The sequence below is a fragment of the Pseudomonas saxonica genome (genome assembly GCF_007858365.1).
Taxonomy (GTDB): Bacteria; Pseudomonadota; Gammaproteobacteria; order Pseudomonadales; family Pseudomonadaceae; genus Aquipseudomonas; species Aquipseudomonas saxonica.
Genome location: NZ_VFIO01000001.1, coordinates 510732 through 741417, shown reverse-complemented (window position 1 = coordinate 741417; position 230686 = coordinate 510732). Strand labels below are relative to the sequence as shown.

The 230686-nt window shown below is 55.6% G+C and carries 198 protein-coding genes, 8 tRNA genes and 2 pseudogenes (2 of these 208 only partly in view); 129 read left to right on the top strand and 79 right to left on the bottom strand.

Features of this window, described 5'->3' with window-relative positions; translation table 11 throughout:
- Positions 1–932, top strand: partial view of a quinone-dependent dihydroorotate dehydrogenase gene (locus FJD38_RS03480; protein ID WP_122784581.1) — the 3' portion only. 94 nt of this gene lie to the left of the window's left edge; 932 of the gene's 1026 nt are visible here — the last part of the coding sequence; its start codon lies off the left edge, out of view; its stop codon occupies positions 930–932.
- A gap of 131 nt (positions 933–1063) precedes the next feature.
- On the opposite strand, the gene rmf is transcribed toward FJD38_RS03480, so the two are convergent.
- On the bottom strand, positions 1064–1279 hold the full coding sequence (rmf, locus tag FJD38_RS03475; protein WP_019827662.1) for a ribosome modulation factor: 216 nt from the start codon (positions 1277–1279) through the stop codon (positions 1064–1066).
- Between the two features lie 539 nt (positions 1280–1818).
- On the opposite strand from rmf, the gene rlmKL reads away from it, so the two are divergent.
- Entirely contained in the window at positions 1819–4089 is a 2271-nt protein-coding gene (gene rlmKL / locus FJD38_RS03465) for a bifunctional 23S rRNA (guanine(2069)-N(7))-methyltransferase RlmK/23S rRNA (guanine(2445)-N(2))-methyltransferase RlmL (protein WP_122784580.1), read from the top strand.
- A gap of 71 nt (positions 4090–4160) precedes the next feature.
- Here the strand turns inward: rlmKL and dacB are convergent, their stop codons facing one another.
- Complete coding sequence (gene dacB / locus FJD38_RS03460; protein WP_122784579.1) at positions 4161–5627, bottom strand: D-alanyl-D-alanine carboxypeptidase/D-alanyl-D-alanine endopeptidase; 1467 nt, start codon at positions 5625–5627, stop codon at positions 4161–4163.
- Positions 5628–5859: 232 nt separating this feature from the next.
- On the opposite strand from dacB, the gene FJD38_RS03455 reads away from it, so the two are divergent.
- Positions 5860–6204, top strand: a complete 345-nt coding sequence (locus FJD38_RS03455) for a YggL family protein (protein WP_146383925.1) — start codon at positions 5860–5862, stop codon at positions 6202–6204.
- A 144-nt stretch (positions 6205–6348) separates the two neighbouring features.
- Here FJD38_RS03455 and FJD38_RS03450 read toward each other — a convergent pair whose 3' ends face one another.
- Entirely contained in the window at positions 6349–7104 is a 756-nt protein-coding gene (locus FJD38_RS03450; protein ID WP_208727490.1) for a hypothetical protein, read from the bottom strand.
- A gap of 390 nt (positions 7105–7494) precedes the next feature.
- Between FJD38_RS03450 and FJD38_RS03445 the strand changes: the two genes are divergently transcribed.
- The 13 genes from FJD38_RS03445 to FJD38_RS03385 all read left to right on the top strand — a co-directional run bounded on the left by FJD38_RS03445 (position 7495) and on the right by FJD38_RS03385 (position 18362).
- Positions 7495–7570, top strand: a tRNA-Glu gene (locus FJD38_RS03445).
- A 2-nt stretch (positions 7571–7572) separates the two neighbouring features.
- Positions 7573–7648 (top strand) — tRNA-Gly (locus FJD38_RS03440).
- A gap of 101 nt (positions 7649–7749) precedes the next feature.
- Positions 7750–7825: transfer RNA gene (locus tag FJD38_RS03435), tRNA-Glu, on the top strand.
- Positions 7826–7830: 5 nt separating this feature from the next.
- Positions 7831–7906: transfer RNA gene (locus FJD38_RS03430), tRNA-Gly, on the top strand.
- A gap of 102 nt (positions 7907–8008) precedes the next feature.
- Positions 8009–8084 (top strand) — tRNA-Glu (locus FJD38_RS03425).
- Positions 8085–8089: 5 nt separating this feature from the next.
- Positions 8090–8165 (top strand) — tRNA-Gly (locus FJD38_RS03420).
- Between the two features lie 191 nt (positions 8166–8356).
- Positions 8357–9298, top strand: coding sequence for a fatty acid desaturase (locus FJD38_RS03415; protein WP_146383922.1), 942 nt, complete (start codon positions 8357–8359; stop codon positions 9296–9298).
- An 18-nt stretch (positions 9299–9316) separates the two neighbouring features.
- Complete coding sequence (locus tag FJD38_RS03410; RefSeq protein WP_146383920.1) at positions 9317–10108, top strand: phosphate/phosphite/phosphonate ABC transporter substrate-binding protein; 792 nt, start codon at positions 9317–9319, stop codon at positions 10106–10108.
- 141 nt (positions 10109–10249) lie between these two features.
- On the top strand, positions 10250–10798 hold the full coding sequence (locus FJD38_RS03405; RefSeq protein WP_146383918.1) for a sigma-70 family RNA polymerase sigma factor: 549 nt from the start codon (positions 10250–10252) through the stop codon (positions 10796–10798).
- Positions 10795–11817, top strand: coding sequence for an ABC transporter substrate-binding protein (locus tag FJD38_RS03400; protein WP_146383916.1), 1023 nt, complete (start codon positions 10795–10797; stop codon positions 11815–11817). Before FJD38_RS03405 ends, FJD38_RS03400 begins: the two co-directional genes overlap by 4 nt.
- Before the next feature lie 21 nt (positions 11818–11838).
- On the top strand, positions 11839–12690 hold the full coding sequence (locus FJD38_RS03395; RefSeq protein WP_146383914.1) for an ABC transporter permease: 852 nt from the start codon (positions 11839–11841) through the stop codon (positions 12688–12690).
- A 5-nt stretch (positions 12691–12695) separates the two neighbouring features.
- Positions 12696–13517, top strand: a complete 822-nt coding sequence (locus FJD38_RS03390; RefSeq protein WP_425281161.1) for a quaternary amine ABC transporter ATP-binding protein — start codon at positions 12696–12698, stop codon at positions 13515–13517.
- A 114-nt stretch (positions 13518–13631) separates the two neighbouring features.
- The gene (locus FJD38_RS03385) at positions 13632–18362 is read left to right on the top strand and encodes a dermonecrotic toxin domain-containing protein (RefSeq protein ID WP_146383913.1); all 4731 of its coding nucleotides are present in this window, start codon (positions 13632–13634) and stop codon (positions 18360–18362) included.
- Positions 18363–18472: 110 nt separating this feature from the next.
- Here the strand turns inward: FJD38_RS03385 and FJD38_RS03380 are convergent, their stop codons facing one another.
- Both FJD38_RS03380 and FJD38_RS03375 read right to left on the bottom strand, forming a co-directional pair.
- Positions 18473–18889 (bottom strand): PA2817 family protein, encoded by a 417-nt coding sequence (locus FJD38_RS03380; protein WP_122783932.1) that lies wholly within the window; start codon positions 18887–18889, stop codon positions 18473–18475.
- 62 nt (positions 18890–18951) lie between these two features.
- On the bottom strand, positions 18952–21399 hold the full coding sequence (locus FJD38_RS03375) for an acyl-CoA dehydrogenase (protein ID WP_146383912.1): 2448 nt from the start codon (positions 21397–21399) through the stop codon (positions 18952–18954).
- 133 nt (positions 21400–21532) lie between these two features.
- Here FJD38_RS03375 and FJD38_RS03370 point away from each other — a divergent pair, with 133 nt between their 5' ends.
- From FJD38_RS03370 to FJD38_RS03360, 3 genes are all read left to right on the top strand, one after another.
- Complete coding sequence (locus tag FJD38_RS03370; RefSeq protein ID WP_146383911.1) at positions 21533–22156, top strand: glutathione S-transferase; 624 nt, start codon at positions 21533–21535, stop codon at positions 22154–22156.
- Positions 22157–22301: 145 nt separating this feature from the next.
- Positions 22302–23234: an ABC transporter ATP-binding protein gene (locus FJD38_RS03365; protein ID WP_122783935.1), complete on the top strand. Its 933-nt coding sequence runs from the start codon at positions 22302–22304 to the stop codon at positions 23232–23234.
- On the top strand, positions 23231–24010 hold the full coding sequence (locus tag FJD38_RS03360) for an ABC transporter permease (RefSeq protein ID WP_146383910.1): 780 nt from the start codon (positions 23231–23233) through the stop codon (positions 24008–24010). The genes FJD38_RS03365 and FJD38_RS03360 overlap by 4 nt, the downstream gene beginning before the upstream one ends.
- Positions 24011–24051: 41 nt before the next feature.
- Here the strand turns inward: FJD38_RS03360 and FJD38_RS03355 are convergent, their stop codons facing one another.
- A complete protein-coding gene (locus tag FJD38_RS03355) occupies positions 24052–24567 on the bottom strand; it encodes a DUF2062 domain-containing protein (RefSeq protein ID WP_146383909.1) in 516 nt (171 codons plus the stop codon).
- Between the two features lie 132 nt (positions 24568–24699).
- On the opposite strand from FJD38_RS03355, the gene FJD38_RS03350 reads away from it, so the two are divergent.
- The 8 genes from FJD38_RS03350 (at position 24700) to FJD38_RS03315 (ending at position 31842) form a co-directional block, all read left to right on the top strand.
- The gene (locus FJD38_RS03350; RefSeq protein WP_208727489.1) at positions 24700–26916 is read left to right on the top strand and encodes a DNA internalization-related competence protein ComEC/Rec2; all 2217 of its coding nucleotides are present in this window, start codon (positions 24700–24702) and stop codon (positions 26914–26916) included.
- 177 nt (positions 26917–27093) lie between these two features.
- Positions 27094–27729, top strand: coding sequence for a MotA/TolQ/ExbB proton channel family protein (locus FJD38_RS03345; protein WP_122784066.1), 636 nt, complete (start codon positions 27094–27096; stop codon positions 27727–27729).
- Complete coding sequence (locus FJD38_RS03340; RefSeq protein WP_122783939.1) at positions 27726–28154, top strand: ExbD/TolR family protein; 429 nt, start codon at positions 27726–27728, stop codon at positions 28152–28154. The genes FJD38_RS03345 and FJD38_RS03340 overlap by 4 nt, the downstream gene beginning before the upstream one ends.
- The gene (lpxK, locus tag FJD38_RS03335) at positions 28154–29158 is read left to right on the top strand and encodes a tetraacyldisaccharide 4'-kinase (protein WP_122783940.1); all 1005 of its coding nucleotides are present in this window, start codon (positions 28154–28156) and stop codon (positions 29156–29158) included. Before FJD38_RS03340 ends, lpxK begins: the two co-directional genes overlap by 1 nt.
- Positions 29159–29187: 29 nt before the next feature.
- Positions 29188–29373, top strand: a complete 186-nt coding sequence (locus tag FJD38_RS03330) for a Trm112 family protein (protein ID WP_122783941.1) — start codon at positions 29188–29190, stop codon at positions 29371–29373.
- Entirely contained in the window at positions 29370–30137 is a 768-nt protein-coding gene (kdsB, locus tag FJD38_RS03325) for a 3-deoxy-manno-octulosonate cytidylyltransferase (RefSeq protein WP_122783942.1), read from the top strand. Before FJD38_RS03330 ends, kdsB begins: the two co-directional genes overlap by 4 nt.
- Before the next feature lie 19 nt (positions 30138–30156).
- A complete protein-coding gene (murB, locus tag FJD38_RS03320) occupies positions 30157–31176 on the top strand; it encodes a UDP-N-acetylmuramate dehydrogenase (protein WP_146383908.1) in 1020 nt (339 codons plus the stop codon).
- A gap of 54 nt (positions 31177–31230) precedes the next feature.
- Positions 31231–31842, top strand: coding sequence for a transglycosylase SLT domain-containing protein (locus tag FJD38_RS03315; RefSeq protein ID WP_208727488.1), 612 nt, complete (start codon positions 31231–31233; stop codon positions 31840–31842).
- Positions 31843–31913: 71 nt separating this feature from the next.
- On the opposite strand, the gene rne is transcribed toward FJD38_RS03315, so the two are convergent.
- The gene (gene rne, locus FJD38_RS03310; protein WP_146383907.1) at positions 31914–35198 is read right to left on the bottom strand and encodes a ribonuclease E; all 3285 of its coding nucleotides are present in this window, start codon (positions 35196–35198) and stop codon (positions 31914–31916) included.
- A 712-nt stretch (positions 35199–35910) separates the two neighbouring features.
- On the opposite strand from rne, the gene rluC reads away from it, so the two are divergent.
- The 3 genes from rluC to FJD38_RS03290 are packed head-to-tail and all read left to right on the top strand — an operon-like array spanning position 35911 to position 38532.
- Entirely contained in the window at positions 35911–36870 is a 960-nt protein-coding gene (rluC, locus tag FJD38_RS03300; protein WP_122783945.1) for a 23S rRNA pseudouridine(955/2504/2580) synthase RluC, read from the top strand.
- Positions 36860–37522, top strand: a complete 663-nt coding sequence (locus FJD38_RS03295) for an HAD-IA family hydrolase (RefSeq protein WP_146383906.1) — start codon at positions 36860–36862, stop codon at positions 37520–37522. The genes rluC and FJD38_RS03295 overlap by 11 nt, the downstream gene beginning before the upstream one ends.
- A 20-nt stretch (positions 37523–37542) precedes the next feature.
- Positions 37543–38532 (top strand): S49 family peptidase, encoded by a 990-nt coding sequence (locus FJD38_RS03290; protein ID WP_122783947.1) that lies wholly within the window; start codon positions 37543–37545, stop codon positions 38530–38532.
- A gap of 254 nt (positions 38533–38786) precedes the next feature.
- Here FJD38_RS03290 and FJD38_RS03285 read toward each other — a convergent pair whose 3' ends face one another.
- Positions 38787–39365, bottom strand: coding sequence for a Maf family protein (locus tag FJD38_RS03285; protein ID WP_146383905.1), 579 nt, complete (start codon positions 39363–39365; stop codon positions 38787–38789).
- Between the two features lie 105 nt (positions 39366–39470).
- On the opposite strand from FJD38_RS03285, the gene FJD38_RS03280 reads away from it, so the two are divergent.
- From FJD38_RS03280 to FJD38_RS03160, 25 genes are all read left to right on the top strand, one after another.
- Positions 39471–39998, top strand: a complete 528-nt coding sequence (locus FJD38_RS03280; protein ID WP_122783949.1) for a YceD family protein — start codon at positions 39471–39473, stop codon at positions 39996–39998.
- 13 nt (positions 39999–40011) lie between these two features.
- Entirely contained in the window at positions 40012–40194 is a 183-nt protein-coding gene (gene rpmF / locus FJD38_RS03275; RefSeq protein ID WP_003442519.1) for a 50S ribosomal protein L32, read from the top strand.
- A gap of 4 nt (positions 40195–40198) precedes the next feature.
- Complete coding sequence (gene plsX / locus FJD38_RS03270; RefSeq protein ID WP_146383904.1) at positions 40199–41209, top strand: phosphate acyltransferase PlsX; 1011 nt, start codon at positions 40199–40201, stop codon at positions 41207–41209.
- A gap of 126 nt (positions 41210–41335) precedes the next feature.
- Entirely contained in the window at positions 41336–42274 is a 939-nt protein-coding gene (fabD, locus tag FJD38_RS03265; RefSeq protein WP_146383903.1) for an ACP S-malonyltransferase, read from the top strand.
- 19 nt (positions 42275–42293) lie between these two features.
- On the top strand, positions 42294–43037 hold the full coding sequence (gene fabG / locus FJD38_RS03260; protein WP_122783952.1) for a 3-oxoacyl-ACP reductase FabG: 744 nt from the start codon (positions 42294–42296) through the stop codon (positions 43035–43037).
- 191 nt (positions 43038–43228) lie between these two features.
- Entirely contained in the window at positions 43229–43465 is a 237-nt protein-coding gene (gene acpP, locus FJD38_RS03255) for an acyl carrier protein (RefSeq protein WP_122783953.1), read from the top strand.
- A gap of 111 nt (positions 43466–43576) precedes the next feature.
- Positions 43577–44821: a beta-ketoacyl-ACP synthase II gene (fabF, locus tag FJD38_RS03250; protein WP_122783954.1), complete on the top strand. Its 1245-nt coding sequence runs from the start codon at positions 43577–43579 to the stop codon at positions 44819–44821.
- On the top strand, positions 44821–45639 hold the full coding sequence (pabC, locus tag FJD38_RS03245) for an aminodeoxychorismate lyase (RefSeq protein ID WP_146383902.1): 819 nt from the start codon (positions 44821–44823) through the stop codon (positions 45637–45639). Before fabF ends, pabC begins: the two co-directional genes overlap by 1 nt.
- Before the next feature lie 3 nt (positions 45640–45642).
- Complete coding sequence (gene mltG / locus FJD38_RS03240; protein ID WP_122783956.1) at positions 45643–46737, top strand: endolytic transglycosylase MltG; 1095 nt, start codon at positions 45643–45645, stop codon at positions 46735–46737.
- Between the two features lie 12 nt (positions 46738–46749).
- Positions 46750–47382, top strand: coding sequence for a dTMP kinase (gene tmk / locus FJD38_RS03235; protein ID WP_146383901.1), 633 nt, complete (start codon positions 46750–46752; stop codon positions 47380–47382).
- Complete coding sequence (locus FJD38_RS03230) at positions 47375–48361, top strand: DNA polymerase III subunit delta' (protein ID WP_122783958.1); 987 nt, start codon at positions 47375–47377, stop codon at positions 48359–48361. Before tmk ends, FJD38_RS03230 begins: the two co-directional genes overlap by 8 nt.
- 31 nt (positions 48362–48392) lie before the next feature.
- Positions 48393–49175, top strand: a complete 783-nt coding sequence (locus FJD38_RS03225; protein ID WP_146383900.1) for a TatD family hydrolase — start codon at positions 48393–48395, stop codon at positions 49173–49175.
- A gap of 371 nt (positions 49176–49546) precedes the next feature.
- Entirely contained in the window at positions 49547–50188 is a 642-nt protein-coding gene (locus FJD38_RS03220) for a TetR/AcrR family transcriptional regulator (RefSeq protein WP_122783960.1), read from the top strand.
- Positions 50189–50277: 89 nt separating this feature from the next.
- Complete coding sequence (locus tag FJD38_RS03215; protein WP_146383899.1) at positions 50278–51246, top strand: GTP 3',8-cyclase MoaA; 969 nt, start codon at positions 50278–50280, stop codon at positions 51244–51246.
- 236 nt (positions 51247–51482) lie between these two features.
- Complete coding sequence (locus tag FJD38_RS03210) at positions 51483–52301, top strand: SDR family oxidoreductase (RefSeq protein ID WP_122783962.1); 819 nt, start codon at positions 51483–51485, stop codon at positions 52299–52301.
- 60 nt (positions 52302–52361) lie between these two features.
- Entirely contained in the window at positions 52362–53366 is a 1005-nt protein-coding gene (locus FJD38_RS03205; protein WP_122783963.1) for a substrate-binding domain-containing protein, read from the top strand.
- Between the two features lie 13 nt (positions 53367–53379).
- Positions 53380–54921, top strand: coding sequence for an L-arabinose ABC transporter ATP-binding protein AraG (araG, locus tag FJD38_RS03200; protein ID WP_146383898.1), 1542 nt, complete (start codon positions 53380–53382; stop codon positions 54919–54921).
- 9 nt (positions 54922–54930) lie between these two features.
- Positions 54931–55902: an L-arabinose ABC transporter permease AraH gene (araH, locus tag FJD38_RS03195; RefSeq protein WP_146383897.1), complete on the top strand. Its 972-nt coding sequence runs from the start codon at positions 54931–54933 to the stop codon at positions 55900–55902.
- Between the two features lie 80 nt (positions 55903–55982).
- Positions 55983–56588 (top strand): DUF4823 domain-containing protein, encoded by a 606-nt coding sequence (locus tag FJD38_RS03190; protein ID WP_146383896.1) that lies wholly within the window; start codon positions 55983–55985, stop codon positions 56586–56588.
- Positions 56589–56603: 15 nt separating this feature from the next.
- Positions 56604–57170, top strand: a complete 567-nt coding sequence (locus FJD38_RS03185; RefSeq protein ID WP_146383895.1) for a DUF1285 domain-containing protein — start codon at positions 56604–56606, stop codon at positions 57168–57170.
- A gap of 206 nt (positions 57171–57376) precedes the next feature.
- Positions 57377–58366 (top strand): 2-dehydro-3-deoxygalactonokinase, encoded by a 990-nt coding sequence (locus FJD38_RS03180; protein WP_146383894.1) that lies wholly within the window; start codon positions 57377–57379, stop codon positions 58364–58366.
- A gap of 1 nt (position 58367) precedes the next feature.
- Entirely contained in the window at positions 58368–58997 is a 630-nt protein-coding gene (locus tag FJD38_RS03175) for a 2-dehydro-3-deoxy-6-phosphogalactonate aldolase (protein WP_122783969.1), read from the top strand.
- A 40-nt stretch (positions 58998–59037) separates the two neighbouring features.
- A complete protein-coding gene (gene dgoD, locus FJD38_RS03170; RefSeq protein ID WP_146383893.1) occupies positions 59038–60186 on the top strand; it encodes a galactonate dehydratase in 1149 nt (382 codons plus the stop codon).
- 189 nt (positions 60187–60375) lie between these two features.
- On the top strand, positions 60376–61680 hold the full coding sequence (locus FJD38_RS03165) for an MFS transporter (protein ID WP_146383892.1): 1305 nt from the start codon (positions 60376–60378) through the stop codon (positions 61678–61680).
- Between the two features lie 240 nt (positions 61681–61920).
- Positions 61921–62706, top strand: a complete 786-nt coding sequence (locus FJD38_RS03160; protein WP_122783972.1) for an IclR family transcriptional regulator — start codon at positions 61921–61923, stop codon at positions 62704–62706.
- 477 nt (positions 62707–63183) lie between these two features.
- On the opposite strand, the gene FJD38_RS03155 is transcribed toward FJD38_RS03160, so the two are convergent.
- Positions 63184–64242, bottom strand: a complete 1059-nt coding sequence (locus tag FJD38_RS03155) for an NAD(P)-dependent alcohol dehydrogenase (protein WP_146383891.1) — start codon at positions 64240–64242, stop codon at positions 63184–63186.
- Between the two features lie 180 nt (positions 64243–64422).
- Between FJD38_RS03155 and FJD38_RS03150 the strand changes: the two genes are divergently transcribed.
- Entirely contained in the window at positions 64423–65316 is an 894-nt protein-coding gene (locus FJD38_RS03150; protein WP_146383890.1) for an AraC family transcriptional regulator, read from the top strand.
- Positions 65317–65506: 190 nt separating this feature from the next.
- On the opposite strand, the gene FJD38_RS03145 is transcribed toward FJD38_RS03150, so the two are convergent.
- Positions 65507–67171 (bottom strand): electron transfer flavoprotein-ubiquinone oxidoreductase, encoded by a 1665-nt coding sequence (locus tag FJD38_RS03145; RefSeq protein WP_122783975.1) that lies wholly within the window; start codon positions 67169–67171, stop codon positions 65507–65509.
- A gap of 559 nt (positions 67172–67730) precedes the next feature.
- Here FJD38_RS03145 and FJD38_RS03140 point away from each other — a divergent pair.
- The 11 genes from FJD38_RS03140 (at position 67731) to FJD38_RS03090 (ending at position 76727) form a co-directional block, all read left to right on the top strand.
- Positions 67731–68480 (top strand): electron transfer flavoprotein subunit beta/FixA family protein, encoded by a 750-nt coding sequence (locus FJD38_RS03140; protein ID WP_146383889.1) that lies wholly within the window; start codon positions 67731–67733, stop codon positions 68478–68480.
- A gap of 2 nt (positions 68481–68482) precedes the next feature.
- A complete protein-coding gene (locus FJD38_RS03135) occupies positions 68483–69412 on the top strand; it encodes an electron transfer flavoprotein subunit alpha/FixB family protein (RefSeq protein WP_122783977.1) in 930 nt (309 codons plus the stop codon).
- 137 nt (positions 69413–69549) lie between these two features.
- Positions 69550–70377, top strand: a complete 828-nt coding sequence (locus FJD38_RS03130) for a substrate-binding periplasmic protein (RefSeq protein ID WP_146383888.1) — start codon at positions 69550–69552, stop codon at positions 70375–70377.
- On the top strand, positions 70377–70733 hold the full coding sequence (locus FJD38_RS03125; protein ID WP_146383887.1) for a DUF4398 domain-containing protein: 357 nt from the start codon (positions 70377–70379) through the stop codon (positions 70731–70733). Before FJD38_RS03130 ends, FJD38_RS03125 begins: the two co-directional genes overlap by 1 nt.
- On the top strand, positions 70730–71545 hold the full coding sequence (locus FJD38_RS03120; protein ID WP_122783980.1) for an OmpA family protein: 816 nt from the start codon (positions 70730–70732) through the stop codon (positions 71543–71545). Before FJD38_RS03125 ends, FJD38_RS03120 begins: the two co-directional genes overlap by 4 nt.
- 167 nt (positions 71546–71712) lie before the next feature.
- On the top strand, positions 71713–73152 hold the full coding sequence (locus FJD38_RS03115) for an aminotransferase-like domain-containing protein (RefSeq protein ID WP_122783981.1): 1440 nt from the start codon (positions 71713–71715) through the stop codon (positions 73150–73152).
- Positions 73153–73255: 103 nt separating this feature from the next.
- Entirely contained in the window at positions 73256–73735 is a 480-nt protein-coding gene (locus FJD38_RS03110; RefSeq protein WP_146383886.1) for a translation initiation factor 2, read from the top strand.
- 152 nt (positions 73736–73887) lie between these two features.
- The gene (locus FJD38_RS03105; RefSeq protein ID WP_122783983.1) at positions 73888–74142 is read left to right on the top strand and encodes a YkgJ family cysteine cluster protein; all 255 of its coding nucleotides are present in this window, start codon (positions 73888–73890) and stop codon (positions 74140–74142) included.
- A 46-nt stretch (positions 74143–74188) separates the two neighbouring features.
- Positions 74189–74794: an START domain-containing protein gene (locus FJD38_RS03100; RefSeq protein ID WP_146383885.1), complete on the top strand. Its 606-nt coding sequence runs from the start codon at positions 74189–74191 to the stop codon at positions 74792–74794.
- A 269-nt stretch (positions 74795–75063) separates the two neighbouring features.
- Entirely contained in the window at positions 75064–75405 is a 342-nt protein-coding gene (locus FJD38_RS03095; RefSeq protein WP_146383884.1) for a ribonuclease E inhibitor RraB, read from the top strand.
- Positions 75406–76007: 602 nt separating this feature from the next.
- Positions 76008–76727 (top strand): amidotransferase, encoded by a 720-nt coding sequence (locus FJD38_RS03090; RefSeq protein ID WP_146383883.1) that lies wholly within the window; start codon positions 76008–76010, stop codon positions 76725–76727.
- A gap of 67 nt (positions 76728–76794) precedes the next feature.
- Here FJD38_RS03090 and FJD38_RS03085 read toward each other — a convergent pair whose 3' ends face one another.
- The 3 genes from FJD38_RS03085 to FJD38_RS03075 all read right to left on the bottom strand — a co-directional run bounded on the left by FJD38_RS03085 (position 76795) and on the right by FJD38_RS03075 (position 79529).
- Entirely contained in the window at positions 76795–77766 is a 972-nt protein-coding gene (locus FJD38_RS03085) for a magnesium and cobalt transport protein CorA (RefSeq protein WP_122783987.1), read from the bottom strand.
- An 80-nt stretch (positions 77767–77846) separates the two neighbouring features.
- Entirely contained in the window at positions 77847–78629 is a 783-nt protein-coding gene (locus FJD38_RS03080; protein ID WP_122783988.1) for a lysophospholipid acyltransferase family protein, read from the bottom strand.
- A gap of 210 nt (positions 78630–78839) precedes the next feature.
- Complete coding sequence (locus tag FJD38_RS03075; RefSeq protein WP_146383882.1) at positions 78840–79529, bottom strand: crotonase/enoyl-CoA hydratase family protein; 690 nt, start codon at positions 79527–79529, stop codon at positions 78840–78842.
- Positions 79530–79836: 307 nt separating this feature from the next.
- Between FJD38_RS03075 and FJD38_RS03070 the strand changes: the two genes are divergently transcribed.
- Positions 79837–79926 (top strand) — tRNA-Ser (locus FJD38_RS03070).
- 75 nt (positions 79927–80001) lie between these two features.
- A pseudogene (locus FJD38_RS24500) lies at positions 80002–80250 on the top strand (DNA adenine methylase); the annotation flags it as partial.
- A 54-nt stretch (positions 80251–80304) separates the two neighbouring features.
- On the opposite strand, the gene FJD38_RS03060 reads toward FJD38_RS24500, so the two are convergent.
- Genes FJD38_RS03060 through FJD38_RS24730 form a run of 3 tightly spaced genes read right to left on the bottom strand, consistent with a single transcriptional unit; the run spans position 80305 to position 81497 of the window.
- Positions 80305–80538: a pyocin S6 family toxin immunity protein gene (locus FJD38_RS03060; protein ID WP_122783991.1), complete on the bottom strand. Its 234-nt coding sequence runs from the start codon at positions 80536–80538 to the stop codon at positions 80305–80307.
- Positions 80535–81257 carry a colicin E3/pyocin S6 family cytotoxin gene (locus FJD38_RS03055; protein WP_244302699.1) on the bottom strand — a complete coding sequence of 241 codons (723 nt, stop codon included), beginning with the start codon at positions 81255–81257 and terminating at the stop codon, positions 80535–80537. The genes FJD38_RS03060 and FJD38_RS03055 overlap by 4 nt, the downstream gene beginning before the upstream one ends.
- Before the next feature lie 51 nt (positions 81258–81308).
- Positions 81309–81497: a hypothetical protein gene (locus tag FJD38_RS24730; protein ID WP_244302698.1), complete on the bottom strand. Its 189-nt coding sequence runs from the start codon at positions 81495–81497 to the stop codon at positions 81309–81311.
- Between the two features lie 702 nt (positions 81498–82199).
- Between FJD38_RS24730 and FJD38_RS03050 the strand changes: the two genes are divergently transcribed.
- Positions 82200–83162, top strand: a complete 963-nt coding sequence (locus FJD38_RS03050) for a hypothetical protein (RefSeq protein ID WP_146383881.1) — start codon at positions 82200–82202, stop codon at positions 83160–83162.
- 200 nt (positions 83163–83362) lie between these two features.
- Here the strand turns inward: FJD38_RS03050 and FJD38_RS24495 are convergent, their stop codons facing one another.
- The gene (locus FJD38_RS24495; RefSeq protein ID WP_167654226.1) at positions 83363–83524 is read right to left on the bottom strand and encodes a hypothetical protein; all 162 of its coding nucleotides are present in this window, start codon (positions 83522–83524) and stop codon (positions 83363–83365) included.
- Positions 83525–83804: 280 nt separating this feature from the next.
- Here FJD38_RS24495 and FJD38_RS03045 point away from each other — a divergent pair, with 280 nt between their 5' ends.
- Positions 83805–84323, top strand: a complete 519-nt coding sequence (locus FJD38_RS03045) for a DUF4142 domain-containing protein (RefSeq protein WP_146383880.1) — start codon at positions 83805–83807, stop codon at positions 84321–84323.
- A 54-nt stretch (positions 84324–84377) separates the two neighbouring features.
- On the opposite strand, the gene FJD38_RS03040 is transcribed toward FJD38_RS03045, so the two are convergent.
- The 5 genes and pseudogenes from FJD38_RS03040 to FJD38_RS03020 all read right to left on the bottom strand — a co-directional run bounded on the left by FJD38_RS03040 (position 84378) and on the right by FJD38_RS03020 (position 87525).
- Positions 84378–84797: a low affinity iron permease family protein gene (locus FJD38_RS03040; RefSeq protein WP_146383879.1), complete on the bottom strand. Its 420-nt coding sequence runs from the start codon at positions 84795–84797 to the stop codon at positions 84378–84380.
- 142 nt (positions 84798–84939) lie between these two features.
- Positions 84940–85272, bottom strand: a complete 333-nt coding sequence (locus FJD38_RS03035) for a hypothetical protein (RefSeq protein WP_146383878.1) — start codon at positions 85270–85272, stop codon at positions 84940–84942.
- Positions 85273–85394: 122 nt separating this feature from the next.
- A complete protein-coding gene (locus FJD38_RS03030) occupies positions 85395–85691 on the bottom strand; it encodes a DUF6388 family protein (RefSeq protein WP_146383877.1) in 297 nt (98 codons plus the stop codon).
- A 166-nt stretch (positions 85692–85857) separates the two neighbouring features.
- Positions 85858–87059, bottom strand: a pseudogene (locus tag FJD38_RS03025) (MFS transporter).
- Between the two features lie 145 nt (positions 87060–87204).
- The gene (locus FJD38_RS03020; RefSeq protein WP_122783998.1) at positions 87205–87525 is read right to left on the bottom strand and encodes an ElaB/YgaM/YqjD family protein; all 321 of its coding nucleotides are present in this window, start codon (positions 87523–87525) and stop codon (positions 87205–87207) included.
- Positions 87526–87714: 189 nt separating this feature from the next.
- On the opposite strand from FJD38_RS03020, the gene FJD38_RS03015 reads away from it, so the two are divergent.
- On the top strand, positions 87715–87966 hold the full coding sequence (locus FJD38_RS03015) for a hypothetical protein (protein ID WP_122783999.1): 252 nt from the start codon (positions 87715–87717) through the stop codon (positions 87964–87966).
- Positions 87967–87975: 9 nt separating this feature from the next.
- On the opposite strand, the gene FJD38_RS03010 is transcribed toward FJD38_RS03015, so the two are convergent.
- Positions 87976–88458, bottom strand: a complete 483-nt coding sequence (locus tag FJD38_RS03010; RefSeq protein ID WP_146383876.1) for a GreA/GreB family elongation factor — start codon at positions 88456–88458, stop codon at positions 87976–87978.
- Positions 88459–88585: 127 nt separating this feature from the next.
- Between FJD38_RS03010 and earP the strand changes: the two genes are divergently transcribed.
- The 3 genes from earP (at position 88586) to FJD38_RS02995 (ending at position 91226) form a co-directional block, all read left to right on the top strand.
- On the top strand, positions 88586–89719 hold the full coding sequence (gene earP, locus FJD38_RS03005) for an elongation factor P maturation arginine rhamnosyltransferase EarP (RefSeq protein ID WP_146383875.1): 1134 nt from the start codon (positions 88586–88588) through the stop codon (positions 89717–89719).
- 49 nt (positions 89720–89768) lie between these two features.
- Positions 89769–90341: an elongation factor P gene (locus FJD38_RS03000; protein ID WP_048382289.1), complete on the top strand. Its 573-nt coding sequence runs from the start codon at positions 89769–89771 to the stop codon at positions 90339–90341.
- 132 nt (positions 90342–90473) lie between these two features.
- Positions 90474–91226, top strand: a complete 753-nt coding sequence (locus FJD38_RS02995) for a sulfite exporter TauE/SafE family protein (protein WP_146383874.1) — start codon at positions 90474–90476, stop codon at positions 91224–91226.
- Here the strand turns inward: FJD38_RS02995 and FJD38_RS02990 are convergent.
- Positions 91216–92073 carry a LysR family transcriptional regulator gene (locus FJD38_RS02990; RefSeq protein WP_122784003.1) on the bottom strand — a complete coding sequence of 286 codons (858 nt, stop codon included), beginning with the start codon at positions 92071–92073 and terminating at the stop codon, positions 91216–91218. The genes FJD38_RS02995 and FJD38_RS02990 overlap by 11 nt on opposite strands.
- Positions 92074–92169: 96 nt before the next feature.
- On the opposite strand from FJD38_RS02990, the gene FJD38_RS02985 reads away from it, so the two are divergent.
- Positions 92170–92349 (top strand): DUF1127 domain-containing protein, encoded by a 180-nt coding sequence (locus tag FJD38_RS02985; protein WP_146384605.1) that lies wholly within the window; start codon positions 92170–92172, stop codon positions 92347–92349.
- Between the two features lie 60 nt (positions 92350–92409).
- On the opposite strand, the gene FJD38_RS02980 is transcribed toward FJD38_RS02985, so the two are convergent.
- Positions 92410–93756 (bottom strand): class II 3-deoxy-7-phosphoheptulonate synthase, encoded by a 1347-nt coding sequence (locus FJD38_RS02980; RefSeq protein ID WP_122784005.1) that lies wholly within the window; start codon positions 93754–93756, stop codon positions 92410–92412.
- Positions 93757–93911: 155 nt separating this feature from the next.
- On the opposite strand from FJD38_RS02980, the gene FJD38_RS02975 reads away from it, so the two are divergent.
- Positions 93912–94667, top strand: a complete 756-nt coding sequence (locus tag FJD38_RS02975) for a spermidine synthase (RefSeq protein ID WP_122784006.1) — start codon at positions 93912–93914, stop codon at positions 94665–94667.
- 371 nt (positions 94668–95038) lie between these two features.
- The gene (locus tag FJD38_RS02965) at positions 95039–96709 is read left to right on the top strand and encodes a DEAD/DEAH box helicase (protein WP_122784007.1); all 1671 of its coding nucleotides are present in this window, start codon (positions 95039–95041) and stop codon (positions 96707–96709) included.
- 106 nt (positions 96710–96815) lie between these two features.
- On the opposite strand, the gene FJD38_RS02960 is transcribed toward FJD38_RS02965, so the two are convergent.
- The gene (locus tag FJD38_RS02960) at positions 96816–97583 is read right to left on the bottom strand and encodes a DODA-type extradiol aromatic ring-opening family dioxygenase (protein WP_146383873.1); all 768 of its coding nucleotides are present in this window, start codon (positions 97581–97583) and stop codon (positions 96816–96818) included.
- Between the two features lie 101 nt (positions 97584–97684).
- Here FJD38_RS02960 and FJD38_RS02955 point away from each other — a divergent pair, with 101 nt between their 5' ends.
- Entirely contained in the window at positions 97685–98350 is a 666-nt protein-coding gene (locus FJD38_RS02955; RefSeq protein ID WP_146383872.1) for a thiopurine S-methyltransferase, read from the top strand.
- A gap of 63 nt (positions 98351–98413) precedes the next feature.
- Here FJD38_RS02955 and htpX read toward each other — a convergent pair whose 3' ends face one another.
- Together htpX and FJD38_RS02945 are read right to left on the bottom strand one after the other, a co-directional pair.
- Entirely contained in the window at positions 98414–99301 is an 888-nt protein-coding gene (gene htpX / locus FJD38_RS02950) for a protease HtpX (protein ID WP_122784010.1), read from the bottom strand.
- 313 nt (positions 99302–99614) lie between these two features.
- On the bottom strand, positions 99615–100826 hold the full coding sequence (locus FJD38_RS02945; RefSeq protein WP_122784011.1) for a pyridoxal phosphate-dependent aminotransferase: 1212 nt from the start codon (positions 100824–100826) through the stop codon (positions 99615–99617).
- A gap of 222 nt (positions 100827–101048) precedes the next feature.
- Between FJD38_RS02945 and msrB the strand changes: the two genes are divergently transcribed.
- Positions 101049–101447: a peptide-methionine (R)-S-oxide reductase MsrB gene (gene msrB / locus FJD38_RS02940; protein ID WP_146383871.1), complete on the top strand. Its 399-nt coding sequence runs from the start codon at positions 101049–101051 to the stop codon at positions 101445–101447.
- 20 nt (positions 101448–101467) lie between these two features.
- Positions 101468–101956: a glutathione peroxidase gene (locus tag FJD38_RS02935; protein ID WP_146383870.1), complete on the top strand. Its 489-nt coding sequence runs from the start codon at positions 101468–101470 to the stop codon at positions 101954–101956.
- Positions 101957–102020: 64 nt separating this feature from the next.
- Here FJD38_RS02935 and FJD38_RS02930 read toward each other — a convergent pair whose 3' ends face one another.
- Positions 102021–104336, bottom strand: a complete 2316-nt coding sequence (locus tag FJD38_RS02930; RefSeq protein WP_146383869.1) for an ATP-binding protein — start codon at positions 104334–104336, stop codon at positions 102021–102023.
- A gap of 168 nt (positions 104337–104504) precedes the next feature.
- Between FJD38_RS02930 and FJD38_RS02925 the strand changes: the two genes are divergently transcribed.
- A complete protein-coding gene (locus FJD38_RS02925; protein WP_122784015.1) occupies positions 104505–105395 on the top strand; it encodes an ATP-binding protein in 891 nt (296 codons plus the stop codon).
- Complete coding sequence (locus tag FJD38_RS02920; protein ID WP_146383868.1) at positions 105392–105874, top strand: GAF domain-containing protein; 483 nt, start codon at positions 105392–105394, stop codon at positions 105872–105874. Before FJD38_RS02925 ends, FJD38_RS02920 begins: the two co-directional genes overlap by 4 nt.
- Before the next feature lie 12 nt (positions 105875–105886).
- On the opposite strand, the gene FJD38_RS02915 is transcribed toward FJD38_RS02920, so the two are convergent.
- From FJD38_RS02915 to FJD38_RS02880, 8 genes are all read right to left on the bottom strand, one after another.
- Positions 105887–108835: an HD domain-containing phosphohydrolase gene (locus FJD38_RS02915; RefSeq protein WP_146383867.1), complete on the bottom strand. Its 2949-nt coding sequence runs from the start codon at positions 108833–108835 to the stop codon at positions 105887–105889.
- 107 nt (positions 108836–108942) lie between these two features.
- Positions 108943–112557, bottom strand: coding sequence for a transporter substrate-binding domain-containing protein (locus FJD38_RS02910; RefSeq protein WP_146383866.1), 3615 nt, complete (start codon positions 112555–112557; stop codon positions 108943–108945).
- An 8-nt stretch (positions 112558–112565) separates the two neighbouring features.
- A complete protein-coding gene (locus FJD38_RS02905; protein ID WP_122784019.1) occupies positions 112566–113192 on the bottom strand; it encodes a response regulator transcription factor in 627 nt (208 codons plus the stop codon).
- 357 nt (positions 113193–113549) lie between these two features.
- Positions 113550–114881, bottom strand: coding sequence for a deoxyguanosinetriphosphate triphosphohydrolase (locus FJD38_RS02900; protein ID WP_146383865.1), 1332 nt, complete (start codon positions 114879–114881; stop codon positions 113550–113552).
- Between the two features lie 103 nt (positions 114882–114984).
- The gene (locus FJD38_RS02895; protein WP_122784021.1) at positions 114985–115323 is read right to left on the bottom strand and encodes a hypothetical protein; all 339 of its coding nucleotides are present in this window, start codon (positions 115321–115323) and stop codon (positions 114985–114987) included.
- Entirely contained in the window at positions 115320–115697 is a 378-nt protein-coding gene (locus tag FJD38_RS02890; RefSeq protein ID WP_122784022.1) for a phage holin family protein, read from the bottom strand. Before FJD38_RS02890 ends, FJD38_RS02895 begins: the two co-directional genes overlap by 4 nt.
- 1 nt (position 115698) lies before the next feature.
- Positions 115699–116013, bottom strand: coding sequence for an ElaB/YgaM/YqjD family protein (locus FJD38_RS02885; RefSeq protein WP_122784023.1), 315 nt, complete (start codon positions 116011–116013; stop codon positions 115699–115701).
- Positions 116014–116165: 152 nt separating this feature from the next.
- Positions 116166–117902: a cation:proton antiporter gene (locus FJD38_RS02880; RefSeq protein WP_122784024.1), complete on the bottom strand. Its 1737-nt coding sequence runs from the start codon at positions 117900–117902 to the stop codon at positions 116166–116168.
- A gap of 202 nt (positions 117903–118104) precedes the next feature.
- On the opposite strand from FJD38_RS02880, the gene FJD38_RS02875 reads away from it, so the two are divergent.
- Positions 118105–118341, top strand: a complete 237-nt coding sequence (locus FJD38_RS02875; RefSeq protein WP_122784025.1) for a glutaredoxin family protein — start codon at positions 118105–118107, stop codon at positions 118339–118341.
- 54 nt (positions 118342–118395) lie between these two features.
- Here FJD38_RS02875 and FJD38_RS02870 read toward each other — a convergent pair whose 3' ends face one another.
- The 4 genes from FJD38_RS02870 to FJD38_RS02855 form a co-directional block, all read right to left on the bottom strand.
- On the bottom strand, positions 118396–123360 hold the full coding sequence (locus FJD38_RS02870; RefSeq protein ID WP_146383864.1) for a DNA repair ATPase: 4965 nt from the start codon (positions 123358–123360) through the stop codon (positions 118396–118398).
- Positions 123361–123453: 93 nt separating this feature from the next.
- Positions 123454–125502, bottom strand: a complete 2049-nt coding sequence (locus tag FJD38_RS02865) for a flotillin family protein (protein ID WP_146383863.1) — start codon at positions 125500–125502, stop codon at positions 123454–123456.
- Positions 125503–125587: 85 nt separating this feature from the next.
- Positions 125588–126232, bottom strand: coding sequence for a hypothetical protein (locus FJD38_RS02860; RefSeq protein ID WP_146383862.1), 645 nt, complete (start codon positions 126230–126232; stop codon positions 125588–125590).
- A 47-nt stretch (positions 126233–126279) separates the two neighbouring features.
- Complete coding sequence (locus tag FJD38_RS02855) at positions 126280–126981, bottom strand: PspA/IM30 family protein (protein ID WP_146383861.1); 702 nt, start codon at positions 126979–126981, stop codon at positions 126280–126282.
- A gap of 290 nt (positions 126982–127271) precedes the next feature.
- Here FJD38_RS02855 and FJD38_RS02850 point away from each other — a divergent pair, with 290 nt between their 5' ends.
- The gene (locus FJD38_RS02850) at positions 127272–128162 is read left to right on the top strand and encodes a pseudouridine synthase (protein WP_122784030.1); all 891 of its coding nucleotides are present in this window, start codon (positions 127272–127274) and stop codon (positions 128160–128162) included.
- A gap of 59 nt (positions 128163–128221) precedes the next feature.
- On the opposite strand, the gene FJD38_RS02845 is transcribed toward FJD38_RS02850, so the two are convergent.
- Positions 128222–128443: a YgdI/YgdR family lipoprotein gene (locus FJD38_RS02845; protein ID WP_122784031.1), complete on the bottom strand. Its 222-nt coding sequence runs from the start codon at positions 128441–128443 to the stop codon at positions 128222–128224.
- Between the two features lie 104 nt (positions 128444–128547).
- On the bottom strand, positions 128548–129117 hold the full coding sequence (mobA, locus tag FJD38_RS02840; RefSeq protein WP_146383860.1) for a molybdenum cofactor guanylyltransferase MobA: 570 nt from the start codon (positions 129115–129117) through the stop codon (positions 128548–128550).
- Positions 129118–129196: 79 nt separating this feature from the next.
- On the opposite strand from mobA, the gene moaB reads away from it, so the two are divergent.
- The 5 genes from moaB (at position 129197) to FJD38_RS02815 (ending at position 133827) form a co-directional block, all read left to right on the top strand.
- Positions 129197–129736: a molybdenum cofactor biosynthesis protein B gene (moaB, locus tag FJD38_RS02835; protein WP_146383859.1), complete on the top strand. Its 540-nt coding sequence runs from the start codon at positions 129197–129199 to the stop codon at positions 129734–129736.
- Between the two features lie 22 nt (positions 129737–129758).
- Positions 129759–130946 carry a molybdopterin molybdotransferase MoeA gene (locus tag FJD38_RS02830; protein WP_146383858.1) on the top strand — a complete coding sequence of 396 codons (1188 nt, stop codon included), beginning with the start codon at positions 129759–129761 and terminating at the stop codon, positions 130944–130946.
- 97 nt (positions 130947–131043) lie between these two features.
- The gene (yegS, locus tag FJD38_RS02825; protein ID WP_122784034.1) at positions 131044–131982 is read left to right on the top strand and encodes a lipid kinase YegS; all 939 of its coding nucleotides are present in this window, start codon (positions 131044–131046) and stop codon (positions 131980–131982) included.
- Positions 131983–132005: 23 nt separating this feature from the next.
- Positions 132006–132941 (top strand): chemotaxis protein CheV, encoded by a 936-nt coding sequence (locus FJD38_RS02820; RefSeq protein ID WP_122784035.1) that lies wholly within the window; start codon positions 132006–132008, stop codon positions 132939–132941.
- Positions 132942–133020: 79 nt separating this feature from the next.
- Positions 133021–133827 (top strand): MOSC domain-containing protein, encoded by an 807-nt coding sequence (locus FJD38_RS02815; protein WP_146383857.1) that lies wholly within the window; start codon positions 133021–133023, stop codon positions 133825–133827.
- A 145-nt stretch (positions 133828–133972) separates the two neighbouring features.
- Here the strand turns inward: FJD38_RS02815 and FJD38_RS02810 are convergent, their stop codons facing one another.
- Positions 133973–135901: a transglycosylase SLT domain-containing protein gene (locus FJD38_RS02810; RefSeq protein WP_122784037.1), complete on the bottom strand. Its 1929-nt coding sequence runs from the start codon at positions 135899–135901 to the stop codon at positions 133973–133975.
- A 215-nt stretch (positions 135902–136116) separates the two neighbouring features.
- On the opposite strand from FJD38_RS02810, the gene FJD38_RS02805 reads away from it, so the two are divergent.
- Positions 136117–138033, top strand: a complete 1917-nt coding sequence (locus FJD38_RS02805) for an ATP-binding cassette domain-containing protein (protein WP_122784038.1) — start codon at positions 136117–136119, stop codon at positions 138031–138033.
- 79 nt (positions 138034–138112) lie between these two features.
- Here the strand turns inward: FJD38_RS02805 and FJD38_RS02800 are convergent, their stop codons facing one another.
- Positions 138113–138571, bottom strand: coding sequence for a universal stress protein (locus tag FJD38_RS02800; RefSeq protein WP_146383856.1), 459 nt, complete (start codon positions 138569–138571; stop codon positions 138113–138115).
- A 102-nt stretch (positions 138572–138673) separates the two neighbouring features.
- Between FJD38_RS02800 and FJD38_RS02795 the strand changes: the two genes are divergently transcribed.
- The 7 genes from FJD38_RS02795 (at position 138674) to FJD38_RS02760 (ending at position 147030) form a co-directional block, all read left to right on the top strand.
- A complete protein-coding gene (locus FJD38_RS02795; protein ID WP_122784040.1) occupies positions 138674–139111 on the top strand; it encodes a hypothetical protein in 438 nt (145 codons plus the stop codon).
- A gap of 424 nt (positions 139112–139535) precedes the next feature.
- Positions 139536–141683, top strand: a complete 2148-nt coding sequence (gene fadB / locus FJD38_RS02785; protein WP_122784041.1) for a fatty acid oxidation complex subunit alpha FadB — start codon at positions 139536–139538, stop codon at positions 141681–141683.
- A 27-nt stretch (positions 141684–141710) separates the two neighbouring features.
- Entirely contained in the window at positions 141711–142886 is a 1176-nt protein-coding gene (gene fadA / locus FJD38_RS02780) for an acetyl-CoA C-acyltransferase FadA (protein WP_122784042.1), read from the top strand.
- Between the two features lie 85 nt (positions 142887–142971).
- Positions 142972–143223 carry a DUF1653 domain-containing protein gene (locus tag FJD38_RS02775; protein WP_122784043.1) on the top strand — a complete coding sequence of 84 codons (252 nt, stop codon included), beginning with the start codon at positions 142972–142974 and terminating at the stop codon, positions 143221–143223.
- Between the two features lie 99 nt (positions 143224–143322).
- Entirely contained in the window at positions 143323–145950 is a 2628-nt protein-coding gene (topA, locus tag FJD38_RS02770) for a type I DNA topoisomerase (RefSeq protein ID WP_122784044.1), read from the top strand.
- A 206-nt stretch (positions 145951–146156) separates the two neighbouring features.
- Positions 146157–146678, top strand: a complete 522-nt coding sequence (locus FJD38_RS02765; protein WP_146383855.1) for a DUF6586 family protein — start codon at positions 146157–146159, stop codon at positions 146676–146678.
- 118 nt (positions 146679–146796) lie between these two features.
- Positions 146797–147030: a hypothetical protein gene (locus tag FJD38_RS02760; RefSeq protein WP_122784046.1), complete on the top strand. Its 234-nt coding sequence runs from the start codon at positions 146797–146799 to the stop codon at positions 147028–147030.
- A 78-nt stretch (positions 147031–147108) separates the two neighbouring features.
- Here the strand turns inward: FJD38_RS02760 and sulA are convergent, their stop codons facing one another.
- Entirely contained in the window at positions 147109–147582 is a 474-nt protein-coding gene (gene sulA / locus FJD38_RS02755) for an SOS-induced cell division inhibitor SulA (protein ID WP_122784047.1), read from the bottom strand.
- Between the two features lie 12 nt (positions 147583–147594).
- Positions 147595–148203: a transcriptional repressor LexA gene (gene lexA, locus FJD38_RS02750; RefSeq protein WP_029611310.1), complete on the bottom strand. Its 609-nt coding sequence runs from the start codon at positions 148201–148203 to the stop codon at positions 147595–147597.
- A gap of 261 nt (positions 148204–148464) precedes the next feature.
- Between lexA and FJD38_RS02745 the strand changes: the two genes are divergently transcribed.
- From FJD38_RS02745 to FJD38_RS02735, 3 genes are all read left to right on the top strand, one after another.
- Positions 148465–149172, top strand: a complete 708-nt coding sequence (locus FJD38_RS02745; RefSeq protein ID WP_146383854.1) for a TetR/AcrR family transcriptional regulator — start codon at positions 148465–148467, stop codon at positions 149170–149172.
- Between the two features lie 169 nt (positions 149173–149341).
- Positions 149342–150352 carry a beta-N-acetylhexosaminidase gene (gene nagZ / locus FJD38_RS02740; RefSeq protein WP_122784049.1) on the top strand — a complete coding sequence of 337 codons (1011 nt, stop codon included), beginning with the start codon at positions 149342–149344 and terminating at the stop codon, positions 150350–150352.
- Between the two features lie 13 nt (positions 150353–150365).
- A complete protein-coding gene (locus FJD38_RS02735; RefSeq protein WP_122784050.1) occupies positions 150366–151103 on the top strand; it encodes an S-methyl-5'-thioinosine phosphorylase in 738 nt (245 codons plus the stop codon).
- Positions 151104–151184: 81 nt separating this feature from the next.
- Here FJD38_RS02735 and FJD38_RS02730 read toward each other — a convergent pair whose 3' ends face one another.
- Together FJD38_RS02730 and mfd are read right to left on the bottom strand one after the other, a co-directional pair.
- Complete coding sequence (locus FJD38_RS02730) at positions 151185–153887, bottom strand: DEAD/DEAH box helicase (RefSeq protein WP_146383853.1); 2703 nt, start codon at positions 153885–153887, stop codon at positions 151185–151187.
- A 21-nt stretch (positions 153888–153908) separates the two neighbouring features.
- The gene (mfd, locus tag FJD38_RS02725) at positions 153909–157358 is read right to left on the bottom strand and encodes a transcription-repair coupling factor (protein ID WP_146383852.1); all 3450 of its coding nucleotides are present in this window, start codon (positions 157356–157358) and stop codon (positions 153909–153911) included.
- A gap of 287 nt (positions 157359–157645) precedes the next feature.
- On the opposite strand from mfd, the gene FJD38_RS02720 reads away from it, so the two are divergent.
- Positions 157646–159109: a glyceraldehyde-3-phosphate dehydrogenase gene (locus FJD38_RS02720; RefSeq protein ID WP_122784053.1), complete on the top strand. Its 1464-nt coding sequence runs from the start codon at positions 157646–157648 to the stop codon at positions 159107–159109.
- Positions 159110–159306: 197 nt separating this feature from the next.
- On the opposite strand, the gene tcuC is transcribed toward FJD38_RS02720, so the two are convergent.
- Entirely contained in the window at positions 159307–160605 is a 1299-nt protein-coding gene (gene tcuC / locus FJD38_RS02715) for an MFS transporter (RefSeq protein ID WP_122784054.1), read from the bottom strand.
- 154 nt (positions 160606–160759) lie between these two features.
- A complete protein-coding gene (locus FJD38_RS02710) occupies positions 160760–161323 on the bottom strand; it encodes a chalcone isomerase family protein (protein ID WP_146383851.1) in 564 nt (187 codons plus the stop codon).
- A gap of 278 nt (positions 161324–161601) precedes the next feature.
- Here FJD38_RS02710 and sthA point away from each other — a divergent pair, with 278 nt between their 5' ends.
- Positions 161602–162996, top strand: coding sequence for a Si-specific NAD(P)(+) transhydrogenase (gene sthA, locus FJD38_RS02705; protein WP_122784056.1), 1395 nt, complete (start codon positions 161602–161604; stop codon positions 162994–162996).
- Positions 162997–163038: 42 nt separating this feature from the next.
- On the opposite strand, the gene FJD38_RS02700 is transcribed toward sthA, so the two are convergent.
- Together FJD38_RS02700 and FJD38_RS02695 are read right to left on the bottom strand one after the other, a co-directional pair.
- Positions 163039–163761, bottom strand: a complete 723-nt coding sequence (locus FJD38_RS02700; protein ID WP_146383850.1) for a glycerophosphodiester phosphodiesterase — start codon at positions 163759–163761, stop codon at positions 163039–163041.
- A 36-nt stretch (positions 163762–163797) separates the two neighbouring features.
- Positions 163798–164382: a PilZ domain-containing protein gene (locus FJD38_RS02695; protein ID WP_146383849.1), complete on the bottom strand. Its 585-nt coding sequence runs from the start codon at positions 164380–164382 to the stop codon at positions 163798–163800.
- Between the two features lie 94 nt (positions 164383–164476).
- Between FJD38_RS02695 and FJD38_RS02690 the strand changes: the two genes are divergently transcribed.
- The 3 genes from FJD38_RS02690 (at position 164477) to FJD38_RS02680 (ending at position 167724) form a co-directional block, all read left to right on the top strand.
- Positions 164477–165727, top strand: coding sequence for a lipoprotein-releasing ABC transporter permease subunit (locus tag FJD38_RS02690; RefSeq protein ID WP_122784059.1), 1251 nt, complete (start codon positions 164477–164479; stop codon positions 165725–165727).
- Between the two features lie 7 nt (positions 165728–165734).
- Complete coding sequence (gene lolD / locus FJD38_RS02685; RefSeq protein ID WP_167654225.1) at positions 165735–166418, top strand: lipoprotein-releasing ABC transporter ATP-binding protein LolD; 684 nt, start codon at positions 165735–165737, stop codon at positions 166416–166418.
- 61 nt (positions 166419–166479) lie between these two features.
- A complete protein-coding gene (locus tag FJD38_RS02680) occupies positions 166480–167724 on the top strand; it encodes a lipoprotein-releasing ABC transporter permease subunit (RefSeq protein ID WP_122784061.1) in 1245 nt (414 codons plus the stop codon).
- 106 nt (positions 167725–167830) lie between these two features.
- On the opposite strand, the gene FJD38_RS02675 is transcribed toward FJD38_RS02680, so the two are convergent.
- Together FJD38_RS02675 and FJD38_RS02670 are read right to left on the bottom strand one after the other, a co-directional pair.
- Complete coding sequence (locus FJD38_RS02675) at positions 167831–169195, bottom strand: heavy metal sensor histidine kinase (protein ID WP_146383848.1); 1365 nt, start codon at positions 169193–169195, stop codon at positions 167831–167833.
- Entirely contained in the window at positions 169195–169875 is a 681-nt protein-coding gene (locus FJD38_RS02670) for a heavy metal response regulator transcription factor (RefSeq protein WP_122784063.1), read from the bottom strand. The genes FJD38_RS02675 and FJD38_RS02670 overlap by 1 nt, the downstream gene beginning before the upstream one ends.
- Before the next feature lie 147 nt (positions 169876–170022).
- On the opposite strand from FJD38_RS02670, the gene copI reads away from it, so the two are divergent.
- Positions 170023–170544 carry a copper-resistant cuproprotein CopI gene (gene copI / locus FJD38_RS02665; protein WP_146383847.1) on the top strand — a complete coding sequence of 174 codons (522 nt, stop codon included), beginning with the start codon at positions 170023–170025 and terminating at the stop codon, positions 170542–170544.
- Between the two features lie 82 nt (positions 170545–170626).
- Positions 170627–171457: an NADPH-dependent 7-cyano-7-deazaguanine reductase QueF gene (queF, locus tag FJD38_RS02660; RefSeq protein ID WP_146383846.1), complete on the top strand. Its 831-nt coding sequence runs from the start codon at positions 170627–170629 to the stop codon at positions 171455–171457.
- 190 nt (positions 171458–171647) lie between these two features.
- Here the strand turns inward: queF and FJD38_RS02655 are convergent, their stop codons facing one another.
- Together FJD38_RS02655 and FJD38_RS02650 are read right to left on the bottom strand one after the other, a co-directional pair.
- The gene (locus tag FJD38_RS02655; protein WP_146383845.1) at positions 171648–172121 is read right to left on the bottom strand and encodes a peroxiredoxin; all 474 of its coding nucleotides are present in this window, start codon (positions 172119–172121) and stop codon (positions 171648–171650) included.
- Between the two features lie 12 nt (positions 172122–172133).
- Positions 172134–172694 (bottom strand): glycine cleavage system transcriptional repressor, encoded by a 561-nt coding sequence (locus tag FJD38_RS02650; protein ID WP_016780071.1) that lies wholly within the window; start codon positions 172692–172694, stop codon positions 172134–172136.
- A 318-nt stretch (positions 172695–173012) separates the two neighbouring features.
- Between FJD38_RS02650 and dapA the strand changes: the two genes are divergently transcribed.
- From dapA to FJD38_RS02610, 8 genes are all read left to right on the top strand, one after another.
- Positions 173013–173891 (top strand): 4-hydroxy-tetrahydrodipicolinate synthase, encoded by an 879-nt coding sequence (dapA, locus tag FJD38_RS02645; RefSeq protein WP_122781965.1) that lies wholly within the window; start codon positions 173013–173015, stop codon positions 173889–173891.
- A gap of 17 nt (positions 173892–173908) precedes the next feature.
- The gene (gene bamC, locus FJD38_RS02640) at positions 173909–175024 is read left to right on the top strand and encodes an outer membrane protein assembly factor BamC (RefSeq protein WP_122781966.1); all 1116 of its coding nucleotides are present in this window, start codon (positions 173909–173911) and stop codon (positions 175022–175024) included.
- Between the two features lie 6 nt (positions 175025–175030).
- Positions 175031–175789 (top strand): MBL fold metallo-hydrolase, encoded by a 759-nt coding sequence (locus FJD38_RS02635; RefSeq protein ID WP_146383844.1) that lies wholly within the window; start codon positions 175031–175033, stop codon positions 175787–175789.
- Between the two features lie 28 nt (positions 175790–175817).
- Positions 175818–176531, top strand: coding sequence for a phosphoribosylaminoimidazolesuccinocarboxamide synthase (gene purC / locus FJD38_RS02630; protein ID WP_122781968.1), 714 nt, complete (start codon positions 175818–175820; stop codon positions 176529–176531).
- 92 nt (positions 176532–176623) lie between these two features.
- Positions 176624–176713 (top strand) — tRNA-Ser (locus tag FJD38_RS02625).
- 411 nt (positions 176714–177124) lie between these two features.
- A complete protein-coding gene (locus FJD38_RS02620; RefSeq protein ID WP_095008729.1) occupies positions 177125–177928 on the top strand; it encodes a DUF7946 domain-containing protein in 804 nt (267 codons plus the stop codon).
- Positions 177918–178643 (top strand): hypothetical protein, encoded by a 726-nt coding sequence (locus tag FJD38_RS02615; RefSeq protein ID WP_146383843.1) that lies wholly within the window; start codon positions 177918–177920, stop codon positions 178641–178643. Before FJD38_RS02620 ends, FJD38_RS02615 begins: the two co-directional genes overlap by 11 nt.
- A gap of 4 nt (positions 178644–178647) precedes the next feature.
- Positions 178648–180411 (top strand): P-loop NTPase fold protein, encoded by a 1764-nt coding sequence (locus FJD38_RS02610; protein ID WP_158637847.1) that lies wholly within the window; start codon positions 178648–178650, stop codon positions 180409–180411.
- Between the two features lie 314 nt (positions 180412–180725).
- Here the strand turns inward: FJD38_RS02610 and FJD38_RS02605 are convergent, their stop codons facing one another.
- From FJD38_RS02605 to FJD38_RS02580, 6 genes are all read right to left on the bottom strand, one after another.
- Positions 180726–181175: a DUF2846 domain-containing protein gene (locus FJD38_RS02605; protein ID WP_146383841.1), complete on the bottom strand. Its 450-nt coding sequence runs from the start codon at positions 181173–181175 to the stop codon at positions 180726–180728.
- A 31-nt stretch (positions 181176–181206) separates the two neighbouring features.
- A complete protein-coding gene (locus tag FJD38_RS02600; protein WP_146383840.1) occupies positions 181207–181497 on the bottom strand; it encodes a hypothetical protein in 291 nt (96 codons plus the stop codon).
- Between the two features lie 308 nt (positions 181498–181805).
- Positions 181806–183101, bottom strand: coding sequence for a cytochrome c (locus FJD38_RS02595; RefSeq protein ID WP_146383839.1), 1296 nt, complete (start codon positions 183099–183101; stop codon positions 181806–181808).
- Between the two features lie 10 nt (positions 183102–183111).
- Complete coding sequence (locus FJD38_RS02590; protein ID WP_231984400.1) at positions 183112–183651, bottom strand: (2Fe-2S)-binding protein; 540 nt, start codon at positions 183649–183651, stop codon at positions 183112–183114.
- 2 nt (positions 183652–183653) lie between these two features.
- A complete protein-coding gene (locus tag FJD38_RS02585) occupies positions 183654–186587 on the bottom strand; it encodes a xanthine dehydrogenase family protein molybdopterin-binding subunit (protein ID WP_146383838.1) in 2934 nt (977 codons plus the stop codon).
- Between the two features lie 152 nt (positions 186588–186739).
- A complete protein-coding gene (locus FJD38_RS02580) occupies positions 186740–187753 on the bottom strand; it encodes an XdhC family protein (RefSeq protein ID WP_146383837.1) in 1014 nt (337 codons plus the stop codon).
- A gap of 525 nt (positions 187754–188278) precedes the next feature.
- Here FJD38_RS02580 and FJD38_RS02575 point away from each other — a divergent pair.
- From FJD38_RS02575 to cyoD, 4 genes are read left to right on the top strand one after another with little or no spacing between them, the layout of a single operon-like run.
- Positions 188279–189220 carry a COX aromatic rich motif-containing protein gene (locus FJD38_RS02575; RefSeq protein ID WP_208727486.1) on the top strand — a complete coding sequence of 314 codons (942 nt, stop codon included), beginning with the start codon at positions 188279–188281 and terminating at the stop codon, positions 189218–189220.
- An 11-nt stretch (positions 189221–189231) separates the two neighbouring features.
- The gene (locus tag FJD38_RS02570) at positions 189232–191343 is read left to right on the top strand and encodes a cbb3-type cytochrome c oxidase subunit I (protein ID WP_425281164.1); all 2112 of its coding nucleotides are present in this window, start codon (positions 189232–189234) and stop codon (positions 191341–191343) included.
- The gene (locus FJD38_RS02565) at positions 191340–191972 is read left to right on the top strand and encodes a cytochrome c oxidase subunit 3 (RefSeq protein ID WP_146383836.1); all 633 of its coding nucleotides are present in this window, start codon (positions 191340–191342) and stop codon (positions 191970–191972) included. Before FJD38_RS02570 ends, FJD38_RS02565 begins: the two co-directional genes overlap by 4 nt.
- A complete protein-coding gene (gene cyoD / locus FJD38_RS02560) occupies positions 191969–192304 on the top strand; it encodes a cytochrome o ubiquinol oxidase subunit IV (RefSeq protein WP_122781975.1) in 336 nt (111 codons plus the stop codon). The genes FJD38_RS02565 and cyoD overlap by 4 nt, the downstream gene beginning before the upstream one ends.
- A 143-nt stretch (positions 192305–192447) precedes the next feature.
- On the opposite strand, the gene FJD38_RS02555 is transcribed toward cyoD, so the two are convergent.
- Positions 192448–193170 carry a pirin family protein gene (locus tag FJD38_RS02555; RefSeq protein ID WP_146383835.1) on the bottom strand — a complete coding sequence of 241 codons (723 nt, stop codon included), beginning with the start codon at positions 193168–193170 and terminating at the stop codon, positions 192448–192450.
- Positions 193171–193321: 151 nt separating this feature from the next.
- Here FJD38_RS02555 and FJD38_RS02550 point away from each other — a divergent pair, with 151 nt between their 5' ends.
- Positions 193322–194272: a GlxA family transcriptional regulator gene (locus FJD38_RS02550; RefSeq protein WP_146383834.1), complete on the top strand. Its 951-nt coding sequence runs from the start codon at positions 193322–193324 to the stop codon at positions 194270–194272.
- A 152-nt stretch (positions 194273–194424) separates the two neighbouring features.
- Entirely contained in the window at positions 194425–195801 is a 1377-nt protein-coding gene (locus FJD38_RS02545) for an ATP-binding protein (protein ID WP_122781978.1), read from the top strand.
- Here the strand turns inward: FJD38_RS02545 and FJD38_RS02540 are convergent.
- Positions 195731–198517: an ATP-binding protein gene (locus tag FJD38_RS02540; protein WP_244302697.1), complete on the bottom strand. Its 2787-nt coding sequence runs from the start codon at positions 198515–198517 to the stop codon at positions 195731–195733. The genes FJD38_RS02545 and FJD38_RS02540 overlap by 71 nt on opposite strands.
- A 121-nt stretch (positions 198518–198638) precedes the next feature.
- On the opposite strand from FJD38_RS02540, the gene FJD38_RS02535 reads away from it, so the two are divergent.
- From FJD38_RS02535 to ycaC, 4 genes are all read left to right on the top strand, one after another.
- Positions 198639–199463, top strand: coding sequence for an alpha/beta fold hydrolase (locus FJD38_RS02535; protein WP_146383832.1), 825 nt, complete (start codon positions 198639–198641; stop codon positions 199461–199463).
- Positions 199464–199661: 198 nt separating this feature from the next.
- Positions 199662–200249 (top strand): putative antibiotic biosynthesis monooxygenase, encoded by a 588-nt coding sequence (locus tag FJD38_RS02530; protein WP_146383831.1) that lies wholly within the window; start codon positions 199662–199664, stop codon positions 200247–200249.
- Positions 200246–202084: an amidohydrolase gene (locus tag FJD38_RS02525; protein WP_146383830.1), complete on the top strand. Its 1839-nt coding sequence runs from the start codon at positions 200246–200248 to the stop codon at positions 202082–202084. Before FJD38_RS02530 ends, FJD38_RS02525 begins: the two co-directional genes overlap by 4 nt.
- A 37-nt stretch (positions 202085–202121) precedes the next feature.
- Entirely contained in the window at positions 202122–202748 is a 627-nt protein-coding gene (gene ycaC, locus FJD38_RS02520) for an isochorismate family cysteine hydrolase YcaC (protein WP_122781983.1), read from the top strand.
- Between the two features lie 54 nt (positions 202749–202802).
- Here ycaC and FJD38_RS02515 read toward each other — a convergent pair whose 3' ends face one another.
- From FJD38_RS02515 to FJD38_RS02490, 6 genes are all read right to left on the bottom strand, one after another.
- Complete coding sequence (locus FJD38_RS02515) at positions 202803–205004, bottom strand: lipase family protein (protein ID WP_244302696.1); 2202 nt, start codon at positions 205002–205004, stop codon at positions 202803–202805.
- A gap of 13 nt (positions 205005–205017) precedes the next feature.
- Positions 205018–205815, bottom strand: a complete 798-nt coding sequence (locus FJD38_RS02510) for a hypothetical protein (protein WP_244302695.1) — start codon at positions 205813–205815, stop codon at positions 205018–205020.
- Positions 205812–206585 (bottom strand): hypothetical protein, encoded by a 774-nt coding sequence (locus FJD38_RS02505; protein ID WP_146383829.1) that lies wholly within the window; start codon positions 206583–206585, stop codon positions 205812–205814. Before FJD38_RS02505 ends, FJD38_RS02510 begins: the two co-directional genes overlap by 4 nt.
- Positions 206582–207436 carry a DUF4123 domain-containing protein gene (locus tag FJD38_RS02500; RefSeq protein WP_146383828.1) on the bottom strand — a complete coding sequence of 285 codons (855 nt, stop codon included), beginning with the start codon at positions 207434–207436 and terminating at the stop codon, positions 206582–206584. The genes FJD38_RS02505 and FJD38_RS02500 overlap by 4 nt, the downstream gene beginning before the upstream one ends.
- A complete protein-coding gene (gene tssI, locus FJD38_RS02495) occupies positions 207433–209502 on the bottom strand; it encodes a type VI secretion system tip protein TssI/VgrG (protein WP_146383827.1) in 2070 nt (689 codons plus the stop codon). The genes FJD38_RS02500 and tssI overlap by 4 nt, the downstream gene beginning before the upstream one ends.
- A 179-nt stretch (positions 209503–209681) precedes the next feature.
- Positions 209682–211109 carry a mechanosensitive ion channel family protein gene (locus tag FJD38_RS02490; RefSeq protein WP_146383826.1) on the bottom strand — a complete coding sequence of 476 codons (1428 nt, stop codon included), beginning with the start codon at positions 211107–211109 and terminating at the stop codon, positions 209682–209684.
- Between the two features lie 120 nt (positions 211110–211229).
- Here FJD38_RS02490 and FJD38_RS02485 point away from each other — a divergent pair, with 120 nt between their 5' ends.
- The 3 genes from FJD38_RS02485 to FJD38_RS02475 all read left to right on the top strand — a co-directional run bounded on the left by FJD38_RS02485 (position 211230) and on the right by FJD38_RS02475 (position 214937).
- A complete protein-coding gene (locus FJD38_RS02485) occupies positions 211230–212126 on the top strand; it encodes a LysR family transcriptional regulator (RefSeq protein WP_146383825.1) in 897 nt (298 codons plus the stop codon).
- A gap of 259 nt (positions 212127–212385) precedes the next feature.
- Positions 212386–213762: a pyridoxal-phosphate dependent enzyme gene (locus tag FJD38_RS02480; protein WP_122784440.1), complete on the top strand. Its 1377-nt coding sequence runs from the start codon at positions 212386–212388 to the stop codon at positions 213760–213762.
- A complete protein-coding gene (locus FJD38_RS02475; RefSeq protein WP_146383824.1) occupies positions 213759–214937 on the top strand; it encodes a trans-sulfuration enzyme family protein in 1179 nt (392 codons plus the stop codon). Before FJD38_RS02480 ends, FJD38_RS02475 begins: the two co-directional genes overlap by 4 nt.
- A gap of 53 nt (positions 214938–214990) precedes the next feature.
- Here FJD38_RS02475 and map read toward each other — a convergent pair whose 3' ends face one another.
- The 8 genes from map to poxB form a co-directional block, all read right to left on the bottom strand.
- Positions 214991–215782 carry a type I methionyl aminopeptidase gene (map, locus tag FJD38_RS02470; RefSeq protein ID WP_146383823.1) on the bottom strand — a complete coding sequence of 264 codons (792 nt, stop codon included), beginning with the start codon at positions 215780–215782 and terminating at the stop codon, positions 214991–214993.
- Positions 215779–216021 carry a ParD-like family protein gene (locus FJD38_RS02465; RefSeq protein ID WP_146383822.1) on the bottom strand — a complete coding sequence of 81 codons (243 nt, stop codon included), beginning with the start codon at positions 216019–216021 and terminating at the stop codon, positions 215779–215781. Before FJD38_RS02465 ends, map begins: the two co-directional genes overlap by 4 nt.
- 71 nt (positions 216022–216092) lie before the next feature.
- A complete protein-coding gene (locus FJD38_RS02460; RefSeq protein ID WP_146383821.1) occupies positions 216093–216638 on the bottom strand; it encodes a 4'-phosphopantetheinyl transferase family protein in 546 nt (181 codons plus the stop codon).
- A 194-nt stretch (positions 216639–216832) separates the two neighbouring features.
- The gene (locus FJD38_RS02455) at positions 216833–217921 is read right to left on the bottom strand and encodes a ferritin-like domain-containing protein (RefSeq protein ID WP_146383820.1); all 1089 of its coding nucleotides are present in this window, start codon (positions 217919–217921) and stop codon (positions 216833–216835) included.
- Entirely contained in the window at positions 217918–221652 is a 3735-nt protein-coding gene (locus FJD38_RS02450) for an SDR family NAD(P)-dependent oxidoreductase (protein ID WP_146383819.1), read from the bottom strand. The genes FJD38_RS02455 and FJD38_RS02450 overlap by 4 nt, the downstream gene beginning before the upstream one ends.
- On the bottom strand, positions 221649–226409 hold the full coding sequence (locus FJD38_RS02445) for a beta-ketoacyl synthase N-terminal-like domain-containing protein (RefSeq protein ID WP_146383818.1): 4761 nt from the start codon (positions 226407–226409) through the stop codon (positions 221649–221651). Before FJD38_RS02445 ends, FJD38_RS02450 begins: the two co-directional genes overlap by 4 nt.
- The gene (locus tag FJD38_RS02440) at positions 226406–228862 is read right to left on the bottom strand and encodes an alpha/beta fold hydrolase (protein ID WP_146383817.1); all 2457 of its coding nucleotides are present in this window, start codon (positions 228860–228862) and stop codon (positions 226406–226408) included. The genes FJD38_RS02445 and FJD38_RS02440 overlap by 4 nt, the downstream gene beginning before the upstream one ends.
- Positions 228863–229290: 428 nt before the next feature.
- Positions 229291–230686, bottom strand: partial view of a ubiquinone-dependent pyruvate dehydrogenase gene (gene poxB, locus FJD38_RS02435; RefSeq protein ID WP_122784444.1) — the 3' portion only. It continues 326 nt past the right edge of the window; 1396 of the gene's 1722 nt are visible here — the last part of the coding sequence; its start codon lies beyond the right edge, outside the window; the stop codon is at positions 229291–229293.

Genomic DNA, 230686 nt, shown 5'->3' with positions numbered 1-230686 from the left:
GGCTTAATGGTTTGTTGTGCAAGGCCCCGGCCAGACTGCCGGTTAATGTAATGGGGCTCGACTTTCCAAACCCGGTCGGCCTGGCTGCGGGTCTGGACAAAAACGGCTCGGCCATCGATGGCTTTGCTCAATTGGGTTTCGGTTTTGTAGAGGTGGGCACCGTGACGCCACGCCCTCAGCCAGGTAACCCCAAGCCACGCATCTTCCGGTTGCCGCAAGCGCAAGCCATCATCAACCGTATGGGGTTCAACAACCTTGGGGTTGATCATCTGCTGGCGCGGGTTCAAGCGGCTAAATACAACGGCATTCTGGGCATTAATATCGGCAAAAATTTTGACACGCCGGTTGAGCGCGCAGTCGATGACTATTTGATCTGCCTGGACAAAGTGTATGCCCACGCCAGCTACGTGACCGTCAACGTCAGCTCGCCGAATACCCCCGGGCTGCGCAGTTTGCAGTTTGGTGATTCGCTCAAGCAGTTACTTGAAGCCTTGCAAATCCGTCAGAAAGAACTGACCGAGCGACACGGCAAGCGTGTACCACTGGCCATTAAAATCGCGCCGGACATGACTGATGAAGAGACCGTTCTCGTGGCTCAGGCATTGCTTGAAACGGGTATGGACGCCGTAATCGCCACCAACACGACGTTAAGCCGCGTGGGTGTTGAAGGCATGGAGCACGGTGATGAAGCCGGTGGTTTATCGGGTGCGCCCGTGCGTGAAAAGAGCACCCACACGGTTAAAGTACTGGCAGCCGAGCTGGCTGGTCGTATGCCTATCATCGCTGCGGGCGGTATTACTGAAGGCAAGCACGCAGCTGAGAAAATCGCTGCAGGTGCCAGTCTTGTGCAAATCTACTCTGGCTTTATTTATAAAGGCCCGGCCCTGATCAGAGAGTCTGTCGACGCTATTACGGCACTTGCCCGCAAGTAATCGACCAGATCCAATAGTCGGGCAATAAAAAGGGCTCCATCAAGGAGCCCTTGGGCCGCAGCCCGCCGCCTGGATAGGACGGCATGGTTAAGTCGGTGCGTCTTAAAGGTGATGTCGGAGTGTGCCCAGAGTTAGCCGACGGCGTGAAGTTCGTTAAGTCTGTGGATGCCCGCAGTGCCTGTCATACCGTCCCAGTTGTCGCCGCGTCCTTCTCGCCAGCCGTTAATCCAGGCTTGACGTACCGACGGTAGAGTAAAAGGGCAAAGCTCACGGGATTTTCCATGAACGCCATATTGATATCCGCGTAAAAATGCTTTTTCCAACGGATCACGCTTAAGTCTTCTCATAGGGTGTTGCCCTCACTTGTTGACTGTTTGTATAGCGTCGACCTACCAGAGGTCGGGGCAGAGTGTTCTGCCGTTGGTGTGCTCGCTGCCGGCGTGGCGAGCATTTTGTTGCCGCCTGTGCGGTGACAACCTGTGTTCATTTCTAACCAATGAGCCAAGGTGTGTGAATGATCGTTTTGTCATAAGGACGTAACGATAATGGTGTTAAGGCCATAAGAAAGGCCTGTTTTGCTGGCCCAAAAGCGACTAAAGCCTGACAGGGCGAGCCCTTGCAAAGAGGATGCGTGTCATTCTCTGCAGTGAATAGCCACCCTCAATGATCGGGTACTATTCGACGAAGGGTCTGAACATGTCACATTGTTTCTGAATGAATGAACTGTCTCTGCGTCTAAACTCCTTGTGCCTTCGGGCCGGGTGGTCGCCGGGGTGGAACGGCACAGTTTCGTGCCACACGAGCGCTCTTCAAGAAAAGCGCTTGATTGAAAACGGAGCAGGCGATGCGTTGCCTTCTCACTGATAGCTTAAAGCTCAGGAATTCCATGTCGGATCGTTACGAACTCTTCCTTACTTGCCCCAAAGGCCTTGAAGGCCTTCTCCTTGAGGAGGCTACCGGCCTTGGTCTTGAGGAAGCCCGCGAGCATACCTCGGCCATTCGAGGTGTCGCGGATATGGAAACCGCCTATCGCCTCTGCCTTTGGTCGCGCCTGGCCAACCGTGTCTTGTTGGTGCTCAAGCGCTTCCCTATGAAAGACGCTGAGGACCTGTATCACGGCGTACTGGATGTTGAATGGCATGACCATATGGTGCCGGACGGTACGCTGGCTGTTGAGTTCAGTGGCCACGGTTCGGGCATCGACAACACGCACTTCGGTGCGTTGAAGGTCAAGGATGCCATCGTCGACAAACTGCGCACGCCGTCCGGTGAGCGCCCATCCATTGATAAATTCAGCCCGGACTTGCGCATTCACCTGCGTCTGGACCGCGGCGAGGCGATTCTGTCCCTGGATCTGTCAGGCAGCAGCCTGCACCAGCGTGGCTACCGTCTGCAGCAAGGTGCGGCACCGCTCAAAGAGAACCTTGCGGCCGCTATCCTGATTCGTGCTGGCTGGCCACGCATGGCAGCTGAAGGCGCTGCGTTGGCTGACCCGATGTGTGGCGTGGGTACATTCCTGGTCGAAGGCGCGATGATTGCTGCCGATATGGCGCCCAACCTCAACCGTATCCATTGGGGTTTTGATGCCTGGTTGGGGCATATTCCGGCGATCTGGAAAAAACTCCACGAAGAGGCCACCGAGCGTGCCGAAATTGGCATGGCCAAACCGCCTCTGTGGATCCGTGGTTATGAAGCCGACCCGCGTCTTATCCAGCCTGCACGTAACAACATTGAACGTGCCGGTTTAAGCCACTGGATCAAAATCTATCAGGGCGAAGTGGCCACTTTTGAGCCGCGTCCGGATCAGAACCAGAAAGGTCTGGTTATCTGTAACCCTCCGTACGGCGAGCGTCTGGGGGACGAGGCAAGCCTGCTTTACCTCTACCAGAATCTGGGTGAGCGCCTGCGTCAGGCCTGTCTGAACTGGGAGGCAGCGGTTTTCACGGGTGCCCCGGATTTGGGCAAGCGCATGGGTATTCGCAGCCATAAACAGTATTCGTTCTGGAACGGTGCGTTACCGTGCAAGCTGTTGTTGATCAAAGTCGTGCCGGATCAGTTCGTCACAGGCGAGCGTCGCACTCCTGAACAGCGTCAAGCCGAGCGAGAGCAGGCCGAGTCCGACCTGCCGTCCAACATCGAAGCGCCGACCAAGTACGAGAAGTTCAACAAGAACGGTAACCCGATCAAGCCTGCTCCGGTGGTGATCGAACAGCCGCGCTTGAGTGAAGGCGGGCAGATGTTTGCCAACCGCTTGCAAAAGAACCTCAAGGCGCTGAGCAAGTGGGTCAAGCGTGAAGGCATCGATTGCTACCGGGTTTACGATGCCGATATGCCTGAATACTCAATGGCCATCGACCTGTATCACGATTGGGTTCACGTGCAGGAATATGCGGCACCCAAATCCATTGATCCGGAAAAAGCCTCGGCCCGTATGTTCGATGCACTGGCGGCTATTCCTCAAGCGCTGAACATCGACAAGAGCCGCGTGATCGTCAAGCGCCGCGAGCGCCAGAGCGGCACCAAGCAGTACGAGCGTCAAAGCGCACAGGGCAAGTTCACCGAGGTCAATGAAGGCGGCGTGAAGCTGCTGGTTAACTTGACTGACTACCTGGACACCGGTTTGTTTCTCGATCACCGGCCTATGCGCATGCGTATCCAGAAAGAAGCCAGTGGCAAGCGCTTCCTCAATCTGTATTGCTACACCGCGACGGCCAGTGTGCATGCGGCTAAAGGCGGAGCGCGCAGCACCACCAGCGTTGACTTGTCCAAGACCTATCTGGACTGGGCGCGTCGCAACTTGTCCCTGAATGGTTTTTCTGACAAGAACCGTCTGGAGCAGGGCGATGTGATGGTGTGGCTGGACGCCTGCCGTGAAGAGTACGACCTGATCTTTATCGATCCACCGACCTTCTCGAACTCCAAACGCATGGAAGGCATCTTTGATGTCCAGCGCGATCACGTGCAACTGCTGGATCTGGCCATGGCGCGTCTGGCGCCGGGCGGCGTGCTGTATTTCTCGAATAACTTCCGCAAGTTCATCCTGGATGAGCATCTGGAATCGCGTTATGCGGTTGAAGAAATTACCGCCAGCACTATTGATCCGGACTTTGCCCGCAACAGCAAAATCCACCGTGCCTGGAAAATCATGGCTCGATGATTCTGTGTTAAGGCGATAAAAAAACGCCCTTGGTCGCAAGATCAAGGGCGTTTTTTATTGTCTGTAAAACCTTACTGGGCGATGGAGACTGCGTTGTTGGTCAGCGCTGGCTGGCGATAAAGATCGAGCAGGACTTGATCGAGAATCGATGAGGCGCCCCAAGGGCGAGGGTCGTTAAGAATCGCGACAACCGCCCAGGTGTTGCCATTGCTGTCACGGCTAAAGCCGGAAATAGCCCGTACGGTGTTCAGGGTGCCGGTTTTGATATGGGCTTGACCGTTCATGGCTGTCGTTTTGAGGCGTTTGCGCATGGTGCCGTCCTTGCCTGCAATCGGCATGGAGCTGATGAACTCAGCGGCGTACGGGCTGTTCCAGGCTGCCTGAAGCATTTGTGCCATCTCACGTGCGCTGACTCGCTCGGCACGTGAAAGGCCTGAGCCGTTTTCCATGATCAGATGCGGTGCCGTGATGCCTTTTTTGGCCAGCCACTGGCGAATGACACGTTGAGCTGCTTTGGCGTCGTCGCCGTCCGCATCATTGCGGAACTGAGCGCCGAGGCTCAGGAACAGCTGCTGAGCCATGGTGTTGTTGCTGTATTTGTTGATGTCGCGAATGATCTCGGCCAAGTCCGGCGAGTAGGCGCGAGCGAGCAATTTGGCATTTTTGGGCACGCTGGCCTGACGGTCCTGGCCTTGAATGGTGCCGCCCAACTCTTTCCAAATGGCCCGTACGGCGCCTGCGGTGTAGGTCGCGTGATCAAGCAGGGACAGGTAGGTCTGAGAGTTGCAGCCATCGGCCAGTTGGCCGCTGACCGTGACCAGAACAGTACCGTCGGCTTGTTGCACGGGGTTATAGCGGACATCGCCGGTGCATTGCTTGCTGTTGAGGGCCTTCACCTGATTGTCGACCCGGATGCTGGCAATCGGCGGCTCGACCGAGATCAACACCTTGCCCGCATCATTACGGGCGATAAAGCGCAACGCCTTGAGGTTGACCATCAGCGCATCGGGTTTGACCAGGAACGGCTTGTTTTTATCGTTGCCGTCGTCGTTGAACGCCGGAAGTTGAGGTTGTTCAAAGAAGCTGCGATCCAGTATCAGATCGCCGGTGACATGCTGGACGCCATTGGCGCGCAGGTCACGCATCAGCAGCCAGAGTTTTTCCATGTTGAGTTTGGGGTCACCGCCACCCTTGAGGTACAGATTGCCCTGCAGCGTGCCGTTGTTCAGGGTGCCGTCGGTGTAGAACTCAGTTTTCCACTGATGAGTCGGGCCGAGCATTTCAAGTGCCGCGTACGTGGTCACCAGTTTCATGGTGGAGGCGGGGTTCATGGACACATCGGCATTGAACACGGTAGGCACACCGGGGCCATTGAGCGGGATCATGACCAGCGACAGCGCATCGTTTTGCAGTTTATTGGTTTTGAGCGCTTGCTGAACTTTAGGCGAAAGCGTGGTGTTGACGGGGGCGGCGTTAGCGCCGAAGGCGAGCGGTAAAAAAAGGCCCGCGAGAAGCAGTGGTCGTAAAGATTTGATCATAAGAAGTAAAACCCTGCACGCGAGGGGGAAAAATAAGAGGGCACGACGAAAAACGCCCTCGATGGTCATAAAAGTATCGGCATTATGCCCCAAGGTTTGTGAGCTTGTGCATCGGCATGCCAAAGACACGTGCTTAATATAAGCAGAAAACGATGAACCGTTCGCACGGAACCGGGCAGACGCGAGCTTAAGCTGGTAAAGTGCCGCCGTTATTACTTAAGAGGATTGTTCAATGGCTACTAATCGTTCCCAGCGTCTGCGCAAAAAATTGTGCGTTGATGAATTTCAGGAGCTGGGTTTTGAGCTGAACCTGGATTTCAAAGAAGACCTGTCGGATGAAGCTGTCGACGCTTTCCTGGAAGCCTTTTTGAAAGAAGCCATGGAAGCTAACGGCCTTGGCTATGTTGGCGGCGACGACTTCGGTCTTGTTTGCCTGCAGAAACGTGGTTCGGTCACTGAAGAGCAGCGTGCTGCTGTTGAAGCCTGGTTGAAAGCTCGCCCAGAGCTGACCAGCGCTGAAGTTAGCCCGCTGTTGGACGTGTGGTACCCGGAAAAGCCAATCAATCCGGTAGCCTGACGTCAAACAAAAAGGCAGTCCTGGACTGCCTTTTTGTGTTTTGCCCTCTGACCCGTTCCGGGTACTCATCACACCTTTGCTTTTATAGCCTGCAATGTCCTGTGCAATTTCGCGCACGGCTCCTGCATTCAGGCTGCGCGGCGTTTAATCGTAAATCGCCTTTTTCTTCCAGTCGCCTTCTACCTCGTCACTTTTGAGCCCTTCAGCCAGCTCATTGGCCTCGTCTTTTGCGGGTTCAAACTTGTTCAGCAGAAGAGTGTTCGCGCGAGCCAATTGCACTTCAAAAGCGTCGAGCTGAGTGCTGTATCGTGTGTCTGGCTGTTGGCGCAAGTACTGCACCCCACGTTCAAAAGCCAGACGTGCTTGACCAGGCTGGTTTTGCTGGAGCGAAAGCTGGCCGAGATTGTTGAAGAACTCGATATGCAGAACCACCAGCAGGTGATGCACCTCTTTTAGCCACTCCTTGGCTTCGCCGTTGCTCAGCACGTGATCTTTGGCCGCGCGCGTGATTTGGCCGTGTAGAGTTTCCAGCGTAAAGCGAACATCTTTGGCCGTGGCCTCCGCAAGGATAGGGCGTGGAGGGTTATTGACCGCAATTGACTCGCCTTGCCCGACCAACGCGGTGAGTTCGGCAACCCGTGCTTTTGTTGCGGCACTGTTTTTTTGCAGTTGCAATAACCGTTGTGTCGCGTTGAGCTCAAGACGAGTCAGTAAAAGCTTGAGCGCCCCAGACATCAATTGGCCCGGGAATGTCTCGTTGACCTCGCTGCACCGACGAATACGGTCATTGAGTTCGACCTTCTGACGGTTTTTTTCCAGCTTGTTGTTCTCCACCATATGGTTCAGGTAGGCAATGACAATCAACAGTACGATCCCGGCTACGACAAGCAGGGCGATCATGGAAGGAGTCAACGTTAAAACCTCTTCAAAGTGGTCTGCTGGTGAATGCAGGGCCAAGGCAGTATTGCCTGTTGGACGTATTCTGGATGCAGATTAAGGAAGCGCAGTGTGTTCTCGATTATGGACTATCTACCTGGAGCTTGAAGAGCAATGACTGCAATGTGCCATCACTCAATCCAAGCAATCATAACCCCTTGGAGTGAGACGGAATACACGCGTCGGAAGTTCAGCGACGTACTGCGCAGGAAAGCTTGCGTAGAAGAGGGAAGTCATTGATTTCAATATATTTTCAGAATGGGGTTGACGCCTTTCAAATCCATCCCTAGAATGCGCGCCAATTGCAGCGTAAAGCGAATAGCTAAACGCCAGCAACCAGTGAAGTTGTAGCGTGTCCCCTTCGTCTAGTGGCCTAGGACACCGCCCTTTCACGGCGGTAACAGGGGTTCGAGTCCCCTAGGGGACGCCATTGCGGGAATAGCTCAGTTGGTAGAGCACGACCTTGCCAAGGTCGGGGTCGCGAGTTCGAGTCTCGTTTCCCGCTCCATTTTTAAGCAGCTTCGTTTTCGGACGGGGTTGAGTGAAAGCCAGATCATTGACTCAGGTTATGTGATTGGCACTGAAATGTACGTGTGCATTTCGGGCAACGTCCCCTTCGTCTAGTGGCCTAGGACACCGCCCTTTCACGGCGGTAACAGGGGTTCGAGTCCCCTAGGGGACGCCATTATTGCGGGAATAGCTCAGTTGGTAGAGCACGACCTTGCCAAGGTCGGGGTCGCGAGTTCGAGTCTCGTTTCCCGCTCCATTTTTAAGCAGCTTCGTTTTCGGACGGGGTTGAGTGAAAGCCAAGTTACTAACTTCGGTTAATGACCTGGCACTGAAATGTACAGTGTATGTTTCGGGCAACGTCCCCTTCGTCTAGTGGCCTAGGACACCGCCCTTTCACGGCGGTAACAGGGGTTCGAGTCCCCTAGGGGACGCCATTATTGCGGGAATAGCTCAGTTGGTAGAGCACGACCTTGCCAAGGTCGGGGTCGCGAGTTCGAGTCTCGTTTCCCGCTCCAAATTTTGTTTTTTGGAGCTACGCAGTTTCAAAAAACACGGAAAAGCAGCCTAAGGGCTGCTTTTTTTGTGCCTGCTTTTTTTAGGTGATGCTTCTCTACAGTCAGTGCTAAGCAAATAACCAATCGATCTGCAAGAAATGCGCAGCTCGCGCCACACAGAGGTGACTTCCACTTCTTTGTTGAACTTCACGATGGCGCATTTTTTTGATCTAGCCCAGCAACGGGACATACAAGCACTGGCCCGCAGTTTTACCGGTCGCACCCAATGGCCAACCTGGCTGTTACTGATTGCGGTTCCCGGCGCATGGTTTGCGTTGCTGTTTTACAGCCCGCTGATAGGTGTCTTCTGGACAACCGTATTACTGATCCCGGTCGTCGTGTTGTGGATGTCCGTGCAACACGAGCTGTTGCATGGTCATCCCACCGCCTTTCAATGGCTGAACAAGTTGCTGGGGTATGCCCCCTTTGCCCTCTGGTACCCGTATACCTTGTACCGCGACAGCCACTTGGAGCATCACCGCGACCACGACTTGACGTTGCCCGGCATGGATCCGGAAAGTCGTTACCTCAAGCGTAACCAATGGCTGCAAGCCCCTGCATTAATGCGGGGAGTACTTTGGCTGAACAAAACCGTAGTCGGGCGATTGCTGGTCGGGCCACCGCTGGCGTTGTTCGGCCTCGCGGCAAAAGAGCTCACGCGCTTAGGTCAAGGAGACCGACAGGCATGGCGTATGTGGCTGACCCACGGCTTTTTCACCCTGTTGATGTTTGCTTACATTGCCCATTACAGCGTGTTATCAATTGCTCAATACGTTTTTCTGGTGACGGTCCCCGCACTTTCTGTGGGCGCACTTCGTTCTTACTATGAGCATCGGCCGGCAGTTCTCCCTGAACACCGGACGGTACTTAATGAAGCTGGCTGGCCATGGCGCTGGTTGTTTCTCAATCTGAATTTGCATTTGGTTCATCATGACCTGCCGGGCTTGCCATGGTTTCATCTGCCCAAGGTCTACAGAGCGCGTCGTGAACAATGGGTACAGCGCAGTGGCGGCTTTCTGGTTGAGGGTTATGGCGTGTTCCTGCGTAACAACAGCGTGCGCGTCATCGACAGCCCGCAGCATCCCTTCAGTTAATAGAGCACGGAGACCACCATGTCTGGACGTTATGCAGAACTCACCATGTACGTTGCTCCGGCGCCCGTGGAAGCGGCTAATCAGCAATGGTTGAAGCGCATCATGGCGCTGTTGGAGCAGACCCGCGAGAGGCCGCAAGACCTTGCCCCATTGGCGCTTTTTCGTGCACCGAACCTATTGTTGGCTCAAACCTGTGGTTACCCATTGGTGACTCAGTTGCGCGGACAGGTGCAACTGATTGGTCGACCTCATTACGACTTGCCTGATAGCACGGCTGGCATGCATTGCAGTTTGATCATCTGCCGCACTACTGATAACCGCGAAGCGCTCGCTGACTTCAAGGGCAGTCGCGGGGTGGTCAATGACGAACATTCGAACAGCGGCATGAATCTGTTTCGTCATCGATTGGCCGCCTTGCAGGAGGGCGGGCGATTTTTTTCTTCGTTGGGCATGAGTGGCGCGCATCGGCATAGCCTGCAATGGGTAAAGGCGGAGCGTGCGGATCTGGCCGCCATCGACAGCGTCACCTTTGCCTATTTGGCGCGTTACGCTCCCGAGGAAATCGCAGGGTTGCGCGTCGTGGCGCGTACTGCGCCAAGTCCTACGTTGCCCTACATCACCGCGCACACTTCAAGCCATGCCGAGGTGGAGCGCATTCGCGCCGCCATGAACACAGCTCTCAAGCAAATGCCTGAAGTTAGCAGCTGTTTGGGACTGAAAGAGGTGTTGCCGGCACGTGCGGTGGACTATCAAATACTGCTCGATTATGAGTCTGAAGCGGCGAAGCAGGGTTTTGCCACGTTGTGCTAGGGAAGGGGGCTGACTGCGTTTATATATTCGAAATAGATGTTTAAATATTTTTTTAATATTTAAAAGAAATATAAGCCTTTGCTAGGATCGCTGCACCGGATCACCGGACTGACCGCTATCAACTCATCTTTTGGAGCCTTTATGTCCGGGGCCGACACCTCTCACCGTGAATACGTGAGGCAGCTCTTCAACGCCCACTATTTATGGCTAAGCGCACGTTTGAGCCGCTACCTCAATTCGAGCAGCTACGCTGAAGACATTGCGGCCGATACGTTCGTCCAGTTATTGAGTACCCCTCAAGCCTTGGATATCCGTGAGCCACGGGCTCTGCTGACCACCATTGCACAGCGTCTGATTTACCAGCTCTGGCGCCGTCGTGATGTTGAGCGAGCTTTTTTGATGACGTTATCCAGCAGCGACCAGGACACCGCGCCTTCGCCCGAAACAATGGTGCAGCTTTATCAGGCGTTGGACTGGGTGGAACACCAACTTGATAATTTGCCCGACAAGGTCAAAGCAACCTTTGTGCTTTCTCGTCTCAATGGCATGACCTACACACAAATAGCAGCACAGTTGGGCATTTCTCTGCGTTCAGTCAGCGATTACATGAACCTTGCGCAGAGTCGTTGTTCAAAACCTGACAGCACACTGCTGAAAAGCCGTCCCCCCAAAACAAGAGAATACGTATGAACAGACTAAAAAAGTGGCTCGGTGGCTCGCTTCTGGCGGTTGGGCTCATCGCGCAACCGGCTCTGGCACAAGAGCAGGCAGCGCCTGTTCATTTCGGTGACATCACCTGGGAAAGCGGCAGTCTGATCACAGAAGTACTGCGGTATATCACCGAGCATGGCTACGATGTCGCGACGGATACCTTGCCTGGCAGCACGGTCAGTCTTGAGGCCGCACTGGCCAAGAATGATATTCAAGTCATTGGCGAGGAATGGGCTGGACGCAGCCCAGTGTGGGTCAAGGCCGAAGCAGAGGGCAAAGTTTCAGGTTTGGGGGACATCGTCAAAAACGCGAGTGAGGGCTGGTGGGTGCCCGAGTACGTGATCAAGGGCGATCCGGCCAAAGGGATCAAACCTCTGGCGCCGGACTTGAAATCAGTGGCGGATCTGGCCAAGTACAAAGACGTGTTCCGCGACCAGGAAGACCCGACTCGGGGACGTTTCCTCAATAGCCCGACGGGCTGGACCTCCGAGATTGTTAACAGTCAAAAGCTCAAGGCCTATGGTCTTGACAAGGACTTCGTCAATTTCCGAACCGGTTCAGGCGCGGCGCTGGATGCCGAAGTCAGTTCTTCGATTCGCCGTGGTAAGCCGGTGCTGTTCTACTACTGGTCTCCGACGCCGCTGATTGGTCGTTACAAACTGATCAAGCTGGAAGAGCCCGCCTTTGATGCCGAAGCGTGGAAGACCCTGGCTGATGCCAATAACCCCAACCCCAAAGGCACCCGCTCACTGCCAGCAAAATTGGCCATTGGCGTATCAGCCCCTTTCAAAGCGCAGTATCCGCAGTTGGTTGAGTTCTATGAAAAGGTCGATTTCCCCATCGATTTGCTGAATACCACGTTGGCCCAAATGAGCGAAAAACGCACTGAGCCGCGTAAAGCGGCACAAACGTTTTTACGTGAACAGCCCAACATCTGGCATGGCTGGGTCACCGCGCAAGCAGCTGAAAAAGTTGATCAAGCACTTAAATCCAACTAACTGATCGAGCGTGGGCATTGAATGTTTCCTGACAACCTGACGTTTTCCATCGCAGGGTGGGTCAATGACGGGGTTGATGCGCTGGTCAGCAATTACGGCGATGTGTTCCGTCACATCTCTGACACGCTGTTATGGGCCATCATCAATCTCGAAAACCTGCTGCGCATAACGCCTTGGTGGCTGATGCTGGCGATAGTCGGCGTGATTGCCTGGCACGCCACACGCAAAGTGGTCAGCACACTGCTGATTGTCGGCTTGCTGTTTTTAGTCGGCGCTGTGGGCCTGTGGGACAAGCTGATGCAAACCTTGGCACTGATGATGGTGGCCACGGTGATTTCAGTGCTGCTGGGTATTCCCCTGGGCATTCTGGCGGCGCGCAATAACCGCCTGCGCGCGGTCATGATGCCGCTGTTGGACATCATGCAGACAATGCCCAGTTTCGTGTACCTGATACCGGTACTGATGTTGTTCGGCTTGGGTAAAGTGCCGGCAATCTTCGCCACGGTCATTTATGCCGTGCCGCCATTGATTCGCCTTACCGACCTGGGTTTGCGCCAGGTTGATCGTGAGGTGATGGAAGCGATCAACGCTTTTGGCGCCACCCCGTGGCAACAATTGTTTGGTGTTCAACTGCCGCTGGCTATGCCCAGCATCATGGCAGGCATCAACCAGACCACCATGATGGCGCTGTCGATGGTGGTTATTGCCTCGATGATTGGTGCGCGGGGCTTGGGCGAAGATGTACTGGTGGGTATTCAAACCCTCAACGTCGGCAAGGGACTGGAGGCGGGATTAGCCATCGTCATCCTGGCCGTGGTGATTGACCGCATTACTCAAGCGTATGGCCGACCTCGGCATGGCGGTCAGGAGTGAGTGAAGTGGCAGTAAATAAAATAGAAGTACGCAATGTCTTCAAGATATTTGGTCAGCGCGAAAGAGAAGTCATGGCGCTTATTCGCGAGGGCAAAAGCAAAGATGAAGTGCTGGCTAAAACCGGCTGCGCTGTAGGGATCAACAATCTATCGTTGACGATTGATGCAGGTGAAGTCTTTGTCATCATGGGCTTGTCGGGTTCAGGAAAATCAACTCTGGTGCGTCATCTTAATCGGCTGATTGATCCTTCCAGTGGCGAGATATTGGTAGACGGGCAAAATATTCTTGAATACGACATGCCTGCCTTGCGCCAGTTCAGGCGGCATAAAATCAGTATGGTGTTTCAAAGTTTTGGCCTTTTGCCCCATCGCAATGTCCTGGACAACGTGGCCTACGGTTTAAAGGTGCGGGGCGAAAGCCAGGCGCAATGCAATGAGCGTGCGCGGCACTGGGTCTCGGTGGTGGGGTTGCAAGGTTATGAGCAGGCATTTATCCAGCAGCTGTCTGGCGGCATGCGCCAGCGCGTTGGACTGGCGCGGGCCTTGGCCACCGACACGGACATCATCCTGATGGACGAAGCGTTCAGCGCGCTCGACCCACTGATTCGCGCCGAAATGCAAGACCAACTGCTTGAGCTGCAACGCACGCTGCGAAAGACCATTGTCTTTATCACTCACGATCTGGATGAAGCTCTGCGTATTGGCAACCGTATTGCAATACTCAAGGATGGGCAGTTGATTCAAGTCGGTAGCCCCCAAGAGATCCTGCAGTCTCCGGCAGATGATTACGTGGGCCGTTTTGTTCAACGCCACCATGCTCGTCATTAACATATCCCGTTACCGCCTTGGGTAAGGCGTTCATGCGTTAAATCACAGAAGCGGGCTTAGCCGTCCAAGTGCCTCGGCTAAGCCCTTTTTGTTAACTGACGCGATGAGCAGCCCATGAAAGAACTTACAAAAACCCCCGATCTGATAGCGGCATATTCAGTTTTTAGCAGTTTTAACGCCCAGAATTTTGGCCCGCGTCCCAGCTTTCAGGAGGTGGCCAAAGCAGTTTTCAAAAAAGCTCTGATAGATAAGTTTCCGACACTGCCTGTCTCCGTTGCTGATTTGGCGTTGGCAGAGCCATTAACGGCGGTTGATCCGCAGAATCCGCAACCCCGGCATTTTCGTTTTATGGCCCCGGAAGAGGTCATGATTCAGCGGTTTATAGACGACTCGTCCTTCACATTGATAGAGGGCGAGCATCGTCTTACTGCCAGTCGCGATCCTGTGAACCCCGCTGCTCAACGTGTTGGCATGGACAGCCTGCAAGCCATTATCAATGATCAATCCGCAACGTTGATCGAGGCCTACCAACAGGCTGTGGCGCAGTTTTGGAGTGAGCGGTCTGAAGGCAAAAACAGTCCTTTTCAATGGTTGTCCCGGTCACTTAAAGCGGGGGTGAGCTCGACGACTTCAAATCGGCACCGTGAGCCTGCGTTATCGAATGAAAAAGCAGTTTCATTGGCCGTGATTAGCGCTTTCCCAGAAAAAACCGAACGTTTGGGCGTTTCTTCTGAAACCCCGTTACACGCTTACCTGGTCAACATACAAAGCACTGAGAGAACTGGGCCGCAGCGTTTTCAATTACCGGGCACGCTGGTGGTCACAAGGGACATGGCCGACCTGTCTTTTATTCTCAGTTATGCCCCTGAGCGAGGCGTTGAGCAGTTTCGGTCAATGCAATGGATGGGTAACAGCTTTATTGAGCGTGTCAGAGAGCGAGTGGCGGCGTCTCTGTTTACATGGACCTTGTACGAACCGCAGGGCGATATTTTTGAATCATTGGCCCTGACCTTGCTCGATGCGCAGCTTTATTCAATAAAAAAGCTGGGGCAAACCGCGCAGACCGAACGCTGGAGTGTGCCGCGGCTGGTGCGGGCGTTAGATGAAGCGGGCGCCCGGTTACCACTCTTTGATTCGCAAGACCGTACTTACCTTGAGCATGTACTCACCAACTTGCCACCGTGGTTGCAGCAGGCAGACCCTGACGATCAGTTGTCATACAGCGAACTGTTATCGGCTCAAATCTTTTGGCAGCAAAAAACCAAAGGTCGCACTTTTCTTGAGGGGATAGATGCTTTACCCGCGTACGCCCAGCAGATGCTGACGCAGCGACTTCATCTCGATCATCCTGAGGAGCGGGTCGATGTGACGAACCTGCAAGTCATCGAACTGACTGTTGAAAACGTGCAAATGCCGCAGTTCAACCTGGAACCTACCTCCCTTGTGGAGTTTGCCTTGAGTTACAGAGGTGGATGGCCTGTCGGGTTGATTGAGGTTGGCGACAGTCAGGGCAGGCCGGTGCCAGAGTGGCTAACCGGCGGCTACGTTAAAAATCTGATTGATGAACTGGATATAAGTACCCATTACATCGAACTCATCAAGGGTTTGTTAATTGATGATGAAGCCGGGCTTGTCGAGCGACAGGCTTTGTTCAAATCGCAGATCAGCGTGCAGTTATCGATGTTGGCGCTCGAGAAAAAAATCAAGGGCGAAGATGGATTTACTGCGCAAGGCTGGCAAATTGTGGCGCGCCTCATGCGTCCTGATGACGAGATGGTCGTGGGTAATTGCAATGTCTGTGTTCGACCTTTGGGGTTCCATGCTTATGAAGGATCTGCCTTTGATCCGGTAGCCAATATGTATGTATTGGGCCCATACGATATCGAGACCGGGCCTTTTATCCTGTATCGGCCTTTGACACCTGATCCATTGGTTGAGTTTGCGACCTGGGACGCACTGCTGGAGGGGATCAATCAGCCTGGCGAACTTCAGGAGAGTGTATTGGCCTGGCTTGATGAGCGCGCGCATGACTTTTATGCCGACGGCGGTTTTGAACGTCCGCACCTTGAGAGTGTATTGAACGAAGGCTTTTTAGCGTGGTTGCCAAGAAGCCCGGCGAGGTTGAGTACTCAACGCATAGTCGGCGATTACTTTGAGGCGATGTATCAGTCTCATGCCCAAGCGTTGATGACCTTGGCAGATAAGCAAACGGTGTCGGCCTCCGAGCGGCGCTGGGCATCGATCAAGCGTTATGGATGGAGCCTGTTCAATGGATTGACCTTTTTCATCAGTGGGCCGCTGCAAAAAGCCGCATGGATTTTTCAAACGTTGCTAAGCCTTGATGCCGGTCTTCAGGCCCGTCTTCAGGGTGATAAAGACGCTGCCATGCAAACCGTCATCGATTTACTGTTCAACATCAGTTTGGCTTTGTTGCACGAAGGCCTGAATTTTCGGCACACGGCTAACGAAAAGTGGCGACTCGAAGCCCCGGTGGATGAGCCGATGCTCTCGGTTTACCCAGATAAGAAACCTGAGCCTGACATGATTTCGCAGGCGCCTGCGCTGGTTCAGAAAAAGCTGCCTGATCTTCATACCCCGCAGACCATTGCTGAGTACTCCTCCTTGGATTATTCCTGGTTCAGTTCGTCAGTACGTTTAACCCCTGTTCTTCGGGCTGCACTGGACACCTTTGCGGTGGAGGTCGATCTGACGCAAGGCACGCGTGTAGAAGAGGGACCGTTAAAGGGCTTGATCAAGCTTCAAGATCAGTACTGTGTGCAGTTGGAGGATAAAACGTATTTCGTAAGTGTTGACTCCGACAGTGTGGTGATTCACAAGGCGGATGGCACAGGAGTAGCTGGCCCCCGCCTTAAAGGTAGCCCTTCGGGTGAGTGGCGTCTTGATCTGCGGTTGGGCTTACGTGGAGGGGGGCCTAAAAAAACCATTCAGGCGCTACGTGCTAAAAATACTGAAACCGTGAACAGGTTGATTGAGCAAGCCGAAAATATTCAGAGTGTTGTCAATCGTCGCGAGATGGCCATGGTTATCCTGGAAGGTGTATTGGATACAGACATTGAGCGCAGAGACGTACATTTGGATCGCTTCGAGGGCGAGTTGGCCGAATGGCGAAAAAATGTGTTGGAAATTCTCAGGTTGATGGATGAGGCTAATAAAGTAGTTCCCATTGATAATCATGAAGAGACGACCCAAAGTACGTGGGAGCGCCTGGTTCTCAAGACGTTCAGGTATCAGAATATATTGGAGGAATATTTACGAGCCTTGACAGTTCGTAATTCTCACGCTGATTACGAATCGTCGATGAAGTCCGTGCTTGATCATTTGGCAGCAGGAGTCAAGGCGCCTTATGAAGAGTGGGTGGCAAGTTTGGCAGTTGCGGAGCGGATGGAGCGTCGCCTGTTCATGAATTCCATCCTCGAAGTAGAAGCGCTGGAACATGTTAAAAAAAGACCGGTGCCTAAAAATAATCCGTTGGCAGAAATCATTAATAAGCCACATCAAGAAAATTTTGATCGGCATTGGGGGGCTTCCTATTTAGAAACGTTGTGTGAACTATTGATTCGACGGGGAGGCGAGAACTTGATGCCCGAAGAACAGCACGCGTTTGATTTGTTCGGGCAGGGGACACTGGTAGATACCGCCTGGTCACAATTTAACCTGCACCGTGAATCTCACGGTTTTGCGGCTGATCATCTCGATTTTTTTGACAATGTACTGCAGCGCTATGACGCTGCAGAGGCTGTCTGCATGAATCTGTTGGAATTGAATTCTGACCACTTCAGAAATGAATACCTTCCCTCAATGCTGCATTTGATCAAGCATTTGCGGACTTTTGCTGAGCAGCAAATGGCTTCCGTCATTATTGATTCTGAAAGTTCATCCTCTGAAATTGATGAGCCGAGGCCTGGTCCTAGTCGAAAAGCGAGCCACCCACAAACAGAGCCCCGCGGGAAAAAAACTCAGCGAATTATCAAAACCAAAGAAAAACAGATGCTGGTCGGGACGTTGCGTGATTCGAGTTCAGAGTCGGGAGAAGAGATTGTCGATGTCGTGGAGGGTATGGATGCGTTGAAGATTCATTCCTATCGAAAAATGACCAGTGGTGAGTGGGAACCCATAGGCCCACAGCGGCCGTCCACATTACAGGCAACCCACGTCAAGACGTTATCCAGGCTTGAGTTGGAGGCTAGAACATTACTGGGGCAGTTTCGCAACGCGATTGCCAGTGCGCGCGCAAGTGCCGAGTTTTCCAGAATACCGGTTGAAATCCAGGAAATTTTAGACTTTAAAGCCATATCCCTTGAGGAGGTGGCCTCCCAGATGGACGCAGTTATTCAGTCCGCCAGCACTGAGGTTGAGGCGCTCAGTGATGAGCGCAGAGTTGCAGCCAATGCGATGAGTCACAATCTTAAAGAAGGTGCCACCCGATTGAGGGAAGAAGGGCGTAATCTTCGAGTGAGTATTATTAAACGCCTGCCGCCGACGGGGCAAAATGTTGATTACTTAAACAACCAGGGCGTTATTGAAATCGCCCGTCTTGGCCCAAGAAAACATTTAACCAAAGGACAAAGAAAAGATTACCTTCAGGAATATGTCATTAAAGATCTGGAGGGAAAAGAACTATGGTTTGCTCATTTTCATTACAAAACCATGGACGCTCCGGCAAGAGAGTTCGATGTAGCGCATTTGAAAACTGCTGAGCAGCGTACATTGAGTGAAAAAACCCTCTATGCCAAAGCTCAAAGTTCCAAGGATTATGTGGAGGTCTATCGAGCTAAACTAGATCCAGTGTTGGCCGATCGTCTTTTTTTAGCGCCCTCACCCTAAAACGCGCGCAGACTTGAGCGGGTATTGTGATTTTTACGCTGTAGTGCAAGTAAGGCAAAGGCCCGTCCGAAAAACGGACGGGCCTTTAAAGTTGGGTATAACAAAGGCGCTTAGTGTTGTGTGCTTTCTTCAGCTACCGGCATGGCCATAAACTGCTTTTCCTGATTCCAGTCGAACGGTTCGCCATTAACTTCGGCTTCATGGCGACGCTCTTCCAGGGCCTGGTACATGTCCAGTTCTTCATCTGAGAGGAAGTTAAAGCACGCGCCGCCGAAAAACCACAGCAGGTCGCGAGGCACCAGGTGAGCAATTTGCGGGTAGCGCTCAATGACTTGGCACATGATGTCCTGGCCCAAGTACTGACTCTCGATGGGGTCGACGGGCAACGCTGCGCGCATATCATCGAAACGTTCCAGAAAAAGCGCGTGGCTTTCTTCGGGAATTTGCTCGGCATCACCCACAGCAACCAAAATGCTACGCAAAATGTCGAGCAGAACAAGATTGTGGTTGAGATCGTTGGTGGCCATTGCGGTGTCCTCTAAAGCAAAACGGGCGCGAGAGTATAAAGCTCTGCGCGCCCGCTGTCGTGCTAGCGAATTTTTCCTTCGCTGTGAGTCAGTTCTTCTTTGGAGAAGTCGTCGACATCGATCACCTTGCGCCGCGCGGTTTGCGCAGCGCGTAACGTCTGGGCTTCATCGGCTTGCAGAACGCCTGCCTGAAGGGCCGAATCGATGGCCGGTTCGCCTGCTGCCGGTTTGAGCTGGCCGCTTTTGAGGGCTTGATGCAGTTTTTTGTGCACCGGCTGGGCGTTGCGCAGCATATCGCTGGCATGTTGCAAGGCGCCTACGGCATCGTCGGGTGATTGCGGACGATAGCAGCCCGCCAGTATGGCTTCGAGTGCCGGATCGCCCTTGGCACGGCCCAGTACCGCAGCGACCTCAGCATCGAGAGCGTCAGAAGGACCGGTATGGCGGCGCCCAAACGGGAACACGATGCCACGCAACAAGAAGCCTAATGGGCGACTCGGGAAGTTTCTCAACAGTTCATCCAGTGCGCGTTCGGCATGCCCCAGGCTTTCTTCCATTGCCCACTTGAACAGCGGGTTAAGGTGCTCCGGCGAGCCAAGGTCGTGATAGCGCTTGAGTGCCGCCGACGCCAGGTACATGTGGCTGAGCACGTCACCCAGTCGCGCCGACAGGCGCTCACGACGCTTCAACTCGCCGCCCAGCAGCATCATGCTCAGATCGGCAAGCAGGGCAAAGGCGGCTGCCTGGCGGTTCAGTGCGCGGAAGTAACCTTGGCTCAGGGCATCGCCGGGCACGTGATCAAAGCGCCCAAGGCCCAGATTCAGTACCAGCGTACTGGCTGCATTGCTTAGCGCAAAACCGATGTGCTTGAGCAGCAAACCGTCAAACTCCAACAAGGCCTGATCTTTGTCTTCGCGGCTGGCAAGTGCCATTTCCTTGAGTACAAAGGGGTGGCAGCGAATTGCACCCTGACCAAAGATCATCAGATTTCGCGACAGGATGTTGGCACCTTCCACAGTGATGAAAATCGGCGCGCCTTGCCAGTTACGGCCCAAATAGTTGTTAGGCCCCATGATGATGCCCTTGCCGCCGTGGACATCCATCGCGTGGCCAATGCATTCACGGCCACGCTCGGTCAGGTGGTATTTGAGAATGGCCGACAGTACAGAGGGTTTTTCACCCAGATCCACTGCATTGGCCGTCAGGATACGGGCGCTGTCCATCAGCCAGGCATTGCCGCCAATCCGGGCCAGTGCTTCTTGAATACCTTCGAAAGCGGCCAGAGGAACATTGAACTGTTCGCGAATTTGAGCGTATTGGCCGGTCACCAAGCTGGTGAATTTGGCCGCACCTGTGCCGACTGCAGGCAGCGAGATGGAACGCCCGACGGACAGGCAGTTCATCAGCATCATCCAGCCTTTGCCGAGCATGTCCTGACCACCGATCAGGTAATCCAGCGGGATAAAAACGTCCTTCCCCGAGTTCGGCCCATTCATGAAGGCGGCGCCCAAGGGCAGGTGACGGCGGCCGATTTCCACACCGGGGGTGTCTGTCGGTATCAGCGCGAGGCTGATGCCCAAGTCCTCTTTGTCGCCCAGCAGATGCTCGGGGTCATACGCCTTGAATGCCAGGCCGAGTAATGTAGCCACCGGGCCAAGGGTTATGTAGCGTTTTTCCCAATTCAGGCGTAGCCCGATGACTTCTTCTCCCTGCCATTGGCCTTTGCAAATAATGCCGGTGTCGGGCATCGCGCCAGCATCCGAACCGGCCAGCGGGCCGGTCAAGGCAAAGCACGGGATATCGTCGCCGCGGGCCAGGCGCGGCAGGTAATGGTTGCGCTGTTCATCGGTGCCGTAATGCAGCAGCAGTTCAGCCGGGCCCAGCGAGTTAGGCACCATGACGGTCGAGGCAAGGTCGCCGCTGCGGGTGGCGAGTTTCATCGCTACCTGCGAGTGGGCATAGGCTGAGAAGCCTTTACCGCCGAATTCCTTGGGAATGATCAAGGCAAAAAAGCCGTGAGTCTTGATGTGCGCCCACGCTTCGGGGGGCAAATCCATCGCCTGGCCTATTTCCCAGTCGCTGACCATTGCACACAGCTCTTCGGTAGGGCCGTCGATAAACGCCTGCTCTTCGTCGGTCAGCTGAGCTTTGGGATAAGCCAGTAGTTGTTCCCAATCCGGGCGGCCACTGAACAACTCGCCATCCCACCAGACCGTGCCAGCGTCGATCGCATCGCGCTCGGTTTGCGACATGGGCGGCAAGGTTTTCTGGAACCAGCTGAACAACGGGGCAGTGAACATTTTGCGCCGCAGATCAGGCAGTAACATCAGGGCGGCAGGAACGGCCAGCAGGATCCACAGGATGGCCAACAACCAGCCCGACACATGGCCAATGACCCCCATGGCCAGCAGGTACACCGCGACCACACTGATAATCGTCAAAGGGGCGACGCGTCGATGGGCCAGCCAGGCGACGCCCACGATCAACACCAATATCCACAACAACAGCATATTCAATCCTCCATGAAGCCAAGGTCGGGATCCCTGAGTCTAGAACACCGTATTAAGTGTGACTGCGTGCAAGAGGCGCAGTTCACCATCACGGCGTAGACTCCCCTGGCGTCTATCAATCAGGAGTCTGGTCATGCTGAAAGTGTGGGGTCGCAAGAATTCGTCGAATGTCAGAAAAGTATTGTGGTGCATTGAGGAACTGGCACTGACTTACAGCAGGGAAGAGGCGGGCGGTGTCTTTGGTGTGGTCGACAGCCCGGAGTATCGTGTGTTGAACCCCAATGGCCGTGTGCCCATGATTCAGGACGATGACTTTGTCCTGTGGGAATCTAACGCCATCGTCAGGTATCTGGCGGCAGAGTACGGCAATGATACGTCGTGGTATCCGCTCGTTAATCGGGTCAGGGCTCAAGCGGACAAGTGGATGGACTGGACAACGGCCTCCTTTGCCGTAGCGTTTCGCGATGTGTTTTGGGGCGTCTTGCGCACCCCGGCCGAAGAGCAGGATTGGGTCAAGATCAACGCTGCCATTAAAGAGAGCGCTGAGTTGTTGGTGATCGCCGATCAGGCCCTGAGTGAAAAGCCTTACCTCTCGGGTGAGGAAATTGGCATGGGTGACATTCCGCTGGGTTCTTTCATCTACGCCTGGTTTGAAATGCCTATAGAGCGTCCGCCGCTGCCCCATCTGGAAGCGTGGTATGAGCGGCTGAAACTGCGTCCGGCCTACCGTAGCGCCGTGATGACCGCGTTGACTTAATAGACACTATTAACACGGGTGACTGTACTTGTGCGGCAAGGCCAAGCACCATGGGTGGTGTTAAATGGCCTTGTCGGACTTGTCTTACAGACAGTCCGCCCTCATTGAGTCATCCCCATTCCCCCACCTTGGTGCGTAATCCGATATGAGTTCCGCTCTGTCCATACGGCAGCTAACCAAAACCTACGGCAACGGTTTCCAGGCCCTGAGTGGTATCGATCTGGATGTGGCCGAAGGTGATTTTTTCGCCTTGCTCGGCCCCAACGGTGCCGGCAAATCAACCACCATTGGCATTCTGTCCACACTGGTCAACAAGACGGGCGGCACGGTCAATGTGTTTGGTAATGATCTTGACCGCCAACCTGCTGCGCTCAAACGCTGCATTGGTGTGGTGCCGCAGGAGTTCAACTTCAACCAGTTTGAAAAGACCTTCGACATTGTTGTGACCCAAGCGGGTTACTACGGCATTCCCCCCAAAGTTGCCAAGGAACGAGCGGAAAAGTACCTGACGCAGTTGGGACTTTGGGACAAGCGCGATACGCCTTCGCGTTCATTGTCGGGTGGTATGAAGCGCCGCTTGATGATTGCCCGGGCTTTGGTGCATGAGCCGCGTCTGTTGATCCTTGATGAGCCGACGGCGGGGGTGGACATTGAGCTGCGTCGCTCGATGTGGAGTTTTCTCACCGGTTTGAATGAGCAAGGCACCACCATCATTCTGACCACGCATTATCTGGAGGAGGCTGAGCAGCTGTGCCGCAATATCGGCATCATCGACCATGGCACCATTGTCGAAAACACCAGCATGCGCAATCTGCTGGGACAGCTGCATGTCGAGACCTTTTTGCTCGACTTGAAATATCCATTGTCAGCGAGCCCGCAGTTGATCGGCTACCCCAGTCAGTTGCTTGACGCCCACACCCTGGAAGTCCAGGTGGATAAGGTGGTCGGCATTACCGGGTTGTTCACTCAATTGGCCGCGCAAAACATCGAAGTGGTGAGTCTGCGCAATAAAACCAATCGCCTTGAGGAGTTGTTTGTGTCGCTGGTCGAGAAAAACCTGGCAAAGGTGGCGGTATGAGTTCAGAGCTGCGTCCCAACCTGATTGCACTGAACACCATTATCTACCGCGAAGTTCGCCGTTTTATGCGGATCTGGCCGCAGACATTGCTACCGCCTGCGATCACCATGGTGCTGTACTTCGTCATCTTCGGGAATCTGATCGGTCGGCAAATTGGCGATATGGGCGGATTCACGTACATGGAGTACATCGTGCCCGGCTTGATCATGATGTCGGTGATCACCAACTCCTACGGCAACGTGGTGTCGAGCTTCTTCGGCAGCAAGTTCCAGCGCTCCATTGAAGAACTGATGGTGTCGCCCGTATCCCCTCACACGATCCTGATCGGCTTTACCGTGGGCGGTATCCTGCGCGGATTGATCGTGGGATTGATCGTCACATTGCTGTCGTTGTTTTTTACCCATCTGCAGGTGCATCACCTGGGGCTGACCATAGTAGTGGTAGTGCTGACGGCCACGATCTTTTCGTTGCTGGGGTTTATTAACGCCGTATTTGCGCGCAACTTCGACGATATTTCGATTATCCCGACTTTCGTGCTGACGCCGTTGACCTATCTGGGCGGGGTGTTTTACTCGATCACCTTGTTGCCGCCGTTCTGGCAGAGTGTGTCGCTGGCCAACCCGGTGCTGCACATGGTCAACGCCTTTCGCTACGGCATCCTCGGTGTCTCCGATATTAAGATCAGCGTTGCGCTGACCTTTATGGTGATTGCGACCATCGTGTTGTATATCGGTTGCGCCCGACTGCTGGTCAGTGGGCGGGGCATGCGCCAGTAAAGGTGTAGTTTTATATCGATGGCCCCTTTTGGGGCCATTTTTCATGGGCGAGTGTTTTTACGTTTGCCCCACTTACGGCTAACCCACCAACGCCAGTACAGCATGGTCAGGCAATAAGCCAGCGCCCCGAAAACTACGCCACATACAACCGAGCCCAATAAAAACGGCTGCCACACCGTGGAAAGCTGAGCGCTGATCCATTCCCAGGTCAGTTCATCGGGCAGGGTGCGCGCGGGCACATTCATCAACCAGGCACCCAGCTTGTAGGTGCAATAAAACACCGGCGGCATGGTGATGGGGTTGGTCAGCCAGACCAGCCCTACAGAGATAGGCATGTTGCTGCGTACGTTAATTGCCAGAAAGGCGGCCAGCAGCATCTGAAAGGGCATGGGGATAAAGGCTGCGAAAATCCCTACAGCCATTGCCCTTGCCACAGAGTGTCGATTGAGATGCCAGAGATTCGGGTCATGCAGCAGTGTGCCCAAAAATCGTAAGGATTTATGTTCCCTAATCAGGGCCGGATCTGGCATGAAACGTTTGATCAAACGCCGTGGCATGGGCCTCTCCCTCAGTCAAGGGGCCAGTATGACCAAATTCGGCCGGATGCCTATTCAGACTTTGTGACAATTATTTAAGTGCCAGAAGTGGGTTTGAGCTAATCCGGGTGATGGGAAACTTTTGGACGGACGATGCACACAGGGATGTTGGCGCTGGCGTCGGGCTTGATTGCCTTGCGCTTTTTACCGGTACTGCCACCGGTGTGGTGTGTTTATCTGTTGCTGGCCGCAGGGCTGGTGTTGCTGATTGGGCGCAGGTATCCGGCCGGTTTGTTTTTGCTTGGAGTGGGTTGGGCCTGCATACAAGGGCAATCGGCCCTTGATGATCGATTGCCGCCTGCATTCGACGGGCGAACGCTTTGGGTCGAGGGGCGTGTGGTCGGACTGCCACAACCCACGGCCAGGGGCGTGCGTTTCGAGCTGCAAGGCGCCCATTCGCGGCACGTCGAATTGCCGGAGTCCCTGCTACTGAGCTGGTGGGGCGGGCCGTCGGTCAACAGTGGCGAGCGGTGGCGATTGGCGGTCACGCTCAAGCGCCCTAAAGGGTTGCTCAATCCGCAGGGGTTCGACTATCAGGCGTGGTTACTGGCCAAGGGCGTCGGCGCGACCGGGTCGGTCAAAGATGGGCAGCTCATCTCCCCAGCCACCCATGCATGGCGTGATGGGTTGCGCCAGCGCCTGCTCGGCACGGATGCCAACGGTCGTGCGCCGTGGCTGGCTGCGCTGGTCATGGGCGATGGTTCGGGTCTGAGTCGCGATGATTGGCAACTGCTGCAAGCGACCGGTACCGTCCATTTGTTGGTGATTTCCGGGCAACACATCGGCCTGTTTGCCGGTTTGCTCTATGGCCTTGTCGCACTGCTGGCACGCTACGGGGTATGGCCCCGTCGACTGCCGTGGTTGCCTTGGGCGTGCGGGCTGGCGTTTGTCGGGGCGACGGGCTACGGCCTGTTGGCGGGGTTTGAGGTGCCGGTGCAGCGTGCCTGCGTGATGCTCGGGCTGGTATTGCTGTGGCGGTTACGCTTTCGTCATTTGGGCGTGTGGATGCCATATTTACTCGCGTTCAATACCGTTTTGATAGTCGATCCGCTGGCGAGCCTGAAGCCTGGTTTGTGGTTGTCCTTTGGTGCGGTGGCCGTGTTGATATTTACTTTTGGCTCACGCTTGGGGCCGTGGGGCTGGCGAGCTGCATGGCTTCGGCCGCAAGGGCTCATCGCTCTGGGGTTATTCCCGCTGTTATGGATACTGGGCTTGCCCATCAGTTTGAGCGGGCCATTGGCCAATCTGGTCGCTGTGCCCTGGATCAGTCTGCTGGTGCTGCCCACGGCGTTATTGGGTACGTTCCTGCTGCCGGTGCCGTGGCTGGGTGAGAGCCTGCTCTGGTTGTCGGGCGGATTGCTGGATGTGTTGATCCGCGGGTTGAACCTGTTATCCGGTGTAATCACACCCTGGTTGCCCATAGAAGTGCCTGTGTACGTCTGGTTATTGACCGTCATCGGCGTCTTGATTCTGCTATTGCCCGCCGGTGTCGTGCTTCGGCCGCTGGGTTGGCCGCTGGCGCTGCTGGCCGTTTTTGCGCCGCGCGAGCAGATACCCCACGGCCAAGCCCAGGTGTTGCAACTGGATGTCGGGCAGGGATTGGCGATGGTCTTGCGCACCCGTAATCACACACTTTTGTACGATGCGGGGCCGAAAGTCAGGGATTTGGATCAAGGCGAGCGGGTAGTGGTACCCGTGTTGCGTTCGTTGGGGATTAAGGCGCTGGATGTGATGTTGATCAGTCACGCCGACTCGGATCACGCGGGAGGAGCCCTCGCGGTATATCGCGGCATGAAGGTTGCGCGAGTCATCAGCGGTGATGTGCCGGGGTTGCCTGCGCCATTGCAGGCGCAGCCTTGCCGCACTGATGAGCGCTGGGAGTGGGATGGGGTACGGTTTTCCCTATGGCAGTGGCAAGAGGCAAAGGACAGTAATCAGAAATCTTGCGTATTACAGGTAGAAGCCCGCGGTGAACGGCTGTTGCTTACGGGTGACATTGACACTCATGCTGAACGAGCCTTGCTGAGATCTTCGCTGGCGGTTCCTACGCAGTGGCTACAAGCTCCGCACCACGGCAGCCGAACCTCCTCTTCGATGGTGTTTCTCAAAGCACTGGCGCCCGGTGCGGTATTGATTTCCCGAGGCCATGGCAATACGTTTGGCCATCCGCATCCTCTCGTGTTGGCGCGTTATCAGGCGCTGGGGATGCAAGTGCTCGACAGTGCCCAGCAAGGAGCTATCACCTTTAGATTGGGCGCCTTTGGTTCGGCAAAGAGTTTTCAAGAGCGGCGCCGGTTTTGGCGTGATTAAATCTGCCAAGCCGGATGTAACCAGTGCCTGGAACGCCAGTCGTGCAGTCGCTGACGAGGTACCAAGCTGCTATAGGCCCCAAGGGTCTTCAAAATGCTGATCCCGTAGCGCAGCAGTTGTTAAGTCAGCACTGAACGCTATGGTAGAGTGGCGCACTTTTTCGAGGGGATTGTCACTGTGTGGGAACTGGTCAAATCCGGCGGCTGGATGATGCTGCCGATCATTCTGAGCTCTGTTGCCGCGCTGGGCATTATTGTCGAGCGCCTGTGGACCCTGCGTGCCAGCCGTGTCACGCCGCCTCATCTGTTGGGTCAGGTGTGGGTCTGGATCAAAGACAAGCAGCTCGACAAGGAAAAACTCAAACAACTACGAGCCGACTCCCCGCTGGGTGAAATCCTGGCCGCCGGTCTGGCCAACTCCCGGCATGGCCGCGAAATCATGAAAGAGTGCATTGAAGAGGCCGCCGCAAGGGTCATTCATGAGCTGGAGCGCTACCTCAACGCCTTGGGCACCATTGCTGCGATGGCCCCTCTGTTAGGATTGCTGGGCACTGTGCTGGGCATGATCGATATTTTCAGCTCGTTTATGGGTTCTGGCATGACGGCTAACGCGGCCGTGCTCGCAGGGGGTATTTCCAAAGCGCTGATTACCACCGCCGCCGGTTTGATGGTGGGTATTCCTGCGGTGTTCTTCCACCGTTTCCTGCAGCGCCGGGTTGATGAACTGGTGGTAGGCATGGAGCAGGAAGCGATCAAACTGGTCGAAGTGGTGCAGGGCGACCGTGAAGTCGACATGGCCGGGAGCAGCGCGTGAAGTTTCGCCGCAAACCACGAGAAACAGTGGATATCAACCTCGCGTCGTTGATCGACGTGGTGTTTATCTTGCTGCTGTTCTTTGTCGTGACCACCACCTTTACCCGTGAAACCCAGTTGCGCGTGGATTTGCCGGAGGCTGTCAGCGGTACTCCTGAACAGGAACCGAACAGCAAGCAACTTGATGTCGCCATCAGCGCTGACGGTGTGTTCTCGGTGAACAACCAATTATTGCCGAAAAACGACCTGGCGAGCCTGATCGAAGCGCTGCAAAAGGAGTCTGGAGGCGATACCAGCCTGCCCCTGTCGATCAGTGCTGATGGTAAAACCCAGCATCAAGCGGTCATTACGGCCATGGACGCCGCAGGTAAGTTGGGCTTCAGCCACCTGCGCATGACCACTGTCGAGGCGCAGACGACCCCCTGATGGCCATGTCCGATCGTTTGCTGCGCGCCTGGTATGCCGGGCACCCTTTGCTCAAGTTGTTGAGCCCTCTTGAATGCTTGTACCGCCGTGTGGTCGAGCGTAAACGTGCACGTTTCGTGGCGGGCGAGGGCGATATCTATCGTGCGCCGGTGCCGTTGATCGTAGTGGGCAATATCACTGTGGGCGGTACGGGCAAAACGCCTCTGATCCTCTGGCTGATCGAACATTGCCAGCGTCACGGTTTGAAAGTAGGTGTGGTGAGTCGCGGCTATGGTGCCAAACCGCCGCACCTGCCTTGGCGTGTGCAGGCTGAGCACAGTGCCGCCGTTGCGGGCGATGAACCCCTGTTGATTGTGCAGCGTACTGGCGTGCCGTTGATGATCGACCCGGATCGCAGTCGCGCCGTCAAAGCCTTGCTGGACAGCGAGCCGCTGGACTTGATTCTGTCTGACGACGGTTTGCAGCATTACCGGCTGGCTCGGGATCTGGAGCTGGTATTGATCGATAACGCCAGAGGCCTGGGCAATGGCCGTTGCCTGCCAGCCGGCCCGTTGCGCGAGCCAGCAGAACGCTTGAGCAGCGTCGATGGGGTGTTGTACAACGGCGCAGCCAATGATCCGCCGGGCGGGTTTGCCTTCCAGTTGAAGCCCACGGCACTGATTAATCTGGTCAGCGGCGAGCGTCAGGCGTTGGATTATTTTGCGCCGGAACAGGCGTTGCACGCCGTGGCCGGGATCGGTAATCCGCAGCGTTTCTTCACTACCCTTGAAGCGCTACACTGGCGGCCAATAGCCCATGCTTTCGCAGACCATGCGCCTTACAGTGCCGAGGTCTTGAATTTCAAACCGTCATTACCCGTGGTGATGACGGAAAAGGATGCGGTGAAGTGCCGCGACTTTGCGTCCCCCGACTGGTGGTACCTCGCGGTGGACGCTGTGCCGTCCCAGGCCTTTGTCCTGTGGTTTGACCAACAGTTGTCGCGGCTTTTACCTAATCATCTTTAACCCTAACTCATTCTTTTCAGGGGAACCCTATGGACACCAAACTGCTCGATATTCTCGCTTGCCCAGTTTGCAAAGGCCCGCTCAAGCTCAGCGCCGATAAAACCGAACTGATCAGCAAAGGGGCTGGCCTGGCTTTCCCGATTCGCGATGGCATTCCGGTGATGCTGGAAAGCGAAGCCCGTACCCTCGACACCGACGAGCGTCTGGATAAATGATCCCGGTTTTTACCGTCGTTATTCCGTCGCGCTTTGCGTCGACCCGTTTACCTGGCAAGCCGCTGCAAATGATTGCGGGCAAACCGATGGTTCAGCATGTCTGGGAACAAGCCTGTAAAAGCAGTGCTCAACAGGTGGTGGTTGCCACTGACGATCAGCGCATTGTCGACGCCTGCAAGGCGTTCGGGGCGCACGTGGTTCTGACCCGTGCAGACCATGAGTCTGGTACTGACCGTCTGGCAGAGGTCGCTACTCAACTTGGGCTGGCCAGCGACGCTATCGTGGTCAATGTCCAGGGCGACGAGCCGATGATTCCGCCGCAGGTGATCGATCAAGTCGCAGCCAACCTGGCCGCTCATCCTGAAGCCCGCATGGCGACACTGGCTGAGCCGATTGAAGACGCTCAAACCCTGTTCAATCCGAATGTGGTCAAGGTGGTCAGTGACATCAATGGGTTGGCACTGACGTTCAGTCGGGCAACCTTGCCGTGGGCGCGTGATGATTTTGCACTGCACCCCGATACGTTGCCGCAGGGTGTGCCTTATCGTCGTCATATCGGCATTTATGCCTACCGCGCCGGGTTCCTGCATGACTTCGTAAGCTGGGGCCCTTGCTGGCTCGAAAACACCGAGCGGCTGGAGCAATTGCGCGCGCTCTGGCATGGCGTGCGCATTCACGTGGCCGATGTGGTTGAAGCACCGCCCGCCGGTGTCGATACCCCGGAAGACCTTGAGCGCGTTCGACGTTTGCTGGAGGCTCGATGATTGGGTTGAAGGGGCGTCTATGAGTTTGCAGTTGCAGGTCAATGCATCGCTCAAACCGTTCAACAGTTTCGGTGTGGACGTGCGCGCCAGCCTGTTTGCCGAAGCCCACAGTGATGACGATGTGCGCGAGGCCTTGCAGTGCTCGGCGCAGCGCAATTTGCCGCTATTGGTTATTGGCGGCGGCAGTAACTTGCTGTTGACGGCCGATGTGCCCGCTCTGGTGGTGCGCATGGCGACCCGTGGGATTCGTCAGGTCGAAGCCGATGGTGAGCGTGTCGTGATTGAGGCCGAAGCAGGCGAGGTGTGGCACTCTTTTGTACTTTGGACGCTCGAACAGGGGCTGAGCGGGCTGGAAAACCTTAGTTTGATTCCCGGTACCGTAGGCGCTGCACCGATGCAAAATATCGGCGCGTATGGCGTTGAGATCAAAGATGTCTTTGCAGGGCTGACCGCGCTCGACCGTCAAACCGGCGAGTTGCGTGATTTCACTCTGGAGGACTGCAACTTTGGCTACCGTGACAGCGTGTTTAAACAGCAGGCAGGGCGCTGGCTGATTCTGCGGGTGAGGTTTGCCTTGAGCCGAGCCCCACGCTTGCGTCTGGAATACGGCCCTGTTCGCCAGCGTCTGAGCGAGCAAGGCATAGATCAGCCGACGGCCACCGATGTGAGCCGTGCCATCAGTAGCATTCGCAGTGAAAAACTGCCTGACCCGGCGGTGCTGGGCAATGCCGGCAGCTTCTTTAAGAACCCGGTGGTGTCTGCTGCCTTGGCCGCTGAATTGAAGTTGGCGCACCCTGGCGTAATTGGTTATCCGCAAGCCGATGGCCGAGTGAAGCTGGCGGCGGGCTGGTTAATCGAAGCGGCAGGCTGGAAGGGCTTCCGGGAGAACGATGCCGGGGTGCACCGTTTGCAATCCCTGGTGCTGGTCAACTATGGCTCGGCCACCGGCTTGCAGTTGCTGGCGCTGGCGCAGCGTATTCAGGCCGACATCGAACAGCGCTTCGCGGTGCAGCTCGAGATGGAGCCTAACCTGTATTAATGGAGCCAGCCTGACGCATGTACGCATGCGCAGGCTTTTCGGTCTGGATCATCAATGAAGTCACTTCCTGCTGTGTCGCTGGTTCTCTGTCTGGCGACGTTAACCGGGTGCATGACTGCCCCGCCTAAAGACCAAGGCAATCTCTGTTCGATCTATCGCCAGTATCCGGCCTGGTACAAGGATTCGGTGGCGATGGAGAGCAAGTGGGGAACCCCGCCCCATATCGCTATGGCAATCATGAAGCAGGAAAGCAGCTTTGTGGCCGATGCACTTCCGCCCCGTGCTTACCTTTTGTGGGTGATTCCGTGGGGCAGGGTCAGCCCTTCCTACGGTTACGCGCAGGCTCAGCCGCCCGCCTGGAGCGATTTTGAACGAAGCATGGGCAGTAGTGGCTCGCGCGATGACTTTGGTGACGCCATCATGTTTATCGGGTGGTACGTGGCGGGCACCCAGCAACAATTGGGCATTTCCAAGTGGGATGCCTATAACCAGTATCTGGCGTACCACGAAGGGCGGGGCGGTTTTAGCCGTAATACCTATCGGGCAAAACCCTGGTTGATGCAGGTGGCGCGTAAAGTCGATCAGCAGGCTAAAACCTACGGCGCGCAGCTCAATCAATGCCGTGGTGAGCTGGAACGTGAACGTCGCTCCTTTTGGTTCTTTTAGAGCCTGAAACACGGCGCATAAAAAAGCCCCGCCAGTTCAGAACTGGCGGGGCTTTTTAGTGGCCTTCAGAATCAGGCGAGGGGTTTAGGCTCGTGCTCTGCTTCCGGGGCTACGGTTTCGCTGGCAGCTTGAGCGGCGGCAGCAGCAGCTGCGGCCTCACGCTTGCGGCGACGCACTTCGCGTGGATCGTTAGGAGCACGACCGTTGCTTGGCTGAGTGCTGACAACCGGTGCGGCCACTACCACTTCAATCACTTCGGTCGTTACTACCGTTTCAGCCGGAGCTGTTACAGCGGTCTCGATCACAGTGGCTTCAGTGACAACAACTTCAGCGGCAACGGGTGCAACTGGAGTCGGAGCCGGTGCGGTTTCTACGGCGGCAGGCTCGGCAATTGGCTCGCGAACGACGCGTGCTTCCTTGACGTGCTCAGGCGCTTTTTCGAAGACTGGCTTTTCGGCGGCCGGCGTTTCTGCGCGTGGCGCTTCTACTGCCGGCGCTTCGATGGCGGCTTCGATCACTGGTTCTGGCGCAGCAACCGGGGTCTCGATGGCTGGGGCAGGCTCAGCAGTGGCCTTGATTTCAGGTTCTGCTGATACCTGTGCGGCCACTTCAACTTCAGGTGCCTTGACAGCTTCGATTGCTGTTACTGCTTCAACCACAGGCGCTTCGACAGTCGGAGCTTCAGCGGCTGGCGCTTGAACCGAAGGTGTCTCAACCACTGGCGCTTCTACCGCAGGGGACTCAACGATCGGCGCTGGAACAATGGCAACGGCAGTCGTTTGAGCTTCTGCTGCCACAACGGTCTGGGCCAGGGCCGAGTCGTGAGAGGCTTGGTTGGCGCGTTCAGCTTGCTGGTGAGCCTGGGCTTCAGCGGGTGCGCTGATGACCGAGCTGGCAACGGCCTCAGTGACAGCCAGACCGGCAGCCAGTTCAGTGGTGGTTGCTGCAGCGTTTTCGCCGTTGGATTCTTCGCTGTGCTCTTCCGAACCTTCAATCACGTTGCCATTGGCATCGCGTTGACGCTCGCGACGGTTGCTGCGACGACGCTGACCGCGTGAGCGACGACGTGGGCGATCGCCTTCGGCGTTCTCCTGCGAATCGTCCTGGGTGTTTGCTTCGCTGGACAGTACCTCTTCGTCTTCAGCAGCGGCAGCCGGCTTGACTTCGCGTGGTGCACGTTCTTCGCGCGGAGCACGTGGTTGACGTTCTTCACGCGGGGCACGGGCTGGGCGTTCTTCTTCGGTGGCCGCTACTGCTGGCGCAACGACAGGAGCAGCGTCCAGAGGCTCGCGCAGTTCGCGAACACGCTCTTCACGGGCTTCGCCACGTGGTTTGCGGTCTTCACGAGGAGCGCGCGGTGCACGTTCTTCACGCGGTGCGCGCGGTGCGCGTTCTTCGCGAGGAGCGCTTACAACCGGCGTTTCTTCCCGCGGCTCGCGCACTTCACGAGGAGCGCGTTCTTCACGTGGGGCACGTTCTTCGCGCGGTGCACGTTCTTCACGAGGCTTGCGCTCTTCGTCGCGGCGACCATTACGATTACGGCTTTGCTGACGGCCATTGCGACGCTCTTCGTTGCGTGCAGGGCGCTCAGGGGTGGCTGGTTTTTCAGCAACAGCAGGTGCGGCCGGCTCTTCTTTAGAGGCGAACAGGCTGACCAGCGACTTCACAAGGCCTTTGAACAGGCTTGGTTCGGCGATGCTGGCAGTTGGAGCCGATGCCGGGGTTGCAGTGGCCGGGCTTGCTTCAGTCGGAACCGGAGCCGTGGCGCGCGGCGGAGCTGTCTTGACGGCGGCTTCCTGGCGAACGAGGGTGCGGGTCGCAGCGGCAGGTTGAACTTCTTCAACTTCGGCAGCAGCGGCAGCAATTTCGTAGCTGGACTGGTTGGTGTTGGCTTCCGGGCTGTCATCACGCAGACGCTGAACTTCGAAGTGCGGCGTTTCGAGGTGATCGTTCGGCAGGATGATGATGCGGGCACGGGTGCGCAGTTCGATCTTGGTGATCGAGTTGCGTTTTTCGTTCAGCAGGAATGCCGCCACCGGGATCGGCACCTGAGCGCGTACTTCAGCAGTGCGGTCTTTCAGGGCTTCTTCTTCGATCAGGCGCAGGATAGCCAGCGACAGCGACTCAACGTCACGGATGATGCCGGTGCCATTGCAGCGTGGGCAAACGATGCCGCTGCTTTCACCCAGCGATGGGCGCAGGCGCTGACGGGACATTTCCAGCAGGCCAAAGCGCGAGATACGGCCCACTTGTACGCGGGCACGGTCTGCTTCCAGGCATTCGCGGACTTTTTCTTCCACTGCGCGCTGGTTTTTGGCGGGTGTCATGTCGATGAAGTCGATGACGATCAGGCCGCCGATGTCGCGCAGGCGCAACTGACGGGCGATTTCTTCGGCGGCTTCAAGGTTGGTTTGCAGTGCGGTTTCTTCGATATCGCTGCCTTTAGTGGCGCGCGCCGAGTTGATGTCGATGGACACCAGGGCCTCGGTCGGGTCGATAACGATGGAGCCGCCGGAAGGCAGTTCAACAACGCGCTGGAAGGCGGTCTCGATCTGGCTTTCGATCTGGAAACGATTGAACAGCGGAACGCTGTCTTCGTAGAGTTTGATTTTGCTGGCGTACTGCGGCATTACCTGGCGGATGAAGGTCAGGGCTTCGTCCTGAGCTTCAACGCTGTCGATCAGCACTTCGCCGATGTCCTGGCGCAGGTAATCGCGAATGGCGCGGATGATCACGTTGCTTTCTTGATAAATCAGGAATGGCGCGGAACGATCCAGCGAAGCTTCTTTAATGGCGGTCCAGAGTTGCAGCAGGTAGTCGAGGTCCCACTGCATTTCTTCGCTGCTGCGGCCAAGGCCGGCAGTGCGCACGATCAGGCCCATGTCGGCAGGGGCGATCAGGCCATTGAGGGCTTCACGCAGTTCATTGCGCTCTTCGCCTTCAATACGGCGGGAGATGCCACCGGCACGCGGGTTGTTAGGCATCAGAACCAGGTAACGGCCAGCGAGGCTGATGAAGGTGGTCAGGGCTGCGCCCTTGTTGCCACGTTCTTCTTTCTCGACTTGCACGATGACTTCCTGGCCTTCGCTCAGGACGTCCTTGATGTTGACGCGACCTTCAGGTGCTTTCTTGAAGTACTCGCGGGAGATTTCTTTGAGGGGCAGGAAGCCGTGGCGCTCAGAGCCGAAATCGACAAAGGCAGCCTCAAGGCTTGGTTCAATGCGAGTAATACGGCCTTTGTAAATATTGGCTTTCTTCTGCTCGCGTGCACCCGACTCGATGTCCAGGTCGTAGAGGCGTTGGCCATCTACCAGTGCAACGCGCAACTCTTCAGGTTGAGTTGCGTTAATCAGCATTCTTTTCATGTTGTACCGTCGGTTTCCGGGCTACCGGAAACGGCGTTCGGCACACACGACTTCTCACGGTCGGTGTCAGGTGCGTCAGGAGTAGTTGGCCACTCCAGTGTCCAGCGAGGTTCGACCAATGGGGGCGAAGTCGCGACTTACGCTTCCTGCTTGCTGTGGTGACTTAAGTTAAGCACTCAGTCAGGAGGAGGAATCAACCAGCGGCTGTGGACGAGATGAAGCGTCTTGAAAAAGCCTAGTGCTACACAGTCCGACGGTTGTGCATCTCCACCCTACACGTATCCCTGATAATTCGGGTGCTGCCGCGCGCAGAATCCGCAGCGGGTTGGCATTTACCGTGTTCTCCAAAAGGGGAGTTCACGCATCATGGCTAATAAAGGCGAAGTTTCCGAAGCATTCGCTCGCATTACCCGCAGCTGACTGCACTTTGTGAACTGGCCGTGAATATCGGCGTAAAAGGCGAGTTTGCACTCTGCTTTCCAGGCTCGCTTCAGGCCTCATGTCACCTGCGCTTGTTACAACTCCAAGTGGTGCGTATGCAGCAAAAGCCCCGTAGGACGGCCTCGCGTCCTGATCAAGAGCGTTGGTCAGGGTCGGTGATTCACCGTTAATCCGCTGTCCAGGCCGCTTTTGGCGGCGTTCGCGACTATAGCAGCAATGATTAAGTGCTTCAATTCCATAAAAAATTGTTATCATTCGCGCCATGACGACCACGACCCCCCCGACCCCCAGCGTTCAGCTGCTTGAGGTCTCGCCGGAATATGCCGGCCAACGCATCGACAACTTTTTACTTGCACGGCTCAAGGGTGTTCCCAAGACCTTGATTTACCGCATTTTGCGTAAAGGCGAAGTGCGTGTGAACAAGGGGCGGATCAAGCCCGAGTACAAGCTGCAGGCGGGCGATATCGTGCGCGTTCCGCCGGTCCGCGTGCCTGAGCGCGATGAGCCTGTGCCCCTTGCTCAAGGGTTGTTGCAGCGCCTCGAAGCCGCCATTGTCTATGAAGACAAAGCGCTGATTGTGCTCAACAAGCCTGCCGGCATTGCGGTGCATGGCGGCAGCGGCCTGACCTTTGGTGTCATTGAAGCCTTTCGTCAGTTGCGCCCCGACGCTAAAGAACTTGAGTTGGTGCATCGCCTGGATCGCGACACGTCCGGCCTGTTGATGATTGCCAAAAAGCGCAGCATGTTGCGTCACTTGCATGCCGCGTTGCGCGGTGATGGTGTCGACAAGCGCTACATGGCTTTGGTGCGTGGTAACTGGGCGACGTCCATCAAGCAAGTGCGCGCACCCTTGATGAAAAGCAATCTGCGTTCAGGCGAGCGTATGGTTGAAGTCAATGAAGAGGGCAAGGAGTCGGTCACCGTATTTAAGGTGCTGCGCCGCTTTGGTGATTTCGCCACCATGATCGAGGCCAAGCCGATTACCGGTCGTACTCACCAAATTCGCGTGCACACCTTGCACGCCGGGCATTGCATTGCCGGTGATACCAAGTACGGCGACGAAGATTTCTCCAAAGAAATTCGCGATTTGGGTGGCAAGCGTCTGTTCTTGCACGCCTATATGCTGACCGTGCCGCTGCCCGAAGGTGGTGAGTTGAAATTGCAGGCTCCCGTAGATGAAATGTGGGCTAAAACCGTGGAGCGTTTGCTGAGTGCAGAATGACTACGCGCTGCTGATCTTCGACTGGGACGGGACGCTGGCTGACTCTATCGGGCGAATTGTCACTGCCATGCAGATGGCGGCGCAGCGTGCGGGTCAACCAGAGCGTGATGATGAGGCGGTGAAGGGGATTATTGGCCTGGGGTTGCCCGAGGCTATCTTGACCCTTTATCCCGATATGACGCCTGAGCAGGTTGTTTCATTTCGCCAGCATTACGCAGATGTCTATATCGCTATGGATGCCCAGCCTTCACCACTCTTTGCGGGTGTGAAGGAGTCGCTGGAGGCCTTCCGGGCTGCGGGCTATCGTCTGGCTGTCGCTACGGGCAAGGCCAGGCGTGGTCTTGATCGGGTGCTCAAGGCCAATGGCTGGGAAGATTTCTTTGATATCACCCGTGCAGCCGACGAGTCGGCCAGCAAGCCTGATCCTTTGATGCTGAACCAGATTCTTGCCCATTGCGATGTTCGCCCCGGGCAAGCCTTGATGGTGGGGGATGCGTCCTTTGATTTGCTGATGGCACGTAATGCAGGCATTGATTCTGTTGCGGTGGGCTATGGTGCTCAGTCGATGCAAAGTCTGATGGCTTATGAGCCGCGATTGGCCATTGAGCGTTTTACCGAGTTGCGTACCTGGCTGGATCGCCAGGTTAATTAAAGTCTTTGCAGGGGTAGAGCATGGTTGATCAATGGAAAGCGCCTTCCGAGGCAGAGCCGACTGTCGGTGATGACAAGAGCTGGAAGCTTCTGGAAAAAACCTTGTTGGCGGGTATTCAGGAGCAGCGCCGTTCGCGTCGCTGGGGTATTTTTTTCAAGCTGCTGACCTTTTTCTACCTGATTGCCATGTTGTTTTTGTTCACGCCTTTGTTGGATATGGAACGCAGCGTAACCAGCAGTTCGGGTTATACCGCGCTGATTGATGTGCGTGGCGTCATAGCTGATAAAGAGCTGGCCAGTGCCGACAATCTGGTGACCAGCCTGCGCGCTGCGTTCGAAGATCCAAAGGTCAAGGGTGTGATTCTGCGCATCAACAGCCCGGGCGGCAGTCCTGTTCAGTCGGGTTATGTCTACGATGAAATTCGTCGTCTGCGTGGCTTGAACCCGAATATCAAGGTGTATGCGGTCATTTCCGATCTGGGGGCTTCAGGGGCTTATTACATTGCCAGCGCGGCTGATGAGATCTATGCGGACAAGGCCAGTCTGGTCGGTTCGATAGGTGTGACCGCGGCGGGCTTTGGTTTCGTGGGCGCGATGGAGAAGCTGGGTATTCAGCGCCGTGCTTATACCTCGGGCGACCATAAGGCCTTTCTTGATCCGTTCGAGCCTGAAAAGCCGGATGAGACCAAGTTCTGGCAGGGTGTGCTGAACATCACTCACGAGCAGTTCATTGCCAGCGTGAAGCAGGGTCGAGGCGATCGACTAAAGGATAAGGATCATCCTGAGCTGTTTTCTGGTTTGGTCTGGACAGGTCAGCAGGCCCTGCCACTGGGGTTGATTGATGGGTTGGGCAATGCCAGCTCGGTTGCGCGTGATGTGATTGGCGAAAAAGAGCTGGTGGACTTTACCGTGCAGGAGTCGGCGTTTGATCGCTTCTCCAAAAAACTCGGTACCAGTGTGGCTGAGCAATTGGCAATGTGGATGGGTTTTCAAGGACCTACGTTGCGCTGATTGGCAGTGATGCTCACAAAAAACGGCCTTCGGGCCGTTTTTTTGTGGGGGCGGTTTGCATCTCAAGCGCGGAAATGACGTAGCAGTTGACGAGTAACGCGAGGCTACGTTCGACGATGCAATCGTCGCAACCTCTGTCAGTGCGGTGTGTCTGGTTTGCCGGGTCGAAAGGTTTAGCGACGGCTTTGCCGTCGAACGCAGCCTCGCGTTACTCGACAGCTGCTACGCAATTCGCGTTTCCCTATGGGGTTGCGTTAGGGGATAGCTACGCCTTCTGCTATCAACATGTCAACAAGGCGGATCAGCGGCAGGCCGACCAGGCTGGTGGCGTCCTCGCCTTCTGTGCGCTGAAACAGGCTGACGCCCAGACCTTCTGCCTTGAAGCTGCCTGCACAGTCGTACGGCTCCTCGGCGAGCAGATAACGCTCTATCTGCTCTGGGGTGAGCTTGCGCATGTGAACCGTAAAGGGGATGCAGTCGGTCTGATAATGGCCTGTCTGGCTATTTAGCAGGGTGAGGCCGGTCAGGAAGCTGACACTGGCCCCGCTGGCGTTCAGCAGTTGCTGGCGTGCCTTGTCGAAGGTATGCGGCTTGCCGATGATTTGCCCGTCCAGCACGGCGACCTGATCAGAACCGATGATCAGGTGTTTGGGGTGGCTGCTGGTCAGTGCTTGCGCCTTTTCCAAAGACAGGCGTTTGACCAGGTCGATGGCTGATTCGCCGGTTTGATGGCTCTCGTTGATGTCTGGTGAGCTGCAAGTAAAGGGTAAGCGCAGGCGAGACAATAAATCGCGGCGATAAACCGAGCTTGAAGCGAGTAATAAAGGTAGCATGCGCGACTCCTGTGGGTTGCTGACGATTCTAATGGTCGTACGCGATGTCGCACAGGCACAATTTCCTTTGACACGTGAAGGGGTCCTCCCTAGAATGCTGCGCCTATGTTGAATGACCCGATTCCACCTCACGTTGACCCGCGCAAATTGGCTGATCGTGGCACTACCCTTCAAGGTGAAGTGTTGCTGGCTGATTTGGAGAGACTCTGCGACCCGCTTTCCGACGATGTCGGTGCGGTCCAGGCTAAATTTGTTTTTGAGCGCGACGAGCGAAGATCTGTGGTCATACACAGCTCCATCGACGTCGAGGTCAAGATGGTTTGCCAGCGTTGTCTTGAGCTGGTCACCCTGCCGATCCACAGCGAGTGCAGTTATGCTGTGGTGAAAGAGGGTGCGAATACCCAGTCGTTACCGAAAGGTTATGACGTGCTGGAACTGGGCGAAGATCCATTGGATCTGCATGCACTGATCGAGGAGGAGCTTTTGCTCGCCTTGCCCATTGTGCCTGCTCATCATCCGGAAGAATGCCAGCAGCCGGCGGGTCTCGATGAGCCCGAGCCAGGCGAGGACGAGGTAACGCGGTCCAACCCGTTCAGTGTATTGGCGCAGTTAAAGCGTGACCCAAACGTTTAGGAGTTAATCAATTATGGCTGTTCAGCAGAACAAAAAATCCCGCTCTGCCCGTGACATGCGTCGTTCGCACGATGCTCTTTCGGCTAGCACTCTGTCTGTAGAAAAAACCACCGGTGAAATTCACCTGCGTCACCACGTATCGCCAGAAGGCGTATACCGTGGTCGTAAAGTGATCGACAAGGGCGCTGACGAGTAATCACTTGTCTGTCCAGGTCATCGCGATCGACGCAATGGGCGGGGACTTCGGTCCCCGCAGCATTGTTCAGGCATGTATTGCTTGCCTGTCTGCTACTCCCTCGTTACACCTGACCCTCGTCGGTCAACCTTCCGAACTTGAATCCTTGATTTCCAGCTATTCGGCTGTTGATCGCTCGCGCCTGACAATTACCCCTGCTTCAGAAATCATTGCCATGAATGAGCGGCCTTCGCATGCATTGCGCAGCAAGCCGGACTCTTCTATGCGTGTAGCGCTGCAATTGCTGCGTGACGGTAAAGTTCAAGCCTGTGTAAGCTCCGGCAACACCGGCGCGCTGATGGCGTTGTCGCGGCATGTGCTGAAAACCTTGCCGGGCATTGATCGTCCGGCCATGGTGGCGGCGATCCCTACGCAAACTGGCTACTGTCAATTGCTGGACTTGGGCGCCAATGTTGATTGCAGTGCGCAGCAGCTGTTTCAATTTGCGGTGATGGGTTCGGTGGCTGCTCAGGCGTTGGGTGTTCTTCGTCCGCGGGTTGTCTTGCTTAATATAGGCACCGAGGACGTCAAGGGTAATCAACAGGTCAAGGAGGCGGCGGCTTTGTTGCAGGCGGCTGCAGGGTTGCATTACATCGGCTTTGTTGAAGGCGATGGGGTGTACCGGGGTGAAGCGGACGTGGTGGTGTGCGATGGGTTTGTCGGCAATATTTTGCTCAAATCCAGCGAAGGCCTGGCGACCATGATTTCGAGCCGGATTGAGGCTGAGTTCAAGCGCACGTTGTTCGGACGCTTTGTAGGTGTATTGGCGATGCCGCTGATGCGTCGTTTGCAGGCTGAACTGGCGCCTGCCCGGCACAATGGGGCGAGCTTTCTCGGGTTGCAGGGCATTGTGATCAAGAGTCACGGTTCGGCAGGTGCTCAGGGCTTTCAAAGTGCGATAGAGCGCGCACTGATTGAAATCCATGAAGACCTGCCAAAGCGTTTGTATGGGCGCCTTGAAGGGTTGTTGCCATAGGCGTTTTACCTGCCGGGCGCTTAAATGTGACTGCCCGGTCAAATCAGCCATCCAACTGTCAGTTTCTTGCGTCCGCCAAGGCGAGACGTCAATTCTCCGACGACAAGATCATTAGGGGCTTGTTACATGTCTACATCCCTCGCATTCGTCTTTCCAGGGCAGGGTTCGCAGTCCCTCGGCATGTTGGCCGAGTTGGGCGCGGAGCACTCGCTGGTTCTGGACACCTTTAAAGAAGCGTCTGATGCTCTGGGTTACGACCTGTGGGCGTTGACTCAAAACGGTCCAGCTGAAGAACTGAACCGAACGGATATTACCCAGCCTGCCATTCTGACCGCCTCGATTGCCTTGTGGCGTCTGTGGCTGGCAGAGGGTGGCAAACGTCCTGATTTCGTTGCGGGCCATAGCCTGGGCGAATATAGCGCGTTGGTGGCTGCCGACTGCTTGAGCCTGGCCCAGGCCGTCAAACTGGTGGAGCGTCGCGGTCAGCTGATGCAAGAAGCTGTTCCGGCCGGTCAAGGCGCCATGGCTGCCATTCTGGGCCTGGATGATGATGTCGTCCTGCAAGCCTGTGCGGATGCCGCTCAAGGTGAAGTAGTGAGCGCGGTTAACTTCAACTCCCCGGGCCAGGTCGTCATTGCGGGGGCCAAGGCTGCTGTTGAGCGGGCCATGGCGCTGTGCAAGGAGGCGGGTGCCAAGCGTGCCTTGCCACTGCCGGTGAGCGTGCCTTCGCACTGCGAGCTGATGCGTCCCGCTGCCGAGCGTTTTGCCGAGTCCATCGAAGCGATCGACTGGAAAATGCCGAGCATTTCGCTGGTGCAGAATGTCAGTGCAGCCGTTGCCGCTGATCTGCCAACGCTCAAGCGCGATTTGCTTGAGCAGCTGTATAAGCCTGTGCGCTGGGTTGAATCGGTTAAGGCGCTGGCAGTCAATGGCCCTGTTGATCTGGTTGAATGCGGCCCGGGCAAAGTCCTGGTGGGCATCAGCAAGCGTTGCGCTGAAGGCGTGACGACACACAACTTGAATACACCCGAAGCATTCGCCGCTGCGCGTCTGGCACTGGTCTGAAGAATTAGGAGAAGCCTGCATGAGCTTGCAAGGTAAAGTTGCATTGGTAACGGGCGCTAGCCGTGGCATTGGCCAGGCAATCGCATTGGAGTTGGGTCGTCAGGGCGCCATTGTCATTGGCACTGCGACTTCGGCTTCAGGTGCTGAGCGTATCGCTGCCACACTGAAAGAAAATGGTGTTCAAGGCACCGGTATGGAACTCAATGTCACCAGCGATGAATCCGTTGCCGCGGTGTTGGCGAGCATTCAAGCACAGTTCGGTGCGCCGGCGATTCTGGTCAATAATGCCGGTATCACCCGCGATAACCTTATGATGCGCATGAAAGATGACGAATGGCATGACGTTATCGATACCAACCTGAACAGTCTGTTCCGCCTGTCCAAGGGCGTTTTGCGCGGTATGACCAAAGCCCGTTGGGGACGAATTATCAGTATTGGCTCTGTAGTGGGTGCCATGGGCAACGCAGGCCAAGTAAACTACGCCGCCGCCAAGGCAGGTCTGGAAGGTTTCAGCCGCGCGCTGGCACGTGAAGTGGGCTCGCGCTCGATCACTGTCAACTCGGTTGCTCCCGGTTTTATCGACACCGATATGACCCGTGAGCTGCCAGAAGCTCAGCGTGAAGCCTTGCAAACACAGATTCCGCTGGGGCGTTTGGGGCAGGCTCAAGAGATCGCCAGTGTGGTCGCTTTCCTTGCTTCAGACGGTGCAGCGTACGTGACAGGAGCTACAATTCCAGTCAACGGCGGGATGTACATGAGTTAAATGTGACGGCCTGTTTGAAAAAAATGTCATACGTGCTGTCCAAAATCCGTTATAAAGCTGCAATCTTTTTATAGGCGGCGGGTCATTGCGGTGTGAGTGCAAAGCTTTCAGTTGAAAAACTGAAAAGTCTTTCGATACACTTGCCCACTGGCCAGCTGCCTGAATTTGTCCATTAGGAGTGAAAACAAGGTATGAGCACCATCGAAGAACGCGTCAAGAAAATCGTAGCCGAGCAACTGGGCGTTAAAGAAGAAGAAGTTGTTAACTCGGCTTCCTTCGTTGAAGACCTGGGTGCCGACTCCCTTGACACCGTTGAGCTTGTGATGGCTCTGGAAGAGGAATTCGAGACTGAAATTCCTGACGAAGAAGCTGAAAAGATCACTACTGTACAAGCAGCTATCGATTACGTTACTAGCCACCAGGCGTAATAGTTTGTAATCGCTGTTTGCTGTCATGGAAAAACCGCACTGCCGCTCTGGCGTGCGGTTTTTTCTTTAGGTGTGATGCAAAGTGTCGTCAATAGAATAAAGGAGAGTGCTGTGTCGCGTAGACGCGTCGTAGTCACCGGTATGGGGATGTTGTCGCCACTGGGTGCGGATGTACCAAGCACCTGGCAAGGCATTCTGGCAGGCCGAAGTGGCATTGGTCTGATCGAACACACAGATCTTTCTGCCTATTCCACCCGTTTTGGCGGCTCGGTTCAGGGCTTTAACGTTGAGGATTACCTCTCCGTCAAAGAGTCCAGAAAACTTGACCTGTTTATTCAATACGGTCTGGCAGCCGGGTTTCAGGCTGTGCGCAATTCCGGCCTTGAAGTCACGGATGCCAATCGTGAGCGCATCGGTGTGGCCATGGGGTCGGGTATTGGTGGTTTGACCAATATCGAAGAAACCAGCCGCATTCTGCATGAGCAAGGCCCGCGACGGATTTCGCCGTTTTTTGTGCCTGGCTCGATTATCAATATGATTTCCGGTTTTCTGTCTATCCATTTGGGTACACAAGGGCCTAACTACGCCATTGCCACAGCTTGTACTACAGGTACTCACTGTATCGGCATGGCCGCGCGCAATATTGCTTACGGCGAAGCCGACGTGATGATTGCCGGCGGATCTGAAATGGCGGCCTGCGGTTTGGGTATGGGGGGCTTCGGTGCCTCGCGTGCGCTGTCCACACGCAACGATGATCCAACTCGTGCCAGCCGTCCGTGGGACAAAGGCCGTGATGGCTTTGTACTGGCTGACGGTGCCGGTGCGCTAGTGCTTGAAGAACTTGAGCACGCCAAGGCACGCGGCGCGACGATCTACGCTGAGCTGATTGGTTTCGGGATGAGCGGTGACGCTTATCACATGACCTCGCCGCCAGAAGATGGCGCGGGTGCTGCACGCTGCATCACCAATGCGTTGCGCGATGCCAGTATCAATCCTGATCAGGTTCAGTACATCAACGCCCACGGTACCTCGACACCTGCTGGCGATTTGGCAGAGGTTGCTGCGATCAAGTCGGTGTTTGGTGATCACGCCTACAACCTTGCCGTCAGCTCTACCAAGTCGATGACCGGTCACTTGTTGGGTGCCGCGGGCGCGGTTGAGGCGATTTTCAGCGTGTTGGCGATCAACAGCCAGATTGCCCCGCCAACCATCAACCTTGATGAGCCGAGCGAAGGCTGCGACCTTGACTTCGTGCCGCACACCGCTCGCGAAATGTCGATCGACGTGGTGCTGAGCAACTCGTTTGGTTTTGGCGGCACCAACGGCTCGCTGGTGTTCCGCCGGTACGCCGAGTAATGCAAAGTTGGGTCGACGGTCAGCCAGCGCACGCGTTAGCGTCGCTTAAAGACCGTGGGCTGGCTTACGGTGATGGTCTGTTTGAGACCCTTGTCGTCAAGGCTGGCCAACCGCTGCTGCTGGACCTGCACATGCAGCGTCTGGCGCAGGGGTGTTCCCGCCTGGCGATAGTTGCGGATCACTCATTGATCCGCAGCGAATTGCTGGCCTATGCGCAAGCGATGGGCGAGGGCGTCCTCAAGCTGATTGTGACCCGTGGCGACAGCCAGCGCGGTTACAGCGCATCACCCGAGGCTCTACCTCGACGAATTCTTCAAGCCAGTCCGCCTGCCGCCTACCCTGAGGCCAACGCCTTGGAGGGTATCCAGCTGTTTGATTGCGCCACACGTTTGGCCGAACAGCCGCTGCTGGCTGGGCTTAAACACCTCAATCGCCTCGAACAGGTGCTGGCGCGTGCCGAGTGGCAAGATCCGGCCTACGCCGAGGGATTGATGCGCGACACGTCCGGGCGAGTGATCGAAGGCGTGTTCAGCAACCTGTTTTTGGTACGCGATGGCAGCGTGTATACCGCCGACCTGCAACGCTGTGGTGTGGCGGGGGTGATGCGGGCCGCGCTACTGGTTGAAGCAGAGCGCCAGGGTATCGCGTGCCACGTCACAGACCTGAGCTTCACCCAGCTGCGCCAGGCTGATGAACTCTTTGTCTGTAACAGCGTGTATGGCATTTGGCCCGTGCGGGCATTTGCAGACCTGAGCTGGCCGGTGGGGCCGCTCACCCGTAAACTGCAAGGCATTGCTCGCACCCTATTGGATGTCTGATTCGTGAAACGTAATTTTTTGCTGCTGCTGGAGACCGGTCTGGTGCTGGCAGGCTTGCTGCTGGGCGCCAGTGCGTGGAAGCTCAATTCGGCGCTGGAGCAACCGCTCAACTTGACCGAGGAGCAACTGCTCGACGTTCCGGCCGGTGCAACCCCGACGGGTACGTTCAATCGTCTTGAGGCGGATAACACCTTGCACGATGCCTTCTGGCTGCGTCTTTACTGGCGCTTTAACCTTGAAGGTCAGCCGTTGCACAGCGGTGAGTACCGCATGACGCCCGGCATGACCGCCCAAGACCTGATTGGTCTGTGGCAGCGCGGTGAAGTGGTCCAATACAGCCTGACCCTGGTTGAGGGCTGGAATTTCCGTCAGGTGCGCAGCGCGCTGGCCAAACATGAAAAAATCGAACAGACCCTCGACGGCCTGAGTGACAGTGAGGTGATGGTCAAGCTAGGTCATGGGGGTGAATTTCCGGAAGGCCGGTTTTTCCCTGATACCTATCGCTTTGTCCGTGGCATGACCGATGCTCAGCTTTTGGAAAAAGCCTACGACCGCCTTGAAAAAGTACTGGCAGAGGAGTGGGAGCAACGAGCGCCTGATCTGCCCTATGCCACGCCCTATCAAGCGCTGATTATGGCTTCGCTGGTCGAGAAAGAAACGGGTGTGCCCCAAGAGCGTGGGCAGATTGCCGGGGTTTTTGTGCGCCGAATGAAAATCGGCATGCCGCTGCAAACCGACCCAACAGTCATCTACGGTTTGGGTGAGCGTTACAACGGTAAATTGACCCGTGCTCATCTGCGTGAGCCAACGCCCTACAACACCTACACCATTCCCGGCCTGCCGCCGACACCGATTGCCATGGTTGGACGTGAGGCCATTCACGCCGCCTTGCACCCGGTCAGTGGCAGCAGCCTTTACTTTGTGGCCAAGGGTGACGGCAGCCATACGTTCTCGGATGATCTGGATGCGCATAACAATGCCGTGCGCGAATTCCAGATCAAGCGTCGCGCCGACTACCGCTCAAGCCCTGCGCCGACCCCAGCTGCTGAGCCGGCGAGCCCTGCGGCCGAGCCGCATAGCCCGAATGAAACTGATTAAGGATTGCTGCCTGTGACTGGCTTGTTTATTACCCTGGAAGGCCCCGAAGGCGCGGGCAAAAGCACCAACCGCGACTACCTGGCCGAGCGTCTGCGTGCGCAAGGTATCGATGTGGTATTGACCCGCGAACCTGGGGGCACGCCTTTGGCCGAGCGCATCCGTGAGCTGTTGCTCACCCCCAGTGATGACGCCATGTGTGCCGATACCGAACTCTTACTGGTGTTTGCCGCCCGTGCTCAGCATTTGGCCGAGGTGATTCGCCCGGCGCTGATTCGGGGAGCCGTGGTGCTGTGTGACCGTTTTACCGACGCCACCTACGCCTACCAGGGGGGAGGGCGCGGTTTGTCACATGAGCGCATCGCCACGCTGGAAACCTTTGTGCAAGGCGCGCTGCGCCCTGACATCACGCTGGTGTTTGATCTGCCGATTGAAGTCGGTATGGCCCGCGCCAGCGCTCGGGGCCGACTGGACCGCTTTGAGCAGGAAGGCCGTACCTTTTTCGATGCGGTGCGCAGTACTTACCTCAAGCGGGCCGAAGCCGAACCTGCGCGTTATCGCCTGGTCGATGCCGCCCAGTCGCTGACTGACGTTCAGCATCAGTTGGATGCACTGCTGCCGCAACTGCTGGAGCTGTACCGTGGCTGAAGCCTACCCGTGGCAAGACAGCCTGTGGCAGCAAATGGCCGGGCGTGCGCAACACGCCCACGCCTACCTGCTGCATGGCCCTGCGGGTATCGGCAAGCGCGCCCTGGCTGAGCGACTGATGGCCAGCCTGCTGTGCAAGCAGCCGGTCGGGCTTGAAGCCTGCGGGTCGTGCAAGTCCTGTTCATTGCTGGCTGCAGGCAGTCACCCTGATAACTACATCCTTGAGCCGGAAGAAGCCGACAAAGCGATCAAGGTTGATCAAGTCCGCGAACTGGTCAATTTTGTGGTGCAAACCGCTCAGTTGGGCGGGCGCAAGGTGGTATTGGTCGAGCCCGTCGAGTCGATGAACGTCAACGCGGCGAACGCCTTGCTCAAAAGCCTTGAAGAACCCTCGGGCAACACCATTTTGCTGTTGGTCAGCCACCAGTCGAGTCGACTGTTACCGACCATCCGCAGCCGCTGCGTGCAACAAGCGTGTCCACTGCCCAGCGAGGCTTTGAGCCTGGAGTGGTTGGCCAAGGCGCTGCCCGAGTGCAGCGACGCCCAGCGCATTGAGTTATTGACGCTGGCCGCCGGATCACCCTTGGCGGCCGTCAAGTTGCAGGCCCAAGGTGTGCGCGAACAGCGTGCGGCGGTGGTCGAAGGGGTCAAAAAGCTGCTCAAGCGCGAGATCTCTGCCACTCAACTGGCGGAAAGCTGGAATGCCATCCCGTTGTTGCTGCTGTTTGACTGGTTCTGCGACTGGTCGAGTCTGATTTTGCGTTATCAATTGACCCAGGATGAAGCCGGACTGGGGCTTGAAGACATGCGTAAAGTGCTGCAATACCTGGCGCAGAAAACCCCGCAAGACAAAGTGCTGGCGATTCAGGACTGGATTCTCGCGCAGCGGCAAAAAGTCCTGGGCAAGGCCAACCTCAATAGAGTTTTGTTGCTGGAGGCCTTACTGGTGCAGTGGGCAAGTCTGCCCGGCCAGCGTTGATTTGATTGATTTGATAAACAGGTAATTTTGTATGTTGGTTGACTCCCATTGCCATCTTGACCGTCTGGACCTCAGCGCCCATGACGGTTCACTGGACGCAGCGCTGCAAGCGGCGCGTTTGCGCGGTGTCGGTCATTTTCTGTGTATAGGTGTCAGCGCCGAGAATGCCGCCGATGTCAAAGCATTGGCTGATCGCTTCGACGATGTCGATTGTTCAGTAGGCGTCCACCCGCTGGACGTGCAGCCGGGCGCGGCACCTGCACTGGACTGGTTGCTGGGCGAGCTGAACCACCCCCGGGTCGTAGCCATTGGCGAGACCGGCCTGGACTACCACTACGAGCCTGAAGCTGCCGAATTGCAGCAATTGTCGTTTCAGGTTCACCTGGAGGCGGCTAAGCAAACTGGCAAGCCCGTGGTAATTCACACGCGCGGTGCCCGTCAGGACACCCTGAACATGCTGCGCGACGCAAACTTGCCCAACGCCGGCGTGCTGCACTGTTTCACTGAAGACTGGGACATGGCCAAAGCGGCGCTGGACATGGGCTATTACATCTCGCTGTCGGGTATCGTCACGTTCCGCAATGCCGATGCGCTGCGCGATGTCGCCCGGCAGGTGCCTGCTGACCGTTTGCTGGTGGAAACGGATTCCCCGTACCTGGCCCCGATTCCTCATCGCGGCAAGCCCAATCTTCCGCAATACGTGCGTGAAGTGGCTGAGTTTTTGGCAATGTTGCGTGGTGAGCCTTACGAGCGGTTCGCAGAGCAGACCACAGAGAACTTCAAACGGTTGTTCCCGTTGGCTCGGGTTAAATGACCCTGTAGCCGCTGCCGAGGAACGAGGTCAGCGCACAATATCGACTTTTTGGGCAAAAAAAACCCGGACTCTGGGGAACCCGGGTTAAGACCATTAGGAGTAAAACAAAGGGCACATTCCGTTGTGACCTTGATCGGCAGCCACTTGGGGGGATGTGCCGCCGACTCCTTTAGTATTGGTCAGCTTTATCGAACGTCCAGTCGTGGCTGATCGTTTTTTAAACAGATTTGGAATACCTGTGATTCGTTTGTCTGCTCATAAGGGTTATATGAATGAGTCTGAAAACGCGAGTACACAGGATGGTCCGTGCAATTTAGCGTGACTAATGCATAATACTCCGCTTCGATTTTGACCCGAACAGACCTTTTCTTATGCACAAAGAACCCCGTAAGGTCCGTGAGTTTCGTCGCCGCGAGCAAGAAATTCTCGATACCGCGCTCAAGCTGTTCCTCGATCAAGGTGAAGACAGTGTCACCGTCGAGATGATTGCTGATGCCGTCGGTATCGGCAAAGGCACGATTTACAAGCACTTCAAATCCAAGGCCGAGATTTACCTGCGCCTGATGCTCGATTACGAGCGTGATTTGAACGAGTTGCTGCATTCCGCTGACGTCGATAAAGACAAAGAGGCGCTGTCGCGAGCCTACTTCGAATTTCGCATGCGTGACCCTCAGCGTTACCGGCTGTTTGACCGCCTTGAAGAAAAGGTCGTTAAAGGTAATCAGGTACCCGAGCTGGTTGAAGAGCTGCACAAGATTCGCGCTTCCAACTTTGAGCGTTTGACCCTGCTCATCAAGGGGCGTATCAGTGAAGGCAAGCTTGAAGATGTTCCGCCGTATTTCCACTATTGTGCAGCCTGGGCATTGGTGCACGGCGCGGTAGCGCTGTATCACTCGCCGTTCTGGAGCAATGTGCTGGAAGATCAGGAAGGTTTTTTCCAGTTCCTGATGGACATCGGTGTGCGCATGGGCAATAAGCGCAAGCGTGACACGGACACCCCGGCAGTCGAGTAGCGGGCAAGGGTTTTATCGTTCAGGGCCGCGTGCCCTGAACCCTTTTACCAGGTGTTGGCGCGGCTCTATCCTGCGCGTCGGAGTCATTCATGATTGTTGACCGCCAAGGCAGACGTTTTCGCAATTTACGTATCAGTCTTACGTCTGCGTGCAATTACGCCTGTACCTATTGCGTGCCCAACGGCAAGCGTCTGGTGGCGGCTCAGGATGAATTGTCGGCCGAAGCCATGATCCGTGGCGTGGCCTACCTGATTGAGGCCGCCGGCATAGAGCGCTTGCGCATTACCGGTGGTGAACCACTGGTCAGCCCCAAGCTTGAAGCTTTTATGCAGGGTGTGGGTTCGTTGGGCTTGAGTGATATCAGCCTGACCACCAATGGTCAGTTGCTGGGGCGAAAATTGCCCTTGCTGCTGGAGGCGGGCATACGTCGCCTCAATGTCTCCCTCGATACCCTGAACCCGGAAGCCTTTCGCGCCATTGCCCGTGGTGGTGATCTGCCAACTGTGCTCGACGGCATGCGCCAGGCCAGTGAAGCGGGGATCAAAATCAAGGTCAATATGGTGCCGTTGCGTGGGCAAAACTTCGATCAGGTCATCCCTTTGCTGGATTATTGCCTTGAGCGGGGCTACGAGCTGCGGTTTATCGAGCTGATGCGCATGGGCCACCTGGCGAGTGATGGCAATTCATTCTTGCAACAATTTGTCAGCCTGCAACAGTTGTTGTCGCTAATCGGCGAGCGCTATGAGTACCAGCAAGCCGACGCGCCCGTCGATGCAACAGCGGTGCGCTATCAAATTGCAGGTCAGGGTTATTTCGGCGTAATTGCCAACGAGAGTGTGCCGTTTTGCCGGACCTGTTCGCGCTTGCGCCTGTCTTCAACGGGCTGGCTACATGGTTGCCTGTCGTCGAGCAATCGCCACTATGTCGGTGACTTGCTGAACAAGCCCCGTCATCAGGCCTTGCCTGCACTGCAAAGCTTGCTGATGAAAGCCTTGGGCGACAAACAAGACGTTGCCTTTTCGGGCGGTGCCACCGTGATGAAGATCATCGGCGGGTAACCTTTAAATCCCTAAATATGGGATGCAAAATTATATATTGAGACTTTGCAGTTTCCGGGTTTATAGTCGGCTTTAGCTCCACGCACTCACACTAAAAAAATAATATGGTGAAGTGATGCCGAGATATTCCAGGACGCCCCTGCGCGCACGCGGGACTCCCCAATGCCCCCTTTTTATTGGCCGGTCATCGAAAGATGCCCGGTTTTTTTCGTGCCTTTTTTGTGGAGTCCTGATTCATGGCTGAGCCTCTTTCTTTACCTGCGGTGGCCGAACCGCCACGTGGCGAACGTCTGAAAAATAAAGTGGTGGTACTGACCGGTGCTGCTCAAGGCATTGGCGAAGCCATTGTCGCCAGCTTTGTGGCTCAGCAGGCGAAAATGGTCATTAGCGATATTCAGGCCGAGAAGGTCGAAAAGGTGGCGGCCCATTGGCGTGAGCAGGGTGCTGATGTGCAGGCGATCAAGGCTGATGTGTCGTGCCAGTCAGACCTGCATGCGCTGGTTGCGCAGGCCATGGAGCTGCATGGCCGCGTGGATGTGCTGGTCAATTGCGCCGGCGTTAACGTGTTTCGAGATCCGCTGGAAATGACCGAAGAGGACTGGCGACGCTGTTTCGCCATTGACCTGGACGGTGCCTGGTATGGCTGCAAGGCCGTGTTGCCACACATGATTGAGCAGGGTGTGGGCAGCATTATCAACATCGCCTCGACTCATTCCTCCCACATTATTCCGGGTTGTTTCCCGTACCCGGTGGCCAAGCATGGCCTGCTAGGGCTGACCCGTGCGCTGGGCATCGAATACGCATCCAAAGGCATACGGGTCAACGCCATTGCGCCGGGGTATATCGAAACCCAGCTTAATGTCGATTACTGGAATGGTTTTGCAGACCCGCATGCAGAGCGCCAGCGTGCACTGGATCTGCACCCTCCGCGGCGAATCGGCCAGCCACTTGAGGTGGCCATGACTGCTGTTTTTCTGGCGAGCGATGAAGCGCCGTTTATCAATGCGTCCTGCATCACCATCGATGGCGGGCGTTCGGTGCTGTATCACGACTGATTGACCGGTCGGCACCATCAGGCTTCAAACACTTTAAAAATAACAACAAGAGGGTTTGCCATGAAACGTCGTCCCATCCTTCGCGCCCTGTGCTGCGCGGCACTGACAGCGACTGCGCTGAGTTTCGGCCATAGCGTGCTGGCTGCGGAGCCGGTGAAAATCGGTTTTCTGGTCAAGCAGGCGGAAGAACCATGGTTCCAGACCGAGTGGGCATTCGCTGAAAAGGCCGCCAAAGATAAAGGCTTTGAGCTGATCAAAATTGCTGTGCCCGATGGGGAAAAAACCCTGTCGGCCATCGACAGTCTGGCCGCTAACGGTGCGCAGGGGTTCGTGATTTGCCCGCCAGACGTCGGCCTCGGCCCGGCGATCATGGCCAAGGCCAAGATCAACAACCTGAAAGTTATCGCCGTGGATGATCGTTTCGTCGATGCCAAGGGTGCGTTTATGGAAGAAGTGCCTTATTTGGGCATGGCAGCATTTGAAGTCGGCCAGCAGCAAGGCAATGCCATGGTCGCCGAAGCCAAAAAACGCAATTGGGACTGGAAAGATACCTACGCCGTCATTAACACCTTCAACGAATTGGATACCGGCAAAAAACGCACCGATGGTTCGGTTAAATCCTTGAAAGACGCAGGCTTGCCTGATGATCACATTCTTTACTCGGCGCTCAAGACGCTCGATGTACCCGGCAGCATGGACGCTACCAACTCGGCATTGGTCAAGCTGCCCGGCGCTGCAAAAAACCTGATTATCGGGGGGATGAATGACAGCACGGTACTGGGCGGTGTGCGCGCCACGGAAAGTGCCGGTTTTGCCGCCGCTAACGTGATCGGCATTGGTATCAACGGCACCGATGCCATCGGCGAATTGAAAAAGGCCGACAGCGGCTTTTATGGCTCCATGCTGCCGAGCCCGCATATCGAAGGCTACAAGACCGCAACCTTGATGTTCGAGTGGATCACTGAAGGCAAAGAGCCGCCGCTGTACACGGCCATGGACGAAGTGACGCTCATCACTCGGGATAACTTCCAGCAAGAGCTGACCAAAATCGGGTTGTGGAACTGAGTCGGAGGTTCTTATGCAGCCGCTTACAGAGACTCAAGCTTCATGCAATGACAGCCTGCGCTTCAATGCCATCGGCAAGCATTTTCCGGGCGTACAGGCGCTGGCCAATATCAGTTTTGTGGCGTATCCCGGTCAGGTCCATGCGCTGATGGGCGAGAACGGTGCGGGTAAATCGACCCTGTTGAAAATCCTCGGTGGGGCTTACACGCCCAGCAGTGGCACGGTGCAGATCGGCGAGCAATCAATGGTGTTCAAATCCACCGCAGACAGCATCGCTCACCGGGTTGCTGTGATTCATCAGGAGTTGCATCTGGTGCCGGAAATGAGCGTGGCCGAGAACCTGTTTCTGGGTCATTTGCCTGCGCGCTTTGGCGTGATCCGGCGCGGCGAGTTACGGCGCAACGCATTGACCTTGCTCAAGGGGCTGGCCGATGAAATTGATCCGCAGGAGAAGGTCGCACGCTTGTCGCTGGGCCAGCGTCAATTGGTGGAAATTGCCAAGGCACTGTCCCGTGGCGCCCATGTCATTGCCTTCGACGAGCCGACCAGCAGCCTGTCCGCTCGGGAAATAGACCGGCTGATGGCGATCATTGAGCGCCTGCGCGACGAAGGCAAAGTGGTGCTTTATGTCTCTCATCGCATGGAAGAAGTGTTCCGCATCTGCAATGCGGTCACTGTGTTCAAGGACGGCCGCTACGTCCGCACCTTTGAGCAGATGAGCGAGTTGACCCACGACCAACTGGTGACCTGCATGGTCGGTCGCGATATTCAGGATATTTACGACTACCGGCCTCGAGAGCACGGTGCGGTGGCGCTTAAGGTTGATCGCTTGATCGGCCCAGGGCTGCGCCAGCCGGTGAGTTTTGAAGTGCGCAAGGGCGAGGTCGTTGGGCTGTTCGGGCTGGTCGGGGCAGGGCGCACGGAGTTGCTGCGTTTGTTGAGCGGGCTGGCACGCCATAGCGCAGGACAGATTGAGCTCCAGGGCCAGGCGCTTACATTGCGCTCGCCCCGTGATGCGATTGAGGCCGGCGTTCTGCTGTGCCCTGAGGACCGTAAGAAAGAAGGCATCATTCCTCTGGCGAGTGTTGCTGAAAACATCAACATCAGTGCGCGCGTCGCACATTCCACCTTGGGCTGTGTGCTGCGCGGCAAATGGGAACGGGACAATGCCGATAAACAGATACGGGCACTGAACGTGAAGACCCCCACGCCAGGGCAGAAAATCATGTTTCTGTCTGGTGGTAATCAGCAAAAGGCCATTCTGGGGCGTTGGCTGTCCATGCCCATGAAAGTGCTGTTGCTCGATGAGCCGACCCGAGGCATCGACATCGGTGCCAAGGCCGAGATCTACCAGATCATCCATGCCTTGGCGGCCAGCGGCATTGCGGTGATCGTGGTGTCCAGCGACCTGATGGAAGTGATGGGCATCAGCGACCGTATTTTGGTGCTGTGTGAAGGGGCGCTAAGCGGTGAGTTGCCGCGTGCGCTGGCCAATGAATCCAGCCTGTTGCAATTGGCCTTGCCCGGTCAGCGTGCTGACGGCGTGACCCACTGAGAGGTTTTTATGACAACCCAAGATTCGACGTTGCCCACGACACCCCGAAAAAATCTCGATATGCGCCGCTTTCTCGATGATTGGGTCATGTTGCTCGCAGCATTGGCGATTTTCCTGCTGTGCACCTTACTGATCGACAACTTTCTGTCACCGTTGAACATGCGGGGTTTGGGGTTGGCCATTTCCACCACCGGAATTGCCGCTTGCACCATGCTGTATTGCTTGGCCTCGGGGCATTTCGACCTGTCGGTGGGGTCGGTGATTGCCTGTGCCGGGGTGGTTGCTGCGGTGGTCATGCGTGACACCGACAGCGTATTTTTGGGCGTCAGCGCGGCCTTGGGCATGGGCCTGTTGGTGGGCCTGATCAACGGTATCGTCATCGCCAAACTGCGGGTCAATGCGTTAATCACCACCTTGGCCACCATGCAAATTGTGCGCGGCCTGGCGTATATCTTTGCCAATGGCAAAGCTGTAGGTGTTTCCCAGGAGTCGTTCTTCGTGTTTGGCAATGGTCAGTTGTTTGGCGTACCGGTGCCGATCCTGATCACCCTCGTGTGCTTTGTGTTTTTTGGCTGGCTGCTCAACCACACCACCTACGGTCGCAACACCATGGCCATTGGCGGTAATCAGGAAGCGGCGCTGTTGGCCGGAGTGAATGTCGACCGCACCAAAATCATCATCTTCGCCGTGCATGGACTGATTGGTGCGCTGGCCGGCGTGATTCTGGCGTCGCGCATGACCTCGGGGCAGCCGATGATTGGCCAGGGGTTTGAGCTGACCGTGATTTCGGCCTGTGTATTGGGCGGGGTGTCGCTGAGCGGTGGCGTCGGGATGATTCGGCATGTGATCGCCGGGGTGCTGATTTTGGCAATCATTGAAAACGCCATGAACCTGAAAAACATCGACACCTTCTACCAATACGTCATACGTGGCTCGATTCTGTTGCTCGCGGTGGTGATTGACCGGCTAAAGCAGCGATAACTAGCCTGGCAAAACTGGCGCGCAAACTGCATCACGCGACTATTCGCCGGTTTTCTGTCACCGGCCATCGGGAGAATGGGATGCGTGGTCTGTGTGTGTTGCTGGCTTTTTTGGCGCTGGGTGGCTGCATGAAGGTCAGCGATCTGGGGAAGGGCGCCCGCTATCAAATGAGCGATGCGGGCCTCCTTGATCACAGTAATACGCGGCGCAGCAACTCGCTGCGCATCCAGCCGGATTCCTTTATCTACATCGCCCAAGGGCCATTTGCGCCCATCGGCGACCCTTATGTGCGGCCTAACGTGGTGGCCGAAGAGGCGTTTAACGGTTTCGTTGAATATTTCCCTATGGTGCGCCGCGCCAAGGAGCCGGCGGGGCTTGATCAGGCCATGACCGACGCCCGTGGTTTTGGCGCACATTATTTGCTTTACACCCGTTTTGCGCGCGCTGACGACCGTATCAGCAACAGTGACGAATGGCTGGATCAGGAAGAAATCAGCCGCTTGGGCGTCGACAGCGGAGTGATTCAGGTGATGCTGATCGAAACCAGCACCCAATACTTGATCGATACGGCGACCATTCGCAGCCGGGGTGGCCTGCTGACCTTTCATGACACCAAGCCTGCAGACTTGATTGGCCCGCCGCTGGCGAAGTACGCACGCAGCTTGATAGGCTTGAGCGATGAATAAGTCGAGGAGAGCATCATGAGTGACCCGGTAGACGTCAGTGACCTGTTGGCGCAAATCCCTAAAGCCGACAAAGGACTACCGCCGGTTCATTTATGGAACACGGCCTTCTGCGGCAATATCGACATGCGCATCGCCCGCGATGGCACCTGGTATTACATGGGCACGCCCATTGGCCGTAAACCGATGGTCAAGCTGTTCTCGACCATCATTCGCCGTGATGGTGACGACTACTTTCTGATTACTCCCGCTGAAAAAGTCGGCATTGTCGTCGATGATGCACCCTTTGTTGCGCAAATCCTTGAGGTCGAAGGTGAAGGCGAGCAACAAGTGCTGCGCTTCACCACCAACGTTGACGAGCAGATCACTGCGAACAGCGAACACCCACTGCGTGTTGTCATCGATCCGCAGACCCAAGCGCCGGCCCCTTATCTATTAGTGCGCCGCAATCTTGAAGCGCTGATCCATCGCAACGTGTTCTACCAACTGATCGAACTGGCCGTTTCTCGCTCCATCGACGGGCAAAACTGGCTGGGTGTGTGGAGCAGCGGGCAGTTCTTCCCCATAGGCCCTGAGCCCATTTAAGACCCAACACCGGTAGCCGCTGCGAGGGCAGCGCTCGGCGGCAAAGCCGTCGTAAGTCCACCCGTGGGCAAGTGTCACAAAATACGCGTTATTAATTCCCTATATATGGGACTGCAATTTATATATTGAGATTTTGCCTGCTCAAGGTTTATAGTCGCCCGCACTGAGACACAGCATTCACTGCTAAAAACAAAACAGGTGAAGCGATGCAGGCGCAATTGATTGCACTCGATTGGGGGACAACCTCCCTTCGTGCTTACTTACTCGGTCCCGCAGGGCAGGTGCTGAACACGCGCTCGCTGGACTACGGGATCATGCAACTGCCCGTCACACCGCGTCAGGTGGCTGGCCAGCAGTGCGCAGATGGTTTTGAACTGGCTTTCGACGAAGCCTGCGGCGACTGGCTGGACGCCCATCCCGGTATTCCCGTTATCGCGTGTGGCATGGTTGGCAGCGCCCAAGGCTGGCGCGAGGCCCCTTACCGCGAAACCCCTGCCAGCCTTCAAGCACTGAGCACCGCCCTACAGATCGTGCGCAGTGTGCGTGGGGTTGATGTGCATATCGTGCCCGGTGTCATCCAGCGTTCTTCCTTGCCCAATGTTATGCGCGGCGAAGAAACTCAAGTGCTGGGTGTGCTGCAAAGCCATCCGCTGATCAACGATTGTTTGATCGGCTTGCCTGGCAGCCACTCCAAATGGGTGCAAGTGCAAGACGGCTGCCTTGTGCACTTCGATACCTTCATGACCGGCGAACTCTATGCCGCCGCCTGTGACCACACTATTTTGGGCCGTACCCAGCAACGCGACGGTTCGTTTGATCAGTGCGCTTTCGAGCGCGGGGTAGGGGTAGCATCGTCTACCGATGGTTTGCTCGGACCGCTGTCAACCTTGTTTAGCGCCCGCACATTGGGCCTGACAGGGCAATTGAGCGCCACGGCGCAACCTGACTATGTGTCGGGTTTGTTGATTGGCCATGAGCTGTGCGCTTTGGGCAATGCGTTGCATCACCGACGTGGCGAGCAGGCAATGCCCGCGGTCATTCTTATTGGCAATTCCCAACTCTGTGAACGCTACCAACTGGCGCTGGCCGCCTGTGGGTTTGGCGACGTGCGTCTGGCTGAACAGGCTACCGAACAGGGTTTATGGCACCTGGCTCACGCCGCCGGGTTAGTGCGACACAACACTCTGGAGGGCTGACATGCTCAAGCAAGCATTGGCAAAAAACGGGTTGATCGCGATTCTTCGCGGGCTGCATCCGCAAGAGGCGCAGGCCATCGGCAAAGTGCTGTACGACGAGGGCTTTCGTACCCTTGAAGTGCCACTCAACTCCCCGCAGCCTTACGACAGTATTCGCATTTTGCGCGACAGCCTGCCTGCTGACTGTCTGGTGGGTGCGGGTACGGTGCTGACGCCCGAGCAGGTCGAACAGGTCAAGGCGGCGGGCGGTCAAGTGATTGTGATGCCCCACAGCGACCCCAAGGTATTGCGCGCGGCCAAGACGGCTGGCCTGTACCTGGCGCCCGGTGTTGCCACCCCTACCGAAGCGTTTGCCGCCCTGGCCGAAGGGGCTGATGTACTGAAAATGTTCCCGGCCGAGCAAATGGGGCCCGCGGTGGTCAAGGCCTGGCTGGCCGTATTGCCCGCCGGAACCCTGTTGATCCCGGTCGGCGGAATCACCCCTGACAACATGCAGGTGTTTCTTGACGCCGGCGTTGCTGGTTTTGGACTGGGTTCGGGTCTATTCAAACCTGGCCTGACGCCACAAGAAGTGGCCGTACGGGCCAAGGCGTATATGAACGCCTGGAATACGCAGCGTTACGCTGATTGACCGGCGCTGCGGCGTCCCATCGAATAAGAGAGACAACACGATGAAAATTACCAAACTCACAACGTATCTGGTTCCGCCGCGCTGGTTGTTCCTCAAGGTTGAAACCGACGAAGGCGTTACCGGGTGGGGCGAGCCTGTGGTTGAAGGGCGTGCCCACACCGTGGCGGCCGCGGTAGAGGAACTGTCCGACTACTTGATCGGCAAAGACCCGCGCAATATCGAAGACATCTGGACAGTGCTCTACCGCGGCGGTTTTTACCGGGGTGGCGCGGTGCACATGAGCGCGCTGGCTGGTATCGACCAGGCCTTGTGGGACATCAAAGGCAAGGCGCTGGGCGTGTCGGTCAGCGACCTGTTGGGCGGGCAAGTGCGCGACAAGATTCGTGTGTATTCGTGGATCGGTGGTGACCGCCCGGCGGACACCGCCAAAGCCGCTAAAGAAGCCGTTAGTCGTGGTTTTACCGCGATCAAAATGAACGGCACCGAAGAGCTGCAATTTGTCGACAGCTTCGAAAAAGTCGATCTGGCGCTGGCCAACGTCGCTGCTGTTCGTGATGCGGTCGGGCCGAATGTGGGCATTGGTGTGGACTTCCATGGTCGGGTGCACAAGCCGATGGCCAAGGTGCTGATGAAAGAGCTGGACCCGTACAAGCTGATGTTTATCGAAGAACCGGTGCTCAGCGAAAACTACGAAGCGCTCAAAGAGCTGGCGCCGTTGACCAGTACCCCGATTGCTCTGGGCGAACGCTTGTTCTCGCGCTGGGACTTCAAGCGCGTGCTCAGCGAAGGCTATGTCGACATTATTCAGCCGGATGCTTCCCATGCGGGTGGCATCACCGAAACTCGCAAGATCGCCAACATGGCCGAAGCCTATGACGTAGCGCTGGCATTGCATTGCCCATTGGGTCCGATTGCATTGGCCGCTTGCTTGCAGCTGGACGCGGTGTGCTACAACGCGTTTATTCAGGAACAGAGCCTGGGCATCCACTACAACGAAAGTAACGACCTGCTGGATTACATCAAGGATCCGTCGGTATTCGACTACGACAAAGGCTTCGTCAAAATCCCTAACGGCCCGGGTTTGGGAATTGAAATCAATGAAGAATACGTACGCGAGCGTGCACTCATAGGGCACCGCTGGCGCAACCCGATCTGGCGCCATGCTGACGGCAGCTTCGCCGAGTGGTGAGTCCACTCCGACCACTGTAGCCGCTGCCCAGGGCTGCGTCCGGCGACGAAGTCATCGTAAATTCAGGTCATGAGATCGTCCAGATGAATCAGGATCTCAGGGTTTACGACCGCTTCGCAGTCGGACGTCGCCTTCGGCAACTGCTACGGATTTAGCGACCTCAATAACCATAAAAACGAGGCACACCCCATGACTATCACTGTCGCGCAAGCGTCTATGGTGACGCCTAGCCGTAAGCGTTTTTTCATCATGGTCCTGTTGTTTATCACCGTGGTGATCAACTATCTGGACCGCAGTAACTTATCGATTGCCGCCCCTGCGCTGACCAGCGATCTGGGCATCGACCCTATCCATGTCGGTCTGATCTTCTCCGCGTTCGGCTGGACGTACGCCGCCATGCAAATCCCCGGTGGCTGGCTGGTAGACCGCGTGCCGCCACGCATTCTGTACAGCGTAGCGTTGCTGCTGTGGTCGATCGCGACCGTCATGCTCGGCTTTGCTGCCAGCTTTATTGCCCTGTTTGTCCTGCGCATGGCGGTCGGTGCCCTCGAAGCTCCGGCGTACCCGATCAATAGTCGTGTGGTGACCACCTGGTTTCCTGAACGCGAACGCGCCACCGCAATTGGCTTTTACACTTCCGGACAATTTGTCGGTCTGGCATTTCTGACCCCGGTACTGGCATGGCTGCAACATCAGTGGGGCTGGCACATGGTGTTCGTCTGCACCGGTGCGGTGGGCATTATCTGGGCGGGCATCTGGTATGCGGTCTACCGCGAGCCGCGAGACTTCAAGGGCGCCAATGATGCCGAAATCGACTTGATCATCGAAGGTGGCGGACTGGTGGATATCCAGTCGCAAACAGCCAAGCGCAAGGCACCCTTCAGTTGGGCGGACTTGGGCATCGTGCTTACCAAGCGCAAGCTGTGGGGTATCTACCTCGGGCAGTTTTGCCTGAACTCTACCTTATGGTTCTTCCTGACCTGGTTCCCTACCTACCTGGTCAAATACCGCGGCATGGACTTCATCAAGTCCGGTTTGCTCGCTTCGTTGCCGTTTCTGGCTGCGTTTGTCGGGGTGCTGTGCTCGGGGTTCTTCTCCGACTGGTTGATCCGTCGCGGCTACACGGTGGGCTTTGCGCGAAAATTGCCCATTATTGGCGGGCTGCTGATCTCGACTTCAATCATCGGTGCCAACTTTGTTGAGTCGACGCCGCTGGTGATCGCGTTTCTGGCACTGGCGTTTTTCGGCAATGGTCTGGCGTCGATCACCTGGTCGCTGGTATCAACCCTGGCCCCGGCCCGGTTGCTGGGCCTGACCGGCGGTGTGTTCAACTTCATCGGCAACCTGTCGGCGATTGCCACGCCAATCGTGATCGGCTTTTTGGCCAGCGGAGACTCGTTCGCCCCGGCCATCACCTACATTTCGGTATTGGCGCTGCTGGGTGCGTTGTCTTATATCTTGCTGGTGGGCAAGGTCGAGCGGATCGAACTCTAGGGTCTGTTCCCGTTTCATTGCAAGCCGCGTCGCTGGGTCAAATTTAGACAGGCAAGGCGCAGAGCGAAGGGAATGGTTGTTCCCTTCCCAGGCTCTGCAACACAGCCTGGCTAAATTTGACACGCGACCCGAAGGGACGAAAGCTCACGTGGCTGCTATGAGACGGGAACAGACCCTAGCCGCGCGTCAACCGGGCGACCATAATGCCGCCCGGTATTCCCTCCAATCCAAAGGCTGGCTATGCAGGACGACACCCCGAAAATTGCACCGACCGGCACCCAAACCTTACTGCGCGGCCTGGCGGTCGTTCAGGCCGTGGCCAATGGTGCGCGTGACCTCAAGGACATCGCCCGAGCGATTGGTACCACCCGCAGCACCACGCACCGTCTGGCCAGTTGCCTGGTAGACGAACGCTACCTGCGGGTATTGCCGCAGGTGGGTTACTTGCTGGGTCCGAAGTTGATCGAGCTGGGTTTTCAGGCGCGCGAAGAAGTGCCGCTGGTGACATTGGCCGGGCCGTTTCTGGATGAGTTGTCGGTTTTGACCGGCGATACCGTTCACCTGGCCGTGCGCGAAGGTGATGAAGTGTTGTACCTGCACAAAATTCCGGGGCGCAATGGCCCGGAAATGCGATCGCGTGTGGGGCATCGCATGCCGCTGGCGCGCACAGGAATTGGCAAAGCAATGTTGCTGGATGCGCCGTTGGGCGAGTGGCGACGTTTGTATGACGCTTGCCATCCGGCGGCAGAGAAAAACCCGTTATGGCCCAACCATGAGGAAGTGACGTGGGAGCAGTTTGAACAACGCATGCGCAGCTATGTTGCCGGCGGCTATGCGTTCGATCTGGAAGACAACGAACCATCGATTCGTTGTGTTGCGGCGCCGATAAGGGATGCCAGTCGCAAGATCGTTGCGGCCATCAGCATCGCCAGTACCGTGCCTTACATGTCTCTGGAAAAAATGACCGGCTTGATTCCTGTCATCACACATGCGGCGCAGCAGATATCGGCGGAGCTGGGCGGGTAAAGCCCTCACCCCAGCCCTCTCCCAGAGGGAGAGGGGGCCGATTTGTATGGGGTTTGGTACCGGATTCAGCGAGAAAAGCTGAGCAGACGCCGCTCAACAGTCCCCCCAATCAGTCCGCTCTCTCTTTGGCAGGGAGAGGGGGCCGATTTGTATGGGGTTTGGTACCGGATTCAGCGAGAAAAGCTGAGTAGACGCCGCTCAATAGATCCCCCCAATCAGTCCGCTCTCCCTTTGGCAGGGAGAGGGGGCCGATTTGTATGGGTTTTGGTACCGGATTCAGCGAGAAATGCTGTGTAGACGCCGCTCAACAGGCCCCCCCAATCAGTCCGCTCTCCCTTTGGCAGGGAGAGGGGGCCGATTTGTATGGGGTTTGGTACCGGATTCAGCGAGAAAAGCTGAGTAGACGCCGCTCAATAGATCCCCCCAATCAGTCCCCTCTCCCTCTGGGAGAGGGCTAGGGTGAGGGGCTTTTGACGTTTAAGCCTTCAACGTTTTCATGTCGATCACAAAACGGTATTTCACGTCGCCTTTAACCACGCGCTCAAAGGCTTCGTTGATGTTTTTGATATCGAGCATTTCGATGTCGCAGGTAATCCCGTGTTCAGCGCTGAAATCGAGCATTTCCTGAGTTTCAGCGATACCGCCAATCAGCGAGCCAGCCAATACGCGGCGTTTGAACACCAGATTAAAGGCATTCAGTGCCGGCTCAACAGGTTCGATCAGGCCGACCAGAATGTGGACGCCGTCAAACGCCAAGGTTTCGAGGTAGGGGTTCAGGTCGTGCGGCACCGGAATGGTGTCCAACAGGAAGTTGAAGGTGCCCGCTGCGGCTTTCATCTGCTCGGCATCGGTAGACACGATCACGTGATCGGCACCTTGGCGACGAGCTTCTTCGGCCTTGGCTGCAGAGCGGGTGAACAGGGTGACTTCAGCGCCCAGAGCCTTGGCAAACTTGATGCCCATGTGGCCCAGGCCGCCCATGCCCAGAATCCCGACTTTGTCGCCCGGCTCTACACCATAGTGACGCAGCGGCGAATACGTAGTGATACCTGCACACAGCAAAGGTGCAGCGCTGGCTGGGTCGAGGTTGTCCGGGATGCTCAGCACAAAATGTTCGCTAACGACCATTTTGTCGGAGTAGCCACCCATGGTCAGGGTGCCGTCAATACGATCAGGGCTGGCGTAGGTTTGGGTCATGCCTTCCAGGCAGTATTGCTCCAGGTCTTCCTGGCAAGCAGAGCAGGTACGGCATGAATCGACCATGCAGCCTACGCCAACCAGATCGCCGACCTTGTGCTTGGTGACCTTGTCGCCGATTGCAGTCACTTTGCCGATGATTTCATGGCCGGGCATCAGCGGGTAAGTGGCGAAGCCCCAGTCATTACGAGCCTGGTGAATGTCGGAGTGGCAAACGCCGCAGTACAGAACGTCAAGGGCAACGTCGTCCGGGCGCAGGGCGCGGCGGTTGAATTGCATAGGTGCCAACGGAGCCTTGGCGCTCTGAGCGGCATAACCGATTGCGTTGTAGGTGGACATGAAGAACCTCTCGAAACGTTGACTGTGAACAGGGGGGGATTTTGCGCTTCTGTGCCTGACAGGACTATGACGATTCCTACGCGTGTTATGCCTAATACTCCGGAGTCTCGGCTCAGATATGGCGTTGGCCGGTAATTCTGCGAAGATGCGTCTGTCTATTCCTCCTGCGAAGTTGTTTCCATGTTTCTGACGCGTCACCGAGATGAGAACGCCGCGCTAGTTTCGCTGATCCGGCCTTTGGCGTTAAAAACCGGCTTTGTTTCGACTTTATTGCCTGAAGTACGGGTGGTATCGGCGTGCAACGCCGTGGCGCGCATGCCGCAGATCTATGAGCCTAGCCTAATGGTCATCGCACAAGGCAGTAAGTTGGCTTATTTAGGCCAGCGGACGCTGGAGTACGGCGCTGGACATTATTTGGTGCAGGCACTTTCTGTCCCTTTTGAGTGTGAGACCTTCGCTTCTGCCGAGGTGCCGCTGCTGGGTGTGGCGATCAGCATTGACCGGGCCGTGCTCGGTGAGCTGGTGCTGGCGATGGGGCTGGATCCGGATCGCAGTGCCGTGGCGCAAACGCCGGAGTCGATGACTTCGGCGGAGCTGGATGACGAGATGCGTGACGCGGTAGAGAGGTTGTTGCGCTGTCTGCATGATCCCGTGGAGTGCCGGATCATGGGTAAGGCACGTTTGCGTGAAGTCTTGTTCGCGGCATTGCGTGGGCCGCAGGCCGGAGTATTGCGGGCATTGGTTGAGCAACAAGGGCAATTTGCCAGAGTCGCGGCGTCATTGAGCCATTTGCATGAGCATTTTGCCGAGCCCTTGAATGTCGAAACACTGGCGCGTTGCGCCAATATGAGCGCCTCCACGTTTCATGAGCATTTCAAGCGCAGTACCTTATTGTCGCCGGTGCAGTACCTGAAACGACTGCGCCTGTTGCGGGCACAGCAGCTGCTGTTGAATGAGCGTTTGGGCGTGGCGCAAGTGGCCGAACGAGTGGGTTATCAAAGTGCCTCGCAATTCAGTCGCGAGTACAAACGCTACTTTGAACGTAGCCCTGGCCATGAAGGGGTGGGGTGCTGAAGAGCATTGTGTAGCCGCTGCCAAAGGCTGCGTTCGGCGGCGTAGCCGTCGTAATTCAGAGATGCAGTGCATCTGTTAGAGCGCGAGCTCAGGTTTACGAACGCTTAGCCATCGGACGCAGCCTGCGGCAGCGGCTACAGGATGAATACCAGGCGCCATAAAAAAGGCTCCTTCGCAGGAGCCTTTTAGCTTACATATTTGGATACGTCGGGCCGCCGGCACCTTCCGGGGTCACCCAGGTGATGTTCTGTGACGGGTCTTTAATGTCGCAGGTTTTGCAGTGCACGCAGTTTTGCGCATTGATCTGGAAGCGCTTCTCACCGCTTTCCTGAGTGATGACCTCATACACACCTGCCGGGCAGTAACGCTGTGCTGGCTCATCATAAAGCGGCAAGTTGACGCTGATCGGAATGCTTGGGTCGCGCAGCTTGAGATGGCACGGCTGCTCTTCTTCATGGTTGGTGCTAGACAGGAAAACCGAGCTGAGTTTGTCGAAACTGATTTTGCCGTCCGGTTTCGGGTAGTCGATCTTCTGGCAGTCTTTGGCCAGCTTCAGGCAGGCGTAATCAGGTTTGGTGTCATGCAGAGTGAAAGGCAGTTTGCCGCCGAACAGGTTCTGATCCATCCAGTTGAAGCCTGCACCCATGATCGGGCCGAACTTGTGCATGGCCGGGCCGAAATTACGGCTGGCAAACAGTTCTTCATACAGCCAGCTGGCTTTAAACCCTTCAACGTAAGAGGTGAGTGTGTCGCCGCCTTCACTGTCTGCGAGCAACGCGTCAGCCACGGCTTCAGCGGCGAGCATGCCGGACTTCATGGCAGTGTGGCTGCCTTTGATTTTGGCCACGTTCATGGTGCCCAGATCGCAACCGATCAACGCGCCGCCGTTGAAGACCATTTTTGGCAGCGAGTTCAAGCCGCCTTTGGCCAGTGCGCGAGCCCCGTAGCTGATGCGTTTGCCACCTTCAAGGTATTGCTTGAGCACCGGGTGATGCTTAAGGCGCTGGAACTCATCGAAGGGCGACAGGAAGGTGTTGCTGTAGGACAGATCGACGATCAGACCAACAACGACCTGATTGTTCTCCAGGTGATACAAGAAGGAGCCGCCCGTGTTCTCTTTGCTGACAATGTCCAGCGGCCAGCCTGCGGTGTGAACCACCAGACCCGGCTGATGCTTGGCCGGGTCGATCTCCCAGATTTCTTTCAGGCCGATGCCGTAGTGCTGGACATCGGCATCGCTGTCGAGGTTGAAGCGCTCGATCAGTTGCTTGCCCAAGTGGCCGCGGCAGCCTTCAGCGAACAAGGTGTACTTGCCGCGCAGTTCCATGCCGGGTGTATACAGGCCTTCTTTAGGGTTGCCCTCACGGTCAATGCCCAGATCGCCGGTGATGATCCCGCGAACCACATTGTTTTCGTCAAACAGCACTTCTTGTGCGGCGAAGCCTGGGTAAACCTCTACGCCCAGGTTTTCAGCTTGCTGTGCCAGCCAGCGGCACAGGTTACCCAGCGAAATGATGTAGTTGCCTTCGTTGTGCATGGTTTTCGGCACAAACAGGTCAGGCACCTTGGTGGCAGTGCTGTCGCTGCGCAGTACATAAATATCGTCGCGGGTGACCGGTGTGTGGAGCGGAGCGCCCAGTTCTTTCCAGTCCGGGAACAATTCGTTCAGGGCGCGGGGTTCAAACACCGCGCCCGACAAAATATGAGCACCGACTTCAGAGCCTTTTTCTACCACGCAGACGCTGATTTCTTTACCGGCTTCGGCGGCCTTCTGCTTCAAACGGCAGGCGGCGGACAAACCGGCAGGGCCGGCGCCGACGATGACCACGTCGAATTCCATGTATTCGCGTTCCACAGGTTCTCTCCTACTCAAGGCTCAACGGTATTTTTCTAATTGGAGGTTTGGCGTTTCATCCATTATTCCTTCGGCCCGAAGCTAAAGACGCAATGGATGAGGCGCCGCTCTCTCTATGGGGCGGGCATTATATCTACACCACTAACAGCGTCCAATACAAACGTTTGTTTGAATTGGCTGTAAGCCAGACAAATCAAAGATGCGCGGCTTAAAACTGGCCGATTTGCTGTATTGACCGCAAATGGTGTTCCGGTCAAGATACGGGCGGTTTTGCGCTCGCCGTAGGCTGATTGTCGGTTTCAAGAGCACCTCTAAAGACAGGGCATGGGCTCAACTCAGTAGGAGCCTGCCATTCTTCGAGCGGAGTTTACACGTCCTTTTGGTGTATGACTTGTAGTCGCACCTGACAGACGGTCGCATGTGAAGCCTTTGGCGCTCGTCATTCTTTCTATTAAGAACGGCACGGCAACGATCTTTGGAGGTGCCCTTGTGCCACTGTGCATCAACCGCCAGGTTCGCCTAGGCGACTTTCTTTTCACCGGAGAGTAACGAGGAATCCATGAAGGTTCTTGTAGCTGTCAAACGAGTGGTCGATTACAACGTTAAAGTGCGCGTCAAAGCGGACAACTCCGGCGTTGACCTCGCCAACGTCAAGATGTCGATGAACCCCTTCTGCGAAATCGCCGTGGAAGAAGCCGTACGCCTGAAAGAGAAGGGTGTTGCGACTGAAATCGTCGTCGTCTCCATCGGCCCGACCACCGCTCAAGAGCAGCTGCGTACCGCGCTGGCTCTGGGTGCCGATCGCGCCATTCTTGTTGAGTCCGCCGAAGACCTGACGTCGCTGGCCGTGGCCAAGCTGCTCAAGGCGGTAGTGGACAAGGAACAGCCTCAACTGGTGATCCTGGGCAAACAGGCCATCGACAGCGACAACAACCAGACTGGCCAAATGCTGGCTGCGCTGACCGGCTATGGTCAGGGCACCTTTGCTTCGAAAGTTGAAGTGGCAGGCGACAAGGTTGCTGTTACCCGTGAAATCGACGGCGGCGCACAAACCGTTTCGTTGAGCTTGCCGGCCATCATCACCACCGACCTGCGTTTGAACGAGCCGCGTTATGCGTCCCTGCCAAACATCATGAAAGCCAAGAAAAAGCCGCTTGAAGTGCTGACGCCTGAAGCGTTGGGTGTTTCGACGGCGTCGACCAACAAAACCTTGAAAGTCGAAGCGCCAGCAGCACGCAGCGCAGGCATCAAGGTCAAGTCGGTGGCTGAACTGGTCGAGAAACTGAAAAACGAAGCGAAGGTAATCTAATCATGACTATCTTGGTAATCGCAGAACACGACGGTAAAACGCTGGCTCCGGCTACGCTGAACACCGTAGCCGCCGCTGCCAAAATCGGTGGCGACATCAACGTTCTGGTCGCAGGCCAGGGCATTGGCGCTGTGGCTGAAGCGGCCGCGAAAATCGCTGGCGTGGCTAAAGTGCTGGTGGCTGATAACGCCGCTTACGCACATCAACTGCCAGAAAACATTGCCCCACTGGTCGCTGAGCTGGGTAAGGGCTACAGCCACATTCTGGCTGCCGCTACCTCGAACGGCAAAAACATCCTGCCGCGCGTTGCTGCCCAGCTGGACGTTGATCAGATCTCCGAAATCATTTCGGTCGTCAGCGCTGACACCTTCACCCGCCCAATCTATGCCGGTAACGCCATTGCTACCGTGCAGTCGACTGCGCCGGTCAAAGTGATCACCGTGCGTGCCACCGGTTTCGACCCGGTTGCCGCTGAAGGTGGCTCGGCTGCCGTTGAAGCGGTTGCAGCGGTTCACGATGCAGGCACTTCGTCGTTCGTTGGTGAAGAGCTGGCCAAGTCGGACCGTCCTGAGCTGACTGCTGCCAAAATCGTCGTGTCTGGCGGTCGTGGCATGCAGAACGGTGACAACTTCAAGCACCTGTATGCGCTGGCTGACAAGCTGGGCGCTGCCGTGGGCGCTTCTCGTGCCGCCGTGGACGCAGGCTTTGTACCCAACGATATGCAGGTCGGTCAGACCGGCAAAATAGTTGCGCCACAGCTGTACATCGCGGTCGGTATCTCCGGCGCGATTCAACACTTGGCGGGTATGAAAGACTCCAAAGTGATCGTCGCGATCAACAAGGACGAAGAAGCCCCGATCTTCCAGGTGGCCGATTATGGTCTGGTAGCGGACTTGTTCGAAGCCGTACCTGAGCTGGAGAAACTGGTCTAATCCAGTTGCTTCACTTATAAAGAGCCCGGTCGTTTGGGCTGTGGGAAAAACGCAACACTCTGTGTTTGCGTATTTCTTGCGGCTTGAGCGGCCGGGCTTTTTTATGCCTATGAATTGAGTATGCGGAGTGCAGGGTTATGGATGTGCGTCAGATAAGCAGGCTGCTGTTGGGGTTGGTGCTTTTGCCACTCCTGTCCCAAGCTGCGGGCAAGTGCGAACGCCTTGTTGTTACGGGCAGCCCGGATGCACCGCCTTATTTGTGGCGAGATCCTGCTGATCCTGCGCACTTGATCGGAGCCAGCGCGGATCTTTTTCAACAGGTGGCTCAGGAGCTGGGAATTAAAGTTGACGTCCTCTACGCAGGCAAGCGTTCACAGGCACTGGCCGAAGTTCAATCCGGGCGAATGGACGTGTTGCTGGATGCTCCATTGACAGTGGCAGGGCTTTCGTCGCTGGACTACATCCATCCGCCGCTGGTGCGCAATGATTATCTGGTCTGGACCCGTAAAGACTCGTCGTTAACCTATGAAACCCCAGCCGATTTGCACGGGCATTTGGGTGCGCTGTCTGAAAAAGCGCGGATGACTGAAGCCTTCGACGCTTTTGCCCAGCACCAACTAACCCTGGAGCGACAGCCAGGGTTGCCGCAGGCGATTCAGAAATTGCTACTGGGCCAGGTCGAATATGTACTGGCGGGTCGTTATGCGGGCATCGCTACCCTGCAAACCCTTGGTTTAGCGCAAGATCTTGTGGGGCACCCACAACCGATTGACCAGCCAGGCCTGTTTTTGGCGATCTCCCATGACTCGGCTTGCAACGAGCCGTGGCTGCGCGGACAGCTCGCCAAAAAGATGACAGAATTGCCCGCCTCCGGCATGGCCGAGGCGGCTTTGCAACGCAATCTGGAACGTTGGAAATCGCAGTTGCAGCAACCTTCAGCGTCCCAAAACAGTAGGAATCCTTAGTGACAATTCGACCTCTTTTCGCTGCCTTGGCTGTTATGGCTCTGGCGGGTTGCGCAAATGATCCAGCGCCGAATGAACAATTGCGTTTGACTGAACAGGCCCTTGAACAAGCCAGAGCGGTAGGCGCCAGTGCTGACACGGTGGCTGAGCTCAAGCAAGCCGAAGATAAGTTGGCTCAGGCTCAGGCCGATATGGCTGAAGCTTCCTACAAAGACGCTCGTATGCAGGCTGAACAGGCCGAGCTGGATGCACGCTTGGCAGAAGCCCGCGTACTGACCCAAAAAAGCCAGGAACAATTGAACGTGCTCAATACCCGAATTACTCGCTTGCGCAAGCAGCTGGCGGAGGCGCAATGAACCTTGCGTCTGGTGTTTTCAGTGGTGTCTTGATCGTGGCTTGCGCTGGCCTGGCGGGTTGCGCCACGCACCCTGACAGTGAGCAGGCTTTGCAGCAGGCCAGCAGCGAATTTCAGGCCGTCAAGGAAGACAGTAATGTGCTGCGCATCGCGCCTAAAGACGTCATCCGGGCTGGGGAATCACTTGCTCGCGCGGATCGCCTGTCCTCGTTCTGGGGCAGTGGTAACGATGTGGTGCATTACGCGTATCTGAGTCAGCGATACAGTGACATTGCTCGCGAACACACTCAGCAAGTGCTTAATCAGGAGCGGGCAGCCAAGCTCGAGCTGGAGCGCCAACGCCTGCAACTGGCTCTGCGTGAGGCCAAGCTACTGAGTGTCCAGCAGCAGGGTCTCTGGCTCGAAGAGCAAATTATCAATCTGGCAACAACTCAGACAGATCGCGGCTTGGTGATGACGTTGGGCGATGTGCTGTTTGATACCGGTGCCGCCGAATTGAAAAATTCAGCGAACCGTACAGTGCTCAAACTGGTGCAGTTCCTGCAATTGAACCCCAAGCGTGTTGTACGCATTGAAGGCTACACCGACAGCACGGGGGGGCAGGAGGATAACGTCAAACTTTCTCTGGCTCGCGCGCAAGCAGTGGCGGATATGCTGGTAGACCTTGGGATTGATGAAAAACGCATTCAAGTTGAGGGTTACGGTGATCAATATCCTGTGGACGTGAATGCGACCGAGCGAGGCCGTGCACAGAATCGTCGGGTCGAAATCGTATTTTCTGACGAAAAAGGCCAGTTGGGCGCTGTCCGTTAAGCATTTAGCCGATCATAAGGGCGGTGGTTACTGATGTTTGTACCCATACAGTTGCCCCCGCGTATGCCCTGTACGGCTTAGATGAGTGACAACTGTGCCCGTACACTTCTAAACTGTTCCGGTATTGTTCGACACAAAAATAAAGCCTGAACAGTGAGTGCTACGCCATGACCAATCTGTTGCTGTATCAACGTATTGCTCAGCAATTGGCTGAGGATATCCGGCGTGGCGTTTATCAGCCGGGCGAGCGCGTGCCTTCGGTTCGCAAGATGAGCTCCCAGCTCAATGTCAGCCATGCCACGGTGTTGCAGGCTTACGCCAACCTTGAAGATCAAGGCCTGATTCGGGCGCGGCCCCAGTCTGGCTACTATGTGCACCAAACCCCGGCCTTGACCGCGCCCACCCCCGATATTGCCCGCGTGGAGCGCCCGGGACTGGTCACCCGCAGCAGCATCATCCAGCAAGTTTTGGTTGAATCACGTCGTGAAGGTGTATTCCCGCTGGGCGCCGCCGTTCCGAGTGTCGACTATTTGCCCGTACGGGCATTGCATCAACAGTTGGCCAAGGTCACGCGCTTTCACAGCCCGCGAGCGTTCAGTTACATGTTCAGCCCAGGCTTTGAGCCGCTGCGCCGGCAAGTTGCGATCCGCATGCGTGACGCAGGGGTTGTGGTCGATCCGTCGGAAGTCATCATCACTCACGGTTGTGTCGACGCCTTGCAAATGTCATTGCGGGTGCTGACGCGTCCGGGTGACTTGATTGCAGCCGAATCACCAACCTATTACGGGTTACTGCAACTCGCCGATCTGCTGGGTTTGAAGGTCATCGAAATCCCCAGTGACCCTGCAACGGGCATGAGTCTTGAGGCACTGCAACTGGCCGCTAATCAGTGGTCGATAAAAGCCTTGGTGTTGACCACGCGCCTTAGTAATCCGCTGGGCGGCACCATGCCGGAAGAGCGACAAAAGCAGCTGCTACGCTTGGCCTCTGATTTCGATATCCAGATTGTTGAAGATGATATTTACGGCGAACTGATGTTTGAGGTGGGGCGCACCAAGGCCTTGAAAGCGTATGACCGCCTGGATCGAGTGATTTATTGCTCAAGCTTCTCGAAAACACTGTCGCCGGGGGTACGAATTGGCTGGATGATTGCCGGTAAGTTTCAGCAAGAAATCCAGCGTCTGCAAACCTTCACCACCCATTCGGCCTGTAGCGTGACGCAGATGGGAGTGGCGGCATACCTTGAAAATGGCGGTTATGACCGCCATTTGCGGTATATCCGACAGGAGTACCGCAAAAATCTGAGTGCATTCCAGTTGGCCGTTCAGCAGCACTTTCCTCAGGGCACGCAAATGTCGCGTCCCAGTGGAGGCTTTATTTTGTGGGTAAGCTTGCCTGGGCGGGTAAATACTCAAGAATTGCATGTGCGGGCTTTGCAGCAGGGGATCAGCATCGCGCCGGGGCTGATTTTCAGCAACACCGAGCAGTTTAATCACTGCATTCGACTAAACTGCGGCATTCCCTGGAATCGCGAAGCCGAGCGGGCGTTAATGACCCTGGGGTTGCTGGCCAATCAGCTTTGCCAGGAGACGGCAAGCCTGTACTGATTGAGCTGTGTGTTTCCTGTAAATATCTGGTGCTCAAATTCGGCTTGTCAGCCTATGACTTAAAGCCCAGCATTTGCACCTTAACCGTTGAAGCTGTGGAGCTATGAAAGCGAGATATTGTCTGGGATTCATACTGGCGGGCATATTAACGGCGTTGAATGCTGGGGCGGCTACCGCTGCTCAGCCGCAGCCTGAAGCCACCAGCGTCAGGCCGCATGCCACCAAACCTGCGGCTAAACCAGCGGTCAGCGCGAAACAGGCCGCCGCCCAAAAAAAATCGTCTGCAGCGTCCAAGTCCAAGTCCAAGTCGGCTCGTCGGAGCGCGAAAAAGCCTTTGCCCGCTGCCAAACTGGATTTAAGCTTGCCGCCCGATATGGTTCGCCAGCTCAAGCCTTTGGGCACTGTGCCTATGCCTGCACATAAGCCCCTGTTACCCAATATGTTTGGTGACAAGACGGCTCAAGACAGTCCTTTTCAATTGAACGGGCGCCTCATCAGCAACGAGATGGGCCTGCAATTGCGTAACGAAGCACGACAAAATGAAATCGAGGGTGCTGCATTGGAGTTTGAATTCAAGCAGTAAGCCGGTGAGATGCGGCTTTTTATTCCCGTACGCCTGACTGAAAACTGACTGTTCAGTCATCTCGTTTTCTGCTGAACGGTCAATTTCAAACGCCTGTTCCAGCGAGTACTATCCCTTGTCATCCACCCACTTTGCCCCTCAATGAGACGCTTATGAATTGCCGTGAAGGCTGTGGCGCTTGCTGCATCGCCCCCTCCATCAGTACACCCTTGCCGGGCATGCCCAACGGTAAGCCGGCCGGTGAGCGTTGCTTGCACCTTTCAGTCGACGCTCTGTGTGGATTGTTTGGCCAGCCTGAGCGCCCTGCGGTATGCAGTGATTTCAAGGCCAATATCGACGTGTGTGGCAGTGATCGGGAAGAAGCGATAAACCTGATCGGCTGGTGGGAGCGGATGACAGCGGCTTAGTGTGTTTAGCCTCAAAGAACAAACCTCAACAATAAGGAATAAGACAATGGGTTCGTTGCATCAAGTAGCACTGGCGTGTGGTTTGAGTGTTCTGTTGGCGGGTGTGGCCCACGCAGAAGACTGGAAAGTGGCAAAGGATGAAGACGGCATCAAAGTCTCCTTGAGCGAGGTCCCGGGCTCGCAGTACAAGGCTTATCAAGGTGTCACCACCATCAACGCGCCGGTCGCTAAAATCAGTGCCCTGCAAGAAGATGTTGCAGGTGCTTGTGCCTGGATTCACGAGTGCAAAACGCAAAAGCTGCTCAAGCACGAAGGCGACAAAAGCTGGACGTATACCCAATTCAATACGCCTTGGCCTGTGACACCCCGCGACTCGGTTCTGCTGGTCACCAGCAACACAGCACCTGACGGCACCCTGACTCGAACACTCGAGGGGCAGCCTACGTATCTTCCTGAAGAAAAGGGCTTTGTTCGGGTTGCCCAGGTCAAAGGCTTTTGGAAGCTAGTGCCTAAAAGTGCGAATCAGACCGAGGTCACTTATCAGGTGCACACCGAGCCAGGTGGCAGCGTGCCTTCGTGGCTGGCCAACAAATTTGTAGTGGATGCACCCTTCAATACCTTGAAGGCACTGAAAGAGCGTGCGCAGAAGTAATACTGCTCTGCAGGAGTGATCGCCCGGTTCTGAGCAGCGCATCTGTGCAGATATCGGGCGACGCCGTTAAGTCCTGTATTTAATCGTAAATATTTTTTGTTCAGCGCCTACTTGGCAGTTCGCGCCGCAGAGGACTACTCTGCTTCCAGGCCGGAAACGTATTCGACCGGTTCTGATCTTGTTCGCTACATGCTTATTACTCCCGGCTCGGCCAAACCTTTGCCGTCTCGGGAGCGCTAAATGTCTATCCATTGCGAGGAGGACGTTTCATGAGCACAGCCCATCAAGAAGACCTCAGCAGCTATGTGCTGCGCCGCATGAAAGAAGGCGGTTTTGATTTTGCACGCATTCACCCCATTGAGTTTTACGCCATCTTCCCGGATGAGGAGCGGGCGCGCAGGGCTGCAGGGAAATTTTGTGGTGAATCTCTTAATGCCCAGGTCAATGTACGTGATGACGGTGCCTGGCATCTTGAGTTGAGTAAGGTGATGTACGCAACCTACGGCGGCATTGGTGACTTTGAGCAGGACTTCGAAGCGGTCGTTGTTCCGCTGGGAGGAGTTATTGAAGGTTGGGGAGTCAAGCAGGAGGTGCGCAGCCTGCTTAACTAAATCTGAGAGGGGTGATCAACGGCTGGCCTTGGGGTCGGCCGTTGTCGTTTATGAAGCTTAGTGCGTGAGTCTGTTTTGAGCTGACGAGAATTTGTCATCCGATAACCTTGGTCAGATTCGGCAAAATCAGCAGCAGAGTGGTGGCGAAGAGAATAAGTCCGGCTTGACGTACTTTTGTGTGTTTAAACATGGCGACCTGCCTTTTGTTGTTATTCCTGAACGGCGACGCTCCATGACAGGGGCGCGCCCCCTGAAAAGCGCCGAACCCGTCACAAAGATAACCTTAGAGCCCCATAACACATGACTTAGAACCCTTTCACATCATCTAAGTGCAGTAGGTTTCTAAAACGCTATTACCATCGCTACGCTCGGCCTGTCAGGCCATTGCTAGACGTGGCGGGCAATTTGCCATCACTCCTGCCAAGACACCTACCATTCGTCAGGGAATGTTTTTCAGGCGCCATTTGATTGTCGATTGAGCGTCAAAGCGGGAAGTGATTGCCGTTGAGGGTGGCGTTCATTGCTTGCCTTGGAATGTCGTTCAAGGCAGGCTTTACGGAGTTGTCCTCTTCACAATCGCCGTTATCGTGCCAGGAATTTATATGTCGCTACGCATCTGCATTCTGGAAACCGACATCCTGCGTCCAGAGTTTATTGATCAATACCAAGGTTACGGGCAGATGTTCAAACGTCTGTTCTCCCAGCAGCCCATTGCAGCCACCTTCGAAGTGTTTAACGTGATGGAGGGTGACTACCCTGCGGAAGACGAAGTGTTTGACGCTTATCTGGTGACAGGCAGCAAAGCGGACTCTTTCGGTACGGACCCGTGGATTCAGGTTCTCAAAGACTATTTGCTAACCCGGTATGAGCGGGGCGATAAACTGCTGGGTGTGTGCTTTGGCCATCAACTGCTGGCGCTGTTGCTGGGTGGCAAGAGCGAGCGTTCGACCCAAGGGTGGGGCGTAGGAACTCATCAGTACTCGCTGGCTGCCAAAGCACCGTGGATGAGCCCCGTCGTTGAGGACTTGACGCTGTTGATCAGCCATCAGGATCAAGTCACGGCATTGCCAGAGAACGCTACGGTCATTGCATCCAGCGACTTCTGCCCATTTGCTGCCTATCACATCAACGACCAAGTGTTGTGTTTTCAAGGGCACCCCGAGTTTATTCATGACTACTCACGTGCCTTGCTGGATCTGCGTCAGGAGCATTTGGGCGCTCAGATCTATACGAGCGGCATTTCCAGTCTGGAGCGAGAGCATCACGGTCGCACCGTTGCTGAATGGATGATGCGTTTTGTCTCCCAGCCACACACGGTTTAACGCTGATCACTGACGAGCAGAAACGGGGCCCTACGGTCCCGTTTTGTTGTCGTGCAGTGGGTGCGTTTTATAGCCAGCCAGAACGCTTGAAGCTGGCCCATAACCCCGTTACCCCCAACGCAATAAACCCCAGCACGCCGAAATAACCGTAGTGCCACGTCAGCTCCGGCATGTTCTGGAAGTTCATCCCGTAAATACCGGCAACCGCCGTCGGGAAGGCCAGAATAGCGGCCCATGCGGCGAATTTACGCTGCACGATGCTTTGCCGTGACGATTCCAGTAGCACCACGATTTCGATGGTTTGCGTGGCGATATCGCGCAGGGTGGTGAGGTCCTCCATCTGGCGCGTGACGTGAATTTGCACATCACGAAAATACGGTCGCATGTTTTTGTCGATAAAGGGAAAGGTCAGGCGCTGTAATTCCTCGCTGATCTCCACCATGGGCGCGACATAGCGGCGTAACCGCAGAACATCACGACGCAGGCTATGCAAGTGCACGATGTTCGCTTCATTGAGGGTGTTGCCGAGAATGCTGCGTTCCAGTTGCTCGATCTCTGCGTGGATGGCCTCGCTCACGGGTTGATAGCTCTCGGTCACAAAGTCGAGCAGGGCATACAGTACAAAATCCTCGCCATGCTCCAGAAGCAACGGGCGTGCCTCACAGCGCTGACGTACAGCTCGGTAGGAGGCAGAGTGGCCATTGCGACAGGTAATGATGTAGCCATTGCCAGCGAAAATATGAGTTTCGATGAACTCTAGATTGCCGTCTGTGCGAATCGGCGAATAAATGACGATGAATAGCGCATCACCGAAGGTTTCGAGCTTGGGGCGACTGTGTTGTTCCAGTGCATCTTCGATAGCCAGTTCATGCAAATGGAATTGGCGTTGCAAGTCGGCTAATTGTTGCGCGTCAGGCTGTTCGAGGCCCATCCAGACAAAGTGGCCGGGTTTTTGAGCCCAGGCGCTACTTTCGTCCGGAGTAATGTCTGTGATTTTCTTGCCCGCGTTGTAAACCGCGGCCGCAATAACTTTCCCCATAGTTCTAATCGCTTCTTCTTCAAAGGGTTAAGGCACGCAGCAGCTTAGCGCGCAATGCCACCTTTTGAGTCAACAAACATTCAGAGGTTCGGGTTAGACGCTGTGGATTCAGATTTGGGCAGTGCAGTCAGACGACGGTTGTGTCGGATGAGAAGCTCTCGATCCATCGCCTCAATGCAGTTATGCATTTGTTCGCGACATTGCTCCATCAGAGCGGGCATATCATCCAGGGTCAGGCCTGCGGTTGGAATGGCAGGTAATGAGCGAATCTGGATATCGGCACTGTGCCAGCGGTTAAGTTTCAAATGCTGTGAATAGGTACTCACACAGACCGGCACAATGGGTACGCCTGCAGTGATCGCCATCTGAAACGCGCCTTTTTTGAAGGGCAGCAAAGTTTTGCCCAAGTTGCGCGTGCCCTCTGGGAAGACCCAAATCGAAGTGTCCTTTTCCTGGAGCGTGCGGGTGGTCATTAGCATGGATTTGCGCGCTTTGTGTGCATTGCCCCGATCAATCAGCACATTGCCGGCCAGCCAGAACAACTGCCCAAAGAGGGGCACCCATTTGAGGCTCTTTTTGCCGATGCACACGGTGCGGTGGGGCACCACGTTGCCAAACACAAACAGGTCATAGTTGGATTGATGGTTGGCAATGATTACGCAGCTCTGCGGTTTGTCCATCAACGGGCCGACTTCAGTCTTGAGCTTGTAGCCCAAAATCCATTTTGCGGGCCAGGCATAAATTCGCGCACAGAGCCTGCTGTTGTCCGGGTTGAAAGGTCGGCACATACCGAGCAACACGCCCAAAATACCCGCGGCCACAAAATGCAGGCTCATTAAAATCATACGTAACGAAAGTAGCATTTACAGAGTCGCCGAATTCAAAGGTGGCGCAGTGTACGGATGTGCTCCGTATTCGGCAATTACCCCGATACACGTAGGAGATTACTGATGTTTAAGCATTTGTTTCAACGCCAGTCCTGAGGCGTGAGTTAGAGGTGTTTACAGTGGGTAAACAGGTAGGGTGGTCATCCCGGTTGCCGGGAGCAATCGGGATGAGCTTTTCGCGGAAGGTTAGAGTGCGTGGTGTTTATCCAGCTCGATGGCCTTATCCAGTGCCTCCAGGAGTTCTTTGCGCACTTTAAGCTTGGTGTTCTTGTGCGCCCTCATATTGATTTTCTTCAATTGCTGCGCAACTTCCCGTGCTGTATCCAGCAACGCTTCAGGCTTGACGACCTGATCGAGAAAGCCTGCATCTACGGCGCTGACCGGGTTAAACATTTCACCGTTGATAACAGAGCGGTGCAGCGCCGATTTACGCAGGCGATCGCGGGCCAGCTCAATCCCTGCGTAATGCATGGTCATACCGATTTGCACTTCGTTCAGACCAATGCTGAACGGGCCTTCAACGCCGATTCGGTAGTCGACTGAAAGCAATAGAAATGCCCCCTTCGCTACAGCATGGCCCGGGCAGGCAACCACCACCGGGAAGGGGTGCGACAGCAGGCGTCGCGCCAGAGAGGAGCCTTGGCTCACCAGCTCAATCGCTTGTTCGGGACTTGCCGTCATCACCTTCAGATCATAGCCGCCCGACAGAATGCCCGGCTGCCCGGTAATAATGACCACGGCGCGATCTTTCTCGGCTTGATCCAGTGCCGCGTTAAAAGCAGAGATCACCTCAGGGGAAATGGCGTTCACCTTGCCATTACTCAAGGTCAGGGTGGCGACACCGTCGTCCAGCTGATAGGAAATCAAGTCACTCATGGCGCAATTCCTTGTAGTTAAGTGGGTCAGACGTTACCCAGCGCCGGGATGCAGGTAAAGCGCTGTGACTGACTGGTGAGTCAGGCCATTTGCACGCGCCTTCTATATAGAAGGCGGTGCGCCTGCGTTTTGGCTTTGGATGGGCATTGAGCCCAGGCTGGAGTTTGGCTGAATAGCCCCTTCGATAGGCCCCCAAAAACAGCTATTTCTGTAACCGCATGAAAAATCTGAAAAAAACATTTGTCATATCGAAAGCTTTCGACTACATTAGCGCGCCTCGACAGACAGAACTTGTTTGACGAGATACGGTGAAGTGTCCGAGTGGCTTAAGGAGCACGCCTGGAAAGTGTGTATACAAGAAATTGTATCGAGAGTTCGAATCTCTCCTTCACCGCCACATTAAGTAAACACAGACCCCTGATTTTCCTAGAGAAAGTCGGGGGTTTGTGGTTTCTGGCGTCTGGAAAAAGGGGGGCATGGGGTGGGCTTTGCGTTTGAAAACTCCGAACGGATGGTCGACTTCATGCGGCGGTGCAAAGGGAAGGTGATGGTCAGAGAAAATGATCACCCGGATATCAGGCGGGTTTTTGAGGGGTTTCAGTTTGAGGCGATGGATATTCGGTATAGCACCGCGAGTCAGCGGCAAGGGAAGGGGGAGGTCAGTGGGGAGTTGGTGATTATGAATTGGGTGTCGGAGGATGGGGATGTTGTTTTGATTTGAGGGTGTCGCGGGTATGAGTCCGTACCCGCTACGTGACTTATCAGAGGTCGTATTTCAGCTCACGTTACAGGTAAGTTGGAATATGTGTTTATCGTCATTGAAATGCTTACCTGTCAATGCTTCGATGCTAGACAGTTGGGTGCTGCTAAGGTTGTAACCCTCATCACCTCGCTGTTGAGATGACCAGTTCATTATTTTGGCGAGTTGTGCTTCGCAGTCATCCGGTAAAACAATTTCAAAATCTAGAAACTCGTTCTCTTTATCAAATGCTTCGACAACAAATTTCATGGCTCGACCTCTCTGTTTTTATCAGCCTCTTTAGTTTGTTCACCTGTTTCGTGATCAAACTCCCCAAGATGTTTCCCACGACTATTGTATTTTTCTACAGCTCCGTGTCGGCTGTCCCACTCAAATATAGTGCCATCTCTAGTTTTCCACCTCTTGCGTAATCCCCCTCCGCCTTGAATAGGTGTTTTACGAGGTGCGATCCTTGCGTCTGGAAAGGCAGATAGTCCTTTAGGCGGAGCGTGGTATTTGTGGTCGCCATTAAACGGCTTTGCAAACACTACATAAAGTGACTTCAGGCCAGTGTCAGCAGGAAAGACAAGAATACAGTCGTCGATTGTGATGTCTTCGCCGGGAAGGTCTTCAAGTTGGCTGTCGGTGTTCTCCGGGATCGGGTGTACGAGGATGGTGCCCAGTTGCTTGCCGCTTTCGTCGGGGTAAGCCAGCGCAGGCATTCGTGAAGAGCTATTGGGTGGCGTCCAGAGAATGGTGATTCCGTTAAGCTCGGCCTCCAACGCAGTCTTGGTTGTGTTCCACTTCACCTGCACGGTGCGTACTGAGTCATCACCAGACGCGCCGGTATGAATACCGTAAATTTGCGTTACCCCTTCGGCATCACGTCGGAACTGAAAGCGCACCCGTGTGGTGGCTTTGCTCATGCTGCGCAGTTGTTCGTCAGTATGGAGTGTGCAGTCGCCCATTTTGGCGGGAAGCATGCCCATTATAAAAATGCTGGCCGGTCCCCCTGTGCCACGTATTGCCCAAGTCATACGCTATTGCATGATGCCGCCACCCGCTATGCGGGCTAACCCGGCATCTGCACCGATGGCCAATGCAATGGCCTCTGGTGCGGAAGGCAAAAGGGGTCGGCTTTTGCCATGCAGCCCATGATGCACCCCATTTGGGCGTCTGGGTTTCCAGAGTGGCTCGAAAAAAGCTTCGCCTTTATCGTCCTTCTTCATGCGAAGTGCCTGTCAATGCATTTGAAGCATGAAGGTTGCAGGTGGGTCTGAGGCTTGGTCATTTTGACTTCGTAACCGTGTGTTTCGTTGGGTGGAGTGCCACAGGGAAACCTACCGATTGCCGCAGGCAGCTATCAGCCAGAACCGGTCATTGTGTTGCCAAAAACATGGGACTATTCAATCTTTAATGAACGTATATATGCATCAAACATTTTAGTTGTCACAGCCTCTCACCGGAAATTCATGAGTGGGACTTTTGTGGCGCCTACGCCCCCCTTGACCCTCTATTTCAATGGGCTGACATCCCATCTAAGAGGATTCACTATTACCTCGGTAAGTTGATCTGAGTATTATGGCTGCGCTAGCAAGACTTCCGTTTTTAGCCGTTTAATGTGAGTCAATCGATTCTCGTGGTGAATATGCATCGTGGTCGTTCATTCCGGATAGCAGCGCATGAACATGTTGGTGAAGTGTTTGTCACGGTTAATTGATGCATCTGTTTGGTGTTCGGTGATGTGTAAATGAGTATATTAAAGTTTTAGTGTTTTAAAGAGGCTCCAATAGCCAGCTCGCGCTCGTGGATGATTTTGTTTTGCACCGATTTGAGGCTTGTACAGTAAACTTTGCTCCATTATGGGATCCATGGTTAGCATGTTGACATCGTTATGGCTCTCTTCTAGTGTGTCCTCTAGGTGAGTCGTGTTGAGTGTGTTAGTCAATACCGGTGCTGATGCGCTCAGCTTTAATGATTTTTATCTGTCGGCAAGGAGCTGTATGTTCAACTTGAGAAAAGCGCTAGAAATCCATGATGATGATCCGGTGCTGGCGAGCAATTTACTGCGTGCCGTTGTGTTCAGGGAGTTGAATGATAAAGAAAAAGGTCAGTTTTTTTGGTTGGTTAATCATGTGTTTGGTGAGTTGCTTTCGGATTGGGTAAGCGCTTATGACTTGCTGGCGGCGAATAGAGTAAACACTTCTGAGGGATATTTTAAATCACTGTCTGTCGCCGCTTACTGCTCAGGAAAACCTCTGCAGGCATTTTCTGCTGAGCTTGAGTGTGCACACCTGGCGGGTATCAGCCTGTTAGAAGTTAAAATGCTTGTCGGTTTGCTATGCTTGCAAAGTCTACAAAATACTACAGATATAAATATATCGATTGCGATGTTGCGAAAATATATGCTTAGTCTGGATGAAGTTGTGAGTCCACTCGTTGGTAAAAACGCAGCGGCTACGTTAAATAATATTGTTTCTAGCATGATTGAGGATGCTCGCCTTCTCGTTAATGATCCTGCTCATAGGGAAACTATAATTGCAGCCTCTGCTATATGTGCACGGCTTTGGGCGCAGTTTGGTACATGGGTAAATCATGAGCGAAGCTTGTATTTATGTGCGTTGGTTTTGAACAAGTTTGATCAGTGTGTGGGCGCCCTGGATGCTGCTGGTGAGGCACTGGATATTATCCAATCAAATGGTCAAGAGGATGTAGATAAGGCGTTTTTGCTGCTTGAGATTTCCAGGGCCCAGCAAGGGCTTGGAGAGGTAGGAATGGCCAAGGAGGCACTCTCCAGAGCTGATCAAATAGCTGAAGGATTTGATCCGTCGCTGAGTAAATGGTTTTTGGAGGTGCGATCTAAATTAGAGGGTAAAGATATATTCATCTTTTAAAATGAGTTCTCCAAAGAGGTTAAAGACAGCGCAGGTTTAAAACGTGTGATGCCATTTTACAGGTGTGTGTCACCAATCACCCGGCGGCTCATTACGTTGAGGCAAGATCCTAAGCATCTATACGTCGCCATGTATCAATCTGTATAGCGCAAGAAAAGGAAATATATCTAATGCCAGTCCCCGCGCATCGGGCGTCTGTATCACTGCACGCTTTGTAAGTCAGAGCGATGTTTGGCAGGGTTAACCCACTTGGCTTCGATGGATTTTAGATCGGTGAGGTGGCCCAAATAGGCAAGGGCGTGTTTGAGGTGATATTGACGATGGCGATCCCTATCTTCGGACAGTTGTTCAACTTGTTCCATCAACGGCTTTTACTGTGTACGCAAATTTTTGAGCCGAGCAGTCCTTTGTTGGGGCGGATTCTCTCTGGTGCGTCGACTGCGTAGATAGGGCTTGGCTCTTTGGTAGCGGTCATTTTACTTTCCTAGGCATGATTTCCATGGGCAGCGCTTTCAGATTGGCGCTTTCTGTTGTCCGTCACCGTTCCGCTCGTCAGAAAAATGCAACCTTATCTAAACCTTTGCCAATCCAGGCCTTCAGATTACGTGCAAGGAATAAACCTGCCTTTTTCTGGAGGACGTTATGAATACCCTGAAGGGGCTTAATCGCTTTGTCGCCGGCTGTGCTTTGGCGTGTTGCGCTTTGGTAGCGGGTCCGGCGATGGCAAACAGCCCGGCCGAGTTCGTTGAGAAGGCCGCTGTAACAGGTGTTGCGGAAATTGAAACCAGCCGAATGGCAATTGGTAAAACGTCGTCCACCGATATCGAAAGTTATGCAGTCGAAATCATTAAGGATCAAACGGACGCCAACCGAGATTTGAAGAAAATTGCCGCTGAACAAGATCTGCCCGTGCCGACGAATGAACAGATTCTTGGCGAAGCCAAGCACATGATGCTGAAGGTGCAGGAGGGCGATTCATTCGATGCTGCCTATGCCGCCAGCCAGGTCAAGGCGCGCGAAGAGGCAATCGAGTTACTCAAGCAGCAAGTTGATGCCCCCGCGTCACCCGCACTGAAAGCCTTTGCAGAGAAGTATCTGCCTAAATTTGAAATGCACTTGGTAATGGCCAAAAAGCTCGTAGATGCTCATCAGAAGACTTGATACCTCTGCACTCGCCACTCCGTGTCTATAGCAGGCAGTGGCGGTGCCAGGGTGTTAATCCGTGACGTTGTCTTTGTGAGTCACGGTAGCGTTAAGGGATGTTTCAGTGACGCTGAAATGCATCTCTTGATGCTCGCCCATGCGCTGGTACTGTTTGCGAATTGCCGTGAGCTCTTTTGCTGTGAGTCGATCAAGGCCCAGTACGGCGTTCTGTGCTTGCTGCGTCGCTCGTAGCAATTCGTCAATCTTGATGTGCAGCACATCGTTGTCCCGGTTTTGGGTGTTCTGGATCAAGAACACCATTAAAAACGTGATGATGGTGGTGGAGGTATTGATGATCAGTTGCCAGGTATCGTTGTAGTGAAACCACGGGCCGGAGGCAGCCCATAGCACGATCATGAAAAGGGCGAACTGGAAGGTTCGGGGGCTCCCGGCCATTTTGGACAGGTTCTGGGAAATTTTTTCGAAACGCATGACAGCAGTCCGCAGAGAAGTGGTTCAGGTATGACCTCAGCCGTCCTCTGGAATTCTTTTTTTCGCCGCGTCTTATGGCACGTTTTTAGTCGGGAGACCTGGCCGCACAGGCTGCATCGTTTCGGATGCAGCCTGGCTGGGTTTAAGGTTTCATCGTGCCTGACGGTGCGGGTATTGCGCTGTCAGGGCTGTCATCGTCGTTACCCATAGGGCCGTTGCCGTCGGTATTCATACCGCCTTGACGGCCAGGATCATTGCCCTGCATGTGCGGATCCACAGAGGGATGTGTGGGTACATCCGAATCGTTATGGATCTTGGCATCGGGGGTAATGGTCGGTTTTATATCTTGACCCGCAGGTGGCTCCTGAGGGTTGGTGGGTACAGTCGGGCTTGGCGGCGTGGCAGCGAAACCGTTTGTAGAGAGCACACAAAGCAAAGCAGCCAGCGAGAGCGTTTTAAGCGATGAAGTGATCATGGTTGCGTCTCCAGACAATGGGGAGTCGTACCTGATATTGGTCTGCTGGCGTAGAGGTTTAGTGCAGTGCAGGCGACGAACGGCGATGTGCCGGCCCGGTGTCGCCTGCAAGCGGGATGGCATCAAACGGTGATGTCATTGAACCCGCAATATTCTTCCCAACTCATATCAAGCGCTTCAGCGACTTCCTGATGAACTTCGAGGCGCATGGCCTTGAGCTCTTCGGGGCTGCGTGCGATCAGTTCCAGCGCCAGTTCCCAGGGGTCAAGTCCGCGGTTTTGAGCCTCGTCTTCGAATGCCCAGAGAATTTGTTGCTGGCGGTCTTCAGCGCTCAGGTCTTTCATTTCTTCAAGCAGCTCGGGGTGCGACTTGATGAAGGTGTCCAGGGCCAGCTCGTTACGGGATTCTTTAGGGATCATGCGGCGTCTCGAAACAATAAGGCGACCCGTGTGGGTGGGCCGTCTTCAGGTGGGTTACGCATCCTAGGGTCTGTTCCCGTTGCATTGCAAGCCGCGTTGAGGCTGCAATTAAACGGAAACAGACCCTGGCGACTTATCCCAGGGATGAAAAGTGTTCCAGTCGTGTTTATCCGACAGGTTGTAATTTGCTTTCGCGTTGTAGGCTCAAGCCCCACACCGCCAGTGCCAGTGTTGCCACTACCACTCCCACAATGACGATGCCGTCCCAGCCAAATGCGGGATAGGTCTGCGCGCCCACCAGTGAGCCCAAAGCGCCACCTATGAAATAGCAGGTGATATAACCGGCGTTCAGGCGATTTCGTGCGGCTGGACGAACCTTGAAACGGCGTTCTGGTTGCTGACGTGCACCAGTTGTACGGCAAAGTCGAGGGCCAATACGCCGATCAGCAAAGCGGCCAATGAATGGCCGGCATACGCCATGGGTAACCAGCACGCGAGTAGAACCAGCAGGCCGATAGTGGTGGCCAGTTGGCCTTTGCCGCGATCAGCCATGCGCCCGGCCCAGTTTGCAGCCACTGCGCCGACGGCCCCCGCGAGGCCAAACAGGCCGATAACCGCGTCGGAGAAGTTGTAGGGCGGTACCGCCAGTAGGAAAGCCAGCGGTGTCCAGAACAAGGCGAACAATGAAAAGGTCAGCAAGCCCAGCAGGGCGCGCAGGCGTAGCACAGGCTCTTCGACAAATAACGAGAACACCGAGCCGATGAGTTTGGGGTAGCTCAGCCCGGCGCTGTGGTGATGGTTGGGAAGTGCGCAGAACAGGGCAATGGCACTGATCAGCATCAGAGCCGCCGCGAGCAGGTAGATAGCTCGCCAGTCACCGGCTGATGACAAGGCGCCGGCGACCGTGCGCGCCAGCAAAATGCCCAGCAGCAGGCCGCTCATCAATGTGCCCACCACGCGGCCTCGACTCTGCGGGTCTGTCAGGCTGGCCGCCATGGGCACCAGCACTTGAGCCGAGACCGAAAACAGTCCTGTCATCGCCGTTCCCACCAATAGCCAGGTCAGCGACGGTGCGAACGCGCTCATCAACAGGCCCAAGGCGCTGAGTACGGTCATGGTGACGATCAGTCTGCGTTGCTCAAACAAATCCCCCAGCGGAACCAGTAGCAGTAAACCTACGCCGTAACTGAGCTGCGCGGTAATCACCACGGTGCCGGCGCTGCTCATGCTCAGGCCCAGCTCTTGGGCGATGGTATGCAGCAAAGGTTGGGCGTAATAGTTGCTGGCGACCGCCAGGCCAGTGGCGGTGGCCATCAGCAGGATGAGGGCCGTGCTTAGCGGTTTGGTTGCAGGGGGAGAGGCGGACATTGACTGTCTCGTTGGCAGGGTGAGGTTATGAATTATCCGGATAGACGACCACAAATGTAATTAAATATGTATATGCGTCTGATTACTGAATTGAAAAAGCCCCTCACCATGACAGTGAGGGGCTTTCAGTGAATCGCTACGCTGACTAGTTGCGACGGCCCAGCAACAGGCCCACCACCAGGCCGAAACCGGCGGAGATGGCCACGGTTTGCCATGGATGGCCACCGATATAGTTTTCGGTCGCATCCACCACCGGTTTGGTGCGTTCACGCACATTGCTCACTGAGTCCAGCGCCTGTTTCAGCTTAAGGCCGACCTGCGCACGCAGGGTTTCGCCTTCTTCGCCCACCAACGATGCGCTATCACTGAGCAGCTTTTCAGATTCGGCAATCAAATCTTGCAGTTCGCTGAACGCTTGATCCTTGATTTGATCTTCAGCAGCTTGTACGGCGTTTTTACGAGCCATTGCGGTACTCCTAGCAGGTCAAAGGGTGATGAGTTATGGAGTCAACCCGAGTCTAAAAAGTTGCATCAGTTTATGGGTTGATTTTGGGGGGCGGATTGAGCCTGAGGTAACAGCGTAGTTAAAAACCAGACTGAGACACTTCTTTCGACGGTGTAAGATGTCGCCTTATTTACACCGCAGGAAATTCTCATGAGCTTCAACCTCGCCAACAAGCCCCTCGCTGAGCGTGCGGCGCTTGAAGATGAAAAATCCCGTTTGTATGACCTTTGGCAGAGCAATCTGGGCAAGGCCAAAGGCGATGCGGCACGCCTGTTTGGTGAGCGCGCCAAGCGCAAGGGCAACTGGTCGCAATGGGTACGCGCCGAGCTGGATGCGATGTCGCCCCCTGAGTACGCGAATATGGTGCGCAGTGAAGTCAATCGTTTGATGGCTGCCAAGTAGCACGCCGTGTCAGTAGGCGTCGCAAACCGTAAAGGTTTGTACCGTACCGCCGACGTTTATCTGCACGTCGTCGTCAGGCTGCTTGCGCAACAATGCAGCGCCCAAGGGGGCGCGTGGAGTGATGACGGTGATTGTCTGGTCATCTTGAATCAGCTTGAGTCCGGCCGCGTCAGGGGCCAGAAAGACCCATTGTTCATTGCCGTTAACGGCCTCCAGTCTGATTAAATCCCCGACCTGAATGCCTTGCGCCGTGTCATATGGCGCCTGTGTCATGGCCTGGCAGTTTTTAAGCGCTTGGCGTATCTCTTCGACCCGGCGCGCCTGGCCTGTCGCCAGATACGAGGCTTCAAGGCCCAGCGTGTCGTACTTGTTCTCGGCGATATTTTCTTTGTCGGTTGAGGCTTCATAAGCCGTTTGCGCTGCGCGTTGGAGCACATCAAGGTCGACTTCGAGTTTTTTCAGCAGCAACAGGTACACAGCGTTTTTATTCATGGTTTTCAATAGGGCAGGACGACAAGTAGGGATTGTCGCACGACTACCTGGCCGATTAATCCGTCGTAAGTCTTCTATCGGCGTCGAAATATGCGGACAATCGGTCCTTTGAATGTGGGAGCCCGGAATGAAAGCCTCCTGGGATATTTTTTGCAGTGTGGTCGATAACTACGGCGACATTGGAGTCACCTGGCGTCTGGCCCGGCAGCTGGTTGCTGAGCATCAGCAATCCGTGCGGCTCTGGGTCGATGACTTAAAGGCCTTTGCTCCCCTTTGCCCGGAAGCTGACCCGAGCGTTGCCCAGCAATGGCAGCAGGGTGTTCACGTGTGTCAGTGGCCTGAGCAATGGCCCGTGGTAGAGGTCGCGGATGTGGTAGTTGAGGCCTTCGGCTGCAAGCTCCCGCAGGCTTATTTACAGGCCATGAAAGCCCGCCCGACGCCTGCCTTATGGATCAACCTGGAATATTTGAGCGCTGAAGACTGGGTCAGCGGTTGTCATGGATTGCCATCGCTGCGGCCTGATGGCTTGAAGCGAATGTTCTTTTTTCCAGGGTTCGGTGCTGGGACGGGAGGGCTGCTGCGTGAAGCCGATTTGCTTGAGCGACGACGTGCATTTGATCAAGCTCCCCAAGCGAAACAGGCTTTTTTGCAGGGGTTGGGCGTGTATGCGGCTGATAATGCCCGCCTTATCTCCCTGTTTGCTTACGAGAATAGCGGCTTGGCCAGCTGGCTGGATGCAATGGCCGCAGGCTCCGCGCCCACTCATCTGTTGGTGCCGCAAAGCCGCATTATGGGTGATTTGTTGCGCTGGCTCGGGGTCGACGAACTGGCGCTGGGTTCAGTCGAGCAGCGTGGAGCGTTGGTCGTTCAGGCGTTACCGTTTGTCCGCCAGCAGGACTACGACACGTTGTTATGGTGCTGTGATTTCAATGCAGTGCGCGGCGAGGACTCGTTTGTGCGGGCGCAATGGGCGGGACGGCCATTTCTTTGGCATATCTACGAGCAGGAAGAAAATGCGCACTGGGACAAGCTCGATGCGTTTCTCGCTTTGTATGTTAAAGGCCTTTCACCCGGGGCCGCTGATGCGTTCACACGCCTGTGGCATGCCTGGAATGCCGGTTCAGATATGGCTGTGGGCTGGAATCAGCTGCTTGAGCACTGGCCAGAGCTGACTGCGCATGCCGAGCGCTGGTGTCTGGAACAGTCATTGCAAGCGGATCTTGCTCAAGCGCTAGTACTGTTTTATAGAAATTGGATATGATACGCGGCCTAGATTTTTGTAAATCTCAATCCAAATTCGGATACTCGCAATGAAAACTGGTAAAGAGCTTAAACCCGGTACAGTCATCAAGCTCGAAAACGACCCTTGGTTGGTTCAGAAAGCTGAATTCACCAAGTCCGGTCGTAACAGCGCAATCATGAAGACCAAGCTGAAGAACCTGCTGACTGGCTACAAGACTGAAATCGTATACAGCGCTGACGACAAGCTGGATGACGTGATCCTGGATCGCAAAGAAGCGACCCTGTCCTTCATCAGCGGCGACACCTACACGTTCATGGACACCACTGACTACACCATGTACGAGTTGAACGCTGAAGACATCGAAGCTGTTCTGCCTTTCATCGAAGAAGGCATGACCGACGTTTGCGAAGCGATCTTCTTTGAAGAGCGTCTGGTTTCCGTAGAGCTGCCGACCACTATCGTGCGTCAGGTTGACTACACCGAAGGTTCCGCTCGCGGCGACACTTCGGGCAAGGTGATGAAGCCTGCCAAACTGAAAAACGGTACTGAGCTGAGCGTTGCAGATTTCGTTGAAATCGGCGACTGGATCGAGATCGATACCCGTGACGGTGGCTCCTACAAGGGCCGCGCCAAGGTTTAAACCTGGCGTTAACCGCACTCTGAAAAGCCCGGCCTTAAGGTCGGGCTTTTTTTCGCCGTTAAAAAGTATGCTCTGACGCTTTGCCGGGCGCGGGCGAGTGGATAGCATGCGGGTTCACGAAGAGGGGCCGTAATGCTGATCGATTTTGTAATGTATGGCGCCTTAGGTGTCGCGATGGGAGCGTTGGGCGGGTTGTTCGGGATCGGTGGCGGGCTAATCGCGATCCCGGTCCTCGGGTTGTGGTTCGGGCTGGATCAGCAGTTGGCGCAAGGTACAGCCTTGGCAATGTCAGTGCCCAATGTGTTTTTGGCGCTGTACCGCTATCAGCAGCGCAACCGGATCAATCTGCGTCAGGCATTGCCGCTGGTGCTGATGAGTTTCAGCTTCGCATGGTTAGGCGCAATGCTTGCTGTCGGGGTTGATGGGCGCATTATTCGCTGGGGATTTGTCGCCTTCCTGCTCGTGATCACCCTGTATAACCTGATCAAAATGCTCACCTCGTCGGCCCCGCCAGTGACCGGCTCCCGGTTTGGCTGGCCATGGTTTGGTGTGTTAGGCGCGGTGGCGGGCACCACGGGCGGCCTGTTTGGCGTGGGCGGAGCAGTGGTGGCGGCTCCCGTGCTGACCAGTGTGTTTGGCACGACTCAAGTGGTTGCCCAAGGCTTGTCGCTGGCCCTTGCTGCACCCAGCACAGCGGTTACGCTGCTGACCTATGCGGCCCACGGAGAGGTCAACTGGGGCATGGGAATCCCAATGGCTGTCGGCGGTCTGTTGAGCATCAGTTGGGGCGTGAAGATGGCTCACGCCATGCCGGAGCGCCTGTTGCGAGGCTTGTACTGTGCCTTCTTGCTGCTGTGCGCCGCGTTGCTGGCGCTCAAAGCTTAAAGCCTTCCACGATGTACTCGGCGAAGCACTCAATAATGGGTGAAGGGGTACTGTTGGGCTTACGCAGTAGCACAATGCTGGCCGAGGGGAGCGTAGGCAGGTTTTCTTCCTTGCCGATGATTCGCAGATTATCCGTCAGCAGACTTTGCAACTGAGCAGTCACAGCCAGGCCGGTGCTGACCACGGCATTGATCGCCGCGAGGCTGGCACTGGTGTAGGCCACACGGTATTCGCGTTGCTGAATATCCAGTGCATTGCAGGCCCAGGTTCGGCAAAAGCAATCGGTATTGAACATCGCCAGTGGCAAGGGTGTTTGTTCGTGGGGCGAGAAGCCTTGGGCCACCATCCACACAAAGCGCTCCTGACGCAGGATCTGGCCCATTTCAGTGCCGGGTTTTCGGGTCACGATGGTCAGGTCGAGGTCACTGCGCTGCAGCAACAATGCTGACGGCTCACAATGCACTTCGACATTGATCAGCGGGTAGTCCTGAGCAAAGCGAGACAGCACGCCGGGTAAAAATCTCATCACATAGTCATCGGGCGAACCGATTTTCACGGTGCCGACCATGTGTGGCTGGCGTAGGGTATTAATCACTTCACTGTGCAGTTTAAGAATGCGCCGGGCATAACTGAGCAGCACGACCCCTTCAGGGGTGAGGCTGACAGTGCGTCCATCACGCTGGAACAGTGCGCACTGCAGTACGTCTTCCTCCAGCCGTTTCATTTGCATGCTCACGGCTGATTGTGTGCGATTGATGACTTCAGCGGCACGGGTAAACCCGCCGTGATCGGCAATCGCGGCGAAGGTACGCAACAAATCCGTGTCGATACTGGGGAAGTCGGCCATTCATCAATCTCTGAGATGTATTGCATAAGAAACATTCGTTGGATTGATATTACGCCCGAGCAGAGACTTGAGCCATCTCAACGGAGGTGCCAAGTGATGAAAGGTCAAAGAGGCAGGATGTGGATGACTCAGGTTGCTCGCTGGTATCAGCTTTCGCGGGAAAGAGCGTACCTGAGGCGTATCAGCGATGCAGCGCTGAAGGATCTGGGGTTGAGCAGGGCGGACATTGAGACTGAAAGTCAGAGGGCTTTTTGGGATGACCCGTTTAACAAGTGAGTACGCGGTGTGCAAGGCCCTTAGCCCAACCCTCTCCCGTGGGGAGAGGGTTGGAAGCGTTTAGCGTTTTACCTGTTTCAGCGTCTCGGCAATCAAAAATGCCAGTTCCAGCGATTGGTCGGCGTTCATGCGCGGGTCGCAGTGGGTATGGTAACGATCTGATAACCCGTCTTCGGTGATCGGGTTAGCCCCGCCAATGCACTCGGTGACGTTCTGCCCGGTCATCTCGATATGAATGCCGCCGGCATAACTGCCCTCGGCTTCGTGCACCTGGAAGAATTGCTTCACTTCACCGAGGATCTGCGCAAAATCACGGGTCTTGTAGCCGCTGCTGGCCTTGATAGTGTTGGCGTGCATCGGATCGCAGCTCCACAGCACTTGTTTGCCTTCGCCTTCCACGGCGCGAATCAGCTGAGGCAAGTGATCACCCACTTTGTCAGCGCCCATGCGCACGATCAGATTGAGACGGCCCGGATCGTTTTGCGGGTTGAGAATATCGATCAGGCGAATCAAGTCCTCGTTGTTCATGCTTGGCCCGACCTTGACCCCGATCGGGTTGTTGACCCCGCGCAGGAACTCGACGTGGGCACCATCGAGCTGACGTGTCCGGTCGCCGATCCACAGCATATGGGCCGAGCAGTCGTAGTAATCGTTGGTCAGACTGTCGCGGCGCACAAAGGCTTCTTCATAGTTGAGCAGCAACGCTTCGTGGGCGGTAAAGAAGCTGGTTTCGCGCAGCTGCGGCGAGCTGTCCATGCCGCAGGCGCGCATGAATGCCAGGGTTTCGTCGATACGATCGGCCAACTGGCTGTATTTTTCGGCCAGCGCTGAGTTGGCGATAAAGTCCAGGTTCCACTTGTGCACCTGGTGCAGGTCGGCAAAGCCGCCTTGGGCAAATGCGCGCAGCAGGTTCAAGGTGGCCGTGGACTGGTGGTACGACTGCAACAAGCGCTCTGGATCAGGCACACGGCTTTTTTCATCAAAGCCGATGCCGTTGACGATATCGCCGCGATAAGCGGGCAGCGTGACCCCATTGATCGTTTCATCATTGGCTGAGCGCGGTTTGGCGAATTGCCCGGCCATGCGCCCGACTTTCACCACTGGGCAGCCCGCGGCGAAGGTCATGACAATGGCCATTTGCAGCAACACTTTGAAGGTGTCGCGGATCTTGGCGGCTGAAAATTCCGCAAAACTCTCGGCGCAATCACCGCCCTGAAGCAGAAACGCTCGTCCTTGAGTCACCTCGGCAAACTGTCGGCGCAGCTCTCGGGCCTCTCCGGCGAACACCAATGGCGGATAACTGGCCAGGCTTTGCTCGACTCGCAGCAGGTGCGCTGCGTCCGGGTAGTGGGGTTGTTGCTGGATCGGCAGGGCGCGCCAGCTGTCAGGGCTCCAGGATTGGCTCATCGCAGACTCTAGTTTTCGGAAGTGGGTGACGCATGTTAGCAGCAATTAGTGCGTGACCTATTAAGCCGCAATCGCTGACAATCGCGCCTTTGCGCTCATGATGAGTGGTTGATTTACAGTGCGGCGGGTGTGCCGGAGCGCGGTAAGGAGAGGAAATGTCTGAGGAGCGCGTGGAGCGTCTGCTCGCCGAAGTCCATGATGATTTCGGCATGATTCGAGTGCTGGAAGTGGCTGATTACCGCTTCCTCGAATTTGGTGATGCGATCGAGCAAAGCTGTGTGTTTACGGCGGACCCCAGCTGGCTGGAATACGACTACACCCGGGCCATGCTGATCGGGGCGCTGTGCCATGAAGCGCCGGAGAGTGCGTTGTTTCTGGGTTTGGGTGCCGGCACTCTGACGCAGGCTTGTCTTAAGTTCTTGCCCCTTGAAGACGTTGAAGCGATTGAGCTGCGTCCAGACGTACCGCGTCTGGCCATCGAATACTTGGGGCTGGACGATGACCCGCGGTTGTACATCCGCATCGGTGATGCGCTTGAACTGCTGGACAGCGCCGAGCCCGCCGACCTTATTTTCGTCGATCTCTATAACGATCTGGGGCCGGCAGCCGGGCATTTGGCGTGGACATTTTTGGAGAATTGCCAGAAGAAACTCGCGCCCAATGGCTGGCTCATCATTAACCAGTGGGCAACAGACGATGGCAAACCGCTGGGAGCTGCTTTGCTGCGCGGGCTTTATCACCGTCATTACTGGGAACTGCCGGTCAAAGAGGGCAATGTCATCCTTATGGTGCCTGCCGAGCTTGACCAGACACTTGATCTAGACGCGCTGACGGCAAGGGCTCAAGCCTTGGCGCCGCGGTTGGGCTATTCACTTGAGTCACTGATCAAGGCGATTCGCCCTGCTACGTGAGGTGTAAAGATGAATCGTTTTAGCCTTTGCTCCCGTGCAGGCAGGCGTTTGATGATTTTTTAAACCGAAAAATATCGTTGAAGCCCGGCCTATAGAGGCATACAGGCTATTTTGTCTTAAAAAAGCGCTTCTTTTTTTTGATAAATCCGGTATAGTGCGCGCCGGCCTTTAGCCGGGCCACGTTTAGGTGTCGCATTTCCCGAAGCACGCTTCGGCTGCTCGTCCGTTTCGCGGACAACCCTGAACGCTCCATTCATTTAAACGTTTTCGCAAATCCCCGCCGACAAAGCAGCCAGGGCGACTCTTGAGTCTTACACGGCATGCGCAGCTTTGGAGCATGGGTCTTTGCGGATGCACTTAGAGGCAGACCCATGACCCAGGAAACCGGCGGCTTCGCCGCTTTTAATCTTAATCCGAACATTCTTGCAGCAGTCGCAGCGACTGGCTACGAAGAACCTTCGGCTATTCAGCATCAATCGATCCCGATCATTATGGCCGGTCACGACATGATTGGTCAGGCGCAAACCGGTACGGGTAAAACCGCCGCGTTCGCACTGCCGATTCTGCATCGCATCGATCCTGCTAAGCGCGAGCCGCAAGCCCTGATCCTGGCGCCAACCCGTGAGTTGGCGCTGCAAGTAGCAACCGCTTTCGAAACCTACGCCAAGCAAATGCCGGGCGTTACTGTTGTAGCCGTTTACGGCGGCGCCCCTATGGGCCCACAACTGAAAGCAATCCGTAATGGCGCTCAGATCGTTGTCGCCACTCCGGGCCGTCTGTGCGACCACCTGCGTCGCGACGAAAAAGTATTGGCGACTGTGAACCACCTGGTTCTCGACGAAGCCGACGAAATGCTCAAACTGGGTTTCATGGACGACCTTGAAGTGATCTTCAAGTCCTTGCCAGCAACCCGTCAGACCGTACTGTTCTCGGCAACTTTGCCGCAGTCGATCCGTGCCATTGCTGAACGCCATCTGCGCGATCCGCAACACGTGAAGATCCAGACCAAGACTCAGACCGTTACCGCGATCGAACAGGCTCACCTGTTGGTTCACGCTGACCAGAAGACCTCGGCTGTATTGAGCCTGCTGGAAGTTGAAGACTTCGACGCGCTGATCATGTTTGTGCGTACCAAACAAGCGACCCTGGATCTTGCCAGTGCCCTTGAAGCCAAAGGCTATAAAGCTGCTGCGCTGAACGGTGACATTGCTCAGAACCAACGTGAGCGCGTTATCGACTCCCTCAAGGATGGCCGTCTGGACATCGTTGTTGCGACCGACGTTGCTGCCCGTGGTCTCGATGTTCCACGTATCACTCACGTGTTCAACGTTGACATGCCTTACGATCCAGAGTCCTACGTTCACCGTATCGGCCGTACTGGCCGTGCCGGTCGCGAAGGTCGCGCATTGTTGCTGGTGACTCCACGTGAGCGCCGCATGCTGCAAGTGATCGAGCGTGTAACGGGTCAGAAAGTTGCTGAAGTCCGCCTGCCGGATGCTCAAGCTGTTCTTGATGCCCGCATCAAGAAGTTGACCAACAGCCTGACGCCGCTGGTTGCTGACGCTGAATCGACTCATGGTGATCTGCTGGATCGTCTGATTGCCGATATCGGTTGCAGCCCACGTGCTTTGGCCGCGGCCCTGCTGCGTAAAGCAACCAATGGTCAGGCCCTGACACTGGCTGCTATCGAGCGTGAGCGTCCACTGGTGCCGAACAGCGCACCGCGTGAGCGTTCCGAGCGTTCGGGTGACCGTCCGGACCGTGGTGATCGTGAGCGTCGTGCTCCGGTTCCATTGGCCGAAGGCCGTGCTCGCTGCCGTACTGCGCTGGGCGCACGTGATGGCATCGCTGCCAAGAACCTGCTGGGCGCTATCCTCAACGAGGGTGGCCTGGCACGTGAAGCGATCGGTCGCATCCAGGTGCGTGACAGCTTCAGCCTGGTAGAGTTGCCGGAAGTGGGTCTGGAAAGTTTGCTGGCCAAACTGAAAGACACCCGCGTTGCTGGCAAGCAGCTCAAGCTGCGTCGCTACCGCGAAGATTAATCACTGTTGCAGTGATTGATCGCTAAAAAAATCCCCGACTGGTTCGGGGATTTTTTTTGCCTGTGGTTTGTGCTGAGCCTTCGTTCCTCGTCAGCGACTGTGCGAATTATCCAAACCGATAAATATCCATTCCCAGCGCGCCCAGCGTCCACCCTTTGTGCGCAACACTGAAATCGCCGCCGGCACCGCGAGCAAAATATAGCGGCAGCAAGTGCTCTTCGCTTGGGTGGTTTCGTGCCGCAAAGGGCGCTAGCTGCCGGTAATCATGCAGAGCCGCTTCGTCGTTGGCAGCCAGCTTTTCGATGATCCATTCACGAAAGGCCAATGCCCAGGGCAAGGCATTTTCAGTGCCTGCGTGCCAATCAAGTTCGCGCAGGTTGTGGGTAATGCTGCCTGAACCGATCAGCAGCACCCCCTCATTGCGCAAAGCGCTCAACGCCTGTCCTACCTGGGTTTGGCCTGCTGGACCAAGGAGGCTGGGTAGGGAAACTTGCACCACAGGAATATCCGCCGCCGGGTACATCAGCGATAGCGGTACCCAAGCGCCGTGGTCAAAAGGTCGGTTGGGGTCAAGACTGGCCGACAGGCCATGCTCGCCAAGCAGCTCTACAACATGGGCCGCAAGCGTCGGCTCACCGGGGGCCGGGTATTGCACGGCAAACAAGGCGGGCGGGAAACCGCCGAAGTCATGCCAGGTTGTCGGGGCAGGGTGGCTGGCGACTCGCAAGTCAGCACTTTCCCAGTGCGCCGAAACCAGCACAATGGCTTTGGGCCGTGGTAACTCGGCGGCCAAGCGCTCAAGCGCCGGGCCACTGGCGCCCGGTTCCAGCGCTAGCATCGGCGAGCCGTGAGAGATATACAGGCTGGGAAGCATGAACGATGTCCTCAAGGTTAAGATGGGTCATCTTCATCCCGATCATTGATCTAAATCCAATATAAGTTTTAGCGCTTATTTATCGAATTTAAAGGTGAATCATGCAGCCCGAATTTTGGCACCACCGATGGGAGCGCAATCAGATCGGCTTTCATCTTCAAGAGGTCAACCCTTACTTGAGACGTTTGTGGCCCACACTGGATGTGGCGCAGGGCAGTCGCGTTCTGGTGCCTCTTTGTGGCAAAAGTCTCGATTTAAGCTGGTTGGCGGCCCAAGGGTATGACGTGTTGGGCATAGAGCTCTCGCAGACGGCCGTAGAGCAGTTTTTCGCTGAGCAGAAGGTCATGCCCAACATCCGGCAGCAGGGTGCCTTCAAGGTCTATGAGGCCGGCCCTGTGAGGATTATGTGCGGGGATATTTTTGCGCTGTCGGCGGCAGACGTGGCTGACTGTTCGGCGTTCTATGACCGCGCGGCAATGATTGCCTTACCTGTGGAGATGCGTGCCGCGTATGCGGGGCGCCTGACACAGATTCTCCCGAACGGGTGCAAAGGCTTATTGATAACGCTCGATTACGACCAGTCACAGATGAAAGGCCCGCCCTTTTCAGTGCCGCACGCAGAAGTTGAAAGCCTTCTGTGTCCTGCCTGGTCACTGGAGGTAGTCGAGCAGCCGGACGTTCTTGATCAGGAGTGGAAATTTCTCAAGGGTGGCGTTACGCGTCTGGTTGAGCGTGTCTATCGGCTGAATAAAGCAGCCAATAGCTAAATGCAGGCACAAAAAAGGGTGACCAGCGTCACCCTTTTTCTTTTTCGGCGTTTGCCGCAGGTTTTAGCCGCGGCGACGCAGTGCGTCGATGCGTTCTTCAAGGGGTGGATGGCTCATGAACATCCGTGCCAAACCTTGCTTGAGCCCGCCATTGATACCAAATGCAGCCATTGTGTCCGGCATATGCACCGGCAAGCCCTGTTCGGAGCGCAGGCGCTGCAGAGCACTGATCATGGCGGTGGTACCCGCCAAATGAGCACCGGCTTCGTCAGCGCGGAATTCACGTTTGCGCGAGAACCACATCACGATGGCGCTGGCGAGGAAGCCCAGAACCAGTTCGGCGAAGATGGTCGCTACGTAGTAAGCAATCCCGCGGCCTTCGTCGTTCTTGAACACGACTTTGTCGACAAAGTTGCCGATGATACGGGCGAAAAACATCACGAAGGTGTTCACCACGCCCTGAATCAGCGCCAGTGTCACCATATCGCCGTTGGCGACGTGACCAATTTCGTGGGCCAGAACGGCTTTTACTTCGTCAGGCGAAAAACGCTCCAGCAAACCCTGACTCACCGCGACCAACGCGTCATTTTTGTTCCAGCCGGTGGCAAAGGCGTTCGCCTCATAGGCCGGGAAAATACCCACTTCGGGCATCTTGATCCCAGCTTCTCGCGAGAGCTGCTCAACAGTCTGTATCAGCCATTGTTCATGGCGGGTACGTGGTTGAGTAATCACTTGGGTGCTGGTGCTCATCTTCGCCATCCATTTGGATATGAAGAGTGAGAACAAAGACCCAGCAAAACCAAAGACGGCACAGAATATCAATAGCTGACTGAGGTTCAGATCAACCCCGTTGGCCGCCATGAACCCGTCAAAGCCGAACAGGCTCAAGGTAATGCTGGCAATCAGCACGACCGCCAGGTTAGTGGCCAAAAACAGCAGAATGCGCATCATGGTTGTAAGAATCTCCTCGTCTTAAAGGTGTTGCCGCATGCGGGTATATAAGGTGCTGCCACAGGCTATTCAACCGAGCGACTATTTCAAACTGTGTCCTACAAATGAATTCTAGTCACGTGCAAGAAATTTCCTAATAAAGTAATTGGCTTTTTTTTGGGGGATTGCTGAGTCATAGCCAGCAAAACCGGGATATTAGGGGTTTCAAAAAAAACGTTGGCCGTGGATTTTGCGGGGCGAGGGAGGAAATGAAGAATATTTAATTCGACACATGCTGTGCGACTTTTCTGTCATCGCACAGCACAGGATGAAATTACTGACGGTAGTTTTTAAGAAAACTTCCGATTCGACCGATGGCCATGTCCAATTCATCGACGCGCGGCAAGGTTACAACGCGGAAGTGATCTGGCCATGGCCAGTTGAACGCGGTGCCTTGAACCACCAATAGTTTTTCCGAAAGCAGCAGGTCCAGAACGAATTTTTCATCGTTGAGGATCGGGCAGACTTTTGGATCGATGCGTGGGAAGGCATAAAGTGCGCCCATCGGTTTGACACAGCTGACCCCCGGGATGTCGTTCAGCAGTTCCCAGGTGCGGTTACGCTGTTCCAGAAGGCGCCCGTTTGGCAGCACCAGATCATTAATGCTCTGATAGCCACCGAGTGCGGTTTGAATGGCATGTTGGCTGGGTACGTTTGCGCACAGGCGCATATTGGCCAGCATGTCGATGCCTTCAATGTAACTTTGAGCATTGTGCTTGGGGCCGGAGATGGCGATCCAGCCGGAGCGGAAACCTGCCACCCGGTACGACTTGGACAGGCCGTTGAAGGTCAGGCACAACACATCGGGTGCCAATGATGCGGTGCAGATGTGCACTGCATCATCGTAAAGAATCTTGTCGTAGATCTCGTCCGAAAACACCACCAGGTTGTGCTGGCGCGCCAGTTCGAGCATGCCCAGCAGCACTTCTTTGGAGTACACAGCCCCCGTCGGGTTATTGGGGTTGATGATGACCATAGCCTTGGTATTGGGGGTGATCTTGGCCTTGATGTCAGCCAGGTCGGGCCACCAATTGGCCTGTTCGTCGCACAGGTAGTGCACGGGATGGCCGCCAGCCAGTGTTACGGCGGCGGTCCACAGAGGGTAGTCCGGTGCCGGCACCAGCACTTCGTCGCCATTGTTGAGCAAGGCTTGCAGTGACATCACGATCAGTTCGGACACACCATTACCCAGGTAAACGTCTTCGATACCGACGCCTTCGACCTGTTTTTGCTGGTAGTACTGCATGACGGCCTTGCGCGCGCTGAAGAGGCCTTTTGAGTCACTGTAGCCTTGCGCCGTTGGCAGATTGCGGATCACGTCCTGAAGGATTTCATCCGGCGCTTCAAAACCAAAGGGCGCCGGGTTGCCGATATTCAGCTTGAGGATGCGATGGCCTTCCTCTTCCAGTCGTTTGGCGTGCTTTAGCACTGGGCCGCGAATGTCATAACAGACGTTGGCGAGCTTGTTTGATTTGCTGACCTGCATGGCGATGTGATCCCGAAAATGAACGATCCAGACCGTGTGAGTACCACAGCTCTGGGAAATTCTGCGTTTTCACGCAGTGGCAAACACCGCCCTGCTTCAAGAATCCGTTTGTATGCAGATTGAGCGGGTGCCAGACTGGCGCATAACGAGGCGCAATCATACGTGCCACCCGATCCCTGGAAAAGCCACTGGTCGGGCTTTTTCAGTTGCAGAGGTAGAACCATGGAAAAGTTAAGTAAAACCCAAGAAGAATGGAAGGCGATGCTTGATCCTGAGCAATACAATGTCTGCCGCCTCAAGGGCACCGAGCGGCCTTTCTCGGGGAAATACAACGCGACTAAAACCGATGGGGTTTATCACTGTATTTGCTGCGATGAGCCGCTGTTCGATTCCAGCACCAAGTTTGATTCCGGTTGTGGCTGGCCGAGCTTTTACGCACCCATTGGTGACAGTGCGATGGTCGAGATTCGTGATGTCAGCCATGGCATGGTCCGAACCGAGGTGGTCTGTGCAAAGTGCGATGCACATCTGGGTCATGTCTTTCCAGACGGTCCTCCACCCACCGGGCTGCGTTACTGCATCAACTCGGTGTGCCTGAACCTGGTTCCCCGCCACGGCTAGTCCGCCTCTGAGGCTGCACAATGACTGACAAACTGTTCACTATTCCTTGCACCACGCTGGGCGGCGAGCAAAAGACGCTGGCGGACTTTGCGGGTAAAGCCGTGTTGGTGGTCAACACCGCCAGCAAATGTGGCTTCACGCCGCAGTACAAAGGCCTTGAGAAACTGTGGCAAGCGTATAAAGACCAAGGGCTGGTGATTCTTGGTTTTCCGTGTAATCAGTTCGGCAAGCAAGAACCTGAAGATGAAGCGGCCATTTCCGAGTTTTGTGAATTGAATTTTGGCGTGACCTTTCCATTGTTCAAGAAGGTGGAGGTCAACGGTCAGAATGCCCATCCGCTGTTCATTGAGCTCAAAAAACGGGCTCCGGGAGTCTTGGGCTCCAAAGGGATCAAGTGGAACTTTACCAAGTTTCTGATTGAGCCTGACGGACGCGTAAAGCGCTTTGCCCCGGCGACCAAGCCTGAAGCGCTCAAAGCGGACATTGAAGCACTGCTGGATAAAAGCTGAAGGACACGTAGCGAGCGAGCCCCCCGCAGGAGATAACCTTCCAAAGGGCTGGCAGTCACAGTGTTTACGCCTTGAGTGGCACCCATGTATCCAGCAGGGCTGCCAGTTCTTCACGCCGGAACGGTTTGGCCAGGTAGTCATTCATGCCCGCGGAGCGGCAGCGCTCCCGCTCCTCGGGCATGGCATTGGCCGTCAAGGCAACAATCGGCAGCTCTGACCAACGACTGCTCTGGCGGATTTGACGGCTGGTCTCATAGCCATCCATTACCGGCATGTTGCAGTCCATCAGCACCAGATCAAACAAATCGTCTTCCAGAAGGGTCAAGGCTTCGCCGCCATGAGCTGCAATCACCACTTCGCAGCCTAGCTTGCTGAGCATCCCTTTAGCGACTAACTGGTTCACAGGGTTATCTTCTACCAGCAATATTCGAGCGCGATGTTTGCTGGGCAAATTGCTGACTTGCACACTGAGGTTGTCGTCGCCGCCTTTATGCAACAAATGCTGCAGCGCATGATAAAGCGCGTGGCGTGACAGTGGTCTGGCTTTCTGCAGCAGCGGTGCCAGAGCATTGACTTGATCGCCCGGCATAAAATTGCCATAGGCGGTGACCAGCAGAATAGGCGCAGTGATGGCTGGACGGACGCCAAGCAAGCATTCAGGGCAGTCGGTTATCAACAGATTCAGGTCAATGCCGACCAATGAAGTGCCGAGGTTGTAACGGCTATATTGCAGGCCCCAGAGGGGCAAATAGCTTTTTAACAGTTCATTCAGGCCGCTGCCTTCAGCGCTGACTGCAATCACTTGCCCTGACAGCGGAGCAAGACTGATCGCCGGGGTATGGCAAGGCAAGGGAAGCTCAGCACAAAACTGACTGCCAAAACCAATTTCGGAACTGATAGTCAGGCGACCCTTCATGACTTCGCACAGGCTGCGGGTAAGCGCCAATCCCAGCCCGGTACCGCCATATTGGCGATTGATACCGGCCCCGGCCTGAGTGAATGGGCTGAAGATACGTATCTGAGCTTCTTGTGCAATACCGATACCGGTGTCGCACACCTGGATACTGACCTTGTCGTCGTGTGCGCTTAAACGCACATCGACACGGCCGAAGCGAGTGAACTTCAGGGCGTTGGATAAGAGATTGCTGACGATTTGGCGTACGCGTGTGGGGTCACCCAGTACCAGTGCCGGAAATTGCGGGTCAATCAAGCAGGTCAGCTCAACGCTGGGGGCTGCATTTTGCGAGAGCAGATTGGCAGTGTCTTCAACCAGGGTTCCCAGGTCGAATGCTATATGTTCAAGCTCCAACTGCCCGGCGTCGAATTTCGACAGGTCGAGAATATCATTGAGCAGTTCGACCAGTACTTTGCCTGAGTCATGGGCAATCGACAGTTGCTGGTGTTGCTCAGCGTTCAGTGGGCTGTCCAAACACAATGCCAGCATGCCCAGAAGCCCGTTCAGAGGTGTGCGTATTTCGTGGCTCATTGCGGCCAGGAACGCAGAGCGCGCCTGAGCCATTTTCAACGCGGTGCTGCGCGCGGCTTCCAGCTCTTCATTTGACTGGCTGAGGCGTCTATTGATCGCTTCGAGTTCCTGGGTGCGCGCCTTGACCATGTCTTCGAGTTGGGACAAATATTCATTCAGGCGATTTTCTGCGTTGCGTCGCTGCTCGATTTCTCGCGCGACTGCGTCAAATTGCTGATTGGCGGCGTTGACCAAAACACCAATTTCGTCATCTTCGTGTCGAGGTGGGCACTGAATGCGTGGTTGTTGCGGGTCTCCGGGTTTACTGCTGCTGAGGGCACGAATGACCCGCACCAATGGCTGCGTGAGCATCAAATAGAACAGGCCCAGAAGAATGAACGTCAGCAAAAAACTGCGGGCAAAACCGCTGAGCAACGTAATTTCGGCGCGATGCAGGAACCGGCTTCCAAAAGGGAATGTATCCACCTCAAGGTGCAACTCACCGACGCTTAGTTCGGGTAGGTGATTGAAATAAAGCCTGTCATCAAAGCTGCGCGTGGAGCCGTACAAAAAATCACTGAGCGCCCGGAAGCGGCCGCTTTCGGGTTGTTCCTGGACGGCGGCGAGGACATTTTTATCGTTGTCGCTGATTTTGGCGCCGGTGATGGCCGGTGAACGCAGCAGACCCATTACCAGTTCTTGTGCAAGTTCTGAGTCCAGGTTGTAAGCAATTCGCGACGCCGGATTATGACTGATATCTAAAAGGGATTGGATTTCACGATTGATGGCGGCGTTTTCACTGGCATAATCGATCCCAATTTGCACCACGCTCAGTATGGTGCCCAGAATGAAGCCGACCAGCACTGTCAACCTTGCCTGTTTATAAGACAGGCGATGGGTGAGTCTTATGTCCATGGGTGCTGCACCTGATTCCATTCCCTTTGGCGGGCAAGAGTAATCGAAATGCCGCTTGAGCCGCATCAATTTCAGGGCTGGCGGATTTGTCGTTTGTACCGCCTTGTGGGCGGGGACCGAGCGCTTGATTTCAACGCGCCATCATGTGTATCAGTCTGAGGAAATAATGTGGAGTCTAAACTTGAGGCCTTTTTAGAGCGGGCTGAATCAGTTCTAGCGCGTCTTGAACCTTTACTGCCAGCGCATCGCGAGCCGATAGATTGGGGCGATTGCCTGGCGGCCCGTTGGCAACGTGAAGGCCGCTCGGGTTACTTGATGCCACTCCAAGTGAGCCTTGAGATGCGCCTTACTGACCTGATCGGCGTCGATAGCCAGCGTGATCAGTTGGGGCGCAATACTAAACAATTTCTGGAGGGGCTGCCGGCCAACCATGCTTTGCTGTGGGGCTCGCGCGGTACCGGAAAATCGTCAATCATTCGCGCGCTGCTTGCCGAGTATGCCCCGGCCGGCTTGCGTTTGATTGAAATTGAACGTGACCATCTGGCGGATCTCCCGCGAGTTGTCGAACAGTTGCAAGGTTTGTCACAACGCTTTGTTTTATTTTGTGATGACTTGTCATTTGAGTCCGGTGAAGGTGATTACCGGGTTCTGAAAAGTGTGTTGGATGGATCGCTTGAGCAAGCGCCAGACAATGTTCTGCTCTATGCCACCTCAAACCGGCGGCATTTGGTTCCCGAAAAAGAAAGTGATAACGAGAACTGGAAGAACGTTGATGGCGAGCTTCACCCTAATGAAGCGGTGGAAGACAAGATTGCATTGTCTGATCGATTTGGCCTTTGGCTATCGTTTTACCCTTTTACCCAAGATCACTTTCTGAGCGTGGTTGAGCACTGGATCGACGTGCTGGCCAGCAAGGCTGGCTTGCAATGGCAGCGCGATGCTGCGTTGGATATTTTAGCTGTGCGCTGGGCGACAGGGCGCGGCAACCGTAACGGGCGCTGTGCTTATCAGTTCGCGCGTTACTGGGTTGGATTGAAATTGTTGGAGCAAGCGAAATGATTGATTTGAACGCCTCAGGCTCAGGCCTGGACGGTTACGCCTTATTGGCGGCGCAGTTGGAGTCTTTGTTGGCGGATGAGCGGGATTTTATTGCCAATGCCGCCCAATTCTCAGCTTTTCTGTACCACCAGATTGATGACCTGAATTGGGCCGGTTTTTACCTCAATCGCAATCAAGAACTGGTATTGGGGCCTTTTCAGGGGCAGATTGCCTGTGTGCGCATTCCGTTCGGACGGGGTGTGTGTGGTGCTGCTGCAGCGACTGAGCAAACCCAGCGGGTCGAAGATGTACACGCCTTCGCCGGGCATATTGCCTGCGACAGCGCCTCCAACAGTGAACTGGTGGTGCCGTTGATTAAAGACGGGCGTCTTATCGGCGTACTTGACCTGGACAGTCCGAGCGTTGGCCGGTTCAGCGAAAATGACCAGCAGGGTATTGAAGCGCTTGCCGCAATTTTCTTGCGTGCAAGCGATTGCTGATCCTGAATTAGTTTAACGCCCGGTTTTGAGTAGTAGCTCTTCGATATCAACGGTGTCGATTTGATGTGGCTCAAGAAACTGCCGGGCGTACTGCATGTAAATCTGTTCGCGTAAAAACAGCTCGAACAGTTGCGCATCAATATGGGCATCACGGCACATGCCGGTCATGATTTTCAGCGCCTCACTCAGTGTTTTTCCGCGTTTGTAAGGGCGATCCGAAGCGGTCAAGGCTTCGAAAATATCGGCAATGGCCATCATTCGCGCCGCCAGGCTCATTTCCTCTCGTTTCAACCGTTTTGGATAACCGCTGCCATCCATTTTTTCATGGTGGCCGCCCGCAATTTCGGCAATATTTCCAAGGTGGCTTGGGAAGGGCAGGTGGCTAAGCATCAAAATGGTTTGCACGATGTGATTGTTGATGATGTAACGCTCTTCGGGGGTCAACGTACCGCGGGTGATGCTCAGGTTATACAACTCACCCCGATTGAACTTGAATTCCGGTACATCGAGCTTGAAGCCTGAGGGATTATCAGGGCTGATAATTTCAGTCTCGGGTCTTAAGAAAAGGTGTTCGGGTTTATCGTCCAGTAACCACTCGGTTACGGGAAGGCTTTGCTCCTCGCGGCCCTCTTGGCGTTTGTTCTCTTCCCAGGAAACCCCGAGTCGGTCATCCAGCGTCCGCGTCCAGGTGTATTTGGCAATAGTGCTCAAGCGCTGAAGGTCTGCTGCAGCCATAGCTTCGCCGCCCAAATTACTACGGGCTACAAACGCAAAATCATCATCGAGTTGCGACAGCGTAGCGTCACGTTGCGAGGTCAACTGCTGATCGTCACCGCCCAGCGCCCGTGCTTGCCAATAGTTGATCCAGGCGTCGCGTTTAAGCACTTCGAAGCGTGTGCGGACTTCGTGAATGCGGTCATACAGGGTCTCAAGTTTGGTGGCCTTGTCGACCACATACTCAGGCGTGGTGACCTTGCCGCAGTCATGCATCCAGGCAGCAATGTGCAACGCTTCCCACTCGTCATCTGTAGGGTTGTACTGAGCAAATTCAGGTAGCTGACTCGCAGCGGCAGCTTCGGCCAGCATAAATGTGAGTACCGGCACTCTTTGGCAATGCCCCGCTGTGTAGGGGCTTTTGGCGTCGATGGCCCCTGCCAGCAGTTTGATAAAGGCGTTGAGCAACTGTTTTTGTCGATCCTGCAGGCGCTGACTTTCAATCGATACCGCAGCGGCCCCGGAAACGGCCTTGATAAAGGCAATTCGGTCAGATCGCAGGTGTTCCTGATCGGCAGGGGTACCCGTGTTGTTTAGTAGCAGCGCCAGCACCCCGACGGTTTCGCCGTGACGGTTGTGCAGACGAATGCCAATGACATGTACGCTCTGGCTGTCGAGAGCCTGCATCACCGGTTTCAACTCTGCGGCCTGCGCCATCGTGAAGGTTCGCACAACGCTGTCATTGCCATCGCACAGCGCGCGAAGCCACTCGGGAGGAGAGTCTTGCTGGAGGTTGATGACCTTCGATGTCAAGAGGTCAACGGTCTGGGGCTGGTCGTTGACGATCACCCCCTTCAACACCAACTGCGTGCCCTCATTTTCCATGAGATAGATCAAGCCTGCCTGGGCTTGAGCGATTTTGATGGTTTCAACCAGGACCGACTGCAAAAGGGGTTCAAACCGAGTGTGTGCTGACAAGCTTGCGGTGATTTCAAAAAAACTCGAAAGGGTCTCTTTCATGCGGCGCATGGACATTTCAAGTTGATCAATTTCCAACACCGGTGAGTGTTGTTTGATCGGGTAATTGAAGTCGAAACGGCGTATGGCCTCTGCTTCCCCCACCAGGGTTTTCAAGGGTTTGACCATCAAGCGCGAGGTCAGCCAACCCAAAGGTAGGCACAGCAGCAAAATCGCCAACGTCACGAGCATCCCTTCCCATCGAAGCTGGTAGGCGTCGGCCAGAAGTTCTTCTTCCGGAACCATTAGAGCCAGTTTCAGGGTGTTTGAGCCCTTGTCATTGATACTGGCTTGAGAAGTTATCCACTGGCGATTGCCGTCACTGAGCTGCTGTTGCTCGTCTGTGCTGTGTTGAGTCAACAGTTTCAACGCAGGGTTCAAGGTGCCAATTTCAGGGAGTTGCGTAGCATTTTTATCAGTTAAAAACTGATCTGAATCCGGGTAAGCCACGACTCGGCCTTCGGCATCGAACAAGACGATCTGCGTATTGGGCGTTACCCGATGTCGAGCGAGGGTCTCTGACAGTTGTGAAAGACTCAGGTCAGCACCGATCACTGCTTTTGCCGTGCTGCGTTTAGACAGTGTGGTGCCAGCTTCCTGAGTAGTAAAAAACAGGTAAGGATCGGTCGTCGTATGGTCAATGCTGGCACGTGCCGGAATAAACCAGCTTCGCTGCCGCGGGTCGTAAGTCTGATTCGGCTCGTTGCGCTCTTCCAAAAGTGTCAGCGAATCATCAAAAAAAAGTTTTTTTGATTCCACCTCGGAGGAGTCGGCAAACCGTTTGAGGGTCCACACGCTGTAAGCCGACTGCTGGGGGGCGTTAATTCGGGTTTTGATCGCCTGATTGCGCAACGGTCTGACCAGGAAGAAATTCCCTTGGTTATCACCGATAAAAAGCGCCGAGAGTCTTGGATTGTCTTCAAGAGCCTGCGCAAACGGGTGCAGCAGTCCCATCCTGGTTTCGAATGAGTCGGTCATGGCATTCGGGTTGAGTGCCAGCAAGTTTAACGCATGCCGGATGGGTTGATAGGTGTTAAGCAGATCCTGCTGTACATCCTGAGCAATCTGATTGAACTGTTTTTGGCTGCTATCAAGAATGATGCGGGTGGTTTGCAAATAGTTGAACACCGCCAAGGCAATGCCTATCAACAACAGTAAAAGTGTGAATACCGCGCTGATGTGCACGTGCAGCGGGAATTGACGCTTTTTTAGATAGGCAGTAAGGGACATGGCGGTGTCTGCGTAGTTGGGGTGGCAACAGTGAGCCTAAGCATAGTGAATGAGGGCTAACCTGCCGGAATATTAGCCTTGCACTCAAGACGGCCGCCTCGCTGGTTTCAATCCCCCTTGGCCAGTTCGTTGACCATGGCCTCTTCCAGTGATTCCATCGCGCGCTGCACGGCAGCTCGGCACGCTTGTAGTGTTGAGGGGCTGGCTTGCTCAAGCGCTTCACACTGTTCAATGAGGTCTTGGGCGCCGACAATTCGGGCTGCGCCCTTGATTCGGTGGGCCAGATTATTAAATGGTTCCGGGTCTTCAGTGAGTGGCAGTTTCAGGAGCGATTCAAGATCATCCCGGTTACTGCGCAGCAACTCTTCCAGCAAACGTTTAGTCTTCAATTCGTCACGCCCGGACAGTGAATAAAGGCTTTCGATATTGATAATCTCGGGCTTCTGAGCGGGAGGGTCTATTGCGTTTAAGCGCTGGCTCAACAGCGTCAGGCTGATGGGTTTGAACAAGCAGTCATCCATACCGGATTGCTTGCAGCGCAGGCGCTCTTCAGGCTGAGCATTGGCGGTGAACCCTAATATGGTGCAGGGCGGGCGTTGTAAAGCCTGTTCGTGCTGGCGTATCGCTCGCGTTAGATCGTAACCATTCATGACGGGCATGTTGCAGTCTGCAATGACCAGATCGAAAGTGTTTTCCTTCCAGGTTTCCAGCCCGGCAGCACCGTTTTGCTCCGTGGTAAATCGATGGCCTAAAAAGCCCAGTTGCTGGCACATCAACAATCGGTTGGCCGGATGATCATCGACCACCAGAACATTCAACTGGCGCGTGCCGGGTGAGATGTCTGGCTCTTGTATGACGGTATTCAGGCAAGGAGCCAACGTGGGGGCTTTAAGCGTGATGTGAATGTGGGTGCCGATTGAGGGCTCGCTGGTTAAAGCCAGCGTGCCGCCCATCATTTCACACAGACTGCGGCAAATGACCAGGCCCAGGCCTGCGCCGTTGAGTGCCAGTTGGCCGCTGTTTTCGACTTGTGCAAAGGGCTCAAACAAGCGCTTCTGATCTTGCTGGCTGATACCAATACCGGTGTCTTTAACGCTCAATCGAATCTCGACCTGATCCGGAGTCTCGGTCGCCAGCATGTTGAGCTCCAATGTTACTTGGCCGCGCTCGGTAAACTTGATGGCGTTACTGATCAAATTGGTCAGGATCTGCTTGAAACGAAGCGGGTCGATCAACACATCCGGGGCTATGCCTTCGGGTTTGAAAATCAGTATCAGCCCCAGAGACTTCTGACGTGCAAGACCATCAAACACCCGAATGACCGAATTGGCCAACTCTCGCAGGTTAACGCGTTCGGGGGTCAGATTCATGCGACCTGACTCGATGCGGGCGATATCGAGAATGTCGCCAATCAATTCCAGCAGGTCTTTGGCTGAATTGTAGGCAACCTCAATTGAGGGGCGATCGAGGTGCCCCTGATCTGCGCGTTTCAGGGTCAGTTCAAGCATGCCTATGACGGCATTCATCGGCGTGCGTATTTCATGGCTCATGGTCGCGAGGAATGTACTTTTTGCACGATTGGCGTCATCAGCCAGTTCTTTGGCGGCGCGCAGTTCATCGAGGAGCTGGCGCCGATCGCTGATGTCAATCCAGCCGCCGATGATGCCCTGAACTTCACCCAGCGAATTACGATACGGAAGTATCCAGTGATAAATGGTCAGGGTGGTGTCGCCAATATGCAGGGGGCGGTCAATGATCAGAGGCAAGCCTTCGCGCATTACCCTCAGGTAGTCAGCTTGGTAGTCATTGGCTTCGTGAATGTTGTTCAGCATGCTGTGGGTTTGCATCACTGTTTTACCAATGACGTCTTCACGCCTGGCTGAAAAGGCTTTCAAGTAGCTGTCGTTGCAGGTTTGCAGAATTCCCTCGCGATCACGGACATAGATTGGATGCGGTGTGCCATCGACAAGAGCACGCATGAACTCGAACTGATCGCTGAGTGCTCGTTCGGCCGTTCTGCGTTGTTGAATCTGGCGCCGCATATAGGCATTCCAGATCAATGACAGCACCAATAAAAGGCTGGTACCGATAATGATCTGGTAGATCAGGCGATGGTAATTACGCCAGTAACTGTCTGACGCTGGCACGTATCCGCGCCAGCGACTGTTGATAATGCCCAGTTCGTCCGGGGCAATACTTAGCAGTGCCTTATTGAGGATAGAACTCAGCTCGGTGGCATCACGGGCGGTGGCCAGTGAAAACGTGGCAGGTTGGGTTCCAAGGGAAGCGCTAATCTGTAAGCGGTCCTGGAACACTTGGGAGGACAATAGGTAATTAGCCAGTACGAGTGTATTGACGGCCCCTTGTACCTTGCCTTCAGCCAGCAATTCCGTGGCTTGATAGATGTCGTCAGTTTCAACCAGCGTAATCGTCGGATGCTCGGTGCGCAGATACTCCGTCAGAGGGTTTCCGTGTGTCAGTGCAAGCCGCTTGCCAGATAACTGTTCAAGGCTTGTGGGCTGTTCGTAGCCCTTGGTTGTGAGCAGTACAAACGAATTTTCGAGGTAGGGCCGACTGAAGCTCAGAGCGCCTTCACGGGACATGGACGGACTGATGGCTGAGATGATGTCTGTTTCGTGTTGATTGATCATCTGAATCATCGTGGCAAGGCTGCGCGCACGCTGGATTTCAAAGCGCAGACCGGTGCGCAGGCGAATGAGCTCGAGCAAGTCGGCGGTGATGCCTCTGAAATTGCCGTCTGCATCAAAAAAAGTCAGCGGAGCCATTGTCTCATTGACCACCACTTTCACTACGGGGTGCTGGGTGAGCCAACGCTCTTCGCGATCTGTCAGCTGGAGTTTCTGGTCGGTCAACAGGATGTCGCTACCGGCACTCCAGCGCTTGGCAATACTCACTCGCTCGCTGTTAGGTACGGCCCTGAGTGTGGCATTGATAATGTCGAGCAACTGGGTGTTGTTACGGCTTACGGCAAAGCTGAAGCCATAGGTTTCCTGCTTGCCGAAATTAGCCATTTTGATGTTTTTCAAATAGCCCTTGTTGATCATGTAGTGAGTGGACACCGTGTCCCCCATAAACACATCAGCCTGGTCAAAAGCCACTGCATTAATGGCGTTTTGAGCAGACGGGTAAGACTGGATGATCGCTTTAGGATAGAGCGCCTTAACCTCTTCCAGAGGCAGGTAGTGGTAAACCATGCTCAGGCGCATGCCCTCCAGCCCCTCGGAGAGCGAGCGTGTCTCGCCTTCACGAGTAACCAGAACGGGTTGATCAATGGCATAGGGCGTGGAGAGCAGCAGTTGCGGGTGAGCCGCTTCGAAACCGTTTGACGTGCCCAGTACATCGATCTTGCCTTCTTCGAGCGCTTTGATTGCAGCGTCTCTTGTCGCAAAACGCTGCACTTTGATGGATACATTGAGGGCGGTGGCCAAGAGGCCAGCGTAGTCGGCGGTCAAACCCTCGTAGTCCTGCCCGCTGGCGGTCATGTCAAACGGCGGGTAGTCCGAGGATGATGTGCCCACAACGATCTGGCGCTTTTCCTGCAGCCAGTTGCGTTGTTGTTTATCCAGTGCAACGCCTATGTGGTAGGTGCCCGAGCGGCTGAGCAGCGAATAGCTTTCTATTCGGGACTGTTCGGCGAACACGGAAGTACACAGGATTAACCCTGTGAGCAGCGACAGATACTTCTTTAACCGCGTGGGCATCCTGGTTCTCACACTAAATCGTTGCGTTTAGCCAGTTCGATAAGATCTACCAGTGAATTGGCTCTTAGTTTTTGCATGAGCCGTTTTTTATAAGTGCTCACGGTTTTATTGCTGAGGAACATGCCGGTGGCTATTTCCTTGTTTGTTTTTCCTTGGGCAAATAGCTTCAGCACCATCAGTTCACGGTCGTTGACTTGTTTAAATAACTCAATCTCTGAAGATATGTCACCTTCATTTTTTTCAGGGCACAGTGCCTGGCTGGGGAAGTAATTGTACCCAGAAAATACAGCCTTGATGGCACTGACAAGTTCACTTAAGTCTTCTTGTTTACACACATAGCCCGCAGCGCCGGATTGCATGCAGCGCATGGCAAATAACGCGGGGGATTGCGCGGTCAGGACCAGCGTTTTCAGGGTCGAATTCATCGCACTGAAGCGTGCCAGCACTTCCAGGCCATCCAGTTTAGGGATGCTGATATCAAGAATGATCAGGTCAGGAACACATTCGCGGATCATTTGCATTGCATCTACGCCGTTGTCGGTTTCGCCGACTATTTCATAACCTTCATGCTCTAACAACATACGTATGGCTAATCGGATTACTGGGTGGTCGTCAACAATAAATACGGTGCTCATATTAATTTCCCATAAAGTACTGCATAGAAAGCGCGCACCTTAGCTCAGTTACACGAACGGGGGCACGAAACGAGTAGCCTACAAATGTAGTATGGGAATATTCCTACATTAAATAAGGCGCTAGCTCACACTTTGTATGAGGATGTAAGATTGTTTAATAATGTCCAGCGCGATTGTTAAACAAGATGAGTGCGGTGTTTGATTCTCTGGAGAATATTCCGTCGTATTGTTTATTTTTGGCTGGCAATGTTTAAGCGGGCTGTATGAATCCCTGTGGCTCAATGTAAGCCACAGGTTGTCAGGTTCGGTTACATGAGGGGTGCAGTTGCCCGCCCGGCTGTTAGAGGGCGGGTCTTGTCAGGTTGGGCTGGAGCGCCCGGTCATTTCTCTGGCCATTTGTGTGGCATAGCCGTCTGTCATGCCGGCAATAAAGTCGATAATTCGCATGAATGATCGATGCAGCGGCCATTGCGCGTCAGGGGCGTTGCTTCCCAGCAAGTCGAGGATGCGGCGATTTTTGAATGACGGTGTACGCCCCCCATGTTGCTCTAGAGCCGCCCCACAAAATGCATTCAATAAAATTTCCAGGGTGGTGTAGGCGCCGATTTCGTGAAGGGTTTTACGTTTGTCCTGGAATATCTTTACCCGTGCCATATTTTTGGCATCCAGCACGCAGCGCTGTGCTGCGCCATGCATATGCTCGACCAAATCTCCGGGTAAGGTTCCCGCCAGCAAAGCGTCCTGCTGCTCCACGAAAGCCAGGGCGGCCGCATTGGTGAGGTGTTCAATGGCTTTCCCGCGCAGAATCGCCAGCTTGCGGCGTTGCGAGTCTGAGGGCCCGAGCAGTCGATAGGTTTCAGGTAGATCATCGCCCACCAGCCCCAGCAACAAAGACTCCACTTCACGGTACTCAAGCAGGTCCATTTCCAGACCATCTTCAAGATCAATGAGGGCATAACAGATGTCGTCGGCAGCTTCCATGAGGTACACCAATGGATGCCGCGCCCAGCGCTCTTCTTCAATCTGTGGCAAGCCCAGTTTATGGGCAATGCTTTCGAGCAAGTGCAGTTCGCTTTGGTAACACCCGAACTTGTGCTTCTTGTACCCCAGCGAGTCCGCATGACGTGCGGTCCAGGGGTATTTGAGAAAAGTACCCAGGGTTGCATGGGTGAGGCGGGTGCCTCCGTCAAATTGGTGATATTCAAGCTGCGTAAGCACTCTAAAGCCTTGTGCATTCCCTTCAAAGCTCAAGAAATCATTGCGTTCGGCATCGCTCATGTCATCCAGCCAACCGCGATCTGCAGCCTGTTGGAACCAGTTGCGGATGGCATCTTCGCCGGAGTGACCAAAGGGCGGGTTACCGATGTCATGGGCCAGGCAAGCCGATTGCACCACCATGCCCAGATCTGCCGGGTCGCACCATTCGGGCAGGGCGTCACGGATCGTTTCACCCACGCGCATACCCAGGGAGCGTCCGACGCAACTGACTTCGAGAGAGTGAGTCAGGCGGGTATGGATATGGTCATTACTGTTGACAGGGTGGACTTGTGTTTTGCGCCCTAAACGACGGAAAGCACCCGAAAAAATGATTCGGTCATGGTCTTTATGAAAAGGACTGCGCCCGAGTTCTTCGGGGCTGTGATGGGGTTTTGCAAGGCGTTCGCGGTTAAGCAGGGTTTGCCAATCCAAGGCGCTGTGCTCCGTCAATGACTGATGACGCAGCTTATCCCTTCGCGGCTAAGTTATGTAGCCGCTGATGCGCACGGCCTCAGCGGCTACACAAAGGGCAGCATCAGGGTTTGCGTGTTGCCTGGATCACCATCTTGATCAATGGCAATAACCCTGTGGTCAAACCGATCAATCGGGATGTCCCGCTGCCGTTTTTACTTTTCGCGCCTCTACCGGTCAGAAAGCCGAGCAGGGTGACAATCCCTACGCCCCAAAGAGGCCCGTGTTTCAAGCCCAGATTGGCTTTGAAGTTGCTGGTCATGCCGCGCATTTTTTGCAGCGGCTCCAGTAACTGTTGCGATTCATGATGAATCTCCTGGCGGTGCATTTCCATACGCAGGCGGATCAACAACTTACGCATTTCCTGGCGCGATGCATTTTGTGGCATTTCGGGAAGGCTCATGGCATCAATCGCTCGCGGTCTTTGGCCAGCTCTTCGAGCGTGGCGTTGAAAGGAGAGGACTCATCGAACACCGCAGCCTTGAGACGCACCCCACAAAACACAGTGGCCAGTGCATAGAAAATGCACAGCGCAATAATCGCGGCCAATCGATGGTCATCCCAGAATACGATCAATACCAGCGTTGATAGCCCAACCAACAGAAGCAGAGCAAATACTAACGCCAATCCTGCAAACAACAGCAAGCTGACCGTTCGCGCTTTCTGTTCCTGCAGCTCAATGCCCAGCAACTCTACATGGCTGTGTAAAAGACCCAGAAACGCGGCACCCAGGCGCCGCGGTGAGGAACGGGGGGAGCCGGATTCTTCGTTTGTCATATCAGCGCCGGGTTGCCAGTAGACCAATCAAAAAGCCCACACCTGCAGCGATACCCACGGACTGCCATGGATTTGCCTGCACATAGTCTTCAGTGGCCACAACTGCTGCCTGGCCACGCTCTTGCAGGTTGTCTTTGGTTTCAGCCAGTGTTTCGCGGGCCTTGATCAGTCGGTCATTGAGCTGAGCGCGCAATTCTTCAGCTTGATCACCGGCCAGTGTCTTGGTGTGCTCCAGCAACCTTTCCGTGTCGATGACCAGCGCCTGAAAATCAGCAGCCAGTATTTGTTGAGCATTCTTTGCTGTTATGCGGGCCATGATGAACTCCGTGAGTGGCTTGATGATGGTTCGAGTGTAGGCATTAGCTGAAGGTTCATTGCAATTCTCCAAGCCATAGCGGTAGGAAAGCTCCGAAAATAGCGCTGAAGCAGACTTTTCTGGTTTGGCTTAGGGCAAAACCTTACCTTAGATTATTCATTTTCGGGGGTGAAAGCAGTTGTTTCACGCGACTCTGGTGTATCGAAGCAACCTTCCAGCAAGTGATAGCGGTCATGGCGGACTTGATTGACCCTGCGTTGCACCGATTTCTCTGGCAGCCCCAGCATGATCAATGCATGGGATGCGAGCATCAGGCTGGATTCCAGCAGTTCAGGCACGACTTCAGTTGCCCCGGCCCTTTTAAGCTCGGGGAGCAGGCTGTCATCGCGTGTTCTGACCAGAACGGGTACTTCCAGGGTGATTAAACGGGCTGTCTCCAAAACGCTCATGGCCACTTCGGTATTGTCTACCGCGATCACTAGCAAGCGTGCCCGATCAAGGCCGACAGCGCGCAGCAAATCAGCCCTGCGCGCATCGCCGTAATGAACGTTGTTATCACCTTTAGCTGCTTCCTGGATCTGGTCTGGATCATAATCCAAAGCAACAAATTCAAAATGTTCACTGCGTAAGAAACGCCCAATGGATTGACCGACCCGTCCGTAGCCGCACAGCACCACGTGCCCATGCAGTTCAGCGCTTTGAGCGGCAATCTCTTCCAGTTCTATTTCTTCATTGGGTTTGCGGTGCAGGCTGGCCGCAATTTTCGGCGCTGCACGCAACAGGAGCGGCGTCAGCAGCATCGAACAGAACGTGGCAGCCAACAGGTGCGCGGCAATGTCGGGAGGGATAAGGTTGCTCAACTGCATTTGTGCCATGAGCGCGAAACAGAACTCACCGCCCTGGGCCAGGGCCAAACCACTGCGCCATGCGGTTTCACCGTCGCGGCCATGCAGTTTAAGGATGATGGCGACCACGCTACCTTTGATCAGCATTAAGGCCAGGGTCAGGCCCAGAATCGTAAAGCCGTCGTGCAGGAACAATTGCAAGTCAATCAGCATGCCGATGCTGACGAAAAAAAGTCCCAGCAAGATATCGCGGAATGGTCGGATGTCCGCTTCAATCTGGTGCCGGTAGTGGCTTTCGCCCAGCAACATACCCGCCAGAAACGCCCCCAGTGCAGGCGATAAACCCAGCAGATGGGTGAGCCAGGCGGTCAACAGGACGATGACCAAGGCCAGCAGCACAAACAATTCGGCTGAACGGGACGCAGCCACTTCGTGGAAGAGGCGGGGCAGAATATAGCGGCTGGTCAACAGCAGACCGACAAATAGAATGACGGTTTTACCCAGGGTGATCGGCAAGGCCCAATACCAGGCCTGATCGCTGCTGCCTGCAAATACCGGCACCAGCGTGAGCAGCAGCACGGCGACTACGTCTTGAAACAGCAGCACGCCAATGGCGTTCTGGCCGTGCGTACTGAAGATTTCACCCAGGCTGGTAAGCTCTTTGCTGACGATGGCGGTAGACGATAGAGAGAGCCCCGCACCGAGCATGAAAGCGGTACTGGCGCTCATTCCGAATGCATACAACAAACTTCCCAAAACCGCGGTAGTGGCCAAGACTTGCAGAGTGCCTAGGCCAAACACCACGCGGCGTAACTTGAGCATCTTGGGCAGTGAAAACTCCAGCCCCAGAGTGAACAGCAAAAAGACCACCCCTAGCTCGGCCAGGTCAGGGAGATCAGCACTTTCATGGACCCAGTCCAGTGCGGTCGGGCCAATCATTAAACCGACACACAAGTACCCCAGCACGGGTGGCAATTTCAGGCGCCGAAACAACGCAATCACAACCAGTGAAGACGCCAGGATGATGAGTAAATTGGCAAACACGAAATCTTCCTTGTCAGTTCGAAAAAACAGCCGCGAGCATCCAGCACCCCAGACAGACCGACGCTGATGTGGATCAAGCGTAGTCGTCCCAAACACAGTCCGGTGAATGTATTAGTCCCGTCAGTGAAAATGACACCGGCGCATGCGGGTCGACGGGTTGGAGCAAGGCTCCTAAAATGAGCTTTTGCGGGAGTCAGTCATCATGTCATCCGAATGTCAGTTGCTCGGCACCGTGGGCTGCCATCTGTGCGAACTGGCCGAATTGCTATTGATGCCTTTGGTCGAACATGGACTTATGGTCGAGCTGGTGGATATTGCCGACAGCGAAGCCTTGTTTGAAACTTACGGATTGCGAATTCCAGTCCTGCGTCGAGCCGATACGGGAGAGGAGCTGGAGTGGCCGTTTGAGAGTGAGCAGGTAGTGAGTTTTCTTCTATAAAAGGTGCTGGAGCCGAAAGCGCATGGTCTTTCGGCCTGTACGTGTTGCGAATTCTTATGGCTCACGCTGTAGATGGTTGCCCAGAATTCTGACCCCTTCGACTAGATCATTGAGCTGGGCGACCACCCGTGTACCGGTGTCACTATCCTTTCCACCCATGGTTTTGTTGCGCATGAAGTCGCGTTTGATTTGTGCCCAGCGTACTTGCTCTTCATCACTCTGAATATTGCGCAGCTCAGACAGTTTGAGCAGATTCTCCTCTGCGTGGGTCGTCAATAACTGTGCTTCACCCTGGTAGTGGTCACTTATCAGTTGCAAGATTTCAGCGTCGTTCATCGCCGCGCTGATTTTCTCAGCCATTTTGTTCATGTTGCGATAGCTGCCTTGCAACTTGAATGCTGGCTCTGTGCGGTATGCGTCATCTTGGGCAGCACTGTCTATGTAGTGCTGGTTGACCTGTCCGACTACATCGCGCACCTGCATCAATCGTTGCAGGGTAGAAACTATTTCGTTGATTTCGGCGTTGCTGTAGGTGTGCTGCAACTCGTTCGCGGAAAAGGGGTTGCCTTGGGCTTTGGCAATAAAGCGATAGATATCCTGCATGTCACGGGTGGCCAGAGGCGCAAGTATAGGGTTGGAAGTAAGGCTGTTCTCTATGTAGCTGAGGTCGAAGATTTCTTTCAGATTGCTGAGGGTATCGCCCAGGTTATAAATATCAGCACGGTTGGCCAGCATATCGGGAACCTTGAACACTTCGCCCGACTCGGTGTAAGGGTTACCAGACATCACAACGCACATGCGCTTGCCGCGCAGGTCATAGGTTTTTGTTTTGCCCTTCCAGACGCCCTCTATACGGCGGGTGCCGTCGCACAGTGAGATGAATTTTTGCAAAAACTCAGGGTGTGTATGTTGAATATCATCGACGTACAGCATCACGTTGTTACCCATCTCAAGCGCCAGGTTGAGTTTTTCCAGCTCTTGGCGTGAGGTGGCATCCGGAGCCTGCGCCGGGTCTATGGAGCGCACCTGGTGACTGAGGGAAGGGCCGTTTATTCTCATGAAAATCAGCCCGAGACGATGCGCGACGTACTCCATCAGAGTGGTTTTTCCGTAACCGGGCGGGGATATCAGCATCAGCAAGCCCATCAGATCTGAGCGTTTATGCTCGCCTGCGGCGCCTATCTGTTTAGCCAGGTTGTCACCGATAAAGCTGAGGTAGACGTCACTGATCAATTTGTTGCGCACGAAAGAAGACAGGGGCCGAGGTTTGAACTCATTGAGGCGCATGGCGTCGCGTTCTTGAGTGATGACGACCTGACGCAACGTTTGGTAGCGGCGTACCCCCGCAACACAGTGTTCGTGGTGATGACGCAGACGTGAAAAAAAATCATCCAGCGCCAAAACCATGCGTCGCTCCTTAATGCGTGGGTGTTCACCCAGCAAGTTGTCGAGGGTACAACGCAGGTCTACTTCGCTTATTCGCTTGTTCAAACCCTTGGGTGCCAGCGCCAGGGAAACGGCTTCGGGCACATAAGCAGCCAGTTCTGCCCAGGCTTCCTCGCTGCAAACGCCCTGTAGCCAGTTCTCTACCAGCGCCCATTTTTCGCCAGGAAACAATTTCAGATCCACAAGTGTTTGCTGGAAATCTTCCAATCCTTGCACCGCAATTAGTCGAGCCTCGAGAGCACTGAGCAAATCGCGGGCGTACCGACTGAACGCAAACTCCACGGAGTCTGCTCCAAGCGTGTGCACTAAATACTCGGACGCCTCGCCAGCGTCTCCTGCGGATAGGGTGAGCCCTTTATGCTCACAGAAGTCTTTCATGTGCAGGGCGATATCGATTTGTAACCGTTGTAGCCCCGTTTGCAGACCAAACAATTTCTGTATGCGAAGGCTGTTTTGCGCTCGTGATGACCATGTGCCTAGGATGGAGGGAGTGTCTGTTGCATTTTGTAGCAGGCCCCAATAAAAACTGGCGAGCCCCCGTGCCCTGGGCGAGAAGCGCAAGAGTCCGGCGCTCTCACGCAGCGGCAGCAGCTTGATGAGGATTAGTGCTGCGTCATGGTCATGAATACCTTTTTCGTATCCATCCCGATAACGAGGGGCTGCGAAGTTACGTACGCATCTGGCCATTTTGTTCGGATCGGCCAGCCATTGCTTGAGAGTGTCGATGTTGTGGCCTTCAAGATTGGCGTCGGCTGCTGCCAGTACCTCAGCAGCCAGATATTCCGCGCGGTAGAGCTGATCGGATTCTGACTCGATGGAGGCCTGCCAGAAGGGCTGCAGGGTTTGTAATTCAGCGTGCACCAAGGGCTCGAGAAAATCAGTACCGGTCAGGTGCAGGTATAATTGATCGCCGCGTGGCATCAGGGTCAAGTCCAGTTCTTGAGCATTGACGCTGAAACGATGGCGAGGCCCCAGCCTGATGACTTTGCCACCTTGTTCAAACAGCTCACTCTTGTCGCGTAGAGACCGTACTGCCTGGTCTCGAGCCTCCTTGAGGCGAGCTTCGATGTCGTCTGCCTTTACGCTGTCATGCATCTCACGAAAGCGCTCGATCATGTCGTGCAGTTTTAGGATCAGTGGGTCGGCGGCAAAGAAAGCGTGTAGTTCATCCATATGTTGCAAGCGATCAGTTCGCCGACTCAGGCTTTCGAGTATCCGCAGTGCAGCGTCAAGCATGCGCTGTGCACGACGCTGTCGCTCATCCAGCAGGCTTTGCTTATGGGCTTCGAAGGTTTCGAGCAACGCTTCACGCTTGTTCAGAATGTCATCGAGAAACCGTTCATGATCGCCGAACTGGCTCTCCAGTTCTTCCAGTTGTATCAGCAGGCGCGACAGCTGTTCATCGCAGTGTTTCGGGTCCTTGGCTTGCGCGAGCGCTTGGGTAATGCCTTGATTGAATAGCTTGAACTGTGCACCGAACTGGGCGATCGCCTCCGTGAGGCCAAAGGTTTTACGGCGTTGTTCAGCGCTGGCCTTGGCCTGGTTGAGCAGGGCATAGACTTCGGTGATGGCTTCAACAATAAGCGTTTGCCGGGTCACATCGTCAATCTTTAACGAGGTCATGAGCCCGGAGAGCATGTCCAGATTACCCGCCATCTCTTGCAACAGCGCCAATGGTTCATTCAACTGGTGAACGGTTTCGCATTTCTGAATCCGGCCATTCAGGACCTCGAGATCCTGCACATAGGGTTGTAGCGCTGTTTCGCTGGCGAGAAAGGCTGAGGTGGCGGATGCCACGCTATCGCTGGAGGTCAGCAGTTCGGCTTCCATGGCATCAATACGGGCTACGTCGATGTACCGGTGGCTGCGAATGGTCAGCAAGCGGCCACGTTGTGCAGTGATGGCATTCAACGTGTCAACGAAATGCTGCACATTGCTCCGGCTCTCGGTGGCCAGCCTGCTGTGCAGTGATTGCTGTTGTGCTTCTGCGCTAGCCATAACCTGGCGGGATTGATGGTGGATACTTTGGACCTTCTCGAATTCATCAAGGATCCGTTCGCCAGTATCAGTTACTGCTCGCAGTAGAGGTGCCAGCTCTGCGCATTGGGGGTCCCCCAGCCAGTGGTACTTATCGAACAGGCTGCGCGTGCTTTGGCAGAGCTGTGTGTAGCGTGCATTTGAAACTTCGCGACTCTCCATTTCGCGGCAAAGGTTCATCAGATCAGAGACGCCTCGCACTAGCTCGGCATTGCCAATGCGGCCAAAGAAGCCGTGACGGGCTGGCTGGCTGGCGGCGAATTCATCGCTGCTGAAGGGGGTTTGCCAGATTTGCATCGCATGAATGCGTGTGGGTTCGTCACCCTCGGCCGAGAAAATCACCATGCGCCCGTCTTCAAGGCTCGCGTATCCATGGCCGAAAATCGGGTTTTGCAATTGGCGGTTGATCACGTTGTAAGTGAAAAGCGCCGAACGCCCTAGTTGCGGGTCATAGAAGATGTATTGCACATCTTCCCCATTGGGTGAGCGCACCGAGCGCTTAAAACGCATGCCGTCCATGGGCTGTTCGAATGCCTTGTGTACACCGCTTTGCAGGTAACAACCGCCGGGGAAGATTATGCCGTGGTCTTCGGGGAGCTGAACGCAGGCAAGGCCTATAGCATCAATGCGCATCACTTGCTGAGTCAGGCTGTTAAATACCAGATACCGCCATTTTTGCTCCCTGTAAGGGAGAATTTTGAGCAGGATCAAGCTGCCTAGGCGAGCGAACTCAATGTGGGCATCGTCCAGGGATTGAGTCGTGTCTTGCACCGGTTCGCTAAAAATACCGAAACCGTTTTCGGTATTGTTTTCAACCTTTAGGGTCAGGTCGCCATTGATGGTTTCGACAAACAAAGTGTCGAGAATATTAATGTGCGGATGACGTCCCTGCACAATCATCTCGCGCGTGGTTTTTATCCATTCGAAGTCAAATGGCGCGGGCAGGGCAATATCTCGTTCGCCCCGGTTATCGATATAGCGAATGTCACGGCCGTCAGCGGAGATTGACCAACGGAAAACCCGAATATCGGTGACACGCTCGCCGATCTGGAAGCTGGCTAAAAGTTTGCCGTCACGAATGGCCAACTGTAGGAGTCGGGCCTCCTTGTAGTAGGTGTAGAGCTCATTGAAGTCGTTGACGAAGCCAGACTCCATGAGAAAGCTATCTGCCAGGGAGGCGGGCTGGGCGTCGTAACTGTCAGTTTCTGACCGCAGATGGTGAAGCGAAAACACATCGCTGACGGTGGTTTCTCGCTTCAGGCCGATGAATACGTTGTAGCCGAACAGCAGGTAGCCGCCCACCTCCACAATGTCTCGTGCTATGCAGTTGTGCTCAGTACGGACTCTGACTCGACCTACCACCGCCATCTGACTGCTGCCAAACTCGCTCAGGCGTTGTTGGTTAAGTGAGTCGCTCAATTGGCGTAGACGAAGACATTGTTCATGCAGCCGCTTTTGCAGAACTTCATAAGCCCCGCCCTCTGCGACGGCATTATCAATGAGGTCTTGTCGGGGGATGACGGGAGCGTGCGACATGGCTGTAGTCCTGAGTATTCGATGTAGGAGGTAGCCTCCTTCGGCATGCAGCAAAAGCGCCGGTTTTCAGAGAGAAAACCGGTGAGTTAAACCTCAGTTATCGTTGTTGGCCGTAACCGCGGCGGGCTTTTTTTCGACGGCGTTCTGAGGAGTCAGCACTCGCGCTAGAAGATCCTGAATGACTGGGCTCTTGCCGACGACACCTTCGATGGCCTTGCCCACAGACAGGGACTTGGCAAAGGTATTGAAAAAGTCGCCATCGCCGCCAACGATATCGATTTTTGCCTTGGACATGGCAGCAGCCAAAACCTGTGCCTGGTCTTTGGCGATGTCTTTGTTGGCTGCAATAGTCGCCATGCTTTCCTCAAAGCTTTTTTCCAGCTGCATGCGAAACTCTTCGTGCTGCCGGGCATTCTCACCGAGTGCTTCGAGAGCGCTGAATTTTTTGCTCAGGCCTTCAGCTTCTGCGCTCAGGCGTTGCAGAAGGATATGTGCTTCAGCGATTCCCAGGTCTTGTGTTGCCTTGGCTTTGGCACTGCCAAGTTGTTCTTCACCGCGTGCCTGGGCACTGAGCATTTCTTCGAGAATCCGGGCTTCTATCAAACCACTTTTCTCTTTGGCGCTGGCTTGGGCTTGCTGAACACGTGCTTGGGCCAAGCCTTTCTCTTCTTCGCCTTTCGCTTCAGCCAGTAATCGCTCTGCATGCACACGCGCCTCGGCCAGGCCTTCCTTTTCCTTGGCCGCAACAGTCACCTCGAGCACTCTGGCATCTGCAAAGCCTGGGGCTGCTCGCTCTGCGGATAGACCTTCGGCGATTTTTTTCTTGGCTTCGGCCTGTTTACCAGCGGCCTCCAGTTCAGCCTGGGCCAAGTTGTTAATTTCGATGGCTTTGTGTCTTGAGCAGGTTTCATCGGTTTCAGCTTGCTTGACCCTGCGAACCAGCGACTCTTGCGCTTCAGCCTGGGCATGCAGTACCACCACTTGTTTGCCACGCTCCGCTTCAGACACTTCGCGCACCTCCTTAATGCGCTCTTCTTCCTGGGCCACGGTTTTCTCAACGGCGACCCTTTCGCGAATCACAGAGGCAATGTTTTTTCGTTCAACCTCAAGCGCTTTCTCCATATCGATACGCTGAAGCTCAACTTCACGCTCCCGTGCGACGATCTCCAGATCTTTGGCGCGGGTCACTTTTTCGACTTCTATGACCACAGCACGCTGACGGTTTTGCTGAGCCACTTCAACTTCGCGAAGATGGTTTTCAGCACGAATATCCAGCTCCTGCTGAGTCTGGATTCGAGCGCTTTCAGATTTTAGACGTTCCTCTTCCTGAACCTTGTCGGTCTCCGCTTCTTCGCGAGCGCGCAGGGTATCGATTTCGCGTGATTGTCTTGCTTCGGCGTCGGCTTGCTGGCGCTCCAGGGCCAGTGTGGCTTCGCGTGTTTCGACGTTCTTCTTTTTGATGGCGAGTTCTTCGTTACGCTCAAATTCGTTGGTGATGATGTTTTGCTGGGCCGTCAGCTCGGTAATTTTGCGTATGCCCTGTGCGTCCAGAATATTGCTAGGGTCGAGTGAGTTTTTAGGCGTTTGCTCCAGGTAATCAATGGCAACGTCCTCCAGCACGTAGCCGTTCAAGTCGTTGCCTATGACTTCAAGGATACGATCGCGGAAATTCTGTCTTTCTTCAAAAAGCTGTACGAAGTCGAACTGTTTACCGGCTGTTTTGAGCGCTTCGGAGAACTTTGCATTAAATAACTCGTTGACTGCCGTGCGGTCTGAGGCGCGTTCGGCCCCTATAGCTTTGGCGACTTTTAGGACATCGGCAGTGGTCTCGTTGACGCGCAGATAAAACGCGACAGTGATGTCGGCGCGCAGGTTGTCCCGGCAGATCAGACCGTCTTTACTGCGGCGGTCAATTTCAAGCGTTATTAACGAGATCTTCATGAACTCTTTTTTATAGATCACCGGATAAACCAGTGCGCCCGTAAAGTGCACTTTGGGTGTGGGCGACATGTCATTAACGATCAGTGCCGTGCCTTGCGCAACTTTGATATAGAAAGCTTTGAACAAAGCGAAGAAGCCGATAATCATCAGAACAAATAGCCCAATGCCTATCAGGAAAGGCATTAACATCGCAACGTTCATGTATTGTTATTCCTTGTTAAAGTACGGATTGGGTTTGCTGGATTACTGCTTTCAGTTGTTGTTTTGTGGCGTTGGCGGGCGGCGTTTACAGCCCCTTGAATGCCTGTTCGGATACCACCCGATAAGCATTTTGATTTTCCAAATATTCGATCAAGACAAGTAAGTCCCCACGTTTGAAGCCAAGGGCCTCATCAGCTCTTATATGCAGGATCAAGCCTGCACCGCCATCTTCCAGCGTGGCTTCACCGAAAGCGGCCGTTACCTTGGCAGTGCGCACTTTCACGCATTGGCCCAACAGTGACCTGTGGGTGGTAGGCCCCACCTTGCGAAAGAGTGGACGCAACGTGCGAATCAGCAATGCGATTACGGGAACCGAAATCAGCACGCTGGCACTCGCAACGAGAAGCCCAACCGGATAGCGCAGCAGACCTAATGGTAGAGCGCTCAACAGAACGAGTTCGGCGTAGTAGCTAACAAGCCAGGCGAAGAAAAACAGCAGGGTCAAGATCAGGGTTAAAGGAATGCCATTAAGCCCCCACTTATTAAACAACCCAGCCAAGCCTTCGGGTGGCCCGACTTCGGCTTCAAAGGCTGAGTTCACATCAATATCCAGTAGATCAACTTCAAGTACTCCCATTGCCACACTGAGCCAGTAAACGATTGCCAGGCACAGCAAAAAGCTGAACAGCACAACGGGAAATGACAGAGCTGTTTGCAGAAAAAGTGACATGTATGCATCCAGGTCAAGCACTGAAAAATGGGAGGGTTGACCGCTGATTACGCCTCGGGATGGGGTCGTGCTCGTAGTCGGGTTAACACACTAGCGGCGCTGGGTTTGCTAGGCACGATACCGGCCGCCATAAGTTTGTTTTCAAGGGCTGCGTCGGGATTGCTCAATTCAGCCAGTTGGTCTGTAGCTTCGATTTTGGCACCCAGCTCAGCTTGTTTAAGCTTTATCCGGTCCAATGACTGCGCCGCGACTTGCAGGCTGGCTTCAGGGGCTCCACAGCTTTGAGTAACGGCCAATTGAGCCGTCTGCACGCTTTCAGTGGTTTTTACGCTATCCATTTGCTGTTTGAGGGTCTGTAAGCGGTCTTGAGCCATGGTGATGGCCTTGCGAAGCTGGGCAGCGCTGCTGCCAAGGCTGACTGTTTGTGCCTGGGTTTCAGGCATCCGTATTTCAAGGGACGCAATCTTCTCAGCCAGCTCTGTTGCCAGCGTTTCATCACCGGATGCCAAGGCTTTGAGCGTGTAGTGTTCAAGCTCCTCAATTTTGGCGGTGCTGTTTTTTTCCCGCTCAGTGGCGAGCATGTGTTTGGCCATGATTTGAGCCAATGCTTCTTTTGACTTGTGCAGTTGAGTGTCGGCATCTCGAATTTCTTGTTCTAGAATGCGCAGCGCCTGACCATCCACGAGTGCCTCGCCTACTTCGTTAGCGCCGCCACGCAGCGCCGTCAGTAATTTGCTCCAGACGTTCATCATGAGTTTCCTTTCAATGGGAGGCACCCGAATGTCATTGCATGATTAACGGGTGATCAGGGGGTGACGGCTTGTTTCGACACAAGCGCCTGCAAACGGGTCGCAATACGAGCTTTCAGTTAATGAATTCTTGGCGGTGGATATAATCGTTCCTACACATAACTTGTATGTAGGCTCGTTCTTTAAAGCTTGTCGTCTAGGTACTTATCGGTTCTATTTATTAATCGCTAGGCGCGGCTCAGCACGCTGCGCGATAATCCCTCGCTCGCCTTAACCGCCTTGAGTTGTCTATGTTGAACCCGCCTTTCAACCCCGCCGAGCATCAAGCCAGCACCTTGTACCTGCCACCCGGAACATGGCCGACGGTGCTCGACTGTTTGTGCGCGCACTTTCGTGCCATCAGCCGTGAACAGTGGCTTGACCGTATTGCCCGTGGTCGGGTGCTTGATGCCAGCGGTGCACCGATAAGCCCGTTCCTGGCATATAAGGAAGGCCTGCGCATTCACTACTTTCGTGAAGTGCCTAACGAAACGCCCATTCCGGTTCAGGAAGCAATTTTGTATGCCGATGAACATCTGGTGGTGGCTGACAAACCGCACTTCTTGCCCGTGACCCCAGCCGGTGAATACGTTGAGCAGACGTTGTTGCGCCGTTTGATCCGCACGCTGGATAACCCGCATCTGGTGCCGCTGCACCGCATCGATCGGCATACCGCCGGGCTGGTGTTGTTTTCCGCTAACCCGGACAGTCGTTCGGCGTATCAGTCGTTATTTCCTACGCGAAAGATTGAGAAGCGCTACGAGGCAATTGCCAGGGCATTACCGGATCTTGAACTGCCGCGGGTGCATAAAAGTCGACTGGTTGAGGGTGAGCCTTTTTTCCGCATGCGTGAAGGCGAGGGCGTCAGTAATACTGAGACGCTAGTGGATGTGTGTGAGAAAAACGGCGATTTGTGGCGTTATGCGCTCTACCCGGTGACCGGCAAAAAGCATCAGTTGCGTGTACATATGGCGGCGTTGGGCGCAGGGATATGCAACGATCCGTTCTACCCCGAGGTACTCAATGACGCTCTGGATGACTATGCCAACCCGCTAAAGCTGCTGGCGCAGAGTCTACGCTTTGCCGATCCGCTGACAGGGCAAGAGCGCTGCTTTGAAAGCCGTATTCATCTGGATTGGTAGATGGCAGGCCTTAAGCAATACAACCCGCGCAAGGCGGGTTGTATTGAGGGGTCTGAAACTTACAGCTCTTTAACGGTACGAATCTGGTCTTTGTTGATGCGGGTTTCTTTACCGTCCAATTGTTTGAACTGGTAGAAGCCGGAATCCTCATCGAACTTAGGTGTATCCACCGCCTGGATTTCACGACCGTCGTTGAGCGTGATCACGGTTGGCGAAGCGCAGCCAGCAAGGGCGGCCAGACCAGCAGCGAGCATAAGGGCGGCGAGCGAACGATGAGTCATGGTGTATCTCCAACGAATGAAAGTGCTTTAAAGATTATCTGTCCTTGAGACGTATACATCGCCTGCAAGTTCCTTGGCTAGTGTGACAAGTTCTGGGTGCGCTGTTAACCGAGCAAGTCCGGTGTATTGAAATTGGTCAGTCGAGGGTCATTGTCTGCGCATTGCAAGGCTCGGGCATTGAGCTGGAGCATGATTTTACGCGGGCTGCGCTCTCCTGCCCGCCAGGCCTGTTCAAAATCTGCTGCCAGCGCCTTGGGAATGACGCAGAACAACGGCTCCCAGTGTTCACCATGACGCACCATTGCCGGTTGTTCTGGGTGCTCAAGAGCCACTTGCAGCAAGGCACGCAACAGCGAGGCGTCTACATGAGGGACATCGCAGGGCAATACCAGCAAGTGCGAATGCCGAGCTGCAGCCAAGCCGGCCCGGATGCCTGCCAGCGGCCCGTCAAAGTCCTGATTGCCATCAATGACCAACTGGTCGGCATAGCCTGCGTATTGTTCATGATTGCGATTGCACGAAATGATCAAGTCATCGGTCAATGGTCGGGCCGCACGTTGGGCATAAGCAATCAGTGGCTGCCCTCGCCATAGCACCAACCCTTTGTCCTGCCCGCCCATGCGCTGGCCGCGACCACCTGCCAGCAGCAATATGGAACATTCAAACTGACTCATGGGAGGCCTCCGCGCATCCAGGCAAAATTAGCGCTGTGATATAACACTGGGCTGTTTCTCCTACAACTGGACCTCGTCTATGAAAGCCAAGGTTGATACACCTTTCGTACCTTTAAATATTGCAGTTCTTACCGTCAGTGACACTCGTACTCTTGAAACCGACACCTCGGGTCAGGTGTTTGTTGATCGGCTGAGTGAGGCGGGGCATCGCTTGTCTGCGCGAGTATTGCTCAAGGATGATCTCTACAAAATCCGTGCTCAAGTCGCGACCTGGATTGCCGACGATGAAGTCCAAGTGGTGTTGATTACCGGTGGTACCGGCTTTACGGCCCGTGACAGCACACCGGAGGCCGTGAGCTGCCTGTTGGACAAACTAGTCGACGGCTTTGGTGAACTGTTCCGCCAGATCTCGGTGGCCGATATTGGCACCTCGACCGTACAGTCGCGGGCATTGGCCGGCTTGGCTAACGGGACGCTGGTGTGTTGCCTGCCGGGCTCCACCAATGCTGTACGCACAGGCTGGGACGGCATTTTGGCTGAACAACTGGATTCGCGTCACCGGCCCTGCAATTTTGTCGCGCATTTGAAGCAGGCACCGGCTTGCGAAAGCCGTGGGTAAGCCGGGCCATACTGGCCCCCTGATGCCCGTTGAAGAAGCTCTTGCGCGTTTGTTGGCGTTGGCCGACGCGACCCCTGTCCGCGAACGCGAGTCGGTGACGATAGCCGCGAGCGAAGGCCGGGTATTGGCCAACGATCTGGTGTCGACATTGGATTTGCCGCCGTGGCCTAACAGTGCAATGGACGGTTATGCGCTTGATTTTGCGGAGTGGACGGGGGAGCCGCTGCCGGTCAGCCAGCGTATTTTCGCAGGTCAGGCTCCGACGCCATTGGTGCCAGGTACCTGTGCACGTATCTTCACCGGGGCTCCCGTACCTGCGGGAGCTAATTGTGTCGAAATGCAAGAAAACGCTCATGTGCAGGCCGATGGCCGGATTGTGTTCGCCGAGCCTTTACAGGTGGGTCAGAACATTCGTCCTCAAGGGCAGGAAACCACGGTGGGAGAAATCGTACTGCCAGCCGGCACGCGTATAGGGCCGATCGAACAGGGGCTGGCGGCCTCGTTGGGTTGCGCCACACTGGAGGTCATTCGCCGGGTAAAAGTGGCGGTGTTGTCGACTGGCGATGAGCTGATCGAGCCGGGCCAACCCTTGGGGCCGGGGCAAATCTACAACAGCAATCGCGTGTTGCTGTGTAGTTGGCTCACGCGTTTAGGCTGTGAAGTGGTGGATGCGGGAATCTTGCCTGATGACTTGCCGGCCACCCGTCAACGTTTGACGGAGTTGGGCGCAGTGGACCTGATTTTGTCTACGGGCGGGGTATCAGTGGGCGAGGCAGACTTTCTCGGTATTGCCCTGCGCGAAGAAGGTGAGCTTGCCCTCTGGAAACTGGCCATCAAACCCGGAAAGCCGCTGACATGCGGGTATTTTCGCGGCGTGCCTGTCATAGGTTTGCCTGGCAATCCGGCGTCAACCCTCGTGACTTTTGCCCTGTTGGCACGGCCCTATCTGCTGCGTCGACAGGGCGTACAAACGGTCGAGCCTTTGAAGTTTCAGGTTCCCGCCGGTTTCGTCTGGGCTAAACCGGGTAACCGGCGCGAATACCTGCGCGGTCGTTTGGAGCAAGGACGCGCCGTGATCTACAAAAATCAGAGCTCCGGCGTGTTGCGCAGCGCTGCGTGGGCTGAAGGGCTGGTGGAAGTGCTGGAAGACCGCACGCTGTCTGAAGGCGATTGGGTCGGGTTTATTCCTTTGAGTGAAGTTCTGGGATGAATCCATCCCTGTCCAATCGATAAATAACTCGGATTGGTTGGGTCTTTTCGATTTGGCTGTTGTCCAAAAGCCTGACCGATTTTGTTGAGGGATAAGCATGAGTGCGGCAAAGGCTTTTTTGATTTTGCACGGTAAACAGGCGCTCAACGAAGACGTACGGGCTGCGGTTGAGCAGCGCCGTGCGCAAGGCTGGGAGCTGGCAGTACGGCTGACATGGGAAGGCGGGGATGCCCAGCGTCTGGTGCATGAAGCATTAGATGCCGGCTATACCCGCGTGATTGCCGGTGGCGGTGATGGCACATTGCGTGATGTCTGCGAAGCCATGGCGCAGGCCGGCACTGAGGCTAGCCTGGTGTTATTGCCGTTGGGGACTGCCAATGATTTTGCGCGGGCCGCCGGGGTTCCGCTGGCGCCTGACGAGGCCTTGGCGCTGCTTGACGCCCCTGCCCATGCCATTGATCTGGGCGAGGTGGATGGCCAGGTCTTTTTAAATATGGCAACGGGCGGCTTTGGCAGCCAGGTTACTGCCAACACCTCGGAAGACCTGAAGAAAGTCTTGGGCGGTGCGGCGTATTTATTTACCGGATTGTCTCGTTTCAGTGAGTTGCATGCCGCTTACGCTGAATTGGTAGGGCCGGACTTTCACTGGAAAGGCGACTTGCTGGCCCTGGGGATCGGCAATGGCCGACAGGCCGGCGGAGGCCAAGCGTTATGCCCTGATGCTCTGGCGGACGATGGCTTGCTCGATATCAGCATCTTGCCCGCGCCCCAGGAAGTGGTCGGCACACTGAAGAACTTGATGGCGGGTGGCTGGGGCCTGGATAACCTGTTTGTCCGCAAGCGATTGCCCTGGGTTGAGATCAAGACCAGCGAAGGCTTGTCCATTAACCTTGATGGTGAGCCCATGGAAGGCGACTCCCTGCGTTTTTCTGTGCGCAAGGGCGCGCTGAACATCCATTTGCCTCACGATTCGCCCGTGTTGAGTCAGTCAAGCCATAAAGCTATCTGCGCGCCAGCCGATAACCCTGAGCATTAAGTCCCCACGTTCAGGAGTTATCTATGGCCGGCATTCTCGACACGGTAGACCAGCGAACACAGCTGGTCGGTGAAAACCGACTGGAACTTCTTATGTTTCGTCTGGCCGGTCGCCAGTTGTTTGCGATCAACGTGTTCAAGGTGCAAGAGGTCTTGCAGCTGCCCCAATTGACCCTGATGCCTCATCGTCATCCGCATGTCTGCGGGGTGGTCAATTTGCGGGGCAAAACCCTGCCCGTGATTGATCTTTCTCAGGCAATTGGTATGCGGCCATTGGTGCCGGGGCCTGACAGCACAATTATCGTGACGGAGTACAACCGCTCTGTTCAGGCATTTCTGGTGGGGGGCGTCGACCGGATTATCAATATGAATTGGGAAGCCATTCTGCCCCCGCCCGGCAGTGCCGGACGCCGTCATTACCTGACCGCGATTACCAAAGTTGATGAGCATTTGGTCGAAATTATCGACGTGGAGAAAGTGCTGGCTGAAATCGTGCCGTACAACGCCAAAGTCTCACGGGATAAACTCGAAGATCCGGTTCTGGAACAGGCGCGTGGCCGTGAAGTGCTGTTGGTCGATGACTCCAGCGTTGCGCTGGCGCAATTGCGTGAAACCCTCTCACAACTGGGCGTCAAAATGCATGTTGCCAGTGACGGACTCAAGGCGTTGAACATGCTTAAGGCTTGGGCGGATGGCGGTCACGTAATGACCGACAAGTTGTTGATGATCTTCACTGATGCCGAAATGCCTGAGATGGATGGTTATCGCTTGACCACCGAGATACGCAATGACCCGCGCCTGCGTGAACTGTATGTGGTGCTGCACACCTCGCTGTCCGGGAGTTTCAACGAGTCGATGGTGAAGAAAGTCGGCTGTGACAATTTCCTATCCAAATTTCAGCCGGATAAATTGGTTGATGTCGTGCGCCAGCGCTTGGTGCGCGATCAAGTGCCGGCGTGATGTGCGGCATTTGCCTGATCTTTGCATCGCAGTAAGGCTCCTATAATCTGGCGGTTTTAACTCCGCAGGAAGCCGACTCATGCTGCGTCTAAGCGCGCTTTACCGTTATCCGCTGAAATCTGCGAAAGGGGAGCACCTGCCGCAAGCCGCTCTCGACAAATTAGGTGTGGTCGGGGATCGACGCTGGATGTTGGTGGATGAGGCTAGCGGGCGTTTTCTGACGCAGCGGACCGACCCGCAGATGAGCCAACTGTCGGCTTTATGGAATGCTGCTGGCGGCTTGACCTTGAGCGCGCAAGGGTTTGAAGCCCTTAATGTCCAAGTGCCGGAACCTGAAAACGACCTGCGCGGCGTTACGATATGGCGCGATACCTTGCGCGTGCCCGACGCGGGAGATGCGGCTGCCGACTGGCTGAGTCGTTTTATCAATAAGCCGGTGCGGTTGGTGCATGTACCTCTTCAGCGTGCCCGCATGACTGAAGCAGGTTATGGGCGAGACGATGACAAGGTGGCGTTTGCCGATGGCTACCCGCTTTTGCTGATTGGTCAGGCGTCGCTGGATGATATTACGAGCAGAGTGGGCCGGCCGCTGGAGATGTTGCGGTTCAGGCCAAATCTGGTCATTGAGGGCAGTGAGGCGTTCGCGGAGGATGGCTGGAAGCGGATCCGCATTGGTGATGTCGAGTTTCGAGTCGTCAAACCCTGCTCGCGCTGCATTCTTACCACCATTGATCCTCAAACCGGCGTACGTGATGAACATCGTGAACCGCTGGCGACCCTGATGTCCTATCGTAGGCAAGAAGGCGGCACGATGTTTGGCCAGAACCTGGTCAATGACAGCAATGGTGTACTGGAAGTTGGAATGCCAGTGACAGTACTGGAGTAGCGGGTGAGACCTGCAGTCGCTGACAAGGAACGAAGGCTGCGATGGGCGGCAAAGCCTTCGTAGAGCCTCAAATCCCGAGGTGTCGCCTTTTTCGACCGCTTCGTGCTCGAAAGCGGCCGTTGTCAGCAACTACGGTCAATAGCGGTTATTGATCGTCGAAAAAGCGTTCATGCCAATCAACCAGTGGCTGCGGGATATTGAGCTTCTGTCCGTAGATCACCGAATATGACAGCACGTTCTGCACATATTGGCGGGTCTCATCGAACGGGATGCTTTCAATCCACACATCGAAACCCAAATGGTTCGCACCTTTGAGCCACTGGCGAACACGGCCGGGGCCTGCGTTATAGGCGGCGGAAGCCAGCACCCTGTTGCCGTTGAACTGGCCATGTACCTGGCTCAGATAGGCAGCGCCCAGCTGAATGTTTTTATCCGGGTTAAGCACCTGCTGCGGGGAGGCCAGCGGAATATTGAATTTTCTCGCGGTCTCTTTGGCGGTGGCTGGCATCAATTGCATCAAGCCGCTTGCACCCACGCCAGAACGTGCGTCATCCATAAACGCACTTTCCTGTCGGGTAATGGCAAACACCCAGCTGGAGTGAAGGCCCCTAACTTTGGACTCTCGCACCAAGGTGTCGCGGTGAGCCATCGGGAAGCGTATATCCAGGTCGTCCCAATACTGCGCCTGGCTGATGGTGCGAATCGCCGGGAAGTACCATTTCAGGTCATAGGCCAGTTTGGCCTGCGCGACCATTTCATCGCGGTTGAAGTGGCGACTGACGTAATACCATTCTCGCCGCCCGTCGACGATCTGGCCGCGATCATGAAACTCCAGTGCCCGCTGAACGCCCGGGGTGTTGCGCACTTTATTGATGAGCTGCGGGCTGAGTACCAGCGGTTTGTTGTTTAGCTGATAAGGCGTCTGGGCGCGATCTGCGGCCAGGAATCCGTAAAAATCACGCTCCTTGGCGACATTTTTGAACAGTGCGAGTGACTGCGGGTTTTTTGGCTCGGCCAGCTCAAGGCTGCGAGCCTGCCAATAGCGCCAGCGGTTGGTGCTGGCCAGATCCTGCGGCAGTTTTTGCGTTAACTGGTAAGCATCTTGCCAGCGCGCAAGGCGCAGCAACAGGCGCAGACGCCATTCGGTGACGGTGTTGTCGCGCAGCTCAGGGTCGTACTTGGTCATGATATCCAGGCCGCGGCTGTCATAGCGGCGGGCGAACGTCAGACCTATTTCACGGGCAATCGCGACTTTTTCGTCACGTGAAAAATGCATGTTGGTGGCGTAAGTGTCGAGCAGTGAGGCGGCCTTTTCCGGGTCTTGGCGTGCCAGGCGGCGCAAGCCCAGACCCACGGCATCAGACATGGCCTCGCTGGCCGGGGCGAAGCGTGAGGGCTGGCTGAGCATGTCGGGCTTTTGTGCCACGTCAATCATCAGCTTGGCCTGTGGGCCGAGGCTGGTAAGGCCGTTGGCCAGCGAAGTGGCCAAGCCGTAATTACGCGCCTCCGCTGCCAGCTTGACGCGCTGCCAGCGCTTCTGTTCAGTCAATTGACCTTCCGCGGCCCACTGGCTAAACAGAGCATCACACGCGGCAGGTTGCGCCTTGCCCACCAGCCAGAGTTTTTCGGCACTGGCGTAGCCCTCAGCCTTGCGGTTGTGCTGCAACTCATATTGACCGTTCAGGCAGTCCAGCTCTGTGAAATTAAGCTTGGGATCGTAGTACTTGGCGAAAGTCGCCCAGTCGCCACGGTCTGCCAGCCAGCGCAACCAGCGCAGTTTCATCCAGTTGGCTTGTGGCAAGTCGCCATGCTCGGCCAGAAACTGCTCTATTTCAGCATTGTCGGCCGATTTTAGGCGCGCGGTCAGTTCGTCGTAGGCCAGGTAAGGCGTCAGTGGATACGAACGAAGGGCGGCGGCATTCTGAAAGTAGGGGCCAGAGTCACCTTTGGCTAATGCTCGTTTGGCTTCGTCGTACAGTTGACGTTGTTGGGTAAGGTCTGCGGCATGGGCGGATTGCACGGCGCAGGTAGTGAGAAGCAGGCAGGATAAAAAGTTGAAAAGGCGACTGCGCATGGGGCTTCCGTACAAATAGAAAACGCGACAAGTGCAGACCCGGCCTGCACTGATTGTGCCGTAGCTTAGCCTTTTGCCAGCGCGCCGTGAAAGCATTGGCGGCCATGCGGTGCAAGTTGGCACTAAATGGAGGGAGAAGAGCACCGTCGACGAAATACCCGGCCGCCAAAGGGCTCAAATCAGGTAGAATGCGCGCCCAGTTTTCGGAGAAGATCATGACCCTGCTCAAATTCAGCGATGTGTCCCTTGCTTTCGGCTCTACGCCGTTGTTGGACAAGGTGTCCTGGCAGATCGCCCGTGGAGAGCGGGTGTGCATCATCGGCCGCAACGGCACCGGCAAATCCAGCATGATGAAGCTGGTAAAAGGTGATCAAAAACCCGATGACGGCTCTGTCTGGCGCGCACCCGGGCTCAAAATAGGCGAGTTGCCGCAAGAGTTGCCGGTAGCCGACGAGCGGACAGTATTCGATGTGGTTGCCGAAGGTCTGGACGGTGTGGGTGAGCTCTTGGCTCAGTACCACCACCTGAGCCAGAACATCGTGACCGATGCCGACCTGGACAAACTGATGCACGTCCAGCAAGACCTCGAAGCCCGTGATGGCTGGCGCTTGCAGCAATTGGTCGACAGCACCCTAAGCCGTCTGCAGTTGCCTGCTGATAAAACCCTGGCTGAATTGTCCGGCGGCTGGCGTCGACGCGTCCTGCTGGCGCAAGCACTGGTTTCCGAGCCAGATCTGCTGCTGCTCGACGAACCGACCAACCACTTGGACATCGGTGCTATTGCCTGGCTTGAAGAAGCGCTTAAAGATTTCCAGGGCGCTGTTCTGTTTATCACCCACGACCGTTCCTTCTTGCAGAACCTGGCGACCCGGATTCTGGAGCTGGACCGCGGCGGCCTGATCGACTGGAACGGCGACTACGCCAGTTTCCTGGTGCACAAAGAAGCCACGTTGGCGGCCGAAGAGACCGCCAACGCCTTGTTCGACAAGCGTCTGGCTCAGGAAGAAGTGTGGATCCGTCAGGGCATCAAGGCCCGTCGTACCCGTAACGAAGGCCGCGTGCGTGCCTTGAAAGCGCTGCGTGTTGAGCGCAGCGAGCGTCGCGAGCGTACCGGCAAAGCCAATATCCTGCTGGACACGGCTGACAAGTCGGGCAAGCAAGTGATGGTGCTTGAAAACGTAAGCTTCGCGCATCCGGGCGGTCCGTTCCTGATCAAGGACTTCTCGATGGTGTTGCAGCGTGGCGACCGTATTGGTCTGCTGGGTGCCAACGGTACCGGCAAGACCACGCTGTTGAAGTTGATGCTCGGTGGCCTGCAACCGACTGAAGGCAAAGTGGAGGAGGGCACACGCATTGACGTGGCGTACTTCGACCAATTGCGTCATCAGTTGGATCTGGAAAAAACGGTTATCGATAACGTGGCCGAAGGCCGTGATTTTATTGATATCGACGGCCAGAGCCGCCATGTCCTCAGCTACCTGGGCGACTTCCTGTTCAGCCCTCAGCGTGCTCGCACGCCAGTCAAGGCACTGTCGGGTGGTGAGCGCGCCCGTTTGTTGCTGGCCAAACTGTTCAGCAAACCGGCCAACTTGTTGGTACTCGATGAGCCAACCAACGACCTTGACGTTGAAACGCTGGAGCTGCTTGAAGAAGTCCTGCTGACTTTCCAGGGCACAGTGCTGATGGTCAGTCACGACCGGGCATTCCTCGACAACGTGGTCACCAGCACCCTGGTCTTCGAAGGTGAAGGCAAGGTGCGTGAATACGTGGGCGGTTATCAGGACTGGTTGCGTCAGGGTGGTTCGCCGCGTCTGTTGGGTGTGACCGAGAGCAAGTCCGGCAAAGCTGACTTGAACTCTGCGGTCGTGGCAGCAGCACCGGCTCCAGCCGCTGCTCAGCCGGCCCCGGCCGCTAAAAAGAAATTAAGCTACAAGTTGCAGCGTGAGCTGGAATCGTTGCCAGGCGAGATTGATGCTAAAGAGCAGGCGATTGCTGCTGTCGAAGCCGAAATGGCTGACGCAGGCTTCTACCAGCGTCCTGCAGCACAAACAGCTGAAGTGATTGCCAAGCTTGAGAAACTGCAAGCTGAGCTTGAGCAATTGGTGGAGCGTTGGGCTGAGCTGGATGCCTGATTGACCGTCTGCTGAACTGAAAAAGCCCGGCCTTTTACGCAAAAAGGCCGGGCTTTTTTTTTGTTACATCCAGACTAAGTCAGTCATCCGATTTTTTTAGGCTCACCGCCAGGACATCACACGGTGCACCATGCAATACGTCGTTTGCCGTAGAGCCCAGCAGCAGAGCGAGACCGTGTCGGCCATGACTGCCAACGACGATCAGGTCGCATTTTTCTTTAATGGCGAAAGCGTGAATTTCCTGCCGAGGCTGGCCAAATTTAAGATGGCAGTTGGCGGTGGTAAGTTGTGAGTACTTATCGATCAGCCGTTCAAGGCGCTCGTTGGCCTGGTCAAACTGTTGTTGCTGCAATTGCGACAGATCCATCGGCACGTCGCCCCCAAATGCCATCGCCATCGGCTCGACGATGTGTATCAGAGACAACTTGGCGCCGTTAGCCTCGGCACTTGCGCTGGCGCGATAGATCACCGGATCACATTCTTCAGTCAGGTCGACGGCGACTAAAATATGCTTGTAGGACGTTAGCGTGGAAGGCATGTGAAACGCTCCTTTAGATGACAATGGTTTTGAGTATGGCCCTTTTTGAAGGGGCACGGTTCATGTCGGCAAATTCGTTTAACAGGTAATAAGAGTACAGATATGACGGTATGGATAGTGGTGTCAATCCTGGCGCTGGTTTTGAGTCCTCTGGCCTGGTTGCGGCCTTCGCGCCGTCAGAGCGGCCGTATGGCGCTGCGCATGGAGGCTCGACGCATGGGGTTGTCCATGCAGCTGGCCAAACAGCAATGGCCTCATTGGCTCGAGCCTGAGCCGCCGGGTTCCTGTGCTCAGTTTCTTCGACCGCGGCGCAGTACTAAGCCAGATGAGTGGTGCTATTGGCAATCATCTCCGGGAATATGGGTTAATCAGTGGCGTGAAGAGTGCGTGGATGAACGTTTGTTAACGCAGTTCAAAAAGTTGCCGGCTAGCGTGTACAAAATCGAAGCCACCTCGCAGATGATCGCGTTGTATTGGGGGGAGAAAGGCGAATCTGAAGTGCTGCTGGCCATTGACGAGGTGCTCAAGGCATTAGCTTGAGTACGCAGCACTGGTAGTCGCTGTCGAGGCACGAAAGCTGCGATGAGCCAGGCGCTCAGACCTTGATATTCAAGTTGTGCGACGTGTCAGATACTGAGGCGTCCTTGCATTTACGAAGGCTTTGCCGCCGATCGCAGCCTTCGTGCCTCGTCAGCGACTACAAATTGCGACCGACCAGTCGTTTTATCATCGTTGAGTTGGACAATTGACAATCGTTGGCTTTTCCGTGAAGGTGTCGACACCCAAATCAAACGGGCGTATGAATCGAGTGTTTGTCCTGTAAGACGATGCTCGCATCACCCCGATTATCGCGTTGGCGGGTGTGCCTGGCGGATTGGAATCTGTATTGGCCCAAAGGTCAGTGACGGCCAGACGCAGGCGTGCGACGTGTACTGTTCAGCTTCCATATCCTGGAGATCAGTTGATGATTTACGAAGGTAAAGCCATCACGGTTACGGCTCTTGAAAGTGGCATCGTCGAACTCAAGTTCGACCTCAAGGGTGAGTCCGTCAACAAGTTCAACCGTCTAACCCTGAACGAATTGCGTCAGGCGGTAGATGCGATCAAGGCAGACGCCTCGGTCAAGGGCGTCATCGTTTCCAGTGGTAAAGACGTATTTATCGTCGGTGCCGATATCACCGAATTCGTCGAAAACTTCAAGTTGCCGGATGCCGAGCTGATTGCTGGCAACCTCGAAGCCAACAAGATCTTCAATGATTTCGAAGACCTCAATGTTCCGACTGTCGCTGCCATCAATGGCATTGCGTTGGGCGGTGGTCTGGAAATGTGCCTGGCTGCGGACTTCCGGGTCATGGCCGACAGCGCCAAAATCGGCCTGCCTGAAGTCAAACTGGGCATTTACCCGGGCTTTGGCGGCACCGTCCGTCTGCCACGCTTGATCGGTGTTGATAATGCCGTTGAGTGGATTGCCTCCGGAAAAGAAAACCGTGCCGAAGACGCGCTGAAAGTCAGCGCTGTTGATGCTGTGGTGACGGCTGACAAACTGGGCGCTGCCGCACTTGATCTGATCAAGCGCGCTATCAGTGGCGAGCTGGACTACAAAGCCAAGCGCCAGCCGAAACTTGAAAAACTCAAGCTGAACGCCATTGAGCAAATGATGGCGTTCGAAACCGCCAAAGGTTTCGTGGCAGGCCAAGCGGGCCCGAACTATCCGGCGCCGGTTGAAGCGATCAAGACCATCCAGAAAGCCGCGAACTTCGGTCGTGACAAGGCGCTGGAAGTAGAAGCCGCCGGTTTCGCCAAACTGGCCAAAACCTCGGCTTCGCAGTGCTTGATCGGGCTGTTCCTGAACGATCAGGAACTGAAGAAAAAAGCCAAGATCTACGACAAGATCGCCAAAGACGTGAAGCAGGCTGCCGTTCTCGGTGCCGGCATCATGGGCGGCGGTATTGCCTATCAGTCGGCCTCCAAAGGTACGCCGATCCTGATGAAAGACATCAACGAACACGGTATCGAGCAAGGGCTGGCAGAAGCCGCCAAGTTGCTGGTGGGCCGCGTTGATAAAGGGCGCATGACCCCGGCGAAAATGGCTGAAGTACTTAACGGCATTCGCCCTACGCTGTCTTACGGCGATTTCGGCAACGTCGACCTGGTGGTCGAAGCGGTTGTCGAGAATCCGAAGGTCAAGCAGGCGGTGCTGGCTGAAGTCGAAAACCACGTACGCGAAGACGCGATTCTGGCGTCCAACACCTCGACCATTTCCATCAGCCTGTTGGCCAAAGCCCTCAAGCGTCCGGAAAACTTCGTTGGCATGCACTTCTTCAATCCGGTGCACATGATGCCGCTGGTTGAAGTGATTCGTGGCGAGAAGTCGAGCGATCTGGCGGTTGCAACCACCGTTGCTTACGCCAAGAAAATGGGCAAAAACCCGATCGTGGTCAATGACTGCCCGGGCTTTTTGGTCAACCGTGTTCTGTTCCCGTACTTCGGTGGTTTTGCCAAGCTGGTCAGCGCCGGTGTCGACTTTGTGCGCATCGATAAAGTCATGGAGAAATTCGGCTGGCCGATGGGCCCTGCCTACCTGATGGACGTGGTCGGCATCGACACCGGCCACCACGGCCGTGACGTGATGGCTGAAGGTTTCCCTGATCGCATGAAAGACGATCGCCGTTCGGCGATTGATGCGCTGTACGACGCCAAGCGTCTGGGTCAGAAAAACGGCAAGGGTTTCTACGCCTACGAAGAAGACAAGCGCGGCAAGCAGAAGAAAGTCGTTGATTCCAGCGTGCTTGAAGTGCTCAAGCCCATTGTTTACGAGCAGCGTGAAGTGACCGACGAAGACATCATCAATTGGATGATGATCCCGCTGTGTCTGGAAACCGTGCGCTGCCTGGAAGACGGCATCGTTGAAACCGCAGCCGAGGCCGATATGGGTCTGGTTTACGGCATTGGCTTCCCGCTGTTCCGTGGCGGCGCGCTGCGCTACATCGACTCGATCGGTGTTGCAGAGTTCGTGGCCCTGGCCGATCAGTACGCTGAACTGGGCGCGCTGTACCACCCGACTGCGAAGCTGCGTGAAATGGCCAAAAACGGCCAGAGCTTCTTCGGTTAAGCGCCCCATTAGAGTGAGAGTGAAATTATGAGCTTGAATCCTAGAGACGTGGTGATTGTCGACTTCGGTCGCACCCCGATGGGCCGCTCCAAGGGTGGCATGCACCGCAACACCCGTGCTGAAGACATGTCTGCGCACCTGATCAGCAAAGTGCTGGAGCGCAATAACAAGGTCGACCCTAAAGAAGTCGAAGATGTGATCTGGGGCTGTGTGAACCAGACCCTGGAGCAGGGCTGGAACATCGCGCGCATGGCGTCATTGATGACCCAGATCCCGCACACCTCGGCTGCGCAAACCGTAAGCCGCCTGTGTGGCTCGTCGATGAGCGCTTTGCACACAGCTGCGCAAGCGATCATGACCGGCAACGGTGACGTTTTCGTCGTAGGCGGCGTCGAGCATATGGGTCACGTGAGCATGATGCACGGCGTTGATCCTAACCCGCACATGTCGCTGTATGCGGCCAAAGCCTCGGGCATGATGGGCCTGACCGCTGAAATGCTGGGCAAGATGCATGGCATTACCCGCGAACAACAGGATGCCTTCGGCGTGCGTTCTCATCAGTTGGCCCATAAGGCAACGATTGAAGGCAAGTTCAAAGACGAAATCATCCCGATGCAAGGGTATGACGAAAACGGTTTCCTGAAAGTCTTCGACTATGATGAAACCATTCGTCCGGAAACTACCCTTGAAAGCCTGGCTGCGTTGAAGCCGGCGTTCAACCCCAAGGGCGGCACCGTGACAGCGGGCACCTCGTCGCAGATTACCGATGGTGCTTCGTGCATGATCGTGATGTCTGCTCAGCGTGCTAAAGACCTGGGTCTTGAGCCGCTGGCCGTGATTCGTTCGATGGCGGTGGCCGGTGTGGATCCAGCTATCATGGGCTATGGTCCTGTACCGGCTACGCAAAAAGCATTGAAGCGTGCGGGCTTGAATATGGCCGATATCGACTTCATTGAGCTTAACGAAGCCTTCGCTGCACAGGCACTGCCAGTGCTGAAAGATTTGAAAGTGCTCGACAAGATGGATGAGAAGGTTAACCTGCACGGCGGTGCCATCGCTCTGGGTCATCCATTTGGATGCTCAGGTGCACGTATCTCCGGCACCTTGCTCAATGTAATGAAGCAAAATGGCGGCACTTTCGGGTTGTCCACCATGTGCATTGGTCTTGGCCAGGGCATTGCCACCGTCTTCGAACGCGTATAACGCGTTGCGTTGATGGAAGCCGGGGCCATGTGCCCCGGTTTTGTTTTTTAAGCGTTTTAAATTTTTTTCTTTGAGGGGGCGCAATATGTCGGTACAACTTGGGCTCTATCAGCACTACAAAGGTCCGCATTACCGGGTGTTCAATGTGGCACGTCACTCTGAAACCGAAGAGCAGGTCGTTTTTTATCAAGCCCTGCATGGTGAGTTCGGGTATTGGGTACGCCCGTTGAGCATGTTTCTTGAAACAGTGGAGTTTGAGGGCAAAACAGTCCCGCGCTTCGCCCTTGTTCAGGAAGAACCGAGTATTTTCCCCAAGGCTAAAGACGCAGTCGCGTAGCACCCTGCGCTTGACCTCACCTTGTAGCCACTATATATAGCGGTGCCGCGTCAGGCGCGAACCGCCTTTCACTTCTAGAATTCAGGAATTTTCTGATCCATGGGCAAATCGCTGGTCATTGTGGAATCCCCGGCTAAGGCCAAGACCATCAACAAGTACTTGGGCAACGAGTACGTGGTGAAGTCGAGTATCGGCCATATCCGAGACCTGCCCACCAGCGGTTCGGCTAGCGCCAGTAAAGAACCTGCTGCCAAGCGTGGTAAGGCCGCGGCCGGCGAAGCGCCAGCCCTGTCGCCTAAAGAGAAGGCTCAAAAGCAGCTGATCTCGCGCATGGGTGTCGATCCCGAACACGGCTGGAAAGCCAAGTACGAGATCCTTCCCGGCAAGGAAAAGGTGATTGAAGAGCTGCGCCGGCTCGCCAAGGATGCAGACACCATCTATCTCGCAACCGACTTGGATCGCGAAGGGGAAGCCATTGCCTGGCACCTGCGCGAAGCCATTGGTGGTGATGACAGCCGTTACAAGCGGGTGGTGTTTAACGAAATCACCAAGAAGGCGATTCAAGAAGCTTTCTCCAAGCCGGGTGAGCTGGACATCAACCGTGTCAACGCCCAGCAAGCGCGTCGTTTTCTCGATCGCGTAGTGGGCTACATGGTGTCGCCACTGCTGTGGGCGAAAATCGCCCGTGGCCTGTCGGCAGGCCGTGTGCAATCGGTGGCGGTCAAGCTGGTGGTTGAGCGTGAGCGTGAAATCCGCGCCTTCAACCCTGAAGAATACTGGGAAATCCATGCAGACCTCGGCACCGCCAAGGGTGCAAAAGTGCGCTTCGACGTCGCCCGTGAAAAAGGCGAGGCGTTCAAGCCTCTGAACGAAACCCAAGCCATGGCGGCGCTGGAGAAGCTAAAGGCTTCCAGCTACAGCATCGTCAAGCGTGAAGATAAGCCCACCAGCAGCAAGCCTTCGGCACCGTTTATTACGTCCACCCTGCAACAGGCTGCGAGTAATCGCCTGGGCTTCGGGGTGAAGAAAACCATGATGATGGCTCAGCGTCTGTATGAAGCGGGCTACATCACGTATATGCGTACTGACTCCACCAACCTCTCGGCTGATGCGCTGGAAATGGCGCGTTCGTACATTGAAGGTGAATTCGGCGCGGACTACCTGCCGCCAGCACCTAACGTGTACAGCAGCAAGGAAGGCGCACAAGAGGCTCACGAAGCGATTCGGCCTTCGGATGTGAATATGCATCCAAGCAAGCTGTCGGGCATGGAGCGCGACGCTGAGCGCCTTTATGAGCTGATCTGGCGCCAGTTCGTAGCGTGCCAGATGCTGCCGGCCAAATATCTGTCGACCACGGTCACCGTGGCAGCCGGAGACTTTGAGCTGCGCGCCAAGGGTCGCATCCTCAAATTTGACGGTTACACCCGTGTCATGCCGCAAATTGCCAAGCCGGGCGACGATGATGTTCTGCCTGACATGGCTCAGGGCGACAAGCTGAAACTGATCGAGCTGGATCCGAGCCAGCATTTCACCAAGCCACCTGCACGGTACTCCGAAGCCAGCCTGGTGAAAGAGATGGAAAAACGCGGGATTGGTCGTCCGTCGACCTATGCCGCGATTATCGGCACCATTCAGGATCGTGGCTACGTGGCGTTGCATAACCGCCGCTTCTACTCCGAAAAAATGGGCGACATCGTCACTGAACGTTTGTCTGAAAGCTTCTCTAATCTGATGGACTACGGCTTTACGGCCGGTATGGAAGAGAACCTTGACGACGTGGCTCACGGCGAGCGCGACTGGAAAAACGTACTGGACGAGTTCTACGGCGACTTCAAAAAGAAACTCGAAGTCGCAGCGGCGCCTGAAGGCGGCATGCGTGCCAACCAGCCGGTCATGACCGATATTCCGTGCAAGGAATGCGGTCGTCCCATGCAGATTCGTACGGCCTCGACGGGTGTTTTCCTGGGGTGCTCGGGCTACAGCTTGCCGCCTAAAGAGCGCTGCAAGGCCACCGTCAATCTGGTGCCGGGCGATGAGATTGCCGCCGATGATGAAGGCGAGTCCGAATCGCTGGTGTTGTTGGGTAAGCACCGTTGCCCGATTTGCAGCACGGCCATGGATGCTTACTTGCTGGATGAGAAGCACAAGCTTCATATCTGCGGTAACAACCCGGACTGCGTAGGCTACGAAATCGAAGAAGGTAACTACCGCATCAAGGGGTACGAAGGGCCGAGCCTGGAGTGCGACAAATGCGGAAGCGAGATGCAGCTTAAAACCGGGCGTTTCGGCAAGTTCTTTGGTTGCACCAATCCTGAGTGTAAAAACACCCGCAAACTGCTGAAGAGTGGTGAGGCGGCGCCGCCGAAAATGGACCCGGTGAAAATGCCGGAGCTCAAGTGCGAGAAGGTCAACGACACGTATATCTTGCGTGACGGTGCCTCTGGCTTGTTCCTGGCGGCCAGTCAGTTCCCGAAAAACCGTGAGACGCGTGCGCCGTTGGTGATCGAGATTGTTCCGCATAAGGACGAGATTGATCCCAAGTACCACTTCCTGTGTGAAGCGCCGAAGAAAGACCCTGATGGTCGTCCCGCAGTGATTCGCTACAGCCGCAAAACCAAAGAGCAGTACGTACAGACAGAAGTAGACGGCAAGCCTACGGGCTGGCGCGCGTTCTACGATGGCAATAGCTGGAAGGTCGAAGACAAGCGTAAAGACAAAGACGCTTGATCTGAGCTGACCGCTGAATAAAAAACCGCGCAAGGGCTGCATGCCTTGCGCGGTTTTTTTGTGATCTGCGGGTTTATGATCGCTGCGCGACCGGACGCAGCCTGCGGCAGCTGCTACGCAGGGCTATCAGCAAATGCTTGCTCCCATGGCCTGTATTCCCTGAGACTGCATGACTGCCTTTACCCCTTTCGTTGTGGAGCGCCCGTATGGCTCATGAACTCTATACCCGTACCAATCAGAAAATCTATTTCGCAGGTCTGGCGCTTGAAGCCATGAAGAGGGCGGGTGAAGGCCGGGCCATGAATGCACAGGCATTGCTGCAAGCTGAGCGTGAGTCGGCTGTCTTTCATTTATACGGCGCTTTGTTGGGGCTGTGCCATGAAATTGCCGGGTTTTACCGGCTGTCTCAAGCCAATGCGCCACGGGTTGAGCTGTTGCTCACTCAGAATATGCTGGATGAAAAGGCGATTCCTGAGTTGGCTGAGCTAGTAGAGCTGGCGCGAGCGCCTCAGACCTGGCTGGCACAATTGGTGGCCACTCATGCTGCGTTGTATTTACCGTTACAGGCTCCGAAAAAAATCAAGGTTGATGTGTTTCAGCCCTTGATCGCGGCGGTCAATCTTGAAGAGGAGACGTCGCCGCAATTGACTCATGAAACCCTGGAAGAGTGGCGACAAAACCTGAAGGGGCTGGCCATTCGCTTTCGTGATGGCCTGAATGAGTGCTAAGGGGCGCGCATAAAACTGTACAGTCAGTCATCACTTTCTAATGATTCCTGTGTATATCCTGGAAAATTGTCAAAGGATGACTGATATAATCTCGCGCTTTCGTGGAGAACAACTTTTTATGCCAACGTCCTTTCTAGAAATTGTCGAATTGCCAGATGGCCGTATCGAACTGCGCCGGGCTGATGACGAAGGGTCTCTGGTGACGCTGGACTTCTCTGAAGATGCCAAGGCATTTCTTCAGGGGCAGCATGTAGAAGTGGCGAAAGCCATGCTGAGTGTAGGTGTGCAAATGGCCGGCCGTTTGGCTGAAGGCGAACTTGTGCAAGATGAAGGGCCACGCATTCTTCATTAAGCGCTCCGCACAGCTCTGAACCACGGCAAGGCTAATGCGTTCTGCATTGGCCCTATACCCCATGGTTGTATTGGCTATTTACCCCAAGCGAATATTCAGACTTTGCCCGTTGCCTGTGCGTGCTGCGCCGATCAACTGTTGGCGCGCGGCGCTGTTCAGTGGGTTGATCCAGCTCACTACGGTGTGACTGCGGCCCAGTCGAAGGGCTTCGCAGGTCAGTTGTAGCGCGCTTTTATTGCCGTTGGGTTGTAACAGCAAAATACGCTCTCGGTTGAGGCCCGCATCGCGCAGCCAGCTTTGGGTCAGGCTCGGCGGCGGCGCAATCAGGGTCAGCCAGCGTGCATGTTGCTGTTCGCTTAGTTCGCGCAGCATAGGCGCAAGCAGGTTCAGGCAGTTCTCGGCGGCACCGCGTAAAGACAGTTCGCTGAATACTTCAGGTTCTGCGCTCCAGGGTGTTTCAAGCACTTCTTTGATCGTGGTGGGCATGGGTTGCGCCATGAACACTTCGAACAGGGGTAGTTGTGCAGGCAGCGGTGTGTGCGGGAACTGCATGGCGCCTCCTAATTAGCGACGTATAACGCCTACGCTCAGGCCTTCGATTACCAGTTCCTGCTCTTTGAGATTCACTTCAATGGGCGCGAAATCGGGGTTTTCAGCGATAAGCCAGACTTTGCTGCCTTCTCGTTTGAAGCGTTTTACGGTCACTTCGTCGTCGATACGCGCCACGACAATCTGACCATTACGTGCCTCGCGGCAGGTATGCACGGCTAAAAGGTCGCCATCAAATATGCCGACGTCTTTCATGCTCATGCCCTGAACCCGCAGCAGGTAGTCCGCCCGAGGGTGGAAGAAAGTCGGGTTGATGTTGCAGGATTCTTCGACGTGTTCCTGGGCCAGGATCGGGGCGCCAGCAGCGACGCGACCAATGATGGGCAGTGTTGACTCGTCGGCCTTGGCCTCAAAGCCCGGGATGCGAATGCCGCGTGACGCGCCTGGGGTCATCTCGATGGCGCCCTTGCGGGCCAATGCCTTGAGGTGCTCTTCGGCGGCGTTCGGGGACTTGAAGCCCAGTTCCTGTGCGATCTCGGCACGGGTGGGCGGGTATCCGTTGTCATCCAGGCATCGCTTGATGAAAGCCAGGATCTCTGCTTGGCGTGGCGTCAGTTTTAACATGGTGATCGCTCTGTTTTTTTATACAGTGACTGGGATTATATACAGTGAAGGCCTATTGGCAATCATCCATTTCCTGTAGTCCGCTGGACGGTCGCCTATAGGCTGTGTGTGTAGGCATTTATGGTGTGAGGCTGGATGAGTGATGGCTGTGTTTAAATGCCAGACCGACCAGTCGTAAAACGAACACGTTACCTTGACTTTTTACAAACTGAAACGTATGTTTCAAACACCTGTTTTAAGTGTTTTTCAGCCGGAGTAAACATGGCCCAGTCGGAAACCGTTGAACGTATCCTTGATGCTGCTGAGCAGTTGTTCGCGGAAAAAGGTTTTGCCGAAACTTCATTGCGGCTGATTACCAGCAAGGCCGGGGTTAACCTCGCAGCCGTCAATTATCATTTTGGTTCCAAGAAGGCGCTGATTCAGGCGGTATTTTCGCGTTTTCTGGGGCCGTTTTGCGCCAATCTGGATCGTGAGCTCGAGCGCCGTCAGGGCAAGCCTGAGCAGCGTCCCTCGCTCGAAGAACTGCTTGAAATGCTGGTCGAGCAGGCGCTGGTGATTCAACCGCGCAGCGGAAATGACCTGTCGATTTTCATGCGCTTGTTGGGGCTTGCGTTCAGTCAGAGCCAGGGTCACTTGCGGCGTTACCTGGAAGACATGTACGGCAAAGTGTTCCGTCGCTATATGTTGTTGGTTAATGAAGCTGCACCGCAGATCCCGCCCATAGAATTGTTTTGGCGCGTGCATTTTATGCTCGGTGCGGCGGCATTCAGCATGTCCGGGATCAAGGCTTTGCGAGCGATTGCGGAAACCGATTTTGGCATCAATACCTCCATCGAGCAGGTGATGCGCCTTATGGTGCCCTTCCTGGCCGCAGGCATGCGCGCCGAAAGCGGTGTAGTTGACCCGGCAATGGCCAGCGCTCAAATGCGCCCGCGGACCAAAACCCCACAGGTTGCCCTTAAGGTTTGACCTGTGCGGGTGGGCGCGGCAGCTCAGTTCCGCTAAGCTAGCCGCCATGCCCAACCCTGACTTATTCCCGTTTGCCGATGTACCGCTGCAATCCTCGATTGCGGCGCGCATGGCTGTGTCCGCACGTTCGCGGCAGGTAATGAGCGCTCTCTTTATTTAAGGAATTTCCATGAGTTCAGCCCTGAAAGGCTCCTTGATGGTGGACGTGGCCGGTACTTGGCTGACGGCCGAAGACCGGCAACTGCTGCGCCAGCCTGAAGTGGGCGGGCTGATTATTTTTGCGCGCAACATCGAGCATCCCCGTCAGGTACGTGAGTTGAGTGCGTCGATTCGCGCCGTGCGCCCGGATCTGTTACTGGCGGTGGATCAGGAAGGTGGCCGGGTACAGCGTTTGCGTCAGGGTTTTGTAAGGCTGCCGGCGATGCGCGCCATTGCGGACAACCCGAATGCAGAGTACCTGGCCGAACAGTGTGGCTGGATAATGGCCACCGAAGTGTTGGCGGTGGGGCTGGACTTGAGCTTTGCGCCGGTACTGGACCTGGACTATCAGCGCAGTGCAGTGGTGGGCAGCCGCTCGTTCGAGGGGGATCCCGAGCGCGCTGCAACGTTGGCCGGGGCCTTTATTCGCGGCATGAATGACGCTGGCATGGCGGCTACAGGCAAGCATTTTCCGGGTCATGGCTGGGCAGAAGCCGACTCGCATGTGGCTATCCCGACGGACGAACGCAGCCTTGAAGACATTCGCGCCCATGATCTCGTGCCGTTTGCACGTCTGAGCAAGCAACTGGCGGCGGTCATGCCGGCCCATGTTATTTACCCGCAAGTTGACAGCCAGCCCGCCGGTTTCTCGCGCCGTTGGTTGCAGGATATTTTGCGCGGCGAACTGCAATTTGACGGTGTGATTTTCAGTGACGATCTGTCGATGGCCGGCGCTCACGTCGTGGGCGATGCGGCCAGTCGTATCGAAGCGGCCTTGTCGGCAGGCTGCGACATGGGCTTGGTGTGCAACGATCGCGCTGCCGCCGAACTGGCACTCAGTGCTGCACAACGCTTGAAGGTGACGCCATCGCCACGCATTGCGCGCATGCGGGCCCAGGCCTGGGCCAGCACCGATTATCGCCAGAACCCGCGCTGGCAGGTGGCAATGGGCGCACTTAAAGATGCTCAACTAATTGATTAAGGGATCTGCCTCAATGACGGTTTACGCAATTATTGGCGGTACAGGGCTGACTCAGCTTGAAGGCCTGACCATCAGCCGCTCGCTGGCACTCGAAACGCCGTATGGCCCGACCTCTGCGGATATTCATATCGGTGAATTCGGCGGGCGCGAGGTGCTGTTCCTGGCGCGTCATGGGCATCCGCATCGCGTGCCGCCGCATGAGGTCAATTACCGCGCCAATCTGTGGGCGTTGAAGCAGGCGGGGGCCGATGCGATTCTGGCGGTAAATGCCGTGGGCGGTATTCATATGGCGATGGGCACAGGGCATTTTTGCGTGCCTCATCAGCTGATTGACTACACCAGTGGTCGTGAGCACACCTATTTTGCCGGTGATCTGGAGCAGGTCACCCACATCGATTTCAGCTACCCCTATACCGAATCTTTGCGAGAGCAATTGATTGCTGCACTGGCGGCCGAGGGATGCTCCTACAGCAGTCACGGCGTCTACGCGGCCACACAGGGGCCACGTCTTGAGACAGTGGCGGAAATTGCCCGCCTTGAGCGTGATGGCTGCGACATTGTTGGCATGACCGGTATGCCAGAAGCGGCGCTGGCCCGTGAGCTGGGGCTGGACTACGCGTGTCTGGCGCTGGTGGTCAACCCGGCCGCAGGCAAGTCGACAGCAATCATCACGATGGCCGAGATAGAGCAGGCGTTGCATGACGGCATGGGCAAGGTCAAGGCAACGCTGGCGCGGGTGTTGGCGGGTTGATTTGACCTTTTGAATTGGCGATGGCTGCGCCGCTGGACGTAGCCTCGCTCCGCTCTGCAACGGTTACGAAGTCAGCTGGGTTCAGCGTTTCTCGACCTTCGGCGGCAGCGGAGCAAACAGGGCTTCGATGTCGTCGTCGTGAAGCTTCCAGTCCCCGGCGGCTCGTCCGTCCAGCACGCCTGCCGCCAAATCCGACTTTTCCTGCTGCAAGTGCTGGATTTTCTCTTCCACAGTGCCGCGGGCGATCATCTTGTACACAAACACCGGTTTTTCCTGGCCGATTCGGTAGGCGCGGTCGGTCGCCTGATTTTCCGCCGCTGGGTTCCACCACGGGTCGTAATGGATCACGGTGTCGGCTTCGGTCAGGTTCAAGCCTACGCCACCCGCCTTCAGGCTGATCAGAAAGATCTGCAAGGTGCCGCTCTGGAACTCCTTCACCGGCGTGCGCCGGTCTCGGGTCTGGCCAGTGAGCAGGGCGTAGCGGATATTGCGTTTTTTCAGCTCAGCTTCGATCAGGCGAAGCATTGAGGTGAATTGTGAAAACAACAGGATGCGTCGACCTTCGGCAAAGAGTTCGTCGAGCATCTCCATCAAGCTGTCGAGCTTGCCCGAGGTGCTGCCTTTTTTCGGCGGTGTATCGCTGACCAGTCGCAGATCGCAGCACACCTGACGCAGTTTGAGCAGGGCTTCTAGAATGATGATCTGACTGCGCCCCAGCCCTTTGCGGGTGATTTCATCACGGACTTTTTTGTCCATCGCCAAACGCATGGTTTCGTATACGTCGCGCTGGGCTTCGTTGAGCTCGACCCAATGAATAATCTCGGTTTTGGGCGGCAGTTCGGTGGCGACCTGCTCTTTGGTGCGTCGCAACAGGAAGGGTTTGATTCGCGCATTGAGGTGCTGCAAGCGCTCGTCATTGCCGTGGCGTTCGATGGGCACCCGGTAGTTGCGGTTGAAGGCTTGCGCGTCACCCAGCCAGCCGGGCAGCAAGAAATGGAACAGCGACCACAGCTCGCCCAAGTGGTTTTCCAGCGGAGTACCACTCAGGCACAGACGTTGGCGCGCGGTCAGTTCACAGGCGGCTTGTGAGGCTTTGCTGCCGGGATTTTTGATGTACTGCGCTTCGTCGAGGATAAGGATGTGCAGAGGCAGTTTTGCCAGGTGCTCGATGTCCTTGGGCAGCAAAGCGTAGGTGGTCAGAATGAGGTCATAATCGTTCAGGTTCGCAAAGTGCTTTTTGCGGGTGGGGCCATACAGCGCCAGCACGTTGAGCTGCGGTGTGAAATGCGCCGCTTCGTCGAGCCAGTTGGGGATCAGGCTGGTGGGCATAATCACCATCGCGGGCCGATCAAGTCGCCCGGCGTTCTTTTCAGTAAGAATATGCGCCAGTGTTTGCAGGGTTTTACCCAGCCCCATGTCATCCGCAAGAATCCCGCCGACTTCCAGTTGGCGCAAAGACTGCATCCAGCTCAGGCCTTCCAGTTGGTAGGGTCGCAGGGTGGCGTTGAGGCCTTCAGGGGCTGCGACGGTGAAGTCCTTGATGTCCCGCAGGCGCTGAGCAAAACCGCGAATATGTTCGCCACCTTCCCAGCGCAGAGGCAAGGCGTCCAGTGCATTGAGGCGCGGTGCATCGGCACTTTTGATGCGCAGTGCGGTTGCCCCCGGTTCGCCCAGGTAAAACTCATCGAGGGTGGCCAGCACGGGTTTAAGGCGCCCGTATGGCAGGGCTACTTGCAAGGGGCCGTGGTTACTGTTGGGCGTGGCCGGGATGTTGACCAGAATCAGTTCGTCATCTCGACGCTTGGCAAGTCTTTCGGGGCTGAGAATGTCAGTGTGCGAACGCATCAGGTTGAGCAGGATCGGCAGCAGGCTCAGGCGCTGGCCGTTGACGATGATGCCCAGTTCCAGATCAAACCAGTCGTGTTCCGGCGCTTCATCGACGTTGGCGTACCACTCTTCGACGGGGCTGAGATCAAATCCGAAGTCTTCATCAACCAACAACTCCCAGCCCTGTTCGCGCAAGCCGGCCATATGGTTGAGGGTGAAGTTGAGCCACGCGCTGTCATTGACCATTTCGAACAATTCGCCCGCACTTTCAGGCAGTGCTTTGCTCTGGCGTGTCGCAATTTTGAACCCCAGCTCACGCAGTTGCTCTCGGTAGGCGTTTTCTACGTTGGGATGACGCTTGATGCGCAGCGTTTGATGCTCCTGACGAACCAGGACGTCTGTATTTTTTTGCCCGCTGACGTAATGCTCAAGGTAATTGAAAGACAAGGCGGCACGATGCTGGGTATAGCGCTGCATTTTGCCGTTACGCGGTTCAAAGGCACTGAATTCGGCACTGGCGAGCCATAGGCGTGGCACGGGTTGCACGTCATCGATCAAGACTTCAGGCAGGTTGGCAGGTCGGCGTGAATCGAGTACGGCCTGGAGTTTTTCCAGAAGCTCGGCGTCCTGGGCAGCGGCAGGGTAGTTCAAGGTGTCTTCAATCTTCAGTAATACAGCAGCGGTATGCTTGCAGTTAACGCGAACAGGGCACGTACAGTGCGCGCTGACCAAGAGCAGAGTACCTTTGGCCGACTCGCGCAGTTGAATGGTCTGGCGATAAGTGTTGTCACTTGAGCCTTGGCAACTGGCTGTGATCAGGCTGTTGCCGACCTGGGCAATTCTGACACGGTTTTCCAGAGCGTAGCGACGGCCACGCTCCAGGCTTTGTTCTTTGAAGCGGCTGACCCACGTCGGTGCGAGCGGTTTGGTCAGCCGGGGTGTCGTGCTCAAGGTCATGGCTGTGTCATTCAATAGCCATCAAGAAGCCTTCGGCGTCAGGCGCTCAAAGAGCGCTTCCAGAGTGTTGAAGCGTTCATCTGCACGCTCCATGGGCACCATGAACTTGAACAGGGTTGCGCCTTCGAACTTGTATCGGTTGGGTTGGCCCTGAATCAGTTTGATCAGCACCAGCGGATCAACCGGGGTGTCGGAGGCAAACTCGATCCGGCCGCCTTGGGGCCCAGCGTCGACCTTTTTGATGCCCAATTGCTCGGCCTTCAATTTCAACGCGGTGATGCGCACCAGATTTTTGGTCGGTTCAGGCAGAAGGCCGAAGCGGTCGATCATTTCAACCTGCAAGTCCTTAAGGCCTTCTTCGTCACTGGCGTTGGCAATGCGTTTGTAAAGGATCAGCCGTGCGTGAACATCGGGCAGGTAGGCCTCGGGAATCAAGGCCGGGACGCGCAGGTTGATTTCCGGCCCGCCACCCAGTGGCTGGTCAAGGTTGGGTTGTTCGCCCTTGCGGATCGACTTGACTGCACGTTCGAGCATTTCCATGTACAGCGTGAAGCCCACAGCTTGTATCTGACCGCTTTGACCGTCGCCCAATAGCTCACCCGCGCCACGGATTTCGAGGTCGTTGGTGGCCAGAACAAAACCGGCGCCAAGGTCTTGGGTGTTGGCAATGGCTTCGAGGCGCTTTTGCGCATCGCCGGTGATTTGTTTGCGTGGCGGTGTCAGCAAATAGGCATACGCCTGGTGGTGACTGCGCCCCACACGGCCACGCAATTGGTGCAACTGCGCCAGGCCGAATTTGTCGGCACGCTCGATGATAATGGTGTTGGCGCTCGGCACGTCGATACCGGTCTCGATGATGGTCGAGGCGATCAGTACGTTAAAACGCTTGTGATAAAAGTCGCTCATTACCTGTTCGAGTTCGCGCTCACGCATCTGCCCATGGCCAATACCGATGCGGGCTTCGGGCACCAGCTCAGCAAGGTCGGCGGCGCATTTCTCGATGGTTTTAACATCGTTGTGCAGGTAATAAACCTGACCGCCACGCAGCAATTCACGCAGCAAGGCTTCTTTGATCGTGCTGTTGTTTTGCTCCATGACGAAGGTGCGCACCGACAGGCGACGAGCCGGCGGCGTGGCAATGATCGACAGGTCGCGCATGCCCGACACGGCCATGTTCAGCGTACGCGGGATTGGCGTGGCAGTGAGGGTCAGAATATCGACTTCACTGCGCAGGGCTTTGAGCTGTTCTTTCTGACGAACCCCGAAGCGGTGCTCTTCGTCGATGATCACCAGACCCAGATTTTTGATCTTGACGTCGTCTTGCAGCAGTTTGTGGGTGCCGATGACGATATCGATTTTGCCTTCGGCCAGATCGGCCACAGCGGCGTTGATTTCTTTGGCCGATTTGAAGCGGCTCATGACCTCAACCCGTACCGGCCAGTCGGCGAAACGGTCGCGGAAACTGTTGTAGTGTTGCTGGGCGAGCAGGGTGGTGGGCACCAAAATGGCCACCTGACGACCGCCATGTACCGCAATAAAGGCGGCGCGCATGGCCACTTCGGTTTTGCCGAAGCCCACGTCGCCACACACCAGGCGGTCCATCGGTTTGGGCGACAGCATGTCGGCGCGCACGGCTTCGATGGTGGTTTGCTGGTCGGGGGTTTCTTCAAACGGGAAACCCGCGCTGAAGGTTGCGTAGTCGGCCTTGGGGTCTTCAAAGGCATAGCCTTCGCGGGCGGCGCGACGGGCGTAAATATCAAGCAGTTCAGCGGCCACGTCACGCACTTGCTCGGCGGCTTTGCGCTTGGCTTTCTGCCAGGTTTCCGAACCCAGGCGATGCAGTGGCGCCAGTTCGTCGTCGCTGCCGGTGTAGCGAGCGATCAAGTGCAGGTTGGCCACCGGCACGTAAAGCTTGGCGCCTTCGGCGTATTCGAGGGTCAGGAACTCGGCGATCTGATTGTCGACTTCAAGGGTGGCCAGCCCTTGGTAGCGGCCCACGCCGTGGTCGATGTGTACCACGGGGGCGCCTTCGCGCAGTTCGGTGAGGTTTTTGATGACCGCATCATTATTGGCGTCGGCGCGTTTGTCGCGGCGCCGACGTTGCATGACGCGTTGACCGAACAAGGGGCTTTCGGCAATCAGGGCCAGCGCCGGATCGTCCAGTAACAGGCCTTCATCCAGCGGGGCGATGGTGATTGCCAGGCGATGTTTGCTGGAGACGAAATCGCACCAGCCATCGACCGTTTTAGGCTTCAGTTTCAGGCGATCAAGCAGCTCCAGCAGCACTTCACGGCGACCGGCCGATTCAGCCGTAAACAGTACCCGGCCCTCGAACTGGTCTAAAAAGCCTGCCAGTGCGTGCAGCGGTTGGTTGGCCTTGGCTTCAATCGCCAGATTGGGCAGCTTTTGAGCCGCAAAGCGCTCGCCGCTGCTGCCAGGCTCCACGTCGTCCTGACTGACCACCACGCGGGGCCAGTTTTTCAGGCGGGCGAAGCAGTCCTCAACCGGCAAAAACAATTCGGCAGGAGGCAGCAACGGGCGCGATGGATCTACGCGGCGTTCTTCATAGCGGTTGCGTACGTCCGACCAGAAGTTTTCGCAGGCTTTTTCAACGCCAGGCAGCGAGAACACCTGGGTGTCTGCGGGCAGGTAGTCGAACAGCGTTGAGGTTTCGTCGAAAAACAACGGCAGGTAGTACTCGATACCGGCGGGTGTAATCCCGCTGCTTAAGTCTTGAAAGATCGGGCAGCGACGGAAGTCGACATCGAAGCGTTCGCGAAAGCGTGCCTTGAAGCGTGTGACGGCATCTTTTTGTAGCGGGAATTCACGGGCGGGCAACAGGCGAACCGATTCTACTTTGTCGATGGAACGCTGGGTTTCCGGGTCGAAGGTGCGCAGGGTTTCGATTTCGTCGTCGAACAGGTCGATGCGGTAGGGCAGTTTGCTGCCCATCGGGAACAAGTCGATAAGCGCGCCGCGTACCGCAAATTCCCCGTGTTCATACACGGTGTCGACGCAGCGATAACCGCTGGCTTCGAGGCGGGTGCGCATTTGCTCGACGTCCAGCTTCTGGCCGATGTCCAGCACCAGGCTGCTACCGAGCAGGAACTTGGTTGGCGCCAGCCGATGTAGGGCCGTGGTAATCGGCACTACCAAAACGCCATGACTCAGCTCGGGTAGCCGGTACAAACTGGCAATACGCTGGGAAATGATGTCTTGGTGGGGCGAGAACAGGTCGTAGGGCAGGGTTTCCCAGTCGGGGAAATGCAGCACCGGCAAATCGGGCGCAAAAAACCTTAATTCCTGCTCAAGACGCTCGGCGCTTTGGCTGTCCGCTGTCAGCAGCAGTGTAAAGCGCTGGGCAGCGCTGGCGGCTTCGGCAATGGCCAGGCTCAGGGCGGCACCGGGCAGGTTGCTCCAGTGCTGTTTACCTGCCGTAGCAGGGAGTTTCGGTAGACGCAGGACGGGCACGGAAGGTTGAGCTCCAAGCGTTGCGGCAAAGTCGGCAAGTGTAACGGGCCAAGGGGCTGGCTGTCAGTTACCGTCTTTTAAGCGCCATTGAAATCAGCGGGTGTGAACGAACATGGGGGCGAAAGAGGCGCAGCGCAAGGGTATTTCACCTGATAAAAACGGCCGTGTAGATTTTTTTTCGCCTATATTCGTTGGGGCTTAATCGTTTCAGTGATGGAGTGTGACAGGCGTGCATTGCCCCTGCTTGGGCACGGCGGCATAATGTAGCCCCTTTTTTCAGCCCCTACATGTGGAAGGTTCCCGTGACTCAGAAGCCCGACCAGTGTCTTGGTGAATGGATCGACCGTGAAGCACTCGCAGAAGCGATGATTCCGCTAATCGGCCAGCTTTACCGCAATAACAACGTGGTGAGCTCGATCTATGGCCGCAGCCTGATCAACCGTTCAGTCATTGCGATTCTTAAAGCGCACCGCTTTGCTCGCCACCGTCAGTCCGATGACATTGAATTGTCCGTGCACGATACTTTCCCGCTGCTCAAAGCAATGAGCGAGCTCAAGCTCGGCGCTGCTTCGGTAGACCTGGGCAAGCTGGCCGTTAAATTCAAGGCTGAGGGCAATGGGCGTACTGCCGAGCAGTTCGTTCGTGATGAGTTGGCCGATGTCGTGGGTCAGCAGAATGCTGCAGCTCGTAAAGGCACCGACGTTGTACTGTACGGCTTCGGTCGTATCGGTCGTCTGCTGGCGCGCATCCTGATCGAAAAAACCGGTGGCGGCGACGGCCTGCGTCTGCGTGCCATCGTCGTGCGCAAAGGTGCCGAAAACGACCTGGTCAAGCGCGCAAGCCTGTTGCGTCGTGACTCGGTTCACGGCCCGTTCGACGGCACCATTGTGGTGGATGAAGAAAACAACACCATCACCGCCAACGGTAACCTGATTCAGGTGATCTACGCGAAGAACCCGACCGAGGTGGATTACACCCAGTACGGCATTGAAAACGCACTGCTGGTGGACAACACCGGTGTATGGCGTGATGCCGAAGGTCTGGGCCAGCACTTGCAGTGCCCTGGGATTGACCGTGTGGTGCTGACCGCGCCGGGCAAGGGCAAGCTGAAAAACATCGTTCATGGTATCAACCACGGCGAAATCACTGCTGACGACAAGATCGTCTCGGCGGCCTCCTGCACCACCAACGCCATCGTGCCGGTGCTCAAGGCAGTCAATGACAAGTTCGGTATCGTCAACGGTCACGTTGAAACGGTTCACTCGTACACCAACGACCAGAACCTGATCGACAACTTCCACAAAGGCGATCGCCGTGGTCGTAGCGCCGCGCTGAACATGGTGATCACCGAGACCGGTGCAGCGACTGCAGCTGCCAAGGCTCTGCCTGAGCTGGCCGGCAAGCTGACCGGTAATGCGATTCGCGTGCCTACGCCGAACGTATCGATGGCGATCCTCAACCTCAACCTTGAGAAGCCGGCGACTCGTGAAGAAATGAACGAGTACCTGCGTCACATGGCGCTGCACTCCGACCTGCATAAGCAGATCGATTTCGTGAGCTCGCAAGAAGTTGTGTCCACTGACTTCGTAGGTTCGCGTCACGCCGGTGTGGTGGATGCTGAAGCAACTATCTGCAATGACAACCGCGTTGTGCTGTACGTGTGGTACGACAACGAATTCGGTTACAGCTGCCAGGTAGTGCGTGTGATGGAAGACATGGCCGGGGTTAACCCGCCAGCGTTCCCGCGCTAAGCAACCGCAGCAACTGAAAACGCCCCGACATGTCGGGGCGTTTTTGTGTGTGCTGCCATTTACTTTTGTAGCAGCTGCCGCAGGCTGCGTCCGGCGGTGAAACCGTCGCAAAACCTTCTCTCAAACACGCCGCGAACGCAGGCTTAACGATCGCTGCGCAATCGGACGCAGCCTGCGGCAGTGCTACGGAGCATGAGTTAGGCGTTACCCGGTACTGCCGATTGCGCCGTACGCAGTTGGTGCTGATTGCCACGAAACAGCACCACGGTTGCGATCAAGCCCAACACAGCAGCGCCAGTCAACCACAGGCCGGGAGCCGCTTTGTTATCCAGCACATGGATCAGGTAGGTACAGGCGGCTGGGGTAAAGCCACCGAACGTTGCGGTCGCCAGGCTGTAAGCCAGCGAAAAACCGGTGGTGCGTACTTCAATCGGCATGATTTCAGTCAGCGCCACAACCATTGCGCCGTTGTACGAGCCATAGAGGAATGACAGCCACAACTCGACCATCAGCAAATGGCTGAAGCTTGGGTTGGCCACGAGCCATGACAAGGCCGGGTAGGCGGTCAAAATGGCCAGAATAGTCGAGCCCAGCAGCAGTGGCTTGCGCCCGATCTTGTCAGACAGCGAACCCATGACCGGCAGCCAGAAGAAGTTCGACAGGCCGATGCACACGGTCACCAGCAAGGCTTGCAGATCCGTCAGGTTCAGTTCTGCCTTGCCGAAGGTCGGGGTGTAGGCGGTGATCAGGTAGAACGACACGGTGGTCATGATCACCAGGGCCATGCCGCCGAGGACCAGGCCAAAGTTTTGCCCTACGGAACGCACGATTTCGCGCAGCGTGGGGTGATGCTTGCGGGCTTCAAACTCCGGGGTTTCTTGCATGGATTTACGGATGACAAAGATCACCGGCACGATCATGCAGCCAATCAGGAAGGGGATGCGCCAGCCCCATTCGCCCATTTCTGCGGGACTTAGCCAGTGGTTCAGGCCCACGCCCAGCAAGCCGGCAAACACCACCGCGGCTTGTTGACTGGCCGACTGCCAGCTTACGAAGAAGCCTTTGCGACCCGGGGTGGCAATCTCTGCCAGATAGACCGAAACCCCGCCCAGCTCCACGCCAGCAGAGAAGCCTTGCAGTAGACGGCCCAACAGTACCAACAGGGGGGCGGCGACGCCCAGCGTGGAATAGCCCGGCACACAAGCAATCAGCACTGTGCCCATGGCCATCAGGGCCAGTGTAATGATCAGGCCTTTACGGCGGCCGTGGCGGTCGATGTAAGCACCCAGAAAAATGGCACCCAGAGGGCGCATCAGGAAACCGGCGCCGAAAGTCGCCAGGGCAAGCATCAGTGAGGCAAAAGCGCTTTCGCTCGGGAAGAAGGTTTTGGCGATGGCCGTGGCATAAAAGCCGAAGACCATAAAGTCGAACATCTCAAGAAAGTTACCGCTGACAACGCGAAAAATCGCCTTGCCCGTGCCCGTACTGGAGGCCATCAGAAATCACCCGCTGTTATCTGTTTTATGCGTAATCCATGTTTTTTTGCTTGTCCGCACTGCAAGGGCATGGCGTTCGCTTTCCCCACAACAGTTTTGTAACCATATGTGTATCAAAATATGTAGGCAACTGTTGTGGCTACTACAGGGCAGGTCAGGGGGCAAGTTTCATCAACGTCTTACGCAGGTTTTCGGGCAAGCCGTCGGGCGCAAGCCAGATGCCGAGATAGGTTTTGGCCAATGCCGGGTTCTGGCTGGTGAAAATGACGCTGCCATTTCGCTCAAGGTTCAGGCCACGTTGTGGTGAGAAGTTCAAGGCGAAGCGATCACCCCGTTTGATGTCGCCGAAACTGTCTTGCAATTTTTTCAGCTCGGGTTTGAGGGGGGTCAATACGGTTGGCGGATGTTGGCGCTCAAGGATGGTGGCGGAAGCTTTGGTGATATCGCTGTGTTTCAGGTCGCGTAGATAGAACAGTTCCAGGCGCAGGTCGCGCTGCTGATCGAACGCTTGTTGAGGTGTCACGCCCGGCGCGGTGTACAGCGCGGCAGCGTAAATATCGGCCCATAGGTAAGTCAGCACGACTTGGCCTTGGCGCGGCAGGACTACAGAGCCATCGCGCCATTGCGCCGGGAACGCGGCGTCTTTTATCTGCGCGGCATCGTCGGCCGCTGCGGTGGCGCTGCAGGCTAATAAAAGAACGATCAACAACTGACGCATGCTGGCGATCCTGATCGATAGGTTGTTTGAGGTTATGTCAGTTTTAACAGGTGTGTCGGGTGCATTGAGTCCCTTCACCCTTCTGGAAGTCAGGGTGAATGGTTGCTGATTGTGTAGTGAATGCAAAAATAGCCAACGACCAGACCAAGGGTTAATGTTCGCAGCGTTCAGGCTTCTATAGACTGTGCCCCACGTTTTGATCTTTCATGGCGCTGACCGCGACATGATTTAGCCGTAGGTGCCCAAAGCGGTGCCACGGCCTGTTCTGAGGAGTACGCATGGCTGTCTACAACTACGACGTAGTGGTACTGGGCTCTGGCCCGGCAGGAGAAGGTGCGGCAATGAACGCCGCAAAAGCTGGGCGCAAGGTGGCGATGGTGGATAGCCGGCGTCAGGTTGGCGGCAACTGCACGCACTTGGGCACGATCCCGTCCAAAGCCTTGCGTCACTCGGTTCGCCAGATCATGCAATTCAACACCAATCCGATGTTTCGGGCCATTGGTGAGCCGCGTTGGTTCTCGTTCCCGGACGTACTGAAAAGCGCCGAGAAGGTTATTTCCAAGCAAGTGGCTTCGCGCACCGGATACTACGCACGTAACCGTGTCGACCTGTTCTTCGGTACCGGCAGCTTTACCGATGAGCAAACCATTGAAGTGGTCTGCACCAACGGCGTTGTCGAAACCCTGATGGCCAAGCAAATCATTATTGCCACCGGCTCGCGTCCGTATCGCCCGGCAGATATCGATTTCACTCACTCGCGTATCTACGATAGCGACACCATCCTCAGTCTGGGCCACACACCGCGTAAGCTGATTGTTTACGGAGCAGGTGTGATCGGTTGCGAATACGCGTCGATCTTCAGTGGTCTGGGGGTGTTGATTGAGCTGGTGGATAACCGCGAGCAACTGCTGAGCTTCCTCGATTCCGAGATCTCGCAAGCGCTGAGCTACCACTTCAGCAACAACAACATCACCGTTCGCCATAACGAAGAATATGAGCGTGTAGAAGGCGTCGAAAACGGCGTGATCCTGCACCTCAAGTCCGGCAAGAAGATCAAGGCGGACGCCTTGCTCTGGTGCAACGGCCGTACCGGTAACACTGACCTGCTGGGGCTGGAGAACATCGGCATCAAGCCCAACGGTCGTGGTCAGATCACCGTTGATGAAAACTACCGCACCACCGTGCCAAACATTTTCGCCGCAGGCGATGTGATTGGTTGGCCGAGTCTAGCCAGTGCTGCTCACGACCAGGGTCGTTCGGCCGCTGGCAGCATCGTCGACAACGGCAGCTGGCGCTTCGTCAATGACGTGCCAACCGGGATTTATACCATTCCCGAGATCAGCTCCATCGGCAAGAACGAGCAAGAGCTGACCCAGGCCAAAGTGCCTTATGAAGTGGGCAAGGCGTTCTTCAAGAGCATGGCGCGGGCGCAGATTGCCGGTGAGCCTCAGGGCATGCTGAAAATCCTGTTCCACCGTGAAACCCTTGAAGTGCTGGGCGTTCACTGCTTCGGTTATCAGGCTTCAGAAATCGTGCACATCGGCCAGGCGATCATGAATCAGCCGGGCGAGCTCAATACCCTTAAGTATTTTGTGAACACCACGTTCAACTACCCGACCATGGCTGAAGCCTATCGGGTAGCGGCTTACGATGGCCTTAACCGGCTTTTTTAAGCGGCTCCGGCCGGTGGCCTGAGCCGGCCGGGGAGACCGATTTCAGCCATTCCCAAGGGTGGCAGTGGCCAAACCGGGAAAGTCTGTAATCAGGCTGTCGACGCCGAAATCAGCGAGCCTGCGCATCAGCGCAGGTTCGTTGACTGTCCATACCGACACATGCAAACCCTGACGCTGGGCTTTGGCCAGACGTTCCGGGGTGCAGAGTGTCCAGTTCAATGCCAGCAGGTCACAGCCATAGCTTTGTGCGACCTTGATCGGGTCAAGCCAGGCGTATTCGGCGACCAGTCCACGCGACAAGTCCGGTGTCAGTTCCAATGCGGCTTTAAGTACTTCGCGGGAGCTGGAGGTGACGGTGACTTTGTCCATCAAGCCATGACGTTCAGCCATCTCGCGAATCGCCAGCACGGTACTGGCTGCCCGCGTACGTGATGCACTTTTGACTTCAAGCTGCCAATGCTCGAAGTTACATTTTTCGAACAGTTCTTCCAGTCTCGGGATCGGGCAAGGCTGCAACCAGCCCGGGCCGCCTTTGCGTGCGTCATAGGTCATCAGGTCGGCTGCGGTGTGCTCGATCACTTTGCCGCGTCGGTCAGTGGTGCGCTTGAGGGTGGGGTCGTGAATCACCATCAGCTCGCCATCTTTGGACAAGTGCAGGTCGAGTTCGCAGCGACGAACGCCATGCTTGAGGCATTGCTCAAAGCTTGCGAGGGTGTTTTCCGGTGCTTCGCCTTTGGCGCCGCGATGGCCATAAATCAGGGTCACAGGTACTCCTTATAAGGGTGCGCGCAGCTTGAGTGATTACTCGGCTGCGGATTCGTGTTGTTCGCGGGCGAGGCGGCGTGCCTGTGCCTGTTTTTGCAAAATGTACCGTGCCAGCAACTGGCGCTGGGTGTCATTGAGGGCTTCGAATTCGGTGTCGATCACGTAACCTTCATCTTCGGCACGGCATGTGACAACGCGGGCACGCAGCAGCAAACCCAATGCTTGAGGCATCAGCACCAGCTTCAGAGACAGATGGGTATCCACGGGCAATGGCTGTTTCTGGTGAAATTCAATGCCACCTTCTGAAAGCTTCACCGGTTGCAGTTCACCGATTTTGCCCAACACTGTTTGCGCCACAATCTGGCTGAGCAGATCTACGCGTTTATTGAGGGTTTTAAGGTAGCTGGAAAGGGTGCGGTCGCGTTCGCTGATCTGGCGCAGCAGGTGCTGGGATTCGAATTCGCTGAGGTGCAGTTCGCTGAGCAAATTGAACAATGGTGACGCATCCTGCAACACTTCGCCGCTCGCGGCGTCGGAGTCCGACAGCGGGGTTATTTCCAGTGCGATCAGATCCTCGATACGGTAGTATTCGCGGCGATCTTCTTCATTTAATGTCGACATGGCGAACCCATGATGGCGGCTGTGGTCTGAGTGTAAAGCTGCTTATCAGGCCTCGCCACAAGGACGTCTTCTTTTCCCTCGAACAAGCCCCGACATGTTCAGACCTCTCTTCGTATTTATCGGCACGCGTTATACCCGTGCAAAGCGTCGCAATCATTTTGTGTCGTTCATTTCTCTGACTTCAATGATCGGACTCGCCCTCGGCGTGGTCGTCATGATTGTGGTGTTATCAGTGATGAACGGCTTCGATCATGAAATGCGCACCCGCGTGTTGGGCATGGTGCCCCACGCGACCATCGTCGGCGATCAACCGATCAGCGACTGGCAAAGCCTGGCCGCCAAGGTTCAGCAAAACCCCAAGGTGGAGGCCGTAGCGCCGTTCACCCAGATGCAAGGGCTGCTGACCCATGACGGCAATGTGCAGAAAGTGCTGCTCAATGCCATCGACCCGGCGCAGGAGCGCAAGGTTTCGATCATTGATCACTTTATGCTTGAAGGGCAGCTCGATTCGTTGACCCCCGGCAGTTTCGGCATCGTGATAGGCGACAAGGCCGCTAAACAGCTGGGCGTTGGCATCGGCGACAAGCTGACCTTCGTTGCGCCGGAAGTTACCGTAACGCCTGCCGGGATGTTCCCGCGCATGAAGCGTTTCACGGTGCAGGGCATTTTCCATGTGGGTGCCGGTGAAATTGACGGCTACCTGGGTGTCACCAACCTGCAGGATCTGGCGCGCTTGCAGCGTTGGAAGCCTGACCAGGTGCAAGGCCTGCGGTTGAAGTTTAACGACCTGTTCGAGGCGCCGCGTGCAGCCTGGGACATTGCCCAGCAGTTGGGTGAAAGCCATTACTACGCCCGTGACTGGACTCGCACCCACGGCAACCTCTATCAAGCCATTCGCATGGAAAAAGCCATGATTGGCTTACTGTTGTTGCTGATTGTGGCTGTGGCCGCGTTCAACATCATTTCCACGCTGGTGATGGTGGTCAATGACAAGAAAGGCGACATCGCCATTCTGCGCACCTTGGGTGCGACGCCGGGCACGATCATGGCGATCTTCATGGTGCAAGGCACTGTGATCGGAGTGGTCGGTACGGCTATTGGCGCGGTGCTGGGCATGCTCGCAGCACTCAATGTCAGTGCTGCGATCTCGGCCCTTGAAGGGCTGATCGGTCACAAGTTTCTCAATGCTGATGTGTATTTCATCGACTACCTGCCTTCGCAGTTGCAAGCGCAGGATGTGTTGATGGTCTGCGGTGCAGCATTGGTTCTGAGTTTCCTCGCGACCTTGTACCCGGCTTGGCGTGCTGCACGCACCCAGCCTGCGCAGGCGCTTCGTTATGAGTGAGTTGGGCATGAAAGAACAAGCAGTGTTGAGTTGCCGCGACCTGGGCAAGTCCTACGAGGAAGGCCCGGAGTCTGTGGTGGTGTTGTCGGGTTTGCAGCTCGAACTGCATCCCGGTGAGCGCGTGGCGATTGTCGGTACGTCGGGCTCGGGTAAAAGTACCTTGCTCAACCTGCTCGGTGGCCTCGATACGCCCACCAGCGGCAGCGTGTGGCTGGCGGGTGAAGAACTCTCAGCGCTGGGTGAAAAGGCCCGCGGCCTGTTGCGCAATCGCTCGTTGGGTTTCGTGTATCAGTTTCACCACCTGCTGCCCGAGTTCACGGCGCTCGAAAACGTCTGCATGCCGCTGTTAATCGGCAAAACACCGATCCCGGAGGCGCGCGAGCGTGCCACCGCGTTGCTGACCCGTGTGGGGTTGGGCCATCGTCTGGAGCACAAGCCGGCCGAGCTGTCGGGTGGCGAACGCCAACGTGTGGCCATTGCCCGTGCGCTGGTCAACAAGCCGGGGCTGGTGATGCTCGACGAGCCCACGGGTAACCTCGATTCGCATACCGCTCAAGGCATTCAGGACTTGATGCTTGAACTCAGCACCTCGATGCGCACAGCGTTTCTGGTGGTGACTCACGACATGAGCCTGGCCCGGCAGATGGACCGCGTGTTGCACCTGCAAGAAGGTCGCCTGAGCGCGATGTGATCGGCCAAACCCGACGCCGTTTTTTGGGGTCGGGTCTTTTATTTTCATACGGTGCCCGCGAATGTTCAGACCGTTATCGATTTTTATCGGCACGCGCTATACCCGCGCCAAGCGCCGCAATCGTTTTGTTTCGTTTATTTCCATGACGTCGATGATCGGCCTCGCCCTTGGCGTGCTGGCGATGATCGTGGTGTTGTCGGTGATGAACGGTTTTCAGCGTGAAATGAGTAACCGCATTCTCGGCATGGTGCCACATGCCACCGTGGTGGGCGTCAAGCCTATTGATGACTGGCGGCCAGTGGCTCAGGCGGCGATGAAGAATCCGCAAGTCACCGCTGCGGTGCCGTTTACCGAAATGGACGGCATGCTTTCCTATAAGGGTTCGATGCAGCCGATTCAGATCAGCGGCATCGATCCGGCGCAGGAAGGCAAGGTGTCGATCGTCACCCAGCATATTGTGCAGGGCAAGCTCGACGACCTTAAGCCCGGCGAGTTTGGTGTGGTGCTGGGCGACATTACCGCGCGGCGCTTCCGTCTGGCGGTGGGTGACAAAATCACCTTGATCGTGCCCGAAGCCAGCACCGCGCCGGGCGGGATTACCCCGCGTCTACAGCGGTTGAACGTGGTGGGCATCTTCAAGGTCGGGGCAGAGCTGGACGGCACCATGGGGCTTGTCCATATGGCCGATGCGGCAGCCATTCAGCACTGGGAGCCCAATCAGGTGCAAAGCGTGCGTCTGGCGGTCAAGGACTTGTACGCGGCGCCCCAGGTTTCGCAGCAGATCGTGGCTGGCCTGGGTGCCGATTACAAAGCAGATGACTGGACTCACACCCAAGGCAGTCTGTTCAGTGCCATGAAGATGGAAAAGACCATGATTGGTCTGTTGTTGCTCATGATCGTTGCCGTGGCGGCGTTCAATATCATTGCCACCTTGATCATGGTGGTGAATGACAAAGGGGCGGACATTGCCATCTTGCGCACCATTGGTGCCACACCGCGCCAGATCATGGCGATTTTTATGGTGCAGGGCACGGTGATTGGCATTGTCGGTACGTTGATTGGCGGCGTGCTGGGTGTGATTGCAGCGCTCAATGTCAGCGAACTGGTGGGCTGGATGGAGCGGGTATCAGGGCAACACATTTTCAGTTCGGACGTGTATTTCGTCAGCAACCTGCCTTCTGAATTGCAAGGCGCGGATGTGGCGTTGATTTGCGGTGCGGGCTTTGTGCTGAGCTTTTTGGCGACACTGTATCCGGCGTACCGGGCGGCGAAAATTCAACCGGCGCATGCGTTGCGTTATTCGTGATCGCAGAAAGCCCCTCACCACGCCTCTCCCGGAGGGAGAGGGGACTGATGGGTGGCATTGCGCAGATCGGATTTTGCTTTTAGTTCCCTCTCCCGCTGGGAGAGGGCTAGGGTGAGGGTTGCTTTTCTGGCAGCTCAATCACAAACCGCGTCACCCCATCCTGTGACTCAGCTCGAATCTGCCCGCCATGGGCGCGAATGATCGACTGCGTGATCGCCAGACCCAACCCCGCATGCTCACTGCTGCCTTCACGCCTTGCCGGATCGGCCCGATAAAACCGGTCAAACAGGCGCGGCAGCAACTCGGCGGGAATGCCGGTGCCGCTGTTTTCAATAACAATGCGCACGCCAGTCGCCGACGCCCCTATCAGCACTTTGATGACTCCCCCGGTCGGCGTGTAGCGCAGTGCGTTATCCAGCAGGTTGGAAAGGGCGCGACGCAACATGCTGCGGTCACCCACTATTTGCCCATCACCCTCGCGGCTGAGTTCAATCTGCGAGTCCTCTGCCAGCAATGCATAAAATTCCAGCAGGGCATCCACTTCCGTGGCCAACTCCAGCGGCTCGCGACGCGGTGCCAGCAAGCCATGATCAGCTTTGGCCAGGTACAGCATGTCGTTGACCAGTTGCGCCATCCATTGCAGCTCTTCAAGGTTGCTGTGCAGGGTCTCGCGGTACTCGTCAATGCTTCTGGGGCGGGTCAGGGTCACTTGGGTGTGGGTCAGCAGATTCGACAGGGGGGTACGCAATTCATGCGCAATATCGGCGGAGAACGCCGACAGTCGCTGAAAAGAATCATCCAGACGTTCCAGCATGGCATTGAACGCCCCGGCCAGTTCGGCCAGTTCGGCAGGCATGTCCTGCTGCGGCAGGCGGGCGTTTAGGGAGTCAGCCGAAACGCTGGCTGCAATCGCGCTCATGCGGCGCAAGGGTCGCAAGCCACTACGGGCCGCCCACGCACCGAGAAGCGCTGTGGCCAGTGCTGAGAGGCCGACGGTGAGCCATATCAGGTGCTGCATGCGTTGCAGGAAGTGTTGGTGGTGGGTGATGTCCAGCAGCAATGTCAGACGTGGTTCACCAGCTGTGTCAGGAAGTGGGTTGAGTACCCGGTAATCCGTGCCATTTATTTGCAGGCTTCCCAATCCGGGGTGAGCGGGCAGTACATCCGGCAAACTCTGAGAGCTGTCAAACCAGACGTCACCGTCAGGGCTGCGCACTCGCATCGTCAGGTCAGGCTGTTGGCGAAGGTTCTCCAGCAGGTCAGGCAAGCGCTGCTTGAATCGTTCAAGGGTGTCGGCGTTTTGCAATGTGCTGCGCAGGACGGCGAGACGGCTCTCCATCAATTGTTGGTCGAGCTCGGCGAAGTGCGCCTCGCTGGCCCGGCCGAACAGCACTCCGGCCAACAGCGATACCACTGCGGTGCAGGCGGCAAACAGCAATGCCAACCGACTGCTCAGTGACAGGCGGGGCATCAATGGGCGCGCTCTTCTAGCACGTAACCCATGCCGCGTACGGTATGGATCAGTTTGTGTTCGTGGTTGTCGTCGATTTTCAGACGCAGGCGACGAATCGCCACTTCGATGACGTTGGTGTCGCTGTCGAAGTTCATGTCCCAGACCTGTGACGCAATCAGAGATTTGGGCAAGACTTCGCCCTGACGGCGTAGCAGTAGTTCGAGCAAGGCAAACTCTTTGGCGGTCAGGTCGATGCGCTGGCCGTTGCGCTCGACACGGCGCCGTATCAAATCGAGGCGCAGGTCGGCCAGTTGCAGGCTGGTTTCTTGCGTTGTGCTGCTGCCACGGCGCAGCAGGCTGCGCACCCGAGCCAGTAGCTCCGAGAATGCAAAAGGTTTGACCAAGTAGTCGTCAGCGCCCAGTTCCAGGCCGTGCACGCGATCTTCGACGGCATCGCGGGCGGTCAGAAACAGCACGGGCATGTCCAGCCCGGCACTGCGCACAGCGTGTAAAATTTGCCAGCCATCACGCCCGGGCAACATGACGTCGAGAATAAGCAGGTCGTAATCACCGGTCAGGGCCAGGTGCTGGCCCATGATGCCGTCTGCCGCCAGCTCGGTGGTAAACCCGGCTTCGCTCAATCCCTGACGCAGGTATTGGCCGGTTTTGGCCTGGTCTTCGACAATCAGCAGCTTCATGGGTGGCTCATCCAAAAATATCCTCAGCCTTATACATGGGGCCGGAGAATGTAGGTCCAATCTGACAAACTTGTAATCTTGCGGTCAGTTGAATGCCAGTTGCGGTCGATAAAGTGGTGCTAAGTATTTTGCGTTCTGGGAGTGAGTATGCGTATTCGTAGCGGTTTGTCTCTGGCTGGGTGCTGGTTGGCGTTAAGTTTGCCGGTGATGGCGTCGCCTGCAAGCCAATTGGATTTTGGTCATCCAGCACCTGCCGCCAGCGCTACGCGCACGGTGGAGGTGGACATGAGCGACATCGCGTTCAGTCCCAAATCTTTGGACGTTAAGGCTGGGGAAACGGTGCGCTTTGTGCTGGTCAACAAAGGCCAGCTGCTGCATGAATTCAATCTGGGCCATGCTGCCATGCACGCGGCGCATCAAAAAGAGATGCTCGAGATGCAGCAGAACGGCATGCTTACGCCGACCGGAATGAGTCACGAGAGCATGGACCATTCGGCCATGGGGCATGGTGCAATGAAGCACGATGACCCCAACAGCGTGTTGGTGGCGCCCGGTAAAACGGCTGAGCTGACCTGGACTTTTACCAAGACCGATAACCTGGAGTTTGCCTGCAATGTGCCGGGTCACTATCAGGCGGGCATGGTTGGCGCGGTAAAAGTTGCACCTTAAAAGTGGCTGATCGTCTGCGGGCGCTGAAAGCCTGGTCTAAACCCGATAGAATCGTCGGGTTTTTCTAGCCAGGTTTTTTACCATGCATCCCGCAGCCGAACACTCGCCGCTGGGCAAGTCCAGTGAATACATCAGCACCTACACCCCGTCCTTGCTGTTTCCTATCCCGCGTGCGGCTAAATGGGCAGAGCTGGGCCTGAGCGCCGACACGTTGCCGTATGTCGGGGTGGATTATTGGAATTGCTTTGAGCTTTCGTGGTTATTGCCATCGGGCAAGCCGGTGGTGGCCATTGGCGAGTTCTGCTTTGCCGCAGACTCACCGAATATCGTCGAGTCCAAATCCTTCAAGTTGTACCTGAACTCGCTCAATCAGACCGTTTTTGCCGATAAACACACCCTCGAGGCGACCTTGATCGCCGATTTGTCAGCCGCGTCAGGTAAACCTGTAGGCGTACGCGTACGCAGCCTGGATGACGTTCAGGCTGATGGTGTGGGTATTTTGCCGGGCGTTTGCATTGATGATCTGGATATTACGGTCAGTGATTACGAACAGCCGCGTCCAGAATTGTTGAAGTGCGATGAGTCGCGGGTCATTGAAGAGAGCGTGTACAGTCATTTGCTCAAATCAAACTGCCCGGTCACAAGCCAGCCAGACTGGGGCACGGTGGTGGTTGAGTACCGCGGTGCAGCGCTCGACCATGCCAGTTTGCTGGCGTATCTGGTGAGCTTCCGTCAGCACTCGGACTTTCATGAGCAGTGTGTGGAGCGAATCTTTTTGGACGTGCAGCGCTTGCTCAAGCCCGAGAAGCTAACCGTATATGCGCGCTATGTGCGACGCGGCGGGCTGGACATCAACCCGTACCGCAGCACTGAGACGGCTGAGTTCCAGAATGTGCGGTTGGTGCGTCAGTAAGTCAAGAGCCCCTCACCCTAGCCCTCTCCCAGAGGGAGAGGGGACTAAAAGCAAAAGCAGATTTGCGTAACGCCACCAATCAAGCTTTCTCCCTCCGGGAGAGGGGGCTACAGGCAAATGCAGATTTGCGTAACACCGCCAATCAAGCTCCCTCTCCCTCTGGGAGAGGGTTGGGGTGAGGGTCGGTCGGTCAGCCGTTATTCAGCGCCTTGGCCTGTTCCAGCACCGCCTCGACATGGCCCGGCACTTTCACGCCGCGCCATTCCTGACGCAGCACTCCGTCCTTGTCGATCAGGAAGGTGCTGCGATCCACGCCCATGTATTCCTTGCCATACAGCTTCTTCAGCTTGATCACGTCAAACAGCTGGCACAGGGCTTCGTCCTTGTCGCTCAGCAACTCAAACGGAAAACTTTGCTTGGCCTTAAAGTTCTCATGGGACTTGAGGCTGTCGCGCGACACACCGAAGACTTCGGTGTTAGCCGCCTGAAACTCGGCATAGTGATCGCGAAAGCCTTGTCCTTCTGTGGTGCAACCCGGCGTGCTGTCCTTGGGGTAAAAGTAAATCACCACCTGTTTGCCCTTCAAAGCCGACAACCTGACGGTCTGCTCGCCAGTAGCCGCAATCTCGAAATCGCTGACGGGTTGGTCAATTGCAACGGTCATGGTCATGTTTCCTTACATCGGGTTTTGTGGGCGCCACGGTTCAATCAGCGCATCCAGATTCAATGCGTCGGCGAAATCCAGGAACTGATCACGCAACCAACTGATTTGTACGCCAGCCGGCAGGGTCACGGTAAACGTGGCGTTGAGCATGGTGCCGCCGGTTTGAGGTGCCTGATAGGTGTCGCAGGTCAGGTTTTCGAGCTCGACATTGTGGTCCATGAAGAACTGGCACAACTCGTTGATGATGTCAGAGCGGTAGGCCGAGCTGACATACGCCACATAAGGCAACGCTTGAGGGCGGGTTTCGAGTGCAGCACTGCGCACCACGTTGACGCTGAAAGCATGCTTTTTGGCCAGTGCAGGCAAGCCGGCTTCGAGACGTGCCAGCGCATCCCAGCTGCCGGTGACTTCCAGCACCAGCGCGCTGCATTCACCATGGCGAGTGAGGCGGGAGGTCACGACGGCACAGCGATTTTCATGGCTGGCGCGGCACAGGACGTTAGTCAGCTCCATTGGGTTGGCGCCAAGGGCACTGATGACAAGGAATTGTTCGCGAACTGTGGGGGTGGACATTCAGCCTTCCTAAAACGATGAGCGGTCGGTACGGTGGATGGGCTGCGCAGTTGATTCAGGCCGTGCCAAGCGCTCCAAAGGCCCGCCTGCTGGCCGTTTGCACGGTATGCAAACACGTCCCGGAGGGGCGGGGGCAGGGCGTTGGGCGCTTACAGAAAGACCTGTAAAACACACGCACACACACATCAGTACCAATCAAAGGATGAAGGGTAGCGAAAAGCAGCGCGAAGGGGAATGCTCATCGGGCGCGCTGTTGCTTGTGCAAGGGTCAAGGCGCCAGTACCATTACGGCTCTCTTTTTCCGGCAGGAGCGGTTGCATGATTGCGGGCAGTATGGTGGCACTGGTCACACCTATGGATGCACAAGGTCGTCTTGACTGGGACGCTCTGAGCAAACTGGTTGACTTTCACCTGCAAGAGGGCACCAACGCCATTGTTGCCGTTGGCACTACAGGTGAATCGGCAACTCTGGATGTGAACGAACACATCGAAGTGATTCGTTTCGTCGTCAAACAGGTGGCAGGGCGTATCCCGGTTATCGCGGGTACGGGCGCCAACTCGACGCGTGAAGCGATCGAACTGACCAAAAATGCAAAAGATGCTGGCGCCGACGCGTGCCTATTGGTCACTCCGTACTACAACAAGCCAACCCAGGAAGGCTTGTATCAGCATTTCAAGGCCATCGCTGAAGCAGTCGATATCCCGCAAATTCTTTACAACGTGCCGGGTCGTACGGCCTGCGACATGCTGCCAGCCACCGTTATTCGCCTGTCCACCGTGCCAAACATCATTGGCATCAAGGAAGCCACGGGTGATTTGACGCGTGTACCAGCCATTCTGGCCGGTGTGAGCGATGAGTTTCTGGTGTACTCCGGTGATGACGCCACCGCAGTCGAGTTGATCCTGCTCGGCGGCAAAGGCAATATTTCGGTGACCGCCAACGTCGCCCCGCGCGACATGAGTGACCTGTGTGCCGCCGCGATGAAGGGCGATGCCGTCAAGGCTCGCGCGATTCACGAAAAGCTGATGCCGCTCAATAAAACTCTGTTTATCGAATCCAACCCTATCCCCGTGAAATGGGCGCTGCACGAGATGGGCCTGATGCCGGACGGTATCCGTCTGCCGCTCACCTGGCTCAGCGAACCCTGCCACGAACCGCTGCGTCAGGCTCTGCGCCAGTCCGGTGTTTTGGTTTAATTGAGGAAGCACTACGCATGAAGCGATTGGCCGGACTTTCCGCACTAGCCGTGATTATTTCGAGCACCAGCGGCTGCGGTTGGCTGTGGGGTCCAGAAGGTTACTTCCGTGACCGTGGCAGCGATTACCTGGAGGCGCAACAGACCGCGCCGATGAAATTGCCGCCGGGTGTTGTGACAGACAAACGCCTGGTGCCGTTGTTGCCGATCCCGAGCAACGTGCCCGATGACAACATCAAGGGCGAGTTCCAGGTGCCGCGTCCGCAGCCATTGGGCGCGATTGCCAGTGCCAGTGACTACACCCTGCAAAAAAGCGGTGACAACCGTTGGGTGATGGCGCAACACGTGCCGTCAGAAGTCTGGCCGGTGGCCATGCAGTTCTTCCAGGACAACGGTTTCCGTATCGACGAGCAGCGTCCGCAAACCGGCGAGTTCACCACGAGCTGGCAGCGTGCAGACGAGCTGTCGCAGCCAATGGCTCGGCACATCGCCAGCAGCGGCCTGTCGGCAGACAGCGAAACCCGCCTGCGTGTTCGTATCGAGCCGGGCGTTCAGCGCAATACCAGCGAAATCTACATCGTCAGCGCCAATCGCCCAGCGGGTAGCACGGCCAATGTTGATTTCGGTCAGCGGTCGGTGAATACCGGTCTGGATGCGGCATTGGTCGACGAAATGCTGATCAGCATGAGCCGTAACGCCGAGAAGGGCAGTTCGGTTTCGCTGGTGGCTGCACGTGATTTCGACACCCCGGCTCGCGTCAGCCTGAGCGAAGACGGTAACGGCAACCTGGTCTTGAGCCTGAACGAAGACCTCGACCGCGCCTGGTCGAGCGTGGGTCGTGCGCTGGAGCAGGGCGAGTGGCGCGTCGAAGACATCAACCGCACATTGGGTCTGTACTACATCAACCTGGCCGAAAAAGCCGAGAAGAAGGATGACAAGCCTGGCTTTATCTCCGGTCTCTTCGGCAGCAAACCGGACAAGGAAGAAGTGGACGCGCGCGCGCAGCGTTATCAGGTCCGTCTGAGCAAGGTTGGCGACACCGTGCAGGTCACTGTCGAAGAAAACATCAACAAAGTTGCACCGCCAGAAGTGGCTCGCAAAGTGTTGGGCGTTATCCAAGACAACCTGGGCTGATCATTTATGCGTTTTGCCGTTCTCGGCAGTGGTAGCCAAGGGAATGGCACGCTGATAGCCAGCGAAAGCACGTATGTACTGGTTGATTGCGGTTTCTCGTTGCGAGAGACCGAACGCCGCCTGGTTCGGTTGGGCGTCAGCCCGCACCAACTGAGCGCGATTCTGGTGACCCACGAACATGCCGATCATGTGCATGGCGTGGGTTTGCTGTCTCGGCGTTACAATTTGCCGGTATACATGAGCCGTGGCACACAGCGCGGGATGCGCAAACCGATTGAGCCTGCCGGTTACGTGGCGGGTGGCGAGACCTTGCAGATCGGCGCGCTGGAAATCAGCGTGACTCTGGTTGCCCATGATGCCCAGGAGCCTACGCAATACGTTTTCAGTGATGGTCAGCGGCGTTTTGGCTTGCTGACCGATCTGGGTTCGTACTGTGCTGGCGTACTGGCCAGTTACAGCAACCTCGACGCGCTGATGATCGAGTCCAACCACTGCCGCGACCTGCTTGCCCGTGGCCATTACCCTGCCTTTCTCAAGCAGCGTGTTGGCGGGCAGGAAGGACATTTGAATAACCACCAGGCTGCAAGCCTGGTGGCCGAGTTGGGCTGGCAAGACCTGCAACATTTGGTGTTGGCCCACCTGAGCAGCAAGAACAACCTGCCGCAGCTGGCCCGGCAATGTTTCGTCGACACCCTTGGGTGCGACCCGGACTGGCTGCAACTGGCCGATCAAGATTCAGGGCTCGACTGGCGCACAATCGCCTAGCCCACCTACTTAGCATGCGGAGCCCATCATGGAAAAACGTGAAGAACTCTATCGCGGTAAAGCGAAATCGGTTTACACCACCGACGACGCAAACCGCTTGATCCTGTTGTTTCGTAACGACACTTCGGCGTTCGACGGCAAGCGCATCGAACAGCTCGACCGCAAAGGTATGGTGAACAACAAGTTCAACGCCTTCATCATGCAGAAACTCGAAGAAGCCGGCGTGCCGACTCAATTCGACAAGCTGCTGGGCGACAACGAATGCCTGGTGAAAAAACTCGACATGATTCCGGTCGAGTGCGTTGTGCGTAACTACGCTGCCGGTAGCCTGGTCAAGCGCCTGGGTGTGGAAGAGGGCATGAAGCTCAATCCTTACACTTTTGAGCTGTTTCTGAAAGACGACGCCAAAGGCGACCCGTTCATCAACGAATCCCACGTTGTGGCATTTGGTTGGGGCACGGCCGAGCAACTGGTTCGCATGAAAGAACTGTCCCTTAAGGTCAACGACGTATTGAACAAGCTGTTCGACGACGCTGGCTTGCTGCTGGTGGACTTCAAGCTTGAGTTCGGTGTATTCCACGATGGCAGCATCGTATTGGGCGACGAATTCAGCCCGGACGGCTGCCGCCTGTGGGACAAAGCCACTGGCAAGAAAATGGACAAAGACCGTTTCCGTCAGGGCTTGGGTGACGTGATCGAAGCGTACGAAGAGGTTGCCCAGCGCCTCGGCGTTCCGCTTTAAGCCTTAAAGGCGCGCAAGCAACTGATAGCACGCGGTTTTTTTGAAATAAGGCTTTGCCAGATTCGAAAACCGCTGTTATTATTCGCGCCGTTGGAGAGATGCCAGAGTGGCCGAATGGGACGGATTCGAAATCCGTTGTACTGGCGACAGTACCTAGGGTTCGAATCCCTATCTCTCCGCCATATTGAAAAAAGCCTTATAAATCAATGATTTACGAGGTAGCAAAAACGGTGATTTGTAGCAGTGCTATCTACCAAAATTTGTAGCGAATTTTGTCTAGATGCCTGATTTACAAATCACCGTTTTTTTTCGTCTTAAATTCGGGTGTCAGCTTTCCGGCTAGGGAAGCTTTTGAGTCCCGACTGAGTTCCGTTCTGTCGTGTCTCAAAAATACTCCAGAAGCCTCAAAAGAGCCTCTCTAGGCTTATCGTAGCGACATGATGTGGGGCTACAGATTAATAGGTAGCACCTAAGGAGGGCTTCACATGGGTGATGCTGATATGATATCACTCATGTGTATGCCATCCAGTTTGCGATGGTGAAAGTCCGAAGGACCAAGAAGCCTAACGGCATGCTAGCTATGGATGGAACGAATGAATTTTACATTCAATATAAAATTTGATACTGGCGTATCAGATTTTGACGGTTTGAATATGTATTACGGTGCTGATGCCTTGAGTGGCTTTGCTGAGGCACTGGCAATCACAACACATGCTATTGTCAATAATAACGTGGTTACTCAGACTCCAGCGGTTAAGGGGTTTAAGTTAGATTTTAAAGAAGCACACGACGGGTCGTATATTCAGAAGGTTAGTCTGGAGTTTACAGATGCCGAAGCCGTTCGGGTGGTTAATCATATAGGGGCTAGAGGTTTCATTGAGCTACTGACTTTTCACTTGGCATCTCCTCTAGGTTTAAATCCCCGAATTGAATCAGCTGCCGCGAAAAGATGGCACCGTTCTTCAATGGATGATTCAGAAAAGCTCTTAGATAGACTTGAAGGCCCGCTCAAGAGGATTCACCATCCTGTGTACGGGCAGGGTTATAAAGTAACCTTGTATAAAAGTCGAACCACAATGCTAAATTTTAATGAGGCTACATTCGATTACTTAACAGGGTCAACTGTAAGTGAGCAAGTAGAAACTATTGAGGCCGCAGTTAGTCGATTTAATGCTAGAACTTTTACGGGACGAATTATCGAAGAGGAAGATTCAGATTCAATTAGTTTTTCACCTCTGAAAGCAGGTCTTGTCAGGCCTTCGAGAGTTATTTTGGTCAATAGCCTAAAGGACTTGACTGAAGGTAGATTTACCAAGGTCGGTTTGGAGGTTCGTCGCGTTTTGTCGCGTGATGGAAGAACTAAGCATTTGATTGTTCAGTCAGTTCATGAACTATAAACCTTTATTTGTTTCTATTGTCTTCCTTGCAGCAGTCTGGGGGGTATACTTTTGGCAGTTTAATAATGGGTTTTCTACTAGTCAGGGGGATTGGGGAACTTTTGGCGATTTTACAGGTGGAGTAGTTAACCCTCTTCTTAATTTCATTACAATATATGTACTGATTACTCAGTTTAAAACACTCAAGAGCGACCTTGATAAACAACGTTTTGATGAGGCAGTTAAAGCATTTGAAAGCTCCTTTTTTACGTTTACTACTATCGCTTTGAACGAATATAAGACCTTTGAGCTTAAGGTCGGAGACATAGTGTATAAAGGTGCAGGATCGATAGGTTATATTGAAGGCTATTTTGAACACCATTCCAAGCTGGGTGCTGATATGAATGTGAAATTCAATGAGATAGATCAATTGTCTCATGATGGAGTTTATTCGTTGGTGTCCAGTTTTTGTGTTGTGTTCAAATTAATTGATGAGACCTGTCCGGCAGAAGTGAAAGATAAATATATCAGCCTTTTCAGTATGTTGTTGCCGACAAAAATGACATATTTACTTTCTATGGCGGAGGTTTCTACTAAATGGAAGCTTTTGAAGTATCCGCGTGATCTTGGGTATTTTGATAAAGACTCTGTGTCAAAGGTTTGCACTCATTACAGAAAAATAGCTGGCATAAGCAGTTTGCAAGCTCCAGCCGATGCATCGGATGCTAGGGAATAGAATTATGTCAGTGATTCAGGTTCAGAATGCGTTGCAGCATTTCGCTAAGAACAAAGCGAGTCGGGCAGTTGTTCTGAAAGGGGAGTGGGGTACAGGCAAAACCTTTGTGTGGAATGAGGTGATAAAAAATCATCGTAAAGACTTTGCTCGTTCTAGTTATTCGTATGTTTCTTTGTTTGGTCTGTCCTCCTTAGCCGATTTGAAGCGAGCTATATTTACAAATATTGTGAAGAAAGACATTGCCGGTCATGTGGCGACGACTGAAAGCATCAAAGAAAACCTGATGCGGCTGGATTTTACAGATGCTAGAGCTTGGCTGAGAAAGGCTACAGGCCAGACTAAAGACGTGAAGCTTCCGTTGTTGGGGGGAATTGGAAGTATTGTTGATTCCATGCAGTTTGCTTCTATCTCAGATACGCTTGTCTGCATTGATGATTTTGAGCGTAAAAGCAATTCGCTGACCGCTCGGGACGTTCTGGGCTTAATATCGAATCTGGTAGAAGGGCGTCAATGCTCAGTGATCCTGATTCTGAATGATAATTCGCTGGATGAAGATGATGAGTTTTTCACCTTCAATGAAAAAGTGTTTGACTATGAGGTGGTGTACAAACCTGCGGTTGAGGAATGCGTCAATATAGTCTTCCCTGCTTGTAACTCCCAGTACGCTTTACTTTCCAAAAATATAAAAAAGCTCAAAATCAGCAATATTCGTCTGTTGAAGAAAATTGACCTCTTCTATGGACTGCTTCAGCCGCACCTGAAACACGCTCCTGATGAGATTATCGAAAAGGCTATGGTTATCCTGCCTTTGGCTATTTTTGCGTTGTATGGATCGAGTGTGTGCCCGGTGGATGTTGATTTCATCAGCCAACCTTCCGCCAGAATCGGGCTTATGCCTTTGTCCAAGGATGCGACACAAGAAGAGAGAAACGCTCAGAACGCTTTGATGGCGAAAGTTAAGTGGTTGAACGAGTATGGCTTCTATTATGCTGATGAGCTGGATTTGGCTGTCATTGCTTTGGTAAAGCGTGGCTATGCTGATGAGGAAGAGCTTGAATTGCTGCTGATAGCTCTTGAAGCTTCGATACAGCACAATAAGGATATGAAGCTACTCAGTGATGCTTGGGATGTCCTAAATGGCTCATTCAGTGACAATCAGGATGAAGTTATAGCGACGTTTGAGAAGGCGTTGGCCGTCTGCATGAGTAAGATGAATATTCGTGATGTGGATAGTGTTTGTTGGTTGTACGGGCACCTAGGACTGAATGAGCGGGTAAACGAGATCATCGAGGCCCACTTTGAGGCGGCTAAGGCCAATGGTTGGTATAAGCACAAGAGGGAGGTCAGAGGATGGCCGGAAACGCCATTGCTGGCATCACGGCTTGATGCGTATTTTGATACTCAGGTTGCTGATATACCGATCAGTGAGCTGATGGACAAAGCCTACATGCATGAGGGTTTCGTACCTTCGGTGTTGCGTGAGTTCAAGAAAAAAACGCCTAATGAGTTCTACGAGTATTTCAAGACAGCCACCCACCAATACACAACGGAGTACGTCGGTAACTGCTTGGAAACTTCGAACACAACGTATAGCGATGACAACTCAAATGAGGCGAATCGTCATGTCTTTCTCTGCACCTACAGGGCTATCCAGCGGCTCGGTGCCGAAAGCACAATCAACAAAATTCGGTTCGGCCGATTCAAGAAGTATGACTCTGCATATCTCATGATACTGGAGGAGGTCAGAGACCCTGAAAAATGGTCGTGATACCAAAAGCCTGTGACGGTGGGTTTTTCACGTTTTTTTGTAGCAGAGTTTTGTAGCAAAATACTTAAAACTGCCTGTGTTTGTTGGTTTTGGCGGGCTGCAGCGTTCGATTCTGAACGTCCCTATCTCTCCGCCATTATTGAACAAGACGAAGCCCCCGTAATCATTGATTACGGGGGCTTTTTCGTTTCCGGCATTTGACCACTCCCAATACCCCATCCGAGCCAGCTGGCAATTTTTGTTCAGCTATGTGATTCGATGGGGGGGAGCTCCTATGAGCTCAGTCAATGTGCCCACAGGATGATCCAGCGACGTTATTGCGAAGCGGCTAGCTCGCATTTTTGCAGGTGGGCTTGACCTACAGCCTCAGGCACCACAGTAAGACTGGCACCACCTACAAATACGCCGATCTTTATTGACTGTCGGATGTAGTAATTCTTGCCACCTACCGCGACCAGGTTAATGACGTTATCGCTGAATTCCGATTCTGTACCAATCTTATGGCTACCAGCGTTTACAAGTCGGTAGAAGTAAACGCGATTAGCTGTTTCACCAATTGTCTCGCCATCAAGAGTGACTGTCTTCTTCAAGCCCTGCCCAGCGAAGCTGTCTCGGTAAATGTACAGCCCGGCTTGATCTTGTGGGGGCGCTGAGAAGGTCTTGAGTTTGGCGTCTGCATCAGGGTCGCCCATTGGCACGGATGCGCAGCCGGTGAGGATGATTAGGCCAATGGCGGCGACGAGCAACTTAAAGTGAGTGCGCATTCAAATTCCTTGTAGTGCAGCGGTTGAGCGTTCATGTGAGGCGACTCCAGATCACCGATAGTGGCATTTTGACATATTTGAATGAGAGGGCACACGGTTTTACTGCCTGATCACGCTGGGTGAATAGCATCAGCGTGAAATGAACCTGAAGATATCCGGTCGTGCAGGACGCCGTTTGTAGCCCTTGGCGACAGGTTTCGATCAAGGTTTCAACGGCAGAAAAGTAGGTGCTTGAGGCTGGAATATTGTCGTTGTGCCGCAGGCTTCCGAGCTTTGATTTCGCATTGATGCGCGAAATAAAGACGTTTTCAGCAGCGAGCATGTATGAGTGTGGAAGTACCGACTTCTTTCAACACCACAAGCCAGTAGCAGGTACGTGCTGATGGTCCACTCTAATCAGGGTTGCGCAATACATGGCCGCGAGGGTGAAGGCGGGTGACGGTTGGGGTAATACAAATAGCAGTCTGAGAACGGTGGGCAGCAATCTTCCAGCAACCACTCTCAAGCTTTGCGATAGCAGAACACTCACGTATATACCCCACCGCCCTGGCGAAAAAATGCACAGCCAAACTGGCGTTTGATCTCCCGAAAGGGGAGGTTGCCTTAGCCAGTAGCTGTGCTTTGATGTGCCTACTTGGCAGGGGCGATTGATTCAACTTGCTCCGCTGTAATGGCCTTGCCCTGGCGTCCCCATTGAGCACGCATCCAGGAGGCCAGCCCCGCAACTTCTTCAGCGCTCATTCGATCCGCAAACCCTGGCATGGCATACATGCGCTGATTACCCGCGAACGTTTGTGTGGGAATGCCCTGCAAGATAACGGTAAGCAAATTGACCGGGCTGTCCATGAGTACAGCAATATTGCCATTCATGGGAGGCGCCACATTAGGGATTCCTTCGCCCTGGGTACCATGACAACCCGCACAAGCGGACATGTAGCTCAGTCGGCCGATCTGCAATGTAGGATCACTGGCCTCAGGCAGTGGCTCAGGCCCTTTTGCTGGGGTCAGTAATTGGCCGTCGTTGTCTGTCATCAAGTAGGTCGCGATAGCCTCTACATCTGCCGGTTGCATTGCACTGGTAGAGAAGTGGGTGACCGTGTACATGCTGCCAAAAGCCGTGCCTTGGTCAGACACACCTGTACCTAAATACTGACTCAAGGAGGAGGGGGTGAAGCCGCGTGTTGCCAGGGTGTGTGCGGTGATGCTCGGTACAACCAGGCCATCGACTACGTCTCCACCCTCTAAAGAGCGTGAGAACGAAACACCCATCGTCACATTTCGCGGCGTATGGCAGGCACCGCAATGCCCTAAGCCTTCCACTAGATAGGCACCGCGCAACCATTGTTCCGATGCTCCCTCCCGTGCAGGCGGTTGACGGTCTGGAAAGTTGATCAATGCCCAAAAGTTCATGAAGGGTCGAACCGGGAGCCTGAACACACCGGTGTTAGCCACGTTGGGCTCTGCAATCGGCGGCACATTCATGATGTAGGCATACAAGGCATCAATGTCTTCAGGGCGCGTGATGTGTGTGAAAACAAAAGGCATGCCCGGATACAGATTTCTGTTGCCGGGTGCGATGCCATCACGCAGCACACGATGAAAGTCTTCACGTGTGTACTTGCCTATCCCAAAAGTTTTGTCGGGCGTGATGTTGGTCGAATAGAGCGTGCCAAAGGGGGTGCCAATGGGTACGCCGCCGGCACCTCTTGGCCCATCAGGCAAAGAGTGACAGCCCATGCAGTTGCCGGCTAATGCCAGCTCACGACCACGTGGGAGCAACTCCTGGATTTGCGCTTCAGTCAATGGCTGTTCTACACCCGGTGCAACGGTGGAGGGGCGGAACAGACCCAGCAGTATGGCGATAGCAATCAAAGCGACTACCACTGCCAAAACCAGCAAGCCATTGCGTAAACGATTACGTCTCATCGCCTGCTCCTTAGTCGATTACACAGCCAGGCGTCTTAAGCGCGACGTCCTGAACGGCTTGGTAGTAACGGACATAGCCAGTACAACGACAGATGTGGTCATTGAGGGCTGTTTCTATTCGACTTTGTAAGTCGGCCCGTTTTACAGGTTGGCGCTTTAAGGACTCCACAAAAACGGTGGCTGCGGTAACGAAACCCGGCGTGCAATAGCCGCACTGAAATGAAAAGTGCTCGATAAATGCCTGCTGAATCGGGGTCAGGTCGCTCACCTCGCCATGCTCATCCCGCTTGGCTTGCCCTTCAATGGTAATCAGCGTTTTGCCATTGAAAAAATGGGCGTCAAAGATGCACGTACGCGTCTCTATGGGGATCCCGTCGGGTTGTATTTCCATGACGGTGCATGCATGGCAAATACCTTGCCCGCAACCAAAACGAGTGCCTGTCAGATCAAGGTGATCATGCAAGAAATCAATCATGGGCATGCCCACGGGTGCGTCTACCGGGCCCACTTTCTGACCATTTATTGTGAGAGTCAGTGAGCGTTTCTCAATACTCATATCATCAACGCCTTTTTAATTTTGCTGGCTGTCACAGGAAGACGATAGAAACGCGTTCCAATGGCATGGGTGATGGCGTTACCTGTCGCCGCTACCACCGGAATCATCACCACCTCGGCCATGCCTTTGGGGGGCGATGTTTCAGTGAGAGGATCGAGATAGGTGGCTGTTTGCGTCCATACGGCAACATCTTTGGCTCGTGGCAACCTGTAGCGGTTGAAGTTCCAGGTGCCGTTCCCGGGCCCATCACCGTACAACGGAAGTTCTTCCATCAGCGCGTGGCCAATGCCCATGGCCAGGCCCCCTTGCTGCTGACCCGACACCAGGGCGGGCACAACGATATTGCCGGGATCGAGCAAGCTGTGATGACTCATGATCTCAACATGCCCTGTGAAGGTGTTGACATTGAGTTCTACCAGGCAAGCTGCGGGTGTGTAGGTGGTCACACCTGCGTTATTGCGCTGTGCAGCGGGAAATTGAACGCGACTGCGCTTGATAAAGTCATAGCCGCCGGTCGTCATTCTCCCTTTGAGCGACTCGGGAGCATTCTCTCCATAGCGCACTGCGATGGCATCTACGGGCAGGCTTTTAACCCCTAGTCCCGGAATGTCGAAATCCGCGCGAGCCCATTCCCAGCGGCTAAAGCAGTGCAGCGCGACACCCGTGACAAGCCCCATTTCATGCGCTTTACGGGCTATTTCTTCGAAAGGGATTGGCGTCATGCCACCACCGCCGATCCCGCCAGGCACCGCCCTGAGGTCCTTGGCGGTCATATAGCCACTCGCCAGTTGCCCCCCTGCTGGGCCACTGCTCCAGATTGCCTTGGCGGCAGGCCAAATAGTATTTTCACTCAGAAACTCAGCGGCTTGACGTGTACCAAATCCGAGGAAGTAGACACTGTTCGAAGCACTCATCGCGGGCAAAATGGCCGGCACCCAGAAGGGGTCGCGTGCGAGCTCATCCTGCTGTTCTTGGGTGATAGAGAAAGGCTCGAAATTACTTTTGAGCGGTAATTGCGCGAAGTCGGTTTCACCGAAAATGGCCACATCCGGCGCTTTGCCCAATATGCGCTGCACCATGACCTGCTGCGCCGTTGTAGCACCGGTACCAATTTCTTGTACGCAATGGCGCATGGTTATCTTGCCGGTTTTATCGAACTCCAAGAGCAGTGCCGTGGTGTCAGCTCCCGTTCCATAGTCTTTCTGAACTTGTGCGAAGCCCACGCCATAGCGACGACCGGGATTGGCGGCGTCATATCTGGCTTTTTCCTGTTCGCGTTTTTGCCACAGTGGGTGCTTTGAAGCGAGGTCGAGCATTTCCAGATTACGTGGGTCACCCAGTTGCACTGCACCTTGAGTGTTTGGGTCTCCTGCCCGTAATGCATTTCGCTTTCGCAACTCAATGGCATCCATTTTCAACTCTGCAGCCACTTCGTCCACCAGCAGTTCGGTGATCGACATTGCCTGGAGAGTGCCGTAGCCGCGCATTGAGCCCGCTTCGACTGCAGCGCTTGCAATGGCTGCGGTGGCCAGGTCGGATTTAGGGAAGTAATAAATCGACTGGGCTGCGGTAGCAGCAACTTGCGCCACTGAGAAAGAGAAGTTGGCGCGACCACCGCCATTGCAGTTGTAGAACGTTTTGAGCACCTCAAACTTCCCGGTCTCGCGATCGGCTACCAGCGTGAGGTCCATCTCAATACTGTGACGCTTCATGCCCATCTGAAACTGGTCGTAACGGTCATTCGCCAAGCGCACAGGCAGGCCATCGCCATAAAAGCAGGCAGCAATGGTGTAGAAGGGAAAAATGGAGTGATCTTTAGAGCCATATCCAACGGTTGTGCCAGACACAAGCTCGATGTTCTCAACGGGAAAGCGCTTGTTGTCTTTGACCATGAACGCGGCCACCCGCGCAACTTCATACGGAGATTGCGCCGCAATCAGTATATGAAGGGTACGCGTCGATGCGTCATACCAGGCGTTGCCGTTATCAGGCTCCATGGCACTGGGGTCAATAGACTGTGAAAACCCTTGGCGTTCTATTACCAGCTTTGCAGGGTTGTTGCGGGCCGCTTCGATCTCGGCCTCAATAACAGCTGCCGCGGCCATGCCCCGGCGCATCGGCTCATAGGTCTGCTGGGCCACTTTTAAGGGGTCGCGAACACCTCCGCCACCGCGATGAGGCAACAAGACTGAGCGCGGAACAAATAGGCCGTCTGGATCTGCTTTGGGCCAAGTCGGCGTATCGCCGTCAAAATTGCCCCATATGACAGCATCTTGCATAGGTGCAAACGCTGGAGGGTCAGATGGCTTCTCGCCTCCAATTCGTACATAACGCGCCGCGCCATAGTTGGGAGGGGGTTTCAATCCTGTCTGCTTGCCATATTTGATTGCAGTGGCTTCGAATCGCAAACGCCGCCTGGCCGCTTCGAAGCGGTCAAAATCATGGTAGATCAACAAAGCCACGGGATGTCCGTAAAGTGGCGCGGTATCACCAGCAGGTAGCAGAAAGTTTTCGCCATAAAAGCCAATGCCTAAATCGGCTAATTCGGGGACGCGCACACCGTCTTTTGCCATGTCCTCATGCTTCAACACGCGATCTGGCTGCAAGTCTGGCCCGAGCATGGAAAGGTCAATGTCCTCGAAAGCGTGTTCGACATCGATGGCCTTGAGGAAAAAACCATGCGCCTGTTTGTCAGGCCAGCCAGGCAGATTTTTTGCACGGAAGTCACGTGCAAACACTTTTTGACCTGTGACTTTTCTAATCGCATCCCATCGGTATTTAACACTGCCATTGGGCGCCATCCATTCGGATGTTTGCGGTCCTGAATGTATTTCACGCGCTTGAAGAGCAGGTAAGCGGCCAAACATGACAGTGATGCCGGCAAACGTTCCTAGCTTGATAAAATCGCGTCGATTGATACCTGAAGCCATTTTTGCTTCCTCTAAACACTGCCTTACCGGTTTGAGTCGTTATTGAACATAGGTACAAGCGTATGCAGAAAATGAGTAGATGTATGATTGAAACCTTTGGCCAAAACGATTAAGCACCCTGTTCAAGTTATGGACTGTGGTTGTCGGGCGGTTCAACTCACCCACGTGCGCTCAAGTCGCTCTTTTCTTGATTTGCCTGCACTAACTTGCATCACAGGTTCAAGGGCGACGCCATTTTTAATGGCAATAATCTCCGCCATAATGCTCACCGCAATTTCAGCCGGCGTTTTGCTGTCGATGAATAAACCTATCGGCCCGTGCAACCGTTGCATCGTTTCTTTTTCAATCTCGAAGTGCTCCATCAATCGTGTGCGCCGGGCCTCATTGTTCTGACGCGAACCAATGGCTCCTACATAAAATGCGGGACTCTGCAACGACGCGATCACGGCCAAATCATCAAGTTTGGGGTCATGGCTCAGCGTCACCACACATGAACTTGGATCTGGCCTGAAATGGATAACTGCATCATCGGGCATGCACCGTAACAAGGGGACTTCGCACTCATTCCAACTGTAAGTATGTTCCGGGCGGGGGTCGCACACGGTGACTGTAAATCCTGTGCTCTGTGCTATCGATGCCAGGTATTTGGCCAACACACCTGCGCCGATCAGCAACATGCGCCATTGTGGCCCGATATACATGACCAACTGCTGATTATCCAAGAATAAAGGTGCGTGTTTATTGACGACGGTCAATTGCACATTGCCCGACTTGCACTCCACAGTGCGCCGAACTAAAGCGCCGGCATTTAGATAATTCAGAAGTTCTTCAAGCTGTTCTGCGCAAGGATTGCGCTCCACCAGCAACTCAACGGTGCCCCCGCAAGGCAGGCCAAACCGATGGGCTTCCTCTGCGCTCACGCCATAACGAACCAGCGTGGTGGGTGGTGTCGCCTCAATATCTGTAAAACGATCAAAAAGGTCGTCTTCAATACAGCCGCCAGAGACAGACCCCACCATTTCTGCGCCTGCTCGCAGAGCTAGCATCGCTCCAACAGGGCGAGGTGAAGACCCCCAAGTCTTTACAACGGTGATGAGTAATGCGGCATGTCCTGCTTTTCGCCATGCGTGTAGTGCACGCAGAACCGTTATATCAACAGCATCCATGGCTTCTCCGCCAACAACGATTTGAAAAATAACAGTGGTGATGATGCAACGCCAGCCCGCGGGTTTGCGAGAATGTTCGTTGGTGTTGATCTCATGCTCGATGCTTATTCTTCAACCAACTAACGGTGCCGGGTGCCTGCACTGTAAGTGTGCATTCTCTATCGCCGCGTTCCTGTTTGACGTGTGCAAGCGCTTAGAATCTTTTATCCGTCAGCGCTTGATTGACTGAGGGACTATAGTTGTTTTTTTGTTTTGGTCAACTCTTGGGCGGTTTTAGCAATCTGCAACTTTTGATATGAGCCGCCCGGCTAGCGCCTATGTTTCGATGATCGTAGTCGTTGCTTATGCCGTCAATGGCAGAGGCTTATTCAATGGATAGATCGTGTATTGATAGTTATTCTCAGTACGCGCCCTTATCCTTTGGCCGAGACTCTTTGTATTTGACATTAGTTAAAACGTAGACTTTTCTATAGTCGCTTTTTATAAACGTGCTGACAAAGTTTTAAGGCTCAAGGAGATTGTTGCGTGAAAGGAGTCACCACTTGTGGTTTGGTTGTCTCGACCTTATTACTGTCCCTATTGGCACATGCCGCTTCACCTGCAGACACTGCGATAACTAACGCTGGTTTTATCGACGCAGCAGGCCCTGTTGCTGCCGCGCAGTTTGAGCACTTCAAAACCATTATTTTGTTGATGCTCATTGTGGTGGTGCCTATTTTCATCCTCGTCCCGTGGGTCCTCTGGCGCTATCGTCGAGGAGGCCGCGGCGCCTATCGTCCTGACTGGGACTTCAGCTGGGGCAACGAAGCGGTATTGTGGGGCGTTCCCATCGTCCTGATCATCGTTCTCAGCTCCGCGCTGTGGGCACACGCTCACAAATACGACCCTTTCCGCCCGTTGGGCGCCGATCCCCTGGAGATTGAGGTCGTGTCGCTGGACTGGAAGTTCCTGTTCATTTATCCGCAACAGGGCATCGCTACCGTGGACTATCTGGCCTTGGAGCAAGACCGCCCGGTCAGATTGAAGCTCACCAGCGGTACCGTCATGCAGTCCTTCATGATCCCGCAATTGGCGGGGCAGATTTACACCATGGCAGGCATGACCACTCAACTGAATTTACTCGCCGACCGCGCGGGTGAGTATCTGGGCCGAAATACCCAATACAACGGCAATGGTTTTGCCACCCAGTCTTTCCGCACGGCAGTGATGCCAAAGTCACAGTTCGACAACTGGGTACACAACACGCAAAAAAAAGAACAGACCCTGGACTTAACGGCCTACGAGGAAATGTTAAAGCCCAGTATCGAGCATGCACCTCGTTATTTCGGCACTGTCGAAGCCGGTTTGTTTGACCATGTTTTAGCCAGTTTTACCTCCGGGCATTCCCATTCCAATGGCAGAGCCGCCGAGGTCATATCAGAGCGCGAGCACCACCCATACACCAGTCATAAAGGGGCAGAGCAGTGAGTTGGGAGACTATATTCGGGCAACTTAACTGGGACTCATTGGTCTTTACCGGCGCCATAAAACACCCTTCTACGAGCGAGTTCGTTGCTTCGGCTGCAGGCAGTATTGTGATCCTGGGTGGCCTCGCTGTTGTGGTTTTGCTAACGGCAATGCGCTGGTGGGGACCGCTGTGGCGAGACTGGTTAACCAGTGTCGATCACAAGAAAATTGGCATCATGTACATCGTCATCGCGCTGGTCATGTTCTTGAGAGCACTCATCGAAGCCGGTGTGATGCGCTCCCAGCAACTGGCAGCCTACGATGGGGCGGGCTACCTCTCAGCCGATCACTTCGGCCAGTTATTCACGACCCACGGCACCATCATGATTTTCTTCGTGGCGATGCCGTTCATCACGGGGCTCATGAATTACGTCATGCCCCTGCAGATAGGCGCGCGCGATGTCAGCTTCCCGCTGCTGAATGCGATTTCCTTGATGCTTACCGCCGCAGGTGCCGGGTTGATTATGGTGTCGCTGGTCGTTGGCAAATTCTCTACGGGCGGCTGGAGCGCCTACCCTCCGTATACCGGTATCGAATTCAGCCCCGGTGAAGGTGTGGACTATTGGATATGGTCGGTCACCCTGGCCTCGATCGGCTCGACGCTGACCGGGCTCAACTTCGCCGTGACGCTCTATAAAAAACGTTGCCCTGGCATGGGTTTCTTTCGCATGCCGCTGTTTTGCTGGACGACGCTTTGCACCGCTATTTTGATGATTTTCGCTATGGCGCCGTTAACCGTCGCTACCTTGATGCTGGCCCTGGATCGCTACGCCGGTTTCCACTTCTTCACGAGTGGTGACGGTGGCAACATGATGAACTTTGCCAACCTGTTTTGGCTGTTCGGGCACCCAGAGGTCTACATTCTGTTGCTACCGGCACTGGGGGTGTGGTCTGAAGTGGTATCGACCTTCGTCAGCAAACGAATCTACGGCTACACCTCGCTTGTATACGCCACCATGTGCATCGCGGTGCTCTCGTTCGGCGTGTGGTTGCATCACTTTTTCACGATGGGGCAAAGCGCCAACGTCAACGCCATATTCGGTATTGCCACGATGATCATTGGCATACCGACCGGGGTTAAGGTCTACGACTGGATTCTCACCATGTATCGGGGGCGTATTCGTATCACCACGCCCATGCTGTTCCATATCAACTTCCTGTTGACGTTTGTACTGGGCGGTATGACCGGCATATTGCTGGCTAATCCTACCGTCGACTTTCAAGTTCACAACTCACTGTTTCTGATCGCACACTTTCATAACATGATCATTCCGGGGGTTCTGTTTGGCATGTTTGCCGCCGTTCAATACTGGTTTCCAAAAGCCTTTGGGTTCCGCTTGCACGAAGGCTGGGGCAGGGCGGCATTCTGGGCAATGGCGCCCGGCTTTTTGCTGGCATTCTTCCCGCTCTACTGGCTTGGCATGATGGGCGCGCCGCGCAGAACCGTGATGTGGTCAGACCCTGCATTTTTGCCTTGGCTTGCGTTGGCGATGTTGGGAGCCGCGTTGCTGCTTGCCGGTACCGCTTTCTTACTGATTCAAATTGCAGTTTCGATTCGCCAACGCCGCCAGCTTGCAGTTCCGCTGGGCGATCCGTGGGACGGCCGTTCTCTGGAGTGGTCGATCCCTTCGCCTCCACCCGCCTGGAATTTCGCGGTCGTGCCCCAGGTCAACAGCCGCGACGCTTTTACCGAAGCCAAAAAGAACGGCGTCGCCTACCAATCGCCCGCGAGCTACAGCGACATCGAAGTGCCGGGCAACTCTGTGGCCGCGCCGCTGATTGGGATCTTTAGCTTTACCTTGTCGTTTGCTCTGGTGTGGCATATCTGGTGGCTCGCAGTGCTCTCGTTCATCCTGGTCTGGGGTGTGGTCATCGCCCGTTCGTTTGTTTCGCACACCAGCGAAATCATTCCGGCAAGTCAGCTCGAAGCTGCAAACGAAGCCTTCCTTGCAGCCGTTCGAGCGGCGCCTGGCGTTACCCGGGATCTGGAAATGAGCCCACAAAATCATGGCAAGGCCGCACCGGATCGGGTGGAGCAGCCCAATCAAAAAGTTCCTCGTCAGATCATGGAGTCAGCGATATGAAGGCGCCTCAATCCCTGCACCCAGGCTTGAATTTGGGCGTGACTGACTGCAAGAGCCACAAAAAGGCCGAAGAAGTCATTTTCGGGTTCTGGATTTTCCTGATGAGCGATCTGGTGCTGTTCGCAGCACTGTTTGCAACGTATGCGGCCATGAGCACCCAGGGCATCGCTCATGGCCCTGGCCCGTCAGACGTCTTTGACCTTGGCCCGGCGTTGATTGAAACCCTGTTACTGCTGCTTTCCAGCTTCACGTTCGGCTTCGCGATGCTGGCGATGAAGTACAGCGCCAGCCGCAGAGCGCTCCTCACGTGGCTGGGTTTTACTGCATTGCTGGGCATTACCTTTGTCGCTTTTGAACTCCACGACTATTACGTGATGATTGTCACTAAAAATGCGTGGCCGCAAACCAGTGGCTTTCTGTCCGCTTACTACTTACTGACAGGAACCCACGCCGTACACGTGTCGGCCGGCATCTTGTGGATGCTCGTGCTGGCCATACAAGTGATGACTGTCGGGCTCAATACGCCCGTCAAATTGCGCTTGCTGCGTCTGGCGTTGTTCTGGCACATGCTGGACATCGTGTGGGTTGCAATTTTCACCTTCGTCTACCTGTTCGGAGTCGCAGTATGAACCCGCAAACCTCTCCAACCCGCGACCTTCAGGCCGAGTCTCGCCGCGAAAAACGCAGTTATTACATCGGTATCTGCGCGGCACTGATCCTGACCCTGATCGCCTTTGGCCTGGTGTGGCTTAAGGTCGTTGCAGGTACTCAAGCCTTGGTCGTATTGGGCGTGCTGGCACTGCTGCAAGTGGTGGTGCACTTGCACTATTTTATGCACATTGATTTGGGCCAATCCCATCGCGACGACCTGATGCTCATTCTGTTCACATCGCTGATACTGCTGTTAATTATCGCCGGCACTGTGTGGATCTTATGGGACTTGCATGCGCGCATGATGTGAATCAGGGGCAATTGAGCGTCTGCTGATCATTGCCGTCTTTGCGAATTACCAAGCCTTGATCAACATAAAAACCCCTGAGAGGACGAACCTCTCAGGGGTTTTTTATGTAAATCGCCGCTGTATGCCACTCCACAGACAAGCCATCACGGCATTTGCGGCAGTTCTTGTGCGCGTAAATCGAACACCAGCACTTCGGCGTTATTCCCGTGGCTTAACGTCAGCAGATGTTCCTCGCGGACTCGCACACCGTCACCTGCCTGAAGTTGCAGGCCATTAAGCTGAACGCTGCCGCTGGCCACATGCACATAGGCGTAACGATTGGCGGCGAGTTCCAGCGTGGCAGTTTCATCGCCATCGATCAGTGCTGCGTAGACGCGCGCATCCTGACGCACGAGCAGCGAGCCCTGCTCACCCGTCGGCGAGATGATCAGTTGCAGGCGTCCGCGTTTCTTTTCTGCGCTGAAGTGCTCTTGTTGATAGCGCGGTTCGGCGCCGCTGACGTCAGGCACGATCCAGATTTGCAGAAAGTGCACGGGCTCAGTAGGTGAGTGGTTGTATTCACTGTGCGCTACGCCGCTGCCTGCGCTCATCAATTGCACGTCACCCGGACGTATCACCGAGCCTGTACCCAGCGTGTCTTTATGTTCCAGCGCGCCTTCGAGCACGTAGGAAAATATTTCCATGTCGCGGTGCGGGTGTTGGCCAAAGCCTTTGCCTGGTGCGACGCGATCGTCGTTGATGACCAGCAGATCAGAGAAGCCTTGTTGATTCAGATCGCGATAGTTGGCGAATGAAAACGTGTGGAAGGATTTCAACCAGCCGTGGTCGGCTGCGCCGCGATCCGAAGCTTTACGAAGAGTCAGCATGATGAAATCTCCTGAGGGGACGTTGATTCGTCCGGGTGAGGAGAAGGTTAATAGTTATTCATGCGTGCAATAAGTAGGTGAAAATTGTAAGACTGTCATTATCAAGTTGACAATCCGCAGCGACGAACTTTGGATAAAGGCGATCTACCCGATGAAAACCGTGGCAATGGTGTTGTTCCCCAATTTTCTTCTGCTCGACATGGCGGGGCCCATGGAGGTGTTTTCCATTGCCAATCGTTATTTACAACCCGATAAGCACTATGAACTGACCACCATCGGCACCGAACCTGGGCTGCTGCGTGCTTCCTGCGGCCTCAACGTACAGGCCGATCTGCACATGGATCAGGCAGGCGAGTTCTATGACCTGTTACTCATACCGGGCGGGCCGGGTGCCTATAACGATAAACCGCCTTTGTTACTTGACTGGCTCAGAGGCGCTGTCACCCGGGCCGGTCAATACGGTTCGATTTGTACCGGGGCTTTTGTGCTGGGCTTTGCCGGTTTACTCGACGGCTTTCGTGTCACCACTCACTGGCATTACACCGAGCGGCTGATCAAGGCCTTTCCGGCAGCGAGTGTGGAGACCGATCAGATTTTCGTGCAGGACCGTCAATTGATTACATCAGGCGGCGTCACGGCCGGTATTGACCTTGCGTTGTCAGTGGTCAGTAACGATCACGGTAAAAAAGTCGCTCAGGATGTCGCCAAGGTGTTGCTGGTAGTGATGAAACGCCAGGGTGGACAGGCGCAGTTCAGTCCATTGATGGCGGCAATTGGGCCACATGAAACGACGATCACCCGGGTTCAGCAGCAGGTGCTGGAGCAACTCGATCAGACGTTCACTGTCGAATCGCTGGCGCGGATGGCCAGTATGAGCTCGCGTCATTTCGCCAGAGTGTTCGCACACGAAGTAGGCATGACCCCTATGGCGTTTCTTCAGAACGCGCGTATCGATCACGCCAGACAGTTGCTGGAGACCAGTGATTTGCCTTTAAAAACCGTGGCTTTTAAAAGCGGTTTCGGCAGCGTACGGCATATGCGGTTTCTGTTTAATGAACGGCTTGGCCTGACTCCGGCCCAATACCGGGAGCAGTTCAGCTAGCGCGTTATGTCCGTAAGGCGCACCGAAATGGCAGTTTCGCTCCCATCGTGGCCGTTGTGCTGTAACAGATGCCTGCCAAGATAGGTGAGAACTATTTGCAATGGAGGTGCGGGTCGCTGTGGCTGTTATTCAGTGACTCGCCAGCGACAAGTATGGGCAGTCTTTCGAACATTAACAGCGATGGGGTGCTGCTCTTTGGCTCGTACACCTTCCACGTCCGGCAGCGACTGATCCTTGACGGTGATCGGCCACTCAATTTAGGCGGGCGCGCACTGGACATCTTGCAGTTGCTGGTCGAGCGGGCAGGCGAGGTGGTCAGCAAGGATGAGTTGATCGCTCGTGTGTGGCCCGACACGGTGGTCGAGGCGATCAACCTTCGTGTGCATATTGCGGCCTTGCGTCGGGCTTTGGGCGAAGGACGCGCCGAACGGCGTTACATCACCCACGTTCCTCGACAGGGATACCGTTTTATCGCGCACGTACAGGGCCCGGGAACCTTGGGCGAGCCGGTGCTCAAGCCGTTACACAATTTGCCTGGACGGCTCACAACCCTTGTTGGTCGGGATTCTTACGTCGCCAGTCTGGTCAGGCATATGCTCGGTAAACGCCTTATCACACTGGTCGGCCCGGGCGGCGTCGGCAAGTCCACAGTGGCCTTACGCACTGCCGAGCTGCTGATGCAGCACTACCAAGACGGCGTTTGGCAAATTGATGCAGGCGCTATCGAGGATCCTGTCGAGGCGTTCGAGCAGATGGCCCTCAGGGTGGAACAAGCGCAGTGCCATGCCTTGCTGGTGCTGGATAATGCGGAAAACCGGCTGCAACGTTGCTACGAACTGGTCGAACATGTGCTGAGGGTCGCTCCCCGCGTGTCAATTCTGATCACCAGCCGTGAACCTTTACAGGTCGCAGGGGAAACTGTCTTGGCTGTGCCGGCGCTGAGCGTACCCCCGAGCGAAGGTTCGCTTTCGGTTGAGCAAGTTTTTGGCTATTCAGCCGTGCAACTGTTTGTCATGCGTGCGCGAGCCCGTCAGCAAGACTGGATCCTGCGCGAGCAAGACCTCGACGCCGTGGGGGAACTCTGTCGACGGCTGGACGGCCTGCCGTTGGCCATTGAACTGGCCGCATGCCACATCGATACGCTGGGGTTGGTCGGCTTGCTCGCACTACCGGACCACGGTTTACAGGGGCTGGCTCAGGGAAGACGAACGGCCGTTGAGCGGCATCAAAGCCTCAGGGCCACGCTGGACTGGAGCTATCAGCACCTTAGCCCGCTGGAGAAAACGGTGTTGCAGCGGTTGTCGGTATTCAGACAGGCTTTCACATTGGCCGCACTGACCCGAGTGGCTGCTTGCCCAAGCGTAGTGCCGGCGCTGTTGGCCGCAGCCGTGGAACGCTTGGTGCTCAAGTCGTTTTTGACGATGGAGCAGGGCAGCCGCGCGCCCCGTTACTGTTTGTTCAATACGAGCCGGGCTTATGCCCGTGCGATACGTGAAGAACCTGACGAGCCCAAGCCAGGTCCGGCGTAGCCAACCCTTCTGTGAAACGGTTATAAATCGGCGCCAATAGCGTATGGGCTTGCGCGTTACGGCCTTGCTCGTGCCAGAGCAGAGCCAGAGATGTAGCCGTGCGTAGCTCCCAGGCCAGCGCGCTCTGAGCTCGCGCCACCGTCAAGGCATTGAGCAAGAGTGCTTGGGCCGCATTGGCGTTGCGCGCTGGGTCGTCGACCAGAAGCGCTTGGGCTTTAGCCCGCAGAATTTCCGCAGTACACCAGCCAGCCGCCCCCGTTTTGGCGTTGAACAACAGTTGATCGTCGACCGTGCTGGCGTCCAGCGTGAGCACAATGTCCTTGATCAGTCCTGTCGCCGGTTGTGCGGGTGCTGGGGCTGCTGAGCTGTCGATCACTTGCGCGTAATGCCGCGCCCACGTGTAAAACAGCAGCACCGAATGTTTCTGCGCCTGCTCCAGCAATAAACGCAACAGCTTTCGCGCTGTCAGAGTGTCGCCATTGTATTGGGCGATCAGGCAACTGCCGAGCGCCAGGGTGTAGCAGATCGAGTTGCCATGGTTGATCTGCAGCGCAATATCCAGCGCCTGACGAGCTGTGCGCCAAGCGTGTTCGGGTTGGCCTTGCAACCACAGGATGCGCGCCAGAATCGTCAACGCCGCCACACTCTGGTCGTACTGCACCCCAAAGCCGTGGGTAAAACGGTTGCGGTGCCCGCTATGGGCCATCCGCTGGATCACTTGTTCAGCATTCACCCGCGCCTGCCCCTGATCCCCGCTAAAGTGCAGTGCCAAGCCGCGCAAGCGATCCGTGCTGAGGGCCAGCACGGCGTCGTTGTTTAACCTCAGAAGGTCGAACTCCCGGCTTTGCTCCAACGCTCTTTGATAATTGCCACAACTGAGATTGACCGCCATATGCCCCGACACGGCACGCAGTTGCCCGGACACATCGTTGCATTGTTGGCCCAGGATTCGGGCGCTGACAAAGGCGTCAATGGTCTCTGTCGTGCCGCCTTGGGTGTGATAACACGCGCTGCCCAAGGCCAGTTTGAGGGTCATTTCCAGTTCAGGTTGTGGCTGCGGCGGGACAGTCAGCAGCAAGAGGGCTTTGCGCACATAGTGGCCGTGCTCCTTGAGCAGCGACAGTTCCTGCCACAACGGTGCGGAGTGTGCGGCCAAACGGATTGCCAGCGCCTGTGGGCCATCACCGTTCAAACCCCAGTCCAGCACCCCGCGCACATCTTCCAGGCCGCGAGCGTAACGCTCGATCCAACGGCTTGTCGTCACTAACTCCCAGTCATGCCCGGCATATTGCATCAGCTCAAGACAACGCTCGGCATGGCGCGTACGGGTGGCAGTCAACTCATCGCACTCGTCGAGTTTTTCCAGGGCATAGCTGCGGGTTGTGTCCAGCAGACGGTAGAACACGTCTTCGTCACCGATTTCGACATTGACCAGCGATTTGGCCACCAATTGCGTGATGGCCCCCAGCACTTCGCCACCGATCACCGCCGCGGCTGATTTGACAGTGAAGCCACTGCGAAACACGCTCAGTCGACGCAGGCAGGTTTGCTCTAAGTCGGTGAGCAGGTCGAAGCTCCAGTCGAGAGTCGCACGCAGGGTTTGATGCCGGTGCAGGGGACTGTGCGAACGTTGGGCCTGCAGGCTGAAGCTGCTTTGCAACTGACTGAGCAAACCCGCCAGCCCCAATTGAGCGACGTGCCCGGCTGCCAATTCAATGGCCAGCGGAATGCCGTCCAGTCGCTGGCAAATGTCGATGGCCAGCGGCAACTGAGCGTCGTTGAGTTCAAAGTTGTCCTGACAGGTCATGGCCCGCTCGATAAACAGCTGCAGCGCCGAAAAACTCAGGGCATGCGCACGGTTGAAGGCCGCGCTGGGCGGCGGGCAATCCAGTGAATCCAGACGCTGCACGAATTCACCCTCGGCCCGCAGGCTTTCGCGGCTGGTGGCCAGAATATGCACCTGCGGCGCACCGCGCAGAATGTCTTCGCAGAGCACAGCGATGGCATCCACCAAGTGTTCGCAGTTATCGATCACCAGCAGCATCTGCCGGTCACTCAAAAATGCTACCAGTTCCTTTATGGGCTCGCCGTCGTGCAGCGACAGTTCGAGCAGCGTCGCCAGATGCGCAGTGATCAACTGTGGGTCAGTGAGCGCCGCCAAGTCCAGAAAACCAATACCGTCGCGATAGCGTCCGATCAGGTGCTCCGCCACGCGCAAGGCCACGGTGGTTTTACCGATACCGCCGGGCCCGACCAGCGTGATAAAGCGCTGGCGCGGCAATGCTTGCACCAGGCGCTCGACCAGCGGTTGACGCCCGAGCATACGGGTTTGACGCACGGGTAAGTTATGGCCTTCAGCCACAGCGTGAGCGTCAACGCGCTCGATGGTTTCGACCGAGTACGGGGCGACAAAGCTGTAGCCGCGCTGGGCCACGGTAATGATGAAGCGCTGACCGTTCTGACCGTCGCCCAGCGCTTTGCGCAATGCAGCCATGTGCACGCGCAGGTTGATGTCCTCGACTACACTTTTGGGCCACACCCCGGCAATCAGGGTCTGCTTGCTGACCACTTGACCGGCGTGCGCCAACAGGATCAACAAAATGTCCAACGCCGGGCGGCCAAGGCGCACGGGTTGTTCGGTGTCCATCACCCGACGTTGTTCGGGGTAGACCCGGTAGGGGCCGAAGTGAATGGCCTCAGCTGCGGGAAAAGTCAAAGGAGCGCTCCGGCAAAAATTAACAACGTTTAACTCGTTCGATATCCGTTTACGCCTGACACTCTGAAACCTCAAGCGAAGCAGAAGGCATCGGCCTTCCCGGCACAAGGATGAACAGCTCATGAGCACTTTCACCACCCGCGACGGCACCGAAATTTACTACAAGGATTGGGGGTCTGGGCAGCCTGTCGTGTTCAGCCACGGTTGGCCGCTGAATGCGGATAGCTGGGAATCGCAGATGTTGTTTCTGGCGTCCAAAGGTTATCGAGTGATTGCACACGACCGCCGTGGGCATGGCCGTTCCAGTCAGCCGTGGACAGGCAACGACATGGACACTTACGCCGAAGATCTGGGGGAGTTGATTGCACGGCTTGATCTGCAGCGCGTGGTGCTGATCGGCTTTTCTACGGGGGGCGGTGAAGTGGCGCGCTACATTGGTCGTCATGGCACGGCCCGGGTGGCCAAAGCGGCGCTGATTTCGTCTGTACCGCCCTTGATGCTGAAGACTGAAGCCAACCCCAAAGGCTTGCCGATTGAAGTGTTTGACGGTATTCGTCAGGCCTCTCTGGCCGACCGTTCGCAGTTGTACCTGGACTTGGCCAGCGGCCCGTTTTTTGGCTTCAACAAGCCAGGCGCCAAAGCTTCGCAGGGCATGATCGACTGGTTCTGGATGCAGGGCATGACCAGCGGCCACAAAAACGCCTACGACTGCATCAAGGCGTTTTCCGAAACCGACTTCACCGAAGACCTGAAAAAATTCGACGTGCCGACGCTGGTTGTACACGGCGATGCCGACCAAGTGGTGCCCATCGAGGCGGCCGGGATTGCGTCGGCCGCGTTGATCAAAGGGTCGACCCTCAAGATTTACCCCGGCGCACCACACGGTTTGACCGACACCCACAAGGACCAGTTAAACGCCGATCTGCTGGCGTTTCTCAAGGTTTGAGGCTCAGTTTTCGCTAAAACGGTGTATCCGCTGACGAGGCACGAGGCTGCGATCGAGTGCGAAGCGCTCGCAAGACCTGTGAAGGCGGTCAATTTTTAGCGCCGCGTTATCGGGTTTTACGACGACTTCGTCGCCGATCGTAGCCTCGTGCCTCGACAGCGGCTACAGAGCGTGTTCAGAGTGATGGAACCTTGCGCAATGGCTGACACCAACGAGATGGAGGTCGTGACCCTGGTGATCAAACATCGGGTCAAGGCCGGTTTTGAAGTGCCTTACACAACCTGGTTGCGCAATATCGTGCGCATCGCCGGGCAATGGGAAGGCCACTTGGGCGTAGACGTGATACCCGGTAAAAATGCCGGCCTCGATACCTACACTTGCATCCTGCGTTTCTGCTCCACCGACGCCATGCAGCGTTGGCTCGACTCCCCCCAGCGTCGTGAGTTGGTCAATGAAGCCCTGCCAATGCTGGCGGACGGCGACCAGACCGAAGTGAATCCGGCCAACGAGTTCTGGTTTACGCCGCCGGACGAAACCCGATCTCCACCCCCTCGCTACAAGCAAGCAGCGCTGACGCTGTTGGTGATCTTCCCGCACACCTTGCTGGTGCCGATGATCTGGAAGCCCTTACTGGCCTTTAGCCCGGTGCTGTCCAACTACGTAGTCGCCACCTTTGTTATTACGCTGACCATCGTGTTGTCGGTGGTTTATCTGTTTATGCCGATGGCGACGCGTGTGTTCGCGCCTTGGCTGACGTCATCCACTGAGCCCAAGGAAACGCGATGAGTGCCGATCTGATTTTGTTCAATGGTCAATTTCACACCGTTGACCGCGAAAACCCGCGTGCCAGCGCCGTGGCCATCAGCGATGGCCGTTTTGTTGCGGTGGGCACCGATGCGCAGGCCATGGCCCTTCGCGGCGCAGGCACACAGCTGATCGACCTCAAGGGCCGCTGTGTTATTCCCGGCCTCAATGACTCGCACCTGCACCTGATCCGGGGCGGCTTGAATTACAACCTTGAACTGCGCTGGGAGGGCGTGCCGTCGCTGGCCGATGCCCTTCGCCTGCTAAAAGAGCAGGCGGATCGCACCCCGACTCCGCAATGGGTTCGCGTGGTCGGCGGCTGGAATGAATTCCAGTTCGCCGAAAAACGCCTGCCGACGCTTGAAGAGCTCAACCAGGCGGCACCGGATACCCCCGTGTTTGTTCTGCACCTGTATGACCGTGCCTTGCTCAACCGGGCCGCGCTGCGGGTGGCGGGGTACACCCGTGATACGCCTAACCCGCCGGGTGGCGAGATCGTACGTGATGCCAATGGCAACCCGACTGGCATGCTGGTGGCGCGGCCCAACGCGATGATTCTGTATGCGACGCTGGCCAAGGGACCGAAGCTGCCGCTGGAGTATCAGGTCAACTCGACCCGCCAATTTATGCGCGAACTCAACCGTCTCGGTCTCACCAGTGCGATTGATGCCGGGGGCGGCTTTCAGAATTACCCCGATGATTACCAGGTCATCGAGCAGTTGGCCAAGGATCAACAGCTGACAATACGTATCGCCTACAACTTGTTCACGCAAAAGCCTAAAGAAGAGTTGAGCGACTTCAAGAACTGGACGAGCAGCGTGACTCTGCATCAAGGCGATGATTACCTGCGGCATAACGGGGCCGGAGAAATGCTGGTGTTCTCAGCCGCAGACTTTGAAGACTTCCTTGAACCGCGCCCGGATTTGCCGCAGAGCATGGAAGACGAGCTGGAGCCGGTGGTGCGCCATTTGGTCGAGCAGCGCTGGCCATTCCGCTTGCACGCCACCTACAACGAATCCATCAGCCGCATGCTCGACGTGTTCGAGAAGGTCAACCGCGATATTCCGTTCAATGGCCTGCCGTGGTTCTTCGATCACGCCGAAACCATCACCCCGCATAACATTGAGCGGGTGAGGGCGCTGGGCGGGGGCATTGCGATCCAGGACCGCATGGCCTTTCAGGGTGAATATTTCGTCGAGCGGTACGGTGCCAAAGCAGCTGAAGCTACGCCGCCGATCAAGCGGATGCTGGCCGAAGGCGTGCCAGTGGGTGCGGGCACTGATGCGACGCGGGTGTCCAGCTATAACCCGTGGACATCCCTGTACTGGATGGTCAGCGGCCGCACCGTGGGCGGTCTTGAGCTGCACGACGAAGGCTTGCCCCGGCTCACCGCACTGGAACTGTTTACCCACGGCAGCGCCTGGTTCTCGTCTGAGCAGGGCAAAAAAGGCCAGATCAAAGTCGGCCAATTGGCGGATCTCGCCGCCTTGAGCGCGGACTTTTTCAGTGTCGAGGAAGAAGCCATCAAGTGGATCGAATCCGTACTCACCATAGTCGGCGGTAAAGTGGTGTATGCCGCTGACGATTTTGAAACACTCGGCCCGGCCAGCGTGCCGGTGCTGCCGGACTGGTCGCCGGTGGTCAAGGTGCCCGGTCACTGGCGGCCCCATTCGCCATTGCACACGCAGGCCCACCAGTGCAGCGGGCCGTGCGGCGTGCATGCCCATCGTCACGAAACCGCTCGTTTATCCAACGCTCCGGTTAGCGACTTCGCCGGCTTCTGGGGCGCCTTTGGTTGCTCGTGCTTCGCATTTTGATGCAGTGCTTTAACACCCATCCCTCAAGGAGTTTTATATGAGCAATGTTCCGTACAAACGCCTCAATAAAGATGACGCCGTGGTGTTGCTGGTGGATCACCAGACGGGTTTGATTTCGCTGGTGCAGGATTTTTCGCCCAATGAATTCAAAAACAACGTGCTGGCGCTGGGTGACGTGGCCAAGTTTTTCAAACTGCCGACCATCCTCACCACCAGTTTTGAAAGCGGTCCCAACGGCCCGATGGTGCCCGAGCTCAAAGAGCAGTTCCCTGACGCGCCCTACATTCCACGGCCCGGTCAGATCAATGCTTGGGACAACGAAGATTTCGTTAATGCGATCAAGGCCACGGGCCGCAAACAACTGATCATTGCAGGCGTTGTGACCGACGTGTGCGTGACATTCCCGACCTTGTCGGCACTGGCCGAAGGGTATGACGTGTTTGTGGTGACCGATGCCTCGGGCACCTTTAACACGGCCGTTCAGCAAGCGGCATGGGCACGCATGACGGCGGCGGGCGCGCAATTGATGAACTGGTTCTCGGTGGCATGCGAGCTGCAAGGGGACTGGCGCAACGACATGGAAGGCTTGGCCAACTTGCTGTCCCAGCGTATTCCCAACTACCGCAACCTGATCAACAGTTACACCGTACTCACGTCCAAGTAAGCCGGCTGGGGGGTTAACGCCCCCTGATCCCGGGTATTGATAGCCCCGCGCGCACTAACCTAAATCCAGAATGTCGCCGGTAAAACAGCCCGTTATAGTTTCAGCGTTAAGCAGCGGGTCTTTCAGCGAGGAGAACCTGAACATCTCTTTGCGGGGTTCAGGCAGCATCGCCAGTTGTTCGGTGCGGTGGTTTTCAGTGTGAGCCAGCCAGCGTTCCACGCACTCATTGAGGTGCTCGGGCTGCTCGGCAAAGTGCCCGTATACATCAGCGCCGGTCACCGGTTTAAGGCTCAAGGGGTACAAGCGTTTGACGGTGTGGGTGATGTTTTCGACTTCTTTTATCAGCCGCAAATTCATGTCTTTGTGCGCCTCCCGGTATTTGTCCGGGCGATTTTGTGAGTCTTTAAAAGCGGCGCGCAAATCGCGCTGGATCTGCTCAAGCCCACGGGATACGAAGGTGTATTCAACTCTGGTTACCAGCGGGTTTTGGGTTTCCAGAGCCTCCATGTAGCGCTTCAATGCGGCCCAGCAGCGCGGGATGTAACTGTCGACCATAAAGTGCTGAGCCATGTCGAATAGCTGGCGCAAAAAAGTGCCGCGCTCGGGCAACCCGTCTTTGTAGCCTACGGCCACACTGCACACCGCGTGCTGGACGGCGGTATCGCACAGCGGTTGCCACATGATGTGCGAGACCGTGCCCTGACCAAAATCCACCGGCATAAAGTGACGCAACGTGCCGTGATGCTGATAGGGCTCGCCGGTCAGATTGGCCAACCCTGCGGCGAACAATGAAAGGCCGGCAGGCGCATTGGCAAAGGCCAAGACTGCGCCGGAGCCGTAAACCGCACTTTTGGTGTTCATCCACGTGGCCGGAACGCTGGGGATCGGGTCGTTATGGTTGACCATGCGGTGATGAACAAGAGATGCAGCGGCGTTGATAAAAGTGGCATCGGCCGCACGGGGGGCGCCGTAGGTGTAGAGCAGGACGTCGTACTGTTCAGGCCGGTTTCGCAGCATTTGCGCGAGCAACAGGGCAATGGCACCGCCAAGGCTGTGGCCGCAGATCATGATTTTTTGGCCGGTGTGAAATTTGTCGAGGTACTTCAAAATGAAAGTCGACGCTACTTTCGCTGCTTCATAAAACCCGCGATGCACCTTGCCTTCTCCTTCTTCGAAGGGCACTTGAAGTGCATCGGCATCGCGCAAGAAGTCCGCCCCGGCACTGGTGCCGCGTACAGCAATCAGGATGATGCTGTGGTTATGGGTTACGAAGGCTTGGGTGTCCGTGCCTGTGTTCCCGCGTAAGGTATCGTCCAAGAAATGGATGTTGGCGGGATTCTCTTGATTCGGTCCCAATAAGAGATTGTTGGACGCGTATAAAGCCGGGTCGAAAGGCACGATCTCCAGTCGCTCGGAGTAAGGCACCTCTTCATAGAATGGATAGTAGGGCTGGGTTTGCTCCGGGTTGACTTGCCAGTTCTCCATGAAGGCAGCCAGCTTGTCCCCAAACCAGTTACCCACGCTCGGTTCATGCTTAAAGCTGACGCGGGGTGTGGTCACGGGTTGCTCGTCAGGTTCCTGGCCGAAGGGGCAGTAACTCAAGGTGGCCATCAGGGCCAGTTGATACAGATTAAGCGCGCAAAATTCAGGCGTTGTGGAAAGCAGGGGGCGCAAGGCCCGTAAGGGCCGCACTTCAAGCACCGTCAGGCGCTGCGGCGCGATACAGACACCTTGGGTGCCAAATCTGCCCATGAGCCGACGATCCGCCACGTTCAACGGGAAGTGGCACTGCACCTTGGGGGGCAGGTGGGACACGTGCTTAACCAGCTGACGAACCTCGACCTGGCAGTATTCATCTGTACCGCTGATGGATAAAGGTTTTACATGGGTGCGTGATCCGTCTTTTTTAAAGTAACGAGTCTGCTCAGCTCTGACTTGTAGCTCGGTAATCGGAAGGGGATAGTGCTCTCGCCCCATCAGCTTTGTATAAGTTTCAATGGTTCCGTGATAGGCCGTGTTGAATGTAAGTGCGATGGCCCCTGCGCAATGATTTTTCACTTCGCCTGTGCCGTTTGCATTTAAAAAACCTTTGTACTTTAGGTCTTCTGAATCTGTAACTTCGAAAGCCAGTCCGGCATAGGGCTCGCCTGAACCGAACTCATCGACTAATTGAAAACGGGTTGTCTTTCCCATTTTCGGGCAGGCTAAAACGCGATCTTTAAAATTGATGTTTTTCAGGCTGTCTTGAATGCTCATTTGTTAGCCCTTTTTATTCTGTGCAGCCAGGATAAATGGTGCACTGTTTGCCGTCAGGCATTATATAGCTGCTGAAATCTTTATGGTTTCCGTAGCAGAACGCAGATTGATCTTCAAAAGATTTACCCATGCAACGTTTCCAGCCGTTGGGGACCTTTACCCATGTGTCTTTCATATAGGGTTTTTCCTCCTTGTCCAAGGTGATTTTTATTTTTACTGTTTTGCCGGGTAGTTGATTTAGTGCATAGGGAGCCCAAGGCTTATATGGTGTTAATTTGCCATTGGCATCGGCATCTTTGCACATGAGGATTTTTCTAAGTACACGCGTTTTGCCCATGGTGCGGAAATACCATTTGCACCGTCCATAAAAAGCACTGACGCCTTCGGGGGTAAATTCTTTCTTGAATTCGGTGGGTACAACTTCACGGGTCACAACTATTGCATCGTCGCCACTATAATCATTCCGGTCTGTGCCGTAGATGCCGTAAATTTTCAGTCTGATACGACTAATCACCAGCGGACAGCCACTGACCGTTCGGTATAACGCAATAGTCGACTCATTTTTGTAATCCTTGCGCCAGTGCCGGTTGTATCCCACTCGCGTGTTCTTACCTCCCGGTACTGTGCAGGTTTCCCCTTTGGCAGGTACATAGACAGCAGAAGCCCGATAATAAAAGTTGGGCGGTAAATCAGCCGTAAAGGTGAATGTCTCGGACTTGCCTGTAGAACACCCCGTCAGTATTCCCATGCAGGCCATGATACTGAGTAGTTTTAATAGGCAGTGATTCAATGCGTGACTCATGCTGTTCATTCAGTACACCCGGGATAAATAGTGCACTGTGTGCCGTCAGGCATTATAAAGCCGCTAAAGTCTTTATAGTTCCCGTAACAGAACGCGTATTGATCTTCAAAAGATTTGCCCATGCAACGTTTCCAGCCACTGGGCACCTTTACCCAAGTATCTTTGAAATAGGGTTTTTCTTGTGTATCTAATAAGATTTTAAGCTTTACTGTTTTTCCTGATAGTTGATCCAGGGTGTATCCGGCTACAACACGTCCCAAGGTTGAGACGCCATTTGAGTTGCTGTCTTTACAGTCGAGAATCTTTCGAAGCACTCGGGTTTTGCCGGAGGTACGGAAAAGCCACTGGCATTTACCGTAGAAAGTGTTTACGCCTGTCGTGTCAAAGTGCCCCTTGTATTGTTCAGGCAATGACTCGCGAATGACTACGTCTGCAGTATCGCCGTGCAAATCACTCCAGCCTGATCCATAAACTCCATTGATATCCAACTTGATTTTACTAATCACCAGTGGGCATCCGCTGACAGTCCGATATAGCGCAATAATCGATTCTGCTTTGTAATTCTTGCGCCAGTGCCGGTTATATTCAACCCAAGTATTCTTGCCTCCGGGAACGGTGCAAGTTTCACCTATGGCGGGGACATAAACAGCATCCGCCCGATAATAAAAATTCGGCGGTAAATCAGCCGTAAAAGTGAAGGTCTCAGACTTGCCTGACGTGCAACTTGCCAATAATGCGGCGCTGGTCAATACAGCCAGCACGTTGAGTGTCCGGTTCATGACCGCCCCTTGATAGTCAAAACATTCGCCAAGTGGCTGACGCGTGCAAAGTGCGTTGCAGGGTCTTCGTCGTCACGCGGGTACCACGTGCGAGGCAGTTCGAACTCGGGGCTGTCGAGGCTGCGCGTAAACAAAAACTCCAGCTTTTGCTGATCCCGCCAACCCCATCTGAAGGCCTGATTGCGTTTGCTTTTCAGCCACGCAAAGGGCATTTGACGGGCTGCCAGCTGTCGATACTGGTCGTAGTGTTTATCCAGCACATGGCGGTGGGCATTGAGCGCGTGTATGGAGTCAAGCTTGTCGAGATTGGGCGGTATGTTGAGCCAATCAAGGGTCTCGCTCAGCGGGTGTTCGCCTGGGGTGGGGTTGTCGGTGATTGCCCAGTGCTCGTCCTGCCAGCGGCACACGCTGATGGCAGGGCCAAGGTAGGCGCCCTGCTGCTCGGGCGAAAGGTGCGCCAGTGCCCGGTTGAGTACGCGGTTGTCTTCAAAGCGGTACAGCACTTGATGGGGCGCAGCCCCTGCCAGGCAGCGTGCTCGCCAATGCTGCGCCAGCGCGGGGAGGTCGCCCGAGGCAATACTGGCCAACCAGCCCCAGTTGCCTTCGGGGGTATTGAACAATTGGGTCAACTGCTCACGGTCGCTGCTGTTGAGCACGATGATAAAGGGCCCGGCACTGGCCAGTCGGGACACAAGGGTCTGGCTGTAGACGCTGCAATAAGTGTCCGGCGGGCGGCCGTTGAGTAAGGTGTGGGAGGTGAGGCTTTCGCTGTTTTGATTGAGGATCAAACAGACGTCACGCACGTGGCGACGCTGCATCTCCAGCCATTGGTCTGGCGGCAGGGTAGTCATCGTGGATCTCCTTGGGGTAAGCACATGCCGTCTGCACAGGCCTCGCAGACCGGGCAAAAGTCACTGTCAAAAAGCTGTGCGATTTGCATCAATGCCTGCTGGTAAGGCGCTGGCTGTACCGGCAGATCGTGGTGCGCAGGCAGCCTTTCGGTTTGCCCGGGGAGCAAGGGCAGGGCAGGCATGCCCGGCACCGAGGCGCCACCCACCTGAATCGCGCTGCTGCAGTGAATGCCGGCTGCGCTGATGACCAGGTGTTGCCCGCCTGCCATCAAGGTGATGTCTGCCCCGGCGTCCAGCACCACGCGGGCGCCCGCTTTGAGGTGAACCTGTTGCCCGGCCTCGACCGTCAATGTTTGGCCCAGCGCGATGTGGCTGCTGGCGTCCACGTGCAGGTAATCGTTGGCTTTGAGGAGGGTTTTGCGGTCATGGCTGACGGTGTGTTGCTCGTCGCCCTTGAGTACCGTCACGCTGCTGCCTTTGACAGTGGCCTGGTAAACACCATCAACTTGCAGGCTGCTGTCATTTTTGACGTGCTGCTCCATGTTGCGCTGGGCGCGCACGTGGATCAGTTCCTGGCCTTTGCGGTCTTCGATGCGCAGTTCGTTGTAGCCGCTGCCATCGGGCGTGCTGCGGCTGCGCAAGAGGCTTTGGGTTTTGTTGGCGGGCAAATCCAGCGGGACAGGGTTGATGCTATTTGGGAGGCAGCCCGCAAGAAGCGGAAAATCAGGGTCACCATTTATAAAATTGATCAGCACTTCCATGCCCACTCGGGGGATGGTGATGGCGCCATAGGTATCACCTGCCCAACTGGAGGCGACGCGCACCCAGCAACTGCTTTGGTCGGACTCTATGTCGCTGCGGTCCCAATGCAGTTTTATGCGCACCCGGCCAAACGCATCGCAATGGATTTCTTCGCCCTCAGGCCCGGTGACGCGGGCGGTTTGGCTGCTGGATATGCGCGGCTTGTCGTAGATTTCTTGCGAGCGATAGGTGACGTCTGCCGGGATGGCCTCAAAGGTGTTGCGGTAGCCCTGGATAAATTCGCCAGGCCCGGACGGTTGCTGGCTGTGGCCGTGCTCTTCGAGCACTTGCGGTTGTTTGCCTTCATGGTGAACCTGGGTCAACAACCAGCGGCAATTCCACGCTGCACAGTGATGCTGGCTCAAAGGCATGAAATAACCGCTGCGCAATTGTGACTGGTCACTCTCGCCACTGACTTGGCAATAGCCGCTTTGATGACGTTCAAGCGCTCGGTCGCTTAAGCGCTCGCCTTGCCCCTGCTCGGTGAAGCCTCCCGGGTAGCTGTAGTGTTCGAGGGTGCGTTCGTCGGTCCGCGTACGGCTGTTGGCCTGTAATGTACGGCTGGCTTTTTTGAAGTCGTAGTCACGGCGGACGGTCCGGTTGGGCTGTGATTGCACGCCCCATTCAAAATGGTTGACTGAAGGCTCATCGGCCACCATGCCCTTACCCGGCACGTAAGGTGTGGGGTGCCTCAGGGGCGTGAACGCCTGCTGCTTGTCGCCGAAAATTAACAGGTGACGGTCGGGCGAATGCTGGAAGTAGTAATGAAAGCCTTCTTCGAAACACAGACGCTGAATAAAGCGCAGATCGGACTCCCCATACTGCACGCAATATTCGCGCTCGCTGTAGGGGGAAAACGCCTTGAAGGCGTAGACGTCGCTCAGGATGCCGTGCTCTTGCAGCACGGTTTCGATAATGCGCTGCACGGTCAGGTGCTGGAATATCCGGTGGTTGGTGCGAAGGGCCAGCTCGGCCAGGCGCGGTTCCAGGCTGAGGCGATAGTGCGACAAGCGTTGATCGGAGCGGGTGATGCGCACACTGGACACTTGGCCGTGGATACCGTTGCCGTTCTGGTCAAAGGCCAGGAAGCCGGGCCGGTGCAGTAGCAATTCAAGGTTCAGTTCAAGGCGCTCACTCACCAACTCAAGGGTGAAGGAGAAGGGCGTGCTGATGCCCTCGTCGCCCGTGAATGACAATACCCTGAAAGGGTGTGAACACCCATGAATGGACAGGCTGAAACGGTGTTGGCCATGTGAGGAGGGCATGCAGGCTCATCCCTGGAATGTAGGGATAAACGCTAACTCAAAGGCCATAACCTTCGTTGTAAGAAGATTCTGAAGTTTTTAAAAAAACTCGAGCGGATTCAGTTCGCGCTCTAAATGCTGCAAAACCGAGGCTGTACCAGCCCCCGTCTCATGCCAACTGATGCGGGCTTTCGCACGCTTCAGCGTGTCTGTAACCAGCTTAGGAAACCGCCTTTTTTTATCGGGGGCGGGGCAGCCATTAAAGCCGAGCGGCTACTTTGCTCGCGCACGGCCTTTAAGGTGTTCAAGGCGCGCCCCACGTCTGCCCGTTGTGCGATGCATTCACGGGTCAGGGACTTGTCAATCCGGTAAATGAGGGTGGAGGTCAATGAGGTGAAGGTTGCCTGTGACGGTGCGTCGGCGAGCACACTCTCTTCACCCATGATTTCTCCCGGCCCCATGCGCCCGGCTTCAACGGGCCCGGTTGCTCCGGCCACGTTGACGCTGATAACGCCCGTGGCGATGATCATCAGGCTGTCCGGCACTTCGTCCACGGTCAGCACCACCTGCCCGGCGGCGTAGGTTTGGGCAACCATGGAGCGTGCAATCTGGTTGCGTTCGTCTTCACTGAGCGAACGAAAAATTTTCACTTCGTCAAGCAATGCACGGGCACGACTCGCAGGTTCGATCACGCCGTCGAGCTGACGCGAAATACCGGCGGCCTCCAGATGGCGGTGGGCGAGGTCGAAGAGTTGATTGCGCACCTCACTTTTGTGCGCCAAATCAGCGATAAACCCACTGATGACGTATTCGGACAGGTTCTCGCCCGCGTCTTTGAGCACTGCTTTTGGCGCCGGGTTCAGCAACAAACGGCTGCTGCCCTGCAGCGTACGCTCCAGCGCATCCAGTACCCGGCGCGGACGAATGTGGTTGGGCACCTGCAAGCTGATCGATACCCCGTGCAGGTTGACTGGCCGGCTCAGGTTGACAATTTTGGCCTTGGCCGCCACCGAATTCGGCACCACGGCCGTGCTGCCGGCGCTGGTCAGCAGGTGAGTGGCGCGCCAGTCGATGTCCAGTACCTTGCCTTCAACCCCGTCGATCACAACCCAGTCGTCGACTTGATACGGTTTGGTGGTGTTGAGCACGATCCCGGAAAACACGTCGCTCAAGGTGCTCTGCAAGGCCAGACCTATAACAATGGCCATCACGCCTGAAGTGGCCAGCAAGCCCTTTACCGGGAGTTCCAGCAGGTAAGCGGCGGCGGCCACGATGGCCGCCAGAAACACCAGCGCGCCGATGACATCCTGCAACAAGCGCCCGCTGTGGCCGATGCGGCGCATCAGCACCAGACCGATCACTTCAGTGAGCACCCGCGCTGCATACAGCCACCACAGAATGCCTAATGCCGTGGCGCCCAATTGCATCACGGGGTCATCTGTAAACAATGGTGCCTGCAACGGGCTGACCCCAGCGTTGATAATGACTGCGCTGAACAGCATAAACAGTGCCAGTCGCACGCCGACCCGCAGAACCCGCTGCTTGAACGGCTGAGCGTGCCAAAGCAGGGTGTCGATCAACAGCAACAGGGCGCCCAGGGACAGCGGGTGAGCGAGGAGAAAGGACATGGGCAAACTCCATGGACGAGCGAGACAGGCGTGATTGGGAGACCATGAACACAGACTAGTCGGGTGTTGCCTACGTAAAAAGCCGCTATAAAGGGTTTAACTGTCTACCAGGTTGAGACAATGAACCCCTTTGAAGATATGCGTATATTTTGTCAGGTCGTTGACTCGGGCAGTTTTACGGCTGCCGCTGACCAATTGGACCTGTCCAAACAATTTGTCAGCCGCCGGGTGATGCAACTGGAGGAGCGACTGGGGGTGCGGTTGCTCAATCGCTCGACCCGACGGCTGGATGTCACGCCTTTAGGGCAGACGTATTACGACTCGGCCATGCGCCTGCTCAATGACGTGGAGCAGATGGAGCAGGGGATTGCCGGGCAAACCAGTGACCCGCGCGGCACCCTGCGCCTGAGTGCACCGTTATCCTTTGCGATGGCCCATTTGGGCTGTCTGCTGCCGTTGTTTTTACAGCGTTACAGCCAAGTTGCCGTTGAAGTGGACCTGAGCGATCGACCGGTTGACTTGCTCAGCGAGGGCTACGACTTGGCACTGCGCATTGGCGTACTTGAAGACTCCACACTGATTGCCCGGCGCATCGCCCTCATTGACCGTGTGTACTGTGCCAGCCCGGCTTATCTGGCCGAGCGCGGAACACCGCGTGTACCTGCAGACGTGCACAGCCATGATTGCCTGCCTTATGGTCATGGCCGCCAAGTACCGTGGCGGTTTGAAGAGGCCGGCAAGCCATTGACCATTCACGTCAGCGGGCGCATGCGGGTCAATAATGGTGAATTGCTGAGGGACGCGGCCATTGCGGGCTTGGGTTTGACCTATCTGCCGACGTTTATTGTGGGCGCGGCCCTTGAGGATGGGCGACTGGTGCGGGTGCTGGACGATTTTCGCAGTGCGCCACTGGCCCTGTCGGCGGTGTATCCGCAGCACCGCCAGCGCTCCCTGGCGGTTCAGGCCTTGATTGAGTTTCTGCGTGAAAGCCTTGATCAGACGCAAGAATCTTTATAGGCATAGGTGCGCAACTATGTTGTGTGGCCGCTGACGAGGTACGAGGCGGCGATTGGGCGCGTAGCGTCCATATAACCTGAGCGCTCAATGTACCTGACACCCCAGCGTGTCAGGCCCACGACAGCTTCGCTGCCGATCGCAGCCTCGTACCTCGTCAGCGGCTACACGGCATGGGCGGTTGCAGTCCCATGTTGCAGGCAAAGAAAGGCGACTATGGTTACTGCATGGATGTTCGCCGTAAACCACACGAGGTGACGACATGCCCCACAACGCCCGTCCCGCCGTTCTCGAATTGATCGGCAATACGCCCATGGTGCGCGTCAGCCGATTCGATACCGGCCTGTGCACGCTTTTTCTCAAACTCGAATCACAGAACCCTGGAGGTTCAATCAAGGACCGTATCGGTTTGGCCATGATCGACGCCGCCGAGCGCGACGGGCGCTTGCTGCCGGGCGGCACCATCGTTGAGGCGACTGCCGGCAACACCGGCCTTGGGCTGGCGTTGGTGGGGCGGGCCAAGGGCTATCGGGTGGTGCTGGTGGTGCCAGACAAGATGTCCACTGAAAAGGTCTTGCACCTCAAGGCCATGGGGGCCGAAGTGCACATCACTCGTTCCGATGTGGGCAAAGGCCATCCCGAGTATTACCAGGACGTGGCCGCAAGGTTGGCAGGTGAAATCCCCGATGCCTTTTTCGCTGACCAGTTCAATAACCCGGCCAACCCCCTGGCTCATGAGTGCAGCACTGCACCGGAGATCTGGGCGCAGACTCAACATGACCTTGATGCGATTGTCGTCGGTGTCGGATCGGCCGGCACCTTGACCGGCCTGACCCGTTTCTTCAAACGCGTGCAGCCCGATCTTGAAATGGTACTGGCCGATCCAGTGGGCTCGGTGATGGCTGAATACAGCCGCAGCGGGACGATTGGAAAGGCAGGATCATGGGCCGTTGAAGGCATCGGCGAAGACTTTATTCCTTCGATTGCCGATTTGAGCAGCGTGCGACATGCCTACTCGATCAGCGACGAAGAAAGCTTCGATCACGCCCGTCAGTTGCTGCGCGCCGAAGGTATCCCGGGCGGCTCCTCAACGGGCACCTTGCTGGCCGCTGCACTGCGATATTGCCGTGAGCAAACCGTGCCCAAACGGGTCGTCAGTTTTGTCTGTGATACGGGCACCCGCTACTTGTCCAAGGTCTATAACGACCAATGGATGAAAGATCAGGGGCTGCTCCAATACAAACATTACGATGACCTGCGCGACCTGATTGCCCGGCGTTTTGAAGATGGGCGGGTGATCAGTGTCGGCCCGGATGACACCTTGCTGACCGCGTTTCAGCGCATGCGTCTGGCGGATGTATCGCAATTGCCGGTGCTGGAAGAGGGCAAGCGTCTGATCGGCGTGATCGACGAATCCGACATTCTGCTGGGCATGCAAGAAGACCCTTCACACTTCAGCGCGTCGGTCGCCAGCGCCATGTCCCGCACCTTACAAACCTTGCCGCCGAGCGCCAGTCTGGCTGAACTTCAAGCTGAGCTCGACCGCGGCCTGGTGGCCATCATCGCCGACGCCTCGGGTTTTCACGGCCTGATAACCCGCGTTGACCTCCTTAATCACTTGCGCAGATCCCTTGTATGAGCCTTGACGATAAAACCGCCGCGCCCCGCGCGTTTGCCACCCGTGTAATTCACGCAGGGCAGGTGCCAGACCCTTCAACCGGCGCGCTGATGCCGCCGATCTACGCCAACTCCACCTACTTGCAGCAAAGTCCTGGCGTCCACAAAGGGCTGGATTACGGGCGCTCGCATAATCCGACGCGCTTCGCGCTGGAGCGGTGTGTTGCCGACCTTGAAGCGGGTACTCAGGCGTTCGCCTTTGCCTCCGGTCTGGCGGCCATTTCAACGGTGCTTGAGTTGCTGGACGCCGGTTCACATGTCGTCTGCGGCAATGACCTGTATGGGGGCACATTTCGCCTGTTCGACAAGGTTCGCCAGCGCAGCGCCGGGCATCGCTTCAGTTTTGTCGACATGACTGACCTTGCGACCTTCGAAGCCTCATTGTGCGATGACACGCGGATGGTCTGGGTCGAGACACCGAGCAATCCCCTGTTGACCCTCACGGATCTGGCCGCTGTCGCAGGCATTTGCCGAGCGCGCGGCATTTTGTGCGTGGCCGACAACACCTTTGCAAGTCCCTGGGTACAGCGCCCGCTGGAGCTGGGTGTGGATATTGTGGTGCACTCCACCACCAAGTATTTGAATGGTCATTCCGATGTCATCGGCGGCATTGCAATTGTCGGATCAAACCCGGAGCTGGCCGAGCGCTTGGGCTTCCTGCAAAACTCCGTTGGGGCCATCGCCGGGCCATTTGATGCCTTTCTGACCTTGCGTGGGGTGAAAACCCTGGCCTTGCGCATGGAGCGTCATTGCAGCAACGCGCTGGCGCTGGCGCAATGGCTGCAAAATCAGCCGCAGGTTGCACGCGTGCATTACCCGGGCCTGAGTTCCCACCCGCAACACGCATTGGCATGCCAGCAGATGCGCGGCTTTGGCGGAATGATCAGCGTTGAGCTGAACACTGATCTGGCAGGTGCCAAGCGCTTTCTTGAAAGCGTGAGTATCTTTGCTTTGGCGGAAAGTCTGGGGGGCGTTGAAAGCCTGATCGAGCATCCGGCGATCATGACCCATGCCAGCATTCCGGCTCAAACACGTGCACAACTGGGGATCGGTGACGGGCTGGTGCGCTTGTCGGTGGGTGTTGAGGCGGTGGAGGATTTACGCGCGGACTTGGCCCAAGCGTTGTCCAGAATCTAGCGTCGGCCCAAGACCTGCGCCTGCCCAATGAGCAGGCGCAGGTCTTGATTCGGTCAGACGATGGCGGGGAAGTCGGCCATCGAGTCCGGCCACGGGCTCAACACTTCAAAGCCATCATCGGTCACGGCGACCATATGTTCCCACTGGGCCGACAAGGATAAATCCTTGGTGACCACCGTCCATTGATCGGCCAGGGTTTTGACATGGCGTTTGCCTGCATTGAGCATCGGCTCAATGGTGAAAATCATCCCGGTCTTGAGCTTCATGCCCTGGCCCGGGTAGCCGTAATGCAATACTTGAGGCTCGTCGTGGTAGACCTTGCCGATGCCGTGTCCGCAGTACTCGCGCACCACACTGAAGCCTTCTTTCTCAGCCAGGGTCTGGATGGCATGGCCAATGTCGCCCAGTGTGGCGCCGGGGCGCACAACCCGAATACCGGCACACATGGCCTCGTAGGTGGTCTTCACCAGATGCCGCGCCTCGGGGGAGGGTTCGCCGACGAAGTACATGCGGCTGGTGTCGCCGTACCAGCCGTCCTTGACCACTGCGATATCGATATTGACGATGTCGCCGTCCTTGAGCGGTATGTCTGAAGGAATGCCGTGACACACCACCTCATTGACTGAGGTGCAGACCGTTTTCGGGAAGCCGTGATAGCCCACGTTACCGGGAATGGCCTTTTGTACATTGACGATGTAGTCGTGGCAGATTTTGTCCAGCTGGTTAGTGGTCACGCCCGCCTTGACGTGTTCGCCGATCATGGCCAACACCTCGGCGGCCAGTTTTCCCGCCACTTTGGACTGGGCAATCTGTGCCGGGCTATTGATAACGACGTTGGCCTTCATGAGTGCGCTCCAGTGGTCACAGGTGTGTCTTGCAAGGCTGCATTCAGATCAAGGCCGCCCGACTGCTCGGCACGCACCAGCAAGCGGCAGATTTGGTGGTGATCCAGATTGGGGTGCAGCTCGGTGAGCATGCCGATGCGCATCCAGTGTTCGGCTTGCGCATTGATGGAGCGGCTCAGCGCGTTGCTGGCGACCCGCAGGTTTTCATGCATTTGTTCGGAGATTTTGACGATGCCCATCAGGCTGCCCATATGAAATGTATATGGAACGTATATTAGTCGGGCGTTGGGCCGTAGTGCAACCCGTGGCTTTAATTCTCCGGCCAGGCTCGGTTCGCAGGGGCAGCTGCCAACCGGTCGTGTAACGCCTGTCCTGTCAGTGCCGGGTTTTGCAGGGTGTATTGATGAATCACAAGACCTGTCAGCAAATGGGCACACGGCCAAAGGTAGGCCGTGGCATCGGGATACCGTTTGAAGCGGGCCAGCCATCCCCATGGCATGCGTTCAAGGCTTGCGACTTCAAAGGTGTCTGCACGTGCATTCAGACCGGTGCCGAGGGATTTGGCCAGAGCTTCGGTACACACCCATAACGCACATTTGAGGATGGCCACAGGCTGATTTTGACTGACCGCCATCTGAAGTAGCCAAGGTTCTCTGTACCCCCATGAGCACAATGGAATCGTATCGAACGGCTGCCAGGCTTCAATATCGATCCCTGAAACGATATGGGCTGAGACGCTCGCCAGGCCCAGACCTTGATGGTGTGCGATGGACATAAATGCAGTGTGGTTATGTACATACGGTGCGCCCAGGGCATTATTGAAAATCGCTCTGAGACCGGGTTGAGAAGCGGGCATGCCTTGCTCCAGCGCCTGATGGGCGGCAAGGCGACCGGCAATATGGTCTCGCAAGGCGGTAGGGACTCTGCGCGAATGCACAGCGCCCCAACGTATTAGTTGTTCGCGGGTGGCGATGTCGCAAGTGGCCGCACCAATAGACAGAGACCGGGGTGCGGTTCTGCCTATTGCCACAACACTAATGGCCCACGGGGTCAGACAAGCGCCTGTTTTTTCGAGGCGTTGGTATGGGGTGCTAGATGCCGGTTAGGGTTGCCGGCATTGTGCAATGTGAGCTCTGCGATGATTTCTGCGGCCAGTTGCTCATCTTTTTTATCCTCCACGCTGTCTTGAGCTGAAACCTTGAGCCAAGGCGCGTACAGCGCACGCGTTTGCACAGTGATGAGCCCGCAGTCATCGAGGGTTTTGGCATTGCGTCGGAAGATGGCTTCGAAAAAAGGGTTTCTGGAATGCTCAGCCAGTATGAGTCCCTCCGGTTGCTCAAGGTTATAGGTGGCGCAGAGTGTCTGATAAGGGCCCGCATGCAAATACAACCCTTCCATGAGCTTGAAGCAGGCCAGCGCCTCTTCAGCCATGGCTTCAGAGTCCTGTGGGCTCATGAGAGGCAATTCTCTTTTAATCAGCATGCGCCCTGCTTTGTGGTGCTGGGCTTCGTCCGCCATGATCAAACGGGTGAGTCGGCGTAATAGGGGGTCATTCGCCGATCGTGCCGCGTAGCCCAGAGTTGCCAGCCCCAACCCCTCAAATACCACTTGCACACCGACGAACTTATTCTGCGGCACATCACCGTTCAGCAGGCGCATGATCGTTGCGCGGTAAGGCGGTGACAGTGGCAGCGGGGAAACGAAGCGCGACTGGATATACCGTTGAAAGCCGTGTTGATGGCGGCTTTCTTCGCGCGCCTGATTGATGGCGTACTCCACGGCGCCTGGATCATTCAGTTCATCGGCTTCTTTCAAACAAGTTAAAAACGCAGCCTGCTCGCCGTAATAGAACCCGGAGAGCATGCGATGAACTTGAAGGTTGGCGTACTTGATAAGTTCTTCGTCGGGCACGTGCCCCGCCAAGGCGTTGAGCTCAGGGAAGTGCTCCAGAGGCAGCAGGGGTTGTGTCATGTCAAAAGGTGTAGAGAAATCGATGTACTGCTTGTCGGAGGGGTCCCAGAACCTTCCTTGAGTACTGGCCACAAAGTGATCGAATAAAGAGGTTCTGCCCGTTAGATAGGCGATGTCCAGACGGTCCTCAAGAGACGGCGAGGGGGCAAACAGGGACTCTGGATTCATGCCAGTTGCTCCTGCTGTGAGGGCGTCAAGTCGTGCATGCCCTGGCGAGTTAACTGCGTGGTGGGCACGGCCACCGCGAGCATGCCGGTCAGTGTCAGTAGTAGCTCACCTGTCAGACGCGAGTAGCTGAAGTCGTAGCGGGCGCCTTTGTCACTTCGGCTAAGCAGAGTCGCCTGGCAAATGACACTTTCTCCCGGTGCAGGCAGCGCGTAAAGACGCAGGCTGCTCAGGTGCGTGGGCAACATGGGGGTCGTGGCATTTTGAGCGTTGTTCAACAGAATGGAAGTTTGCAAGCCTGAGTCGATCAAGGCAGGCGGCAACAGCTTTTCGCAGTTCAGGGGGGTCATGAGGACACTGATGTCCTGTTTGTCACCCACGCATGCCATGGCGATCCCTCTGTAAAGGGGGCCATAGCTGTAGCCGCATTGTTCAAAGTGTCGGTAGATGCTGGCGCTGTCCATGATCTGAGCATGGGCCAGGGACACGACAACAGGCGCTTGGGCGACCGGGGGCGAGAGGTCATATTCACCTGAACACAGCACATGACCACTGCGTTGGTCGACGATGCTGAACTTGCCGTCGGCATAGTTGAGATGCGCATCTTTAAGGCGAACCATCGGGCGATGCCAGCACACATTGTTCAACTGTCGTGCGCCGCTGGCTTCAGTCATCCAGGAAAGCGCGTAGGCCCCGGGGGCTATTCGCTGGCCGCCGACCTGGTGATGGCTGACGCTATCGGGCAGCGTCTCGGGTTCAGGGGTGGCTGGCCCTGTCTGCGCAGCCGATTGCGCGGGTGCCTGACTCAAGGCGAAGTGATGAGCGAGGGCAACAATGCTTGGGTATTGCTCGATCAGATCGGGTGGTTGAGGGCCGAATACCGCCGAGAATTGTTCGATGATGTTCAACGCTAATATTGAGTCCACACCGTAGTCTGCCAGTGAGGACTGCTGATCAATGTCTTGCGGCTCCAGCAGAATCACGTCGCCGATTATGGCTTTGAGGGTGTGGATAATGGCGTCATGATTCGGGTTGTCACTGTTATCGTGCGAGGCCGCCGGGGCAGGCTTCGCGCAGTCACTGAGGTGCGCCGCCAGTGCTTCAATGCTGGTATGTCGCTCCAGAATGTCGGCGGGTTGTGGCCCGAACTCAGCGGATACGGTGTCGAGTATCTGCATGGCCAAAATGGAGTCGACACCATATTCAGCCAAAGGCGCCTGTCTATCCAGGTCGGCGGCGTCGAGCAAAATCACCTCGCTGATAATTGCACTCAGGCGATCGGCGATGACGGCGCTGCTCGCGAGCGTGTTCTCAGCCTTTGGCGTGGTATGCGTCTCTGTCGGGCGCAGTTTGGAGCTGATGATGAGTTGAGCACTTTCGTTGCCATGGGCAATGACGTGATTGAAGCCATTGGTCAGCAGCGCATGGCGCCAATTGTCTTCATTCAACAATGGGCTGTCGGTGATTCTGCTGACGGTCGAATCGTCGTTCGGCCACCATCCGTCAATGATGCCAAAGGCGATGGTCAGTACGTCGTGCCTGTAAATGGTTTCATTGAGCATCAACAGGCCGTCATCTTTAAGGACTGCGGCCAGACGTTGTAATACGTTGCCCACAGGCGCGACGGCATGCATCACGTTGGAGGCAATGATGATGTCGTACTCGTGCAGATCCTCTGGGAGGTTGACCGCATCTATCTGTCGATAGCGCATAAACGGATAGGCCGCGAACTCCTCGCTGGCCGATTTTTTAAACGCTTCTGAAGCATCGCTGTAGCAATACTCGGCGACGTGGTTGGCGATTATCGGCAGGATCACTCGCGGCGTTGATCCCGTACCGGCGCCAATCTCCAGAATTCTCAGGGCATGGTTATTCGTCGTAGTGGCATGGCTGATGATGGCTTCGGCCGTATGGACGTTTAACAGCCGCGTCATTGGCATGCTGGTGTACCAGTTTTTCAACAGGCTGGCATCGCCCCGGGGGAAGAGGACTTGCAGCGCCGACATGCGATCACTGAGGACCGCGGGGTAGTGCGTCAGGCACTGTTCGAGCAGCGCCACGAGATTGCGTAGCTGAGGATAACGCTTGAGCAAAGCCTCTTGGTCCAGGCTGTGGGCGTCCGGTATTTGTTGCAGGGCATGCCATTGTTTTTCATGCCGAGATCCAATGGTCCACTCGTTGTTTCTGAGCACTTGATGCCAGCGATAGCGAGCATAGTCATCCAGTACGCTGGCTTGTTCATTGAGCGTGTCGTAAGGGATGGATTTGCTGTTGAGCAGTCGAGCGATGGTGTCCAGGGAGTGGATCATGGAAGGTGCTTCCTTATATTCAGAGATCAGGTGCTTAGGGAGGTCTTGAGAACGAATCAGGCGATCCGGATCGATATGGCGCAGCCTTAAGGATTTTTTCGATTGGCGCAGGCAAGCGACTTGTGGCCAGTCAGAGGCGAGGATGTGCGCAATCATCGGCATGGCCTGCTCGGGTTCTATCGAGCCAATTTGCAAGCGCAGCATCTTGCGTTGATAGGCTTCATCCGCGACAACGCCGACGCTCCCCCAGTAACCCCAGTTAATGACGCGGGCGGGGATTGACAGCACCGACTCGAAGAGATCGGCCAGTGCATCGGTACACAGGCAACCCGCGGTGTAGTTGGCTTGGCCCGGGTAAGCGATGTAGGACTGGATGGAAGAAAAAAACGTGACGAAGCTCGGCAATTGTTGGCGTTGGCGCAGCGCTTGGAGCAACTGATAGCCGCCATGAACTTTCGGCTGCAGCGACTGCAAGAGCTGAGCGCACGTCATGTTTTCAAAAGAAGCGTCGGCCAGGTTCAGGGCTGAGTGGTAAATGCCGTCCAGCAATGGATAGCGGGCCAGAACCCTTGCCAGGGCGCCTGGCTCACTGATGTCGCATTGCTCATGGCAGGGATTGGCGCCCAACCCCACCAGTTCGTGCAGCAGCGATTCATTGGCCACGGATCGACTGACCAATACAAGGGTGGCCTTGTATTCCTTGGCCAGGTACTTGGCCAATTCGGCGCCGATACCGCTGCGCCCACCGATAATCAGGTAGGTCGCACCTTCGACATAGGGGGAGGGGCGTGTTTGTAACTGTGCTTTAACCAGAGTGGCGCTCCAGCAGGCGCCATTGCCAATACCCAGGGTGGCGCCGTTGGGGTTTGTCGGGCGGGTAGTGAGCGCACTGTCAATGTGCAACTGATCGAATTGCGCAAGGGAGTAAAGGGCTACAGGCAGGCGTGTCGTTTCTTTTGCAAAGCCGTGGGCCAACCCCAGATAGACCGCATCCAGTGGATGACGGACCCGAGGGTATGCGGATTCGCAGCGAATGGCGGCCAGCGTCAGTACGCTGATGCGCTGGCAATTACTCTTGGCCAGACGTTGTAAAAGCTCGATGAACCGGCTGTGGTTCGTGTCGTCCACGCCGTCGTGCCACAGGCTTTTGACGACGATCACGCACGCGTAGGGCTGCCCCTGATCTTCGCAGTGGTTAAGGCGCATGGTCGCTTGCTGCGAGCCAAACTCCAGCAGTTCGTCGAACCGCGAGCAACTGCCTTTAAGGCAGGAGGCCTGACCTGCCGGGCAGAAGTAAAGCGTGGTTATGCTCTGGCTGGCGATGTCCGTTGCCAAAGCATGTGCGTGCCACTGCATGACAAAAGCGTGAGGCTGGTCGGGAATCTCCCTGTCATCTGAAATGGCGGCGGGGCTAACGTGGGTCATAGAGGTATCTGCTTGTCGAACCAATGGTCTTGCTCCGAAAAAGGGTACTCAGGCATGGCAATCACACGGGCGCGCCCTGCGGGGAAAACGGTGCGCCAGTCAGGGGTGTTTCCCGCCATATAGCTCAAACGCAATGGCTCAAGGTAGGGGTGTCGGGCAGGGCTGTCCGCAGCTTGGGGACTGGCACCCAGTTGGTGTATCAGTTGGCTGAGACTGCTGGCGGTAAACGCCATTCGATAGCGCATGTGCTCTCGGCAAAAAGCCAGGTTGGCGGCGATTGCGAGTCGATGTTCCGGGCTGTCGTTCTGTTTGCTCAACCATAAGCACAGCGCGCTGCGCAAGGCCTGCAGGCTGGCAGTGCTGTGAGCGGAAATAACGTAAAGCAACGCCGTGTCCGCGGGCGGGATACTGGATTCGCAAGACGCCAGTGGCGCGTGTTCGACCACGATATGGGCGTTATGACCGCCAAAGCCGAAACTGCTGATTCCGGCGACTCGATCCCCTGCATCGGGCCACTGCACGGTGCTGTCGGGCAGAAAGAAATGCGGCGCCAGTTGCTCAAGCGGCGTACTGCCGGCAATCACTGTGCTCATGGGAATGGCGTTGTGCTTGAGCGCCAGCACGACTTTGATCAGTGAGGCCAGCCCGGCACTGGCCTCGCAGTGCCCGATATTGTTTTTGAGGGTGCCCAGTGCAATCGGTGGCCCGCCTCGGGTTTTAAAACGGTTCCATGTGTCATTGAGGGCGCCCAGTTCGATTCGGTCGCCCAGTAGCGTGCCGGTGCCATGGGGCTCCAGATACCCGACGCGATGGATCAGTTCCTCGTCGTACAGGCTGCTGAGCAATCGGGCTTGAGCGTCACCGCTTGGGGCCGTCAGGGAGGCGGTACGGCCTGAATGATTTTCGCCATAACCACTGATAAGCCCCAGGATGGGGTCTTTATCGCGCACCGCGTCGCAGTGCCTTTTGAGCATAAAAGTCGCCGTGGCTTCGGCGCGTACATAACCATTGGCAGCGCTGCTAAAAGCCGCGCAGGTATAGGTAGGAGATAAAAACCCGCCCAGAGCCAGTGCGTTATTGGCCCTCTGATCCATCAGCAGATTGCTGGCGCCGACAATGGCGGTGTCGCAGGTGTTATCGCGCAAATCCGAACACGCCCGAATCAGCGCTGCGAATGAGCTGGAGCAGGCTGTATCGATGGTGATTGAAGGACCGTGCCAATCAAAAAAGTGTGATAGCCGATTGGACAACATGGCCGCTGACGCACCTTGCAGCCAATGGCTTTGAACGTCGGCCTGCTGTTGAACGCGCAATGCCTGGTAATCCATGCCCGTTGCCGCGATGTAACACCCGGTGCGGGTACCCGCCAACTGTTGTTGCGTGTAACCGGCATGTTGCAAGGTGCACCACACGGCTTGCAGCAGACGCCGTTGGCGTGGATCGATCTGTGCGGCTTCGCGAGGCGAGATGCGGAACAACCCGTGGTCAAAGCCTGCGATGTTGTCGATAAAACCGGCACGAAAGTCAGCGTTCAGAAACGTCCGTGTGTGCGCACTGATCGCGCAGGCGCCGTCCAGTTGCTGCTGCCAAAACTGGTTAAGGTCACGGGCACCCGGTAATTGGCCGTGCATCGCAATGATTGCGATTTTTTGCCCGGTGAGTAGGGCGTCCACTACAGGTGGCAGCAACGGGGGCGGCATATCCGCCTGGGAGCCTGAAAGTTTACTCAACAGCCCTTGGGGGCTGATGGCCGATATGATCTGGGCGGCGCTGATTGCCAGGTTATGTTGATGGGTCAGGCACCACGACAGGTGGTTGAGGGAGACAGAGTTGATACCGGACCAGCCAAACGGCAAGGTCGGATCTTCCACTTCGATGTTGAGCGCCTGAGTGATGATGGCGCTTAATTGCGGCCATGTGAGCGTGGCCTTGGCGTCAGTCTGCAGTTCAGGCGTCAGCTGGGTGGGAGCGGCGGCACGTCGGGTGTCATGAAGCGCGGTCAAGGTGTGCACATTGCGTCGATCAAGCTTGCCATGTGCAGTGCGGGGCAAGTGGGCAACGCCAATCAGTCGTTGCGGAATGGCGTAGCCGGACAGTCGCCCGTAGAGGCGTTGTGTCAGTTCACGCAGATTCGGTTGCCAGTCCGGTACCGCTGCGTAGTACGCACACAGATGCGGCGAGGGTAATGGGTTGAGTGCTGCGAGCCATTGGGTTTGCGGCGCGAACTCGTGGAGGGCCTGTTCGATTTCGGTCAAATCAGCGCGCTGACCCGAGACCTTGATCTGAGTGTCACTGCGACCGATGAAAAACAACTGACCATTGCCGTCATGGCGAACCGTATCGCCCGTTCTATACAGCCTGGCGTGGCTATCTGTGGCCTCTATAAAACCTTGTTGATCGCTCTCAAGATAACCGGCAGCGAGGGCAGTTCCGGCGATCACCAGCTCGCCGGGGACCCCGGCAGGCACTGACTCAAGTTGCTCGTTCAGTACATAAAAACGACTGCCCTGCACGGGCGCGCCCAAGGTCAAGTGCTGAGGGTCGGTAATTCGTGAAGCCGATGCCCATATTGTGGCCTCTGTCGGCCCATAGAGGTTGTAGACAACCTGGCCCTGAGACAGCAAATACTCGGCGCATTGTGCCGTCAACGGCTCGCCTCCCACCCAGCAGCGTAATGTCTGCTGTGACCGCCAGCCGCTGGCTTGAAGCGCGAGCCATGTGCTGGGGGTTGCTTGAACCACCGTGGCCCGGCAGGAATCAATCAACTGGCCCAGAGCGTGGCCATCACGTCGCACGCTGTCGTGTGCAATGACCATGCTGGCACCTGCCAGCAGGGGCAATAGAAGCTCCAGCAGAGAGATATCAAAGCTGATCGGTGCCAATGCGAGCATCCGGTCCCGATCCTGCAGACCCGGGAAATTACGCATTGAGGCCAGCACGTTGAACAGGCTCGACTGGCGCACGATCACGGTCTTGGGCGTGCCGCTGCTGCCCGAGGTGGTTATCCAATAGGCGTCATGATCGGTCTGGCATTCAATGTTCGGCTGCCAGCCATCAGGAACTGGCTGAGCCTTGGCCTCTGACGGAGTGACCAACGTTTTGTCCGGGTGCCTCGCCTGCAACTGATCCCGGCTGGTCTCATCGCACACAATCAGCGTGCATCCCAAGCGATTGATTTGTTCATCAACACGTGTCGCGTCATTGTCGGTGGCGATTGGCATGAAAGGCATGCCATTGGCCAGCAACGCCAAGAGGCTGACAGGCAGGTCAGTGGATCGTCCCAAGTGCAGTGCCACGGGGCGTAGGGTGTGATGTGGTTGCAGGGTAAAGGCCAGCGCCCGTGTGGCGCTCAGGACCTGCTGATAGCTGAGGTGTCCGTCTGGTCCACTGATAGCCATTTTCGCGGGTTGCTTCAGGGCATGACGGGTGACGGCGGCCAGCGGGTGTTCCTTGGCCGCGATGGCCGCTTCGGTGCAAGAAACAGGTGCGCGAGCATGGGTGACACTGAATTCGCCAAGGCTGCGGCTCGGGTTGTCAATCATCCAGCGCAGCGCGACTAGCCAGTGGTGGGCGAAGTCGTTGATGCGTGAAGGGTCGGTTCCGTGACTCGCGCATTCAAACATTAAGCGCGCTCGATCATCACTGACATTAATGGCCACGCAGAGGTCTGCGTTGGAGGCCCCGGCCAGTTCGGCTACCAGTCGGCTGGGCTTGCCTTGCAGTTGCGGTGTGAGGATGGGGAGCGCGCCTTCGGCACTGGTCACCATGACATTGAACGGGCGCGTAAATACGTCGGTAAACGGTGCTGACATCGCCGCAATATCGAGGCCATCAAACGCTTGATAAGGACGTGAAAGACGTCGCCATTGCTTGATATCCGCCAGCAGCTCGCTGACGGTCCGGGTGGGGTCATAGTCCACCATGCAGGGCAGGACATTGGTGTGGCAGGCCAGTGCTGAATCGGCTTCGGCAACCGAAACGGCATGTGCAATGAGTGGCCGGGTTTCAGTCGGTTGTCCTTTGAGGTAACTGCCCACAGTCATTAGCGTGCAGGCCAGCATCCATTGAAAAGGGGTGACGTGATGTTCTTGAGACGCGCGCATGAGCTCCCTGATGTCATGCCCCGTCAGTTCTCTGTGAATACGCAAATAGCTGGGTGGCAAGGTTTTGTGACTGATGCAGTGCTCCACAAAAGGCACGAATGCAGACAACTGACGCCCCTCGACCTGTTGTTGCCAGAACGCTCGGGCTTCGGCGCAGGAAGAGGCGGGACTCAGATCAAGGGGCTGGCGCAGGCATTCAAGACTTGCCGGGTCATCCGAGTCAGTCAGCGTCTGCAGCAGATGACAAATGTCCCCGTACACAGCTGCATCCGTCACCAGATGACTGATGGCAATCCACAAGGTCGACGTGCCGTTAGCCTCGGTGCAGGTCCACCGATAGAGGGGACCGTTCTGATGATCAATCCGGGTCCAGTGTTCTGGTTCTGTTGCAGGCGGGCTCAAGCGCTGGTGATGCAAAAGAGGCTGTGCAATGCCCTCTGCATAAAATTTATAAAGCGTGCCTTCGATTTCGGTAAACCGGGCTAGCAGGTTGGGGTAATGGCGCTCTATGAGTACGTGCAAGGCGCCCTCGAGCTGGGTCAGGTCCAGGCTGCCCTGCACTTCAAAGGCGTAACGCAATATCAGCCGTGGATCATTGGGCGAGTTTCGAAACCAGCGCCAGATAAGACGCTCCGAAGTCGAGGCGGGCGTCATGAGAAATGCTCCAGCAACAGTGTATTGATGGCTCTTGAAGCGGTGATGGGCAACAAATGCCCGCCGGGTAATTGCCGGAGGCTGCAACGCTCATGGTTGCCCAATAAATCACGTTCTTGAGGGGTAATGCAGTGATCGTCAATACCGTGAATCACTAATGTGCAAGTGCTCAGTTCTGCCAAACGAGGCTGCACGTTGTAATCACGCAGCAGGAGGTAGTAGCGGTTCATGGCTTCTTTATTGGCCCCGGCCAATAACGCCAGTCGCGCGTCCTGCCGTGTGTCCAGTTGCAACGAAATGAATTCATCCCATTGCTCTATTTCATCCCTGAAAGCCCCGAGCATATGGGGAATGCTGTGCATGAACCGGGCTGAGCCTGAAATAAGGCACAGCTTGTCAAGCACACTGCTGTGATCAATGGCCAGGTGCAGGGCAATCGAAGCCCCCAGCGACCAGCCTACGCAGTGAACCGGTGTGGTTGCGTGGTGTTTTAGATACAGCGCTATGGCGTCTGCGATATCAGTCAGGGAAAAGTCCTGATCAGGCATGCTGTTGCCGTCATGCCCCGGGTAGCTGGGGATTAATAGGTTGAAGCCGTTGCGCTGCAAGAACGCTGTCTGACAATGCCATGCCCGCTTGGACACATTGGTTGGCGTGAGTAAGAGCACGGTAGGTCCGTCGCCCTGAAGGTGTTCCCAACTCAACAATGAATCGGAGGGGGTTACCAGGGGCGCAACCTGGCTGGGCGTGCTGCTGGTGGGCGCGGGAGCAGGTTGGCGCAGTGGGCCATTGAGGGCATCGAAGTGGCGGTTAGCAAAAGGAAAGGGCGGCAATGCGGTCAGGGATCGAACTGGATACAGCTGCGTCCAGCCAACGACATCCCCTTGCAAGTAAGCCTGGGCTGGCGTCAGAGCACGATTCTTTGAAGTTATTGAGGGTTGGCGCGAATCGTCAAAAGGGCCGTCGAGGGCTTTTACCAAAGCGCTGCGGGCCTCGCTCAGATCCCGCGCCTGGACACAGACCCGGAAGCGATGATGCTGACGTGCGCAACTCAATGTGTAGCCTAAGGCATACAGGCTGAGACTGGGGTGTGTGTCGATCCATTCGATTAACTGGGCCAGGCGCTTTTTCAATGACGCTGTCGTATGGGCCGATACGGGGAGCATCCATTGATGTGCTCCTTTCACCTCGTCAGGCATGGGCAGTGGCGGCGCACTTTGCAAGATGACATGGGCATTGGTACCACCGGCGCCAAACGAGTTGATCGCAGCCAAGCGCTGGCCTTGCCAGGATTGAGGCGTGGAAACGATTTCAAGATTGGCCTGCGGCAAATTCAGCTTAGGGTTGGCAGGGTGCGCGCCGACATTGGGCAGTAACATTTGATGTTGCAATTGCAACAGCACTTTGACGAGACCGGCCAGACCGGCCGCTGCCTCCAGATGTCCGATATTGCCTTTTATCGACCCGATGGGGAGCAAAGGGCGATCACTCCCTGAGTACACCTGCGCCAGACTGGCTATTTCAACCGGATCGCCCACAGGGGTTCCGGTTCCATGGCACTCCACATAACTGATCTGGCTGGCGTTGATGGCTGCACGTTCCAGGGCTGTGCGCATCACCCGCGCCTGCGCGTTGGCGTCCGGTACGGTGAAAGCCCCGGCACCCCCGTCCGAACCCACGGCGCTGGCACGGATAACACCCAATATAGGGTCGCCGTCAGCCTGAGCTTGCGCCACTGTTTTGATCACGACCGCGATGCTGCCTTCGCCCGCCATGTAACCGTCCGCCAGTGCACCGAAGGTATGGCAGCGACCCGTGCGGCTTAAATACCCGCCTTCACAAAGCAGTCTGAATTTACCGGAGCATGAATGAATGTTGGCGGCACCGACTACTGCCATGCGGCATTCACCCTGACGCAAAGCCGTGGCGGCTAAATGAAGAGCTACCAAAGAGCCAGAGCACATTGTGTCAACGCACAGGCTAGGCCCCGTGAGGTCAAGGCGATGGGAAATACGATTCGCGATCTGTGCGAATGAAGTACTGAAAGCAGACGTGTTTTCACCCAGGTTTTGATAGTGCGAGTACATGGCTGCGGTATATACACCTACATCGCCATGGGGATCTTGAAAATACCCACTGTTTTCAAGGGCGTGATACGTCGTCTGTAGGAGCCTGCGTTCTTGAGGGTCGCTGTAAAGGGCTTGAACAGGGGCCATCGAAAAAAAACCGGGATCGAAGCCGTGCGCGTTTTCGATAAAAGCAGCATGGCGGCTATAGCCGGTTGACTCATCATCGGGCCAGCGCTGTGTTAGGGAAAAAGGCGTAGAAACAAATGCTTTTTCAAATAGAAGTGCCCATAAGTTATCGGGGGTACTTGCCCGTGGAAATTCACCGGCCATTGCAGTAATGGCAATATCAGAAGCGCGCAGGTCTAAGTCGGGAACATTGATCATGGAGAATCTCGTTGAAAGAAACGTATCAAACAATCGGGATATTGAGTGCGCAAGTTGCGGTAGAGCGTGCAAGTCCTTCTGGGGGGCAGATTGTAGTTTGAATTAGATTCTTTGCTCTAAAAAGTAAGATAAGATTTTATGTTTGTAGGAGAATTCTTGTAGTTGCGTGGTATTTAAAACATGGTGTTTGATTTGAGTATTTGGACGCGTTTGTATGTTTCAGAATATAAGTCTTGGATAATATGAGTGTTTATAGGGGGTGGTAGAGCGGGGATGTTTAAAGGGGGTGGCTGTGATGATTAATGTTTATATCAAATTTATTGACTGTTTGGAGTGAGCGTTAATATTGATGGGGCTTTTAACATGCATAAAAAACCCCGTAATCCCTGTGGAGCGATCAATATCGCTTCACAGGGAAAGCACTTTACTTAGCGCCACAAATTGACTTTGGCCAAATCAATCAGCTCGCGCGCACGGCCATCCATCACGGTTTTGAGCATAAACAGACTGAAGCCTTTGGCCTGTTCAAAGGTTTTGCTCGGTGGCATCACCAACTCCTGTCGGGCACTCACGACATCCACCAGCACCGGGCCGTCATGGCTGAAAGCCTCACGCAACGCCCCTTCGAGTTCTGCGGGATGTTCGACCCGAATGCCCTTGACCCCCATCGCCTCAGCCATGGCTGCAAAATTGGGGTTCTTAAGATCACAGCCCACATCAGGAAAGCCCGCAGCTTTCATTTCCATCTCGACAAACCCCAGCGTGCCGTTATTGAGCACGATCACCTTGACCGGCAAGCCCACCTGACTGAGGGTCAGAAAATCACCCATCATCATGGTGAAACCACCATCCCCCGACATGGAAATTACCTGCCGGAACGGGAAGGCCGCCTGAGCACCAATCGCCTGCAACATCGCATTGGCCATCGAACCGTGATTGAACGAGCCGACGAGTCGCCGCTTGCCATTCATCTTCAAATAGCGGGCAGCCCAAGCGGTGGGCGTGCCCACATCACAGGTGAAAATCGCATCTTCCGTGGCCAGTTCACTGACCAGGCGATTGAGGTATTGCGGGTGAATGATCGAGCTCTCAGGCCCGCTCTCGGCCAGCGCGTCGAGGTCTTGGCGGGCGACTTTGTAGTCGTCGAGTGCTTTGTCCAGATGCTCGCGGTCAGGGTTTTGGTCGACCTTGGGCAACACTGCCTGCAATGTCAGCTTCACATCGCCGATCAGGCCCAATTCCAACGGGCAGCGGTTGCCCAGCGCTTCGGGGCGCAGATCGATTTGTGCGATATAACCGTGCTCCGGGTAAAACTGGCGATAGGGAAAATTAGTGCCGAGCATCAGCAGCGTGTCACAGCTCATCATTGCCTTGTAGCCCGAGGCGAAACCGATCAGCCCGGTCATGCCGACGTCGTAGGGGTTGTCGTACTCGACATGTTCCTTGCCGCGCAAGGCATGCACGATTGGCGCATTCAGGCGTTCGGCCAGTGCCAGAATTTCGGTGTGGGCACCTGCGCAACCTGCGCCGCACAGCAGGGTGACCTTTTTGCCGTTATTGAGAAACGACGCTAATTGGTCGATATCACTCAGAGTGGGGCAAATCAGCGGTTGGGTAGGGGTTATCCAGTTAGGCACTTTGGCCTCGGTGGCTTGCAGCGCAACGTCTCCGGGAATCACCACCACCGCCACGCCGCGTTTAGCGATGGCCACGCGCATGGCGCGTTCAAGAATTTGCGGTAACTGCTCGGCATGGGATACCAGCTCGACGTAATGGCTGCACTCCTTGAACAGGCTTTCGGGGTGCGTGGCCTGAAAATAATCG

Bases quoted from the DNA above. Each gene is read 5' to 3' on its own strand.
- rmf (WP_019827662.1), bottom strand. From the start codon at position 1,279: ATGAGAAGACTTAAGCGTGATCCGTTGGAAAAAGCATTTTTACGCGGA.
- rlmKL (WP_122784580.1), top strand. From the start codon at position 1,819: ATGTCGGATCGTTACGAACTCTTCCTTACTTGCCCCAAAGGCCTTGAA.
- dacB (WP_122784579.1), bottom strand. From the start codon at position 5,627: ATGATCAAATCTTTACGACCACTGCTTCTCGCGGGCCTTTTTTTACCG.
- FJD38_RS03455 (WP_146383925.1), top strand. From the start codon at position 5,860: ATGGCTACTAATCGTTCCCAGCGTCTGCGCAAAAAATTGTGCGTTGAT.
- FJD38_RS03450 (WP_208727490.1), bottom strand. From the start codon at position 7,104: ATGATCGCCCTGCTTGTCGTAGCCGGGATCGTACTGTTGATTGTCATT.
- FJD38_RS03415 (WP_146383922.1), top strand. From the start codon at position 8,357: ATGGCGCATTTTTTTGATCTAGCCCAGCAACGGGACATACAAGCACTG.
- FJD38_RS03410 (WP_146383920.1), top strand. From the start codon at position 9,317: ATGTCTGGACGTTATGCAGAACTCACCATGTACGTTGCTCCGGCGCCC.
- FJD38_RS03405 (WP_146383918.1), top strand. From the start codon at position 10,250: ATGTCCGGGGCCGACACCTCTCACCGTGAATACGTGAGGCAGCTCTTC.
- FJD38_RS03400 (WP_146383916.1), top strand. From the start codon at position 10,795: ATGAACAGACTAAAAAAGTGGCTCGGTGGCTCGCTTCTGGCGGTTGGG.
- FJD38_RS03395 (WP_146383914.1), top strand. From the start codon at position 11,839: ATGTTTCCTGACAACCTGACGTTTTCCATCGCAGGGTGGGTCAATGAC.
- FJD38_RS03385 (WP_146383913.1), top strand. From the start codon at position 13,632: ATGAAAGAACTTACAAAAACCCCCGATCTGATAGCGGCATATTCAGTT.
- FJD38_RS03380 (WP_122783932.1), bottom strand. From the start codon at position 18,889: ATGGCCACCAACGATCTCAACCACAATCTTGTTCTGCTCGACATTTTG.
- FJD38_RS03375 (WP_146383912.1), bottom strand. From the start codon at position 21,399: ATGCTGTTGTTGTGGATATTGGTGTTGATCGTGGGCGTCGCCTGGCTG.
- FJD38_RS03370 (WP_146383911.1), top strand. From the start codon at position 21,533: ATGCTGAAAGTGTGGGGTCGCAAGAATTCGTCGAATGTCAGAAAAGTA.
- FJD38_RS03365 (WP_122783935.1), top strand. From the start codon at position 22,302: ATGAGTTCCGCTCTGTCCATACGGCAGCTAACCAAAACCTACGGCAAC.
- FJD38_RS03360 (WP_146383910.1), top strand. From the start codon at position 23,231: ATGAGTTCAGAGCTGCGTCCCAACCTGATTGCACTGAACACCATTATC.
- FJD38_RS03355 (WP_146383909.1), bottom strand. From the start codon at position 24,567: ATGCCACGGCGTTTGATCAAACGTTTCATGCCAGATCCGGCCCTGATT.
- FJD38_RS03350 (WP_208727489.1), top strand. From the start codon at position 24,700: ATGCACACAGGGATGTTGGCGCTGGCGTCGGGCTTGATTGCCTTGCGC.
- lpxK (WP_122783940.1), top strand. From the start codon at position 28,154: ATGGCCATGTCCGATCGTTTGCTGCGCGCCTGGTATGCCGGGCACCCT.
- FJD38_RS03330 (WP_122783941.1), top strand. From the start codon at position 29,188: ATGGACACCAAACTGCTCGATATTCTCGCTTGCCCAGTTTGCAAAGGC.
- kdsB (WP_122783942.1), top strand. From the start codon at position 29,370: ATGATCCCGGTTTTTACCGTCGTTATTCCGTCGCGCTTTGCGTCGACC.
- murB (WP_146383908.1), top strand. From the start codon at position 30,157: ATGAGTTTGCAGTTGCAGGTCAATGCATCGCTCAAACCGTTCAACAGT.
- FJD38_RS03315 (WP_208727488.1), top strand. From the start codon at position 31,231: ATGAAGTCACTTCCTGCTGTGTCGCTGGTTCTCTGTCTGGCGACGTTA.
- rne (WP_146383907.1), bottom strand. From the start codon at position 35,198: ATGCTGATTAACGCAACTCAACCTGAAGAGTTGCGCGTTGCACTGGTA.
- rluC (WP_122783945.1), top strand. From the start codon at position 35,911: ATGACGACCACGACCCCCCCGACCCCCAGCGTTCAGCTGCTTGAGGTC.
- FJD38_RS03290 (WP_122783947.1), top strand. From the start codon at position 37,543: ATGGTTGATCAATGGAAAGCGCCTTCCGAGGCAGAGCCGACTGTCGGT.
- FJD38_RS03285 (WP_146383905.1), bottom strand. From the start codon at position 39,365: ATGCTACCTTTATTACTCGCTTCAAGCTCGGTTTATCGCCGCGATTTA.
- FJD38_RS03280 (WP_122783949.1), top strand. From the start codon at position 39,471: ATGTTGAATGACCCGATTCCACCTCACGTTGACCCGCGCAAATTGGCT.
- rpmF (WP_003442519.1), top strand. From the start codon at position 40,012: ATGGCTGTTCAGCAGAACAAAAAATCCCGCTCTGCCCGTGACATGCGT.
- fabD (WP_146383903.1), top strand. From the start codon at position 41,336: ATGTCTACATCCCTCGCATTCGTCTTTCCAGGGCAGGGTTCGCAGTCC.
- fabG (WP_122783952.1), top strand. From the start codon at position 42,294: ATGAGCTTGCAAGGTAAAGTTGCATTGGTAACGGGCGCTAGCCGTGGC.
- acpP (WP_122783953.1), top strand. From the start codon at position 43,229: ATGAGCACCATCGAAGAACGCGTCAAGAAAATCGTAGCCGAGCAACTG.
- pabC (WP_146383902.1), top strand. From the start codon at position 44,821: ATGCAAAGTTGGGTCGACGGTCAGCCAGCGCACGCGTTAGCGTCGCTT.
- FJD38_RS03225 (WP_146383900.1), top strand. From the start codon at position 48,393: ATGTTGGTTGACTCCCATTGCCATCTTGACCGTCTGGACCTCAGCGCC.
- FJD38_RS03220 (WP_122783960.1), top strand. From the start codon at position 49,547: ATGCACAAAGAACCCCGTAAGGTCCGTGAGTTTCGTCGCCGCGAGCAA.
- FJD38_RS03215 (WP_146383899.1), top strand. From the start codon at position 50,278: ATGATTGTTGACCGCCAAGGCAGACGTTTTCGCAATTTACGTATCAGT.
- FJD38_RS03210 (WP_122783962.1), top strand. From the start codon at position 51,483: ATGGCTGAGCCTCTTTCTTTACCTGCGGTGGCCGAACCGCCACGTGGC.
- FJD38_RS03205 (WP_122783963.1), top strand. From the start codon at position 52,362: ATGAAACGTCGTCCCATCCTTCGCGCCCTGTGCTGCGCGGCACTGACA.
- araG (WP_146383898.1), top strand. From the start codon at position 53,380: ATGCAGCCGCTTACAGAGACTCAAGCTTCATGCAATGACAGCCTGCGC.
- araH (WP_146383897.1), top strand. From the start codon at position 54,931: ATGACAACCCAAGATTCGACGTTGCCCACGACACCCCGAAAAAATCTC.
- FJD38_RS03190 (WP_146383896.1), top strand. From the start codon at position 55,983: ATGCGTGGTCTGTGTGTGTTGCTGGCTTTTTTGGCGCTGGGTGGCTGC.
- FJD38_RS03185 (WP_146383895.1), top strand. From the start codon at position 56,604: ATGAGTGACCCGGTAGACGTCAGTGACCTGTTGGCGCAAATCCCTAAA.
- FJD38_RS03180 (WP_146383894.1), top strand. From the start codon at position 57,377: ATGCAGGCGCAATTGATTGCACTCGATTGGGGGACAACCTCCCTTCGT.
- FJD38_RS03175 (WP_122783969.1), top strand. From the start codon at position 58,368: ATGCTCAAGCAAGCATTGGCAAAAAACGGGTTGATCGCGATTCTTCGC.
- dgoD (WP_146383893.1), top strand. From the start codon at position 59,038: ATGAAAATTACCAAACTCACAACGTATCTGGTTCCGCCGCGCTGGTTG.
- FJD38_RS03165 (WP_146383892.1), top strand. From the start codon at position 60,376: ATGACTATCACTGTCGCGCAAGCGTCTATGGTGACGCCTAGCCGTAAG.
- FJD38_RS03160 (WP_122783972.1), top strand. From the start codon at position 61,921: ATGCAGGACGACACCCCGAAAATTGCACCGACCGGCACCCAAACCTTA.
- FJD38_RS03155 (WP_146383891.1), bottom strand. From the start codon at position 64,242: ATGTCCACCTACAACGCAATCGGTTATGCCGCTCAGAGCGCCAAGGCT.
- FJD38_RS03150 (WP_146383890.1), top strand. From the start codon at position 64,423: ATGTTTCTGACGCGTCACCGAGATGAGAACGCCGCGCTAGTTTCGCTG.
- FJD38_RS03140 (WP_146383889.1), top strand. From the start codon at position 67,731: ATGAAGGTTCTTGTAGCTGTCAAACGAGTGGTCGATTACAACGTTAAA.
- FJD38_RS03135 (WP_122783977.1), top strand. From the start codon at position 68,483: ATGACTATCTTGGTAATCGCAGAACACGACGGTAAAACGCTGGCTCCG.
- FJD38_RS03130 (WP_146383888.1), top strand. From the start codon at position 69,550: ATGGATGTGCGTCAGATAAGCAGGCTGCTGTTGGGGTTGGTGCTTTTG.
- FJD38_RS03120 (WP_122783980.1), top strand. From the start codon at position 70,730: ATGAACCTTGCGTCTGGTGTTTTCAGTGGTGTCTTGATCGTGGCTTGC.
- FJD38_RS03115 (WP_122783981.1), top strand. From the start codon at position 71,713: ATGACCAATCTGTTGCTGTATCAACGTATTGCTCAGCAATTGGCTGAG.
- FJD38_RS03110 (WP_146383886.1), top strand. From the start codon at position 73,256: ATGAAAGCGAGATATTGTCTGGGATTCATACTGGCGGGCATATTAACG.
- FJD38_RS03105 (WP_122783983.1), top strand. From the start codon at position 73,888: ATGAATTGCCGTGAAGGCTGTGGCGCTTGCTGCATCGCCCCCTCCATC.
- FJD38_RS03100 (WP_146383885.1), top strand. From the start codon at position 74,189: ATGGGTTCGTTGCATCAAGTAGCACTGGCGTGTGGTTTGAGTGTTCTG.
- FJD38_RS03095 (WP_146383884.1), top strand. From the start codon at position 75,064: ATGAGCACAGCCCATCAAGAAGACCTCAGCAGCTATGTGCTGCGCCGC.
- FJD38_RS03090 (WP_146383883.1), top strand. From the start codon at position 76,008: ATGTCGCTACGCATCTGCATTCTGGAAACCGACATCCTGCGTCCAGAG.
- FJD38_RS03085 (WP_122783987.1), bottom strand. From the start codon at position 77,766: ATGGGGAAAGTTATTGCGGCCGCGGTTTACAACGCGGGCAAGAAAATC.
- FJD38_RS03080 (WP_122783988.1), bottom strand. From the start codon at position 78,629: ATGCTACTTTCGTTACGTATGATTTTAATGAGCCTGCATTTTGTGGCC.
- FJD38_RS03075 (WP_146383882.1), bottom strand. From the start codon at position 79,529: ATGAGTGACTTGATTTCCTATCAGCTGGACGACGGTGTCGCCACCCTG.
- FJD38_RS03060 (WP_122783991.1), bottom strand. From the start codon at position 80,538: ATGAAATTTGTTGTCGAAGCATTTGATAAAGAGAACGAGTTTCTAGAT.
- FJD38_RS03055 (WP_244302699.1), bottom strand. From the start codon at position 81,257: ATGGGCATGCTTCCCGCCAAAATGGGCGACTGCACACTCCATACTGAC.
- FJD38_RS24730 (WP_244302698.1), bottom strand. From the start codon at position 81,497: ATGAAGAAGGACGATAAAGGCGAAGCTTTTTTCGAGCCACTCTGGAAA.
- FJD38_RS24495 (WP_167654226.1), bottom strand. From the start codon at position 83,524: ATGGAACAAGTTGAACAACTGTCCGAAGATAGGGATCGCCATCGTCAA.
- FJD38_RS03045 (WP_146383880.1), top strand. From the start codon at position 83,805: ATGAATACCCTGAAGGGGCTTAATCGCTTTGTCGCCGGCTGTGCTTTG.
- FJD38_RS03040 (WP_146383879.1), bottom strand. From the start codon at position 84,797: ATGCGTTTCGAAAAAATTTCCCAGAACCTGTCCAAAATGGCCGGGAGC.
- FJD38_RS03035 (WP_146383878.1), bottom strand. From the start codon at position 85,272: ATGATCACTTCATCGCTTAAAACGCTCTCGCTGGCTGCTTTGCTTTGT.
- FJD38_RS03030 (WP_146383877.1), bottom strand. From the start codon at position 85,691: ATGATCCCTAAAGAATCCCGTAACGAGCTGGCCCTGGACACCTTCATC.
- FJD38_RS03020 (WP_122783998.1), bottom strand. From the start codon at position 87,525: ATGGCTCGTAAAAACGCCGTACAAGCTGCTGAAGATCAAATCAAGGAT.
- FJD38_RS03015 (WP_122783999.1), top strand. From the start codon at position 87,715: ATGAGCTTCAACCTCGCCAACAAGCCCCTCGCTGAGCGTGCGGCGCTT.
- FJD38_RS03010 (WP_146383876.1), bottom strand. From the start codon at position 88,458: ATGAATAAAAACGCTGTGTACCTGTTGCTGCTGAAAAAACTCGAAGTC.
- earP (WP_146383875.1), top strand. From the start codon at position 88,586: ATGAAAGCCTCCTGGGATATTTTTTGCAGTGTGGTCGATAACTACGGC.
- FJD38_RS03000 (WP_048382289.1), top strand. From the start codon at position 89,769: ATGAAAACTGGTAAAGAGCTTAAACCCGGTACAGTCATCAAGCTCGAA.
- FJD38_RS02995 (WP_146383874.1), top strand. From the start codon at position 90,474: ATGCTGATCGATTTTGTAATGTATGGCGCCTTAGGTGTCGCGATGGGA.
- FJD38_RS02990 (WP_122784003.1), bottom strand. From the start codon at position 92,073: ATGGCCGACTTCCCCAGTATCGACACGGATTTGTTGCGTACCTTCGCC.
- FJD38_RS02985 (WP_146384605.1), top strand. From the start codon at position 92,170: ATGAAAGGTCAAAGAGGCAGGATGTGGATGACTCAGGTTGCTCGCTGG.
- FJD38_RS02980 (WP_122784005.1), bottom strand. From the start codon at position 93,756: ATGAGCCAATCCTGGAGCCCTGACAGCTGGCGCGCCCTGCCGATCCAG.
- FJD38_RS02975 (WP_122784006.1), top strand. From the start codon at position 93,912: ATGTCTGAGGAGCGCGTGGAGCGTCTGCTCGCCGAAGTCCATGATGAT.
- FJD38_RS02965 (WP_122784007.1), top strand. From the start codon at position 95,039: ATGACCCAGGAAACCGGCGGCTTCGCCGCTTTTAATCTTAATCCGAAC.
- FJD38_RS02960 (WP_146383873.1), bottom strand. From the start codon at position 97,583: ATGCTTCCCAGCCTGTATATCTCTCACGGCTCGCCGATGCTAGCGCTG.
- FJD38_RS02955 (WP_146383872.1), top strand. From the start codon at position 97,685: ATGCAGCCCGAATTTTGGCACCACCGATGGGAGCGCAATCAGATCGGC.
- htpX (WP_122784010.1), bottom strand. From the start codon at position 99,301: ATGATGCGCATTCTGCTGTTTTTGGCCACTAACCTGGCGGTCGTGCTG.
- FJD38_RS02945 (WP_122784011.1), bottom strand. From the start codon at position 100,826: ATGCAGGTCAGCAAATCAAACAAGCTCGCCAACGTCTGTTATGACATT.
- msrB (WP_146383871.1), top strand. From the start codon at position 101,049: ATGGAAAAGTTAAGTAAAACCCAAGAAGAATGGAAGGCGATGCTTGAT.
- FJD38_RS02935 (WP_146383870.1), top strand. From the start codon at position 101,468: ATGACTGACAAACTGTTCACTATTCCTTGCACCACGCTGGGCGGCGAG.
- FJD38_RS02930 (WP_146383869.1), bottom strand. From the start codon at position 104,336: ATGGACATAAGACTCACCCATCGCCTGTCTTATAAACAGGCAAGGTTG.
- FJD38_RS02920 (WP_146383868.1), top strand. From the start codon at position 105,392: ATGATTGATTTGAACGCCTCAGGCTCAGGCCTGGACGGTTACGCCTTA.
- FJD38_RS02915 (WP_146383867.1), bottom strand. From the start codon at position 108,835: ATGTCCCTTACTGCCTATCTAAAAAAGCGTCAATTCCCGCTGCACGTG.
- FJD38_RS02910 (WP_146383866.1), bottom strand. From the start codon at position 112,557: ATGCCCACGCGGTTAAAGAAGTATCTGTCGCTGCTCACAGGGTTAATC.
- FJD38_RS02905 (WP_122784019.1), bottom strand. From the start codon at position 113,192: ATGAGCACCGTATTTATTGTTGACGACCACCCAGTAATCCGATTAGCC.
- FJD38_RS02895 (WP_122784021.1), bottom strand. From the start codon at position 115,323: ATGAGCCTTCCCGAAATGCCACAAAATGCATCGCGCCAGGAAATGCGT.
- FJD38_RS02890 (WP_122784022.1), bottom strand. From the start codon at position 115,697: ATGACAAACGAAGAATCCGGCTCCCCCCGTTCCTCACCGCGGCGCCTG.
- FJD38_RS02885 (WP_122784023.1), bottom strand. From the start codon at position 116,013: ATGGCCCGCATAACAGCAAAGAATGCTCAACAAATACTGGCTGCTGAT.
- FJD38_RS02875 (WP_122784025.1), top strand. From the start codon at position 118,105: ATGTCATCCGAATGTCAGTTGCTCGGCACCGTGGGCTGCCATCTGTGC.
- FJD38_RS02870 (WP_146383864.1), bottom strand. From the start codon at position 123,360: ATGTCGCACGCTCCCGTCATCCCCCGACAAGACCTCATTGATAATGCC.
- FJD38_RS02865 (WP_146383863.1), bottom strand. From the start codon at position 125,502: ATGAACGTTGCGATGTTAATGCCTTTCCTGATAGGCATTGGGCTATTT.
- FJD38_RS02860 (WP_146383862.1), bottom strand. From the start codon at position 126,232: ATGTCACTTTTTCTGCAAACAGCTCTGTCATTTCCCGTTGTGCTGTTC.
- FJD38_RS02855 (WP_146383861.1), bottom strand. From the start codon at position 126,981: ATGAACGTCTGGAGCAAATTACTGACGGCGCTGCGTGGCGGCGCTAAC.
- FJD38_RS02850 (WP_122784030.1), top strand. From the start codon at position 127,272: ATGTTGAACCCGCCTTTCAACCCCGCCGAGCATCAAGCCAGCACCTTG.
- FJD38_RS02845 (WP_122784031.1), bottom strand. From the start codon at position 128,443: ATGACTCATCGTTCGCTCGCCGCCCTTATGCTCGCTGCTGGTCTGGCC.
- mobA (WP_146383860.1), bottom strand. From the start codon at position 129,117: ATGAGTCAGTTTGAATGTTCCATATTGCTGCTGGCAGGTGGTCGCGGC.
- moaB (WP_146383859.1), top strand. From the start codon at position 129,197: ATGAAAGCCAAGGTTGATACACCTTTCGTACCTTTAAATATTGCAGTT.
- FJD38_RS02830 (WP_146383858.1), top strand. From the start codon at position 129,759: ATGCCCGTTGAAGAAGCTCTTGCGCGTTTGTTGGCGTTGGCCGACGCG.
- yegS (WP_122784034.1), top strand. From the start codon at position 131,044: ATGAGTGCGGCAAAGGCTTTTTTGATTTTGCACGGTAAACAGGCGCTC.
- FJD38_RS02820 (WP_122784035.1), top strand. From the start codon at position 132,006: ATGGCCGGCATTCTCGACACGGTAGACCAGCGAACACAGCTGGTCGGT.
- FJD38_RS02815 (WP_146383857.1), top strand. From the start codon at position 133,021: ATGCTGCGTCTAAGCGCGCTTTACCGTTATCCGCTGAAATCTGCGAAA.
- FJD38_RS02810 (WP_122784037.1), bottom strand. From the start codon at position 135,901: ATGCGCAGTCGCCTTTTCAACTTTTTATCCTGCCTGCTTCTCACTACC.
- FJD38_RS02805 (WP_122784038.1), top strand. From the start codon at position 136,117: ATGACCCTGCTCAAATTCAGCGATGTGTCCCTTGCTTTCGGCTCTACG.
- FJD38_RS02800 (WP_146383856.1), bottom strand. From the start codon at position 138,571: ATGCCTTCCACGCTAACGTCCTACAAGCATATTTTAGTCGCCGTCGAC.
- FJD38_RS02795 (WP_122784040.1), top strand. From the start codon at position 138,674: ATGACGGTATGGATAGTGGTGTCAATCCTGGCGCTGGTTTTGAGTCCT.
- fadB (WP_122784041.1), top strand. From the start codon at position 139,536: ATGATTTACGAAGGTAAAGCCATCACGGTTACGGCTCTTGAAAGTGGC.
- fadA (WP_122784042.1), top strand. From the start codon at position 141,711: ATGAGCTTGAATCCTAGAGACGTGGTGATTGTCGACTTCGGTCGCACC.
- FJD38_RS02775 (WP_122784043.1), top strand. From the start codon at position 142,972: ATGTCGGTACAACTTGGGCTCTATCAGCACTACAAAGGTCCGCATTAC.
- topA (WP_122784044.1), top strand. From the start codon at position 143,323: ATGGGCAAATCGCTGGTCATTGTGGAATCCCCGGCTAAGGCCAAGACC.
- FJD38_RS02765 (WP_146383855.1), top strand. From the start codon at position 146,157: ATGGCTCATGAACTCTATACCCGTACCAATCAGAAAATCTATTTCGCA.
- FJD38_RS02760 (WP_122784046.1), top strand. From the start codon at position 146,797: ATGCCAACGTCCTTTCTAGAAATTGTCGAATTGCCAGATGGCCGTATC.
- sulA (WP_122784047.1), bottom strand. From the start codon at position 147,582: ATGCAGTTCCCGCACACACCGCTGCCTGCACAACTACCCCTGTTCGAA.
- lexA (WP_029611310.1), bottom strand. From the start codon at position 148,203: ATGTTAAAACTGACGCCACGCCAAGCAGAGATCCTGGCTTTCATCAAG.
- FJD38_RS02745 (WP_146383854.1), top strand. From the start codon at position 148,465: ATGGCCCAGTCGGAAACCGTTGAACGTATCCTTGATGCTGCTGAGCAG.
- nagZ (WP_122784049.1), top strand. From the start codon at position 149,342: ATGAGTTCAGCCCTGAAAGGCTCCTTGATGGTGGACGTGGCCGGTACT.
- FJD38_RS02735 (WP_122784050.1), top strand. From the start codon at position 150,366: ATGACGGTTTACGCAATTATTGGCGGTACAGGGCTGACTCAGCTTGAA.
- FJD38_RS02730 (WP_146383853.1), bottom strand. From the start codon at position 153,887: ATGACCTTGAGCACGACACCCCGGCTGACCAAACCGCTCGCACCGACG.
- FJD38_RS02720 (WP_122784053.1), top strand. From the start codon at position 157,646: ATGTGGAAGGTTCCCGTGACTCAGAAGCCCGACCAGTGTCTTGGTGAA.
- tcuC (WP_122784054.1), bottom strand. From the start codon at position 160,605: ATGGCCTCCAGTACGGGCACGGGCAAGGCGATTTTTCGCGTTGTCAGC.
- FJD38_RS02710 (WP_146383851.1), bottom strand. From the start codon at position 161,323: ATGCGTCAGTTGTTGATCGTTCTTTTATTAGCCTGCAGCGCCACCGCA.
- sthA (WP_122784056.1), top strand. From the start codon at position 161,602: ATGGCTGTCTACAACTACGACGTAGTGGTACTGGGCTCTGGCCCGGCA.
- FJD38_RS02695 (WP_146383849.1), bottom strand. From the start codon at position 164,382: ATGTCGACATTAAATGAAGAAGATCGCCGCGAATACTACCGTATCGAG.
- FJD38_RS02690 (WP_122784059.1), top strand. From the start codon at position 164,477: ATGTTCAGACCTCTCTTCGTATTTATCGGCACGCGTTATACCCGTGCA.
- lolD (WP_167654225.1), top strand. From the start codon at position 165,735: ATGAAAGAACAAGCAGTGTTGAGTTGCCGCGACCTGGGCAAGTCCTAC.
- FJD38_RS02680 (WP_122784061.1), top strand. From the start codon at position 166,480: ATGTTCAGACCGTTATCGATTTTTATCGGCACGCGCTATACCCGCGCC.
- FJD38_RS02675 (WP_146383848.1), bottom strand. From the start codon at position 169,195: ATGCCCCGCCTGTCACTGAGCAGTCGGTTGGCATTGCTGTTTGCCGCC.
- FJD38_RS02670 (WP_122784063.1), bottom strand. From the start codon at position 169,875: ATGAAGCTGCTGATTGTCGAAGACCAGGCCAAAACCGGCCAATACCTG.
- copI (WP_146383847.1), top strand. From the start codon at position 170,023: ATGCGTATTCGTAGCGGTTTGTCTCTGGCTGGGTGCTGGTTGGCGTTA.
- queF (WP_146383846.1), top strand. From the start codon at position 170,627: ATGCATCCCGCAGCCGAACACTCGCCGCTGGGCAAGTCCAGTGAATAC.
- FJD38_RS02655 (WP_146383845.1), bottom strand. From the start codon at position 172,121: ATGACCGTTGCAATTGACCAACCCGTCAGCGATTTCGAGATTGCGGCT.
- FJD38_RS02650 (WP_016780071.1), bottom strand. From the start codon at position 172,694: ATGTCCACCCCCACAGTTCGCGAACAATTCCTTGTCATCAGTGCCCTT.
- dapA (WP_122781965.1), top strand. From the start codon at position 173,013: ATGATTGCGGGCAGTATGGTGGCACTGGTCACACCTATGGATGCACAA.
- bamC (WP_122781966.1), top strand. From the start codon at position 173,909: ATGAAGCGATTGGCCGGACTTTCCGCACTAGCCGTGATTATTTCGAGC.
- FJD38_RS02635 (WP_146383844.1), top strand. From the start codon at position 175,031: ATGCGTTTTGCCGTTCTCGGCAGTGGTAGCCAAGGGAATGGCACGCTG.
- purC (WP_122781968.1), top strand. From the start codon at position 175,818: ATGGAAAAACGTGAAGAACTCTATCGCGGTAAAGCGAAATCGGTTTAC.
- FJD38_RS02620 (WP_095008729.1), top strand. From the start codon at position 177,125: ATGAATTTTACATTCAATATAAAATTTGATACTGGCGTATCAGATTTT.
- FJD38_RS02615 (WP_146383843.1), top strand. From the start codon at position 177,918: ATGAACTATAAACCTTTATTTGTTTCTATTGTCTTCCTTGCAGCAGTC.
- FJD38_RS02610 (WP_158637847.1), top strand. From the start codon at position 178,648: ATGTCAGTGATTCAGGTTCAGAATGCGTTGCAGCATTTCGCTAAGAAC.
- FJD38_RS02605 (WP_146383841.1), bottom strand. From the start codon at position 181,175: ATGCGCACTCACTTTAAGTTGCTCGTCGCCGCCATTGGCCTAATCATC.
- FJD38_RS02600 (WP_146383840.1), bottom strand. From the start codon at position 181,497: ATGCTCGCTGCTGAAAACGTCTTTATTTCGCGCATCAATGCGAAATCA.
- FJD38_RS02595 (WP_146383839.1), bottom strand. From the start codon at position 183,101: ATGAGACGTAATCGTTTACGCAATGGCTTGCTGGTTTTGGCAGTGGTA.
- FJD38_RS02585 (WP_146383838.1), bottom strand. From the start codon at position 186,587: ATGGCTTCAGGTATCAATCGACGCGATTTTATCAAGCTAGGAACGTTT.
- FJD38_RS02580 (WP_146383837.1), bottom strand. From the start codon at position 187,753: ATGGATGCTGTTGATATAACGGTTCTGCGTGCACTACACGCATGGCGA.
- FJD38_RS02565 (WP_146383836.1), top strand. From the start codon at position 191,340: ATGAAGGCGCCTCAATCCCTGCACCCAGGCTTGAATTTGGGCGTGACT.
- cyoD (WP_122781975.1), top strand. From the start codon at position 191,969: ATGAACCCGCAAACCTCTCCAACCCGCGACCTTCAGGCCGAGTCTCGC.
- FJD38_RS02555 (WP_146383835.1), bottom strand. From the start codon at position 193,170: ATGCTGACTCTTCGTAAAGCTTCGGATCGCGGCGCAGCCGACCACGGC.
- FJD38_RS02550 (WP_146383834.1), top strand. From the start codon at position 193,322: ATGAAAACCGTGGCAATGGTGTTGTTCCCCAATTTTCTTCTGCTCGAC.
- FJD38_RS02545 (WP_122781978.1), top strand. From the start codon at position 194,425: ATGGGCAGTCTTTCGAACATTAACAGCGATGGGGTGCTGCTCTTTGGC.
- FJD38_RS02535 (WP_146383832.1), top strand. From the start codon at position 198,639: ATGAGCACTTTCACCACCCGCGACGGCACCGAAATTTACTACAAGGAT.
- FJD38_RS02530 (WP_146383831.1), top strand. From the start codon at position 199,662: ATGGCTGACACCAACGAGATGGAGGTCGTGACCCTGGTGATCAAACAT.
- FJD38_RS02525 (WP_146383830.1), top strand. From the start codon at position 200,246: ATGAGTGCCGATCTGATTTTGTTCAATGGTCAATTTCACACCGTTGAC.
- ycaC (WP_122781983.1), top strand. From the start codon at position 202,122: ATGAGCAATGTTCCGTACAAACGCCTCAATAAAGATGACGCCGTGGTG.
- FJD38_RS02515 (WP_244302696.1), bottom strand. From the start codon at position 205,004: ATGAGCATTCAAGACAGCCTGAAAAACATCAATTTTAAAGATCGCGTT.
- FJD38_RS02510 (WP_244302695.1), bottom strand. From the start codon at position 205,815: ATGAACAGCATGAGTCACGCATTGAATCACTGCCTATTAAAACTACTC.
- FJD38_RS02505 (WP_146383829.1), bottom strand. From the start codon at position 206,585: ATGAACCGGACACTCAACGTGCTGGCTGTATTGACCAGCGCCGCATTA.
- FJD38_RS02500 (WP_146383828.1), bottom strand. From the start codon at position 207,436: ATGACTACCCTGCCGCCAGACCAATGGCTGGAGATGCAGCGTCGCCAC.
- tssI (WP_146383827.1), bottom strand. From the start codon at position 209,502: ATGCCCTCCTCACATGGCCAACACCGTTTCAGCCTGTCCATTCATGGG.
- FJD38_RS02490 (WP_146383826.1), bottom strand. From the start codon at position 211,109: ATGTCCTTTCTCCTCGCTCACCCGCTGTCCCTGGGCGCCCTGTTGCTG.
- FJD38_RS02485 (WP_146383825.1), top strand. From the start codon at position 211,230: ATGAACCCCTTTGAAGATATGCGTATATTTTGTCAGGTCGTTGACTCG.
- FJD38_RS02480 (WP_122784440.1), top strand. From the start codon at position 212,386: ATGCCCCACAACGCCCGTCCCGCCGTTCTCGAATTGATCGGCAATACG.
- FJD38_RS02475 (WP_146383824.1), top strand. From the start codon at position 213,759: ATGAGCCTTGACGATAAAACCGCCGCGCCCCGCGCGTTTGCCACCCGT.
- map (WP_146383823.1), bottom strand. From the start codon at position 215,782: ATGAAGGCCAACGTCGTTATCAATAGCCCGGCACAGATTGCCCAGTCC.
- FJD38_RS02465 (WP_146383822.1), bottom strand. From the start codon at position 216,021: ATGGGCATCGTCAAAATCTCCGAACAAATGCATGAAAACCTGCGGGTC.
- FJD38_RS02460 (WP_146383821.1), bottom strand. From the start codon at position 216,638: ATGCCCGCTTCTCAACCCGGTCTCAGAGCGATTTTCAATAATGCCCTG.
- FJD38_RS02455 (WP_146383820.1), bottom strand. From the start codon at position 217,921: ATGAATCCAGAGTCCCTGTTTGCCCCCTCGCCGTCTCTTGAGGACCGT.
- FJD38_RS02450 (WP_146383819.1), bottom strand. From the start codon at position 221,652: ATGACCCACGTTAGCCCCGCCGCCATTTCAGATGACAGGGAGATTCCC.
- FJD38_RS02445 (WP_146383818.1), bottom strand. From the start codon at position 226,409: ATGACGCCCGCCTCGACTTCGGAGCGTCTTATCTGGCGCTGGTTTCGA.
- FJD38_RS02440 (WP_146383817.1), bottom strand. From the start codon at position 228,862: ATGATCAATGTTCCCGACTTAGACCTGCGCGCTTCTGATATTGCCATT.